Here is a 230,686-nt window from a genome sequence, read left to right on the forward strand (position 1 = left end):
GCGGCGACTGTGGCGCTCGCCCGGCCCGCCGTCCTCTGGTACGCCCCGGGCTACGCCGCGCTGCTGGCGGTCAACGCCGGATACGCCTGGCATCGCCGGGAACGGGCACTGCTCAACGACTTGGCCTCGGTGGCGCAGAGCTGCCTGCTGGTCTTCGTCGCGGCGACCATCGCCGGTGTGTCCGTCACCCGGGTCACCCCGGCCTTCGCAGTGCTCCTGCTCTACTTGTTCGGCACTGTCCTCTATGTCAAGACGATGATCCGGCAACGCGGTGACAGTCGTTTCCTCCGTCTCTCCATCGGATACCACGTGCTCGCCCTGACCGCCGTGGTCTGGCTGCTGGATGTGCTGCTCGGTCCGGTCTTCCTGCTGCTCCTGCTCCGGGCCGCGCTGCTGCCGGCACGCCGGCTCCGCCCTGTGCAGGTCGGGATGATCGAGATCGGGTGCTGCCTGGTCGTTCTGGCCGGGGTGCTTGCGACGCTCTGACCGGCGCGCCCCCGTCCTCCGGAGTAGATGTTGTCGGGCAGCACGCTGAACGGGATCTTGACCTCGATCCGGTACCGGTGTACGGCTCGCTGGTCACGACCGAGGCGATCTGGACGCCCGGCGAGCAGTTTCGCCAGCGCGTCGACGAACTGGCCCGTTGGCTCGTCACGTGCTGCCTCCTGCTCGACCCGCAGCGGATCGTGCTGGTCGGCAGGGTGGCGACCGAAGCCCAGCCCGCGGTGGTCTGAGCGGTACGCGGGGCGCGGCTAACCGGCGCCGACGCCAGCCAAGGCCGCTCGGGTAAGCGGCCACGATCTCTGACGAACGACCTGTAGGACGCCCGTTCCAGCCTGGCTGCAGCAACCCGGTCACGGGCCCGGGATTGGGGGAGCAGGTTGGGAGCAACAGGGTGCACTGAACGGCCCTCAACCGCACCGAACGGCACCCAACGGTGCGCAACTGCACCCACCCCGGCCTGCGGCTTCTCGTTTCCGCAGGTCAGAGTCGGTGCAGCGTCCTGTTTCACACGGACTGCTGCGCGGTTTTGCGCAGCAGTCGACAGCACTCTATGTCCCCTGGTAGGGGAGTGTGCGCAGGTCACGGCGGTAAGGAGCTGCTGAATCACCTGGCCTTGCAAGTGGGAGCAGATTGGGTGCAGGTTGGCGAAGTGGTCACCGCGCCCGAAGTGCTCACCGACACCGGGCAGAGCCGAGGGCTCTGACCTGCGGTGATGTGGGCAAGTGGTCCGGCGTGACCTCCCAGAGAACACCGAAGTGGTCATCGCCGGTTGCTCCCCGCCTGCCTGTTGTCGGTTTGTCGTCCTGGGCTCGCCGACGCCGGTCGCCGGGGCGATCCTGCATCGACGTGCGGCTCTAGATCCGCCACGGCGGAAGTGGTAGGCATTCCAGCAGTTGAGACTCGAATCCCACTGGCAGCCATCTGGTCAGGGCTTCCTGGGCGGTGACCCCTTCGGTGGGGCTGAAGTGGTCGGGCGAGGCCGCGTCCGGTTGGTGTTCGGCCAGGCATCGACGCGACTGGGCCCGTGCCGTGGCTGCGCCGCCGTGAATAAGCGGAACAGCGGTCCGAACGGCTACCGCAGCCGGAGGGCGCCGGTTGCCGGTTGATCGTGGGCAGTGGGCGCGATGCCGGTGGTTGTCAGAATCCTGCCGCGTCGAGGGGTAAGCCGATCGCGCTTCAGTCGGCGCTTGCCTCGTTACGTCATGTCATGACATCCCCGGAGGGGGTGTGGTTCTGAGTATCTATAGGCGTTTCGTGGTGGCAAGTTGTAACCGCTCTTTACAGAGACTGGTGCTGATATCTAGCGTCTGCGTCGCCGGTCGGCATGATCACGGGGGGCGATGTGTTGCGGTGGCGGTTCAGTACGCGTGCGCGTGTCTTCGCTGGGAGACGTGCGTCTCTGGCGATGGCGGCTGTTCTGGCGGCGACATCTGCGGGGCCGGTGATCTTCGACCAGTCGGCGGCGACGGCGGAGGCCGGCTCCGCCGCGGCGGCTTCTGCGCAGAGCGGTGTGCTGCAGGCGGCGGATGAGGCGTCGGCGATGCGGTTGGCGTATCGCAGCCGCAAGCCGGTGCTGGTGTCGGACGCGACGACGGAGGTGTCGCGGTCGTGGGCGCAGCCGGACGGAACCGTGCGCGCGGAGCTGTCTGCGGCCCCGGTACGAGCCAGGAACGCCGCGGGGCAGTGGGCAGATCTCGACCTGGCGTTGCAGAAGCGCTCGGACGGCAGCGTCGCTCCGAGGTTGGACGCGCGAGGGTTGTGGTTGTCGGGTGCGCGGTCCGCAGAGGCGGATGCGCTGGCGGCGGCCGGTAGTGGTGCCTCTCGGGTGGCGTTGGGGTGGCGTGGTGTGTTGCCGGAGCCGACCCTTGACGGCACGACGGCCACCTATGCCGAGGTGAAGCCGGGCGTTGATCTGATGGTCGAGGCGCGCCGGTCTGGTTTCGCGTACTCGTTCCGGGTGAAGACGCCGGCGGCGGCTGCGTCTGTCTCGTCGATCAGTCTGCCGTGGTCGGTGGGTGCTGGTGCGGCGGCGGCGCGCTCGGCGGTGACGGCTGCCGGTGGCGCGCCGGTGACGGTGTCGCAGGGTGAGATGTGGGACGCGAGGACGTTGTCCTCTGGCGAGCCGCAGCACCGGGCGGACGTCAAGGTCGCGGCGGTGGCGACCGGTGGCGGCGTCGATCTGGTGATGACTCCGGACCCGGTCTTCTATCAGGATCCGAAGTTGACGTACCCGGTGACGATCGATCCGTCGGTGAATCTGGGGCCAGCGTTCGACGGGTATGTGCAGGACACGATCGCGAATACCGACAAGTCCGGCGACACGACCCTGAAGTTGGGGTACGTCGTCGACGCGAACGAGGGCTGCCCTTCGGGCTGTAAGGCGCGGACGTTGATGAACTTCCAGCGGCTGGGTGGCCTCGACGGCGCGCAGGTGATCAGCGCGGAGCTGTTCCTGTGGAACTACCACTCCTACTCCTGCAATCCGGCGGGTTGGGAGTCGTGGCTGGTGAGTTGGGCTGACTCGTCAGCTCGCTGGGGGAACCAGCCATCGTGGCTGGAACGTGACGGCACCTCCACCGGTACCAAGGGCTACGGGGGATGCGCCGACGGCTGGGTGTCGGTGTCGGTGAAGAAGTCCTTCCAAGCCGCCTTCGACTCGGTGGAGCAGCAGTGGGCGCTGATCGGGCTGCGGGCGTCGAGCGAGTCCAGCAGCGCCGGCTGGAAGAAGTTCAACTCGTCGGAGGCGTCGGCGCACACCCCGTACGTGACATTGGTGTACAACCGGACGCCGAACGTGCCCACCGGTTTGAAGATCGATTCCTGCTACTCGGCGTGTAGTTCGCCGGCGGTGGTGCGCTCGGGGACACCACAGCTCACGGCCACCGTGTCGGACCCGGACGGGGGTACCCTGCGGGCGGAGTACGCGGTGTTCAACAGCACCAAGGGCACGTTGATGGCGAAGTCCGGCACGGCGGTCACCGGCGTCGCGTCAGGCACGGCCAGGCCATGGAAGGTCGTGCCCTTGTCGGGCAAGACGCTGCCGGACGGGGTCTACTTCTGGCGGGTGCGAGCCTGCGACGCGACCACGTGCAGCGACACCACGGGTTGGTTCCAGTTCACCGTCAACACGCAGGATCCGTCGCTGCCGTCGGTGTCGGCGATCGCCTATCCACCGAAGGACACCGGCACGTGGAACGGCGGCCCCGGTCAGGCCGGTTCGTTCACCTTCGGACCGGGGTCGGCCAGCGACGTCAGCGAGTACATCTACTCGGTCAACCAGGGCAATGCGGTGACGGTGGCGGCCGGCGCCCCGCAGGCGGAGAAGTTGACCGCCAACCAGCAACAGGTGTCGTCGAACCTGACCGGCTTCACCGCCGGCGGCTACGCCACAATCGCCCGTTCCACAGCGCGTGGTCACAACAGCTCCGACTCGCTGCAGATCACCCCGACGGGCACCGGCGGCACGGCGGGAGCGCCGTTCACCTACGCCACGGTCGGCGGGGACAACGGCGGTCTGCGGCTGGGCATGCAACCCGGCAAACGCTATCTGGTCACCGGGTGGATCTACGTGCCGGCGGCGACGGGCCTGACCGTCACCGACTGGCGAGGGTTGGCGATCGTCCCGATCTACATGAACGCCGGCAGCTACACCACCCTCGCCTCGAACCGCCCGACCGCGACCGACACGTGGCAGAAACTGTCGATCGTGGTCACCGTCCCGACCACCGCGACGGAAGCGTTCGTGCGCCTCTACAACGGCATGACCCCGGGCTCGGGAAAGACCGTGTTCTGGGACGACCTGTCGCTGCGGGAGGTGACCGGCACGAGCACCGTCGAGTCGATCACCCCGGCGCGTGACGGGCTCAACGTGCTGCAGGTGCAGTCCCGCAACGCCGCCGGCGCCACCTCCGACCCCCGGGTCTACGAGTTCCTGGTCACCCCGAGCAGTAACTCCTGGGCCTGGACCTTCGACGACGACCCGGGCAAGGACGCCGCCTCGATTCCGGCGGGCTTCCCCGCTGCCTACAGCGGCACCGCCGACCCGCACACCCGTCCGGGGCGGGTTGACGCGGCAGCGGCGACCCTGGACGGGACCGGCGTGTTCACCACCGCCTCACCGGTGCTCAACACCTCCGCGGTCAGCGGCTTCACCGTCGCCGCGTGGGTCAGGATCCCCGACGACACGGCGCTGGCCGCGCCACACACCGCGGTGGCGCAGAACGGGGTGGCGACGAGCATGTTCACCCTCGGCTACCGCACCGACCGCGACGTCACCGGCGACGGCACACCCGATCCGGCATGGTGCTTCACGGTCGCGACCAGCGATTCGGCGACCAGCGGCCGTACAGGAGCGTGCACCGGCGATTACGTCGCCCCGGGGGACTGGGTCAGCCTCGTCGGCTCGGTGGACCCCACCAACGGCCTGATCACCCTTTACGTCAACGGCCCCGACGCCATCGGCGGCACGAAGGCCACCGCCGCCTATGCGGGTGGCTGGTCGGCGACCGGCCCGCTCACCCTCGGCGGCGGATTCACCGGCACGGAACGCTGGCTGGGCGACGTCGACCACGTCTACGCCAGCCAGTACGTATGGGGCGAATTCGACGTCCTTCAGTTCGCCGCTCAGTGATCCGCTCTGGTTTCCCGCGTCTGCCCGGTCATCGCAGGAAGGACCGTCCGTGACCTCCTCCCCATCCGCTCTCCGAGCGGCCTCCCGACGCCGGCTGTCGCAGGCGCGCACCCCGATCGCCGCGATGATGGCCATCATCATGGCGGTGACCACCGCCCAGGTCCCGGCTGATGCGGCAGGCGCGGCGCCGTGGAAGCCTCCCAAGCCGAAGGACGTCACGGGAGTGGCGGTCAAGCCGCTCAAGCACACGGTGCGGCCCTCCTGGACCGCCGGAGCGCGTGAGGTCCGCGCCGCGGGCACGGCGGCGCGCTGGCCGCAGGCGGGCACGGCGACCGTCGACCTCACCACCGGAGTCCGGCAGCGCGCCGGCGCGCTGCCGGTCTGGGTCAGCCCGCATGTGGGACGCGGGCGGGCCTCCGCCGCTACCGGGCAGGAAGCGGTGGGGCACGTGACGGTGGCCCTGGCGGACAAGGCCGCCGCCCGCAGCGCCGGGGTGTCGGGTCTCGTGCTGGACGTGCGACGCGCCGACGGCCGCCGAGACGGCGGCGCTGTCGATCTGACGGTGTCCTACCGTGATGTCGCCGCCGATCGCGGCGGTGACTGGGCGTCGCGGCTGCGGCTGGTGTCCCTGCCCGACGGTACGCCGCTGCCCAGCACCAACGACGCCGCCGCCAAGACGGTCAGCGCCACCGTCACGCTGTCACCATCAGCGCGGGTGGCGCTGGCAGCCGGTGCCTCGGGCGACAACGGTGACTACTCCGCGACGTCGTTGTCAGCGGCGAGCACGTGGCAGGTCTCCGAGCAGACCGGGGCGTTCTCCTGGTCATACCCGGTCAGTGTCCCGCCGGTGCCCGGCGGCCTGGCGCCGGCCCTGAGCATGTCCTACTCGTCAGCGGCGGTGGACGGACTCACCGGCGGCACGAACACGCAGGGTTCATGGATCGGTGACGGGTGGAGCATGTGGCCCGGCTACATCGAACGCAAGTTCAAGGCCTGCGCCGACGACAAGGACGCGATCCGCGGTAAGAACGCCAACAACGGCAGCGTGTCCGGCGGTGACCTGTGCTGGTACAAGCCGGAGGGCAACGCCACCGTCTCGCTTAACGGCCAGGCCACCGAGTTGGTGAAGTCCAGCGGCAACACCTGGAAGGGCGTCACCGACGACGGGTCGAAGATCGAGCTGGCCACCGACACCAGCAACGACGACAACAACAACGAGTACTGGAAGATGACCACACCTGATGGCACCCAGTACTACTTCGGCCGCAACCACGGCGGCGGTGGCAGCTCCGGCGCCACGACCACGAACTCCACCTGGACCGTGCCCGTCTACGGCAACCACCCCGACGAGCCCGGCTACAACACCAGCGGATTTGCCGCATCCCGCGCCACCGAAGCCTGGCGGTGGAACCTCGACTACGTCGTGGACACCCACGGCAACACGATCACCTATTTCTACGGCAAGGAGCCCGGCGCCTACGGCCGCGAAGGCGACAAGAACAAGCGCACCACCTACGACCGCGGCGGCTACCTCACCAAGGTCGAATACGGCAACCACACCGACGCACCCATCACCACCTACGCCGCCGCCCGTGTGCTCTTCGACCACGACGACCGCTGTGTCAGCTCCTGCTGGTCGGGCAGCACCGCCATCCAGGCGTCCTGGCCCGACACCCCCTGGGACCAGTACTGCACCGCCGCGCCGTGCACCGAGCAACTGTCGCCGACGTTCTGGACCAACCAGCGACTCAACATGATCACCACACAGGTGCAGGCCGGCACCGGCGCCACCTACAGCACCGTCGACGAGATCTCCCTGCGCCACACCTACCTGCAGTCCGGTGACGTGGGCGCGTCACCGATGTGGCTCAGGGGCATCACCCGCACCGGCAAGGTCACCACCGCCGGCGGCGCCGAAGCCACCGTCCCCGAGATCGTCTTCGACCCCGGCGCCGACCCCCTCGCCAACCGCGTGGACGGGCCGGCGGACGGACGCTCCAACCTGTTCCGTTACCGCATCAACACCGTGACCACCGAATCCGGCGCGCAGTACGGAATCACCTACTCAAAACCCGAGTGCACGCGGGGCAACACGCCGGCCGTGGCGAGCAACACCAGACGCTGCTTCCCGCAGTACTACGGGCCCAAGGGCGAAGAGCCCACCCTGGACTGGTTCCACAAGTACCGCGTCGACCGCATCGACGTCTACGACAACACCGGCGGCTTCACCCACGAACAGACCAACTACGACTACCTCGACACCCCCGCCTGGCACTACGACAACTCCGAGCTCACCGACGAGAAAAAGCGCACCTGGAGCGAGTTCCGCGGCTGGGGAAAGATCCGCGTGCGCACCGGCCTGGAATCCGGCGTCCAGTCCGCCACCGAGTACCTCTACTTCCGGGGCATGGACGACGACAAACAGCCCACCGGCACCCGCGATGTGTGGATCACCGACTCCCAGAACGGCACGGTTGAGGACCACGACGCCTACGCCGGCATGATCCGCGAGGAAACGACCCTTCTCGGCGTGGGCGGCAGCTGGATCTCCGGCACCATCACCACCCCGGTCAAGCAAGGCCCCACCGCCAGCTCCGGCAACCTCAAGGCCTGGATGACCAACACCGGCACCACCCGCAGCCGGCTCAAGCTGTCCACCGGCGCCACCCGTTGGACCAAGACCGTCACCAGCTACAACAGCGACAACCTGCCGACCCAGGTCGACGACCTCGGCGACGAATCCACCACCGCAGACGACCGCTGCACCCGCACCTGGTACGCCCGCAACCCATCCACCTGGCTACTCGGCCTACCCAAGCGCACCGAAGCCGTCGGCGTCGACTGCGCCGCAACCCCCACGCTGCCCGCCGACGTGCTGTCGTCGACCCGCACCACCTACGACAACGCCGCCAACAACTGGGACACCGATCTCCCCGTCTACGGCAACGTCGCCAAAACCGAGGCCATCGACCGGTGGAGCGGCACCACGCCCACCTGGATCACCACCGGCCGCTGGACCTACGACTCCTACGGCCGGGTCACCGACAGCTACGACGCCCTCGACCGCAAGACCGCCACCACCTACAGCCCGGCCACCGGCCCGGTGACCAGCGTCTCGGTCAAGAACGCCCTCGATCAGACCACCACCACCAGCTACGCCCCGGCGTGGAACCTGCCCACCGCCATCGTCGATGCGAACAGCATCCGCACCGACCTCGCCTACGACGGACTCGGCCACCTCACCAAGGTGTGGCTACCCGGACGCGACAAGGCCACCTATCCCAACGCGCCGAGCACCGAGTACACCTACCTGCTGCGCAACACCGCCGCCACCGCCGTCACCACCAAGACCCTCACCCCACTCGGCACCAGCAACTACGCCACCTCAATCACCCTCTACGACGGCCTGCTGCGCGCCCGCCAGGTCCAGACCCAGGCACCCGGCGGCGGACGGACCCTCACCGACACCGTCTACGACTCCCGCGGCCTGCTCGACTGGTCCACCGCCCCCTACTACGACAAGACCAACACCCCACCCAACACCACCATCTACGGCGGCGCCGGCACACCCGCCGTGCCCGCCCTGACCCAAAACGTCTACGACGGCGCCGAACGCCTCACCGACGCCATCTTCAAGGTCGGCGTCAACGAGACCACCAACGAAAAATGGCGCACCACCACCCGCTACCAGGGCGAGAAGACCACCATCACCCCACCGCTCGGCGGCGTCGCCACCACCACCATCACCGACGCCCGCGGCCGCACCACCGCCCTGCGCCAGTACAAGAACCCCGGCGACGTCGGCAGCGACACCGCCACCACCTTCGACCAGACCCGCTACACCTACACCGACCGCGACGAACTCGCCAGCCTCATCGACCCGGCGACGAACACCTGGCGATACACCTACGACCAACGCGGCCGCAAGATCCGCGACGACGACCCCGACCGCGGCACCACCACCTACACCTACGACGCCGCGGGACAGCTCACCTCCACCAAGGATCACCGCCAAACGATCCTTGCCTACACCTACGACGACCTCGGCCGTAAGACCACCCTCCGAGACACCTCTGACACAGGCTCGATCCGCGCCAAGTGGGTCTACGACACGCTGCCCTACGGCATCGGTAAGCTGACCAGCTCCACCCGCTACGAGCCAGCCGGCAGCAGTAACGCCTACACCAGCGAGATCACCGCGTTCGACCCGTTCGGCCGACCCACCAACACCCAGGTCAGCATTCCCGCGAGCGAGGGCGGCCTCTGCGCCTCGGGCACCCTCACCCCGTGCAGCTACCAGTACGCCACCGTCTACCGGCCCAACGGCCAAGTCTCCAGCGTCGAACAACCCGGAGCTGCTGGCCTAGCGAAAGAAAAACTGATCTACGGCTTCAATGATGTCGGTATGACAACCGGCTTCACCTCGGCCGCGCAGATCTACGTCTACAACTTGACCTACAACAAAATCGGACAACTCACCCAGCAAACCCTTGGCCAGGTCGGCAAGCAGGTACAGATCACCAACACGATCGACGAGAACACCGGCCGCCTCACCAACACGTCCGCCATCCCCACCCTCAAGCCGGAGATCTTCAACCTCGGCTATACCTACGACAACGCTGGCAACCTCACCAAAATCAACGACACGCCCGCCGGTAGTAGTCCCGACACCCAGTGCTACACCTACGACTACCTGCGGCGCCTCACGGAGGCATGGACCCCGACCAATGCGGACTGCGCCCCCGCCTCACGTACCATCGCCAACCTCGGCGGACCCGCACCCTACTGGCACAGCTACACATACCAACCCGGCACCGATAACCGCGAAACCGAAATCCAGCACGGACCCAGCCAGCTCACCCGTACCTACACCTACCCTAACCAAGGCGGCGCCCCGGGCTCCCATCCGCACGCCGTCAGCACAATCATCAACAGCGGCGCCAGTACCACCACTGCCGCCTACACCTACGACGAAACCGGCAATACTAAGACTCGCCCCGGGCCCGCCGGCAACCAAAGCCTGAACTGGGACCCCGAAGGTCACCTCGCAACCAGTCAAGACAGCGCCGGCACCACCGTCTACCTCTATGACGCCGACGGCAACCGCTTAATCCGCAAAGACCCGGCCGGTGCCACCCTCTACCTCCCGGGTGGCACCGAAATCCGCAAACCCACAACCAGCACCGTCACCGCTATCCGCTACTACAGCGGACCCGGCGGGACCATCGCCATCCGCACTTCTGGCGGCGCCCTCAACTGGATCGTCAGCGACCACCATGGCACCGCCGAAGCCACCATTAACAGCACCGACCTAACCGCCAGCCGCCGCCGCAGCCTCCCCTTCGGCGTCGACCGTGGCACCTCACCGGTCACTTGGCCCTCCGCAATGGACAAGGGGTTCGTCGGCGGCACTAAGGACAACACCGGCCTCACCCATCTTGGCGCCCGCGAATACGACCCGTTCATTGGACGCTTCATCAGCGTCGATCCGGTTCTGGATCCCGTCGATCCACAGCAATGGAACGGTTACTCCTACTCGCGCAGTAACCCTGCAACTTTTGCCGATCCCAGCGGCCTCATCGACACCGATTGCCTGACCATCGTGAGTTGTCCGGATTACCAGGCCGGAAACGAAAAGGGCAACCGGGAGAAAAAGGCAAAAGATCGAAAAGGCTGTTGGCCGGGGTGCTCTGGCTCCAAAAACCTGACGAAGAAACCTCCAACGGTCCCGGGCGCTGGCGGCAAAGGTGGAACGGGAGGCCACGACGATGCATATATCCTGGGTAGTGGCGCGCCCTTGGCCGGCCAGCTGATCCTAGCCCCGTCCCCCGAGGATCTACGCTCAACACTCGACGAAGCCGAAGAGGATGCCTGTCGCTTCATCGCCTTCTGCAGTCGTGAAGACCCGGCAATTCAGGCAGCGATGGCATACGCCATCTGTGGTGCCCATGCGGATTGGTGCGGCTGGGGGGATATCCCGCCGGTTCTCCAAGGCGGTGAGATGGAGGCCGGCGGCGGCGGGGCTCTGCTGCGAGCCATACTCCCGGCGGCGCTTAAGAAGGGCCTCAATTCAGCGGCTGGGTACCGGGTCTATATGGGCTTCGGTGAGGACGGCACAACATGGGTCTATTCCGGAATCACGAAGCAAGGAATTGCGAAGCGCCAAGCGCAACACGGCGCTCGCTTCACGATCAAGGAAATTACGACGGGATCCGTTACGAAGGGAGAAGCGCGAGCGATCGAACAAGCGCTCATCGTTCGAAATCAGGGCCTCAATAAACTTAATAGTATTAGCCCCAAGCACGACTACTACCAGAAATCGGTAGAGTGGGGCGAGGCGTGGTTGAGAACTAACGGCCACTAAACCACTATGCGCGCCTGCGGTCGCAGATCACCAAGAGTCGGTGACCCGCACGTGTGGGTGTCCGAGTCAGGTGCGGTAGCATAAGCGCGCACGGGCGGCAAGGTCAACGCAGCCTCAGTGGCCCGTATGTCGGCGATGGAGGGTTTCAGTGCTCGGCAAATTCGTGACCGTGCGCACGCCAATCAACTTGACAGAACTCGAGCGGGAGCTGGCTGCCGTCGCAAGAGTTCAATTTGACCAAGAGTTGCAGGATGATGAGTATTCCGCTCTCGCGGGATTACTGGAGCGCCACCCTGCTGTGACTCTTCGCGCGTACGGATTCAGTGAAGAGCTCGCCAGCCTGCGCTTCTTGCAGTGGTTCCCAAGCCTTGCGAGATTCAGTCTCTCGGGGCTGCACAAGGTCTCCAGCCTAGAAAACCTTCGTCTTTTACCGGAGGACCTTAGTTCCCTAGATGTCGGCGAAACTTCTGCAAAAGTCGACCTTCGGCCCGCGACGCGGTTTCGACACCTCAAGCAGCTTCGAGTAGTAGGCCACTCGAAAGGCCTAAATGAACTCCTCGAGTCATTGCAAGGCCTGTCGGCTCTGTCTCTTTGGCGTTTGCCGATCGACCGCGTCAGCAAGCCACCACATCTGTCAAGAACCTTGGAGTCCATTGCACTGACCTTGGGATCGCTCAAGGACCCCGATTGGATCCTAGGCCTGGATCGTCTTCGATACGTCGCCGTGCGCGCAGTGAAGGGAGTCGAGGCGGTTGGCTGGGTGGGGCGTTTGCCTAAGATGGAGTATCTGTGGCTTGATGATCTCCCCAAGCTGGACGTCTTACCGGAACTCACAAATAACCGAGCTTTGGCGAGACTTGACCTGACTGGGCTGCATGCGCTGCGCGACCCGGAGGCACTCGAGCCGATCGTCCAAGCTCCGGCAATCGAAGAGCTGCTCATAACGGAATCTCGGGTTCCGCCGCAGGCTTTCAGTATCCTCAAGAAGAGCAAAACATTACGGCGAGTGGGGGTTGGCCTTGGTAATGCGCACCGCAACGAAGAGGCGATGGCAATTCTTAAACTGCAGCCGCCCTCGCCGCTCGATCGCTTTGCCGAACGCCGGGGCTTAATCGCCGTCATGTAATAATGAACCTTTTGGGTAGGGGTCGCCTGAATGATCTGTTGCGCTTGGGGGCGGGTCAACTCCTAATTAAACGGTTCGGCATCGCATCGCACCAGACTCTGGGCCCGCTTGGCCTTCCGGGTCAGCGGTGGGGTGGGGGTCTCTGCCCAGGGCCTCCTGCCCAGGTGAGCGCTTCGGCGTGCCCGAGGGAATTAGCTTGGCCAGCTAGCGGGACCGAGGACCTGGCGGCCAATGAGCGTGAGACGATCGAGTGACCGAGATGGGCCGGCGATCGACGTCGGCAATCCGGTCGATCCGAAGTAGGGGTGCTGCACACGAGGCGGTCGAGAACGAAGACCTGCCGCGCCTTGGAGAACTGCTCGACGAAGGCGTTGCTCTTGAGGAGGTTGGTGGCGGCTTGACCGCCGCTCCAGCACGCGCTCGATATCGAGATGGACGGGTACGTGGAGAGTAGGGGGACCGTTGCACGTCGATGTGACGGCTACCTCTTGGTGCACAGGGCCGACGCCCCGCATGCGTCCCCGAGTGGTGGTGGCGGGGCCTAGGCTCTGCAGGTGGCGCAACTTGTGAGGGTACTGGCTCGCCATTGATGTGGCCCGCCCGACGGGTTACCGCGCCGCAGCGGTCGGTGGTGACGTGGCCGCCACCGCTGCGGCCGCCCGCCGGGTCGCGCGCTCGGCTTCTAGGGGATGGCCGGACATCGCTACCCGCGCACGGGCGAGGTCGTCGATCGCGTTCCGGATTGATGTGGCGGGTGCGTCCGGCGCCGAATCGAACCGCCAGTCGGATGGTGGACGCGCGGGAGCAAAGAACTCGCTGATCAGGGCGGCTAGCCGTAGATACGGCGACAGGGTCCGCACCAGCATGGTCGCTTCGGACGCCGGCCCTTCGATGACCGGAAGGTCCGCGACGTTCATCGCGGCCCGGAGGCGGAGGTGCAGGGGGCCGTCCTGCTCCTCCAACAGGTCCCGGAAGGCGATGACGTCCGGCACCAGGGTCGTGGTTGTGTCCTCCGACCGCAGTTTCTCGATCACCGCCCGGAGCATGGCGAACACGTCGTCGGCGAGGACCGCGTCGACTACCTCGGCGAGGGGAACGCGCCGGGCCTTTCCGCCATCCTCTCCCTGTCCCGCCCGATAGGTGACGCACGCACGTGCCGCCCGGATCAGATCCCGCGGGTGTCCGCCGGACCAGGTGTGGCAGAAGTACATGGCGGGGAAGGAGAAGTCAGTGGCACGCAGCGCGAGCAGTTCCGCCGACTCCCGGTAAGTCAGGCGGCTGACCTCGACGACCTCGTCGAACGCCGAGTCGAAGACGTCGCGCACCACGACCCCGCGGGCGGCGAAACTGTGCATGGCATCGGTGGAAACCGATACCAGGACGTGTACCGACCGGACGTGAAAGAGGTCTTTGATGCCGTTCACGACGGCGACGACGTCCTCGGGCCTGTCCATCTTGTCGAGCTCGTCGACACAGATGATCACCTGGCTGCCGGTCACGCGGACTGCCGCGCGCAGGAAGCGCCGCAACCGCTCCACACCGTCGGCTTCGGTAGCGGTTCGTTCGGCGACGCTAACTTGGTCCTCGCCGGCCAGCGTGAACAGCCCTAGTTTCAGCCGGACGCCGTTCTTGGCCTGCGTGGTCTCGGTGAAGTGCAGATACGCCAACTCGGCCCGGGCCAGCCGTCGCAGCTCCTCCGCCGAGGTCATTGGCCAGGGAAGCGGAGCGTCCGCTCCCCGCCGGAGGTCCACGAGGACGCGCCACAGCGATCGGAGGAAAAGGCCGAGCCATGCTCCGAAGCCGACTAACAGGAACACGGTGAGGGTACTGACCTTCCATTCGGAAGCGCCGGACGAACTGCTCCGCTCTTCCGACCAGAAGAAGAGGAGTGCGACCAGGGCGACAGCGAACAGGAATCCCTTGAGCACGTTGACCAGTAGGCTCCGGCGTCCGCGAGCGGGCGTGGTCGACACGTACGTACCCGCGCCTGGTTGCAGAATTACTTGGGCCAGGGTGCCGTGGATGAGGCGCACCAGTTCGCCCGGCTCGTACCGCTTGGGAGCCGGGACCCGGATGCCGAGCGAGGTACGGTCGCGGACGATGAGCTGCTGCATCATGGTCGACTTGCCGACCCCACGCGGTCCCGCGATCCCAATCGCCGACGTCGGATGGTCGGCGATGAAGCGGACGAGGTCGAGGTAGGTGGCCGACGACGTGGCCTTCTCAATGCCGATGCCGACCAACGTCGGCGCGAACCGGGAATCGAACAGCGAACCGTACTTTTTCTCGTCGGGACTACGCTCCAGGATGATCTTGCGCAGAAGGCCGGCGACAGCATCCTCAAACGCGTCGACCAGCAGTCCGTACTTGTCGCGCCGGGCCGTCCAACGCTGCTGGGCGGCGCTGTACTCGGTCATCGTAAGGGCCGCCGCGACGGCAGCGATCGCAGCGAGAACGACCGCGACCCACCCGAAAGGGCTTCCCTTGCCCAGGATCCAGGTAATGAAGGAGGCGAGGGCTAGGACCAACCCGCCGATTGTGGTCAGGGCGGGAGCCCAGTACCGCCGCTGAGCCGTGAACGACGCTGCGGCGTCGGCGGCACGACACGCGGCGATCTCCGGAGCGAGCCTCAAGGCGAGTTCGTCAGTACGCCCGGCGGCCGCCCTCGCTAGGTCCGGGTAGGACTCCTCGGGCTGGCGGAAGCTGTCCGGCCGCTCCCGCAGCAGCCCGAGGGCGAAAGACTCAGGATCAAGACCCATTAGTTCCGCGGTGAGGCTGCCCGCCTTGGTACTCACGTCACCCGCCTTCAGGTCGCCAATGTGGCGTCCATCCTGGACCACTTGAGCCAGTCCGTCATCGCCTTATCAGGCGACTTGGGTCGTCGGCCGACCGAAGGTGCACCCGTTCCGGCGCCGCGACGCTCCGAGCGCTACGGCGAACTAGCTGCACCCTTCGGCCCTGTTCTAGCCGTGCATTTATCTTCCGCCCGTAGCGTGGGCGGCGCTCAATCGAACTCCTTGATCAGGCACACGTACGAGTACGAGTTCGGCTCAAGTGGCCGAGTTGGTCAGGGGGTGGACCAATGAACGCGGGGTCGTCGAAGCCTAGGTCGCGCATCTTCTGGGCGGAGAAGACCTCTATGATTTCGTCGCCGGGGATGAAGACGCCCTGCGGGTCGGGGCAGTTGCGGGATGGCAGCGACGAGCCAGAGCGGACCTGCGGTGAAGTCCAGGCGTAACGCGACGGGCGCGTAGACCGAATGCGCCGGTGCGACGATGCTGCCGTCCGCCCGCCGACTCGGCCCGATCTGGAACCATACTGATTGGCCGACGCGGCGATTGACGTCCTCCAGTGCTGCGCTCTCCGTAGCTGGGGGCGGGTTCAGGTTAACTGGCTGGGGTAGCGCGGTCAGGCGGGTGTACGTGGCGACCAGCTCGGTGACCAACGTCAACCGGACGTGACCCCGGAATCTGAGAGAGCGTGCGGCCACCCAATGACGTGCTCGGCGGTGACGCCTCGAAAGTCGGCTCCGTTCCACCGTGCCCCAGCGACGTCTGTGCGCCCGTGCTCCGGATTGTGCGTCAGGACGTAGCTGAACCGTGTATAGGACAGGTCGGTGTCGCGCAGGTCGGCGCCCCGTGTGCATGGTTCCGATCATCACGGACGAAGCCTAGGATGCGGCCCGTGGAGCGATCGATAGGTGCGAGTTCAGCGTCGGCGTCCGCTCGTGGCGGACGAAGCATCGGGCCTCGACGGGAGTCGGGCCAGCATGCCTGGTGTGTTGACGACCTTGCGCACGCTCTCGCCGAGGGCCGATCTGTCGATCTCGGCCGTCCATCGGACTTGCCGGCGATGCCGCAGGTACGGGTCGTTCTGATCAGCCTGAAACCGATAGTCTCCGGCGATTACGCCTAAGGCGGCGCGGCCCCGCCGCATCGGCACAACGACCACATCGCCAGGCTTGATGTTTAGCCTGAAGGATCGCCAGTAGCTCGCAAACACGGGGAACGCGCGCCCCGGCCACTCTGGCAGCGCGGCCCTTAGTATCCGGAGGATCGCCTCGTCTCCTGGCCATTCCGACAGGTCGGGCATTTCTCGCCCACCGTGCTACAGAGCGTTCCGGCTCCATCGGGACTGGGTCTGCTCTTCGGCCTGTTCGAGCCAGCCTCGGTACCAGCGCGTGAAGCCTGTCGGGCGCCCGTCGGGCTCGTGCAGAGGCAGGAACCCGCGGTCGCTGGCGGTGTCGTCGCCCCACATCTGACCGCGAGCTGGTCCGCTGATGACGAGGGCTTCGCGGTAGGCGCAGCCGAGGTGACAGAGATAGAGCAGCCCGATGGAGTGTTCGGGCGAGAAGACGACAGCTTCGTGCTGCTGCCAGTGAGCGTCTTCAGCCTCGTTGAACTTTTCTTTGGAGTCGAAGTCCGCCTCACCAGGGGGATCGGGCAGGTCGTCTGCGGGGTTGAATGCATCGGTGTGCGGGAACGGCTCGCTCAACGTCGTCAGGTCGGTGAGTTCGGCAACCGTCGCCTTCCCAACGCCATCGGTCTATACCCGCTGAACGGGAAAGAGGCCGTACGCCGGGCCCGCGCCCCCGCGACTGACCTGTAGGAGGAAGGAACGGTACTCGGCAGGTAGCTCGACATCTAGCTGTGATTCCAGCCCGGCCAGCTCATCCGTGGTCAGAGGCGGCTCGCGTCGCCACTGATGGCCGTTGGCTCCGAAAACCATGCCGGCAAACGGGTGCGTCGACAACCTGGCCAGGCGATCGGGTACATCCGACCAATCCGAGAGGATCACGGCAACACCCTAGATGTTGTGCGGCGGGCGCGCGCTCATGCCGCTGGTGGTGTGCGTCGATGTCTTGTGGGGACTGCTCGGAGCACCGACGATAGTTACATGATCATTGACAGCTTGCCGGTCCCGTCTGCGCTGCTCCGGGTGCTGCAGCAGGGTCGGTGGGTAGCTCCAGACCGCTCGTCGTCGACGTACCGGGAAGTCTTCGGTGATGACGCCGTAGCGCCGCAGTTCCTTCCTTCGAGTCGGATGACGGCCAACAGGCGCTGGCTCGATGACATCCCTGAGGACTATCGCGGGTTCTACCTCGGTCAACCGGACCGGCAGAGCCCGCCCGGCGACGTGGATCCCGACCGGTCTCTCCTGATCGGTGACCTCGGACCTGACCGGCCGTTTGCGTTGGACTACAGACCTTCGTCGGTCGCACCGTCGGTGATCTACCTCAGCACAGCGGCGGACTGGATCGAGGTTGCGCCCAACATCGAGATGCTGATCGAACGCCTCGGGATCTGATTGTGCCGAGGGATCCCTTTGCTCTTCTGCCGCTGACCGGGCGCAGCGTTCGGTCGCGCCTGCCGTATGCGTGATGGCGTGCAGGTGGCCGGGCATTCGTTAGGTGCCGAACCCGCCGCACAGGTAGTACAGGCTCGTGGCCAGTCCCAATATGAGCTACCCCCGCTTTCATGGAGCTTCTTGATCATGGTCTGATGGCCGTGGGGAGGAAGTTGTCCGTGGCAGCACCGAAGAAGTACCCCGATGAGCTACGTCAGCGCGCTGTGCGTTTGTACCGCGAGTCGGATCCGAAGCCGGTGATCCGGCGCCTGGCCGAGCAGCTTGGTGTGCATCACGAGGCGTTGCGGAACTGGATCCGCCAAGCCGAGGCCGACGAGCGTCACGACCGGCCGACCAGCGAGATGGCGGAGGAGAACCGCCGGCTGCGCAGGGAGGTCGCCGAGTTGCGGCGGGCGAACGGGATCCTGAAGGCCGCGAGCGCGTATTTCGCGGCGGAGCTCGACCCGACCCGGCGACGGTCATGAGGTTCATCCACGAACACCGTGACCAGTTCGCGGTCGCGCTCCTGCTACGGGTCCTCAACATCGGCGCCTCGACCTACTACGCGTGGGTGAAGCAGGTCGAGCAGCCCTGCGACCGCGACGTGGTCGACCTGGGTCTGGTCTCCAACATCCACGAGATCTGGGAGACATCGGGGCGCACCTACGGCGCTGACCGGGTGCATCGGCAGCTACGCCGTGACGGCATCCGCGTGGGCCGTAAGCGGGTCGAGCGGTTGATGGCGCAGCAGGGCTGGCAGGGGGCGTTTCTGCGTCGAGGCTGGCGCGGCGGCTCCACGAAGCAGGATCCCCGGCACACGCCGGCGCCGGATCTGGTCAACCGGCAGTTCACCGCAGCGGGGCCGAACCGCCTGTGGGTCGCCGACGCCACCCGCATCCCCTGCGGTGAGGGCGTGTTCTGGTTGGCTGCGGTCCGCGATGCGTTCTCCCGCCGGATCGTTGGGTGGAAGACCTCCGACCGCTGCGACACCGCCCTGATCCTCGCCGCCCTCGAATACGGCATCTGGTCGCGCGACGTCCGCGACGGCCAGTTGATCCACCACTCAGATCGCGGGTCGAACTACACGTCGTTTCGCTTCGCGGAACGCTTACAGGACAACGGGATCCTGCCCTCGATGGGCTCCGTCGGCGACTCCTACGACTGTGAGACTTTGAGGCGCCGTCAGGCGGCCTGACTCTTGCTTACGACTGACCCCGCAGTTCGGGTGTCCTTGCTGTTGATCTGTCGTCTGCCTGGCGGTGCAGCACCAGTGGTGCTGGCCGGGCGGGCAGTGACCTCATAGGAGCCTGATCGCAGCAGGTCCCGTCACAGTCCCGTCCACCCGGCCGGCCAGCGTCACGAACCCCTGTCGCCCTGGTCTGAGCTGGAGCCCGCGATGTCAAGCATGAGCCCCGACCCGCGTCGACGTCGAGTCGTCATCGGCGTCGACACCCACAAGCACGTCCACGTCGCCGTCGCCCTGGACGACATCGGCGGCCGCCTCGACGCCCGCTCATTCCCCGCCGACCGAGGCGGCTATGAACAGCTGCTCGACTGGGCGGCCGGCTTCGAGGCGAAGAGGCTGATCTTCGCGATCGAGGGCACCGGCTCCTACGGCGCCGGACTGACCTCCGCTGTCCGACGACGGGGCCTCGGAGTCATCGAGGTCCTGCGCACCGACCGCCGCGACCGTCGGCTACGCGGCAAGAGCGACACCCTCGACGCCGAGAACGCCGCTCGCTCGGTGCTGGCCGGTAACTCCACCAGCGTCCCGAAGACCAACGACGGCATCGTGGAGATGATCCGCCAGATCAAGGTCGCCAAAGACGTCGCGGTCAAGGCCCGCACCGCCGCGATGATCACCCTCAAGGCAGTGCTGGTCACCGCCAGCCCCGAGCTACGTGAACCTCTGCAGCCCTTGTCGAAGATGGCCCTGATCGAACGGTGCGCCGGCCTGCGCCCCGGTCCGGTCACCACCGTGCTCGCCGCAACGAAACACACCCTGCGCTCGATCGCCCGCCGCTGGCAACAGCTCAACGACGAGATCAAAACCCACGAAGCGATACTCGTCGAGCTCACCGGCCAGCTCGTGCCGCAGTTGGTCGCCGCGTTCGGCGTCGGCGCCGACACCGCCGCCGAGATGCTCATCGTCGCCGGCGACAACATCGACCGGGTCCGCTCAGAACCCGCCTGGGCGAGGCTCTGCGGCGTCGCACCGATCCCCGCCTCCTCCGGCATGACCAACCGGCACAGACTCAACCGCGGCGGTCACCGCCAAGCCAACGCCGCCCTCTACCGCGCCGTCATCGTCCGCATGCAACACCACGAACCCACCCGCGCCTACGTCGCCCGCCGCACCGCAGACGGCAAGACCAAAGCTGAGATCATCCGCTGCCTGAAACGACTCCTCGCCCGCGAGATCTGGGCCCTGCTCCGCCCTCTCCGCACGACCACCATCGCCACTTGACAGCTATAGGAGCGTCAACGCGCTGATGGAGAACTTCTGGTCGACGTTGAAGATCGAACTCGTCTACCGCACGAGCTGGCGGACCCGCGACGAGGCCGAGAACGCGATCTTCGCCTACATCGACGGCTGGTACAACACCCGCCGCATCCAGAAGGAACTGGGCTACCTCAGCCCAAACGAGTACGAGACCGCCTGGCACAGCCACCGAACCGAGCCAGCCGAGCCACCTATCGCCACCCCTGCACCAGCCGGCAGCAGGTAACCACCGCTCCATCAAAGCGGGGGGAACTCATTGACAAGCGGGCCGCGGGAGCGGATCGAAAGCAGTTGAGCCCAATGGTTGCTGAGCGTGCGTTGGCGTCACTAGGGACGGCTTGAGCAAGCGGCCACGGAGTCTGACGAACGACGTGCAGGACGGTCCGGCACAGCCTGGAGGCATCAACCCGGTCGCGGGCCCGTGATCGGGGGAGCAGGTTGGGAGCAACAGGGTGCCCTGAACGGCGCTGAACCGCACCGAACGGCATCTGACCGCACCCAACTGCACCCACCCCTGCCTGGGGCTTCGCGTTTCCGCAGGTCATAGTCCGTGCGGCGTCCTGCTTCACAAACTGCACTCAACGGCACTGAACAGCAGTCAACGGCACTCTATGCCCCCTGGTAGGGCAGTGTGCGCAGGTCACGGCGGTAAGGAGCTGCTGAATCACCTGGCCTTGCAAGTGGGAGCAGATTGGGTGCAGGTTGGCGAAGTGGTCACCGCGCCCGAAGTGCTCACCGACACCGGGCAGAGCCGAGGGCTTTGACCTGCGGTGATGTGGGCGAGCGGTCCGGCGTGACCTCCCAGAGAAGACCGAAGTGGTCAGCATTCGCTGCTCCCGGCCTGGCTGGTGCCGGCTGCCGTCGGGGACTCGCTGACGCCGTTCAAGAGGGTCCTGCCGTATCGACGCATGGCTCTGGCTCCCGCCGTGCTGGCGTCGATGTGGATCCGAGGGCTGAGACTCGAATCCCACCAGCAGCGCGCTGACCAGCGCTTCCTGCTCGGAGACCTCTTCGGCCGACCCGAAGGAATCAGCTTGTTAGCCAGTTCGCGGGCCGCTGAGCACTTCGGAACCTCCAGAGAAGGTCCGGTGGTCAGGTGTTCTGCTTCTCGCCGGGACCATGTCGGCTCCTCCTGGCAACGCTGTCAACGCGAGCAAGCACCGAGTCGGCATACCCTTACGGTTCGAGCCAAGGTCGTGCTCAGGTCGGCGATACGTGATCTCGGAGATGGCTATCGGAGGTGTTCCGTGCAGTGGCTCCTGCAGTGTAATCCACTGAAGTGGCGCATCCATGATTTTGTATCGGATGGACACGAGGTCAACGCATGGACGGTGGCCCGGCATCTCAGCGAGATTGGCCCTGATGACGATGTGGCTCTCTGGTTGACCGGAAGCTCGGGTGGGGTGGCAGCGGTCGGTCATACCACTGGCCCGCCGGCGCCGGTCACGGCTGGCCGGGTCGATGACGCCTACTATGCGGAGCCGCCCGATCCTTCCGGCGTCCGTTGGGCGGTACCGGTCCGGCTCACGCGGGTTTTCCTGGACCAGCCGGTGTCCCGCACGGCGCTTGCGGAGGATCAGGACTTCGCCGGCAGCGCGATCCTCACTCGGCCGTGGTCGAGTAATCCGTTCCCGCTGACAAACCGACAGTGGCTGGTGGTCGTACGAAACTCGTTCGGCAGAGGCGCCTCGGTCAACGGTCAGTTGCCCGCCGAGGCGTTGACCGGTGCGGCCGACCTTCTACGCCGAGTCGTCGGTCAGCCGCTGGCCACGGTTTCAGGCCGCACCAACACTGTTGTCGGGGTCCGCCCGCCCCACGCGATCGTCGCCACCGAGCGCAGCCCCGAAGGTCAGCCCGTGCCGATCGCCTGGGTCGACGATGCTCTCAGGCGTCTCGTTCGCGACGGGTACGTCGAGATCCATCCGCGTGCCAGCGGCTATCGCAGCGCGTTCATCGGCGCGGTGTTACTGACCCTTCCCGGCGCCCGCTCGTCCGGTAGCCCACCTATGATCACCCTCGATGCTCCACCGCAGCTCCTTACCACAACCAACGCTTTCACCTTCGAGGGCGACCTCGAGCGGTCGGGCACCGCCACTCACCGCGGGGAACAAGCCCTGCTGCGCCAACGCCTCTTTGGCTCGGCCACCGACGCGGCATGCGCGATCTGCGGTCAGACCTATCCCGTCCGCTTCCTTCGCGCCGCTCACATCAAGAAGCGTTCGGTCTGCGAGGAACAGGAGGCCCGCGACCTCGATCATGTCGCCATGCCGGCATGCCTGTTCGGCTGCGATGCCCTCTTCGAGGCCGGATATATCGCAGTTGACGCCACCGGCCACGTGATCGTCATCGAAGAGCCGGGACAACCGCCGGGGCTAGCTGAACGCCTGGCACTACTGGCTGGCCGGCAAGTAGACGCCCACACAACCGGTAGCGCTGCCTACTTCGCCTGGCACCGCGAGAACACCTACCGCGCCCAACGAGATGCTCGATCGACGACCCTCGCACATCAGGAGAACGAAGGATCTACGTCGGCAACGGTGGCCGCGAGACAGGTATCAGATGTTGCTCGGTGATCTCTGTTGCTGGCTCGAATGTGGCGGGGGTCTTCGGACTCCATGGTGCCGGCCCCGAGCATGCGCATCGATTGCCCTGTCTTTGTAGCCTAAACCTTGAACGGCTCAGCAAGGCGGAGGAAGGCGTTGGGGAGCTGGCTGTCATCGGGCCCTACTGGCCTGATCTCGGGAGCGGTCGTGGGCCTGGTCTTCGGCGTCCTTTTCGAAGACCCGCTCAAGAAGCTGCTTCGGAACGGTGTACGACGGCTAAGTCGGATGATCAGCGGGCCCGCCGAACCTCCGGACCTTGACCGCGAGTTCCGCCTAGGCCCGTTGCACACACGCTGCTTGATCTTAGAGGGCGATGGAGAACGCATATTTGAGCAGGAGCGCGTCCGCGTATTCGTCAATCCAGTCGATGTTCAGCTGCCCGACGAGATGATGCGGTGGAGGACGGAGATTGCGGACGAGCAGGAGCGGCGCAGCAGCGCGGGCGAAGAGTCGGCATGGAACGGATCGATGTACGCCGTCGATGATTTGATCATTTCACGTAACGGACCTCGCGAGGACCCCGAAGTCAGGCTGATCCTCAAACATGCTGACTACTACACCTTCCTCGCTACTCAACGCCTCGACCGTAGGCTTCAGGGCGGTGCAACGCCGAGAAGCCTGTACCTCGACGGGCGGGAACCGAGCCAGATGCCAGATTTCATGCGTTCGAGCTTCGGATTGAACATCGCAGTCGTCACCGCCGACAACTGGCTCATGGTGTCCCGCAGAAGTCGGCGAATGGCTACCGGTCGAGATATGTGGGCCCCGTCGGTCAACGAGTCACTCTCCCGAGATAAGGACTCAGTGGAGGGCGGACCGCCGGATCTCTTCCAGGCTGCCCGCCGCGGGATGCAGGAAGAGCTTCACATCGGAGATGACCAGTACGACCTTCGCCTCTTGGCCTTTCACGTCGCAACGTCCCTGTCGCAGTGGGGCGCCATGTTCCTCGCCCGTCTCTGCACAACAACCCGCGGCGACCTGGAGGCGCACCTGTCCAGAGGCATCGAGGACGGCTGGGAGCACCAGGCGATCGACTATGTGCGATTCGAACCCGCTTCGACGCTTCGCTACCTCCTGCGACCTGACAGACGGGACAACTGGACGCCCGCCGCCCCCGGGCTGTACTACTTGGCCTTGGTCAACACCTATGGTCGACGACAGGTGGATGCTGCGCTTGATGGCGTTATCCGCGACCTCTCATAGCCTCGTGCCCGCTGCACGCCATCGGTCACTACCCAGGATGGCGGTTTCTCTCGACATCACGGTAGATCTGGCTGTTGAGCAGGTACTGCATCAAGCCATAGCTGTCAGGGTGAGCCGGGCCAGGAAGTCTCGCTCGTCGAGGTCGCTGCTCCAGTGCGTCGTGGCATCGCCGCGCCCTCGACCAGGCGGCGGGCGGGTGACGTGGGTGATTCGGCGCGTCGCGGTCGCGATCTTGGAAAACCCCGGCCCGCCGGCAGCCGGGAGGCGGTCCGGCGGATGTTCGTTGAGGGTTCCACTGGCAGGACAATCATCAGCCCAGTAACCAGTTCCGCAACCAAGATCAAAGATTGACGGAATGGTCACCTACTCCCTAGGCGGAGGGCCGACGAGGGGGTGCTCATCCTCGGAAGAGTCTCCGTAGCCACGGCCCGCGCGGCTGCGGCGCCGGGGATGTGACCTCCAGAATCTCGCCGTCGAAGTACTCTCGGACCTCTACTTGATACCCGTTTGCAGCCAGCGTCTCAGTGCGTGTTTGAGATGGGGTTGATTAGGTCCAGGTGGGAGGCCGACCAGGTCCGATTCGTGGCCGCGCCGCCAAGGTCCGGCGGGCTTGACGGCGTGCGGGTTGGCCGCGGGTGATGCGGCGGGTCATGCCGGCGATCGCGGCCCAGCGGATGAGGGCTGCGGAGACGGCCGGTTGGCGCTCGTAGTCGCGGGCGAGCCGGCGGCAGGCGGTGAGCCAGGCCAGGGTGCGTTCGGCGACCCAGCGGCGTGGGTGGACGGCGAAGCCGCGTTGGTCGGTGGGTTTGCGGACGATCTGCAGCGTGGTGCGCAGGGTGTCGCGGGTCCAGTCGATCAACCGGCCGGTGAAGCCCTGGTCGGCGAGGACGTGCCGGATCGGGGTGAGCATGTAGGCGCTGAGTAGGGCCGTCTTGGCTCCGTCGCGGTCCTGCCAGCTCGCGGCGAGCACGGTGACGGTGACCAGTAAGCCGAGGGTGTCGGTGATGATGAACCGTTTCCGGCCGTTGATCTTCTTGCCCGCGTCGTAGCCTCGGCTGTCTCGGCCGACGGTGTCGGCGCCCTTCACGCTCTGCGAATCGATGATCCCTGCCGACGGCTCCGGCTGGCGGCCCTGTTGCACCCGTGCCTTGATCCGCAGCGTGGTCAGGAGTTTCTCCGTCACGCCGGCTTCTTCCCACCGGGTGAAGTACCAGTACACCGTCTGCCACGGCGGCAGGTCAGCCGGCAGATAGCGCCACGGGCACCCCGACCGCACGACGTACAGGATCGCGTTGACGATCTCCCGCCGGCCGTCCGTGTTCGGCTCCGGCAACAGCGCCTCGATCAGCGACCACTGGACATCAGTCAAGTCCGAGGGGTAACCGCGCGTCGACATTTCCGTCAACCTGCAGCCCGGGATCACCCAACCTTTGACCACGTGCGCCCGGACGGCGCTCAAGAAATGGACCGAGTTGTGGCGGGCGAGGCTTTCACAGCTGGGAGGCTCCGCTCCGACCACACGAACCCGCAAGTGATAGGGACCACCGGCTGGAGCTGACTGGCCTGTACGAGTAGGCGGTTGGGATGCTGATCACCAGCTTCGGTCACCAGAGGCCATGACCAGCACGCACTGCTCGGCAACCCATGGACGCCACCAACCCTCGCGTGACCTGAATAGTCACGTTGCTTCCACTCATATTTATCTGCGATGAAGCCCTCCTTGTAAGTGAGCCGGTTGCCCTCCACGTTTACTGGGCCCGACCCGGTCGCCCGCTCATTCGAGTGGTGGATCCCAAACCGTAACCCTTAGTTGTACCTGCTCATTCGGCACGTTCTGCGAGGATCTTTTGACGATGACTACCGAGGCTAGGCGTTTTTCCGACGTTTTCACGCAAAGCATGAGGCCCGCCCGTGCCTCGCCCAGACCGATACGCGCTCCATAACTAGTCGTGGCTCGACATGATTCATAAGTCGGTTCCTGCGACATTAGCGCCATCTCGCTATGCAATCCAACGAGAATGTCTCCGACGCCCCCCGCGCTGAATTGCAGGTCCTCTTTACCGTATCGGGAATCGGACACGTCCCAATCTGGCTGCTCGGAGTCGAAGTCCGCGAAGTAGCCCTCGGACAGCGTCAGAAGGTCGGCTCCAGTACTGCGCCGAACACTCGTTGGGCTGGTGCTAGGAATAGGTGCAGGCCCAAGGCTTTGATCTGGGTTCGAGGTGGACGTTGGAGTGGTTTTGGGCCCGGTCTGGTTAGTGACTTGTTGATCACCATTCAGGCGGTCAGCTATCACGACGGAGATGACTACGAGGACGACAACCACACCCAGGCGTAGCCAGGCAGGGAAGTTATCCTTCAGCGGTGGCAACTGGTTAATTGCCCAGCCCAGCAGCGCGGCGACGACGGCTGCAGATATCGCGTACGCGACGCTCAAGTGGCTCTCCTTCTCCGGGCGAGGTCGACAAGAGTCTTCCACCCCCCGTCGGCTCGGCGGATCACCTGATCATCCGACGTTACATCGGGAGCCGGACTCCGCCGGTCCCCGGTCGTCACGTCGGGCCAAGCCGTGTCGCGGAAGGGTGAATCGATCGCCGCCCGCCACGCCGACCCCCGAACCACCATGCGCTACGACCGAGCCCGCAAGAACCTCGACCGCCACCCCAACTACATCCTCGCCGCGTACATGGCCTCCGGGACGTAGCAAACGCTCGCGGCTCCGCCGATGAGCGGACGCGTGACTCGCGCGCTGCCGGCTGTGCCGCCGATCGTCGAACAGTTGGCTGCGGGCGCCGCCGGCACTCCGTTACGCTCCCACCCGCCGAGGCGGGAGACGACACTCCGTCGATAGCGGTCCACCGATGCCTGGGCAGACGCAGCCGAGTGGGTAGCGGAAGCAGGTGTCTCGCTTGCTGACGAACTTCTCCTGCCTGCCACTCAGCCCTTCGCGCGCGTAGCGACCGCGGAGGAGCTTCATGAGACGGTCATGCTCGCGGGGGAGGCCCGTCAGGACCCATATGCGGAGGTACGAGTGACGCTTGCCGATGCCGGCCTTGCAGTCGAGCTGCAGGACGGTATTTGGCGGGTCGAAGGCGGGTTTACGAACCCCTACCGAGCGGCGGCGCGGGCTGTCACCGAGCTTCTGCGGGTCGACGATGCTGCAGCAGTGATCGCCCGAAACTCACGGTGTGCCGTCCTCATCGCCGTGGCCGACAAGACCATGGTCCTAGTCGATTCGCGAATGGCCGTCTGGCGGCTTTACTCGTTGTCTGGCACTCGTACGCCGCTCTCGATGACGATCGACTGTCCTGGCCCGCCGCCTAACGCCCGGGTCTTCCCGCTGCGGTCGCAGCCAGCTGAGGTTGAGAAGGTTCAAGATCGGCTGAGTCTTGATCTGCCCAGCCTCGTAGCTGAGATGAGAAGCCTCATTGCCTGTATGTGAGGCCCGGCGGGCTGACGATTAGTGAGGGCGTTGACAGTAGGCCGGCCGCGAGGTGACGGGAGGTCGTCGCGCGGCTCGCTGATGGCCTGTAGGCGCGGCGTTCGGCATGATGACCGTCATGGACGTCGAGGAACTGATCGCGCAGCATCCGCGGGTCTTCCACACGATGTCGGCGACCGCGTGGCCATCGGTGCGACGACACGGCCTCCTGTCCACGCAGCGACTGATCGATTTGTTCGACCTCGACCCGGTCGAGCGTGACCGACTCCTGAGCTCCCCTCGCAGGCAGTCCACGGTTCTGCGCGCGCCGGGCCGGCCGCCTGCTGTGATCCGCGATCAGAAGCCGATGAAGTTCGTTACGGAGAAGATCGATCCGGACTCCTCGCTGGCCGAGTACCTCGCGGCCATCAACTCCCGTGTCTTTCTCTGGGCCAGCGCGGAGCGGCTGGACCGGCTGCGTCAAGCGAAGGAGTACCGCACCGAGGACCAGGTCGTTCTGCACGTCGACACCCGTGCCCTCGTCGAGCGTCACGGCCCCCGAATCGAACTCTGCCGGCTCAACTCCGGGGCCGTGACGCAGAAGAACCACCCCGTGCGGGGGCATCGGTCCTGGCTGCCGATCGCCGACTACCCGTATGCCGAGTACCGCCGCCGCTATGGCCGCCATGGCGCCCTGGTCGAGGTCACCGTGTTGGACGCCGTCCCTGACATCCTCGACCTCACCGACAAAATCGAAGGCGCTATCAACTGATACCCCACCCGTCAGGGTCTGTCTTCAGGTCGGTGAGTTGGCTGACGGACGCCCTCCGGGAGCGGCTTGGGAGCTGCTGGATGCTAGGCAGTGCCCCCATTCGCAGCAGCTGGCCTGACACCGGCACATCCGGCCAGCGCACCAGTGCCGGCGTGGGCGGCAGTAGACCCTGTCCGTCGGTCAGCCGCCGGTGGTTGTCCTAGCCGAGATTAGGGGAGCGGGATGGGAGCAGACGGGCGCACTGAACGGCGTTGAACGGCGTCCAACGGCCCTGAACGGCATCCACTACACCCACCACGACCTGCAAGTTCGCGTTCCTGCAGGTCAGAGTCGGCGCGGCGTCCTGCTTCACCGCGGAGTGCTCCACGATTCTGTACACCAGTCGACAGCTTTCGATCTTCGCTGGTGGGGGAGTATGCGCAGGTCGCGGCGGTAAGGGGCTGCGGGGGCGGCCTGTGCTTGCAGGTGGGAGCAGATTGGGTGCAGGTTGGCGAAGTGGTCATCGCGCCCGTAGTGCTCACCGACACGGCGCAGAGTCGAGGGCCCTGACCTGCGGCGATACTAGCGAGCGATCCGCCGTGACCTCCCAGAGAACGCCGAAGAGGTCACTGGTTCGATCCCAGTATCGCCCACGCAGGTCAAAGGCCACTTCCCGGCTTCGGGAGGTGGCCTTTCTGCTGCCTCCGGCGGGGCCAGACGGCTAGAGGATGGAGTTGCGGCACGGTTCCGCGTCGTGGGTGGTTGAGGTGGGATGCCATCCCGCCAGCCACCGACCCAGGCAAGCCGAGCAGATCAGAGCCGGGTGTGGGTCGGCGGCAGACAGGGACACGTAGCGACGCGTGATTGCGGAGCACGGGACACGGTCAGGCGCGGACGCAGCCGGAACTGTCCATGATCCCGGCGTCTAGGGTGGAGCAGGTGATGGGCACTGCTTGGTGGTAACGAACCTTGCGGCGGTGAGAGTCTTGTTCGATGATTGGCAACGCGGCTGGGCCTCTTGGAGTGGCCAGCGCCGTCAAGTCAGGAACCGTAAGTCCTACCGCTTACTCATGCTTTCCTGGCGGAGCAACTTGCTCGCGCTTGCTCTTGGCGCACTGATTCAGGTTTTGTCGATCAAGAACATCGTTGGTAACACCACGGGACTGGTTCTAGCTCTTCCGTGTGTTGTGGTATTTCTCGCGTCTGCACTCGTGGCTGTCGTGGCGCTAGCAATTGAGGCCGCCCATTTCTCGCGGACCCCACTTGGGAAAGGGCCAATCCAGCGTCAAGCTCGGTTCGGCATCATGTTCTTTGTGGATCTAGTAACGCTTCGTGTGCTTCCACGTAGAAGTTCAGGTGCTGGGTGACTTGCTGAGTGAAGACCAGGCCGTGCATACGCGGACGTTGTCGGATCGTTCGTGCAGGTGATCGCTCCCGCAGCCGCAGGCCACCGCGTCGTGGTTTTCCTTTGATGCGGCTGCCGGCCACGCAGCCCTGACCCGATCCCAGGCAGAAGCCGAGCGCGGCGGCCCGCGCCGCCTGCGACAGGTCGGCGTCGGCGAAGACGATCGCCGGGCCCTTGCCGTCGAGTTCGAGCGTGACGTGCTTGAAGTCCGCGCTCGCGACCTCCGCTATGTGCCGGCCGACGGGGTCGAGCCGGTGAAGGTGATCTTATTGACACCGGGGTGCCGGACGAGGGGGATCGGATCAAGTTACTGCGGACGCCCTCTCAGATGCAGCGCCTGTGCCCGGCGCGGCGACCTTGTCAGGCGCCGCGCATCGGTGCCCGGCCTGGACCTCCCAAGTGCTGCTATAGCCGCTCCTGCTTGCTCTGCGATCCGTCCGCGGGGCCGCCCGGTCACTCCGCGGGGCCGCCCGGTCACGCAACCAACGATCGCAGGCCAACTGGTGAACCCGCCCCGGCGGCCGGCCTGCAGTGCTCCGCCGGCCGCCGATGCCTGAGTCGATGAGGTTCCGCCCGGAAGGCGGGGGCCAGGTGCAGCGCCGCGCGTCGGGCAACATGGCCCGGTTCGCCAGGTGATTTGGATGCTTTGGCCCGCTTTGCCTGATTTGAGACCTATCGTGTCCCTGAGGCGTCCGGGTTTTCGAAGTATGTGCGTGGGGTGTCACCGAGGTAGGCGAGACCGCTGCCGGGGCCGGGTGGACGGTAGGTGATCGTGGCGATGTCGCTGTCATGGATGTCGGCGAGCAGCCACGGTTCCGGGATGGTCGGCTGTTCGGCGGGGTGGTGTGCCGTCCACCGGTGTCCGTTGAAGAGGTAGGTGCCGAAGAACCCCACGATTGATCTCCTGAGCCCAGGGCGATGACCGGTCAGGTTCAGCGCGCAGATCATCGCATGACCGTGCGGGCAGGGCAGGGCTTGCAGACCGGCCCGTGCGCTCATGGCCCATGACAGCGCATGTGATCAAGGGCTGCGCCGTCGCAGTCGTACGCGCACCGGCCCTGCACGTCCTGTCAGACGCCGGTTGTCGCCGCGGTGCGGGTGGCTTACCGTGCGCGGCGTGCCGTCGACGTTGTGGGAATTCCAAGACTTGTTCGTCGAGCTGCGGGATGGTCCGGCTGCGGGTTGGGGTGGCGAGGTGTTACAGCCTTGGCTAGACAGGCGTCCTCACCTCGTAGCCGAGTTGCACGAGTTGGGCCGTCCGGACAGCCGTCGGGTTCGTGTTCCGCGTGAGGGCAACCACTACACGGCCCTGGAAGGGCTGTACGCGTTCAGTCGCATCGTCGACGTGCTGCTGTCGGCCTTTCAACCGGGCAACTCCGATCCGCAGTTGCTGGACTGGACCAGCGGCAAGCCGTGGTGGCGGGGCACCATCCCGGGCACGTCGGCATGGCCGACGTTCCGCGCCGCGATCAGGGCGGCACCGCTGGCCGAGTCGTCATTCCACCCGTTCTTCCATGAGATCGTCTCGGTGCAGGTCAGCGACGACGCCGACGAGCCGCCGAGCGTCATCGGCGAGTTCTGGCCGGGCGCGATCGTCGGCAGCCTGCTGGTGGCCCGAGCAGGCGTGGCGGTCCGGGCCGGCGCTCATCACCTCGACGCCGACGTGGCGGCACGCTCGGCGCTGTACTGGGCCTGGTGGCGGTGCAACCGCAGAGCGGTGGATCTGTCCCACGGATGGGGTCACAACTCCCAGTGGAGTACGGATTTTCGTCGCGACTACATCGCCGAGGGCCACCTGTACTACAACGTCGACGCCGATCCGTCGAGACAGCCGGACCGGGACCTGCACGATGCGGACCGGATCGACCTACTCAGGTACCGGTGCAGCATCCGAACCGATCTTGGCGCCGATCAATGGCCGTTCGACGACACGTTTGTCGAGCAGGCACCCTAGAGCCGCCCGAGGTGCGCGCACATGCCGGGCGGCATACGGGACGGCGGATGAGCCGATCTTGTGCTGTAGCAGTAGCCATCGGCCAGCCTGGAAGGATGTGAGCGTGACAGGTGCGAGTACTGCGGTTGACAGGCTGGCGGCGTTGGTTGGCTGGAGTGGCAGGTCTCCGTACGACCCGGACTGGTCGTCGTTGGAGGCTGCCTTCGGTCACCAGTTCCCGACGGACTTTCGGCAGTACGTGGAGCGGTTCCCTCCGGGCGCGTTCGACTTCGTGCAGGTGTTCCACCCATGCGAGAGGGAATACCGCGAGGATGCGGCTTGCTACGTCGACGTACTTCTATGGCGAACCGATCCGGCCAACGGTATCGAGGATTACTACAGGTTCGGCAACAAGCCGGGTGAACTGTTCGCTTGGGGGACGGTCAACGGCGAGCTTGAGCTTTGTTGGGAGTTGCCCAGCAAGCCCGCCGACGGGTGGACGTGCGTGGTGGCCGACATTCGCGGCCGGACCGGAGAACGCTATCCAGGCGGCATGTTGGACCTACTGTTGGATGCTCTGGGCGGCACCGGAAGGGTCAGCTCGCTGGACTACCTCCGTGAGGTCCTGCCAACCACCTTCGAGCCGTACTCCTAAGAACTCCTAACTTTGGGTGCGTTGGAGTTGGCGCCAGCAGATGAGGGCGCAGGCGAGGCTGAGGAAGGCTTGGTGGATGTCGTCGCGGATTTCCCAGCGGATGCGCAGGCGGCGGAACCAGTGCAGCCAGGCGATGGTGCGTTCGACGACCCAGCGTCGGGTGCCGAGGCCAGAGCCGTGGGGTGTGCCGCGTCGGGCGATGACGGGGGTGACGCCGCGGGCCCGGATCTGTTGGCGGTGGCTGTCGTAGTCGTAGCCCCGATCGGCATACAGCCGGTCGGGGCGCCGCCGTGGCGGGCCGGGGCGTCCGCCGATCGGGGGGATGGCGTCGAGCAGGGCGGTGGTCTGGGTGGAGTCGTGGCGGTTGCCGCCGGTCAGCGTGACCGCGAGAGGGATGCCGCCGGCGTCGGTGATGACGTGGTGTTTCGAGCCAGGCTTGCGGCGGTCGACCGGGCTCGGACCAGTTTTGGGCCGCCCTTGAGCGCCCGGATGTGGGAGCCGTCGATCACCGCCCTCGACATGTCCAACTGGCCCGCGCCGCGCAGCCGGGCCAGCAGCACCTCGTGCAGCCGTTGCCACACCCCCGCCTGGTTCCAGTCCCGCAACCTGCGCCAGCAGGTCATCCCGGAGCCGAACCCGAGTTCCTGGGGCAGGTACTCCCACGGGATCGCGGTGTAGAGCACGAACAAGATCCCGCACAGCACCTTGCGGTCATCCAGCGGCTTGCGCCCCGGGTACCGGCGGCGGCGTGGTGGGCGGGGTGGCAGCAGCGGTGCGATCTCGGCCCACAACTCATCCGAGACGATCCACGGCGGCTGCTCACCCCTCCTCACGTCCAGACGAAACGACCCTCACATCCGGTCGGTTACGCCCAACATCATTAGGTTAGGACCTCTAAGGGACGTCTCGTAGCTGGTTAGTTAAAGGCGTCGCCTGGCGCCGGGTGGCGACCAGGTGGCCGCCGTCGCGGACGAGGGTCAGACAGCGGGTGTGGTTCCGCATTCGTAGCAGCGTGACGAGGACGCCTTCGGGGCGAGCTGGTCGTTCCGGGCGGGTGGGATGCCGCTGGTTTCGACTATCCGAACCTCGGCTCTCGCCAATGTCGCCCTGCGGGTGAGGGGTCTGCTGCACCGATAGGTGACATCTGTGATGGCTTGCCCTGTGGGCGGGCTGGAAGGATGTCGCTGTGCCCAAGCCCTACCGGAGAGTTCCGGGATGACGTCGTGCGTGTCGCTCGTGACCGCGAGCCAGGCGTGACGGTCGAGCAGATCGCCAAGGACTTCGGCGTCCATCCGATGACGTTGTTCAAGTGGCTTCGCCAGGCCGACGCCGACGCCGGGACGGTCAGCAGCGAGTCGGCCGAGCTGCGGGAGGCGCGTAAGCGGATCAGGTTGTTGGAGCAGGAGAACGAGGTCCTGCGCCGGGCCGCGGCGTACTTGTCGCAGGCGCATCTGCCGGGAAAAGGCTCTACCCGCTCGTGAGCGAGCTGGCCGCCGACGGGATCCCCGTGGCGGTGACGTGCCGGGTATTGAAGATCGCTCGTCAGCCCTACTACCGGTGGCTGGCCCGACCCGTCACCAGCGCCGAGGAGGTGGCGGCGTACCGGGTGAATGCGTTGTTCGACGCCCACCGTGATGATCCGGAGTTCGGCTACCGGTTTCTTGTTGACGAGGCCCGCGACGCCGGGCAGCCGATGGCCGACCGGACCGCGTGGCGGATCTGCTCGGGTAACGGCTGGTGGAGCGCGCGCGAGTTGCTGACCGTGGCCTGCCGCTGCCGGACCGCGGCATTACCGTGAGTATTCGGCATGCAGTTCGGCGTACGGTCGGCGTCGGTCGGGGTGGCGGCGCGTTCTGCCCATGCCGATCTCGGCGCAACAGTGCGTGCCGGGGACGCGAGCGCGATGGGCGGGGCACTCCTCGGCCAAGGCGCGGGCCTGGTCGGCTTCCAACTCGAACGCTTCGCGGCTGCCGGTGAGCACCAACGTGTCGGCGGCGATGTCCCACCGCAGATGATCGCGGAACTCTTGATGCCGGACTCGTCGGTGATCATCGATCGACCGCGCCGGCCACGCCTGACCGGGTAGGACGACGGTGTGTGGCCGACCGGTCCCCAACCGGGAACGGACCTGCTTCCACCGCGACGGCGGGAACGCGAGGCGGTGATGCAGCAACACCAGGTCGAGCGGGCGCCCCCAACTGTGGTGGTGGGGACGTGTCGCGCGACGTAGGGGAAGATAGATGATCGTGTGCGGCGACCGGGCGGCCAGCCCCCACGCCAGAGCGAACAGCATCGCTGTTTCCTTGTCGAGGCAGAACTGGGCTCCGAGACGGCCCTCGTACAGACCGGCGAACCCCGGGGCCGCATGACCCGGTACTGATGGCGCCCGAGGTGAACGGAACTGACCATCACCGGCCATTCGTGTCCGCCCAACCGTCGACCCACTCCAGCAACACCCTCCGACCCTCGTCGTATCGCCGTCCGGTGAGCATTGTCGCCGGGCCACGACACGGCGACAGAGTTACCCGACGGCGGGCAGCTCGAGTCAAGACCGAGCACGCTCTGATGCCGCTCCCGGCGTGCTGGCGTTCATCACCGCTGGTGATGCACAGTAATGCCGGTGCCCGCCGCTGAAGATCACCGTCGACCGCACGTCTTGACATCGATGCCCCTCGACCCCTCAACGCATGCGGTGCAGTACTCACGGTGTGCTGTACTTCCCAGAGAGTCGCGGGCCTATGTAGTTGCCCTGGTCTCTTGCTGTCCTGTGTCGAAAGGGTGATGACGATGATTCAGACGTTGTTCGACAGCAGGGACTTCCCGGTCGACGAGCGATTCGCCCGCTGGCACGAGATGACGATGCGATCGCTCGTGGCCTCGGACGTAGCCACCGAAATCCCGCACCACGACTTTCGGGCAACGATGCAGCATCTCGACCTAGGCGCGGTTCAGATCGTTGCCATGACGTATCCCTCGTTGCGGTGTCGGCGTACGCCGAGAATGATCCGGCAGAGTGACCCGGGGTATCTCAGCCTCGGGATGATCCTGGGAGGCAAGCAAGGGATCGCCCAACGCGGCCGGGAAAGCGTTGCGGGGCCGGACGACCTCGTGCTCTACGACACGTCACATCCATACGAGGCGCACGTGACCGCCGCGAATCCGGTGGTGGCTCGCACGGTGGTGGCACAGTTCCCCAGAGCGCTGCTGTCCACGCGCAACTTCGAGCAACTGCTCGGCGCGCGCTTGTCCGGGAGGGTCGGAACCGGAGGTCTGGTCGCACAGTTCCTGTTCGGACTGGTCAGGGGCGCACGCGACTACGAGCCTGCGGACTCCCCTCGGCTGGCCACGGTACTCCTCGATCTGCTGTCCATCACACTCGCCCGGGAACTAGGCGCTGGATGCGAACTGCCGCCCGAGAGCTCTCAGAACGCTCTCATGCTGCGCATTCACGCCTTCATCCAACAGCACCTCGGTGATCCGGAGTTGTCCCCGGTCACCATCGCCGCCGCGCACCAGATCTCAGTCCGCCACCTCCACCAACTCTTCCGGCAGCAGGACTTGACCGTCTCAGCCTGGATCCGTCGTGAACGACTGGCCCGTTGCCGCCGCGATCTCGCCGATCCCCGGCTGCGAGATCGTCCGATTTACGCGATCGCGCTGCGCTGGGGCTTTCCGCGACCGGCCGATTTCACCCGGACATTTCGGCTCTCCTACGACATGACGCCCAGCGAGTATCGGGGGATGGTTCCGCACAGCCTGGTCGGCGTCGAGAGCTAAGCGGCGTGCGCTCTGCGCTAACGCCATCCAGACTCGTGACGTCCACAATGGCTTGCAGGTCGCCTCGCGCACCCACGTAGGCGCGATACGGGGACTCAACCCCGTCTTTCCGCGATCGCTAGAGCATGGAGGTTTCACGCGCTCATGAGATTCATCAAGAGGACGGCCCTGATGGCTTGCGCGACGGCGACGGCAGTCATGGCATTCGCCACTCCGGCCAGCGCCGCCACCACGTTGAACTTCTATGCCAACGGACCAGCTGATTCGGGCCGCGGCTGTGATATGACGACCAAGGCGGGGGGCACCTACACCTACTACGCGAATGGCGGCGTCAAAGGTGGCTACCAGGCATTCGCAGGCGGCTTCGACGCATGGGAGCGTGATCTCTGCCCGGATGGTTACGGTGCGGCGCTGCACCTGACCTACTACAAGTGGAACGGCAGCTCATGGGTTTACTCGACTGCCAACCCGATCAAGGTGACCACCGGGGCCTACGACACTGTGTATCACAGCTGGACCTTCAAGGACGTTCGCGACGTGCAGATCTACAGCTGCAGGATCAACGGTGCAGGTGCGGTCTCGTCGTGCGCCAAGGCAACCCTCTTCTAGGAGGCCGGAACGGGCTTCGGCCCCGCTGATCACTCACGACATGATGCGGCTGTGGATCGTCTCCGGCCTGCCCCCGCCGCCCCCTCGCCGAGCTTCCCGATCCCGTCGGTGAAATCCGCTGCGGCAGTCGCTTAGCACGACCATCCACCTGCCGGGCTCCGGACCATGAGGTTCGGGGCCCGGCCGGGTGGGGGAGCGGTCGGTAGCCGTCGCGTTCGGGGGGCGGCGACGTGCCCTTCGTGGCGTTTTGGCGTACACGGTGATCGATTACCGGCCGCGAAGCGCAGACACCCGGGGCCGGCCCAGAGCGAGTATCGACGGCGCGAGAAAGCAGTACCGCGCAGCTGAGTACCGCCCCGTGCCATCGGTCGGCAAGCCCGAGATTAGGGGAGCAGGATGGGAGCAGGCGGGTGCACTGAACGGCGTTGAACAGCACCTAGCGGCATCGAACGGCGCTCAACTGCACCCAGCCCGACCTGCAAGTTCTCGTTTCCCCAGGTCAGACCCCGCGCGGCGTCCTGCTTCACAAACTGCGCTCAACGGCAGTGAACAGCAGTCAACGGCAATCAATGTCGCCTAGTAGGGGAGTATCCGCAGGTCGCAGCGTTAAAGAGCTGTGGCGGTTCGGGCCCTTACGGGTGGGTGCAGATTGGGTGCAGGTTGGCGAAGTGGTCAGCGCGTCCGAAGTGCTCACTGGCGTCGAGCGGATATCGACGCCGTGACCTGCGACGATGTGAGCGAGCGAGTGGGCGTGGCCTCCCAGAGAAGACCGAAGGTGTCAACTCGAAGGTTCACTCGGCCAGTACCTGAGCTTAGGGCTAGTTGTAGGAACGAGCACGGGCATGGCACGAGGTGGCAGCTGCTCCTGCGTCAGCGGGATGGACTCCCGGATCAGCTTGAACAGGTAGCTGTCCACCCCACCCCACCCCACCCCGCTCTGGTGCTGATCACCGGCGGTGATTTCACTGCGGGGCCGCCGCGCATGGTGGCTGCCGCGGTGGCTGGACCGGCTGCCGAACGTCAACATCGAGGCGAGGGTCTGCGCCGACGCCTAGCCGCCGAGCCGGGGTGGGAGGCCGTCCGGGTCTGATCCGGGCGGGTGACCGGTCGCCGTCTGGGACCGGCCCCGTCAGCGCGGGTGGTAGACGACCGCGCGGCTGATACCCCAGACCGGGCGGATCGTCGCGGCGATGCGGCCGCGGTCATCGAGGTCGACGACCTCGCCGTCCGTGCTGACCCCGGCGAGGCTGAGGTCGTGCAGGACGCCGCGTCGCCACAGCGCCGGGCGGGCGCTTCTGTCGGTGGCCTGGGAGCTGGCCAGGATCTCGCCGCGGTTGTTGATTGCCCGCAGCTGGGTGAAGCTGCCGCCGAGGGTGCCGACGTCCAGGGCGCGGCCGTGCCGCCAGAGGATGCCGCGCTCGAACTGCTCGGCCGAGAACTGCCAGCCGATCATCCAGCCGCGGTCGTTGAGGGCGTACGTGTTGCTGCGGTCGAAGGGGCCGGCGCCGAGGTCGGTGACCCGGCCACTGTGCCACAGGGCGGCGTGGAAGCCGCCCGGCACGTACACCCCGCCGGAGACCTGGCCGCGGTCGTTGACGTCGGACACTTCGCTGAGGGCCAAGGGCCGGGCACGGCCGTTCGTCCACAGGACGGGGCCTGCGTCGGTGCGGCCGAGGACCTGGCCGCGGTTGTTGATCGCCACGGGCAGGGTGGACGGGGCGCCCAGCGGCCGCAGGACACCGCGGTGCCAGACGTACCCGCCGGAGCCGTCGCCGCGGGTGCCGACGACCTGGCCGCGGTCGTTGACGTCGATCGGGTTGAAGGCGCCGAGATCGATCATCCGGCCGTGGCGCCAGAGGAACCCGCGGTAGGTGCCGTCGGCGGCCTGGGCGCGGCCGACCACGTCGCCGCGGTCGTTCATTGCGCTGGCGTAGCTGCTGTCGCCGCCGAGGGTGCCGAGGTCCACCATGCGATAGCCGGCCAAAGCGCCGGGCGCGGCAGACGCGGCGGCGGTGGGTGCGGCCGTCAAGGCGGCCGCGAGGAAAGCGGTGGCGAGGATCGATGGCATGAAACGGCTCCTTCCGGAGCGGCCACCGGCCCGGGGCGGGACGCTGCCGGGCTGTTGGCGGCGTCGGGCGGGTCGCCGGACGAAACGTGCGCTCAGCGTAGGCGCGCCCCACCGCTCCGCCAGGTTGCCGTCACGAATCCGACAGCCTCGCCGTCCGCTAAGCGTGCGCCTGTTCGGCCGTGACGGCGGAACGGTGGGGCCTCTTATCCAGTACCTGCAACCGCTGAGGTGAGGTTCCCCCGGTAGGTCGGAGCCTCCGACCTACCGGGGGAACCTCATGTACAAGGGCTCGACGGCATGGGTGCCGGGTGCCGAGCGTGGTGGGCGCGGCTGACTCCGTACCCCTGTTGGCAGGTGGAATGGGCGACGAGCCGGCAGGCGCGGGCGATCACCGCGCGGTTCCTGGAGGGTGTGCAGTGACCACCCACGGCCCGGTCATGCCGGTCTGGAGCTGCGGTGGCTGCGACCTGCCCTGGCCCTGCCCGACCCGGAAGCGGGAGCTGCGGGCGGAGTACGCGGACGCTCCGGTGTCGCTGGCCCTCTACCTTGGTGCCTACCTCGTCCAGGCCACCGAGGACATGCCCTGGACGCCGGCCGGCGTGCTGCACCGCCGCTTCCTCGGCTGGACCAGGGAAGCCGGCCACCTCATGCCGGTAGCACAGCAGCGAGGTGCAGCAACCGTGCCAGCCGAGCCCGGTCGAGACGAGCCCCACCAAGCCCTCTGACCTCGCAACGAGCCTGATCCGACCGGCTCGCCGACAGCTCACAGCGAAGAGGTCACTGGTTGGATCCGAGTATCGCCCACCCCAGATATACGCAGGTAGGAAGCCCGCCGCCGGTTCGGCCGGTAACGGGCTTCCGCGCTGTCGTCGCCGAGGGCGACCACGGTCACCCCTTCGTCGGGCGGGGCGCCCGGCGACCGGCCCAGCGGGCCAGCAGGTTCAACCCCAGGGCGTAAGCGGCGGCACCCACCAGCAGGGCGGCGCTGCTGCCGCGCCCCCAGTCACCCACCGGCACGGGCGGTACGGCCCAGACATCCGTCGACAGCCCGGCCAGCGCGATCGCCGTGCCGGCCGCGATCGGTGGGACGGCCCACAACAGCGCGTACGGCCCGGCGAACCGGTCGTCCTGCAGCAGCCCGGCCAGGGTGGCGGCGAACCAGCCCAGCAGGAACAGGAACACGAGCGGCCAGCGCGTCGCGGCTCGCCGCAGGTGCCCCAGCAGCAGCGCGCCGAGACCGACGCCGGCAGCGGCATAGAGCGGGAAGGCGGCCAGCTCGCACAGGAGGACCCGCACCAGGATCGGGTCATCGAGTGCCGGGGTCGTGAAATAGACGCCCTCGCGTGCGCGGGCGAGCGGGTAGGCGACCGCGACGGCCACGCCGGCCAGGAGCAGCGCGAGCGGGACCGCCACGACCAGCGCCCTCGCCTGTGTGTAGCGGCTGGCCAGGGCGGCCCCGGCCAGCAACGCCAACACTTGTCCGCAGAGGACGCCGGAGGTGTACTGGAAGATGCGCGTGGTGTGGAGCAGCTCGTACTGCTGTGCGTCACCCTGCGCGTCGTAGTTGACCCAGAAACCGTAGAACGCGTCGTTGAACGGCATGGCCACGAGCACCAGCAGCGCCATCGCCGGCACCGACCAGACAGCCGGGTGCGTCACAGCACGTGAAGCCACTGATAGGCGACCGTCTGCCATCCCCGGGCGCATCCGCCAAGTCTGCGCGTCCCGGCTGCGGTCGGGCAAGCCTGCGCGTCATCGGTATGGTGCGGGATCGCCATCCGGCTGCAGGTCGTGATCAACGCCCCGGGAAGGTCCGCGTCGTGGCAGACAAGAAGAACGCTGTTCAGCTTCCGCGGCCGACGGCGGCTGAGTGGGTCAGCCTTCCGGGTGCCCGTCGTAGACGCGGATCTTGTACTCGGTGGTCTCCAGCGCCAGTCTGAGCTCACGGATCTGCCGCGTGATCCGGTCGTGCTGGTCGCGCATGATGCGTCGGCGTTCCGTCACGGTGCTCGGGCCCTGGATGCGTTCGATCAGCGCTTCGGTGGCCATGGCCATCAGCGTACGGCGATCAGAACGCGCGAACCGCGGGCGGCATGCCTGGGAAGTCCGCCGACTCGCTCACCGACGCCCACTTCTCGACGTCGTCGAGCGCCGCACGGTAGACGCGGGTGAGGTTGCGAACCGCCTCGGCGCCGAGCGGGAGCCGGAGCGGCGCGTCGGGTGTGTCGAGCATGTCCCGGATCACCCGGGCGGCTCGTGCCGGGTCGCCCTCCTGGATGCCGTCGGCTCCCTCCATGTTCGCGCGCACGGCACCGGTGACCCCGTCGTAGATCGAGCTCTGCCGCGCTGTGTTGAGCACGTCCGCGGCGTTGAACGCGGTGCGGAAGCGACTGGGCTCGACGATGAGGACGCGGATGCCGAACGGTGCGACCTCGCCCGCCAGCGCCTCCGACCAGCCCTCGAGCGCGAACTTGCCGGCTGAGTAGCTGCCGACGGCGGGAAACGACATCCGCCCGCCCTGGCTGCTCATCTGCACGATCGCACCAGAGCGACGTTCCCTCATGTGGGGCAGCACGGCACGCACATAGGCGGCCGGGCCGAACAGGTGCTGCTCGAGCATGGCCCGCAGAGCAGCGTCCGTGATCTCTTCGGCGGCGCCGACCTGTCCGGCGCCTGCATTGTTGACGAGCACGTCGACGCGCCCGAACACCTCCAGCGCCCGCTGCACGACCCCGGCCGCTCCGGCCGTGTCGCGCACATCGTGCTCGACGGCGAGGAGCCTATCCCCGTACCGCGCCTTGAGCCCGTCGAAGCGGTCGGCCCGTCGCGCGGTCCCGATCACATGCTCGCCAGCCTGGAGTGCCGCCTCGGCGAGCCCCAGACCGAGGCCTGAACTGGCGCCCGTGATGATCCATGTTCTCGTCTCGTCTGTCGTGGTCACGGCCCCGACGCTAAAGCTTCGAGCGCGCTCGAAAGCAAGCCGCGCTCAGGCTCCGGAGGCGACGAGTGGTCCCGCCCGCTTGCCCCTCTGCGCGACGATCTCGGTTTCGACGCGGTGCACGCCGGGGAGCGCGCCGTACCGGTGCAGGTGGTCGCCGTGGGCGAGGCGCCGTTCGGCCGGGCAGTCCCGCGAGCCGTAGCGCGGACCGCTATCAGGTCCGGCGGAGCTCGCCCGAGCTACGGCTTGCGATCACGTCCTGGTCTCGGAAGTGGGCTCTGTTGTGTGGGTTCCTGCGGTGTCACCGTGAACCCCGTCATGGCCAGCGAGAGCAGGCGGGTCGCTGTGGTGGCGGGGTCGGGGTCGTTCTCGGTTGCCAGGGCGATCCCGGTGACAAGCGTCGACAGGTCGGCGAAGGTGACGTCGGGTGCCAGCACTCCGGCCTCGGCGGCCCGGCGTACCAGTGGCTCACCCGCCTCGGACAGTTGGTCGGACGCGCAGTAGACGCTTTCGACGCGGCCGCGGTTCAGCGCCTCGGCCAGGCCCCTGATCGTCGCCGCGGCCCGCGTCATCTCGATCAGGAATTCGACGAGCGCGGCCCGGGGGTCCGGGTTGCCCGCCAGTTCACCGGCGTGGGCGCAGAGGGCGTCGATGCGATCCCGGAAGACGGCTTCGAGCAGCGCGTGCCGGGTCGGGAAGTGGCGGCGGACCGTGCCGGAGCCCACCCCGGCGGTCCGGGCAATCTGTTCCAGCGACGCGTCGGCCCCGTGCTCGGCCACCGCCTCTGCTGCCACCGCGAGCAGAAGTTCGTAGTTGCGGCGGGCGTCTGCTCGCATGTCTCACCTCGGCGTTGCTAAGCGGCGGGGTCCGCCGTATCTTAGCAAGCATAAACGGCGGGCCCCGCCGTTTCTTCGGCCGAGGAGTGTATCCATGTCAGATCGAGCACCAGTCCTGGTCACCGGCGCTACCGGCCAGCAGGGCGGGGCAACCGCCCGTGCCCTGCTCGCCGCCGGCGTGCCGGTGCGCGCCCTGGTCCGTAACCCTGCTGCCGCCAAGGCCGCCGCCCTCGCCGCCCTCGGCGCCGAGCTGGTCACCGGCGATCTCCGCGACCCCGCATCGCTGGTCCCGGCGGCCCGGGGCGCCCGCGCCGTCTTCTCCGTGCAGATGCCGGAGCTGCGCGGCGACACCTGGGACTTCGAGAGCGAACTCGCCCAGGGCGTCAACCTGATCGAGGCGGCGCTGGCCGCGGAGGTCCCGCAGTTCGTGCACACCTCGGTCTCCGGGGCCGGGCAGCACGAGGACACCCCCGGCTGGACCGACGGACGCTGGGCCGCGATGGAGCGCGTCTTCCTGCCCAAGGCCGGCATGCAGGAACGCGTCCGGGCCGCCGGCTTCGACCGGTGGACGCTGATCAAGCCGGGCTTCTTCATGGAGAACTTCCTGCCCGACATGGCCTACCTGCTACCGAGGGGCATCGCGGGCGGGCTCGCGACGGTCCTCCGGCCGCAGACCCACCTGTCGCTGGTCGCCGTCGACGACATCGGCCGAGCAGCCGCGGCGGCCGTCGCCGACCCCGACCGCTTCCACCGCGTCGAACTCGAACTGGCCGGCGACCACCTGCCGATGACAGAAATCGCGAAGATCATCGGTGAGTCGCTCGGCATCGACGGCACCGCTCCCGACATGACCGAGGCGGAAGCGGTTGCCGCCGGCATGCCGCCGTGGGCCACCACCTCCCACGAGTTCCTGAACGTCGCCGGGCAGCCGGCCCGGCCGGAGTTCGCGCGCGCCCTCGGCATTCCCCTGACTCCGTTCGCCGAGTGGGCCGACCGCCACCTGCGCCCCCTCCGTCAGGGCTGACGCTGACCAGTCATTCCGTCGGACGTGCCCGGAGCCACGCGGTGCCGCGTGGCTCCGGGGCTTGAAATCCTACTTGTTAGGTAGGATTATCGGTCCATGCTGCTTGTTCGGCTGTTCACCTCCCGCCGGGTCGTCGACCTGATGCGGGTCGCCGCGCAGCTCTGTCGCGTGGCGACCCTTCCGGCCTGAGCGGGCGATCCCCTACCCGTCGGTCGTCGTCCCGCCGGCTCGCGTCCGGCACGTCCGCGCCCGTTTCCGAGCGGCCGCACGACAACGAGAGGGATCCGTCATGACCAGTGATCTCGCCCCGTCCGCACCCGCCGACGCCGAACGATCCACCCGCGCGTTCACCGCGGACTGGCAGGAGTGGCGCCGCCGGCACGAGGAGGTGCGGGCGGACCGCCACGGCTTCCTCGCCGTGTCCGGACTGCACTGGCTCAGCGCGGAGCCGCAGCGGTTCCCGGGTGTGCCCGGGGAATGGCGCACCGGGACGGACGGGCCGGTGGTGACACTCGCCGACGACGAGGAAATCATCGTCGACGGCCGGCGCGTCCGGACGAGGCATCAGTTCGGGGCGATCGCCGAGCGCGCCGGCATCACCGTGGACATCGACGGTGGCGTCCTCGAGGTGGCCCGGCGGGGTGGGCGCGACATCCTCCGACCCCGACGCCCCGACCACCCGCTGCGGACGCACTACCGGGGCACCGCCACCTTCCCGCCCGGCGAACGGTGGGTGCTCCAGGGACGGTTCGTGCCGTTCGAGCGTCCCCGACCGACCACGGTCGGCGCTGCCGTGGAGGGGCTCCAGCACGCCTACGACGCGCCCGGCCGAATCGAGTTCAGCGTCGACGGGCTGCCGATGAGCCTGACCGCGTTCAACGGTGTGACGCCCGGCAGCCTGTCGGTGCTGTTCACCGACACCACCTCCGGCATCACTACCTATGGGGCCAACCGGTCGCTGGCCGTCGGCGCGCCGGACGAGCAGGGCCGGGTGACGCTGGACTTCAACCGGGCCGTCAACCTGCCGTGCGCGTACACCGACTTCGCGACGTGCCCGCTGCCACCGACGGAGAACCGGCTGCCGGTCGCCGTCGAGGCCGGCGAGAAGATCCCGTACGAGCGGCTGCCGGCCGACCCCGCCGCCCGTTCCTAGCGCTCCGCGCCCACACCACTCGGGAGGAACGCCCATGACCTCGTCCACCGACGACCCGATCGACGCCGACGCCGACGCGCTACGCAGGTTGCTGCGCCACCAGGCCAGCACCGTCACTGTGGTCACCGCCCCCGGTGCGCCGCCGGTGGGCTTCACCGCGACATCGTTCACGTCGGTGTCGCTGACGCCGCCGATCGTCTCGTTCTGTCTGAACCTCGGCTCGTCCACGTGGCCGACGCTGGCGCAGGCCCGGCACGTGGCGGTGCACCTGCTCGCACACGGCCAGCACGAGGTGGCCCAGACCTTCGCCACGAGCGGCATCGACCGCTTCGCCGCTCCGACCCGCTGGCGGCCGGGGCCGAACGGGCTGCCGATCCTCGACGGCACCCTGGCCTGGCTGGTGTGCCGGGTCGTCGACCGGGTGGTCGTCGGCGATCACGTGGTCGTGCTGGCCGAGCCGGAGTTGCTCCGGCACGCCGACGTCGGCTCCCCGCTGCTCTACCACCGGGGTCGCTACGCGGGTCTCGCGGACGCGCCGGACGGCACGGCCCGTCGCGCTGCCGCCTGACCATTGGCCGGCGTCTTCCGCCGGTCGTCGTAGACAGGGTCGCCACTGTGGCCGCCTGTCGGAAGCCTGGCGAGGACCTTGGGAGGTTGCATGCGTGCGATCGTCGCCGCTCCGGACACCGTCGACGGGTTCCGGGTGACCGATGTCCCCGAGCCCGAATGCGGGCCGGAGCAGGTGCTGGTCGAGGTGCGGCACGCCGCCGTCAACGCCGGCGAGATCCGTCACCTCGATCTCTGGCCGGCCGGACGAGTGCTCGGGCACGACGCCGCCGGAGAGGTGCTGCGCACCGCCGAGAGTGGCCCCGGTCCCCGTGTGGGAGACCGGGTGCTCGCCTTCGGGCCGGGCGCGTGGGCCCAACGCGCGGTGTTCGACCTGGACAGCGTCGCGGTGGTGCCCCCCGATGTCGACCTGCCCGAGGTTGCCGCGCTGCCGATGGTCGGCCTCACCGCGCTGCGGACGCTGCGTGAGTCCGGTCCGCTGCCTGGGCGTCGCGTACTGATCACCGGGGCGTCCGGGGGAGTGGGCCGGGTTGCCGTCCAGCTGGCTCGGCACGGGGGCGCGTACGTGATCGCCGCGGTCGGGTCGGCGTCCCGGGGCGACGGGCTGGCGGCGCTGGGGGCCGACGAGGTGGTGGTCGGCCTGAAGGGTGTCGGCGACCCGGTCGACGTGGTGCTGGACACCGTGGGGGGCGCCCAGTTGGTGGCCGCGTGGGGTCTGCTCGCGCCGGGCGGGGTGCTGCACAGCATCGGCTGGGCCTCCGGTGAACCGGCGCTCTTTCCGGTGAACTCGACCTTCGCCCCGGGCGCATCCCGGACGCTACGGTCCTTCGGCGACACCACCGCCCCGGCCGCCGATTTGGCGCTGCTGGTGGACCTCGTGGCTCAGGGGGCGCTGCGGGCGCCGATCGGCTGGCGCGGCTCGTGGCATCGCCTCGGGGTCGCTGTCGAGGCGCTGCGGGAACGACGGGTGCCGGGCAAGGTCCTGCTCGATCTGGACTGACTGTGACGCGCAGCGGTGAGTGCCCGGCGGATCGGTCCCGGCCCGGAGCGGGTCCAGGTCGACCCGCCGGACACATTCCCCCTAAATCCTATAGCCTTAGTAGGTAATGCGTCAACGAATCGGCCTCCCCGCGTGCGATAACCGACATCCATCGACCGATGTGTTGACGCCGTCCCGCGCGTCGAGTGGACTCGGCTCATGTCCAGCGAGCTGCGGCTGACGATCCGCGGCCACATCGACTTCGGTCGGGTGTGGTCGAGTTCCTGTCTGGCCTGACCGGCACCCGCTTACCCGGCGCGCCGCACCGGCCCGCCGAGGTGGGGCTCACTGCCGAGCCGACCGCCGAGCCATCAAACACCGACACCGTGACCGACCCGCGCCCACCGCGCCGGGCCGGGTGTCGGCGTACCCGAACCGCCTGCCTGGACAGGAGACCTCGCCATGCCCGCCAACCGTCTGCGAACCCTCGCCGCCGCCGCGCTCACCCCGCTGCTCGCCGTCGTCACCGGCTGCTCCACCACCGCCACGCCGGCCGCCGAAGCCGCCGGCCAGCCCCGCTCCGGCGGCAGCCTCACCTGGGCCGTGGAGACCGAGCCGATCACCCTCAACCCGCACCAGTACGCCCAGGCCAAGGCCCGGCTGCTGGTCTGGAACACCTTCGAGTCCCTGCTCACCTACGACAAGCAGGGCAAGCTCGTGCCGTGGCTGGCCACCGGCTGGCAGGTCGCCCCGGACGGATTGTCGTACACGCTGACACTGCGCGACGGCGTCACCTTCTCCGACGGCACGCCCCTGGACGCCGCGGCCGTGAAGGCGAACATCGACAAACTGCGCGAACCCGGGTACGCGGCCGCCGTCGCCGCCGTGCAACTGCGCAACCTCAAGGCCGTCGAGGTGGTCGACCCGCGCACCGTACGGCTCACCCTCACCACCCCCGACGTGCTGATCCTCGACTTCCTCGCCTCCCCGCAGGGCGCCCAGATCTCCCCGAAGTCGCTGCGCGAGGCCAAGAACCTCAAGGCCGGCGGCGTCGACGTGGTCGGCACCGGCCCGTTCGTGCTGGACCGCTACGTCGCCGGTCAGGAACTGCACTACCGGCGCAACCCCGGCTACGACTGGGCCCCGCCCACCGCGGCCCACACCGGCCCCGCCCACCTCGACGAGGTCACCTACCGCTTCCTGAAGGAGTCGGCGGTGCGCGTCGGCGCCCTCACCTCGGGCCAGGTGCAGGTCATCGAGGGGGTGCCCGCCACCGACCAGCCGCTGGTCACCGCCAACCGGGCGCTGCGCCTGACCCGGGAGCTCAACTCCGGCTCCGCCTACTCGTACTACTTCAACACCTCCCACCCGCCCTTCAACGACCTGCGGGTCCGGCAGGCGTTCCGCCAGGCCGTCGACGTGGACACCGTGCTGCGGTCGGTCTACCGGGACACCGCGACCCGCGCCTGGAGCGTGATCAGCCCGTCCAGCCCGCTCTACGACAAGCGGCTCGACGGCAGCGCGTACAGCGGCGACGCGGCCAAGGCGAACGCTCTGCTCGACCAGGCCGGCTGGACCGCCCGGGACGCCGACGGCTACCGGGTGAAGGGCGGCAAAAGGCTCACCGTACGGCTCGTACAGTCCGCGCCCTTCGTCCGCGACCGACGCGACGTGCTGGCGCAGGCCGTGCAGGCGGCCGTCAAGCAGAGCGCCGGCATCGACCTGAAGGTGTCGCTCGTCGACCAGGGCACCGCCACCGAGGCGATCCAGAACAACGAGTACGAGGTCTTCGACAACTCGCGGGCCGACACCGACGCCGGGGCGGCACTGAACCTGCTGTTGCACTCGAAGGGCGGCATCAACCGCACCCACGCCAACGATCCCCGCATCGATGCGCTCCTGGAGGCCGGTCAGGCCGCCGCGGACCCGGCGAAGCGCGCCGGCATCTATGCCGACCTGCAGCAGCGGGTCGTCGTCGAGCAGGCCCTCGTCCTGCCGCTGTACGCGCCGGCCGACCAGATCGCCGCCGGCACCGGCGTCGGCGGTGTGCGCTTCGAACCCACCGCCGGGGTGCCCGCCGGCGCCTACGACCTGTGGATCGGGAAGTGACATGAGCCGCCCACCCGTGCGTGCCGTGGCCCGCCGGCTCGGCGCCGGCCTGGTCGTCCTCTGGGTCGCGGCCACCGCCGCCTACCTGGCGCTGCTGGCTGCCCCCGGGGACACAGTGGACAACATCGTCGGCGACGGCCCGGACACCCCGCAGATCCGCGCCGAGATCATCGCCGACTGGGGCCTGGACCGGCCGGCCGTCGTCCAGTACCTCGACTACCTCGGGCGGCTGGGTGGCGGCGACCTCGGTCGCTCGTACCTCCTGCAACGACCCGTCGCCGAGGTGATCGGAGAACAGCTCGCCCCCACCCTCAGGCTCGCGGTCGCCGCCGCCGGGCTCGGGGTGCTGATCGCCCTGCTCATCGCGGTGGCCACCGCCGGGAACCGGCGACCGTGGCTGCGCCGGCTCAGCTCCGGCACCGAACTGCTGCTGGTCTCCACCCCGTCGTTCCTGATCGGGCTCCTGCTGCTCAGCGTGCTGTCGTTCCGGTTCGGCCTCTTCCCGGTGTCGGGTGACCAGGGCGTCGCCGCGCTGGTGCTGCCCGCCGTCACCCTCGCGCTGCCCATCGCGGGGCTGCTCGCCCAGGTGCTGCGCGACGGCATCGACAAGGCCCTCGACGAGCCGTTCGTGCTCACCGCCCGGTCCCGGGGCGTGCGGGAACGAACAGTGCTGGTACGCCACGCGTTGCGGCACGCCGTCCTGCCGGCCGTCAGCCTGGCCGGCTGGGTCTTCGGCGTCGTCGTCGGCGGCACCGTCATCGTCGAACAGGTCTTCGGCCGGCCCGGCCTCGGCCAGGTCACCCTCTCCGCGGTCACCACCCGGGACATGCCGGTGGTACTGGCCGTGGTCACCCTCTCCGCCGCCGGCTACGTCGTGGTCAACACCACCGCCGACCTGGCGTACCTGCTGGTCGACCCGCGTCTGCGAAGGAGTTGACCCGATGACAGTCACCCTGGGCACCCCGCTCACCGAAACGCCGGCCCGGATCCTCGTCGACCCGACCGAACCGGCCGTACGCCGGCGGTCCCGGCCCGGCCCCGGCCTGCTCGCCGCCGGGGCGTACCTCGTCCTGCTGGTCGTCGCCGCGGCCTGGCCGGCGGCGCTGGCCCCCGCCGACCCGCTCGCGGCCGATCCGCTCGCCGTGCTGCGCCCGCCCGGCGCAGGGCACTGGTTCGGGACCGACCACCTCGGCCGCGACGTCCTGACCCGGGTGGTGCACGGCGCCGGCCACTCGCTCACCATCGGTGTGGCCGCCACCGCGATCGCCGTGACCGGCGGAGTGCTGCTGGGCCTGCTCGCCGGCCTCACGCACCGGGTCGCCGACGAGGCGCTCAGCCGCACGTTCGACGCGCTGTCGGCGTTTCCGATGCTGCTGCTGGCGCTGCTGTTCATCGCCATCGCCGGACCCGGCACCACCAGCCTGATCGTCGCCATCGGTATCGCCACCCTGCCGCACCACGCCCGCGTGGTCCGTGGTCAGACGCTTCTCGTGCGCCGCTCCGGCTTCGTCGAACAGGCCGTCACCTTCGGGCAGTCCCAGCCTCGGCTGGTGCTGCGGCACGTACTGCCCAACGTGGTCGGCCCGGTGCCGGTGCTCGCCGTGATCGGGCTCGGTGAGGCGATCCTGGCCGCCGCCGGGCTCAGCTTCCTCGGTATGGGCCCCCAGCCGCCGTCCCCGGAGTGGGGCGCGATGCTCTCCGAGGGCCGCAACTACCTCCAGGTGGCCTGGTGGATCAGCATCCTGCCCGGCCTGGCCGTCACCGCCACCGTGGTCTCCCTGACCGTCGTCGGCCGGCACTGGCAGGCCCGCTTCGACGGGCGGCGGCGCTGATGGCGCCGCTGGTCACTGTCGAGGACCTGCACGTCGACTTCGACACCCCGACCGGCCGGGTGGCCGCGGTGCGCGGAATCAGCTTCACCGTCGAGCGTGGCGAGTGCGTGGCCGTCGTCGGGGAGTCCGGCTCCGGCAAGAGCGTCACCGCCCGTACCCTGGTCGGTCTCGCCGGCCCCGGCGCGCGGGTCCGCGCCGCCCGGCTCGACCTGGCCGGTGAGGACGTGCGGACCCACCGCCCCCGCGACTGGCGGCGGGTCCGGGGCCGCCTCGCCGGGCTGGTCCTCCAGGACGCGCTGGTCTCCCTCGACCCGCTGCGGACGGTCGGCGCCGAGGTCGGCGAGGTGCTCACCACGCACGGCATCGTCGGCCGCCGGGAACGGGCCGGCCGGGTCACCCACCTGCTCGACCTGGTCCACCTGCCGGAGCCGGAGCGCCGGGCCCGGCAGTATCCGCACCAGCTCTCCGGCGGGCTGCGGCAGCGCGCGCTGATCGCCTCGGCGATCGCCGGGGAACCGGCACTGCTCATCGCCGACGAACCCACCACCGCGCTGGACGTCACCGTGCAGGCCGAGATCCTGCGGCTGCTCGCCGAGCGGCGGGCCGCCGGGGTGAGCCTGCTGCTGATCAGCCACGACCTGGCGGTGGTCGCCCAGGTCGCCGACCGGGTACTGGTCATGCGCGACGGCCGCGTGGTCGAGCACGGACCCACCGACCGGCTGCTGCGGGCACCGGAACACCCGTACACCCGGCAGTTGCTGGCCGCGGTGCCGTCGGCGTCGTCGCGGGGCCGCCGGCTCGCCGCGACGGCCCCGGCCGGGGTCGCCCGGGCGGCCCTGCCCGCCCGCGGCGAGGTCCGCCCCGACGACCGGGTGCTCGACGCGCGCGGGCTGACCAAGAGGTACGGCGAGCACACCGTCGTCCGCGACGTCTCCTTCTCCGTGGCACGTGGCGAGACGCTCGGACTGGTGGGGGAGTCGGGCTCCGGCAAGAGCACGGTGGCACGGATCGTGGCCGGTCTGCTCGCCCCCGACGCCGGCACCGTCACCTTCGACGGGAAGCCGTGGTCCGCCGCCCGCGAACGCACCCGCCGCCCGATGCGCCGCCGGCTGCAACTGATCTCACAGGACCCGCTCGGCTCCTTCGACCCCCGCTACACCGTTGGCCAGGTCATCGGGGAGAACCTCGACGCGGACGTCCACCGGCGGGACCGGCGCGCCCACGTCGTCGACCTGCTGCACCGGGTCGGCCTCGGGCCGGACCTGCTGGACCGGCACCCCCGGCAGCTCTCCGGCGGGCAACGGCAGCGGGTCGCCAGCGCCCGCGCGATCGCCCCCCGGCCGAGCCTGATCATCTGCGACGAACCGGTCTCCGCCCTCGACGTCTCCGTCCAGGCACAGGTCCTCGACCTGCTGGCCGAGCTACGCGCCGCCGACGGCACCGCGCTGCTCTTCATCTCCCACGACCTGGGCGTGGTGCACCACCTGAGCGACCGGGTGCTGGTGATGCACGACGGCACGGTGGTCGAGCAGGGACCGGTCGGCGACGTCTTCACCTACCCCCGACACGACTACACGCGATCGCTGCTCGACGCGCTGCCCACGCTCGTCCCCGCCGGCCGACCGCAGGAGGAACACCCATGACCGAGAAGACCCTGCACCTGGCAGTCGCCCTCGACGGCCTCGGCTGGCACCCGGCCGCCTGGCGTCTCTCCCGCGCCGACGCGTCGGCGCCGCTGACCGCACGCTACTGGGCGGCCCTCGCCGGTGAGGCCGAACGCGCCACACTGGACCTGCTCACCGTCGAGGACAGCCTGGACCTCCAGTCGACGCGGCCCGACGGCCGGGCCGACCAGCTCCGCGGACGCCTCGACGCGGTGCAGATCGCGGCCCGGCTGGCCCCGCTGACCCGGCACATCGGGCTGGTGCCGACCACCAGCACCACCCACACCGAACCGTTCCACCTCGCCACGGGGGTGGCCACGCTCGACCACCTCAGCGGCGGCCGGGCCGGCTGGCGGCCCCGGGTCTCCGCCCGGCGAGCCGAGGCCGGTCACTTCGGCCGTCGGGAGATCCCCGCCCTGGATCCGGCCCGGCTCGACGACCCGGAGGTCGTCCGGCTCGTCGGCGACCTCTTCGCGGAGGCCGGCGACGCCGTGGAGGTGGTCCGCCGGCTGTGGGACAGCTGGCAGGACGACGCCGAGATCCGGGACGTCGCCAGCGGGCGCTTCGTCGACCGGGAACGGCTGCACTACATCGACTTCGTGGGCCGGTGGTTCTCGGTCAAGGGCCCCTCCATCGTGCCCCGCTCGCCGCAGGGCCAGCCGGTGGTGGCCGCGCTGGCCCACTCGTCGGTGCCGTACGCCTTCGCCGCCCGGCACGCCGACGTCGTCTTCGTCACCCCGGCCGACGCCGAACACGCCGCCGCGATCGTCGCCGAGGTCCGGGCCGCCGAGGCGGCCGTCGGCCGGACCGACCCGCCGCTGCGCGTGTTCGCCGACCTGGGCGTCCTGCTCGACGAGTCGCCGGCTCTCGCCCGCCGGCGCGGCGCCCGTCTCGACGAGCTGCACGGCCAGGAGTTCCGCTCGGACTCGGCCACCTTCACCGGAACGGCGGCCGACCTGGCGGACCTGCTCGCTGCCTGGCGGCGCTCGGGTGTGGACGGTTTCCGGTTGCGACCCGCCGTGCTTCCCCACGACCTGACCCTGATCACCCGTGCGCTGGTGCCCGCGCTGCGGGGCCGCGGTCTGTTCCGCGTCGGATATCGCGGCGGGACGCTGCGTGACCTGCTCGGCCTGCCCCGACCGGCCAGCCGGTACGCCGTCGCGGCGACCGCCTGATTCCTGGAGACCGTCGTGCCCAAGCAGATCATCCTGGCCGCGCACTTTCCCGGCGTGAACAACACGACGGTGTGGAGCGACCCCGAGTCCGGCAGTCAGATCGACTTCTCCTCGTTCGTCCACCTGGCCCGCACCGCGGAGCGCGGCAAGTTCGACTTCTTCTTCCTGGCCGAGGGGCTGCGCCTGCGCGAGCAGCGCGGCCGTATCCACGACCTGGACGTGGTGGGCCGTCCGGACACGTTGACCCTGCTGGCCGCCCTCGCGAGCGTCACCAGCCACCTGGGCCTGGCCGGCACCCTCAACACCACCTTCCGCGAGCCGTACGAGCTGGCCCGCCAGCTGGCCAGCCTCGACCACCTGTCCGGGGGGCGCGCCGCCTGGAACGTCGTGACCACGTCCGACGCGTTCACCGGGGAGAACTTCCGCCGGGGCGGCTACCTCGACCGTTCCCTGCGCTACGAGCGGGCCGCCGAGTTCGTCCGGACGGCCCGCGAGCTGTGGGAGTCCTGGCCGGCGGACGCAGTAGTGGGAGACCGCGACGGCGGACGGTACGTGACGGAGGCGGACCCGGGCGCGTTCGCCCACCACGGCGACCAGTTCGACATCGCCGGACACTTCACCGTGCCGCGCAGCCCGCAGCTGCACCCGGTGATCCTCCAGGCCGGTGACTCGCCCGACGGACGGGAGTTCGCGGCGTCCAGCGCCGACGCGATCTTCTCCCGGCACGGCACGCTGGAGGACGGCCAGGAGTTCTACCGGGACGTCAAGTCCCGGCTCGCCCGGTACGGCCGCCGGCCCGACGAGCTGAAGATCATCCCCGGGGTCACCTTCGTGCTCGGCGAAACCGACGCCGAGGCGCAGGAACGCGCCCACCACATCCGCCGCCAGCAGGTCAGCCCACAGACCGCGATCCTGCTGCTGGAACAGCTGTGGAACCGGGACCTGTCCGCGTACGACCCGGACGGCCCGCTGCCCGCCGAGGACCCGGATGTGAGCGCCGCCGCGATCAGCCGGGGCCGGGCCGGCATGTACGCGGACCCGGTCGGCACCGCCCGCCAGTGGCGTGCCCTGGCCGAGGAGAAGGGCCTCGGGATCCGCGACCTGATCATCGAGGTGACCGGCCGGCAGTCGTTCGTCGGCACCCCGCGGCAGGTCGCCGAGCGGATGGACCACTTCGTCCAGTCCGACGCCGCCGACGGGTTCATCCTGGTGCCCCACCTGACCCCGGGTGGTCTCGACCAGTTCGTCGACCAGGTCGTCCCGCTGTTGCAGGAACGCGGCGTCTTCCGCACCGAGTACACCGGCGCGACCCTGCGCGACCACCTGGGCCTCGGCCCCGCCCGCCCGGTCGGCCGCGTCGGTGCGGCGTGACCACGCCCCTCACGGTCCGCCGACGACCCGAACCATCTGCTCACGGCCCGGGTGCCCACCCCGGGCTCGCGATCCGCCGGTACCCCATGACCCCTGCGCCGGAAGTGACGGTCCCCGTATGAAGTTCCTGCTGATCACCCTGATCACCCACCTGCCCGACCCGGTCACGGGTCGGCGCCGCAGCACCACCGAGCGGTTCCGGGAGGTGGTCGACACGGCTGTCCTCGCCGAGGAACTCGGCTTCGACGGGTACGGCGTCGGCGAGCGGCACGAACGGCCGTTCATCTCCTCCTCGCCTCCGGTGGTGCTGAGCCACATCGCGGCCCGTACGTCCGCCATCCGGCTCTTCACCGCCGTCACCACGCTCAGCCTGCTCGACCCGGTCCGCGCGTACGAGGACTACGCCACCCTGGACCACCTCTCCGGCGGCCGGCTCGAGCTGATCATCGGCAAGGGCAACGGCGCCGCGCAGGCCCAACTGTTCCACGTCACCGCCGAGGATCAGTGGGACCGGAACCGGGAGGGCTACGAGCTGTTCCGCCAGCTCTGGCGGGAGGACAAAGTCACCTGGTCCGGGACGTACCGGCCGTCGCTGACCGACGCCGAGACCTGGCCACGCCCGCTGCAACAGCCCATCCGTGTCTGGCACGGCAGCGCCACCAGCCGGGAATCGGTCGACCTGGCCGCCCGCTACGGCGACCCGCTCTTCTCCGCGAACGTCACCAACCCCATCGAGCCGTACGCCGAGCTCATCCGCCACTACCGGGACCGCTGGGTCCACTACGGCCACGACCCGGCCGACGCCCTGGTCGGTGCCGGTTCGGCCGGTTTCTACGTGACGCGCACCTCGCAGGAGGCGATCGAGCGGTATCGGCCGGTCTTCGACGCCCGGGTCGCCGCGTTCCAGCGGCTCGGCCTGTCGACGGTCTTCCCCACCCTCGAGGACGCCATCGAACGCAGCTCCATCCTGGTCGGCAGCCCGCAGCAGATCGTCGACAAGGTGCTGCGCTACCACGAGGAGTTCGGCCACGAGGTCATGCACCTCCAAGCCGATCACGACGGGCTGACCGACAAGCAGCACCGAGAAAGCCTGGAGCTGTTCCAGGCCGAGGTAGCGCCGGTGCTGCGGCGAGAAATCCCCAGTCGCCCCTTCGCGCCGGCGCCGGCCGCCACGCCGGCGGTCTGAGAAGAGACGGGAAACCACCATGCCAACGACGCCACTGTCCGTCCTCGACCTGTCGCCGGTGCCCGCCGGAGGCACCGTCGCCGACGCCCTGCGCAACACCGTCGACCTGGCCCGCCGGGTCGAGCAGTCCGGCTACCACCGCTACTGGCTGGCCGAACACCACCTCGCCGCGGGCGTCGCCAGCTCGGCACCCGCGGTGCTCATCGGGCAGGTCGCCGCGGCCACCAGCGCCATCCGCGTCGGCTCCGGCGCCGTCCAGGTCGGTCACCGCACCGCCCTGTCGGTCGTCGAGGAGTTCGGCACCCTCGCTACGCTGTACCCCGGGCGGATCGACCTCGGGCTGGGCCGTTCCGGGCAGCGGCGCGTCGAGGCGGCCCAGGCACTCACCGCTGGAACGAACGAGCCGCCCGTCGAGGCCCGGGTCGTCGACGGACTGCTGATCCCGCCGCCGTTCTCCTACGCCGGCGTCCTCGCCTCACCCCGCTTCGCGCTGACCAGCACGCTGCTGCACCAACCGGGCGCGCAGCCGCCGGCCTTCGCCGACCAGGTAGCCGACGTCCTGGCCCTCCTGCGCGGCGACTACACCGACGAGAACGGTCTGGACGCGCACGCCGTACCGGGGGAAGGCGCCGACCTCTCGGTGTGGCTGCTGGGCAGCAGCGGCGGCGAGAGCGCCCAACTCGCCGGCGCGCTCGGCCTGCCCTTCGCCGCGAACTACCACGTGAGCCCCTCCTCGGTGCTCGATGCCGTGACCGCCTACCGGGCCGCGTTCCGACCTTCGGCGGTGCTGGCCCGGCCGTACGTGGTGGTCTCCGCCGACGTCGTCGTCGCCGACACCGACGAGACGGCACGTCGGCTCGCCGCGCCGTACGGGCCCTGGGTGCGCAGCATCCGCAGCGGTGGCGGCGCGATCCCGTTTCCACGCCCGGAGCAGGCAGCCGCGCTGCCGTGGACCGACGAGGACCGCGAGTTCGTCGCCGACCGGGTGGACACCCAGTTCGTCGGATCGCCGGGCACGGTCGTCGAGCGGCTGCGCGTCCTGCGAGACGTCACCGCCGCCGACGAACTGCTGATCACCACGATCACCCACGCGCACGGCGACCGGGTCGGCTCGTACGAGCTGCTCGCCAAGGAGTGGCAGGACTGACCGCGGCACCGGGGCCGAGCTTTCGGCAACGGCCGCGGTGCGCAGGGCACCGCGGCCGGGCATCACGACTGCCCCGCGATCGACGCGCGGCAGATCGTCAGCTGTCGGAGGATTGCGGCTGGTCCTGCGGTCCGCGGGGGATGTCCCCGCGCAGGGTGATGCGATGCATGACCCGTCGTTCGGATCCGTAGTCGCGGTTGGCGTAGTGGGCGGTGCTGCGGTTGTCCCAGAGTGCCACGTCGCCGAGGCGCCAGCGGTGGCGCACGATGTGCTCCGGCTTGGTGAGGTGGGCGTAGAGCAGGTCCAGGATGGCCCGGCTCTCGACGTCGGAGACCCCGACGATGTGCGAGGTGAAGCCCGGGTTCACGAAGATTCCCCTACGGCCGGTCTCGGGATGTACCCGGACCACCGGGTGCTCGACCGGGTCGAGCCGGGACACCGGCTGGCCCTCCCACACGTTGCCTCCGCGTTGGGCGAGGTAGTAGCCGAACTCGCGGGTGCCGTCGTGGACGGCGGTGAGGTGGTCGACAAGCCGTCGTACGGGCTCGCTGAGCGAGTCGTACGCCAGTTGCGCGTCGGCCCAGTTGGTGTCGCCGCCGGTCGGTGGGAGGGTGACCGGGCGCAGAATCGAGCCGAGCGGCGGCCGCTTCATGAAGGTGACGTCGGTGTGCCACACGTCGGCGAAGCCGTTGTCGGTGCTGTCCAGGGCGTACACCTCTGGATGGGCCTTGTCGACGCCACCGACGACCGGATGCGAGGCGGTCAGCTCGCCGATCCTGCGGCCCAGGCGCACCTGAGCGTCGTCGTCGAGGTGCTGGTCGCGCAGGAAGAGCACCTTTCGGTCGACCAGAGCAGCGCGGAGAGCGACGATCTCGTCGTCGGTGGCGGTGGCCAGGTCCATCCCGTGGACCAGGGCGCCGAAGTGCGGCCCCAGCGGTTCGAGGTCGAGTTGCACGAGCACGCTGGTCATGTGAATGCTCCTTCGGTTCGGACGGCGTGCCCGATCTCGGCTCGCAGTGCGGCGTACTCGGGCAGGCCCCGCAGGTCGTCCGGCATGACGCCGGTGCGAGGCAGGTCGACGGGCAGGTCCAGGACGATCCGGCCGGGGCGCGGGCTGAGCACCACGACCCGGCTGCCCAGGAAGACGGCCTCGTCCACGCTGTGGGTGACGAACACCGAGGTCCGGCCGGTTACCGTGCTGACCGCGCGCAGGTCCTCCTGGAGGCGTTCCCGGGTGAGCGCGTCGAGCGCGGCGAACGGTTCGTCGAGCAGCAGCAGTGGGCGGTCGGCGGCGAGAGCGCGGGCGATCGCCACGCGCTGCTGCTGGCCGCCGGAGATCTGCCAGGTGCGGCGCTTCGCCACATCGGGCAGGCCGACCCGGGCGAGTAGCCGATCGACACCGTCGGTGGGCTGTCCGGCGTAGCGCAGGGCCAGCTCGATGTTGCCGCCCACGGTCAGCCACGGGAACAGGCGGGGCTGCTGGAAGACCAGGCCGGCGCCACGCCCTGGGACCGGCGGCAGACCAGCGGTCAGGACTGTGCCGGTGGTGGGCCGCTCGAAGCCGGCGATCAGCCGCAGCAGGGTGCTCTTGCCGCAGCCGGAGGCGCCGACCAGGACGAGGAACTCACCCGTCGGCACGGCCAGGTCGATCGGACCAAGGGCGACGACGTCGCCGTACGCGTGCTCGACGTCGTTGACGGCGATCGCGGCCGTCCGGCCAGGGTCAGCCGAGGACATCCGGCAGCCCCTCGGTGTAGATGGCGGCCTGCACGGTCGCGAGGTCCGGCACGGCGTCGATCTTCTGCTGGTCCTTGAGGAACTGTGCCGCGCTGACGAGGTTGTCGGCGAGCTGCCCCTTGGCTGCCGAGGTCCCGAGCCATGCGGGACCGGCCAGGTCCGCGGGCTTGAGGAAGACGCCCTGGGAGAGCTGCCGCTGCGCTTCCTCCGGCTTGAGGTTGAGCTCGGCGCCCACCGACCTCGCGGCTGCGGCCGGGTCGTTGTGGATCAGGTTCAGCGCCTGGGACTGAGCTTTACGCCAGGCGTCCACGGCCGCCGGGTGCGCCTTGATGAAGTCGGTGGCGACGACACCGAGATCAAGGGTGGGCTTGCCGGCGGTGGCCAGTTCGCGACTGGTGACCAGCACGGTGCCGGTCTTCCTGAGTTCGTCGAGCGACGGCAGCCAGGAGTAGGCGGCGTCCAGGTCGCCGCGGGTCCATGCGGCGAGGATGTCCTGCGGTTCCAGGTCGACGATGGTGACCTCGGACTCCTTGACACCGGCGCGGTCCAGCGCGGCCAGCAGGCTGTAGTGGGCGGTGGAGGCGAACGGGGTCGCCACCTTCTTGCCGCGCAGGCCGCGCACGTCGGTGACCCCGGAGCCGTTGCGGGCGACAAGTGCCTCGTTGTCGCCGGCGACGTCGAGCACGAAGGCGACCTGGTACGGGATGTTCAGGGGTGCGGAGAGTCCGCGAGCGACCGGACTGGATCCGATCGCCGCGATGTCGACGCTACCGGCGACGAACGCGGTGTTGATACTGGCGCCGGAGTCGAACTTGGTCCAGGTGATCTGGTAGTCGGGCAGGGCCTTCTCCAGCAGACCCTGGTTCTTGACGATGAGGTCGCCGCTCGGGAATGCCTGGTAGGCGATCCGGATGCTCTTGCGGTCCGGGTTGCCGCCGCCGCTGGCGGCACCGTCCCCGCAGGCGGTGGGTAGCAGCAGGGCGGCGGCGGCCAGCAGGCCCAGAATCTTGCGCATGTGCTGTTCTCCTATATCTGGCCGCGCCACGGGATCAGCCGGCTCTCGGCGGTCCGCAGCAGGGCGTCGATGAGCAGGCCCGACAGGCCGATGGCGAAGAGACCGAGGACGACCACGTCGGTCTGTGAGTAGCGTTGGGCGTCGCGGATCATGCCGCCGATTCCGGGTACGCCGTTGATCGTCTCCGCGGCGACCACCGAGGAGTACGCGACCCCGACGGCGATCCGGATACCGGTGAAGATTTCCGGTAGCGCATGGGGCAGCACCACGTCGCGGATCACGCGTGCGCGGCTGGCGCCCAGCGCCTGCGCGGCCTCCACCAGACCGGTCGGTGCGGAGTGGACGGCCGCCGCGGTGGCGACCGCGACCGGGGGCAGCGCGGCGATGGAGAGCAACCAGAGCTTGGGTGTCTCGTCGATGCCGAACCAGATGATGAAGAGGCTGAAGTAGGCCAGGGGTGGGAGCGCCCGGATGAAGGTGACGACCGGTTCGACGACCACCCGGATCCAGCTGACCGTTCCCATGACGACACCGATGAGCACTCCGCCGGCGACACCGATGACGGATCCGATCAGGATGCGGCGCAGGCTCACCCCGAGGTGCTCGATCAGCAGGTGTCCGCTGTAACCACGGATGCCGTCGTGGGTGGTCGAGGTCTGGACGAGTTGGTGCCACACGGCACCGGGCGAGGGGATGAAGGTGGGGTTGCCGGTGGCTCGGGCGGCGATCTCCCACAGCGCGTAGAGGACGACGAGGGCGAGCAGCCGGAGCAGGATCCGGCGGCGGCGTCCGCCGCGCGGTGCCTGTGCGTCAGGTGTCACCGCCGGCGCGCCGATCGAGGCTTCCGCCGCCGTCGGCGCGGGGACCGTGGTAGTCACCTACTATTCCTATAGTGTAACTAGGGAATGGGCAAGTGGGAGATCGAGGGGTGGGAGAGCAGACGGCGCTCCCGGCGGGGACCGCCCGCCTCCACGAGCGGCCTGTCGGGCACATGTCAGCGGGGAACCGACGGAATCGCCGACTGCGGGTCGACCCCGGCGAACACCAGCCCGATGACAAAACCGGCGACCTCCTCCAACTGCCGTACCCGGTCGAGCGTTCCGAGGACCGCGGGAACTCCACCGACGTCTCGCACGAGCGACCCGACGACGTCGAGTGCGCGCTCGTCGTCACCGCACATGGCGACCGTGACCGGTCCGGCATCGGGCGTCACCCACCGCTCGGCCGGGAAGAGATGGAAAGCCTTGACCACGTGCGCGCCGGGTGCGAGGGCGGCGATGTGGCCGGCGGCCGACCGGGCGGGTTCCGTCCGGAGGGTGCCGACACCGTGCTCGACGGCGTTCGTCGGGTCGATCAGGGCGAGGCCGGCCAGTGCGCCGGCGGGCCCGCCGGCCGCTGTCAGCATCTCGGCGACGCCGTCCCAGCGGACCGCGAGCAGAACCGCGTCGGCGCCCGCGGCGACCGCCGGCACGGGCCGCACGGTGCCGCCGATCCGGTTCGCGATCGCTTCGGCGGCGGCCGTCGAGCGACCCCCGATGATGATGTCGTGTCCGGCCCGGGCCCAGCCGGTGGCCAGTGCCGTGGCGAGGTTGCCGGTGCCGAGGATTCCGATACGCATACCGTCACGCTAGGCAGGCCGACGCGCACCGGATGGTGCATGTCGGGCGTGCCAGGATGGGCGCATGGGTGACGGCGACCTCTGCGAGGAACTCGTAGCCGACTGCCGGATGCGGATGGCGACGGACCTGTTCGCACACACGTGGGATGCGGTCGTGCTGGCCGCGCTGGCCGAGGGCGCCCTCCGCCGCCGCTCACTGCGGGCACGGATCGGAGGAATCAGCGACAAGGCGCTCACCGAGGCCGTACACAGGCTGGTCGGCAACGGCCTGGTCGAGCGGCGGTTCGTCCCGCAGGCGCCGCCCCGGGTCGATTACGCGCTCACCGATCTCGGCCGCAGCTTCGCCGACGGCCCGATGCGGGCGCTGGGCGCCTGGGTCACCGAGCACGGCGACGAACTGTTCGAGGCGCAGGAGCGGCTCAGCGCGTCGTAGCACCGGACCCGGCCCGGGTCGTTCGCGTACCCGTCACGTCGAACCCGGTTCGCTTCCTGCCGTCGCGGTACCAGCCCGGACCGCTCGGAGGGTGCCCGCGCGACGCGGGCACCCTCCGAGGGGCGGCGGTGCCGGATTCCCGGCCCGCCCTCAGCTCGTGGGGCCGGACGCCGCCCCACCGAGGGTCACCTTGAGGATCTTCTCGTTGCTGTTGTTCGGGGTGCTGTCCTTGTCCCCGCCGGTGCTCGTGGTCAGCCACAGGTTGCCGTCGAGGGTCGGTTCGACGGTGCGTAGCCGGAAGTACGTCCCGACGAAGTACTGCTGGACGTTGGTGAGCGTGTCGCCGCTGATCTCCGCACGGTACATCCGGTTGCCACGCAGGCAGGCGATGTAGAGCGCGTCCCGGACGATCGCGATGCCGCTGCACGAGGCCTCGGCCACCGGGTACGTCCGGATCGGGGCCCTGAAGTTCGGGTTGGCGCAGTCGCCGGAGGTGCCCTCGCAGGCGGGCCAGCCGTAGTTGCCGCCCTTGACGATGATGTTGGTCTCGTCCATGACGTTGTTGCCGAACTCCTGCTCGAAGAGCCGGCCCTGGGAGTCGAAGGCGAGTCCCTGCGGGTTGCGGTGGCCGTAGCTCCACACGTAGTTGCCGAAGGGGTTGTCCGCCGGCACGGTGCCGTCGGGGTTGAGCCGCAGCACCTTGCCGCCCAGGTTGTTGGTGTCCTGGGCCACGTCCGGGTTCTGTCCGTCGCCGGCGGCGGCGTAGAGCTTGCCGTCGGGCCCGAAGCGCAGCCGGCCGCCGTTGTGGTACTTGTTGCGCGGGATTCCCGTGACGAGCACCTGCAGCGTGCCGGTTTGCAGCGTGCCGTCGTAGCGGATGCGCACGATCCGGTTGTCGGTCGTGGTGGTGTGGTAGATGTACAGCCACCGGTCGGTGGTGAAGTTGGCCGAGACGGCCAGCCCGAGCACGCCGCCCTCACCGTTGGTGCCGGCCACGTTCGGCACGGTGCCGATGCTGCGCTTGTCGGTGCCGTCCGGGTTCATGGCGACGATGTCGAACAGGTCGCGCCGCCCGTAGAGGACCGTGCCGTCGGGCAGCTGCACCAGGCCCCAGGGCAGGTCCTTCTCGGTGGTGACCGCCGTGGCGCCGCAGACCGGGCTCGTGCAGCCCGAGCCGGTGCGCGCGGTGACCGCGGCGCTCGCGCCCGAGACGTTGCCCTGGGCGTCCCGGGCGGTCACGGTGTACCGGTAGTCGGTGTCGGGCGTCAGCCCGGTGTCGGTGAACGTGGTCGCCGGCGGGTTGCCAGCGGTGCCGGTGGTGGAGCCGACCGCCGTACCGTTGCGCAGGATGGTGTAGCCGGTGACCGCGACGTTGTCGGCGGAGGCCGACCAGGTGAGGGTCACGGCCGTGCCGTTGACCGTCGCGGCCAGATTGGTCGGCGTGCTGGGCGGAGTCGTGTCCTGCTGGCAGAACGGCGGGGTGACCGAGAGCGTGGAGCTGGCCTGCGAGACGTTGCCGGCGGCGTCGCGGGCGTTGACGTACCAGCCCCAGGTGACACCCTGCACGACGCTGAGCGTGGCGGTCAGCGTCCGTCCCGAGACCGAGGTGACGAGCTGGCCGTCGTGGTAGATGTCGTAGAAGGCGACGCCGACGTTGTCCCGGGAGGCGTACCAGGCGAGAGTGACGGACTGGCAGGTCAGCCGGGTGCGGCGCAGGCCGGTCGGCCGGGTGGGCGGGCTGGTGTCCGCGGCGAGCTGGGCAACTTGCCGGCTCCCGGTCGCCGGTGCGGCCGCCGCGGCGGCGGGTACGCCGGTCACGATGACGCCGGCGCAGACCAGCAGGGCGAGCGGGACGCGGTGTCGGAAGTGGTGAGGATTGATCCGCACGGGTGCTTTCCTTCCCGGGGTTCTTGGTCAGTACGGGTAGCCGGGGACGTTGAGCCGCACGCTGTACAGGCCCGAGTCGTTCGTCCGGCCGGAGGTGATGTAGAGGGTCTGCCGGTCGGGTCCGCCGAACGCCACGTTGGTGGTGCCGGCGCCGCCGGAGCGGATCGTGCCGAGCTGCGCGCCGGCGGGCGAGTAGACGTGGATCAGCCCGTCCGAGCCGGAGGCCCAGTACACGTTGCCGGCGCAGTCGATGGTGACCCCGTCGGGACCGCCGAGATAGTTCACGAAGACGCTGCGGGCGCCGGTGCTGCCGTCGGGCTGGACGACGTACTTGTAGATTTTGTTCTCGGAGTAGGCGCCCACGTAGAGCGTGCCGCCGTCCGGGGAGAGCGCGATGCCGTTGGGTTGCCGCAGCCGGTCGTCCACCAGCGACACCTGGCCGCCGGAGACGCGGAAGACGCTGGTACGTCCGCTCATCTGGTCGGGGCGGTTGCCGCGCTGGAAGCTGGGGTCGGTGAAGTAGACGACGCCGTCCGAGCGGACCGTGACGTCGTTTGGTGAGTTGAACGCCCGGCCCTGGTAGTCGGCGGCGACGGTGCTGCGGATCTGGTCGCTGAGCCGGTATGCGGAGACGTTCCGCTGGTCGTGGGTGGCGGCGATGATCTGCTGGGCGTCGGGGCTGAGCGCGAGGCCGTTGCTGCCGGCGTCGGCGACGACGAAGGTGTCGAAGGTCGCCGGCGGGGTGAACCGGCGGATCGTGGAGGGCTGCACGTTGTTCGGCCCGGTGCCCGCGGCGATGTCGGACATCAGCAGGTAGCCGCCGTCGGCGATCCAGACCGGTCCTTCGAGGAACGAGAACCCGCTCTGGATCTTCGTCGCCGACACGGAGCTGGCCGGCAGCGGCGGGCCGTACCCGGTGCCGCCCGGGCAGACCCCGGGGGGTGCGCCGGGTGGGCCGGCGAGCGGGTAGGTGTGAACGTTCACATCAGCGGCCTCCCGAAATGCCGGGGGTGCGGCACCGGCGGCGCCTGGTGCGGTGGTGAGCGCCAGGCACAGGCCGGTGAGTGCGGCGATGGTTGGACGCCGGGTCATCGGGTACTCCAATCGGTGTCGGTAAATGCGAGGCCCCACGGTTGCCTGGACCGGCCCCGACCGCCGACACCTTCTATTGATCATCATCAATGTATATATGACGCAGCTTAGGCGAGGAAGCGGCGCCTCGCATCAGTTCCCCACGATTCGCTCCAGAAGTGGAACGACGCCGGCCTGACCGGGTTCGGCGCCCGCGGTTCGTGTTCACGACCGGCCGTGTGCGCTCATGCCGAGAAGCGGACGCGCGTGGACCGGGCACGAGGGCGTCATGGCGCCGGACGGGCCCTCACCCCGCGTACCGGTCGGATCGCTCCGAGGTGCGCTGTCCCTGGCGGCGGGGCGATCGGCGGGGAATGATCGGGGTACACCGCGGGCTGCCCGCAGCAGTCCACGGCGCCGCAGAAGGGCGGGTCGACGATGACTCCGACGCAGCTACGGGCCTACGTCGCTGTCGTCCGGCTGGGGTCCGTCAAGCAGGCCGCCGCGCAGCTGGAGGTCTCCGAGTCGGCGGTCTCGCTGCTCATCGGCCAGCTACGGCGGGAGTTCGGAGATCAGTTGTTCACCCGGACGGCGGCGGGGCTGGCCTTCACCCCCGGCGGGCTGCGGCTCGCCAGCCGTGCGGCCGAGATGCTGGGCCTGCAGGACCGTACGGTCCTTGAGGTCAGTTCGGCGGCACACGGCCGCCGGATGCTGCGGGTTGCCGCGTCCAGCGAGTTCGCCGAGTACGCCGCGCCGAGACTGATCGAGCTGTTCGCCAGACGCGCCGCCGACCTCGACATCGAGCTGAGCGTCTGCGACCCCGGCTCCTTCGAGTCGCTGCTGCTGACCCGGGCCGCGGACATCGCGATGGGGCCCCTGCCGCCGGTGGCCGAACCGGCGATCTCCTGTCGGCCCATGATGAACTACCGGCTCGTGACTGTCGTGGGCCCGGATCATCCGCTGGCCGGTGTGCCGGCATCACCGGGGCAGTTGCGCGACCAGACCTGGCTGCTCGGGCCGTCGGCCACCAACACCCTGGGCGCTGTCCCGGCGATGCTGCGCCGGCTCGGTGTACCCGAAGAGCGGCAGCAGATCTTCCAGAGCCACGCGGCAGCGCTGGGTGAGGCCCAGCGCGGTCGGGGGGTCGCGCCCGCGCTCTCGTTCACCGTCGCGCCGGACGTCCGTGGCGGCCAGCTCGTGGCGTTGTCCGGGCCGCACGCCACGGCCGAAGCGGTGTGGCATTCGCTGGTACTCGTCGCCCCCGGCACTCCGTCCGCGGCAGCCGAGCTGTGCCGCTTCGCGTCGACGCCCCGGGCGATTCAGGCGATGATGCGCGGCGTGGGCGTCGCGGTGAACCGTTTCCGGCCCTCGGTGCACGTGACGCTCTGGAGTTGACCGGCGGCGTCCAGCAAGTCCCGGAACGTCGCGGCCGGCAGGAGCTGGTCACAGTAGGGCAGGGCCGCGGCCATGCCCGCCACCAGTGGAGCGAAGCCGGGGGCGCCGGCCCGCGGGTTCAGCCAGACGATCCGGTGGGCGCGGCGGCTCAGCCGCGCCATCACGGCGGAGAGTTCGGCCGGCGGGTCGCTGTCCCAGCCGTCCGAGCCGATCAGCACCACCGCTCCGCGAACCGCGTCGCCGTGCGGGGACGCGAGCAGGCCCCGCAGGTTCGTCGCGATGCGCGTACCCCCGAACCGGTCGGTCACGGCGGCGCTGGCGTGCGCGATCGCCGCGGACGCCGACGTGTGTCGCAGCGCGACGGTGAGCCGGGTGAGCGTCGTGGCGAAGGCGAACACCTCCGCGTCGGTGGTCACCGCGAAGGCCCGCAGCAGGTGCAGGTACGCGTGGGCCTGGGCCCGCATCGACTCGCTGACGTCGCACAGCAGCACGACCCGGCGCGGTCGGCGTACCGGTCGCTCGCGGACGACCTCGACGGGCTCCCACGCGGTGCGACGGGCGCGGGCGATCGTCGGACGCAGCGCGACCCGCCGCCCGGCCGGGCCTGCGGCGTGCCGCCTGGTGCGCCGGGACGGCCAGCGCGCGACGGCCTCGCGCAGGGCCTCGCCGAGCAGTGCGAGCTGGGCGGCGTCGAGGTCCTCGAACGGCCGGTCGGCGAGTCCGGCGAGGGCGCTGGGCCGTCGCTCGGGCAGCCGCACCCCGGTATCGGAGGGCTCCGCCTCGGCGACGGGCGCCGGCAACGTCGCCCACGGCAGCCCGCCACCGTCGCCGGTGTCATCGGTGTCGGCGGGCACCGGCAGGTGCACGTCGTCACGAGCGGCCGGCGGGGCCGCGGACCGGGTGAGCGGCAGCGACGGCGCGTCGACGAAGACAGCGGCGAAGACGCGGTCGAAGGCGGCGAGGTCGGCGTGGCGCCGCACGAAGCTGATCCGGGCGGCCCAGTAGAGCGCGTTCGTCTCCGCGGGTGTCCACACGCCGAGCGCCCGGACGAAGTCACCGGCCTCGGTGAGCCCGGCGGGTACGCCGGCCCGCCGCAACCGGTCGGCGAACGCCGTCGCGAACGCCGCGCGGTCGACGCCGCGCAGCAGACCGCCGCTCACCGGCGGGCGACCCGCCAGGCGATCACCGCGCCGACGACGAGGATCCCGACGAGAACCGGCACGAGGCGCTTGACGACGGCCCCACCGGCGATGTCGAGCAGGTCCAGCGTCTCCGGTTCGGCGCCGGTGCCGGCATCCGGTCGACCGGTGGACGCCGAGGCGGCCACGGGGGTGCCGGCCACGGGGGTCACAGGCGGTGTGACGGACGAGGACTCGCCGCGGGGGGCGGCGACGGCCGGTGCGGGCTCGGACGCGTCAGGCGCGGTGGCCGGGGACGGGGTGCTGTCGGCGGTCTCCTCGGCCGCCAGCCTCGCCTCGAGGTTGGCGACGAACTGGGCGAGCAGCTTGCCGGACACCTCCTTGATCATGCCGCTGCCGAACTGGGCCAGCCGGCCCGAGATCTTCAGATCGGTGTCCACGCTGACGACGGTGCGCTGACCGTCCGGCCGCAGATGGGCGGTGACCAGGGCGGACGCGTTTGCCGCCGACCGCCGGTCGCGGCCCTTCGCGTCGATCACCCCCCGATAGCCACTGTCGTCCTTCTCGACGAAACGCGCGGTGCCGGCGAACTCGGAGACGACCGGACCGACCTTGACCTTCACCGTGCCCTGGTGGACGTCGCCGTCGGCGCCGGTCAGCCGGGCGCCCGGCAGGCACGGTGCGATGCCCTCCAGGTCGGTGAGGATCGCCCACGCCCGCGCGATCGGAACGTCGACGGTGAACTCGTTGGTGATCTTCATGCCGGCCTCTCCTGGTGTGCGCCGAGCGCTGCGGCGACGGCGGCGCGGTCGTCGGGGGTCTTGGCGATGGTGCCGATGGTCTGGACGACGTCGTCGGCGGAGAGGTCAGCGGCGCCGAGCACGGACAGCGCGGCGACCCAGTCGATGGCCTCGGCCATGCCGGGCGCCTTGTCCAGGCCGAGGGCGCGTACGTTGCTGACGAAGGCGGTCGCCGTGCGGATCAGCCCTTCGGTGGCGCCCGGCACGGCCCGCCGGACGATCTCGGTGGCGCGGTCCATCTGCGGGAAGTCGATCCAGTGGTACAGGCAGCGGCGGCGCAGCGCGTCGTGCAGATCGCGGCTGCGGTTGGAGGTGAGCACCACGACCGGCGGCGTGGTCGCGGTGAACGTGCCCAGCTCGGGGATGGTGATCCCGGACTCGCCGAGGAACTCGAACAGCAGTGCCTCGAACTCGTCGTCGGCCCGGTCGATCTCGTCGATCAGCAGCACCGGCGGGACCGGCCCGGGGTGGCGTACCGCCCGCAGGATCGGCCGTTCCTGCAGGAACTCCGCGGCGAACAGGTCGGCATCGGTCAGCGAGGCGTGCCGGGCCTCGGCCAGCCGGATGGCGAGCAACTGCCGCTGGTAGTTCCATTCGTACAGCGCCTCGCCGGGGGTCAGGCCCTCGTAGCACTGCAGCCGGATCAGTGTCGTGTCCAGCGCCCGCGCCAGCGCCTTCGCCGCCGCGGTCTTGCCGACGCCGGGCTCGCCCTCGAGAAGCAGCGGCTTGCCCAGCTCCAGCGCGAGGAAGACGGCCATCGCCATGCCGTCGTCGGTCAGGTAGTCGACGGCGTCGAGCCGGCGCCGCACGGCCTGCGGATCCTTCACCGCGCCTCGCCCGAGAGCAGTCGCCGGTAGTCCGCGCGGGTGTCCACGTCGATCGGCACCGGCCCGTCCACCGGTACCTCAGTGACCGGGTGCCGGCCGGAGTGCAGCAGCTTCCACACCGCCTTGTCGCCGCGCAGGACACGCAGCTCCGGCAGGACGTCACGGGCGAACCAGAACGGGTGCCCCAGGCCGTCGGCGTACCGGCACACCGCGACCGGGGTGGTCGCCGCCGCGACCCGGCGTACGTCGGCGGCCCGTACGCCGGGCTGGTCGCCGAGCAGGAGCACGAGCCCGTCGGCGCGCGGGTCCACCGCCTGCGTCGCGGCGCGGATCGACGAGCCGCAGCCCGTGCTGAACTCGGCGTTCTCGACGACCTGGACCCCGGTCAGGTCCACCCGCTCGCGGACCAGGTCGGCGGCGCCGCCGAGGGTCACCAGCACCTGATCGAAGGCGCACGAGCGAGCCAGGTCGAGGGTGGCGTCGAGCAACGTCCGCCCCCGGTACGGCAGTAGCTGCTTGGCCTCGCCGAGGCGCACCGAGGCCCCTGCGGCCAGAACCAGGCCGGTCACGAACACGGCTACGCCGCCACGTGCCGGTCGAGGCAGCCGGGGCAGCAGAACCAGTGGTCGGTGCCGTCGATCCGCACGTGCGGGGTGTCCGGCCCGATCAGGACGGTCATCCCGCACACCGGGTCGACGGCCTGCTGGGGGAGCGCGACGGGCGCTGCGGGGGAGGAGGAGAGGCCGTCCACGCGGAGCGCCCGCACCACCTCGGCCATGATCGACAGCGCGATCTCCTGCGGTGAGCGCGCGCCGATCTCCAGCCCGGCCGGGGTCCGGACCCGGGCGCGTTCGGCGTCGGACAGCGCCAGTTCGTCGAGCACCGCCGCGCCGCGGGTACGGCTGGCGACAAGCGCGATGTGCCCCACGCCGGCATCCAGCGCGGCGCGGATGGCGTCCTGCTCGCCCTTGCCGAGGCCGGCCACCACGACCGCTGTCGCGCCGGAGTAGTCACCGGACGTGGCCACCTCGAAGTCGAGGAAGGCAGCCAGGGTGGCCACCGCCGCGCTGATCGGCGTGTCGCCGACCAGACCCAGCACGGGTACGGGCAGCACCGGGCGCAGGAAGATCTCGAGCGCGCCGCCCGAGTGGCACGGGTTGACCACGACCCGTGCCCCCGGCGTGTCGGGGAAGACGGGCGCGCCGTCCGGCAGGACCCGCAGCAGCAGCGCCTTGCCGTCCTGGAGGGTGTCCAGGGCGGCCGCCCGCACCGAGTTCTCGGCGCACATCCCGCCGACGAAACCCTCGATGGTGCCGTCCGGCAGGATCACGGCGTCGTCGCCGGGCCGGGCCGACGTCGGGTCCTGCGCCCGGACCACTGTGGCGTGCACGAACGGCGCGCGCGAGACGGTCAGATCATGCGTACGGCGGGCGATCGTCGTCATGGCCACCTCCCTAGATCGGCGGGCGGGCGTTGCCGCGCATCGCGTCCCAGACGCGCGACGGCGTCAACGGCATGTCGGCATGCCGTACGCCGAAGGGTTCGAGGGCGTCGACGATCGCGTTGACGATCGCGGGTGGGGAACCGACGGTGGCCGACTCGCCCACGCCCTTCGCGCCGATCGGATGGTGCGGGGACGGGGTGACGGTGAAGCCGGTCTCCCAGTCGGGCACCTCCAGCGCAGTCGGCAGCAGGTAGTCCATCAGCGACGCGCCGAGGCAGTTGCCGTCCTCGTCGAACGCGATCATCTCCATCAGGGCCATGCCGACTCCGTCGGCCAGCCCGCCGTGCACCTGACCCTCGATGATCATCGGGTTGATCCGGGTGCCGCAGTCGTCGACGGCGATGAACCGCCGCACCTTGACCTGTGCGGTGCCGGGGTCGATGTCCACCACGCAGATGTACGCCCCGTGCGGATACGTCAGGTTCGACGGGTTGTAGCAGATCTGCGCCTCCAACCCGCCCTCGACGCCCTCGGGCAGGTCGCCGGCGCCGTGCGCCCGCATCGCGATGTCCTGGATGGTCACGCTCTTGCCCGGGTCGCCCTTGACCCGGAAGGAACCCTTGTCCCACTCCAGGTCGGCGACCGAGACCTCCAGCATGCCGGAGGCGATGATCCGGGCCTTGTCACGGACCTTGCGGGCGACCAGGGCCGCCGCGGCACCGGAGACGGGAGTGGATCGGCTGCCGTACGTGCCGAGACCGAACGGTGTGTTGTCGGTGTCGCCGTGCACCACGTCGATGTCGTCCGGCGGGATGCCGATCTCCTCGGCGATGATCTGCGCGAACGTCGTCTCGTGCCCCTGCCCCTGGGACTGCACGCTGAGCCGGACCACGGCCTTGCCGGTCGGGTGCACGCGCAACTCGCAGCCGTCGGCCATGCCCAGGCCGAGGATGTCCATGTTCTTGCGCGGGCCGGCGCCGACGGCCTCGGTGAAGAACGCGATGCCGATGCCCATCAACTCGCCCCGGGCCCGCTTCTCCTGCTGCTCGCGCCGCAGGTCGGCGTAGCCGGCCATCTCCATCGCCAGCCGCATGGTCGGCTCGTAGTCGCCGGAGTCGTACACCCAGCCGGTCTTCGTCGTGTACGGGAACTGCTCCGGCCGGATGAAGTTCTTCAGCCGCAGCTCGGCCGGGTCCATGCCCAGCTCGTCGGCGAGGCAGTCGACGATGCGTTCGACCAGGTAGACGGCCTCGGTGATGCGGAACGAACAGGCGTACGCCACGCCGCCGGGCGCCTTGTTGGTGAAGACCGCCGTCATCTTGCAGTACGCGGCCTCGATGTCGTAGCTGCCGGTGAACACCCCGAAGAAGCCGGCCGGGTACTTCACCGGTGCGGCGGTGCCGTTGAAGGCGCCGTGGTCGGCGAGGACGTTGGTGCGGATGGCCAGGATCCGGCCGTCGCGGGTCGCCGCGATCTCACCACGCATGATGTAGTCGCGGGCGAAGCCGGTGCTGATCAGGTTCTCGGAGCGGTCCTCCATCCACTTCACCGGCTTCCCGGTGACGATCGAGGCGACGATCGCGCAGACGTACCCCGGATAGATCGGCACCTTGTTGCCGAAGCCGCCGCCGATGTCCGGCGAGATCACCTGGATCTTGTGCTCGGGGATGCCCGCCACAAGGGCGTAGAGGGTGCGGTGCGCGTGCGGCGCCTGGGTGGTGGACCAGAGGCGTAGCTTGCCGTCGACCGGGTCGAAGTCGGCGACCGCCCCGCAGGTCTCCATCGGTGCCGGGTGCACCCGCGGATAGACCAGGTCCTGGCTGACCACGACGTCCGCCCGGGCGAACACCGCCGCGGTGGCCGCCTCGTCACCGGTCTCCCAGTCGAAGCAGTGGTTGTCGGTCTTGCCCTCGAGATCGTCGCGGATCACCGGGGCGCCCGGCTCCAGCGCGCGGCGGGCGTCGACGACCGGATCGAGGACGTCGTACTCGACGTCGATCAGCTCCAGCGCGTCCCGCGCCGCGTAGCCGTCCTCGGCGACGACGAACGCCACCTCCTGGCCCTGGAAGCGCACCTTGTCGGTGGCGAGCACGGCCTGCACGTCGTTGGAGAGCGTCGGCATCCAGGCCAGGCCCTGCTCGGCCAGCATCGCCCCGGTCACGACCGCCTTGACGCCGGGGGAGGCCTCGGCGGCGCTCGTGTCGATGCTCAGGATCCGCGCGTGGGCCACCGGCGAGCGGAGGACGGCCAGGTGCAGCATGCCGGGCAGCCGGACGTCGTCGACGAACCGGCCCCGGCCGCGGACGAACCGCGGATCCTCCTTCCGCAGCATGCGGCCGTATCCCACCGGCTTCTGGTCGTTGTCGTGGAAGGTGTCCACGCGCTCGTGCACAGTCGTCATACGACGCTCCCGGCGGGCTGGCCGGCGTTGTCGATCTCGCCGGCTTCGCGTGATTCGGTGGTCTCGGTGACCGCGGCGGCCGCGTTCGCCTCGTGCACGGCGGCCCAGCGCACCGAGCGCACGATGGTGGCGTAGCCCGTACAGCGGCAGATCTGGCCGGAGATCGCCTCGCGGATCTCCGCCTCGGTCGGGTCCGGGTTGCGGTTCAGCAGCGCGCGGGCCGTCATCATCATGCCGGGCGTGCAGAAGCCGCACTGCAGGCCGTGGCACTGCATGAAACCCTGCTGGACCGGGTCGAGCTCCGCGCCCTTCGCCAGGCCCTCGACGGTACGCACCTCGTGGCCGCCGGCCATCGCGGCGAGCACGGTGCACGACTTCACCGGTTCGCCGTCGAGCCAGACGACGCAGGTGCCGCAGTTGCTGGTGTCGCAGCCCGAGTGCGTGCCGGTCAGGCCCAGCACGTCGCGCAGGAAGTGCACCAGCAGCAGGCGACCCTCGATCTCCCGGGTGACCTCGACGTCGTTGACGGTCATGGTGACCTGCATGCTCAGCTCCTCGCCCGTTCCACGGCCCGGCGCAGGGTCCGTCTGGTCAGCTCGTCGGCCAGGTGCCGCTTGTAGTCCGCGCTGCCCCGCTGGTCGGTGGCCGGATCACAGCTACGGGCGGCGATCGCACCGGCCTGCTCGAAGAGGCTCTCGCTGGGCTCCTGCCCGCGCAGCGCCGCCGAGATCTCCGGGATGCCCGTGGTGTTCGGGCCCACCGCGGCCAACCCGACCCGGGCGTCGGAGATCACGCCGCCGTCGAGCCAGACCGCCGCACCGGCCGACACCACCGCCCAGTCGCCGGCCCGGCGCTCGACCTTCTCGTAGGCGCTGCCGCAGCCGGGCCGCACCGGCAGCCGGATCTCGACCAGGATCTCCCCGTCGCCGACGGCCGTCTCGTACGGCCCGACGTGGAACTCCTCCATGGACACCACCCGTTCGGCGCCGCCCGGCCCGCGGATCACGCAGCTCGCGTCGAGGGCGGTGCAGACCGCGGAGAGGTCCTCCGACGGGTCCGCCTGGCACAGGGAGCCGCCCAGTGTGCCCCGGTTGCGCACCACCGGATCGGCGATCACCCGTTCGGCGTCGGCGAAGATCGGGAAGGCCGCCGTCAGGGTGGCGGACTCCAGCAGCTCCCGATGCCGGGTCAACGCGCCGATGCGCATCTCGCCGGGGCCCGCCTCGATGTAGCCGAGCTCGTCGTGCAGGTCGTTGATGTCGATGAGATAGTCGAAGTTGGCCAGCCGCAGCTTCATCATCGGCAGCAGGCTGTGCCCGCCGGCGATCAGCCGTGACGTGCTGCCCAGCCGTTCCATCAGGCTGATGGCGTGGTCCACACTGGTGGCTCGTTCGTACTCGAACGGGGCCGGCACCTGCATATCGCACCTCCGGAAGTCGTCAATGTGGTGCCGGTGCCTGTGGAAGTCAACGCCGACCTAAGCAAGTCCTTAGGTCGGCGTTGACGGTGCCGCGACCACTCACGGATCGTGCGGCAATGCGAGACATCGTCGACGGCTTGACCGCGTGGCGTGCCGCCGGCGTCCGATTCGCCGTCGCGACGGTCGTCCGGACCTGGAAGTCGGCGCCCAGACCGCCGGGCGCGGCCATGGCCGTCTGTGCCGACGGTGAGGTCGTCGGCAGCATCTCCGGAGGATGCGTGGAGGGCGCGGTCTACGAGCTCTGCCAGGAGGCGATACGGACCGGTCAGGCCTGCACCGAGACCTACGGTGTCGGCGACGACGATGCCTTCGAGGTGGGCCTGACCTGCGGTGGCACCATCGAGGTGCTGGTCCAGCCGGACGTCGTGCTGACCGAGCCCGACGCGGTGCTCGCCGCGATCCGCGCGGGTGCGCCGGTCGCGACGGCGTCCGCCGGAATGGCCCAGATGGTGGTCTGGCCCGACCGGGTGGCCGGCACCCTCGGCGACGCCGACCTGGACCGCGCGGTGGCGCAGCAGGCCGAGGGCATGCTCGCCCTGGGCACCACCGGAACCATCCAACTCGGTACGCGCGGGCAGCAGCGGCACGACGAGGTGTCCGTCTTCGTCCAGTCGTACCTGCCGCCACCCCGGATGATCGTGTTCGGCGCGATCGACTTCGCCGTCGCGGTGGCCCGGATCGGCCGATTCCTCGGCTACCACGTCACGGTCTGCGACGCCCGCCCGGTGTTCGCCACCCGCAAACGCTTCCCCGATGCCGACGACCTCGTCGTCCAGTGGCCGCACACGTACCTGGAGTCGACAGCAGTCGACGAGCGCACGGTGCTCTGCGTCCTCACCCACGACCCGAAGTTCGACGTCCCGCTGCTGGAGGTCGCCCTGCGCACCCCGGCCCGCTACATCGGTGCGATGGGCAGCCGCCGCACCCACGCCGATCGGCTGCGCCGCCTGCGCGAGGCCGGAGTGGACGAGGCGGCCCTCGTCCGGCTCTCCTCGCCGATCGGGCTCGACCTGGGGGCGCGGACGCCGGAGGAGACCGCCGTGGCGATCGCCGCCGAGGTCGTCGCCTTGGCCGCGGGAGGCACCGGCCGGCGGCTGACGGACCTCGACACCCCGATCCATCACCGCTGACCGGGCCGGCGGCGTACTCGTCACCCCCGGGTCAGGCCGAGCGCCTCGTCCACCCGGTCCAGCACCGTCACGTCGTCGTGGCCGACACCGCGCAGCAGGTCGATCGCGGTCGCCCGGATCTGCCCGACGATCATGGTGACCGGAAGTGGCGGATCGGTCCGTAGCAGGCCCGCGGCGATCCGGACCGCCTCAAGCGCCGCCGCGTCGGCCCGCTGCGCGTGCCGGTCGGCGTCGGCACCGGTGAGGTCGTGGGCCATGGCCTCACCAGCCGACCGTACGGCGGAAGTCAGCGCGCCGATCGCGGCGGCCAGCTCCGGCGGCGTGGCGGTGTGCCGGCGGGTCAGGGTCACGCCGGCCCGGGCCAGCACGCGGATGTTGCGGGCGGCGTAGTCGAGTTGCCGCAGCGTGGCCTCCACCTCGACGAGCTTGCCCAGGTGCCGGCGGCGCAGTCCCAGCCGCAGCGTCTCGCCGGTGGCGAGCACCGCGGCCTGCATCTCGGCGACGCAGTCGTCGACCTGTCGCGCCCGGTCCAGCGCGGCGCGGGCGGCGTCCTCGTCGCAGCCGCGCAGCGCCGCGTTGACCTGGTCGAGCAGGTCGGCCAGGTCGGTGTAGCTGCGCCGGGCCTGGGCCACCAGTGGTGCCAGCGGGTCACGGGCGGCCATGAGCTGGCTGGCGGCAAGCGCCACGGCGCCGCCGATGAGCGCGTCGACGAAGCGGAACGGCATCAGCGTCCCGTTCGGGGCGGAGACCACGACCAGGTACATGGCCGAGACGCTGGCCTGCACGACCAGGGCACGGCGGGCCCCGATCACCACGAGCGTCGTGGTGGTCAGCAGCAGCACCAGCAGGACCGTCTCGGTGCCCGGGCCCAGCGCGTACACCAGCAGCTCCGCGACGAGCACGGCGGCTGCCACGGCGAGCAGGATCTCGACGGTCTGCCGTAGCCGTCGCCCGCGGGATTCGCCGAGTACGGCGAGCGCGGCGGTCGGCGCGAAGAACGGGTCCGGGTGACGGATCACCACCGCCGCCACGAACCAGGCGACCACAGCGGCGGCGGTCAGCTCGACCACTGTCATCCCGTCGCCGCGCAACCGCGCGACGGCGTCGCGTACCCAGGTCCGCACCGGTGGTGCCCCTCTCGCCGGGCGGGCCGGACCGGCCGCCGATTGATCTTCCGCGAGGAGGGCCACTACCCCGGCTGTGACCTGCTCAATCGCTCGGATGGTGGGCGGCCGCCGGTGCGTGGGCGCGACGTACGGCGCCGCGCCGCACCTGTTGCCGCGATCCGCGTATTCGAGGGCTCCGAACAGGGAACTGATGAACCCGGGCCGTAGGCTGGGACCGTGCGGACACTGCCGGCGTTCGCGGTGCGGGTGAGGCGACTGGCCGAGCTGCGGGGCATCGACGTCAGCTCCCTGGCCCGCCGCGCGGCCGTCTCGGAGCCGCTGGTCACGGCGGTGCTCGACGGCACCGAACCGGACTCGTCACTGCTGCGCCGGCTCGCCCCCGCACTCGGCCTGCACGTCGGCGACCTGTTCGTCATCGCGGGTCAGCCGGTGCCTCACGACCTCGCTCCGCTGGATCCGACCGCTGCCGACGACATCGCTTCGCTGTCCTGGTCGCTGACGTATCTGCCACGGGCCGTGCCGGAACTGCATCGGCTTGTCCGGTCGATGCCCCAGCAGTCCCGTCCAGAGCCGCCTTCGGCACCGGCGCCGCCGCATCAGCAGTACCCGGGCACTCCCGGCGGCCTGATACTGCGCCTGCTGCACAACCGCAACCTCAACTGGTTCGGCTCCGCAAAATACCTGTTCGGCATCGGCCGCCGCGACATGCTGTCGGCGTCGACCATCGGCATGATCGGACGCGGCACGAAGAGCCTGACGCCGGATCTGCTCGCCGGGTTCGCCGCGTTCCTCGACATCTCGCCCGACGACCTCAGCGCGCTGACCGGCGTCGACCTGGCCGGCGACCGTCCGCCGGTCCATCCGGACGCAGCCGAGGTCGCCCGGCTGCTCTGGAACGCCCGCCGCCTGACCGCCGGCCAACTGCGTCAGGTGGGCGATCGGGCACACGCTATCCGCCACGAACGCGCCGACGAACTCGGACCTGACCGGCGATGCACCTGCCCGGACGTCCCTGAGAGCCGGTAAGCGGGGCGAGCCCTCCGGGGCGGTGGTGGTGCCTGCTGTACCCGAACCGGGCAGCCCACTGGATGGTCGCCGTTCCCCCAGCTCAATAGCGTTTCTGGTGCGCGCAGTTCGTGCGCGGACACGGAGAGAGGCCACCAGAATGGGACAGCCCGTCGAACCGGCGGTACGCGTCGAACAACTCACCCGCGTGTACGGCGCCGGCCGCAACCAGGTGACCGCGCTCGCGGGCGTCGATGTCGGCTTCGACCGGGGTACCTTCACCGCGGTGATGGGGCCCTCAGGCTCCGGTAAGAGCACGCTGTTGCAGATCGCGGCCGGGCTCGACCGCCCCACCACCGGTCGGGTGGTCGTCGGCGGCACCGACCTGTCGGGGCTGTCCGAGACGCGCCTGACCGAGCTGCGTCGTACCCGGATCGGGTTCGTCTTCCAGGCGTTCAACCTGATCGGCGCGCTCACCGTCGAGGAGAACATCGTGCTGCCCCTGCGTCTGGCCGGCGTCCGTCCGGACCGGGCCTGGCTGGCCCACGTGGTCGAGCGGGTCGGCCTCGCCGACCGGCTGCACCACCGGCCGGCGGCGCTGTCCGGCGGCCAGCAGCAGCGGGTGGCGATCGCCCGGGCGCTGGCCACCCGCCCCGAGGTGATCTTCTCGGACGAGCCCACCGGCGCCCTCGACTCGCGGACCGCGGCGGAGGTGCTGACTCTGTTGCGCGCGGTCGTGGACGAGCACGGGCAGACGGTGGTGATGGTGACCCACGATCCGATCGCCGCGTCGTACGCGGATCGGGTGCTCGTGCTCGCCGACGGTGCGATGGTCGCGGACCTCCCGCAGCTCGGCGCCGTCCGGATCGCCGAGCACCTGGCGTCGCTGGACGGGCGGGTCCTCCGATGACCGGCCTCGCCGCCCGCCTGCTGCGGCACCGCACCGGCCCCGCCGCCGCGACCCTGCTGGCCCTGATCGTCGGCGTGCTGATCCTGGTGGCGATGGGCACGCTCGTCGAATCAGGGCTGCGTTTCCGCCCGGAGCCGCGGCTGTGGGCGACCGCCGACGTGGTCGTCGCCAACCGCACGGTCAGCCACACGTTCCGGGAGTTCGACGGCGAGACCACCACGAGCACCGTGACGCTGCCCGAGGGTGGCACTGTGGACGCCGACCTGGTGGACCGGATCCGCCGGGTGCCGGGCGTCACTGCCGTCACCGGCGACGACCGGGTTCTGATCGGCTCACCCGCCGCCGTGGGACACGGCTGGGACACGTACGTCTTCACCGGTCGTCCCCTCGCCGTCGGCGTCGCGCCGCGGACCGACGACGAGGTGGCGGTCGACACCCGGCTCGGGGTGTCGCCCGGCGACCGCATCGAGCTGGTCGTCGGCGGGATCAGCCGGTCGTACCGGGTGAGCGGGACCGCCGAGACCGGTTCGGCGGCGGTGTTCTTCACCGACGCGCAGGCCGCGCGCCTGTCCGCCCACCCGGGCCGGGTGGACGCGATCGGCGTACGGATGGCGCCCGGCGCCGACGTCGGCGCGGTGCGCGAGATCGCGACGGCGGCCGGCGCCACGACGTACGCCGGGAAGGACCGCGGGAAGGCCGAGCAGTCGGAGAACCAGGCCGCCCGGAGCTTGCTGGTCGAGGCCGGGTCGGCCTTCGGCGGCTACGTCGCCCTGCTGATCGTGTTCGTGGTGGCCGGCACCATCGGGCTGTCCGTCCGGCACCGTCGGCGTGACCTGGCGTTGCTGCGGGCGGTGGCCGCCACGCCGGGGCAGGTGCGCCGCATGCTGGTCGCCGAGGCCGCGCTGCTCGCCCTGGCCGGCTCCGCGATCGGCGGCCCGGCCGGCCTGCTGGCGGCCCGCTGGGTGCACGGCGAGCTGGTCGGCCGCGGGTTCGTTCCGGCCGGCTTCCCGATGACGGGCGGTCTGTTCGCGGTGCCGGCCGCCATCGGTACGGCGGTTCTCGTGGCGGTGGTCGCCGCGCTGATCGCCGCCCGCCGGGTCACCGCCATCAAGCCGATCGAGGCGCTCGGCGAGATCGCTGTCGAACCTCGGCGCAGCGGCCCGGTACGGCTCATCGCCGGCGTGCTGACGCTGATGGCGGCCGGCAGCTCCGGGGCGTTCACGCTCGGCGCCGCCGGGTCGGCCGGGGCGCTGGCCGGCGCGGTCGGCATGCTCTACCTGTTCGTCATCGCGGTGGCGCTGCTCGCACCGATGATCAACGCCTACGCGGCACGCCTGCTCACCCCGGTGCTGCCGCGGATCTGGCGGGCCGGCGGCTACCTGGCCGCAGCCAACCTGCGGGCCAACGCGCAGGGCATGGCCACCGTCCTGACCGCCCTCGTGCTGTCCGTCGGGTTCGGCGGCTCGGTCTGGTTCCTGCAGGACAACCTGGAACGGCAGACCGCCACGCAGAGCAGCGCCGGAACGCTCGCCGAGCGGGTGCTCGTCGCTCCGGGCGGGCTGCCCGCCGACGCGGCGCGGGAGATCCGCGAGGTGGCCGGGGTGCAGGCCGCCACCGGGGTACGCCGCACCCAGGTCGTGGTGCGGGCGCTCGGCGGCATCGAGCCGGTCGGCGCGCAGTCGGTCGACCCGGCGGGCGTCACGTCGACGATGGACCTCGCCGTGCGCAAGGGCACCCTGGCCGACCTGCGTGTCGGTACCGTCGCCCTGTCCACGATGCAGGCGTCCTCGTCCGGCTGGGACGTCGGCGACAAGGCGGAACTCTGGCTGGGCGACGGCACCCTGGTCACGTTGAAGGTCATCGCCATCTACGACCGTGGCCTCGGCTTCGGCGACGTCACAGTGGCTGCCGAGACGGTCGCCGGGCACACGGCGGCGAACACCGTCGACGAGGTGCTGGTCCGCGGCGGCCCGGACGCCGACACCGCGTTGGCCACGTGGGCGGCGGCTCGGCCCGGCACCGAGATTCTCGACGCCGCGACCCGTACGCGCCTTCTCGGCACCGATCTGGCGCTCGGCGCGTGGCTGAACCGGCTGCTGATCGGCGTGATGGTCGGGTACGCGGCGCTGGCGGCAGCCACCACGATGGTGATGGCGGCGCTGGCCCGCCGCCGCGAGCTGGCATTGCTGCAACTCGTCGGCGTCACCCGCCGTCAGATTCGCGGGATGGTCCGGGCCGAACAGGCCGGGCTGCTCGGCACCGCGGTGCTGATCGGCGCGACGATAGCGGTGCTGACGCTGAGCGCGATCGTCAACGGACTGACCGGCAGCCCGATCCCGTACGTTCCGCCGCTCGGGTGGGCGGCGGTGCTTAGCGGTACGACACTGCTGGCGTTGGTGAGCACGGTGTGGCCCGTCCGGCGGCTGCTCCGCGCTTCCCCGATCGACAACATCGGCCTGAAGGAGTAGGTGAGTGTCACCGCCTGTCGGGTTCCTCGGCCAGGATGGCGGCGCTGACCTCGTGCACGAACGCCCGGACGTCGTCGAACCTGCCGGGATCGGTGTCCTGGCCGGAGCCGTACCACCAGTCGCGCGCCCAGACGATGAGGTCCGCCCATCGCGGGAGGGCGGCGGCGGTCTGCTCGGCGGCCTGCCGTTTGGACAGTTGCCGGCCGTTGTGCAGGCGCTGGTAGGCCCGGCAGAGAGTGAGCACCGCGTACGACTGGGCCCCGGGCGGTGTCATCTCGAGCACCCAGGCCGGCCAGTCACGGACGTGGTCCCGCAGAGCCGCGCGGACGAGGCCGGGTTCGACGGCGGGCAGCAGCTCGCCGGCCGGCGGTCCCAGCAGCGTACGGCCGTGGTCGTGCACGGCGGCCCAGGTCACCACGCGGTGGGTGGTGGCGGGCAGCAGGTGCAACGACTCCCCGGGACTGATCCGGGCGATCATGTGGTCCCGGCCGGGAACGGCGCGCACCGCGTCCAGTGACACGTATTCCACCTCGAGCCGGCCGGCCCACTGCGGGTGCCGCCGGTCGAGGTCCGCGTGCAGGTCGGCGAGGACGTCGAGGAGCTTCTCGTCCGGGTCACTCGCGAGCACCGCGAGCAGGTCGAGGTCGCTGCGGTTCACGTCGAAGTCGCCCGCCACGAGCGAGCCGTGCAGGTACAGGCCGAGAAGGCTGTCCGCCAGCGTGCGGCGCCACGCCTCGCGGAGGTCGGAGAGAACCGTGTCGGGTGGGGCCACCAGGTGATCCTGCGCGGTGGGCCGCCGTGGGGCCACCGATATAGCCGACCCACGCCGCCGGCCGGCAGCGGTGTACGTGCTACCGGATCCGTCGGTCGCGCCTGGGTCGTCGTCGCGGAGGCGGTCCAGCTCGGCGAGGTACATGGCCTGCATGCGGTCGTAGTGCCGGACCAGCAGGCTGACCTCCTCGGCGCTGTAGCCCTCGACGAGCCGCTCCGCCCGCTCGGCGAAACGTTCGTACGGTCGCTCCAGGTCGGCGACCCGCTCGGGCCGCAGGGTGACGATGACCCGCCGCCGGTCTGCCGGGTCGCGCTCGGCCGTCACGTAGCCAGCCTGCTGGAGCCGCCGGAGCATGCTGGTGACCGCCCCGGTGGTGAGGTTGGTGCGCTCGGCGATCTGCCCCGCGGACGCGGAGCCGCTGTCCGCCAGGTAGTCCAGGCATTCCAGGTCGCTCACGGTGAGGCCCAGCCGATCCGCGATGGCGTACCGGAACACCATGGACAGCCGCGACATCTCCCGTCCGGCGCGCATGAGGTCGGCGATCGCGGACGTACGGGCCGTCTCGTCGGGCATGCCGGCAATCATGCCTCCGGTACGGTGACCCGGTGCAGCCGAGGTAACACGCGGGTCAGCACCCAGTGTGGTGCGGCCGCGCCCCCGGTGAGGCGGCGCATCAGCCCGGCGGCGGTGTCGACGGCGCGGAAGGCGTAGTCCGTCATCTCGTCCTGGTAGGCGGCGATCGCCTCTTCCGCCGAGGTGGCGCCCGCCCGCGCCTCGACCAGCCGGCGGCCGAGCACTGCGGCGTCGCGGAGCGCGGTGTTGCCGCCGTGGGCGCCGAACGGTGGCATGACGTGTACGGCGTCGCCCATCATCGTGGCCCGCGGCACGGCCCACCGCTGCGGGCGTCGGCCGGTGGCGAAGAGGTTGAGCACCGTGGCGTCCAGCTCGGCGGTGTCGACAAGCCGCCGGATGAGCGGGTGGAAGTCCGTGCTCAACTGGTCGGCCAGTTTCCACAGCGCCAGCAGGTTCCCGCGGACGTCGGTCGGCAGTTCCTCCTGCCGGAGCAGCAGGCCCCACATGACGTAGTCGTCGCCGGAGGGCGCGTAGTTGCCCGGGGCGAGGCGTGCGAACGCCTCCTGTGGGCTCTCGCCGAACCGCATCGAGGTGAAGAAGAAGGCGCTGCCCGGCCGGTCGGCGATGGCCAGGACCCCGCTGGTGCGCAGTGCGTCGGGGATGACGCTCTCGCCGTTGCGCAGCAGCGGCGAGCGGCCGTAGATGCCCGCCATCGAGGTGTTCGCCGGGTCCGCGTCCGGCATGAGCTGCGGGCGCAGGGCCGAGCCGACGCCGTCCGCGCCCACCACGACGGTTGCCGCGGCGGCCCCACCGTCGGAGAACCGCAGCCGCAGCCCTGCCGGGCCGCCGCTCTCCACCGCGACGGCGTCCTTGCCGTAGTGGATGCGCCCGTTCAACCCGGACTGCAGGATGGACCGCAGGGTCAGCCGGTCCACCTGGCGGGTCGCCCCCGGCTCGTCCTTGAACGTGATGGTGAAGGCGTCCCGCAGCCGGCTGTTGGTGAAGCGCAGGTGCCCGCCGGGCTCGTCGCCGGTGGCCAGCGCCAGGTGGTACAGCGAGCGGGGCAGGCTCTCGCGAAGCGCCTCCAGCCCGTACCGGTCGAGAATGATCCGGTAGCCCTGCCGCCGGATGAAGGGGCCCGGATCCCGCTCGTAGACGTGCACGTCGATGCCGGCGCGCATCAGGTACTGGGCGAGGCAGAGGCCGGAGAGGCCGGCGCCGGCGATCGCCACTGAGAAGTCCGTCGATGCACTCATGCAGTTATCTTAATCATTAAGATGATTCGGGCAAGGTTCGCTGTGGACAGTCACCTTGGACGGATACTCAAGTAGCCTGTATATTCGGCTCATGGGATCAGCTTCGCGTCCCGCGCTACGGGAACCGTCCTACTTCGTTCTTGCTGCTCTGCTCGGCGGACCGCTCCACGGTTATGCCGTGATCAAGCGGGTCAATGAGCTGTCCGACGGGCGGGTGACCCTCGCCGCCGGATCGCTGTACTCCGTGATCGACCGGCTGCTCGGCGAAGGGCTCGTCACCGCCGACGGTGAGGAGATCGTCAACGGGCGTGCCCGTCGCTACTACCGGCTCACCGACGAGGGCTGTCGCGTACTCACCGAAGAGGCCGGCCGGCTCGCCCAGGCCGCCCGGGTGGTCATGGACCGCCTGCCACGCCGGGTTGCATCGCAGGCAAGTGCCCGCCAACCTTCTACCGCGAGGATCAGACCAGCATGAGTTCCGATGTTCTGGAGAAGCGCTACCGGATGCTGCTGCGGGCCTACCCCGCCGACTACCGCCGCGAACGCGCCGACGAGCTGATCGACACGCTGATCGGCGACGAACCGACCACCCGCCGCTGGCCCAGCTTCTGGCAGGCGGCATCGCTGATCCGGGGCGCCCTACGGGTGCACGGTGGCAGCACCGCGCCCCGGCCCACCGCCGTGCTGTTCTGGCAGGGCATCCACCTGGGCGCCATGGCGGTGCTGGCGCTGGGTGCGCTCATCGGCCTGGACGACATCGTCGAGGCGTTTCAGTTCGGCGGGCTCTCGGACCCCCTGACCGTCCTGCGGAATCAGGGCGTCCACGAGGTCATGGTGATCGCCGCGCTGGTGGCGCTCGTCGCGGGCCGCGCCCGCACCGCTGCCGTTCTGGCGGTGGCTGCGGCGGTGGCGCCGACCGTGATCTCTCAGTACCTGTTCCTCAACGGCCTGCCGCAGTGGTGGGCGCCGATCGTCGCCACGCCTCTGATCATTCTGGGCCTGCGGCGTCCGGCGGATGTGCCGCCGACGCCCCGGGCCAACGCCGTTCTGGTGACCGCCGGAATCCTCGCCCTGCACCTGATCCCGGCGGGAGGCTTCCGCATGGTCGACACGAGCGCGCGGATCGCTGCCGCCGTCATGGTGATCGCCGGCGCGGCCGTCTTCCTGTGGGTGGCGACGGCCGACCAGCGGCTGCTGATCGCAGTCGTCCCCACCCTCCTGCTGGGCACGCTCTACCAACTGGACAACGGCGGGTTGACGGGCGAACTGCTGCGCCGGCCCGACGCCCTGCCGTCCCTGGTCGTCGCGGTCCTCATGGCAGTCGGCGCGGTCGTCTGGACCCGGCAGCGGCAGCGCACCCGCGCCTGACCAACTGGCGGCCAGTAGGGATCTGTAGCCGACCGTGGCACACGGCCACCGCGCGTTCATCAGTGGTCTTCAGACCATCGATGAACGTGCGGTGGCCGTCCTCATGGCTCGCCACACCCAACGTCGAAGTCGAGCGACGCCGGAGTGCTACGGCTTGCCCGTCAGTACAAGGTGCCCATCCCGGTAAGATCACCGCTTCGCTTGACTCGCTTATTCACTCCCGTGCCGAGCGTCGGAAACATCACCGGATAAGAGCTGGCCTCGTAGTGCGCCAAGCCAAAGCCGTGTCCAGCCTCATGCGTGGCAACGGAGATGAGGTCGACACGTCCCGCGGGGACAGTTCCGGAGAGGCCGGTGAACCAGTTCGTAACCCGGTTGTTGAATGCTATGTCGACCTCGACTCTGAGGCCGGCGCTGTCGACCCACGAGTAGGTGGCTCCCAAGATGTGCGAGTCAAATCCGGCCCACCCGACCACATTTCCGTTGTCCCTCGTTCCCCACGTGTAGCGGGTGGTTGACCCTCGATAGTCGGCGAAGGCGAACGTGTAGTACGTGCCGCACGCGGAAGAAGTGTCGGTTATGAACTGGAAGCCGTACTTGATGGCTTGAAGCGCGTCCGAGGCCGGCTGCGACCGACTGTTGTAGGTCCACGGAAACACAGATTGTTGCCATACGCCGCCAGAGAAGTTGTATTGGTTGGAGCTCCCACAGTAGGCAGGCACGGCTGCGAGCTCAGAGGACTGAGTCTTCGCTGCCCCAGCTGGTTCTGGGTGCTTGGCGGCTGGTTCTGCGCGCTTGGCGAGGATGCGCTTGAGAGCGTCCGCTGTGGCAGTGGATCCCAGCGCGGGCGTCTCGTCGATCTGCAACGCCAGCTGACCGTCGGTCGCCCGATAGACGGACGCAGCGCTCGGGCCCGTCGAGCCGGGCGTCCGGAGAACCTGCACCATGGCGATCATGCCTGGCTCCGGAACTGCAACCTCGAGACCCTCGGCGACTCGGACGACTGCGTCCGAAGCCAATTGGCAAGAAATGCCGACCGACTTGATCTCGCTTGGTGACAGGGTCGAGCTGCATGGAATCTCGGCAGCGAACGACGGCGTCGTCGGCATCAAAGCGACCGCAGGCATCAAAGCGGTTAATGCGATTACGGTGCCAACTGACCGACTACGGCCTTCTTTTCGAGTCATGGAACACCCAACCCCCGTTGAGAAACATGGTCTTAAATTTTTGGATGTCTGGATACTCTACGAGGCCAGGTTCCCTTAGTCAAGATTCAGGTCCTTCGCCCGTGCGCGGCCTCGAGCTCCTCGGCGTGGCGAAGGTCGGTCAGACAGCAGCAGGCTCCCGCCCGCCATTTCCGCGCGGCGACTGGATCACCGCAGCGCGCTGAAGAAGGCGCGCAGGTCGGCAGCGAGCACGTCGGGCTCTTCCTGGGCGAAGAAGTGGCCGCCGACCCCGGGCTCGCGCCAGTGGGTGAGGTTGGCGTAGGTGCGTTCGGCGAACGACCGGGGCAGGCCGGCGTCCTCCACGCTGACCGTGATACCGGCGGGCACGTCGACCATTGGCAGATGTGGGGCCAGGCGGTCGTCACGGTAGGGCCGGAAGGACGTGCCGATGCAGTTGGTGACCCAGTACAGCATCACCGTGGTCAGCAGCTCGTCGGAGCCGAACCGGCGGGAGATGTCGCCGCCGCAGTCGCTCCAGCGCTGGTACTTCTCGGTGATCCAAGCGGCCAGTCCGGCCGGCGAGTCGCTCAGCGCTGCCGCAAGGGTGTCGGGCCGTGTTTCCTGGAGGATTCCGTAGCCCCAGTCATCTTGGGCCTTCGCGTCGAGCATGGCGACGAACGCCTCCTCGGCGGGGCTGAGGTCGCCCCTGCGGTCCGCCGGCGGGAACTTGATGTGCTGCGAGAAGACCCCGATGACCCGATCCGCGTGGCGGGCGCCGAGCCACGTCGACACGCCGGACCCGATATCGCCGCCGTAGGCGCCGAAGCGGTCGTAGCCCAAACGGGTCATCAGCTCAGCCCACACGTCCGCGACAGCCGCCTCGGTCGTCGGGCCCTCGGCGAGTGGTCCGGAGAAGACGAAGCCGGGCAGGCTCGGTATGACGAGGTCGAAGTCTGCGAGCCGGGACGCCAGGGGCAGCATCTCCGTGTACGTGCTGGGCCAGCCATGGGTCAGGATCAGCGCCGTGGCGTCAGGCGATGCCGAGCGAACATGAACGAAGTGGATCGGCGTGCCTCGGACCGTGGTGACGAACTGAGGGTACCGATTGAGGGCACGCTCGACCGCACGCCAGTCGAATCCATCGAGCCAGTACCGCACGAGAGCTGCCAGGTACCCAGGGTCGGTGCCGGCGGCCCACGGCTCACCCGGGGCGGCTGGCGCGAGCCTTGTCCGCGAAAGCCGGGCCCGCAGGTCGTCCAGGACGGCTTCGGGCACATCGATGTGGAATGGCGTCACCTGATCATGATTCCATCGCGAGGAGTCACTCGGCAGCCGCCCGAACGGGCAGGCTGCAGATCCGATCTCCGCTCCCCGGAGGAGCGTGATTCAGGCCGGAACCGCTGCGAGGTGGCACTATCGTGACATTCAGGTCCGGCAGGCCGCGCCGTGCGAACCGGTCCTCCAGGGAGGGAAGTTCAGGTGCCTTCAGACGTACATCCGGGCATGGATGTCTTGATGCCCGCGGCGTTCCTGGGCCACGGCAACCCCATGAACGCTCTCGAGGTCAACCGGTACACCTCCGCGTGGAAGGCCTTCGGCGCCGCGGTACCGCGTCCCCGCGCGATCCTGGTGGTCAGCGCCCACTGGTACATCAACGCCACGGCCGTCACCGCGATGCCCCGGCCGAGGACCATTCACGACTTCTACGGGTTTCCGCAGGAGCTGTTCGAGGTGCAGTACCCGGCGCCGGGGCTGCCCGAACTGGCTGAGGAGGTCAGTGACGTCGTCCATCCGACCTGGGTCGGGGCGGACGTCGACAGTTGGGGCATCGACCACGGCACCTGGTCGGTGCTCTTGCACGCCTTTCCGGACGCGACGATTCCCGTCGTCCAGCTCAGCATCAACGCCGACAAGCCGATGGACTACCACCTTCAACTCGGCGCCCGGCTCGCTCCACTGCGCCGGCGCGGTGTGCTGATCGTGGCGAGCGGCAATGTCGTGCACAACCTGCGCGGCATGGACTGGGCGCTGACCGACGACGGCTTCGACTGGGCGCAACGCTTCGACGAGGACGCCAAGGCCCGGATGTTGACCGACCCGGGCGAGTACGCGACCCTCGACGCTCACGGGGACTTCCGCCGTGCGGTACCGACACCGGATCACTTCATCCCCGCGTTGTATCTCGCCGGTCTGGCCGCCGCCATGGACACCCCCGACACCGAGGTCCTCGTCGACGGCTACGCCTACGGCTCGTTGTCCATGACGGCCTACACCCTGGGCATGTCCTGTCCACCGGCTGACGGACGAGGCGGATCCCCGCAGCCACCGCCCGGCCTGCCGCCGGACGGCTCCAACATCTGAGCAAGCGCCGGCTGGTCGAATGCTCATGACCCAGCACCGGGGCGGGTCGGTCCGCGAGGTCCGGTGCGGCAACTCGGTTGTGCGCCGCTGCCCGGCCTGACAGCCTGGCCGCCTCGGTCTGACGAGAGGCGACCATGACGCGGACGTTTTTGCAGCCGGACGACCTGCACGGCCTGGTGTCGGAACAGTTCGGCTCCGACCGGCGACTCGCTGCCCTGGACCGGCTGACAGGCGGCACCAAGAAGGGCGTCTACCGGCTTCGGCTGGACGACGGGACAACCGTGATGCTGTACGTGTGGGCCGCGGGCGAGAACTACTGGCCACCGTCACCGACAGTCCCGGACGACCCGTTCACCGACGCGTCGGGCGCGGATCTCTTCGCCGCCAGCCACGCGGCGCTCACCGCAGTGGGAGTGCGTGTCCCGCATCTGATGATGATCGACCGGGACGGCCGTCACCTCGACGCCGACATCGCGCTTGTCGAAGACGCCGGCGCGCTGCGGCTGGACGCGTTGCTGGAACACGATCCGGCCACCGCCGCCGCGCCGCTGGCCGCGCTCGGTGACGCCCTGCGCCGGATGCACACCGCCGTCGGTCCGCACTACGGCAAGGTCGCGGCCATTACCGGGGGAGAGGCGTCCCGGGCCCGGCGCGCGGAGGACGTGATCGTCGACCGGGCGCTCGGCCACCTCGACGCGGCAGCGGCCCGCGACGCCCGGCTGGCCGATGCCCACCAACGGATCACCGCCCACGTACGCCACCTCAGGAGCGCGGTCACCCCACGCGAGGAGTACGGGCTGGTGCACGGTGAACTCGGCCCGGACCACGTTCTCGTCACACCGGCCGGTGAAGCCGTCATGATCGATTTCGAGGGGCTGGCGTACTTCGATGTCGAATGGGACCACGCCTGGCTGCAGATGCGCTTCGGCGAGTCGTATCCGGCGCTGCGCCCGGTCGATCTCGATCCCCACCGGCTGGAGTTCTACCGGTACGCGCAGACGTTGTCCTTGATCGAGGGGCCACTACGGATCGCGGACACCGACTTCCCGGACCGGCAGTGGATGCTGGACCTGGCCGAGTGGAACATCACCAAGGCGCTCGCCGCGACCTGACGGCAACCTCAGTCGGCCGGGCCGACGTGCGCCGCGAGCAGGCGCCATTCCTCGTCCTCGTCGAGGACCCATGTGCGCGTGTAGCGGACCCGGGCGAGAAACGGCTCGCCGCCCATGGTGCCTTCCAACGTGCCGAGGAACCACGTCACACCGGTGCCGCCGACCACGAGCGCCGCCAGGTCCTCCTCGTCCACCCGGGTCATCGTCTGCTGGCCGGATCGGTGCGCGTGCAGGTCGTCCTGCTTGGAGTAGAGACGGCCGTCAGGCCCGGTGAACACGAGGCGATCGTCGATCAGCCGATCCAACGCCGCGACATCTGAGGACAGCTGGGCGCGCTGAAGACGCCGCTCAGCGGCGCGCAATTCGTCGACCCTGGCGCTGTCCGCGTCGCCGGTCCCAACGGGAAATCCATCGTCCTTCACTGCAAATAAGTTAACAGCGATCTCCGGGAACCGGTATCGGGCAGATGACCGGCTGCGCAGGTCATCGGGGATGGCTAGTTTCGCCCAGTGCCCAACACGATTACTGCGGCGTCCGCAGGCACCTGGACGCTCGGCGACCTGACTGTCAATCGGATCGGATTCGGCGCGATGCGCCTGACCGGCAACGGCGGTGTGGCGAGCGACCGCGAACGCGTCATCGGCGTGCTGCGCCGAGCGGTCGAACTCGGGGTCAACCACATCGACACGGCGGCGTTCTACTTCTCGCCACTGCGGTCGGCAAACGAGATCATCAACACGGCGCTCTCGCCGTACGCCGACGAACTGGTCATCACCACGAAGGTCGGGCCGGGCCGCGACCCCTCCGGAGAGTGGCTGCCGCTGGCCCGGCCCGACCAACTGCGCGGACAGGTCGAGGAGAACCTGCGTCAGCTCGGCCGTGACCACCTCGACGTCGTCAACCTGCGCCAGAACGGGCTGGAGTCGGTCGCGGAGCACTTCGGCGCGCTGGCCGACCTGCGCGACGCCGGCCTCATCCGGCACCTCGGCCTGTCGAACATCCGCCCGCAGCACCTCGCGCAGGCACAGGCGATCGCCCCGGTGGTCTGCGTGCAGAACCCGTACGGCGTCGACACCCGGCGCGTGCACGACCAGTTCGTGCGCACCTGCGGGGAGCAGGGTGTCGCCTTCGTGCCGTTCTTCGCGGTCGCCGGCGACGGACGTGAGGCCGGTGGCGTGGCGACCAACGAGGCGGTGGCGGCCGTCGCCCGGGTCCACGGGGCGACGCCGGCGCAGGTGCGGATCGCGTGGACCCTCAGCCGCGGGCCGCACATGCTGGCCATCCCCGGCACGGGCAACCCCGACCATCTGGTCGAGAACCTGGCCGCCGGGGCGTTGCGCCTGTCTCCCGAGGAACTGGCCGGGCTCGACTAGCGGCGTCCTGCCACGGGTCCACGACTCTCGACGGAAGGTCCCACCCTGTGCGGGCAGCGGTCACGTCCCTCGCCACTCCTCCGCCGCACAGCTCATGGCTCGTGGCCCGAGGACTCGTCCCCGAGCGCGGCCCGCGGCGCGTCCTGGCCGTCGCGACCTTCGTCAACATGGTCGGAATCGGCGTCTTCATGACCAGCGCGGTGCTCTTCTTCACCCGCTCCGTCGGCCTTCCCCTGGCGCAGGTGGCCCTGGGCATGGGCATCGCGGCACTCGTCGGGATGCTCGCCGGGATTCCGACGGGGCATCTCGCCGATCGACGGGGTCCGCGCGAGATCTACCTGCTGACCCTGGTCGTCCGAGCCGTCACCACGGCCGCCCTGATCTTCGTCCACACGTTCTGGCCGTTCGTCGTCCTGGTCTGCCTCAACCAACTCGCCCAGTCGGCGGGCGGGGCGTCACGCGGCCCGCTGGTGCGCGGCTTCGGCGGCACGAACCTGGCCCGGTTCCGCGCCTATCTCCGTTCGGTCGCCAACCTCGCCGGAGCTTGCGGCGCCCTCGTCGCCGGCGCCGCCGTGCAACTGGACACCCGCGCCGCCTACCTGACCCTGATCGTCGGCAACGCCGTCAGCTTCGTGGCGTGCGCCGCCGTCATCACCCGGCTGCCGTCACTGCCGCCCATCGCGGTGCCCCACATGACCGGACGCTGGATCGCGCTGAAGGACAAGCCGTACATGGCGGTCACCGTGCTCGACGCCGTCATGGGAATTCAGGGCCAGGTACTCGTCTTCGCGCTGCCGGTGTGGATCATCTCGCGTACCGACGCGCCGCGCTGGTTCGTCGGGGCAGCCGTGCTCGTCAACACCGCGCTCGTGGCGGCGCTCCAGGTCAGGGCGAGCCGGGGGATCGACACCGGTCCGGCGGCTGGGCGGGCCATGCGTCGCTCCGGGTTGGCGTTCCTGGTGGGGATGGCCCTGATCGCCGCCACGTCGACGATGCCCGGATGGCTCGCCGTGACGGTGATGACAATGGGAGTCGCCGCGCACACGGTGGGCGAGCTGTGGCACACGGCGGGCTCGCTCGAACTGCAGTTCCTCCTCGCGCCCCCACACGCGCAGGGGCAGTACACGGGAGTCGCCGGGCTCGGCACGGGCCTGGCCAACGTCGCCGCTCCTTCCATCCTGAGCCTGCTCTGCATCGCCTGGGGCGCCCCGGGTTGGCTGCTGATGGGCGCCGTCTTCGTCGTGGTCGGTCTGGTCGCCCCGGCGGTCGTCCGATGGGGGCAGCGGACGCGTCCGGACCCGGCGGAGGCCGTCTAGCCAGGCGGCTTCGTCGCGGCATGGTGGCGGGCCCGGCTGACGCCGGCATCAACCAGGTGGTTGACCGCCGCACCCACCGCGTTCCGCAACGGTCCTCGCCGCGCAGTCGATTCGGTGTACGGGCGCCGGACGGCACGCTTCTGCCATGGCAATCATCGAGGTGGACAGCCTCGTCAAGCGCTACGGCGGGCACACCGCTGTGGACGGCGTCAGCTTCGCCGTCGAGCAGGGCGAGATATTCGGCATCCTGGGCCCGAACGGGGCCGGCAAGACCACCACTGTCGAGTGCGTCGAAGGGCTGCGTACCCCGGACGGCGGCACCGTCCGGGTCTGCGGCGTCGACCTGCAACGCGACACCGGCGAGCTGCGGCACCTGCTCGGCGCGCAGCTCCAGGCGAGCGAGCTGCCCGACAAGCTGACCGTCGGCGAGGCGATGGAGCTGTACAGCTCCTTCTACCGCCGGCCGGCCGACTGGCGGGCGCTCGTCGACACGCTGGGCCTGACCGACAAGCTCGGCACGCAGTTCCGGCGGCTCTCCGGCGGGCAGAAGCAGCGGCTGTCGATCGCGCTGGCGCTGGTCGGCGACCCGACGGTGGCGGTGCTCGACGAGCTGACCACCGGCCTCGACCCGCAGGCGCGGCGCGACACGTGGGATCTCATCGAGGGTGTCCGCGAGCGGGGGGTGACGGTCCTGCTGGTCACGCACTTCATGGCGGAGGCGGAGCGGCTCTGCGACCGGCTCGCCGTGATCGACGCCGGCCGCCTCGTCGCGCTCGACTCCCCGGCCGGGCTGGTGGCGCGCGTCGACGACCGGCAGCGGATCCGGTTCCGGCCCTCCGCGCCGCTGGACCACGCCCTGCTCACCGCGTTGCCCGAGGTCACGTCGGTCGAGCGGGCCGGCAGCCAGCTCGTGGTGACCGGTACGGGGAATCTGCTGCTCGCCGTGACCACCGTGCTCGCCCGCCACCAGGTCGTCGCGGCCGATCTGCGGGTCGAGCAGACCTCGCTGGACGACGCGTTCGTCGCGCTCACCGGCCGCCCGATCGACGCCTGAGGAGACAACGTGTCCGCGCTGTTCCGGCTCACCGCCACCGAGACCAGACTGTTCTTCCGCGAGCCGATGATCGTCTTCTTCGCGCTCGGGTTCCCGCCGCTGCTGCTCGTCATCTTCGGCGCGATCCCCGCGTTCCGGGAGCCCGACGCGGACCTCGGCGGGTTGCGGACGATCGACCTGTACGTGCCGATCATCGTCGCGCTGGGCCTCGCCATGTTCGCGCTCAACAGCCTGTGCCAGCTCCTCGCCACCTACCGGGAGAAGGGTGTGCTGCGACGGATGCGGACCACGCCGGTCCGGCCGGAGGCGATGCTCGGCGCGCAGTTGCTGATGTCCACCGCCCTGTCCGTGGTGACGATGCTGGTCGCGCTCGCAATCGGCCGGCTGGCGTTCGGCGTACGGCTGCCCCGGCACGTGCCGGCGTACCTGGCGAGTTACGTGTTGGCCGCGGTGACGATGTTCGCGATCGGGCTGCTCGTCGCCGCGCTCGCGCCCAGCGGCAAGAGTGCCGGGGCGGTCGGGACCGTACTCTTCTTCCCGGTCGTGTTCTTCGCCGGCCTGTGGCTCCCGCGCGACAGCATGCCCGGCGTGCTGCGGGCGATCAGCGACTTCACCCCGCTCGGCGCGGGCGTGCAATCATTGCAGGACGCCACCGCCGGTCAGTGGCCGCAGATGCTGCCCGTGGCCGTGATGCTGGGGTGGACGATCGTGGCCGGAGGGCTGGCCGCGCGGTACTTCCGCTGGGAGTAGGTCGTGAGCATCGAGGCCGAGCTACGGGCGGAGTTCGACCGCTGGGAGCGCAACGAGAAGGTGTTCTTCGCCGTCCTGCCGTACGCCCTCCTGTCGCTCTGCACGCTCATCACGCTGGTGCTGCCGTTCTGGGACGTGTCGCTGAACCTCCCGGTGGTGCTCGGGCTCACTGCCGCGCTCGCGCTCTGGACGGCCGGGTTCCACGCGCACCCGCGCTGGCGGCACAGCGGCCCGCTGACGGGCCTGTACTACGTGGGACTGATCGTGCTCGGGGCGAGCGTGGTGGCGCTCGCCCCCTGGTACGGCATCTTCACCTTCATCGGCTACGTCCACGCGTTCCTGTTCCTCAAGGGCGCCTGGCGGTACGCCGGGGTCGCCGCCACCGCGGTGATCCAGGCCGCGTCGTCCACCGGCGGCCTGGCCCGCGCCACAGTGGACGCGTGGCTCGTCCTGTCCCTGGTCATCATCGTGCTGGCCGGGGCGTTCTTCCGCTTCGCCGAACTGGACGACCGGCGCAACCACAGGCAGAAGCGGGCGCTCGCCGAGTTGCACGAGGCGAACGTCAAGCTGGAGGCGGCGCTCACGGAGAACGCCGGCCTGCACGCCCAACTGCTCGTGCAGGCCCGCGAGGCGGGCGTGCAGGACGAGCGGCAGCGGATGGCCCGGGAGATCCACGACACGCTCGCCCAGGGACTCGCCGGCATCCTCACCCAGCTCCAGGCCGCCGAGCAGCACGCCGACCGGGCCGAGGCGTGGCGCCGGCACGTGGACAACGCCAGGAACCTGGCCCGCGACAGCCTCACCGAGGCCCGCCGCACGGTGCACGCGGTGCAGCCGGACGTGCTCGCCGAGGCCCGGCTGCCGGAGGCGATAAGCGACGTGACCCGGCGCTGGTCGCAGGTGCACCGCATCGACGCGGTACTGACCACCACCGGCGACCCGCGGCCGATGCACGCCGACGTCGAGGTGACGCTGCTGCGGGCCGCGCAGGAGGCGCTCGCCAACGTGGCCAAGCACGCCCGCGCCAGCCGGGTCGGGCTGACCCTGTCGTACATGGAGGATCTGGTGACGCTCGACGTACGCGACGACGGGGTGGGTTTCGAGCTCGGCGCCAGGCGCGCCGGGGACGGGGGTTTCGGGCTCGCCGGCATGCGGCAGCGGGTGCAGCGACTCGCCGGGCGGCTGGACATCGAGTCGGAACCCGGCGGCGGTACGGCGATCTCGGCGACGGTGCCGGCCATCCCCGCCGGAGTCTGATCGTGATCTCCCTGTTGATCGTCGACGACCACCCCGTGGTACGCAACGGGCTACGCGGCATGTTCAGCGCCGACCCGCGCTTCGAGGTGCTCGGCGAGGCGGGTGACGGTGCGGAGGCGATCGTCGCGGGGGAGGCGCTCCGGCCGGACGTGATCCTCATGGACCTGCGGATGCCGCGCGTCGACGGTGTCACCGCCATCCGGGAGCTGGCGAGACGAGGGGTGCCGGCCCGCGTGCTGGTGCTGACCACGTACGACACGGACAGCGACGTGCTGCCCGCCATCGAGGCCGGCGCCACCGGCTACCTGCTCAAGGACGCGCCGAGCGAGGAGTTGTTCCGCGCGGTGGAGGCGGCCGCGCAGGGGCAGGCGGCGCTGTCCCCAGCGGTCGCGACGCGGCTCATGCGGCAGATGCGGCAACCGGCCTCGGAGCCGCTGTCGCAGCGGGAGCTGGAGGTCCTTGAGCTGGTCGCCCGAGGCTCGACCAACCGCGAGGCGGCGAGGCAGTTGTTCATCAGCGAGGCGACTGTCAAGACGCACCTGCTGCACGCGTACGCGAAAGTCGGCGTCAACGACCGGGCGGCGGCCGTGGCGGCGGCGTTCTCCCGCGGTTACCTGACCCCGGAGCGGTGAGCACGACGGCCGGGCGTGGTGCTCAGGACCGCGCCACCGCGGAACACCCCGGCCTACGTGCTCGGCGGATTGCGGTGCCGGTCCGCGATGCCCGACGCGGCGTGGCGCTGCGCGTCATGCCTGCTCCGGTCGGTCGCGGCCTGGCGGACCGCAGCCGAGTCCTCGTCCGGCGAGCGCCTCGCCCGGTCCCGCCGGGTCACGAAGAACACGAGCGCGGCTACCACCACCAGGGCCACCGCGAGCGACACCACAACCGTCGTCATGCCGTCGACGCTACGGCGTGCGCGCCAGCGTCGGCGGGTCGCGAAGTACGGCGCGGCGAGGGTCAGGGGCTGCTCCGTGCGCCGCCGGATGGCAAGCTCACGTGTCGTGATCGATGACTTCGCGACAGGCCGTCCGCGCGGCGGGCCCGGATCGGTTCGTCAGGCGCAGGTCCGGAAGCCCGGGGTCCGCCCGTGAGGGCGATCATCGTCGCGGCCGCCGTCGCGTTCCTCATCGCCCTGTTCGGTACGCCGGTGGCGATCCGCGTCTTCAGCGCGCTCAAGGCCGGTCAGCCGATCCGGTCCATCGGGCTCGCCAGCAACGAGGGCAAGAAGGGCACGCCCACGATGGGCGGCGTCGTCTTCATCGTGGCGACGGTCCTCGCGTACGTCGCCGGGCACCTCGCCCTGACCACCCTGCCCGAGCGGCAGATCGCGCAGGAGGGGCCGACCATGACGGCCCTGGTGCTGCTCGGGTTGTTCGTCTTCTGCGGCGCGGTCGGCTTCTTCGACGACTTCCTCAAGGTGCGCCGGCGCAACTCCGACGGGCTGTCCGCCAAGGGCAAGCTGATCGGCCAGGCGCTCGTCGGCGGCGGGTTCGGCATGGCCGCGCTCTACGTGCCCAGCACGAACGGGCAGACGGTGGCCAGCGAGCACATCTCGCTCATCCGCGACATCAGCTGGCTGGACGTCGGCAAGGTCGGCGCGGTCCTGGTCTTCGTCTTCGTGATCACGGCGATGTCGAACGGCGTGAACCTCACCGACGGCCTCGACGGTCTCGCCACCGGCGCGTCGATCCTGGTGCTCGGCGCGTACTCGCTGATCGGCTTCTGGCAGTACCGGCACTGGTGCGCCGACGACGGGTACGCCCGCGTGAACGAGTACTGCTACCAGGTCCGCGATCCCCTGGAGATCGCCATGATCGCGGCGGCGGCGGCCGGCGCCTGCGTGGGCTTCCTCTGGTGGAACACCTCCCCGGCGCGGATCTTCATGGGTGACGTGGGCGCGCTCGGGCTCGGCGGCCTGATCGGCGGGCTCGCGGTGGTGACCCGCACCACGCTGCTCTCGATCCTGATCGGCGGGCTCTTCGTCATCATCACGACGACCTGGGTGATCCAGATCGTCTCGTACCGGACCACCGGCCGACGGGTCTTCCGGATGGTGCCGTTGCACCACCACTTCGAGTTGGCCGGATGGAGCGAGTCCACCATCGTGGTCCGGTTCTGGATCGTGGCCGGTGTCTGCGTCGCGGCCGGCCTGGGCGTCTTCTACTCGGACTTCCTGGCGGCCGTCGGATGAGGGTCCCGGGATCCGGGGTCGTCAGCGCTTGGCGACGGTGAGCAGCACGGCGGAGTCTTCGAGCGCCTCCAGCGTGTGCCGGCGGTCCGGCACGATCAGCAGATCGCCGGGCGCGCCGTCCCAGGACGTCTCGCCGGCGCCGAGCCGGACCCGGCCGCGCAGGACGTGGACGGTGGCCTCGCCGGGGTTCTCGTGCTCACTGAGCATCTGGCCGGCGGTCAGCGCGATCACCGTCTGGCGGAGCTTGTGCTCGTGACCGCCGTAGACGGTGGAGCTGCTGCGACCGCTGGAGGAGGTGTGTGCGCGCTCCAACTGCTCGCGGGCCAGCGCGGTCAGGGATGACTTCTGCATCAGGTGTCCCGTCCTCTCGTCGTACCGGTTCTCCCGAGCCGCCCAACCGGCTCATGTCGACTCTGGCATACCGACGAGGGCTTCCTGCTACACGGTCGGCACCACCATCGGAGTGCCGGTGACCGGGTTCGGCATCACCACGCTGGGCAGGCCGAAGACCTCCCGCATGAGGTCGGCGTCCACCACGTCGGCCGGCGGGCCCTGCGCGACGATCCGGCCGGCCTTCATCGCCACGATGTGATCGGCGAACCGGCAGGCCTGGTTGATGTCGTGCAGCACGGCCACGACGGTGCGTCCCTCGTCGCGCAGCCGCGCGAACAGCGCCAGCAGCTCGTACTGGTGCGTGATGTCCAGGAACGTGGTGGGCTCGTCGAGCAGCAGGTACGGCGTCTCCTGCGCCAGCACCATGGCGATCCAGACCCGTTGCCGCTGCCCGCCGGAGAGTTCCTCCACGGGCCGCTCGGCCAGGTCGGTGACGCCGGCAACCGCCATGGCCGACCGGACGGCCTCCTCGTCGGCGGCCCCGCCTGCGCCGCCGAGCAGGGACTGGTGCGGGTAGCGGCCCCGGGCGACGAGCCGCCGCACGATGATGTTCTCCGGCGCGACGAGGCCCTGGGGCAGGAAGCCGACCTGGCGGGCGAACGGCTTCGGCCGGTGCTCGGCGACGTCCCGGCCGTCGAGGCGTACCGCGCCCGAGGCCGGTGTGAGCAGCCGGACGAACGCCTTCAGCAGCGTCGACTTCCCGCAGGCGTTGGGGCCGACGATCGCCGTGAACGCGCCGTCCGGCACGGCCAGGCTCACCCGCGTCGACACCACCCGCTCGCCGTAGCCGAGCGTGACGTCTTCCGCGGTCAGACGGCTGGTCACCGTCGTTTCACCTCCATGCCGAGCAGCCAGATGAGATAGCAGCCGCCGATCGCCGTGGTGACCACGCCGACCGGCAACGCGACCGGCGCGAGCAGCAGTTGCGCGACGAGGTCCGCGGCGAGCAGCAGCACCGCGCCGGTCAGCGCCGCCGGCACCAGGGGTACGCCCGCGGCCCGCGCGAGCCGCCGGCCGATCTGGGGCGCCGCGAGCGCGATGAACACGACCGGCCCGGCCACCGCTGTCACTGTCGCGGTGCAGCCCACGCCGGCCAGGACCAGCAGCAGGCGGAGCCGGCCCAGGCGTACGCCGGTGGTGCGCGCGATCTCGTCGCCCAGCGCCGCCTGGTGCATGGCGTGCGAGATCACGACGAGCAGCAGGACGAACAGGCCGATGACGGCGAACGGGAGCCGCACCTCGGCCCAGTCGACGCCGTTGAGCGAGCCGGCGTTCCAGCCGGTCGCGGCGAGCGCCACGTCGATCTCGGCCCGCAGCACGATCCAGGAGTTGAGCGCGGTCAGCATGGCGTTGACCGCGATGCCGATGACGACCAGCCGGACGCCGCTGAGCCCGGAGTCCAGCGACAGCAGGTAGATGAGCGCGGCGGCGAGCAGCCCGCCCGCCACCGACCCGGCGGCGAGCTGCCCGGCGGTGCCGTTCAGCACGGTGATCGCGGCGAGCGCGCCGGTGTACGCGCCCGCGTCGAGACCGATCACGTCGGGGCTGCCCAGCGCGTTGCGGGTCAGGTTCTGGAAGACCGCTCCGGCCAGACCCAGCGCGGCGCCGAAGACCAGCGCCGCGGCCACCCGGGGGAGCCGCCACTCCCGGATCACGAAGGCCGCGTCGCCGCCCCGGAACAAGGCGTCGAACACCTCGGCCGGTGTCGCCCACTCCGGCCCGTGGCTCAGGGTCAGCAGCGCGAGGACCGCCGCGGCCGTGACGAGCCCGGCCGAGGCGACGGCCGAGCGCCGTTCCACCTCGATCGCGAGCCGTCCCGCCCGCAGCCTCACGGTGCTCACAGCGCCGCCGCCCCGTAGCGGCGGACCGCCCAGATCAGCACCGGAGCGCCCAGGAACGCGGTGACGATCGACACCGGAACCTCGCCAGTGGGCAGCAGGACCCGCGAGCCGACGTCCGCGACGAGCAGCAGGATCGGCCCGAGCAGCATCGAGTACGCCATGATCCACGGGATCGAGTCGACGGCCAGCCGCCGCGCCAGGTGCGGAACCATCAGCCCGACGAACGCGATCGGGCCGGCGACCGCGGTGGCGACGCCGGTGAGCAGCGTGACGAGCACCAGGACGGTGACCCGGGTCCGGGTCACGTGGGCGCCGAGCGAGTGGGCGACGTCCTCGCCGAGGGCGAGCGCGTTCAACGGCCGGGTCGCGGCCATCGCGGCGGCCAGGGCGGCGACTGTCACCAGCACCGGCAGTACCAGCGGCGTCTGCTCGGCGCCGGCCAGCGCCCCGACCGACCAGAACCGGTACCTGTCGAAGACGTCCGGGAAGCCCAGCCGCAGCCCGAGCGAGACGCCCATCAGCACCCAGCTCAGCGCGACTCCGGCGAGGACCAGCCGCAGGGGTGAGGTCCGCCCGACGGCGTAGACGGCGACGGCGGCGAGCGCGGAGCCGGCCACCGCGAGCACGAGCTGCCCGGCCTGCGACCCGGCGACGCCCGCCAGCACGCCCAGGTTGATGGCGAAGCCGGCCCCGGCTGTCACGCCGAGGATGCCGGGCTCGGCCAGCGGGTTGCGGGTGAGCGTCTGGATCAGCACCCCGGCCGCGCCGAGGGCGGCGCCGACGCAGACGCCGAGGATCGTGCGGGGCAGCCGGATGTCGCGTACGACGAGGTGGTCGGTCGTGGCCGCGAAGTCGGTGAGCGCGCGCCACACCTCGACCGGCGCGACCGGTCGCGCGCCCACGGCCATGCTCGCGCCCGCCGCGACGACGAGCAGCGCGGCGGACACGAGCAGGAACGCCGCCCGGCGGGGCAGGTCAGTCTTCAAGCCCGGCGACTCCGCGCTTCCAGTACCCGGTGATCAGTGAGTCGAGGCGGCCGGCGCTCCAGGCGCGTAGCGGCCTGATGTCGTTCGCCTCGCCGGCCGCGAAGAGGAACGCCCGCCCGGCCGGCAGGCGCAGCGACCTCACCTGCTGCGCGAGCGTGGACCCGGTGGCCGCGCGCACCAGCCACGTCACCGCCACCCCGTCGCGGTGCGCGAGCGGGTATTCCCGTTCGGCCGGGTCGTCGACCTCGGCGACCACGTGCGCCGACACGTCGGCCGGGGACTCCTCCAGCCATCTGGCGACGGCCGGCAGGGCGGTGGCGTCGACGGCGAAGACGTAGTGGTCGTAGCTGTGCGGGAACGCCTTCGCGCCGGGCGGGCCCGCGATCGTCACCCCGTCGCCCACCGCCGCCGTGTCCGCCCACGCCGACGCGACACCGCCGTCGTGCAGCACGAAGTCCAGGTCGATTTCGCAGGCGGCGGGATCGTAGCGGCGCACCGTGTACTTGCGGGTGGTCGGCAGCGGGCGGGGCCAGTCGAGCATGCCCCGCCCGTCCGGGACGGGATCGCGCCGGGTGCCGTCCGGATCCGGGAAGACGAGCTTGACGTGGTCGTCCGCCTGGTAGGTGTGGAAGCCGGCGAGGGCCGGGCCGCCGAGGGTCAGCCGCACCATGCGCGGGGTCAGCCGCCGCCGGGCGACGACCCGGACCTCGCGTACGCCGATCGGGTAGCCGATCCGGACCGTGCCACTGCCCGCGCGGTGGTGGGCAACGACCCGGCCGGCCGGGTCGTGACGGTCGACTGTCATCGGGCCAACAGCGGCGCGAATGCCTTGTCGACGGAGTCGAGCGTCCGGAGGGCCGACTCGTACGTCGCCGCTTCCGTGTACTGCAACGGGAACACCCGGCCGGCCTTGACCGCGGGCAGGTTTTTCCACAGCGCGGAGTCGAGCACCTGCTTCACCGCCTCGGCGGGGGTGCCGTCGGGCTGCACCGTGTACGTGATGGCGTCGGCCTCGCCGAGGCTCGTCGGCAGTTCCTCGATCGCCGGGTACTCGGTGACGTCGAGCCCGCCACCGCCCTTCTCCTTGACCTCGCCGTAGTAGGTCACGCCCGCGTCCTGGGCGATGTTGGTGCCCCACGAGCCGGCGAACTCCCGGTGGAAGGTGCCCTTGGCGATCTCGCCGTAGCTGCCCACGTGCCCGAACTTCAGGCCCGCGAGGGCGGCGCCGTACTTGTCCTTCAGTTCCGCGGCCCTCTTCTCGTACGCCTCCTTGGCCGCCTGGAAGTTCGTGCCGCGACCGGCGGCGTCGGACTGCCGGCGGGACAGCTCGCGCCAGGCGGCGGGCGTGGTGGGGCCGATCGCGACGACCGGCGCGATGCTCTCCAGCCGCTTCATGTCGATGCTGCCGAGAGCCGGCTTCGGCACCCCGATCACGATGAGGTCCGGCTTGGCGGCGGCGACGGCCTCGTAGTTGGTCTCGGCAGCCGCCTCGCCGGCGACCTTCGGCAGCCGTTCGTAGGTGGCCCGGTCCTGCTCGGCCATCAGCGCCAGGCCGCGCTTCCAGCTCGAGATCCCCACCAGTGCGGCGTCCGCCTCGATCAGGACCGGCACCGCGTAGCCGGTGGCGACGACCCGCTGGGGGGCGACCGGGATCGTGATCTCGCCGTTGTCGGCGGCGAAGACGCGGGTCGCGGCGTCGCCGGACTTCGCGGCGGAGTCGCCGCCGTCGGATCCGCAACCGGTGACCACGGTGAGCGTCACCGCGGCGGCGGCGATCACGCGCCAGTGCTGTCGTACGGACATCTGCCAGTTCCTTCGGGGTCTCAACACAGAGGTGCAGCCCTGCTGGGCTGCAGAGCTTAGGCTAGCCTTACTTCTGTGGGCGGAATGTCGCCGAGAGGTCAACCGATGTCGGGGAGAGGTCAGAGCGTGATGGTCACCGGCCCGATCACGGCGGATCCGGTCAGCTGCGAGGAGTTCGGCTACGGCCTCGGCCGCCCCGACGGCATCCTCCTCCTGCGCTACCGGTCGGTGACCCGGCTGGCGTTCGCCGAGAACCGGGAGGACTTCCTGCACCAGCTCTACTGGTCACCCGACGGTCTGCTCTCCGCCCGCCACGGTCGGCACACCACCTTCCTCGGGCCGGACGAGGTCTTCTGGGTGCACCGGGCCGTGACCCACGAGGTGCACGCGGCGGACCGGCAGACGGTCTACCGGATCTGCCTGCGCGAGGTGCCCGGTGCCCTCGACGGGCTGGGGGCCGGCGTCGCCACCATCGACGCCGAGGCCGCTCGGCTCGTCCTCGCGCTCACCACCGCCGGCTACGACGAACGCGACGCCCTCGCCGCCCGCAGCCGCATCATGGCCGGGCTCGCCGCCCGATCCGACCCCGACGACCGGCAGGCCGGCGGTACGGGCGTCGCGCTGGCGGTCGCCACGGCCCTGGCCCGAGACCCGGGTGACACGACAGGGCTCGCCGAGTGGGCGGACCGCCTGCACGTCAGCGTCAAGACGCTGCAACGTGACTTCGACCGCGAGTTCGGCATGTCGTACTCGCAGTGGCGCACGAAGCTGCGCCTGCGTGCGTCGCTGGCGCTGCTGGAGACCCGGCCGGTCGGCGAGGTCGCCCGCCGCATCGGGTACGCCAGCCCGTCCGCGTTCATCTCCGCCTTCGCCAGGGAGTACGGCTACACGCCGGGTCGCGCCGCCGCGATGCGGCGTACCGCCGACATCCCCGCGCCCCGCGCGGCGAGGAGCTTCCGGCGCCCACCCGTCCCGTGATCAGCCCGGTCCTGCCGAAAACGGTGGCGCGGTCACCTGCTCAGCTCATGGTGGCCTTCGGGGCGCCGCTGCCCGGATCGATCCGGGTCGGACCGGAGGCCGAGGGGCGGATGTCGAAGTCGAAGATCTCGGTGGGCAGGTAGACCGTCGCGCAGGAGTTGGGGATGTCCACCACGCCGGAGAGCCGGCCCTCGATCGGTGCGGCACCGAGCAGCAGGTACGCCTGTTCCGGCTGGTAGCCGAAGCGGGTCAGGTAGTCGATGGCGTGCAGGCAGGCGCGCTGGTAGGCCAGCTGCGAGTCGAGGTACCGCTGTTCGCCGTCGAGGGTGACGGAGATCCCGGAGAAGGCCAGCCACCGGGAGAACTGCGGCGGGGTGTCGCCCGGGATGAAGATCGCGTTCTCGGCGACGCCGTACGTCTGCATGCCGTTCTTGATCAGGTCCACGTGCAGGTCGACGAAGCCGCCCATCTCGATCGCGCCGCAGAAGGTGATTTCCCCGTCGCCCTGGGAGAAGTGCAGGTCGCCGAGGGACAGGTTGGCTCCCGGCACGTACACGGGGTAGAAGACCCGGCTGCCGACTGTGAAATTCTTGATGTCCTGGTTCCCGCCGTTCTCCCGGGGCGGAGCGGTCCGCGCCGCCTCCGCGGCTACCCGGTCGAAGTCGGCGCCGGTGAGGCGGCCGAGGATCGCGTCCTGCGGCTCGGGGGGCAGGGCCAGGGGCGGCACCCGGTCGGGCGCGGTGGCGATCAGCGCACCCTCGCGCCGGTTCCACGTGGCCAGCAGCGACGCGGACGGGGCGGTGCCCATCAGCCCTGGGTGGGCGATCCCGGTGAACGAGACTCCGGGGATGTGCCGGGAGGTGGCCTTGCGGCCGGAGAAGTCCCAGACCGCCTTGTACGCGTCGGGGAACTGCTCGGTGAGAAAGCCGCCGCCGTTGCCGGTGGGGAAGATGCCCGTGTAACCCCAGCCCTGGCCGGCCAGCGGACCTGACTCCTGCGGGATGGGGCCCATGTCGAGGATGTCGACCATGAGCAGGTCGCCCGGCTCGGCGCCCTCGACCGCGAACGGGCCGCTGAGCGCGTGGACCCGGGTCAGCGGAGCGTCCCGGATGTCCTCGGCGGAGTCGTCGTTGTGGATCGCGCCGTCGAACCACTCGCGGCAGTGGACGCGGAACGACTGTCCGGGCCGTACCGTCGCCACGGGCGGGATGTCGGGATGCCAGCGGTTGTGCCCGACCTTCTCCTGGTCGGTGAACCTCTTGGCGGAGTCGAGGGAGAACAGCAGTTCAGGCACAGCGTTGAGCCCTTCTCGTGGTCACCAGCGGGGCAGACGGGCGTGGGCCGGGTTCGTCGAGCGGCGTGCCGGGCGACCGCCGGGTACCCGCCCGACCACCTCCGGCTGTTCCGCGCTGCGCTCGGTCCGGTCGATGGCCTCGCGCAGCGCCGCCGGCATGCGGGCCAGCCGTGGCGCGGAGAACACCCGTGTCGCCGGGAACCCGCACCGGGGGCAGCTCGTCGACGGTCCCGCGGTGCCGACCGGCAGTACGACATCGAAGCTGCCGTCCTGCTGGCAGCGGTACTCGAAGGTGGCCATCGCCGCTTCCCGTCCAGTCGTGCGTGCGGTGGCCGTTCCACAGCGGCTCACCCTGTATTTCCGATTGTTGCTGATTACGCAGATAGGCGGCGTAAAACGACGAATGAGGCAGAGGTCGCGCCCCGCGACGGGTTGCCGGGCCGCCGCGCCGACCGAGTCGTGGGATACGTTGGCGATCATCGATGTATCGGCGGCATCGTCGGCGTATGGCAGCCGTCTCGTCGTCCTCGTCGTTCCGCCGACTCCGGCCGGGTCTGCTGGCCGCCGTCGTGCTGTCGGCAGCGGTGCTCGCCACCGCGCTGAGCGCCGTACCGTCGGCCGACGCCGGCACCGCGTACCCCGCTGCCGCGCCGGCTCCCGGCGGCGCCGCGGCGCCCGCCGCGGATCCGACCGGGACCGTGGCGCCGCCCACGTCGACGCCCAGGACGCCCGACCCGCCCAGCACCACGCCGTTCCCGCCGAGCGCGCCCACGAACCTGACCGCCACCCAGGTACGGACCACGTCGGTCACCCTCACCTGGACGGCCGCCACGCGCGGCTGCTGCCCCGTCGTCGGGTACGACATCACCTACTACCAGGCGTTCGACGACGTGGTGTACGGCGTCAGCCTCGGCGACGTCACCACCGCCACGATCACCACCTCCATCCAGCCGGGCCGGCAGTACTCGTTCCGGGTCTCGGCCCGCGACGGCGACGGCCGCCGTTCGCCCTCCACCGACCCGCTGACGGTGGTCACCCCGGTGACGGACACCGGCCCGGACACCACCCCGCCGAGCGCACCGCAGAACCTGACAGTCGGCGAGGTGACCGCCTCGACCGCCACGCTGTCCTGGGCGCCGTCGACGGACAACGTCGGTGTGCTCGGGTACAACGTCTACCGGTTCGACGGCTGGTACACCTCGACGCTCGTCGCCACCGTGCCGGGCACGACGTACACGGCCGCGCTGCCCCCGGAGACGCCGCTGCGCACCCTGTACTACGTGCGGGCCCGGGACGCCGTCGGCAACGTGTCGATCGCCTCCAACACGGTCACCGTGCCCACGACGACCACTCCGCCGCCCCCGCCGCCCTCGACCTGCCGGGTGACCTACCGGAACCAGTCCGAGTGGGCCGGCGGCTTCGTGGCCACGGTGACGGTCCAGAACACCGGGACGGCGCCGGTCGACGGCTGGATCGTCACGTGGGGCTTCCCCGGCGACCAGCAGATCACCAACGCGTGGAACGCCACGGTCGGGCAGACCGGCGCCACAGTGACCGCCCGCAACGTCGACTGGAACCGCGTCATCGCGCCGAACGGATCCGCGACCTTCGGCTTCCAGGGGCGGTGGGGCGCCAGCGACGCGCCGCCGACCGGGTTCTCGCTGAACGGCGCTCCCTGCACCGTGGGCTGAGCGCGGCCCGCAACCCGACCCGAGAGGGAGCCCTGTGAGCACACCCCACCGCCGCCGCCGGACCCTGGCCGGGGCCGTCACGGCCGTCGTCCTCGCCGTCACCACCACGTTCGGGGGTACGCCGGCGCCCGTCTCCGCCGCGAACACGCTCAGCATGCGGGGCGCCGACGTCTCGTCGTTGCAGCGCAGCCTGGACCTGGGGGCGAAGTACTACGACGCGGGCGGGGTCGCCCGTGACCCGCTGGACATCCTCAGGTCCGCCGGCGCCAACTACGTCCGGTTGCGCGTCTGGAACAACCCGGCCAGCGGCTACAACAACAAGAGCAGGGTACTGGCCCAGGCGAGCGCGGCCAGGGCGAAGGGCCTCAAGGTCCTCATCGACTTCCACTACTCCGACACCTGGGCCGATCCCGGCAAGCAGTACAAGCCGGCCGCCTGGGCCGGGCACAGCCTCAGTCAGCTGCGCAACGACGTGTACGCCTTCACGTACGACGTCTGCGCCGCCCTGCGGGGGCAGGGCACCCTGCCGGACAGCGTGCAGATCGGTAACGAGATCAACGTCGGGATGCTGTGGAACGAGGGGAAGGTCGTCAACAACGACTTCGCCCCGCTGGCCGGCCTGCTGAAGCAGGGCTACAACGCGGTGAAGGCGTGCGGCCGCGGCATCCCCGTGATGATCCACACCGCGAACGCGGACAGCAACGCCAACGCCCGGTGGTTCTACGACGGCATCCGCGCCCAGGGCGTGCAGTGGGACATGACGGCCCTGTCGTACTACTGCATGTGGCACGGCAGCCTGGCGAACCTCTACAACAACATCGTCGACCTGCGGAACCGCTACGGGAAGCCGGTGGTGATCGTGGAGACCGCGTACCCCTTCACCCGGGACGACGCGGACGGCCAGCCGAACGTCATCGGCGACGCCACCTGCGACGGCATCAGCGCGACGTGGGCCGGGCAGGCCCAGGAGTTCGACTGGGTGCAGAACACCGCCCGCAACGCCGGCGCGATCGGGGTCTTCTACTGGGAACCCACCTGGTACGCCGTCCCTGGCAACGGCTGGGACCCGGCGAACATCAACGGCACCGGAAACGGGTGGGACAACATGGCCGTCTTCGACTGGTTCGGGCGGGTGAACCCGGGGGTGCGCTGGACGCCCTGACCGGCCGCCGGACGCACCCCCTGCGCTATCGCCTGAGGAGACGGCCGATCGAGTCGCGGCGGCCCCAGGCGATGAACACGAACAGCACGAACAGCACCACCGGTGTGAGGACCAGCGCGCCGCCGTCGAGGATGAACGCCTGGGTGACGGCGGCGCCGATCATGAGCAGCGCCAGCCCGACGAGGTAGCGGAACCAGGGCGCGGTGCCCATGTCCTCGAAGGACTGCACAGCGTTCGCCTCGCCGAACAGTTTGGGGCCGGCCGAGGCGACTATGAAGAAGACGCCGAGGAAGCCCTGGAGCACCCACAGCGTGCGGTGCAGTCCACGGGCGACGGGCGGGGGAGTGGTGTCGACAACGCTCATGGCTCTCGTCCTCCTGACGGTCGGCCGGTTCGCGCATCCGATCGGATGCACCAGCTCAGACCGGCCGGGACAGGCGAACTCATCGCTGATCCGGCGCACGGCTACCAGGCCTTGCCGCGGATCGGGGGCACGTCGAGATCGTGCTCGCCGCCCCGGTGCTCGGCGAGCAGCCGACGGCGGACCGAACGCCAGGCGACGCGTTCCTGGCGGCGGCCGAGCCTGCGGTACGCCTGAAAGGTGCAGAGCCGGCAGCCGCAGAGGTTGGGAGCCTGCGCCGTCACCTCACGGTAGCAACGGGTGCGGATCCAGTCGGGCGAGGCGAGGAACTCGGCCAGGTCGCAGGCGCCCAAGTGGTGTCGGTGGATGTCGGTGAACCAGCGGCGCAGATACGGATCCCGCTGCTGCACCCGCTCGGGTCGGTGGATGTCGGTACGGGCCATGTGACGACCGCCTTCCGGCCGCCCGCGCACATGCGCGGGACTAACGCCTCTCTGGCATGCCGATCACCTCCCATTGCCGGTGGACGCCCTCATTCTGCTGATCATGGACCGGGCCACGCATCCGATTTCAGGGGCCAGCCGATGGGCCGATCAGCCGTCGACAGGGCCCTCCCCGGCCACTACCCGGGGACGGCCGGGTTCAGCTCGGCGTCCTCCTGCAGATGGACGAGGGAGGTGGGGGAGACCACCTCCCACGGCTCGTCGACAGCGACCTCACCGTCGGGCCGGTCGTTGGCGTCCGCGATGAGGTCGTCGACCATCGGGTACCTGGTCGGCTCACCGCGCCACGGCTTCGGCCCCCAGGCGGGGACCTTGCCGGTCTGCAGGTAGCGGACGGCGGAGCGTTCGAAGCCCTCCCGTACCGGCACGACCACCCGCGCGGCGCCCGCCTGCAGGAACGCCTCGTACAACGGGTCGGTGCTGGTGCGCGCGGTGAGTTCGGCCCAGCGGTGCCGGCCGGCCCACTGGTACGGGTAGAACAGGTACGTCATGAGCGACCAGTCGAAGACGTCGGAGAAGAACGCGATCGCGTCGGCCTCGGCCCACGACTCGTCGAGGTCGATCCGGGGCGGCTCGTCCGGCGGGCTGTCAAGCGAACCGAACTGGTCGAAGTCCTGCCCGGTGAGGATGGTCTGGCAGCCGCGTGTGAGTTCGCGGACCTCGATCGCCCGGTTGACCTCCGGCGGCGCGCTCACGGCGTAGCCCTGCCGCACCTGCGCCACCGACACGGCGGTGTCGTAGGCGGACTGCAGGGACAGGAACGCCTGCTGGATGAGGTCGAACGTGGACTGCTGCCACGCCTTGAACGCCTCAGGGGTGCGGTAGGCGATCACCCGCACCGCGATCGCCTGCCCGTTCACCTGCTGCGATCCGATCGCCACCGGCAGATGTCCGGTCAGCTGCTGCTCCAGCTCGACGGTGTGGGACTCCGCGGCGTCCCCGGCCACGATCGAGATCCGCCGGCCGCCGACGGCGACGTTGACCGGAGCCTGCTTGAACGTCGACGCGGGCACGTCGTCCGGATCCGGCTTTTCGCCGACTGCCAGTTGCCCGCCGTACACCACCGACACCGTCACTCTGCCGGCCGCGTACCCGTCGGGGATGGTGACCTGCGACGTGGTGACCCCGTTGGCGAGCATCGCCGGCGGAGCCGTCTCGGGGTCGTAATGGACGGGCTCCGTCGTCATCGACGGGGCGAAGGTGAACGTCGCCGGTACGGTCACGACCTTATCCGGGGGCCGTTGCAGCCCGGTGGCGTCGTAGCGCCGGCCGAGCGCGACGAAGGTGTTCTCGGTGACGTCCTCGGGACCGAAGTCCAGCGCGCGCGGAGCCACCGGCTCGTTCGCCGACGCGGCCGCCCCGGCGAGGTGGACGTGCTGCGCGGCCGGCTCCGGCACCACGAACTCCAGCAGCAGCCGCTCGCCGTAGTTGTAGACCTGCGCGCGGTCGACCTTGTTCAGCCACCGGTAGACGCCACGGACGTGGTCGGTGCCCTCCCGGTTGTCGAAATCGTGCTTGTTGGTCTCGGTGACCTGGGTCCGGCTCGTGGTGACGGTCCGCGTGGACGCCTGGCTGCGCATGCTCTCGGTGGCCCGGTCGGTGACGTCCTTGCCGTACGTGGAGGAGGAGCTGTTGCTCTGTGTGGTGCTCGTGGAGTTGCTGGCGTTCACGTCGACCCCGACGCTGACCGGGCCGAACCCGCCGGACACGCTCACCCCCGCCGAGAGACTGGTGGTGGCCGTGTTCGTCGTGCTCGCCGCCTCCTGGAGCGCGAACCGCTCGGCGGTGGTCAGCTCCCGGCTGGTCTCGCTGGACAGGTCGGTCGTCTCGACGACCTTCTGACCCGTGGTCGTGTCGACGACTGTGGTCCGGCCGCGCACCTCGGACCGCAGCACGTTCTCGATGTAGGCGATCTCGCCGAGGTCGTAGCGCAGGTGCTCGGTCCGTACCACCATCAGGTCACCGCGGCCGAGCACGCGGGCCCGCGCCTCGAACACCGGCAGCGCGGGAGGGGGAAGCGGCACCGGCACCGGGTAAGGCGTGGGTGTCGGCGTCGGCGTGGGCGTCGTGGCGATCCTCTCGTCGGGACCGCCCTGGGCGGACGGCGGCAGGGCCGGCAACCGGAGGGTCTGACCGCGTACGAGGTGCCGCACCCGGTAACCGCCGTCGAGCGGCAGCGCCGCCAGGCGGAGCACCGTGGCGCCGCGGAGCAGGGCGGTGGCCCGGGTGGTGGCCGGGGAACCGGCCGCGCCGAGCCACCGGTTCAGCACGATCACGCTCGTCGCCCGCCGGGCCACGTCGGCAAGCGCCTCGCGGTGCGGGCCGTCGTCCGGTGCGGGCCGCAGGTCACCCAGGCTGAGCGTCTCGTCGACGGCGGCGCGGCGCCGTACCTCACGCAGCCGCTGGGCCGCTACCGCGAGCGGTGACGGCAGGTCGGTGAGCAGGCCGCGCGCCAGCCCTGCGGCGGTCTCGCGGTCGCGCTCCCGGATCGCCTGCGCGGCCACGGGCAGCAGCGCGTCGGTGTAGTCGAACGCGCGCAGCAGAACCTCCACGGACGGCGGAGGCAGTACGGGCTCGGCCGGTGCGGGCCGGCGCACCGCGACGAAGCGGAACAGGGCCTGCGGCGTGGTGTCGGTCATCGCCAACTCCCGTCTATCAGTAGCTGGGGCATGAGCTCGGGATCCATTCCGTACGCCCGCATGGCGGCGTTCAGGCAGCCGGCGAAGCCGTTGTAGGCGGCGATGCTCTCGTCGCCGTCCGACTCCCCGAACAGGTCGCCGAGCGCTCGCCGGACGTCGGCGTCGCGGAACAGGTTCGCCACCGGTTCCAGGTAGTACGGCGAGAAGCCGAAGAACCCGTTCATGGCGCGTGTGATGTCGCGATGCGAGTCGTAGTCGAGCCGGAAGGTGCGCGGCTCGACGAGGTCGCGCCGGTTCAGCCCGGCGAGCGGGGCCGGCGACGGCGGCGGCGGGCCGAACAACGCGGCGGCGCGCGCCCGGTTGGGCACCCACCGGTTTCCCCGCGCCGGCTGGAGGCCGCGCCGGGCGTCCGGGAGGTAGCCGGAGAACGCGGCGAAGAAGTCCTCGGCGGCGTGCCCCTCCGGGGTCAGCACCCGCAGGTTGTGCGGGTCGCACAGGCCGCACATGTGCCGGAGCAGGTCGGCGTCCACGACCTGGTCCAGCCGCCGGAAGAGGCGCTCCAACTGGTACACCATGCGCTGGACCCGCCGGTGCTCTACCTCGAACGCCTGGACCGCGATCGCGGGGCAGCCGTGCCGGTACAGGGCGACCGCCACCAGCTCGGCGTTGCTCAGCGTGGTGACGGGATGGTCCGGATTCCCGATCGCCGGCCGGGCCGTGTCGGCCGCGTCCGGGTGCCGCTGGACCAGCCCCTCGAACCGCGTCTCGCTGGAGGTGAGGAGGCCCGGCTCGTTCAGCCGGCCCGCGAGTTCCCAGCGGGCGTCCCAGGCGGCCCGCCCACCCGACCCGTGGGAGACGAGGAAACCCGTCGGCGGGCTCGCGCCGGGCGCCACGAGCATCGACCGGTACGCGGGCGAGCGGCCCTCGACCAGCAACTGCGCCACCTGCAGGTCGCTCATCGTCAGCACGCCCATGCCGCGGAACGGGCGTGGCGTCGGATCGTACGGCAGCCGGAGCGCGGTGAGCAGCGCCGGCCCGTTGAGGTCGAGCGGGATCGCCGTGTCGGGAAGTCGGTGCGCCAGCTCGGCGTACGCCAGGTTCTGGAACAGCCGGGTGCGGCCGGTCTCCCAGTCCGGGTAGCCCCAGCGCTCGCTGCCGGCGTGCGGCCCCCGCGTGATCCGCTTGCGCTGCGGGAAGTCCACCGGCAGCAACCCCGGCATGTCCCCGAAGACGTCGACGGTCACCGGGTCGCGCCCCCACTGCCCCCAGGCGAGCCACTGCGCGACCGCCGGCTGGTCGTAGCGCAGCGACCGCAGCAGCCGCGTACGGGCGTCGAAGTACCGCCGGCCGGACTGCTCGGTGGCGAGGATGAAGTAGTCCGGGCCGACGATGCGTTCCAGGGCCTCCCGGGCGGCGGGGTCGTCGAGCAGGAACTCCCGGAACGTCAGGTACCGGCCCGGGTCGGCGCGCCTGGCCCGCTCGAACGGCTCGTACAGGAAGCGGTGGAAGTCGACGAGCGCGTCGTGACCGTTGCGGGTGAACACCGCACCGACCTGGTCGAGGCTGTGCGCGAGGACCGGGTGCATCAGCGCCTCGCTGAGATCCCGGTGCAGCCCGCGCCGGACGACGGTGGCGAGCTCCTCGGCTCTCACGGTGCGACCTCGCGGGCGACGGCTTCCGTCGCCGCGGCCAGCCCGGCCGGTTCGACCGCCGCGAACGCGGCAGCGAGGCGGCGCGCCGGGGAGTCGCCGGCGGTGACCAGGTGGGCGACCTTGCGCGCGACGACTTCGAGCACCTCGGGCAGGAGCACGCCGCCGCAGGTCAGCGCGAGGTCGAGGCGGGTCATGTCGCGGCCGAGGAGGTCCTTGCCGTCGTACAGGTACCGCAGGATCGTGGCGTAGTCGTTCAGGTCCGCCACCACCTGCGCGGGTGGCCAGGGAAGCAACCCGATCGCCGTGACGGTGAGATCGGCGATCTCGGTGGGTGTCACCGCGCGCGGGGGCAGCGATCCCGCGCGCAGCGTCGCGCCGTGGTCCACGATCGCGACCGGAACCGCGGCGAGGTCCGCCACCTCCTGCTCACGGAAGTCGACCACCTCGCCGATCTGTGCCGACCCCTCCGGGCCGAAGAACAGCCCGGCCCGTACCGAAACCCCCGGTGTGCGGATCACGCTGAGCCGGAACCGCTTCCCGGTACGGCCCGCGAGCCAGGGACGGTCCGGCGGCTCGCCGCCGTCCAGGTAGGTCACCGAGTAGGCGAACCTGTCGTCCGGGCTCTGCGGATCGACCCGGATGTGCACCGGCACCGCCGGGTTCGGCGGCAGCGCGCCCCGGATGCCGGCGACGTACGGGGTGACATCGGCGGCCAGCGCGGCGATCGGGTCGCTGCGGGCCCGGTTCAGGTCGAGCGCCGCCTCCGGGGTGAGGAACAGCAGGTCGACGCCGTCCGGCCGGGTGATCTCCTCGATCCGCGGGCCGGCCGTCCACTCGCCGCCGGACAACTCCGCCTCGGGCGCCCCGCTGCGCCGTCTCGGCGCGCCCGGCGGCGGGAGCGCCTCGACGTTCTGGAAACGCTCGATCTGCAGGTCCAGCGCCTGCTGGCTGGTCACCACCGCCGGCGACCGGGCGCGGGTCGTGTCGTCCTGGCGGCGGGCGGCGTCCATGACGAACCACCCCCAGAACGGCGAGGACGCCAACGCGGCCACGCCACCCGAGGTGAGGTCGAGCGACAGCGGGTCGAACCCGGTGTCGACGGCCGGGAACAGCTCCGCCGGCACGATCCGGACCCCCGGCGCCGCCGAGATCCGCAGCGCCGGGGCGATCCAGTGGACCCGCTTGATGCCCGCGTATCCCTCCGGCGACCCGTCGGCCAACAGTTGCGGATCGACCCCGTCGCGCATGGTCAGGGCGCCCTGCGACGGCCGCGCGTCGTAGCTGATCTGTGGCGGGACCGCGTGGCGGACGCTGATCCCGGGCGGTGGCGCCACGCCCTCGGGGAACAGCGCGATGCGGGTGTCGGTGGCGTGTTCGACACGTACCTCGATCCGCAGCGGCACCGCCAGGTCGCGGTCACTGACCTGCGCGACGACGGTCTCGGCGCCCGGACCGGAGCGCAGCCGCGCGAGCGCCCGGGCCGGCACGGCGTCGAGGGCCGCGGCGAACCACGAGGGAAGGTACGTGATGGTGAGCCGCTCGTCGGCGAATGTGGTCGCGTCCCGGCGCACGTGCAGCACGTTGCCGAGGAAGTCGACCATGACGCATGTCGGAAGCAGGGGATTGCCCCGCCAGAACTCGAACCACTCGGAGCCCCAGTAGTCGGGGTCGTCCACTGTCAGGCGGGCGTCGTCGAGCACCTCGGCGAGGTCGTCCGCGGCCCGGGTGAGGATCTCCAGCTGGTTCACCACAGCGGATCACCTCCGCCAGAAGCGTACGGATGCGCGCCGGATGTCGCTGTCAGGTGCGTGCCAGTCGGCCGTCGGCATTCATGGGCGGCGAGGTGGCACGAGCCTGGAAGGTGCTCAGAGGACCGTGTCGGAGTAGACCTCGACGTCGTAGAGCAGTTGCACGTGGCGCCGGCCGTTCGTGATGCCGACGAAGGTCGGGTCACCGGCCGGGGTGTGGCCCCGGCGCCACACCTGTTCCCGAGCCGCCTCCCGCGACTCGTGGTGGATCTTGCCCTCCTGGTGCAGTTGCAGGACGCGACGGGCGGTGCTCCGGTCGCTGTCGAGGTGGACTCGCAGCACAGGCATGGGTGATCTCCTAGCCGACCGTCACGGTCCAGCTTCCTCCGTTCGATCAGCTTACCGATGTTAAGTTGCCTGTCCAATGACATAGAGTCGGCTGCATGACCACCGCGGAGCCGGGTGCGCCGACGACAACCTCAGCCGGGCGGGACAGCCGCGTCCCACCGCCGATATGGCTGCGTGCGGAACCCTCGCGCGCGCGACGTAAACCGCCGCTGACTCTCGGCCGCATCGTGGACACAGCGGTGACCGTGCTGGACGAGCAGAGCATCGAAGGACTGACGATGCGCTGCCTCGCCCAGCGTCTCGACGTTACGGCGACCGCGTTGTACTGGCACGTGAGGACGAAGGACGACGTCCTGGACCTGGCCGTCGACCGGATCTTCGGCGACGTGCCCGTTCCGGACGTGAGCGACGACTGGCTGGCGGACATCCGCGTCCTCGTCCGAGGATGGCGCGGCGCCATGCTGGACCATCCCTGGGCACCGGGGCTGGTCGGGCGTCCGATGCTCGGACCGAACGTCCTGGCCCGTACCGAGTTCCTGCAGTCGGCGCTGGTGCGCGGCGGCGGTAGCGGACTTCAGCTCGCGGTGGCCACGCGAATGGTGGCCAACTACGTCATCGGCGCCGCGCTCACCGAAGCCACCTGGCACCGGTTCGCGGACCCCGACGCGAGAGCCGCGGCCCGCGCCCATGTCGCCGCGAACGCCGGCGCCTATCCGACTCTCGACGCCTCCGGCCATCTCGACGGCGACCGATGGGACGACGACGTGCTGTTCGAGCAGGGCCTCAACGGCATTCTCCTGGCGGCGGCACGGGCAGGTGGCGCTGTCTCAAAACCTGTGTCGCGAAAACCTACCGAGTTTTGAGAACCCGGTAGATCGTGGCGCGCGAGACGTCGTATCGATCGGCCAGCTCGTCGACGCCGAGCCGGTCGGTCTCCCGCAGGCGGCGTACCTCCTGCGCGTCCGCGGCCGTCAACGCCGCCGGCCGGCCGCCGGCCCGGCGGGGCGTACCCGGCTCGGGAACGCCGCCCGCGGCCGGGTCCTCCGCCGCCAGCAGCGTGCGGACGCCGTCGAGGATCAGCCGCCGCAGCCGGGCAGGTGGCACGTCCCGGAACAGCACCACAGGATCGGCGAGCCCGGCGACCACCTGAGCCGCGCGTACGCGCTGGGCGAGCGCCGGCCGGGGGCCGCTGACGAGCGTGTTGGCCAGGGCGATCGCGGCCCGGAAGCGGTCGGCGACCGGCGCCTGCACGAGCAGCGTCATGTCGCGGACCAGCATGAGCAGCGTGTCCCGGTGGCGCAGGTGCACGTCGAGGAACGCCTCGATCGCACGCCAGCGCACCGTCTCCGGGTCGCCGGCGGCCTCCGCCTCGTTCAGCGCCTGCTCCAGTTCGTCGAGCACCGGGCCGGTCAGCTCGTGGAGCACGTCCTCCTTGGCGGCGAAATGGTAGTAGAGCGCGGCCTTCGTGATGCCGACCCGGTCGGCGATCTCCTGCATGGAGGTGGCCCGGTATCCGCGCTCGGCGAACAGGGCCGCCGCGACCGCCAGGATCCGCTGCCTCGTCACGCCGCTCCCTACCGCCGGTAAGTAAAGTTGCTATCATTCTGACCGTGGGTCAGGTTACTGCTGTCGACGTGTCCTTTGCGAGCAACGGTGGCCGGCGAGCCGGCCGCCTGTACCGGCCGGAGGGATCGCATCCGGCGCCGTGCGTCGTGATGTGCGCCGGCTTCGGCAGCACCGCGGACCGGCTGTCCGGCTGGGCCGAGGTCTTCGCCGCCGCCGGGCTCGCGGCGATGGTGTTCGACTACGGCAGCTTCGGGCGGAGCGACGGCGATCCGCGGCAGGTCGTCGACATCGATGGCCAGCTCGCCGATGTGCGCGCGGCGGTGGCCTGTGCCCGGGCCGACAGTGCGGTCGACGCCGACCGGGTCGTCCTGTGGGGCAACTCCCTCGGCGGCGCCCACGCGATCACCGTGGCGGCCGACGACCCGCGGATCGCCGCAGTGGTGGCGCAGATCCCGTTCAACGGGTTCCCGCGCCGCGTCGAGGGCCGGTCGACGGCGCAGAGCCTGCGGCTCACGGCCGCCATCCTGCGGGACGCGCTACGGGGCAGGCTCGGCCTGACGCCGCACTACATCCCACTCGTCGGTGAACCGGGCGAGATCGCGATCACCAACGCGGCGGAGGCCAAGGAGCACATCAGCACACTGGCCGGCGGGGACTCGCTGTGGCGCAACCAGGTGGCACCCCGCGCGACCCTGCGGATGATGCGTTACCGCCCGGCGGACGCGGCGGCGCGGCTGACCGTGCCACTGCTGGTCTGCCTCGCCGCCGACGACGCGGAGACGCCGCAGGAGCTGAGCAGCCAGCTCGCCGAGCGCGCCCCGCGCGGGCGGCTCAAGGTCTATCCGGGTACGCACTTCTCCTTCTACACCGACCCGCGGACGCGCCAAGCAGTCGCGTCGGACCAGATCGCCTTCATCCGGGAGGCGCTCGCCCTCCCGTAGAGGCCGTCGACGGAGCTGGATCACCCGTCCGACGTCGCGGCCGGCCGGACGCCGTCAGGAGCCGACGGCACGACCGGTCAGGCCCGGGACGGCGCGGTCATGCCCAGGCGCGTTCGAGGGCCAGCGCCAGCCGCCTCGTCCACTCCTCGCCGGTGCCCTCGACTCCCGGGTACTCGTCGACGAAGTTCTCCCAGTCGATGCCCCACGTCAGCACGGTCTCGGCGGTGAGGGCGTCGGCCTTGCCGGGCGCGAGGGTGCGTGTACCCCTGCCGCCGCCCGTCCGGCCGTACCATCTCCCGGTGAAGCTCCGCCGTCGGCTGGTCGCCGTGTCACTCCTCCTGGCGGTGGAGGCGATGGCGTTCGCGCTGCTCGTCACTGAGTCCGTGACGGGTGCGATCGTCGCCGCCGGCCTCACCTGCCTGTCGTTGTGGCTGCATCTCGTCCTGCACGAGTGCGGACACCTCGTCCTGGCGAAGCTGCTGGGTCTGCCGGTCATCGCGGTCCGTATCGCGCCCTTCAACGGTTGGCGCAACGAGGTGTCGGTCCGGCCTTCGCCGTCGATGACGGCGTTACCGCTGCGGATGGTGCTGTTCTACCTCGGTGGCCCGCTGACCAACCTGTGCGCCGCGGCGGCACTCGTCGTCGCGTCGGCGTCCACCGGTACGGCCTTGACGCGGTCGACGTTGCTCGGCGCCGCGTTCGTCGGGGCGCTGCTCGGCGTGGCCAACCTCGTTCCGGGGCGTTCGACCCGCAGCGACGGCCACAACCTGCTCCGCTGGCTCCGGGCTCCGGCAGCCGCCCGTGACGGGCTGCGAGCGGGTTACTACCAGGAGGAGGTGGTCAGGGCACTGCGGGCGGTTGCCCGAGCGGGTGGTGACGTCCACCGGGTCGGGATTCAGGCTCGCCCCGGCAGCGATCCGCTCCTGGCCCTCGCTGCCTACCAGCAGAGGCTGAGCACTGCGCACATGCAGCCGGCGGAACTGGTCGAGGAGGCCGAGCGGCTCGCGGCGCTGGCTCGCGCGGGCAGCACCGATCCCGCGGCGGCCGCCGCCATCGGGCAGATGCTGAGCGTCCAGTTCGGGTTGTGGTACCTGTACGCCGCGGTGGTGACCGGTTCGCCGGTGGCACGCCGGGAGGTGCGGGAGATCTCGGAACTCGCCGGGATCGCCGCCCGGACACAGCCGCGCGTGTTTTCCACCCGGATCGCGATGAGCCTGGCTCATCTGCTCAACCAGCGGCCCGAGGATGCGCGATCGTTGCTTCTCGACGTTCGCCCCGGCACCGAACCGGCCGGCCTCTGCGCCGTCGCGCTCCTGCTGCGGGCGGCCACCGAGTCGTACCTCGGCAACCACGCCGACGCGGACCATCTTCTCCGCGCGGCCCGCGGCGACTACCCGCAACTGGCGCAGCTCGTGGGCGCCATCCGGGCAGCCGATCCGGCGCCGCCCCTGTTCGCGCCGCTGCCGGTGGCTGGCGCCTGACCTGATTGCGGGCCGGCTGCTGTGGCGGATGCCGTGGCGTCGATCGCCTTGCTCACGGCCTGACCGGAATTCGCTTGAGCGGCGCCGCGACGTGAGTCAGAGTCGTTCCATGATCTCCAACCGGAAGGGCGGCGACGCCCCGGCGCGATGAGCGCCCCCGCGCGGCGCGACGGCGCCGCGAAGACCCCGCAGACCGTTCGCAGCGGCGACCCGCACGACCTGTGGCAGCAGGCCGTCCGGATCCGCCAGGAATGGCTCGACCACGCCCTGTCCACGCAGCCGGCCGACAGGCCGGCCGCCGAGCGGTGCCTGACCGCCGTCTACGCGAGGGCGTCGCGGCCGAGGCCCCGGTTCGAATGGGTCGATTCGCCGGAGAAGGCGATGCCGCTGATCAGCGGCTGGCCGAACCTCGACCACCTCTACGAACGCATCCGGGCGGCACGGCCGCCCCGGACACCCCTGCTGGCGAGCGACATCGCCATGATCGTCTCCCAGCTCCGGGGCGCGCTGGGGGCGGGCGTCGCGCACACCGATCCCGAGCTGTCACCCGCGCGTACGGGCAAGGCCAAGGTGCCGTGGCCCGAGCTGGCGCCGCTGCGGGCGCTGGACAGCGGCGTACCGCTCGCGGTCGTGCTGCACCAGGGAGTACGGACGGCGCTGCACCGGAGCCTCGCGCACGGGTACTACCTCCCGGTGCGTGCGGCGCTGGCGAGCGACGGCCCGGTGCCCGTGTGCTGGTACGGGCAGCAGGACGCATCGTGGATCGCCTACTACGACGTGCTACGCCGGCTCGGCCTCGCCCGGTACGGGCCCGGCGAGGCCGATCACCTCGACACCTGGGCCGGCCTGGCACGCTCCTGCGGCTGGTGGTGGCCGGGGGAGGACGTCTGCGTCGTCGTGGAACGACCCGAAGCGGTACGAACCGAACCGGTGCCCGGTACGGCGCACGACCAGATCCGGCTGCGACCGGGCGGGTTGCGCTACCGCGACGGCTGGCAACCGGTGACGTGACATCGACAGCCGGCGACTCACGTCCGGCGCGTCCCTATCCGAGCGGGCCGGTCACCGCGGTCACCGTGCCGCCGGGCAGGAAGCCGGACCGGCCGTGCCCGCCGTGCGCGACCGGGCCGGGCAGCGAGACCGCTGCCGCCGCGTACATCCGGGCCGGTCCGGCGGGTGAGCCACCCTGCCAGGCCAGGTAGCCGGAGACGGTGGCGGGTTCACCGGGGAAGCGGCGGGCCAGCGCCGTGACGTACCGGGACACCGGCTCCGCGCGCGGATCGAACCGGAGCGCGAGCATCTGCCCGGTGGCGGGGCGAAGCACCCCGGCGGTGAGCAGCCAGGGGGCCAGGTAGGTGCCGAGCGCCGCGCCCGGCCCGCGCGCGGCGTCGCGCAGCGCTGCCTCCGCCGCGGCCCAGCCGGTGACCACGAGCGTCGGATGCCGTCCGGTCCCCGGGGGTACGACCCGCAGCCCGGCACGCCGCGCGGCCGCGGTGACGGCGGCGACCGCCGCGACGGAGCGGGCCGAGGAGTCGCCGACGACGCTGACGGCGCCCTCGGCCCGGGGCGCGAGGAAGGCCACGGTGGCGTCGAGGTCTTCGCGGTCGCCGGGGGAGAGGGCGTCCGCCGGGCAGCGCGACAGCGGCTGCGAGCCGCCCCGGAGCAGTGCGCCGAGGGCCGCGCTGACGCACTCCGGCCCGTCCGGGCCGCGCAGGTCGGGACCGGCGCCGCCGGCCGCTCCGGCGTCCAGCCGGACGACGGCGTCGCGTCCCCCGTACGCGACGTGCAGCCGGCTCGGGCCGGGCGGAAGGTGCACGAGGGACCAGCCGTTCGTGGCGCCGGGCAGCCGGGTCACGGGGGAGAGCCGGTCCGGCCGCAGCCCGACCGAGACGCCCTCGGCGCCGACGTGCACGAGGTTCCAGCCGGGTCGCTGCGGCACCACCATCAGCGGGATGCCCCGGTCGCCGTTGTCCAACGCGACGAGCAGGGGCGCGCCGGGACGTCCGGGTGATGCGGGCAGCACCACGGCGGTCGCGGTGACGGCGAGGATGACGACAGCCGGCAGCACGACCGCCTGCCCGGGCAGCAACGTCCGGTCCGGCTGCCGTCGGCGTCGCAGGCCGGCGCCCAGGCCCACCGCCCCGGCCACGGCGACCGCGAGGCAGACCCAGCGCGCCGGGCCGGCCCATCCGGGGCCTTCCGGGCCGAGGGCGCCCTGGCCGGCGCCGAGCCGCACCGCGCCGGCCGCCGCCTCGGCGGTGACGGCGGCGAGCATCCAGGGCGCGGCCCGGTGGGCGACGCGCCGCCGGGCCGACTCCGCGCCGAGCACTGTGGCGACGCCGCCCAGCAGCAACGCGGCGGCGACCCCGTGTCCGGCGGCGGCCACCGCCTCCGCGACTGTCGCCGTGGGCAGCGCCAGCAGGCCGGCACCGGCGCACACGAGCAGGGCCAGGGGTACGGCGACCGCGCGCCGCCCCGCGTACGGCAGCAGGGCGAGGCAGGCCGCCGCGAGCGCGAGCGTCCCGGCGGCGGGCGCGTCCCCGCCCAGGCCGAGGGTGAGCAGGTGCGCGACGGCGGCGGTCACCGACGCGGCGGTCAGGTGGCGTGGCGCCGGGGCGCCGAGCGGTCGCAGCAGCACCAGCCCGGCCGCGGTGGCCGTCGCGGCGAGCGCGAGCAGGCCGGCGAACCCGGTGGCGGCCGGCGCGACGCCGCCGCCGTCCGCCGCGTGGGCCGGCCCCGCCGCGAGCAGCGTGGCCGCCACTCCGGCGAGGGCCGCGCCGGCAAGCCGTCCGGCCGCGCGGGGCACGCCCCGGCGACAGTCGGCGGTACGTGATGTCGTGGTGCGGTCGGGCACTCGTGGCTCCTCGGCTGTCACACGGATCGATCGGCCGGGGCGGCCACCCGGGGATACGTGTTCGCGGCGTACCAGTCGCCGCGACCCTGCGGCAGCAGGTCGAGCACGTTCCACACCGGAGAGAGCAGGTCGATGCCGCGCTCGGCACCGTCGACGAAGTTGGCCGGCTGGCTGTAGAAGTGCCGGACACCGTCGCCGGCACGGATCAGCACGCTGACCATCGGGCGCTGGTCGCCGTTCGGGTACTCGGCGCACAGGTCGGCGTTGAAGTCGGTGCCGTGGCTGGAGAGCATCCGCAGGCCGTCCCAGCCGCGCCGGGCGCCCCAGGCGCGCAGCTTCGCCGCCGGTGCCTTGCCGACCACCACGAACCCGGCGTGCTGCTGGATGTGGTGCGCGACGCCGTGGAACCCGTCCACCCACAGCGAGCACATCGGGCAGGCGGCGTCGGCCTCCGGGTGGAACATCAGATGGTAGACGACGAGCGTGCGGTGCGCGCCGAAGAGCGCGGAGAGCCGGACGGGACGCAGCGGGCCGGGCGCGGTCAGGTCGGCCGGTCCCTCGGTGAGCGCGACGTCGGCCACCGGCGCGCCGGGCGGCAACTCCCGCCGGGCGGCGGCGACCCGCTCGACCTCGTCACGCAGGCGGCGTTCCGCCTCGGCCAGGCGCAGCCGCGCCGCCACGTACCCGGCGTCGGCGCCGTCCGGCCACATCGGCAGCGGCGGCGGTCCGGTCCCGTCGTCGGTCATTCTCGTCGTCCTTCCTCGACCCGCACCAACGCCGGTCATTCGCTATAGAATATAGAAGTGAATTACGGGTAGGCGTCGACAAAGGGGGCATGCGTGACGGAGACGACCGCGCCAACATGGCTGCCGCAGCACGACCCGCTCGCCACTGCCGACCCCGACGCCGACATCCACGAGTGGCTCGCCGGGTGGCGCCGCCGGGCCGGGATGCGCGTGGACGTGGTGCCCCTGGCCGGCCTGCGCGGCTGGCACCAGGACGCCGACACCGGAGTCCTGGCCCACGGCAGCGGCCGGTTCTTCCGGGTGGAAGGGCTTTCCGTCGAGGTGCCGGGCGCGGCCGTGCCCCGCTGGGACCAGCCGGTGCTGCACCAGCCGGAAGTGGGCATCCTCGGTCTGCTCGCCCGCCGCGACGGCGACACGCTGCGGGTGCTGGTGCAGGCCAAGGCCGAGCCCGGCAACCAGGACGGCCACCAGATCGCGCCCACCGTCCAGGCCACCCGGAGCAACTGGACCGGTGTGCACGGCGGCCGCCCGGTGCCGTTCCTGCACCACTTCCGCGACCCGGACCCGCGCCGGGTGCTCGTGGACGTCCGCCAGTCCGAGCACGGGTCCTGGTTCCTGCGCAAACGCAACCGCAACATGGTGGTCCTCACCGACGAGGACATCGTGCCGCCGCCCGGGTTCCGCTGGCTCAGCCTCGCCCAGCTGCACCGGCTCCTCCGCCACGACGACCTGGTCAACATGGACACCCGTACCGTGCTCTCATGCCTGCCGACGGAGCTGACGGCCCGGGCGGCCGGCCCGGCACAGGACGCCTTCACGGCCGCGCTGCGCCGCTCCTGCCGGCCCGGTACGGGCAGCCGGCACCGCACCGGCGAGCTGCTGCACTGGATCACCGACGTCCGCAGCCGGACCGAGGTGGGCGCCGACCGGACGGCGCTGCGCGGACGCGCGGCGTGGCATCTCGGCGAGGTCTCCCTGCGTCACGACAGCGGACTGTTCTTCGAGGTCATCGGCGTGGACGTGGACGCCGAGGGGCGCGAGGTGGCGAGCTGGTCGCAGCCGATGCTGCGGCCCTGCGGCCAGGGGGTGGTGGCGTTCCTGGCCACCCGCCTCGACGGAGTGCTGCACGTGCTGGCGCACGCCCGGGTCGAAGCGGGCTTCGTCGACGTCGTGGAGCTGGCGCCGACGGTCCAGTGCACGCCCGCCACGCTCGACTACCTGCCCGCCGCGGCGCGTCCGCCCTTCCTGGACCAGGTGCTCGGCGCGCCGTCGGAGCGGGTCCGGTTCCGCGCGGTCCTCTCCGAGGAGGGCGGACGGCTCTACCGTGCCCGCAGCAGCTATCTCGTGGTGGCGACCGACGACGCCGACCTGGAGAGCGACCAGTACCGCTGGGTGACCCTGCACCAGGTCTCGGAGTTGCTGCGGCACAGCAACTACGTGAACGTCTCGGCCCGCAGCCTGATCGCCTGCCTGCGCGGGCTGCTGGACGCCGCCTGAGCGGGCGGACCGGGCCGCTCCCGGTCCGCCCGCCGCCACGGCGGTCAGTCGCCGAAGCCGGCCGGGTGGGCGTCGCCCACCGCGTTGAGCAGCACACCCTGCTCCAGCAGCGCCTTGCAGGCGCAGAGCACCATGGTGAACCCGCCCATGGAGTCGATCGCCTTCCCCACGGCCTGGTCGGCGGTGCCGGTGAAGCCGGTCTCGGTGATCCGGACCAGCGTCGTGTCACCCTCGCCCGGCAGGAACCGCCATTCGAGCTGGGTGGGGGACTCCGGGTCCCACTCGGCCAGGATGCGGCTGTTCTCCTCGACGTCCTTGACGGTCACCACCGTGGAGACGCCGTACATCTCCCAGTCCCAGGTGACCGTGGCGCCGGGCTCGAGCCGGCCGCTGCTCCTGGTGAACCAGAACTTCGTGGTCACCGCCGGGTCCGCGAACGCCTGGAAGACCTCGGCGACGGGCTTGCGGATGAGCATCTGCGCGGTGACGGCAGGCGGTTGGGTCAAACGGTCGCTGTCCACGGGTCAGCCGTGTTCCCTTCTCGTGTCATCGGCACTGCGTACAAACGGTGGCGGGTCAGGCCCGCCGGCGGTAAAGGAACATGGAGAGCGGCGCGAAGACGGCCACCAGCGCCGCGCAGCCGGCCAGCGCCGCGCCGACCTCACCGGCGGTCGCCGTGCCGTGGGCCAGACCGCGCGCGGCGGTGATCGTCAACGCGAACGGGTTCAGACCGACCACCGCCTGCAGCCAGCCGGGCAGCGTCTCCTGCGGCACGAAGAAGTTGCTGACGAACGACACCGGGAAGACGATCGCCTGGCAGGCGCTCAGCGCGGCGGTCGGTGACTTCAGGGCGAGCCCGAAGACCACGTACACCCAGGAGAAGGAGAAGACGAACACCAGGGTGATCAGGATCGTGGCGAGGACGCCGAGCACGCCGCCGTCGGGCCGGAAACCGACCGCGAGCCCGACCGCCACGGCGACCGCGCAGCCGACGACGTAGAGCACGTTGTTGCCGAGCAGCGTGCCGACGATCGCGGCGGGACGCCAGATGGCGAGCGCGCGGAAGCGGTCGGTCACCTCCCGGGAGTTGTCCAGGTTGACCACCGCGCCGATCCGCATGCTGATCATGATCCCGGTGAACACCACGATGCCGGGGATGTAGAACTGCATGTAGCTCGACGTCGAACCGGCCAGGGCGCCGCCGAACAGGAAGCCGAAGACGAGCGTGAACATGATCGGCACGCCGAGCGCCTCGAGGATCTGCGTCGGGTCACGGCGTACCTTCTGCACCGCCCGCCACGCGAAGGTGAGCGTGGACGACAACGCGCCGGGACGCGCCGGCCGCGCCGCGGCCAGCGCCGACACCCCACGGCCGGTGCCGGCCTCCACCACGCTGCTCACGCCGCCTCCTCGGTCTCGGTCCGCGGGCCGTCCGCCCGGTGCCCGGTGAGGGCGAGGAACACCTGGTCCAGGGTGGCGTGGCCGAAGGCGTACTCGGCCAGCCCGACGCCGGCCCCGGCGAGGGCGGCCAGCGCCCGGGTGGCCTCCTCCTCGGCCGACACCTGCGCGGTCAGCTCCAGCGGGTCGGCGCCGGCGTGCACCGGGGCGCCCAGCGCCTCGGCCAGCATCCGCTCGGCCGTCTCCCGCGCCCCGGCGTCGCGCAACCGCACCCGCAGCACGCTCGAACCGACCGATCGCTTCAGCTCCACCGGCGTGCCCTCGGCGATGACCCGGCCGTGGTCGACGACCGCGATCCGGTCGGCGAGCTGGTCGGCCTCGTCGAGGTACTGCGTGGTGAGCAGCACCGTGGCGCCCTCGCCGACCATGCCCCGGACGAGTTCCCACACCTGGTTGCGGCTGTGCGGGTCCAGCCCGGTCGTCGGCTCGTCGAGGAACATCAGGTCGGGCGTCACGACCATGCTGCTGGCGATGTCGAGCCGCCGGCGCATGCCGCCGGAGTAGGTCCGGACCAGCCGGCCGGCGGCCTCCTCCAGGTCGAACGTGGCGAGCAGCTCCTCGGCGCGGCGGCGTGCCGCGCCCCAGGAGAAGCCGCGCAGCCGGGAGAGCAGGACGAGGTTGTCCAGGCCGGACAGTTCCTCGTCGACCGACGAGTACTGCCCGGTCAGCCCGATCCGGTCGCGGATCGCCCCGGCCTCGCGCACGACGTCGTGGCCGAGCACGCGGACCTCGCCGCTGTCGGGCGGGACGAGCGTGGCGAGGGTGCGGACGATCGTCGTCTTGCCGGCGCCGTTGGGGCCGAGCACCCCGAACACGCTTCCGGCCGACACGCGCAGGTCGACTCCGTCGAGCGCGCGCACCTCACCGTAGGATTTGCGCAATCGGGTGACCTCGATGGCGGGACTGTCGGTCTGCTGTGCGGACAAGCCAGCCGTACGCGACATTGTGTTCACAAACATATAGTAGCAGGACGTTTCGCTCCGGTCACGCCCCTTGATCCGCGCGTCGCGCGTTCCTTCGCCACGTGATCCTCGCATGGACACCCGCCGGTCGATAGCTATAGCATTCTCAAGCAGCAACTTGCCGCGAGAGTGAGGAGCGGACGTGTCCACACGCGAGCTGACCGACATCGACGAGGTGGCGGAGATCTACGACGACGGCGCCTGGGCCGTCGAGGTGCTCGGCGGGAACATCCACTTCGGCTGGTGGGAGGACGACGACGACCGCACGCCCTTCCTGGAGGCCATCAACCGGTTCACCGACATCGTCGGCGACCGGCTCGCGCTGCGCCCCGGCGAGCGGCTGCTCGACGTCGGATGCGGCGCCGGTGAGCCGGCGATCCGGCTCGGCCAGCGCAGCGACGCCGACATCACCGGCATCACCAACAGCACCGAGCACCTCAAGCGGGCCCGGGAACGGGTGAACGAGTCCGGGCTGCGCGGCCAGGTCCGCTTCGAGCTGGGCGACGCCGCCGCGCTGAGCTACCCGGACGCCTCCTTCGACAAGGTGCTCGCCTTCGAGTCCCTGGTGCACGCGCAGGACCGCCGGCAGTGGCTCGCCGAGATCCGCCGCGTGCTCAAGCCGGGCGGCCGGCTCGTGCTCACCGACCTCGCCGAGGACGCCCCGCTCACCGAGCGGGACCGGCAGATCCTCACCGACTTCACACTCGCCCCGCCCGGCCCGCCGATGGCCGCGTTCGACCTGGTCCGCGACGCCGGCTTCGTGGTGGACGAGTTCCTCAGCTGCGGCGACAAGATCAGCCGCTCGTTCCCCGCGTACCACGAGCGGGTGCAGCAGCGGCGCGAGACGCTCGCCGCCGCGCACGGGGCCGAGAAGATCGACGCCTTCCTCGCCGAGATGCCGGCCGTGCTCGACGTCCTGCGCACCAAGGTCGGCTGCGTCGTCATCGCCGCACACAAGCCGCGCTGAACCGGCCGGCGGCGCACCGGTGTCCGAAGGAAACAGGCACATGACCGCCCCCGCCGTCAGCGGCTGCCGGATCTGCGGCGGCCCGGTGACCGAGATGCTCGACCTCGGCCGGCAGCCCCTCTCCGACGCGTTCCCCCGCCCGACCGACCTCGCCGGCGAGTTCTTCTACCGCCTCGCGCTGGGCCGGTGCGCAGACTGCACGATGGTCCAGCTCGTCGAGGAGGTGCCCCGCGAGCGGATGTTCCACCACGACTACCCGTACCGCTCGTCGCTGTCGTCGGTGATGCGCGCGCACTTCACCGGCACCGGCCGGGAACTGCTCGCCACCGAACTGACCCGGCCCGGCGCGTTCTGCGTCGAGCTGGGCTGCAACGACGGGGTGATGCTGCGGACCGTGGCGCAGGCCGGCGTACGCCACCTCGGCTTCGAACCGTCCGCCGGGGTGGCCGAGCTGGCCCGCCGGCAGGGAGTACGGGTACGCACCGACTTCTTCGAGGAGAAGACCGCCGCCGACGTGCTCGCCACCGACGGGCCGGCGGACGTCATCTACGCCGCCAACACGATCTGCCACCTGCCCTACCTGGACTCGGTGCTGCGCGGGGCGCGGCTGCTGCTCGCCCCCGGCGGCGTCCTCGTCTTCGAGGACCCGTACCTCGACGACATCCTCGCCCGGACCGCCTTCGACCAGATCTACGACGAGCACTTCTACTACTTCACCGCCCACTCGGTACGCGCCGCCGCGGCCCGCTTCGGGCTGGAACTCGTGGACGTACGCCGGCTACCAGTGCACGGGGGCGAGGTTCGCTACACGCTCGCCCACGCCGGTGCGCGTACCCCGTCCCCGGCCGTCGCCGACCTGCTGCGTCAGGAACGGGAGCGCGGGGTGACCGGGGCGGAGGCGCTGCGCCGGTTCGCCGCCGACGTCGCGCGTACCCGGACCGACCTGGTCGCGCTGCTGCGCTCACTGAAAAAGGAGGGCCGCACCGTCGCCGCCTACGGGGCCACCGCGAAGAGCGCCACCGTCACCAACTACTGCGGGCTCGGGCCGGAGCTGATCTCGTACGTCTGCGACACCACCCCGGCCAAGCAGGGCCGGCTGACCCCGGGCGCGCACATCCCGGTCCGCCCGCCCGCCGCCTTCGCCGACCCGTACCCGGACTACGCGGTGCTCTTCGCCTGGAACCACGCCGAGGAGATCATGGCGAAGGAGACCGGCTTCCGGGCCGCCGGAGGCCGGTGGATCCACTACGTGCCCACCGTGCGCGTACGGTGACGGCATCGGTGGCGCGCGGCTTCTACCGCGCCGGATACCCGGAGATCTACGACCTGGTGATGCGGCACCGGGGCCGCGACCACACGGCCGAGGCCGCCACGCTCGCCCGGATGGTCCGGCGCCGGAACCCGGCCGCCGCCTCGCTGCTCGACGTGGCCTGCGGCACCGGGCTGCACCTGGAACACCTACGGACCCACTTCGCCCCGGTGACCGGGGTGGACCTGTCCGCCGAGATGCTCGCCCGCGCCGGCGCCCGGGTGCCGGACGTGGCCCTGCACGAGGGCGACATGCGCGAACTGGACCTGGCCGCCGCCTTCGACGTGGTGGTCTGCCTCTTCGCGGTGCCGCACCTGCGCGGCGTCGCCGAGCTGGACCGGACCGTCGCGCGGCTGGCGGCCCACCTGACGCCGGGCGGCGTGCTGGCGGTCGAGCCCTGGTACACGCCGGAGACGTTCGTCCCCGGCTACGTGGCCCGCGACATGGTGCAGGAGCAGGACCGGGTGGTGGTGCGGCTGTCCCACTCGACGTGGCTCGACGGCGCGCGCGACCGGATCCGGATGACTGTGCACCAGGCGTACGCCGACCCGGACACGGGCATCCGGCACGACACCGCGACGACCGAACTGACGCTGTTCCGGCCGGAGCACTTCGCCGCCGCGTTCGCCCGCGCCGGGCTCGCCGCCGCGCACGTCACGGCGCCGCCGTTCCGCTGGGGCCTGTGGATCGCCCGGCACGCGGGTGCCCGGTGACCGGCGACCGGCCCCGGGCGGTCGTGCTGGGCGGCACCGGATTCGTCGGCGGTCACGTCGCGGACGCCTTCGCCGACGCCGGTCACGACGTGCTCACGGTGGCCCGCCGCGCCCCGGCCGGCCGCCGGCACCGGTTCACCGCGCTCGACCTCGGCAGCACCGACCCGGAGACGCTGGCGCGGCTCCTGGACGCCGAGGGCCCGGTCGCCGTGGTCGACGCCACCGGCAGCAGCTGGGGCCTGGACCCGGGCCGGATGGCGGAGCGCTGCACCCGGCTCAGCGGGCTGCTGCTCGACGCGCTGCGCCGCGCCGCCTGCCGGCCGCGGCTGGTCCACCTCGGCTCGGTGCTGGAGTACGGCCCACAGCCGGTCGAGCCGGCCGAGCCGCGCCGTACGCCCGCACCGGACACCGCGTACGGCCGGGCGAAGCTCGCCGCGACAGGTGCCGTGCTGGCGGCCACCGCCGCCGGTGACGTCGACGCGGTGGTGCTGCGACTGGTGAACGCGCTCGGCCCGGGGCTGCCCGTGACCAGCCTGCTGGGCCGGGTCGCCGCCGCGCTGGCGCCGGCCGCGCGGTCCGGCGTCCCCGCGCGGGTGACGCTCGCCCCGCTGGAGGCCCGGCGCGACTTCGTCGACGTCCGGGACGCCGCCGACGCCGTGCTGGCCGCCGCCGGACGCCCGGTGACCGGCCGCGTCCTCGACATCGGCCGGGGCGAGGCGGTGCCGGTGCGGTCGCTGGTACGGCTCCTGGTGGAGGTCAGCGGGGTGCCCACGACGGTGGTGGAACGGGCCGGCCCGGCCGGGTGGCGGGCCGCCACCCGTTGGTCGTGCGTCGACCCCGCGCCGGCCGCTGCCGCGCTCGGCTGGCGGCCCCGCCGCGACCTGCGAAAGGCGGTCACCGACTTCTGGCACGACGAGCTGCGCCGGCACTCCGGCGCCGGGGAGCCGGCGGCCGCGGGGAAGCCGCGACAGCGGGCGCCGTAGCGCCGGTGCGGGCGGCGAATCGACAGGTGGCGCGACCGGCGTCACCGGTTCGGCGGTACGGCGTCGGCCGTGCCGCCTCGGCGACAGGGAGGGCAGGAGTCATGCGCGTACTGTTCATGCCGGGTCCGGCCATCGGCCACGCGTTCCCGCTGGTGCCGCTCGGGTGGGCGTTCCGCGCCGCCGGGCACGAGGTCGTCTTCGTCACCGCCGGTGACGCGCTGGCGGTGGCCCGGGCCGGGCTGCCGGTCCTGGACGCCGTGCCCGGACGGACCACCTCGGACATGCAGGCCCAGTTCATCAGGGACGTGCCGCGCCTCTTCGAGCCGATCGGCGCCGACCCGATCGGGGAGATGGAGGAGCGAAAGCCGTACATCGTCGCGGCCTGGGACCCGTTCGTGGACGCCCACGTCGCGCTCGGCGAATGGGTGCAGCCGGACCTGGTGGTGTACGACCCGATCTTCGCGGTCGGCCCGGTCGTCGCCGCCCGGCTGAAGGTGCCGGCGGTGGCGCACAGCCTCGGGCTGGCTCGGTTCACCCCCGACCTGCTGCGCGAGCTGCCCGGCGCGGTGGCGATGCGCCGGCACGGGGTGACGCTGCCCGAGGGCATCCGGACCGTCGACATCGCCCCGCCCAGCCTGGTCGAGGGCGGACCGGCCGAGATCTCCATGCGCTACGTGCCGTACAACGGCGGCGGGGTGCTGCCGGACTGGCTCCGGGAGCCGGTCGACCGGCCCCGGATCGCTGTCACCTTCGGCACGCTCGGCGGGCCGGACCGGTTCGCCGCCGGCATCCAGCGGGTGCTCGCCGCGGCCTCCGGGCTGGACGCCGAGTTCGTGCTGGCGATCGGGGAGTCGGCGGTCCCGGCCGACCTGCCGGCCAACGTGCGTACCACCGGCTGGGTGCCGCTGAACCAGTTGCTGCGCGGCTGCGCCGCCGCGATCCACCACGGCGGGGACGGCACGACGCTCACCTGCGCCGCGCTCGGCGTCCGCCAGCTGGTGCTGCCCGGCTCGCCGGACGAGCTGGTCACCGGCGAGCTGCTGCGCGCCCGAGGGCTGGCGCACGTGCTGGACTCGGTGGACGAGCTGGGCGTCGCCGCGATCGACAGGCTGCTCACCGACACGGAGCTGGGCCGGGTGACAGGTGAGGTGCGGGCCGAGATCGCGGCGCTGCCGTCCCCCGCCGAGGTGGTGCCCCGGCTGGCCGCGCCGGCGTGAGCCCGGCGGCGGGCGGCTCGTCGCCGCCCGCGGCCGGTCCGTCGTGCTCAGCGCAGTTGCGCGTCGGCCACCGCGAAGAGCAGCCCGTGCGGGTTCGCCTTGCCGGTGTCGCCGTGCGGCCAGCTCGTCCGGTCGAAGCTCACGCAGCGCCGGCCGGTGTGCTCGTCGCGGAACGCGCGGTCCTCGGTGAGCCGGCCCGCCGGGTCGACCAGCGCCATGCAGATCCGGGCGTCACCGTCGAGCCCGGTGGGGGCCACGAAGTAGTTCGAGGTGACCACCCGGGAGACCTGGTCGGTCTGGCGGAAGTGCTTCCCGCCCGCCACCGGCCGGAACGTGTCCAGCGCCCCCCAGTGCGGGCCGCCGAGCGTGGTGTCCACGATCGGCAGCGCGCTGACCAGCGCGGGACAGTCCGGCTCGGCGCCGCCGCGTACGGTCTCCGTGATCGTGTCGATCTGGCACGAGGTCCGGCTTCCGGCGGCCAGGAGCCGGCGGATGTCCAGCACGTACACCATGCCGGACTCGGCGTTCACGGCCGGTGAGTTGTTGCCGCCGAACATCACCGTGTGGAACAGGAAGCGGTCGTCCGGGCTCACCATGAGCCAGCTGCCGCCGTCCGCCGCGCTGGTCGGGGTGTCGCGCGGGTAGATCCGGCGGAAGGCGGTCGCGTCGTCGAACACCTGCCGCCAGGTCAGCTCCCGCTTGGTGATGTCCGGCGTGTAGTAGACCGCGCCCATCCCGGTGGCCACGAACGCGCCCTTGTTGCGGGGCTTGTTCGTCACCGCGGGCTCCATGGCCAGCAGACCCTCCCGGCTGAACTCGTCGTCGACCCGGGGCCCGTCGGGCAGGTAGGACAGCGACAGCAGGCGGGGCCGGTTGCGGTTGCTGATGTCGTACGTGCGGACCGTGCGGCGCTGCAGGTTCGGGTCGGTCACCAGGCCGGCGACGACGTGCCGCACCTCGACGAAGTCGCTGGTGACCAGCCGGTTCAGGTCCTCGCGCAGCGCGATGCCGTGCGGGTTGGCGCAGGTCGGCACCGGCAGCGCCGGCTGGTTGGGGCAGGAGACCGGGTCCTCGGCCTCCTTCTTCGCCGCCGGCATCTCGGCCAGCACCCGGCCGTCGGCACCGAGCCGGACCACCTCGCCGGGGGAGCCGGCGAAGCCGTTGCCCACGCGGGTCTGCCCGTCGGAGTAGGTGCAGGGGCCGGCGACGTCGGGCCCGCCCATGTACGACCCGTACGCGGTGCCGTCGCGCAGGACGGTGAACGCGTCCGGCACCGAGCCGCACGGGGTGTCGTGCGGGAGCGTCACGCCGCTGAGCGAGACCCGGGGCAGCCGGCTGACGTCGAAGACGAAGACGGTGTCGCTGAGCAGGCCGCCGGCGTACACCTTGTCGCCCTTGCGCCAGGTGTACTGCATGTGGTGCGGCTCGTTGCCGAGGACCGAGTCGACGGTGACCGTGTTCGCCACCCGGCCGTAGTCGGGTGAGCCGGGGGTGGCGTCCACGACGGCGAGGAAGTCGGGGTCGGGCTTGCCGTCGGGGCCGGGGGCGGCGTCGCCGGTCCACACCAGCAGCCACTGGCGGGCGGACGCGCCCGCCCGCTCGGCGGCCTGAGCCGTGCGGGTGAGGTGATTGGTGATCCGGTACGGCTGGCCGTCGCTGCCGGTCACTGTCGAGGTGATCCGTCGCACGGACGCCCCGGCCGCGGCCGGGGGCGGCACCAGGCCGCTGCTGACTGCGACGAGCGCGATCACTCCGATGTGGGCGGCACGCCGGAGCGGGCCGCGCAGTTGTCCACGGGGCATGGACGTCCTCCTGGTCACGTGCGGGATTGAGGCCGGAACATGCCAGGCGTCGCGGTCGGAGGGAGACGGAGAAGGGCCGGAGAGCGGCGCCCGCGGCAGCGAGCCTACTATGCGAATTGCAACTGTCAATTGACGGGAAGTCGACTGCGGGGAGATCCACTCCGCGCAATTCCCACCGGTCGACGGAGGGGTCGCAGCGGTCGACGGCAGCCGATGTCGTGGCAGGTCAGGGCGGCAGTTGAGGCTTGCCGGGCAAGGGTTTTCGCGCACCTCGCCGGGCTGGTGTCAAGCCCGGAGCGGTGGCGTCGTCGAGAGGGCGATTCCGTCCGTTCGGGCCAGTGGGCGGGAGCCGGGGGTACCGACGTCGGTTGACGAACGTGTAGCTGGCCGACGCCGTGGGCGACTAGGATGCGAGGTGGTGATGCCGGGGTGAGGCACCGCGGCGACGACGCGCCCCCGGGGAGGTCCGCCGCCATGACCGTCGGAGTCTGGAACTACCTGGCCGAGTACGCCAGCGAGCGCGAGGACGTCCTCGGCGCCGTGGAACAGGTCTTCTCCTCCGGCCGGCTGGTGCTCGGCGAGAGCGTGCGCGGCTTCGAGCGGGAGTTCGCCGCCTACCACGGCGTACCGCACTGCGTCGGGGTGGCCAACGGCACTGACGCCATCTCGCTGGCCCTGTGGGCGCTGGGCGTACGCCCCGGCGACGAGGTGGTCACCGTCGCCAACACGGCCGCCCCGACAGTGCTCGCCATCGACGCGGTGGGCGCGGTGCCGGTCTTCGTCGACGTGGACGAGGCGACCTGCCTGATGCGCGTCGACCAGGTCGCCGACGCGATCACGGCGCGCACCCGGGTGCTGCTCCCGGTGCACCTCTACGGACAGTGCGTCGAGATGGCGCCGCTGCGGGCGCTCGCCGCGGAGCACGGCCTCGCGGTGCTGGAGGACTGCGCGCAGGCGCACGGCGCGCGCCACCACGGCCGCGTGGCCGGGTCGCTCGGTGACGCCGCCGCCTTCTCGTTCTACCCCACGAAGGTGCTCGGCGCGTACGGCGACGGCGGTGCGACGATCACCGCCGACCCGGACGTGGAGCGGCGCCTGCGCCGGCTGCGGTACTACGGGATGGAGGACCGCTACTACGTCGAGGAGACGCCCGGCCGCAACAGCCGCCTGGACGAGGTGCAGGCGGAGATCCTGCGCCGCAAGCTGCGGCGGCTGGACCGCTACGTCGCCGCCCGGCGCGAGATCGCCCGCCGCTACGACGAGGGGCTGGCCGGCACCGGCCTGGTCCTGCCGGTCGCCGCGCCCGGCAACGAGCACGTCTACTACCTCTACGTGGTGCGGCACCCGCGGCGCGACGAGATCCTGGCGGAGCTGCGCCCGCACGGCATCGAGCTGAACGTCAGCTACCGCTGGCCGGTGCACACCATGCGCGGCTTCGCCCACCTCGGCTACTCCGAGGGGTCACTGCCGGTCACCGAGCGGCTGGCGGGGGAGATCTTCTCGCTGCCGATGTACCCGTCCCTGGACGGGGACACCCAGGCAAGGGTGATCGACGCGCTGCGCAAGGTCCTGCGGGCCGGCTGAGGCTCCCCACCGGGGACCGCAAGAATTGAGAATCATATAGCAAACCCCGCTCCTGCGGATCTACCATCTTCGGCATGGAGCCTTCCACTTTCAGCACCCCGGTCGGCGACTTCGCCGACCTCCGTGACGACTTCCTGCGGCTCACCACCGAGATCGGCTGGTGCACGGTCGCCACTGTGGACGGACGCGACCGGCCGCGCAGCCGGATCATGCACGTCTCCTGGGAGGTCGGCGACGCCGGCCCGACCGGATGGGTCAGCACCTCCCGTACCCCGGTCAAGACCGCCCACCTCGCTCGCAACCCGTACGTCTCGTGCAGCTACTGGACACCCGCGCACGACGCCGTCTTCGTCGACTGCCGCGCCACCTGGCTGGAGCCGGGCGACACCAAGCGCCACGTCTGGGACCTGGTCGCCGCCGAGGCGACCCAGCGCGGCTTCGACCCGTACGCGGTCTGGCCCGACGGCCCCGCCGACGCCGGCTTCGAGGTGCTCCAGTTCGACCCCTGGCGGGTCCAGATCACCCTTCAGGACCTGGCCAACGGCCAGACCATCGGTTCGTCGCGGGTCTGGCACGCCGCCGGACGGCCCGCGTCCACCGGCGCGCTGCTCTCCCGCTGATCCCGACCGGGCCGCCGTCGCACCCGGGCCGGCCCGTCACCGCCGACGCGGCGAGCCGCGCGGCCCGACACCGAGGGAACGCACCATGACCAGCACCCTGCGCACACCCGCGTCGGCGCCCGGCCGCCTGCCCGTGCTCGGGCACGGCCTGCAGATGAAACGACGACCCGCCGAGTTCCTGCTCGAACTCCAGTCCGGCGAGCCGGTCGTCACCATCGCGCTCGGCAAGCGCCCGGCGTACGTGGTGAACGACCCGACCCTGATGCGCGAGCTGCTCCGCGACGGCGACACCTTCGTCCGGGGCGGGCCGATGACCGACCGCTTCCGGTCCATGTTCGGCAACGGCCTGGGCATCTCCGAGGGCGAGTTCCACCGCCGGCAGCGGGCGCTGATCCAGCCCGCCTTCCACCGCAACAAGGTCATCCACTACACGGAACTGATGAGCCGGACGGTCGCCGGCAAGCTCGACTCCTGGCGCGACGGCCAGCGCCTCGCGGTCGAGAAGGAGATGGACGAGCTGGCCCTCACCAACATCGTCGAGGTCGTCTTCGCCGGGGACCGGCGCCTCGACCGCGCCCGGTTCATGGCCGCGACCACCACCGTCCTGGGCGGACTGTTCCGCCGGATCACCGACGTGACGGGCGTGCTGACCCGGCTGCCCACCCAGGCCAACCGCGACTACGACGCCGCGGCCGAGTACCTGCGGGCCACCATCGGCCGGGTCATCGCCGAGTACCGCGCGGCCGGCACCGACCACGGTGACCTGCTGTCGATGATGCTCTTCGCCCGCGACGAGGACGGCCGGCCCGCGATGAGCGACGAGCAGGTCCACGACGAGGTGATGACGTTCTTCATCGCCGGGAGCAACACCATCGCCAACACGCTCTGCTGGGCGCTGCACCACGTCGGCGCGGACCCCGAGGTGCAGCGGCGGCTGCACGCCGAGGTCGACCGGGTGCTCGACGGACGGGCCGCCGGCTACGCCGACGTGGCGGCGCTGGAGTACACCCGCCAGGTGCTCTCCGAGACGCTGCGGCTGCGCACCCAGGGCCTGTTCAACAACCGGGTCACCGCCCGCGACGCCGAACTGGGCGGCTACCTGATCCCGGCCGGCTCGGACGTGCTCTACAGCTTCCACGCCGTACACCACAACCCGCTGATCTATCCGGAGCCCGAGCGCTTCGACCCGGACCGGTGGCTGCCGGAGCGGGCCCGGGCGCTGCCGCGCGGCGCCTTCATGCCGTTCGCCACCGGCGTGCACGGCTGCATCGGCGACCAGTTCGCCTGGACCGAGATGATCGTCTCGCTGGCCAGCATCGCCGCCCGCTGGCGGCTGGAGCCGGTGCCCGGCCACGAGCCGAAGCCCGTGCCGGCCATGACCATGCCCGTCGACGCGCTGCCGATGACCGCGCGTCTGCGTACCCGCTGACCGGCGGACGCCCGGCCACCGGCCCACACGGACCGGCGGCCGGGCGTCCGGCCGCTCAGAGCTCCCCGGCGATCACGTTGCCCGGCGCGTCCGGGTCGGCGCTGAGGTAGAACTCGTGCGCCGCCCGGCCGTACTCCTCGCTGGTGAGGTAGCCGTCCCGGTCGGTGTCGAGCCGGTCGAAGATCCGCTGCGTGTCCTCCGACCGCATGCCGCTCTTGCTCTGCGCCGCGAACATCTCCGCGTGGTTGATGCGCCCGTCACGGTCCGCGTCGGCCACGTCGAAGACGGCCAGGCTGAACGGCACCGCCGCGTTCGTCACGAACTCCGGGAACTCCGGCTTGTCGGCCCAGGCCACCCACTCGGCGACCGTCACCCGCTTCTCGCCGTCCGGCCCGTCGCTGCCGCGCATCCCGCGCCACATCCGGGCCGCCGCGCCGTGGATACGCCGCCAGCCCGGCGAGTACGGCGCGACGCCGTACGTGTCGCACCAGATCTGGGCCATCGCGGTGATGTCCAGCCCGTCGATGACGCCGTCCCCGTCGGCGTCGTACGAGGCGAAGACCTTCTCCAGCTTGCGGCGTTGCAGTTCGGTGGTCATCTCGGTCCTTCCGTCGTGATGGATGAGGGTCGGTGCGGGGCGACCGCGCGGACGGTGAGCGCGGTCGAGGTCAGGTCGACCCTGCCGTCCGGGCCGGCGCGTCCCTCGGCGGCGGCGGCCACCTCGGCCCAGAGCGCGTCCCGCCCGGCCGGGTCGAGCGCGTCGACCCGGCGGCGTACCGGTGGCGGGGCCACCGCCCGGGTGAACCGCGCGTACTCGGCCGGATCGTGGAACCGGAACGGGACCGGGTACTCCTCGACCGTCACGTCACGCAGGCCGGCGTCGGTCAGCCCGGCCGCCAGCGCCGCCGGATCGCAGAGGCGGTACGGGCCGGGGGCGTCCGGTGGCCCGGACGGCAGGTCCAGCCGTCGCGCGAGCACGCCGTACCCGAGCGACATCAGCGGCACCCGCGGTGGTGGCGCCCACACCGCCGCGGCGAGCACGCCGCCCGGGACGAGCAGCCGGGCGATCCGGCCGAACGCGGCGCCGGGGTCGACGGCGAACATCAGGCCGAGCCGGCTGAGCACCACGTCGAAGGCGTGCGGCGGCAGCTCCACCGTCTCCAGGTCGGCGACCAGGAAGTTGACGTTGCGGCGGCCCTCGGCGCGGCGGCGGGCCACGGCGAGCATGGCGGGGGAGAGGTCGACACCGGTGACCGTGCCGGCCGGACCGACCACGTCGGCGGCGCTGAGCGCCGGCTCCCCCGGACCGGTCGCGACGTCCAGGACGCGGTGCCCCGGCCGTACGCCACCCAGGGCCAGCAGCCGCGCGGTGAGCGCCGCGCCGCCCCGCTCGAACGTCTCCCACTCGCGGGTCCAGCCGTCGCTGACGGCGTCCCAGGTCCGCCGCTGTTCGGCCTTCACGGCGGCGGCATCTGTCGATACGGACATCGCTCCTCCTCCTGTGGTCCGTCAGGTCACCCGCCCGGCCGGGCCGGTTCGCGGTCGGCGGGCCGGTCGTCGGCGTCCGCCGGTTCCCGCAGCACCCAGGCCCGCCGTCGTCCGCCCGGCCCCGGATCGGCCGCCGACCCGGGCGGGCCGTCGCCGGCGGGCCGGTCACGCCGTCCACGCGCCATCAGCACGAGCAGGACCGCCCCGGTCACCACCGGCGCCAGCAACAGGGCCAACCCGGCCGCTCCGCCCGTACCACCGTGGTGGCCGCCCCCGGCGGACCCGTCCGGCGGCGCGGTGACCGGCGGGGACACGGCCGGGGCCGCCCGCGGCGGCGCGACGAGCCCGGCGGCGACGGTGAAGGGGACCACGCCGGTGGCGGTCTGCCCGGTGGCGAGCTGGGCGTGGTAGCCGACCCGGTAGCGCCCGTCAGCCGCGACCGTGACCGGCAGCTCGACGCCGTTGCCGCGATACCGGGGCGCGCCCGTCGCGGCGAACGCCCCGCCCGGGCCGACCAGCCAGACATGGGTCCGCTCGCCGTCGAGCGGACCGTTGAAGGTGAGCGTCACCGCAGCAGGGGCCGTGGTCAGCCGGGTGCCGGCCGGCGGGTCGGTGCTCACCAACCGCGCCGGCCGCAGCTGCGCCGCCAGGGTCAGCCCGGCCAGGCCGAGCGCGAGCAGCGTGAGCAGTCCCGCCGCCAGCCACCTCAGTCCCGGCCCGCGCCTCACCGGACTTCGGCCACCCGGCGGCAGCTGCACCGCATCCGGGCCAGCTCGTCGGCGAGCGGCGTGCGGTGCAGGTACATCGCCACCACCATCGGCAGGAACACCACCGCGTTGTAGAACAGGTGCAGCTCCACCCGGGGCGCCACCAGTTGCAGCAGGCTCGTCGGCACCGGCTGCCCGGCCAGGTTGCTGCCGGTCAGCGACTGCACCAGCAGCAGCAGGTGCTCAAGGTGGTGCCACACCTGGATCAGCAGCGCCGCCGTCCACCAGGTCCGGGCGCGGCCGACGAAGCCGCCGCGCAGCATCCAGAAACCGGCGAGCATGACGAGCGCGTACCCGTAGTGCAGCCACTCGCTCTCCACGAGCCACGGGAACGGCATGCCGAGCACGCCCCGGGCCTCCGGCCGGGACCAGCCGAACACCCAGATCTGGGCGGCCTGCACCAGGTGCTCGGCCCAGTGTGCGATGACGACGACGAGGAAGATCTGCAGGGCCGCCCGGTGCCGGCTGCCGTTCAGATCGAGCCCCGGAGCGCCGGCGTCGCGCTTCTCCGACAGGGTCACTGCGCCTCCTTCAGGAGCGGTTGGATGTGCCGGCGGCCGGCGGCCGGGTGGGGTTTCCCGTACCTGTCGAACCGGCCCCGCCGGAAGATCAGGGCGTCGCTGTCGGCGGCCGTGCGCGCGGCCACCAGCCGGCCCACCACGATCACGTGGTCGCCGCCGTCGTGGCAGCGCCACGGCCGGCACTCCAGCCAGGCCAGCGCCCCGTGCAGCAGCGGCGCTCCGGTCTGCTCGCCCGGCGACCAGCCGACAGTGGTGAACTGCGCCCGCCCGGGCCGCCGGCGCCGGTCGGCGAAGTGCCGGGCCAGGTGTTCCTGACCGGCCGCCAGGACGGAGATGCCGAACCCGTCCGCGTCGGCCAGGCAGGCGGACATCAGGCTGTCGCGGCTCACGCAGAGCAGCACCAGCGGCGGGTCCAGCGAGACCGAGGTGAACGAGTTCGCGGTCATCCCGTGCGGCAGCGGACCACCCACCGTCAGCACCGTCACGCCGGTGACGAACTCGCCGAGCACCGCACGCAGCGCCGCGGCGGCCGGCGGCGCGCCCACGGCCCGCTCAGGCACGGCCGGACACCCCCTCGGCCGCCCGGTACGGCGCCAGCGCCCGCACCAGCGGCGGCGGCACGCGGGTCGGCACCACCTGCCCGGCGACCTCCCGCATGCAGGCGATCCGCTGGTGACCCCGGGCCACCGGGACCAGCCCGCCCGGGCCGTCGCGCAGGTAGTCGAAGGCCAGGCCGAGCTGCGTCTGGGTCAGCTCGGTCAGGCTCATCCGGATGCGCAGCTCGTCGAACGCGTCGAGCTCGGCGAGGTACTCGCAGTCCACCCGCAGCGTGAACAGCTTCAACCCGGCGCGCAGGTCGTCGACCACCGCCGGCGCGTGCTCGCGCAGGAACATCTCCCGGCAGCGGCCCTGCCAACGCAGGTAGTTGACGTAGTAGACGTTGCCGACGAGGTTCGTCTCCTCGAACCCGACCACGTGGCGGTACTCGTACCAGGCGGACATGTCACACCCCCGTCGCGGTGAGGACGGCGACGACCACCGGCTGTGGCTCGCCGGTGAGACGGACCGGGCCGGTGGCCACCGTGACCCGGCCGCTGCGCACCAGCACCCACTCGCCGTCGGCGCCGGCCACTGTCAGCGGGGCGTCCACCGGCAGCCCCGCCTTGACCAGGCACTCCTTGGCGCACCAGACCCGGGTGGCGGCGACGTCGGCGTCCTCGCCGAGGTCGGCGGCGACCTGCCCGGCCAGCCCGGCGTGCCGGCCGAGCAGGTCGGCCCACACCTCGGCGGGCCGGGGCCGGACCACCTCCAGGTCGCAGGCGAGCGGCCCGGCGCCGGCCACCAGCAGGCTGGCGACGTCACTGTGGGCGGCGGAGACGTGCCGGCCGTTGACCTCCTCGGGCCGCCCGTCCGGCCGGTACCGCAGCCGCACCGGCCGTCCCACGGCCCGCCCGACGGCGGTGGCGGTGACCTCCCGGCGTGCCCCGCCGGTCCCGTCCGGACGCGGTTCCACCACAACCGCCAGATCGGCGTCGAGCAGCCGGCCGAGCCGCCGCTCCAGCGCCGGTCCGAGCAGCGCCGGCGGCCACGGCAGGGCGGCCGGGCGGTGACGCACCGCGCGCAGGCGCAGACCGAGCCAGCGTTCCACCACCACCCCGGCCGCGCCGAGGACCGTCACGTCGTACCGGTAGGTGTCGTCGCGGTGCTCCCGTTCCATCGCCACGAAGCGGACCTGCTCGGTGGCGGCGAGCTTCGGTCCCGCCGGCTCCACCCGGTCCACCGCGACCGGCAGCAGCGTCGCGTCCGGCACGCAGACCTGGATGCCGTGCAGGAAGGCGTCCCGGGCGCCCGCGTCGCCGAGCAGCAGCCGCTGCGGCAGGAACGCGTGGAACCAGCGCAGATCCTCGGTGGTGGCGACGTCCGCCTCGGCCCGCCGGGACGCGACCCGGTGGTAGCGCACCAGCCGGCGGAACCGGTCGCCCTGGAAGAGCAGGTCGCCGTAGAGGTCCCGGCCCGGCTCCAGCGGCACCGGCGGCAGCCCGCCGGTCACGCCCGGCGCCTCCCGGTCGCCCTCGTCCGGTTCGAAGCGGACGGTGCCCCGGAAGTGGTCGACCGCGAAGCCCGTCTCGTCGCTGCGGATCGCCACCTCCACCACGCCCGCCTCGGCCTGCACCGCAGCGATCCGGACGGTGGTGCGCCCGCCGCGGGCCACCACCACGGGCCGGGAGAAGCTGACGCCGGTCAGCACCGGCACACCGGTGGCGCCGCTGAGCGCGGAGGCCACCTGCGCCATCGCCTCCATGCCGAGCACGGCGGGCAGCAGGAGGCTGCCGTCGAGGTCGTGCTCGGCGAGGTACGGGTCGCTCTCGGCCGACAGGTCCGCCTCGACCACCAGCTCCACGCCGTCGTACTGCACCAGCGGGCGTTCCAGGAAACGCAGCAGCGGCAGCTCGCGCCGCTCGTGGCGCAGCGTGTCCAGCCCGTCGGTACGCCCGGTGACCACCACCGAGGCGGGCAGCCGGGGCAGCGTCAGCACCTGGCGCAGCAGGCGGACGCCCTCGTCCGGCGGGATCGGGGTGATCCCGGCGCGCAGCAGCGACTCGACAGCGGAGAGCCGTTCACCCATGCCGATGCCGGACCAGACCGACCACTCCAGACAGACCGCCCGGCATCCGGGGAAGCGTCGGCCGGCCTCGGCTGTGAGCCGGGCCAGCCAGTCGTTCGCCAGCGCGTAGTGCGCCTCCCCGGGCAGGCCACCGCGCCCGATCACGCTGCCGAACGTCACCAGCAGCCGCAGTTCGTCCGACTCGACCGCGGCGAGGACGTTCGCCAGGCCGTCCACCTTCGGCGCGAGCGTGGCGCGCAGGGTGTCCGGGTCCAGCGCGCCGAGGGCGGCCGGCCGGTTGACCCCGGCGCCGTGCAGGATCCCGGCGACCGGACCCAGGTGCTCGCGCACCTGCGCCACGGCGGCGCGTACCGCCTCCGGGTCGGTGACGTCGGCGCGCACGTACCGCAGGCGCACCCCCGCCTCCCGCATCCGGGTCAGGTTCGCGGCCAGCTCCGGGTCCGCGGCCGGGTCGGCCCGGCCCAGCAGCGCCAGCCGCGCGCCGGTGTCCCGGGCCAGGGCGAGCGCGCACTCGGCGGTGATGCCCTTCCCGCCGCCGGTCACCAGCAGGACGTCGTCCGGGCGCAGTGGCGGACCGGCCGGCCCCTCGCGTACCGGGCCGGGTGGCGGCAGCGGCCGGAGCAGGGGGACGCGCCGCGTGCCGTCCGCGCCGAGGTGGCACTCGGCGTACCCGTCGGTGGCGGCAACCTCGCGTACCACCCGGTGCACCAGGTCGTCGGCGGGGGCCGCCTCGACGAGCGTCACGTGCAGGCCCGTGCCCTCCAGCCGGGCGGTACGGGCCAGCCCGGCGACGCCCCGGCCGTGCTGCACGACCACCAGGCGGCTGCCCGGCGGCTGGGCCACCGCGGCCTGGACGGCGCGCAGCGCGAGGTCCAGGTCCACCTCGTCGTCCGGGCAGAGCAGCACGCCGCCGCCGACGCCCGCACCGGCGAGCGCGTCGCGCAGCGCCCCCGCGTACCGGTGGCCGGGCGGCGCGTACAGCTGCCAGCCGCCCGGTCCGGTGGGACCGGCGGTGATCCGCTCCACCGGTTCCTCGGCCAGCTCGACGGTGAAGCCGCGCACCCACGGGGCGACGCCGTCCACCCGCCGGTCGGCGGGCGCGGCGGCCGGGTCCAGCTCCCGCAGCGCGTCGGCGATCTCCCGCAGCGTGGCGGTGGCGAAGTTCGTCGGGGCCTGCACCGCCGGCAGGCCGAGTTCCCGGGCGGCCTCGTTGACCAGCTGTCCCACCGCGATCGAGCTGAGGTGCAGGCCGTCGAGGAGCCGGGTGTCCGCGCCGACGCTCTCGGCCGGCAGCTCCGCGCGGGACGCGGCGAGCCGGCGCAGCACGGCCAGCGGATCGGCGGCCGGCCCGGCCGGCGCCGTCGCGTCGCCGGTCGCGGGTCGCTCGGCGTCGCCGGCCGCCGGGGTCGTCTCGTCCCCGGCCGGGGACGCCGCCGCCGCCACGACCACCGCCGGCGCGGCTTCGCACGGGTTGGCGAAGAAGCGCCGCCGCGCGGCCAGGTCGAGCGGACGGATCGGACGGTCACTGACCAGCGCGGCATGGTCGACGGGTACGCCCAGCGTCCAGAGCGCGCCGACAGTGCCGAGGAACCCGGCGAGCGTGGGCGCGTCGGTGCCGGTGCCGAACACCGGCACGTCGACCAGTTCCCGGGCCATCCGGGCGAGCACCTGGCCGGGACCGACCTCGACCAGCGCGTCCACCCGCTTGCCGGCCTCGGTGACCGCGGCGGCGAAGCGCACCGGCTCGGTGATCTGCCGGCGCAGCAACGCCGCCAGGTCCGTGCCGGAGGGCAGTTCCGCGCCGGTGACCGTGGAGACCACCGGCCGGTGCGGCGGGGCGAGCCGGACCCCTTCCAGCCAGTCGCCGAACTCGCGGGCGGCCGACGCCATCAGGGGGGAGTGGAACGCGTGCGAGACGGCCAGGTCCGCCCAGTGCACACCGGCCTCGGTGGCCCGCTCGCACACCCGCCGGACCGCGTCGGACGGGCCGGCGACCACCGTCTGCAGCGGCCCGTTGTAACCGGCCACCACCACCGGTTCCGTGCCGATCAGCCGGGCGGTGGCGGTGTCGTCGGCGGCGATGCCGGCCATCGTGCCCGGTTCCCGGCAGCCGGCCATGACGGCGCCGCGGGCCGCGGCGATCCGCAGCAGCGCCTCCGCGTCGACGGTGCCGGCCCAGTGCAGCGCGGTGATCTCGCCGAGGCTGTGCCCGACGGCCACCCGTGCCTCGACGCCGAGTTCGGTGAGCACCCGCAGGCCGGCGAGGGAACCCGCGGCGATGCGCGGCTGGGCCACCTCGGTGGCCACCGGGTCCGCGTCGGCCGGCAGCGCCGCGAGGCGGTGCACCTCGGCGGCGGCCGGGAAACGCCGGGCCAGCGCGCCGCCGTCGACGCTGCGGCCGGAGCCCTGGCCGGGGAAGAGGAACCCGAGCCGGGCCGGCCGCAGCGTGCGCCGCAGCGCCAGCCCGTCGGCGAACAGCTCCTCCTCGCCCCGGTCGAGCGCCGCCAGGGCACGCTCGAACCGGTCCACCGCCTCGGCGGGGGAGGCGGCGACCACCGCCAGGCGCGTCGGCCGGCCGCGTACCTCACCGGCCAGCGCGCCGGCCAGGTCGGTCAGCTCGCCGTACGACAGCCGGGCCAGCGGGGGCAGCAGCGCGGCCACCCGTTCCCGCAGCGCCGCCGGGTCGGCCGCGTCGAGCAGCAGCAGCTCGGCGTCCTGGGTGTGCCGGGCCAGCCGCAGCTGCTGCCGCCGGATCCGCTCCGGCACTGCGGACGGGCCGGCCTCCAGCACCAGGTGGGTGTTGATCCCGCCGAAGCCCATCGCGGTGACCCCGGCGCGCAGCGGCGCACCGTCCGGCCAGGGCTCGGCCACCGGCGCGGCGCGCAGCGTACGGTCCGCGGCGGTCAGCTCCGCGCGGGGACGGGCGCACCCGGCGGTGGGCGGGACGATCGCGTGCCGCAGCGCCATGGTCGCCTTGATCAGCCCGGCCACGCCGGCGGCGGCCTTGGTGTGCCCGATGAGCGCCTTGATCGAGCCGATGGCGGCCGGGTCGGTGGCCCCGGCGTCGCGCCGGGCGGCGGAGAGGGCGCGCAACTCGGTGGCGTCGCCGACCGCCGTGCCGGTGCCGTGTCCCTCGAAGAGCGGGACCGTGCCGATGCCGAAGCCGGCCCGCTGGTACGCCCGGTCCAGCGCCAGCCGGTAGCCCTGCGCCTCGGGCCGGGTCATCCCGCCGCGTCCGTCGGAGGAGACACCCCAGCCGGCGATCGTCGCGTACACGGCGCGCCCCTGCGCCACCGCGTCGTCGTGGCGCATCAGCACGACCATCCCGCAGCCCTCGCCCGGCCAGAAGCCCTGCGACCGCTCGTCGTACACCCGCATCTCGTCGCGGGCCAGCGCGCCGGCCTTGGCGAAGCCGACCATCTCGAACGGGTCGATGGACAGGTCCACCCCGCCCGCCACGGCGACGTCGACCTCCCCGTCGGCCAGGGCGCGCGCGGCGGTGACCACCGACAGCAGGCTGGAGGCGCAGGCGGCGTCCACTGTCCAGCCGCCGCCGCCGAGGTCGAAGTGGTTGCAGATCCGCCCGGCGATGGTGTTGGAGAGACCACCGGCGAGCGTGTCCTCGTCGATCGGCGGGAACGGGCTCTTGTACCGCTCCTCGGTCACCGCGAGGAACTCCGCGATCCGCCGGTCGGGCCACCCCTGCTCCTGCAACCCGGCGGCCAGCACCCGGCGCACGTACGGCCAGCGCAGCCGCAGCACGTTGGCGCGGGAGAACTCGCCGGTGAGGGTGTTGCCGACCACCACGCCGGTACGTTCCCGGGGCAGTCCGGCGCCGTCCGGCCAGCCGGCGTCGGCGAGCGCCTCGCCGGCCACGTCCAGCGCCAGCCAGTGGGTGAGGTCGGTGGAGCGGTAGGTGCTGCCGGCGATCCGGTGGCGGATCCGGTCGAACGTGTACCCCTCGATGACGGCGGCGTGCCGGTTGTAGAACCGGTCCGGGGCGGCCGGGTCGGCGTCCCAGTAGTCCTCCAGGCTCATCCGCTCCGGCGGCAGCCGGCGGAACGCGCGGCGTCCGCTGAGGGCGTTGCGCCACAGGTCGGCCACCGAATCGGCTTCCGGGTAGCGGCAGCTCATGCCGACGACCGCGATTCTGCTCATGTCGTCACTCCTGGGGTTGTGCGATTCGCGGATCAGGCGGGCACGGGCCGCTTGCCGTTGTCCGCGGGAACGGGACCGGCGGTGGCCGGTGTCCCGGGCGTTGCGGGCGAGACGGGCTGGTCCTGTTCGCGGCGCCGCTGCTCGCGGCGCGAGGCGTGCAGCGACCAGAGGTAGACGCCGCGGACCAGGCAGACGATCGCGGTGGCGAAGAAGAGTCCGTACGTCACCGAGGCGCCGGTCAGCACGCCGTACACCAGCGCCACGCCGCCGCCGAACGCGAACTGGGCGGCGGGCCGGCTCGGTGTGGTGCCCGGGTCGGTGATCATGTAGTTGGTGAACAGGACGAACGCGGTGCCGGTCATGGTGGCCAGCGCGGCCGCGATCGACGTGTCCAGCACCAGGCCCCGGACCACGGACTGCACCACGAAGATCGACAGCCAGCCGGCGATCAGCCACATCCGGCGGGTGAGCTTGGCGTTGAGCATCGTGCCCAGGACGAGGATCACCGCCACGATCGCCCAGTCGGCGGGACCGGAGAGGTTCTCGGTGAAGTGGTACGGCGGCGCGATGGAGACCCACGGGAACAGCAGCAGCACGATCGCGATGCCGAAGTTCGACGGGTTCATGAAGTGCCGCAGCCGCCCGTTGACCGGCGCCCGCAGCAGCCACTTGCCGCTGATCGCCACCAGCACGCCGAAGAGCATCACCAGCAGCCGGTCGTTGGTGTAGAGCAGCATGTTCACCGCCAGCGCGGTGATGTGCGCGGGGAAGAGGAACTCGACCAGGTTGCGCACGCCACCGGCATACCGGGGGGCGCGGCCCTCACCCCGGGCGCCCACCGCCTCCAGCAGCAGCTCGGCGGCGTACGCGGTGAGCACGGCGTACACCGGCCAGAGCGCGGGCTGTTCGAAGCCGAGGACCGTGTAGCCGAGGATGTTGAGGACGCTGATCGAGATCGCGAAGCGGCGCAGCGCTGTCACTCGCGGGTCGCGTGGCTTCGTCATGAACTCGCCTCCTGTGCCTGGGTGCCGAGGGTGAGCGCGTGCCGGCCGGGGGTGAGCGTCACCGTCTGCGTGCGGGGCGCGCCGGTGCGGTCCCGCCAGGCCAGGTCGACCTGGACCGGCCCGGTGACGTCGCCGAGGCCGATGTGCACCTCGAAGCTGCGCCGGCCGGAGTGGCCGCTGCCGCCGTCGACCCGGCCGCGCAGCACACGGCCGTCGGGGGTGCGGACGGTGACGTCCGCGCCGATCACCGGGGAGCCGGTGCCGGCGTCGCCGGTCGGCGGCCGGTTCAGCTTCAGGGACAGCTGGGACCCGGTGCCGGGGCTGTCGTTGCGGTAGAACACGGGCGCGTCCCACTGCCGGGCCACCGCCATGTCCAGCCGGCCGTCGCCGTCGGCGTCGCCGAGCGCGATGCCCCGGGTCGGGATCGGCACGGCCAGGCCGAGGTGGCCGGCGATGTCGGCGTAGGCGCCGCCGGGCATCTGGGCGTGCAGGCGCAGCGGCTGGCCACCGGCGATGTCGTCGCCCTCCCGGACCCGTGGCCACGACGAGGTGTGCTCCAGCAGCGTGTCGTTGGCGGTGGCCAGCTCCTGCAGCTGCGCCCACCGGTTCACCTCGCCCTTGACGAAACCGCTGGTCTGCACGATGTCGGACCGGCCGCTGTTGGTCAGGTCGGCGATCTTGACGTCCCAGCTCCAGCCGCTCCAGGCGAGGTTGAGCGGGGCGCTGCGGTCGACGAACGGCGCCCGGCCGTCGGCGAGCCGCTGCCGCAGGTCGTCGGTGTCCCGGGCCTGGTTGACGAAGGCGAAGTTGCTCTCCTGGATGCCGAACGAGGTGGTGATGTTGCCGACGTACATGTCGTAGAGGCCGTCGCCGTCCAGGTCGCCGACGTCCACGCCCATGCCCTTGAAGGAGTCGTGCCCGAGGATTTTCGACTTGGGCACGGTGAGCCGGCTGCCCTCGCCCTCGACGAGGGCCAGGCGTATCCGGCCCGGCGTGGAGCGGTTGTGCAGCAGCCGGTCGGGGCCGAAGTCGTTCGCCACGTACAGCTCGGGCAGCAGGTCGCCGTCGAGATCGGTGGCGGTCGACGCGAGTGCCCAGCCCCGGGAGACGTCGTCGTCGAAGAGGTCCGGCACGTCGGCGAAGGTGACGGTGCCGGCGGTCGCGCCGGTCCAGCGCAGGACGTGGTCGCGCCCGCCGTTGTACGCGGCCGACATGGACCGGTTCATCGCCACGCCGCCGCTGACCGTGTGGTCGAGCACCGGGCCGTCGGGGAAGTAGTTGCCGACGAACACGTCCTCGTGACCGTCGCCGTCGAAGTCCGCCACGCTCACCGTGTTGGTGTTCCATCGCGGCCCGGTGTATCCGCCGTCGGCGGCGGCGGGCCGGGGAAGCAGCTCGACCGGCTGGAACGCCGCCGCGGACAGGCCGGTGGCGTCCGGGCGGGCCAGGAAGATCACCGGCGTCCGGCCCCACCAGTAGACCAGCAGGTCGGTACGGCCGTCCTCGTTGAAGTCGCCGGGCGCGCAGCCCATCGGCGCCATGTGCGGCCCCATCGGCAGCGGCGCCGGGTCGAGCACGAACGGCTGGTACCGCTCCTGGCGCGCGCCGGGCGTCGGGGTGACCACCACCCGGTCGATCCGCGGGTCGGTGACGCAGAGGTCGTTTGCCAGGCCGTCGCCGTCGATGTCGTTCATGGCGACCCCGGCGCCCACCGAGGAGATCCACGCGTCGATGTGCGTGTACTCCTTGTTGACCCGGCGGATGCTCTGCTGCGGCAGGCCACCCGGGATCGCGATGGACAGCGGCGTGAACCGGTAGCCCGCGGCCACCCGTCGCCGTTCCTCGTCGGTAGCAGTGGCCGGCTTGGCGATCAGGAACAGGCCGACGATCAGCAGCAGGGCGGTCAGCCCGGCGAGATGACGTCGGCCCCAACCCAGGATCATGGACACCCGGTCAGCACCTCCCCAGCAGAACGAGATGGTCGGCGATCCGCTGACGCCACACCGCGAAGGCGGGCAGCGACGCCGAGTCGGTCAGATCGGTCAGTGCGGCATCGGTGATCGCGGCGGCCTGCTCGATGCTGGTGACGCAGAACGCGCCGACCGCGACAGCGGTGTGCGTCGGCACGTGTCCGGCCCGCATCCGGGCCTTGGCCGCGAACGCGGCGCCCTGGCCGAGCGCCGCCCGGTGCTCGCCGGCCGCCTCGCGGAGCGTTCGCAGTTCCGTCAGATCGGCGCCACCGGCGTAGCTGGCGGCCAGGCCGACCCCGCTCCACAGGTCGGAGTGCCGGTCGGCGGGGAACCTGTGGAGCAGCCGGACCAGTTCGGCCGGGTCGGCGCCGGCGACGAACCACAGCGCCCGGCCGATGCCCTGGTCCACCGCGTGCGGCGCGTAGTGCCGCAGCTCCGCCGGCCAGATGTGCGCCGGGTCGCGGTGCCGCTCGTGGACGTACCGGCCGGTGTGGAAGTAGGCCTGGTGGAAGCCGTAGCCGTCGAGGGCGAGCCAGCGCAGCAGCGGGTCGGGCGGAAGGATCGCCGGCCAGCGCCAGCGGGGCAGCCGGGCCATGGCCCAGCCTGCGCCCACGTGGGCCATGTAGACGTGCGCGGCGCCGCGCCCGGCCAGGAACCGGGCCATGCCCCGGCCGCCGCCGGGGCGAAGGCCGTCCATCAGGGCGTACGCCATCGCGGCGCCCTCGTAGGCGAAGCCGCGCAGCGGCGCCGGCCGGCGCTCCAGCAGCTCCTCGGCGGCCGGGGGCGAGGGCGCCCCGGCGGCGTCACCGAAACCGCCAATGAAACTCAGCCCGGCACTTTCCAGGGCCTGCCGCGCGGCGTCGTTCTTGACATGGAAGCCGCGTATGTCAAACAACGCCTCGCGCTTATCCGGAGTCAGGATTCGTTGTCGCAGTGCCAACAATATTCGGGCCATGGGAAGTCCAATTCGCCGTGGGTGTACGCATGCGGATCCTGCCCGCCTGCGGAGAAGTTCTTCGATTGGCGTGCCCGCTCTGGCCAATACTTGCGGAACGCCTCGGGGGCTGTCTTCTCGCAGGTTGCTGTGTTGCCTCCGGCGGCCGGCGGCGCCGGTCCGGCGGGCGGGCGAGGCCGGGTGCGCGCAGGCCGGGAAGCCGGTTGCACACCCGACCCGGCCAGGACGTATCAACAGCCTACGAGGGCTCCGGAGCTGCCGAAGCGCGGCCAATCAAGACTCGTTCAAGAGCCGCACAGCACTATTGGTCACGGTTTCCGCGTAGCGATGGAGGGGCCATGGGGCAGTTTTCAGGTGCCGACTGCAAGGAACATGACGGCCGGCTGGCCGCCATTATCCGGGTGATTGAGCACATGAAAAGAGAACTTGGCAGGCCGTTGCCGCTGGAAACGCTGGCACGCCTCGCCCCGTTCAGCCCCTTCTATTTTCATCGGGTGTTCAAGCAGGCCACCTCGATGACACCGGCCCGTTTTCTGGCGGCCCTGCGGATGGCCGAGGCGCGCCGGCTGCTGCTGCGTTCCTCGCTCACCGTCACGGCGATCAGCGCCCAGGTCGGGTACTCCAGCGTCGGGACGTTCACCACCCAGTTCCGGCGCTGGGTGAGCCTGCCGCCGGAGCGGTTCCGCCAGCTCGCCCGGCAGTTGGCGGGCGTGTCGGTGGCGGCGCTGCTGCCGGTGATCCGGGGCCGCGCGATCGTCGCCGGCCAGGGGCCCCGCGCGCTGATGCACCTCGACACAGTGGACCTGCCGGGACTGCTGCTCGCCTCGGTGGCGCCGCACGACGGAGGGCGCAACGAATGGTGGACGGCCGCGCCGCGCCCACTGCCGGCCGCGCTGCCCGCCACCGTGCCGCCGGGCGAGCACCGTGCCCGAGTCGTGCTGCTGCGCCCGGACCGGGACGCCACCTCGGCGCTCGTCGACGGCGCGCCGGACAGCTTCCTGATCGGCGACGCTGACCTGCGGATACCGGCCGAGGCGGGCGACGCCCGGCGCACCGCGCGGCCCACGCTCACGGTGCCGGTGCGGCAGGTGCGGGTCACCGATCCGCCGTTGCTCTCGGCCACACCGCTGCGCTGGCTGCTGGGCGTGTCGCAGGCCGGCTGGCGGGGGCGGGCGCCGGTGACGGCTGAGCGGCGCGCGCTCCGAACCGCCTGATGCCCGTGCCGTGGTCCGGGCCGTCCCCGAAGATCGAACTGCACGTCCACTTCGAGGGGACGGTACGGCCGGAAACGCTGCTGGTCATCGCCCGGCGCAACGGGGAGCGGCTGCCCGCGGAGACGGTCGAGGGTCTGCGTCCGCTCTACGAGTTCACCGACTTCGCCCACTTCGTTCGGACCTGGGTGCTCACCACCAACTGCCTGCGTACGGCCGACGACTTCCGGCGCATCGTGGTGGCGTACGCCGCCGAGGCGGCCGCGCACGGTGCTGTCTACCTGGAGGGCATCTTCTCGCCGGCGGAGCGGGTGCGCCGGGGCGTCGGCTGGACGGACATCTTCGAGGGGTACGCCGACGGCGCGGCCGAGGCGTACGAGCGGCACGGCGTACGGGTGCTGTTGACGCCCGACGTGGACCGCGAGCTGGCGCCGGCCGACGCCGAGGAGTGCGCCCGCCAGGCCGTGCGGTACCGGGACCGGGGCGTGGTCGGGTTCGGTCTGGGCGGGCCGGAGCTGGCCGCGCCGGCGAAGGCGTTCGCCCGTGCGGTGGCGATCGCCCGCGACGGCGGCCTGGCCTTCGTCCCGCACGGCGGTGAGGCGGGCGGTCCGGATTCGGTACGCGAGCTGCTGGAGCTGGCTCCGGCCCGGATCCGGCACGGCATCCGGGCCGCCGAGGACGACGACCTGCTCGCCGAGCTGCGGGACCGGGGTGTGGTGCTGGACGTGTGCCCCACGTCGAACCTGCGGACCCGGGTGGTGGAGTCCGAGGCCGCGCATCCGTTGCCCCGCCTCGTCGCGGCCGGTCTGCGCTGCTCGGTCGGCACCGACGACCCGGCGATGTTCGGTACCGACCTGGGCCGTGAGCACGAGCTGGCGGCGCGTCTCGGGCTCGGGCCCGAGCGGGCGTACGCCGCCGGGGTGGCCGGGGCGCTCTGCGACGACGCGACGCGTGATCATTTGGTGGCGGTGGGCCGGCGGGCCTACGGCTGACTCGTCGGCACCGGCTTGCCGGCCCGGAAGACGAGTGTGGACGTGTCGGTGTCGTCGGGGTCGCCTTCGCAGTCCACGACGACGATCTGGCCGGGGGTCAGTTCGTTGAACAGGATCCGCTCGGACAGGTTGTCTTCGATGTCGCGTTGGATGGTGCGGCGCAGTGGCCGTGCGCCGAGGACGGGGTCGAAGCCCTTGACGGCGAGGTACTTCTTGGCGTTGTCGGTCAGCTCGAGACCCATGTCCTTGTTGCGGAGTTGGGTTTCGATGCGGGCGATCATGATGTCGACGATCGAGAGGATCTCGTTCTGGCGTAGCTGGTGGAAGACGATGGTGTCGTCGATGCGGTTGAGGAACTCGGGCCGGAAGTGCTGCTTGAGTTCGTCGTTGACCTTCTGCTTCATCCGGTCGTAGTTCGACTCGGAGTCCTCCGACGCCTGGAAGCCCAGCGACACCGCCTTGGCGACGTCGCGGGTGCCGAGGTTGGTGGTCAGGATGATGACGGTGTTCTTGAAGTCCACGATCCGGCCCTGACCGTCGGTGAGACGGCCGTCTTCCAGGATCTGCAGGAGCGTGTTGAACACGTCCGGGTGGGCCTTCTCGATCTCGTCGAACAGCACCACGGAGAACGGCCGGCGACGCACCTTCTCGGTCAGCTGCCCACCCTCGTCATACCCCACATACCCGGGCGGGGCGCCGACGAGGCGGGACACGGTGTACCGGTCGTGGAACTCCGACATGTCCAGCTGAATCAGCGCGTCCTCGCTGCCGAAGAGGAACTCGGCGAGCGCCTTGGACAGCTCGGTCTTACCGACGCCGGACGGGCCGGCGAAGATGAACGACCCGGACGGGCGCTTCGGGTCCTTCAACCCGGCGCGGGTACGCCGGATCGCCTTCGAGACCGCCTTGACCGCGTCTTCCTGGCCGATGACGCGCTTGTGCAGCTCGTCCTCCATGCGCAGCAGCCGGGAGGTTTCCTCCTCGGTCAGCTTGTACACCGGAATGCCGGTCCAGTTGCCGAGGACCTCGGCGATCTGCTCGTCGTCGACCTCGCTGACGACGTCGAGGTCGCCGGCCTTCCACTCCTTCTCCCGCTGCGCCTTCTGGCCCAGCAGCTGCTTCTCGGTGTCGCGCAGCTGGGCGGCCCGCTCGAAGTCCTGCGCGTCGATCGCGGACTCCTTGTCGCGGCGCACCTGGGCGATGCGCTCGTCGAAGTCGCGCAGGTCCGGCGGCGCGGTCATCCGGCGGATCCGCATCCGCGCGCCCGCCTCGTCGATCAGGTCGATCGCCTTGTCCGGCAGGAACCGATCCGAGATGTACCGGTCGGCCAGCGTCGCGGCGGCCACGAGGGCGGCGTCGGTGATGGAGACGCGGTGGTGCGCCTCGTAGCGGTCCCGCAGGCCCTTCAAAATCTCGATGGTGTGGGCCAGCGACGGCTCACCCACCTGGATCGGCTGGAAACGACGCTCCAACGCGGCGTCCTTCTCCAGGTGCTTGCGGTACTCATCCAGCGTGGTGGCGCCGATGGTCTGGAGCTCGCCGCGGGCCAGCATCGGCTTCAAAATGCTGGCGGCGTCGATCGCGCCCTCGGCCGCGCCCGCGCCGACGAGGGTGTGGATCTCGTCGATGAACAGGATGATGTCGCCGCGGGTGCGGATCTCCTTGAGCACCTTCTTCAGGCGCTCCTCGAAATCACCCCGGTAGCGGGAACCGGCGACCAGGGCACCGAGGTCGAGGGTGTAGAGCTGCTTGTCCTTCAGCGTCTCGGGCACCTCACCCTTGATGATCTTCTGGGACAGGCCTTCGACGACGGCGGTCTTGCCGACGCCGGGCTCGCCGATCAGCACCGGGTTGTTCTTGGTGCGGCGGGACAGCACCTGCATGACCCGCTCGATCTCCTTCTCGCGCCCGATGACCGGGTCGAGCTTGCCCTCGCGGGCGGCCTGGGTCAGGTTGCGGCCGAACTGGTCCAGCACGAGGCTGGTCGACGGCGCGGCCTCACCCGGCGCGGCGCCGGCGGCGGCCGGCTCCTTGCCCTGGTAGCCCGACAGCAGCTGGATCACCTGCTGGCGCACCCGGTTCAGGTCGGCGCCCAGCTTCACCAGGACCTGGGCGGCGACGCCCTCGCCCTCGCGGATCAGACCGAGCAGGATGTGCTCCGTGCCGATGTAGTTGTGCCCGAGCTGCAACGCCTCACGCAGTGACAGCTCCAGCACCTTCTTCGCCCGCGGCGTGAACGGAATATGCCCGCTCGGCGCCTGCTGGCCCTGGCCGATGATCTCCTCGACCTGCTGACGCACACCCTCCAGCGAGATGCCCAGACTCTCCAGAGCCTTCGCCGCGACACCCTCACCCTCATGGATCAGGCCCAACAGGATGTGTTCCGTACCGATGTAGTTGTGGTTGAGCATCCGGGCCTCTTCCTGGGCCAGGACGACAACCCGTCGCGCTCGGTCGGTGAACCGCTCGAACATGCCCTCGTGCTCCTCACCTGAGTCATCCGGCCACAGGAATACTAAGATTTTATATAGCATCTTGTCTATCGTGGGTGAGCGGCGCGGGCAGCCCGGCGGACGGCATCCCTTTCAGGGTGCGTCTTCATCGGGGCTGGGTCGCGCCGCCAGGCACGAACCGCAACTTCCATCAATAGCTTCGCCATATGAAAAAGAACTCTCGGCTGCCGGTGCTTCGCCCGGCGGTCTTTACGCACGTCCCAGGCGGTGATCACGCTGCTCAGGCGGGTCGGTGACCTGGCCTGCCGAGTTTCCTGGGTAATAGCTGAGTGTGGCAACGTGGTAACCGGATGTGCCAGTCTCGGGCTCACGCTGAGCCTGGGGGGGATAGATGACGGAGACTCGCGCCTGTTACCGGGTCGACCTGTTGGGTCCGCTGCACGTGCGGCGAAAAGGGCATCGATTGGAGCCCGGGCCGGCCAAGCAGCGGGCGATCCTCTCCCTTCTGGCGCTACGCCTGGGCGACAGCGTCCCGGTGGGCGAGGTGGAGGAGGCGGTCTGGGGCGGCGTGGTCCCGCCGAGCGCCCGGTCGCTCGTGCACACGTACGTGGCCCGGCTGCGCCAGGTCCTCGAACCGGAGCATCCGCCACGGCGCCGGGTACGGGTCATCGCCTCGACCGTCTCCGGGTACTCGCTGCGCGCCGAGACCGTCGAGACGGACGTCGCCCGGTTCCGGCGGTACGCCGCCGAGGCCGAGAAGCGGATCGGTGAGGGCTGCCGCGAGGAGGCGTTCCACCTGCTCGGGAAGGCGCTGGACCTGTGGCGCAGCCCGACTCTCGGTGAGTTGCGCTCACTGCTGCACGACAACATCGAGGTGGAGGCCCTGGGCGCGGCCTGGGTGGCGACCTCGCACAGCTACGTCGGTCTGGGGCTGCGGCTGGGACGCGCCGCGGCGGTGCTCGACATCGCCACCCGGCTGGCCCGGCTGGAACCCCTGCACGAGGCGATCCAGGCCGACTACCTGGCCGTGCTGGGCAGCAGCGGGCACCGGACCGTGGCCCTGCACCGGTACGCCGACATCACCGAGCGGCTCCGGACCGAGCTGGGCGTCGACCCGGGGGAGGAATTGCGGGCGGTGCACCGGGCGCTGGTGCGTCCGGCCGGCCGCCCACCGGTGCCCCGGCCGGCGCCGGCGGTTCCCGCCGCGCGGCGCAGGCCCGGCTGCGGACCCATCTCCGGGCCGCTGCACTGGCGGGCCGGCGACATCGCCGAGCTGGCGGCCCTGCTGGCGAAGTACCGTGCGGTGACTGTCACCGGCGCGCCCGGCTGCGGCAAGTCGGCGGTGACCCTGCGCGCCGCCCACCAGGCCGCCCGCGTCTTCACCGGCGGGGTCCTGACCGTTGACACGCTCGACCTCAGCGACCGGCGGCAGTTGGAGCGCCGGCTGGCCCGGATGCTCGGAGGCAACGGCGCCGAGGATCCGGTCGAACTGCTGCGCGACCAGCCGACGCTCGTGGTGCTGGACAACGCCGAGCACCTGGTCGACGCGTGCGCGGTGGTCGCCGACCGGCTGTTGCTGGCGTGCCCGGACGTGGTGGTGCTGACCGGCTCGCGCCAGCCGCTCGGGTTGCCGTACGAGCGGGTCCAGCGCCTGCATCCGCTCCCGGTGCCGCAGCCGGGCGGATGGCCGTCGGTGCTGGCCAATCCGGCGGTCGCCCTCCTCGCCGAACGGGCGGCCCAGGCTCGCCCGGGGTTCCGCCTCGACCGGCGGGACGCGGAGATCGCGGTGGAGATCTGCCGCCGGCTCGACGGCCTGCCGCTCGCCCTGGAGATGGCGGCGGCGTGCCTGTCCACCGACAGTCTGGACGGGGTGCTGCGCAAGCTGGAGGGACCGCTGGAGGGACTGCGCCCGCCCGTCGCCGGACCGGAGCCGCGCCACACGTCGCTGCGGGCGATGCTCGACCGCAGCGTCCAGCGCCTCGACGTCGTCGAACGTTGTCTCTTCCAGCGCGTCGCGCTGCTGCCGGGGGTGTTCGACCTGGCGGCCGCCCAGCGGTTCTGGCGGCCCCATCCGTCCGGTCCCACCGACGTGCGGGTGGTGCTCGCCGCCCTGGTGGACAAGTCCCTGGTGATGCCGGTCGGGACGACCGGCGGGCGGTACCGGATGCTGCGCCTGCTGCGCCGGCTGGCGTTGGAGACGGGCGCCCCGGAGGCGGCCACCAGTCCCGCCCCCGACCTGCCCCTGTCGCTGTCCCGTCCGTTGCTGCCGGCCGGTGTGGCGGCCGTGCCGGACTGACCGGCGGCCACCACGACGGCCCGCTCCCCGACGGGGGAGCGGGCCGTCGTGTTCTGCAGGGCGTGACACCTGACGATGCCTCAGGCATTGACAGCACGCTTTAAAAACACATAGCTTGAAGTTCGGCGGGACCGGTCGGGTCCGGTCCACCAGCGGCCCTCAGACCGCCGCTGACCCCTGCCGACAGACATTGGAGGTGTCTGGCTTGAGCACCAGAGAGACCTACGAGTCCCTGAACCTCGAACCCAAGCCGATCCGCCCGCACATCCTCGCCGCGGCCACCGTGGTCTTCGGCGAGGACTACTACTCGGGCCGCCGCGAGACGATCAACCTGTCCGGCTTCGTGCAGCTCAACAAGTGGCCCATGCCGGGCTTCGAGCACAAGGTCGACGAGAACGGCTACGCGCAGTTCGCCACCGAGCTGATCAGCGCGCCCGAGGTGGGCATCAAGGGGTTCAGCTACGAGTTGGACGACCGCATCCAGGTGCTGTCCAACCCGTTCCTGCCCAACAGCGGGCACGTGCGGCAGATCGTGCCGGGCAAGAACTTCCCGGCCGAGTTCTACATCCGCCGCTTCGGCATTCTGGAGTCGAGCACGCTGCGGCTCGCCCACCGCAACGTCATCGACATCTACGGCGTGGTCGACAGCGTCCCGCCGTTCAAGAAGCCGCTGACCGGCCCCTACCTGGGCAAGCCGCGCGGTGACGGTCCCTTCGACGTGATGGCCGCGCCGAACGTCGTCAAGGGCACCACGCTGCCGGAGGCGTGGTACCCGGCCAACGACGAGAACCAGCCGGTCGGCATCACGCCGAACCTGTTCTTCGCGCCCAGCGCCGGCCCGTGCATGTCCATGCTGGTGGACCCGTCCATGATCATGCAGACCTCGCTGGAGGGGCAGATCGAGGTCGAGATCAACGGCAAGACGGTGCGTGTCGACCTGGCCGGGGACTACCGCAAGGCGGCCGGCGCCGAGGTGCTGCTCTTCGGCCCGGACAAGCACGACGAGGGTCCGGGCGTGCTCGCCCAGCTGGCCCGCGTCGCGGTCGTCGGGCACAGCCCGGAGCTGGGTGGCCGGGTCATGCTGCGGGCGAGCTGGCCGCGGGTCTCCGGCGGCACGCTGGGCGAGGGCAACGAGGACAGCCTCAGCCGGCTCAAGTTCCCCGGCGACCTGCACATCGACGCCGAGTTCGAGCTGGTCACGCCGCACGAGACGCTCTACGCCGCCAACTCCGTGCACGTCAACGGCAAGATGCGCGGCATGGAGGCCACGGGCACCGAGCTCAAGCTGGACGGCTCGGACACCGCCCTGGTCACCGTGGACGAGCAGCCGAAGGCCCGCCTCACCGGCGTCAACCTGGTGATGCGGGACGCGCTGGTCGGCGAGCACGCCGCGGTGAACGCCTGACCGACGGGTCCGCTTGACGGGCCTGCCGGCCAGAGGTTCTACTAGTAAAACCAATAGCAACGTACCGTCACGATGTCCCTCCCGGCTGCTACGGCGGTCGGGAGGGACGCGCGCTCAGGGGGTACCGCGTGGACCAGCGGCTGCTGCTCATGCACCAGATGATGCTCGGCGACGCGCCCCGGCTGCGGGCGTACGACAGGGCGCTGGAGGAGGCCGTCACCCCCGGCGACGTGGTGGTGGACGTGGGCGCGGGGCTGCTCGCGCTCTCCCTGCTGGCGCTGCGGCACGGCGCCGAGCACGTGTACGCGGTCGAGGCCGACCCGGCCACCGCCGCGGCGGCGGCCCGCATCATCGAGGCCAACGACCTCAAGGGACGGCTCACCCTGGTCACCGGCGACGCCCGTACGGTCCGGCTGCCCCGCAAGGCGGACGTGCTGGTCTCGGAGATGATGGGCAACCTCGGTCCGGAGGAGGAGATGGCCGAGGTGCTGCACGTGATCGCCCGCCGCCACCTGCGCCCCGGCGGCCGGGTGGTGCCCCGGCGGCTGCGGACCTGGCTGGCCGCGGCCGAGTTCGCCGACGAGGGCTGGGGGCTGTGGGGCGCCGACTTCTACGGCTACCGGCTCGACCCGGTGCAGGAGCTGGTGGCCCCGACGGCCCAGCTGCACTTCTTCCAGCGTCCGCCGACGCTGCTGACCGAGCCCACAGTGGTGCTCGACCAGACGCTCGACGGCCGGTCACCGTCCCGGCAGACGTTGCGGCAGCGGCTGCCGGTCACCACGCCGGGCCGGCTGCACGCCGTGCTCGGCTTCTTCACCGCCGACTTCACCGACGACGTCACGCTGTCGAACTTTCCGTCGTACCCCGGATGCAACTGGGCGGTCTGGGTGTGGCCGCTGCGGCACACCGACGTGGCCGAGGGTGACGAGCTGTCCGTCGCCCTGCGCCGCCCGGCCCGGCGCGACGTCCGCGCCGTGACCGACTGGCGGCTGGAGTGCGGCCTGTCCCGGCAGAGGAGGTCCTGATGCCCTTCGCGGTAGGTACCGTCCGCGACATTCCCGTCCGTGGCGCTCTCAAGCTCTGCGGCCTGACCTGGGCCGCGGAGTGCCTCTGGTTCTCCGAGGCGGTCTCCAGCCAGATCGCCTCGCTGGACCCGATCAGCGGCAAGGTGGTCCGCCGGCTCGACTGCCCCGGCGTACGCACCGACCTGACCACGATCGGCGGGCGGCTGCTGCAGGTGGCCGGCGACGACCGCGTGCTGCGGCTTGTCGATCCCGAGGACGGCGAGCTGCTCGGCGAGTTCGGCAACCCGCGCCCCGGCAACGTGCTGTGCGGGCTGGAGGCGACCCGGCACGGGCTCTGGCTCGGCTACGAGGACCTGCGCCAGGTCGACCTGCGCGACCCGGACGGCTTCGGGCTGATCGACACGTTCCCGGTCCGGCACCCGATCGCCGGCGTGACCGTCTCCGACAGCTACCTCGTCTACTCCGACCACGACGCGGCCACCATCAACCTGTACGACGTGGCGGCCCGCCGGGAGGTGGCCGCCTACTCGGTCGCGGGCAACCCGACCGGCATCACCTGGGACGGCCGCCGCATCTGGTACTGCGACTTCACCACCCTGCAACTCCGGGCGATCGAGGTGCCGGGCATCACGAAGGGTTGACGTCCATGGTGACCACGCGCGCTCTGCTGGCCCGCTCCACCCGCATCGGCGCGGTCGGCGCCGCCCACGTGCTGCCGGCGCTGCCGCCGGCGCTGGTCAAGGCGGCCCGAGGTGACCGGGCGGCGGCCCGCCGGCTGCTGTACCGCCGCCTCACCACGCTGCTGATGCGGCTCGGCCCCACGTTCGTCAAGGCCGGGCAGGTGCTCGGCACCCGGCGCGACGTGCTGCCGGCCGCGCTCTGCGACGAGCTGTCGGTGCTCCAGGACCGGGTCGACCCGATGACACTCCAGCAGACCAGGCGGGCGCTCGCCGAGGCGTACGGCAGCGAGACGCCCGCGGAGTTCGCGGAGATCGACCCGACGCCGGTGGCCAGCGGCAGCGTGGCCTGCGTCTACCGCGGCCGGATGCCCGACGGCGCCGAGGTGGCGCTCAAGCTGCGCCGTCCCGGCATCGAGTCGACGATGGCTCTCGACCTCGCGCTGATGCGGCGCGGCGCCCGGGTGATGGCCCGGCTGCCGATGCTGCGCGGCGTCCCGGTGCGGGAGGTGGTGGAGAACATGTGCGGCGCGGTGTTCGGCCAGCTCGACTTCGCCCGGGAGGCGGAGAACCTGCGCCGGCTCAAGGAGAACCTCGCCGTGGTGCCCCGGGTCCGGGTGCCCGGCGTACGCGACGACGCCTGCCGTCCGCGCTGCCTGGTCATGGAGTTCATGCCCGACCTCGACGTGGACGTGGCGCGGTCGATGTCGGCGGCCGTGCGCAAGCGGTTCGCCGCCTCCGCGATGACGGCGATCTACCACATGCTCTTCGTGGACGGATTCGTCCACTGCGACATGCACCCGGGCAACCTCTACTTCACCCGGGGGGCCCAGGTGGTGGTGCTCGACGCCGGGTTCAGCGTGCAGCTCACCGAGGAGCTGCGCCGGCTCTTCGCCGAGTTCTTCATGAACATGTCGATCGGGCGCGGCCGGTACTGCGCCGAGATCGTGGTGCGCAGCGGCACGGGGCTGCGGCCGGACGCCGACGTGGAGACGTTCCTGGTCAAGATGGCCGACCTGGTGGGGCGCAGCCACGGGCTGCCGGCCCGTGAGTTCAGCCTGATCGCGTTCGCCGCGGAGATGTTCGACCTGCAACGCCGCTACGGCGTGCACGCCGCGCCGGAACTCATCTTCCCGCTGCTCTCGCTGCTGGTGATCGAGGGGACGGTACGCGAGCTCGACCCCGACCTCGATTTCCAGGAGCTGGCCAAGCCGGTGCTGATGCGCGGGCTCTTCGGCCGCCGGGCCGCCGCCTGAGCACCGCCTGAGCACCGCCTGTGCGCTGACCGAACGGTCGGCCGGGCCTGCCCGGTCGCTTCGACCGGGCGGCCCTACCTGCGCAAACAGCCGACTAAAATATACGATAGCGGAATGGCACAGACTGGCCTCGCCGGCAAGCGCTCCTACCACCAGTACTGCGGGCTCGCGTCCGCACTCGACGTGCTGGGTGAACGCTGGACGCTGCTGATCATCCGTGAGCTGCTGATGGGCCCCCGGCGCTACAGCGAGCTGCTCGCGGACCTGCCCGGCATCGGCACGAACCTGCTCGCCGACCGGCTCAAGTTCCTCGTCGACTCGGGCGTGCTGCGGCAGGTCGACGTGCACGGCACCGGCGGCCGGCTCTCCTACGAGCTGACCCCGACCGGGCAGGCGCTGCGGCCGATGGTGCTCGGGCTCGCGCACTGGGGTCTGGAGTTCGTCGGTGACCTGAGGGCCGAGGACACGGTCCGCCCGCACTGGGGTTTCCTCGCCGTCGAGGCGATGTTCCAGTGGGACAAGATCTCCCCGATCGACGAGAGCTACCAGTTCCAGGTCGACGACGAGGTCTTCCGCATCGACGTCGCAGGCGGGGTGCCGCGTGTGGCGAAGGGGCCGTCCGAGAACGCGGCGATGGTGGCGACCACCGACGCGGCCACGTTCGTCCGCATCGGCGCCGGCCGGGTCACGCCGCTCATGGCGATGGTCGGGGGCCAGCTCAAGCTGGAGGGCGACATCGACGCGGTGCTGCGCTGCTGCGAGCTGCTCGGCCTGGACGCCGGCGCGGCGCCCGCCGCCCAGGCGGTCTCCGGTCACTGACCCGCGCCAGGGGGTGACGGGACCCGATCACTATATTATTCTGAACTAGCCTCGGCGTTCGTCGGGGCCCGTCGTCGTCCGGCACGCCGCGCCCGTGCGGCACCTCCCGAACACTGTGGTCCCACGGGGACGACCGGTCCGCCCCCTTTCGTCGCCCGAGCGCCAGACGGCGCCGTGCGCGTCGCGGGGCGAACCCCGCGCGGCGCGTGCGCCGGCACCGACGACCGGCCGTCAAGCGACAGGAGCCGGCATGACGGACACGGTGCGACACGATCCGGAGGCGCTGCCCAGGGCGGTACGGGACGACTTCCCCCTGCTGCTCCGCCGCTCCGGCGACCTCGTCGCCTACCTGGACAACGCCGCCACCACGCAGAAGCCCCGCGTCGTCCTGGACGCGATCACCGACTACTACACCGGGGCGAACAGCAACGTCGGGCGCGGCTACCACCGGCTCGGCCTGGAGTCCACCGAGCGGTACGAGCAGGCCCGCGAGAGCGTCGCGCGGGCGATCGGCGCGGCGCAGCCGGAGGAGGTGCTCTTCACCGCCGGCACCACCGCCGCCGTCAACCTCGTCGCGGACACCGCCGGACAGCGGGTGGCCGGGCCGGGCCGGCGGGTCGTGGTGACCGGCATGGAGCACAACAGCAACCTGCTGCCCTGGCGCCGGCTCTGCGACCGTACGGGCGCCACGTTGACAGTGGTGCCGGCCGGACCCGACGGGCGGGTCGACGCCGGCCGGTTCGCCGCCGCGCTCGGCCCGGACACCGCGCTGGTGGCGGTCAGCCACGTCTCGAACGTGCTCGGCACCGTCAACCCGGTACGGGAGATGACCGCCGCCGCCCGCCGGGCCGGCGCGCTGGTGGTGGTCGACGGCGCCCAGGCCGTACCGCACCGTCCGGTCGACGTGCGCGAGATCGACGCCGACTTCTACTGCTTCTCCGGGCACAAGGCGTACGGGCCGATGGGCGTCGGCGTGCTGCACGGCCGCCGGGACCTGCTCGCCGGGCTGCCGCCGTACCAGGTGGGCGGCGGCACCGTGAAGGGCGTCGCGGCCGACCAGCCGGTCCGCTACCTGGACGGACCGGCCCGGTGGGAGGCCGGCACACCGCACGTGGCCGGCGCGGTCGGGCTGGCCGCCGCCCTGGACTACCTGCGCGACCTCGGCTGGGACGCGATCCGCCGGCACGACCGGACGCTGGTCCGGCACGCCGTGGACGTGCTCACCGCAGTCGAGGGGGTGCGGGTGGTCGGCGACCCGGCCGCCGACCCGAGCGGCATCGTCTCGTTCGTGGTCGAGGGCATCCACCCGTACGACGTCGGGGCGCACCTGGACCGGCACGGCGTGGCGGTGCGTTGCGGCGTGCACTGCGCCAGCACCTTCCTCGACGCGCTCGGGCTGCTCGGCACGGTCCGGCTCTCCTTCGGCGTCTACAACACCACCGCCGAGATCGACCTCGTCGGCGAGCTGCTCGCCGGCGTACGACCGGGGCCCTGGACCACCGACCACCCCGACGTCCGGTTCCTCTGAGCAGCGCCCGGAAGGGAGCGTCATGAGGTTCGACACCCGGCTGGTGCACGTCGGCCAGCAACCCGTGCCCGGCACCGGCGCCGTGGTGCCGCCGATCCACCTCGCCACCACCTACGACCGCACCGCCCAGGACCCGCCACGCTACTTCTACGCCCGGGGCGAGCAGCCCAACCGGGAGGCGCTGGAGGAGTGCCTCGCCGCGCTGGAGGACGCCCGGCACGCGACCGTCTACACCAGCGGGCAGGCTGCCGCGACCACAGCGCTGTCGGTGGTGCCGCCGGGCCGGCTGGTGCTCGCCTCCGACGACGTCTACGGCGGCACCCACCAGCTGCTCGTCGCCGCCGCCGAACGCGGCGTCACGGTACGGCAGGTGGACCTCGCCGACCCGGCCGAGCGGGACCGCGCGCTGTCCGAGTGCGGCCCGGAACTGGCCATGGTGTGGCTGGAGACACCCACCAACCCGCTGCTCAAGGTCGCCGACATCGCCGCGGTGTCCGACCTCGCGCACCGGCACGGCGCCCTGGTCGTGGTGGACAACACGCTGGCCGGGCCGGTGCTGCAACGACCGCTCGCGCACGGCGCGGACATCACGCTCTACAGCACCACCAAGTCCGTCGCCGGTCATCTCGACGTGCTCGGCGGCGCGCTCGTCTACCAGGACGAAGAGCTGCACCAGCGGTTCCTGGCGTACCGCACGGTGGCCGGCAACGCCCCCGGCGGCTTCGACTGCTACCTCACCCACCGGGGCCTGAAGACGCTGTCGCTGCGTACCACCCGGCAGGTGGAGAACACCCGGGCGGTGGTGGCGGCGCTGCTGGCCGAGCCGAGCGTCGACCGGGTCAGCTATCCGGGGCTGCCCGCGCATCCGCAGCACGCGGTCGCGGCCCGGCAGATGACCGCGCCCGGCGCGCTCGCCGCCTTCGAGTACCGCGGCGACCCGGCCAAGCTGCTCGACCGGGTACGCCTGTTCACCGCCGCGGTCAGCCTCGGCGGCGTCCGTTCCCTGATCGAGTGCCCGGCGCTGATGACCCACCGCCCGGTGCCGCCCGAGGTACGCCGGCGTCTCGGGCTGACCGACCGGCTGATCCGGATCTCACCCGGCATCGAGGACCCGGCCGACCTGGTCGAGGACCTGGTCACCGCGCTGCGCGACGGCGCCTGACCCGCTGACCGGCATTACCGCCCCGCGAAGGAGGAGACATGTCCGCATTCACGACCGGCGGCGCCCCGGTGGTGCTCGACGGAGGACTCGCCACCGAGTTGCAGCGCGCCGGGCTGCCCTACCAGGCCCCGTGGTGGGGCACCGCTGCGCTGTTGGCGGACAGCCGGCGGCGCGTGCTGCGCGACGTCCACGAGCGGTTCCTGACCGCCGGGGCGCAGGTGCTCACCGCGAACACGCTGCGCTGCAACCTGCGGGCGCTGCGCCGCGCCGGGCTGGAGGACGCCGGGCTCGGCTGGATGGTGCACGCCGCCGTCGGCGTCGCGCTCGCCGCCCGCAACGCGGCCGGCGCACCCGGCACCCGGATCGCCGCCTCGATGGCGCCGGTCGAGGACTGCTACCGGCCGGACCTGGTGCCGGCCGACGACGAGCTGCGCGAGGAACACCGCTGGCTGGCCGTGGAGCTGGTCCGGGCCGGTGTGGAGCTGGTGCTCGTGGAGACCATGAACACCACCCGCGAGGCCCGGATCGCGGTGGAGCAGGTGCGTGAGGTGGGCGCCCGGGCCTGGGCCGCCTTCGTCTGCGACGACCAGGCCCGGCTGCTGTCCGGCGACTCCCTGGTGGACGCCGCCCGCGCGGTGCGCGCCGCCGGGGCCGAGGTGGTGCTGGTCAACTGCACCGCCCCGGAGGCGACCGAGCGGTGCCTGCGAGCGCTGCGCGACGCCGACGACGGCCCGCTCGGCGCGTACCCGAATCTGGAGGACCGCCGCGACGGCGCGCCCGGGCCGCGACCGCTGCTCGACCCGGAGGAGTTCGGCGACCTGGTCGCCCGGTGGGCGGTGGAGTACCGGCTCGCCGTGGCCGGCGGGTGCTGCGGCGCGTCGCCGGAGCACATCGCCGCGCTGGCGGCCCGGCGCAACGCCCCGGTGGCGGCCGTCGACTGACGCCGCCCGCAGGTCCGCCGGCCCGGCGCGGGCCGGGTCAGCCAACGAAGGGAGAACGAGACGGTGAGCGGCTCCACGATCGCACCGCCCGTCGAGGTGGTGCGCAGCCTGCCCGGCCCGGCCGGTTACATGTGCGGCCTGACCTGGGACGGCACCTGGCTCTGGCACTCCGACCAGGACGCCGCGCGGATCTTCGCGATCGACCCGGCGGACGGCGCGGTACGCCGGTGGTTCGCGTATCCGGACGTGCGGGCCGACCTGGGGTACGCCGACGGGAAACTGTGCCAGATCGGCGGCCGGCCGAAGCGGATCCTGCTGATCGACCCGGCCACCGGCCAGACCGTCGGCTCGAAGCCGGTGCGGCCCTCCAACGGCCGGGTCACCGGCATGGAGACCGGGCCGGAAGGGGTGTGGCTCTGCCTGCGCGCGCCCGCGGTGATCCAGCTGCGGGACTTCGAGACCATGACGGTGCAGCGGGAGCACCCGGTCGTGGGGTCGCCCTCGGGCCTCACGTACGCCGAGGGTCATGTGCTCTACGCCGAGTTCGAGGACGGCCTGCTGCACGCGGTGGACGCGGAGTCGGGCCGGCTGGTCGCCACGGTGCGGCTGCCGGGGCATCCGACCGGGCTGGCCTGGGACGGCGAGCTGGTCTGGTACTGCGACTTCGCCGACCGGCGGTTCAAGGCGGTCCGGCTGCCGGACGTGCTCGGCGGCTGACCGGCCCCGGTGGGGGCGGTCCCGGCCGCCCCCACCCGCCGGCGTCAGGGCACCCGGTCGCGCGCGTCGAACTGGTCCTGCCTGCGGTCGCGGTCGCCGCGGGCGTCGGCCGACGGCGGCCGGCAGTGCCCGGCGCAGCCGCAGGCGCAGCCGGCAGCGGGGGCCCGCTCCGTCCGCTGTGGCCCTTCGGTGTCCGGCCAACCGCCGGTGTGGCACGCGATCATCGCTTCTCCCTGCTCTGCGGTGGGGACGCGCCGGAGCGCCCGGCGCGGTCGGACGGGGCGGGCAGCGGGACGAGTATTTACTTGAGAATCATATGGTAAGTTCGCTGGCGGGTGCCAGCTCCTGACAGGAGGGACGCCATGCGCGTCAGCGTGACCGACGACCCCGCGACCACGACGGCCTCCCGTACCGGCGGGCCGACCGCACCGGCCGACCCGCTGCGCACCGCCTCCTTCGCGGAGCTGCGGTCGCTGTTCGCAGTGGAGCCCGACGCGGTCCACCTCAACACCGGCACCATCGGCGTGATGCCGTACGAGGTGCTGGACGTCAACGACCGGGTGACCCGGGAGTGGAACGGCGGGCTGCGCAACGTCTACCCGCCCGGCATGTACCCCGAGCACCGCGCCGCCATCGGCCGGGCGTTCGGCGTCGACCAGGACGAGATGGTGATCTGCCACAACGCCACCGAGGGGGTGGCCCGGGTCATCAACGGGCTCGACCTGCACGAGGGCGACGAGGTCATCACCACCAGCCACGAGTGCTACTCGGTGCTGTCCAACTTCAACCTGCTGCGCAACCGGCACCGGATCACGCTCACCGTGCTGACCCCGCCGGTCGGGCCGGACGTCACCGCCGAGGAGATCGTCGACATGTTCGCCCGGGCGATCACGCCGCGGACGAAGGTGCTGGCGTTCGCCGCGGTCACGCTGTTCACCGGCACCCGCATGCCGGTCCGCCAGCTCTGCGACCTGGCCCAGCGGCACGGCCTGACCACGGTGGTCGACGGCGCGCTGCTGCCCGGCCTGTTCGACACCGACCTGCGCGCGCTCGGACCCGACTTCGTCACCTGCTCCGGCTCCAAGTTCCAGTGCGGGCCGCTCGGCACCGGGCTGCTGTACGTCCGCAACAAGGTCCACCCCGAGCACAACCCGTTGCCGCTGCCGACGTTCTGGCCGGTCATCTCCACCTGGTACCCGATGATGGGCGCCCCGCCGCCGCGCACCACCACCCGGGTGGAGAGCTACAACATGGGCGACTACCTGCAGAGCGCCGGCAGCGCCAGCATCGCCCGGGGCGCCGCGCTGGCGAAGGCGTGCGAGCTGTGGGACCGGATCGGCCGGGACCGCATCGAGCGGCACGCGGTGGCGCTCGGCGAGCACACCCGCGCCCGGATCGTCGAGCGGTTCGGCGTCGAGTCCCTGTACTCCCCGCTCACCGACGACCGGCTGACCGCGCCGCTGGTGGCGTTCAACCCGTTCCCCGAGCGGGCCGACGGCTGGAACATCACCAAGTTCGCCCGCCTCGTCGACGAGCTGGAGAGGCGGCACCGGATCTGGACCCGGTGGACCGAGTTCGACGTGGCCGGCTCACCGCACCAGCACTACGCCGCCCGGATCTGCACCCACCTCTACAACACCGCCGAGGAGGTCGACCTCGCCGTCGACGCCATCGCCGACCTCGTACGGGAGCTGTCATGACCGTCGCCCCGTACCGGCCGGACACCGCCGTCCCGCACCGCTGCGGCGGCGCGCTGCGGGTGGTCGCGCCCACCGCCGCCGCGCCGCTCGACCCCAGCTGCGCCCCGGCGTCGGCGGCCCCGTTCGTCCGGCTGCACACCCGGCAGCTCGTCACCTGGCAGGCCGCCCGGGACGTCCGCGACTGGCAGGCCGTCACGCCGGTGCCCGACCTCGCCCTGGAGGTCCCCTCCACCTGGAACGCCGGGCTCGGCGCCAGCCACCGCAGCTACGTGTTCCACATGCGCCCCGGCGTCCGCTGGGACACCCCCGACCGGCGCCCGGTCACCGCGCACGACGTGGTCCGCGGCTTCAAGCGGATGTGCAACCCGGTCCGGCCCTCGCCGTCGCTCGCGTACTTCGCCGGCACGGTGCGCGGCCTCGCCGAGTTCGCCGCCGCGTGGGCGGCGGAGGCCACCCACCAGGCCGGGGACGCGGCGACGCTCGCCGCGTACCAGAACGCGCACGAGATCCCCGGCGTCTTCGCGCTCGACGACGAGACGCTCGTCATCGAGCTGGCCCGGCCGGCGCTGGACTTCGTGCAGATGCTCACGCTGCCCGCGGCCTCGGCGGTGCCCGTCGAGCACGACGCGTTCGTCCCCGGCAGCCCCGAGGCCGCCGCCCACCTGCGCGCCAACGGGCCGTACCGGGTGCGGCGGCACCGGCCCGGCGAATGGGCCGAGCTGGTCCGCAACCCGGCCTGGGAGCCGGCCGCCGACCCGTACCGGCGGGCCGAGGCCGACCGGGTGGAGCTGCGCCTGAGCGACGGCGTCGGCCGCGCCGACGCGGCCGACGCCCTGGCCGAGGTGTCGGTCGCGCCCGCCGTCGGCGGGCTGCCGGCCGCCGAGCCGGTGGACGGGGACGGCGCGCTCGGCTGGGCGCTCGACCCGTACCTCGTGCTCAACCTGCGCGACCCGGTCTGGACCGACCTTCGGGTACGGCAGGCCGCGGCGCTCGCCGTGGACAAGGCGGCGGTGGCCGACCTGTACCGGCGTCACCGTCCCGGCGTGCCGGTGCGGGTGGCGGGCTCGCTGATCCCGCCGGGCAACGCCGGGCACGACACGGCCGATCCGTACCCCACCGGTGATCCGGCGCGGGCCCGCGACCTGCTCGCCTCGGCGGGCCACGCAGACGGCACGCCGCTGGTCCTGATCCACCCGCACTCCGGCCTCGGGCCCGAGGTGGCGCACGCCTGCGCGGCCGACCTCACCCGGGCCGGCCTGCCGACCCGGGCGGTCGGGCTCGCCGACGCCGCGTACACCGAGGCGCTGCGCGCCCCCGCCACCGCCGGCGGCTGGCAGCTCGCCGTGGCGGCGCGCGTGCCCGACTGGCTGGAACACAACGGGCGGGTCTTCGCGCAGGCGATGCTGCAGGCGAACCCGGTGCCCGGCGGCGCCAACCACGGCGGCTACGCCGCACCCGAGGTGGACGCGCTGATCGAGCGGGCGCTCGACGCGGCCGAGCCGTGGCGGGCCGACGCCGCCTGGCGGGCCGCGGCGGAACGCGCGGTCGCCGACGTGGCTGTGGTACCGATCCTGCACCGGGCGCCGGTGGCCGCGCCGAGGCAACCGGACCGGGTCGACGGGCTGGTGCCGCTGCCCCCGCAGGGGTACGCGGTGGACCTGACCGCCGCCCGCCCGGAGGTGGCCGGGTGAACCCCCTGGTACGCGACTACCTGCTGCTCGGCCTGCGCCTGGGCCGGCTGGTGGACGGACTCGTCGACTGCTACTACGGTGACCCGGCGCTGCGCGACCAGGTCGCCGCCGAACCGCCGCCCGATCCCCGGGAGCTGTCCCGCCAGGCCGGCCGGACGCTCGCCGCGCTCCCCGGCAGCGACCTCGAACCGGCCCGCCGGCGGCACCTCACCGCCCAGCTCACCGCGCTGCGCGCGGTCGCCGACCGGGTCGCCGGCACGCCGATGTCCTTCCAGGACGAGGTGCGCGCCTACTTCGACGTCGAGGTGACCCGCACCGCGCCCGAGCGGTACGCGGCGGTGCACGACGAGATCGACGCGCTGCTGCCCGGCCCGGGACCGCTTGTGGACCGGGTGGAGGAGTTCTACCGGCGCAACACCGTCCCGCCGGAGCGGCTGCACCGCTGCGTGCAGGCGGTCTCCGACGCGCTGCGCGAGCGGACCCGGGACCGGTTCGGCCTGCCCGGGACCGAACGCGTCGAGTACACGGTGGTCCGGGACGCGCCGTGGAACGCGTACAACCGCTACCTGGGCGGCTTCCGCTCCGCGGTGGCGCTGAACGCGGCCAGCGGCCGGTCGGTGGCCGCGCTGCCCATCATCGTGGCGCACGAGTCGTACCCCGGCCACCACACCGAGCACTGCCTGAAGGAGGCCGGCCTGGTCCGGGACGGTGGCCAGGACGAGCACACCATCGCCCTGGTCGACACGCCCCGGTGCCTGGTCACCGAGGGCCTGGCCGAGGCGGCGGTGGACGCGGTGCTCGGCCCCGGCTGGGGGGAGTGGACGGCGCGCATCCTCGCCGCGGAGGGCGTCCACGTCGAGGGCGAGCGGGTGGAACGGATGCGCGGCCTGGTCGTACGCCTCCTGCCGGCCCGGGTGGACGCCGCCCTGCTGCTGCACGACGAGGGCGGCGACCGGGCGCAGGCGCTGGCGTACCTGCGGCGGTGGATGCTGCTGCCGCCCGAGCGCGCCGAGCAGATGGTGACGTTCCTCGCCGACCCGCTGTGGCGCGCGTACTCGGTCACCTACTCCGAGGGCGGCCGGCTGGTCGACTCCTGGCTGGCCGCCCGCGAGCCCGGCGCCAGCCTCGCCGACCGCTTCACCACGCTGCTGCGGGAGCCGCTGCTGCCGTCGCAGCTGCGGGCCGACGTGGCGCGGACCGCGCTCGCGCCCACCTGAACGCCACCCGGCACCGGCAGCAGCTACCAGAGACGACGAAAGGTGTGTGTCGATGAACGGCGGCCAGCCCCGGTACGGGGGAACCCTGCGGCTCTACGGGCCCGGCAGCATGGACCATCTCGATCCGGCCTGCGCCTACTACATGCTCGGCGGGCAGATCATCCGGCTCTTCGCCCGGCAGCTCTTCACCTACCGGCCGGTCGCCGACCTGCGTGACCCGTCGGCCGTCACGCCCGTGCCCGACGTGGCCGAGGCGGTGCCGACGGTGGACAACGGCGGCATCAGCGCCGACCACACCCGCTACACGATCCGGCTGCGCCCCGGCGTGTACTGGGACACCGACCCGCCCCGGGAGGTGACCGCCGGGGACTTCGTGCGCGGCTTCAAGCGGATGACCAACCCGGTGCTGCGGGCCGGCGGGATCGGCTACTTCACCAGCACCATCCGGGGGATGGCCGAGTACTGCGACGCGTACGAGGCCGCGATCACCTCGGCCGAGCCGACCGCCGCCGAACTGGCCGCGTTCCAGAACAGCCACGAGATCGCCGGGGTGCGGGCCGTCGACGACCGGACGATCGTGTTCGACCTGATCCGCCCGGCGGTGGACTTCCTGCACATCCTGGCGCTGCACTTCGCCTCCGCCGCCCCGGTCGAGTACGACGAGGTGCTGCCGGACAGCGCGGAGTTCCGGCGGCGGGTGCGCTCCAACGGGCCGTACCGGGTCACCCACTACGTCCACGGCGAGTCGGTGCGGCTGGCGCGCAACCCGGTGTGGCGCAAGGCGTCCGACCCGGTACGCCAGCAGTACCTGGACGGCGTCGAGGTGACCATGGAGATCGCCACCCCGCAGCAGGTGGGTGAGGTGATCGACAGCGGGCGCGCCGACCTGTCCTGGGCGTCACCGATCACCGAGCCGTACGACGTGCCGCCCACCGACCCGGGCAACGACCTCGGCTACGCGCTCAACCCGTACCTGGTGTTCAACCTGCTCAGCCCGAACGCCGACCGGGCGATGAGCAAGCTCAAGGTGCGCCAGGCCATCGCGTACGCGTTGAACAAGGCCGCGATCGCCGAGATCTACCACGACCTGGAGGCCGGGACGGTGATGCTGCCCGGCCACACCGCGATCCCGCCGGGCAACGACGGGCACGTCGACTTCAACCTGTATCCCACGCCGGGCGACCGGGGCGACCCGGAGCGCTGCCGGGCGCTGCTGGCCGAGGCGGGCTACCCGGACGGGCTCACCCTCACCGCCGTGCACCGGGACGTGGACGCCAACCCGGAGGTGGCCCGCTCCTACGCCACCGACCTGGAGAAGGGCGGCATCAGCGTGCGCCTGGTCGCGCTCGGTCACGCCGAGTACTACCAGTTCCTGCGCGACCCGGCCAACGCGCGCGCCGGCGCCTGGGACATCTCCGCGCCGTCCTGGACGCCCGACTGGTTCGGCCCGAACGGGCGCACCTACGTCCAGCCGATGTTCCAGACGAACACGTCCCGCGGCACCAGCAACTACGGCGGATACAGCAACCCGGAGGTCGACCGGCTGATCGAGGAGGCGCTCGGCGCCACCGACCGGGCCCGCGCCACCGAGCTGTGGCACCAGGTCGACCTGCACGTCATGCGGGACGCCGCGATCGTGCCGATCCTCGTGCACGCCCCGACCATCCCGCACCGCAAGGGCCGGCGGGTCCGCAACGCGATCGCCATGCCCACTGTGGACCGCTGGTTCGACCTGTCCAACCTCTGGCTGGAGGAGTCCGCATGACCGCAGCAGGCACGCCGACGGCCACCGCGCACACCTCCGGCGGGGCCGGACCGCGTCGCGGCGGCACGCTCACCCTGGTCGGCGCGGGCGACGTCGACCACCTCGACCCGGCGCTGGCGTACCACACGGTGACCCGGGGGATCATCCGCGCGTACACCCGGCAGCTGGTCACCTACCCGGCGACGCGCGACCACCGGCGAGCTGGCGACCTGGTGCCGGACCTGGCCGTGGCGGCGGACGGTCCGTACGATGACGAGGGCCGCCGCTACCGGTTCACGCTGCGCGACGGGCTGCGCTGGGACCTGCCGAACGGGCCCCGGCCGCTCACCGCCGCCGACGTGGTACGCGGCATCAAGCGGCTGGCCCACCCGATGGCGCCCAGCCCCGGCCTGCCCTACTACCTGAGCACCGTCGAAGGGCTCGCCGAGTTCCGCGACGACCTGCTCACGCTGCCCCGCGACCTCAACGTGGTGGCGCCCTACCTGGAGGCCGCCGAGGTGCCCGGGCTGCGGGTGCTCGACGACCGGACGCTGGAGCTGACCACCCGCCGCCCCACCCCGGACCTCCTCAACATCCTGGCGTTGCCGTTCGCCTCCCCGGCGCCGGAGGAATACCTGTGGTTCGTGCCCGGCAGCCCCGAGCTGGACCAGCGGATCGGCTCCATCGGGCCGTACCGGATCACCGGCTACGAGCCGGACCGGCGCATCACGCTGGAGCGCAGCCGCACCTGGGACCCGGCCACCGACCCGGTCCGGGCCGCGCACGTGGACCGGATCGAGGTGCGGCAGGGGCTGGACGAGAAGACCTGCCACGACATGGTGATCGGCGGCGACGCCGACATGATGTGGGACATCCAGCCGCTGACCGAGCGGCTGCCGGAGATGTTCGCCGCCGGGGACCCCCGGCTGGAGGTCTGCCCGGCCGGCCTGTTCAGCCCGTACCTGGTGATCAACGTGCTCAGCCCCAACGAGGGCGGCGCGCTGGCCCGCCGCGAGGTCCGGGAGGCGTTGCAGTACGCGATCGACAAGACCACTGTGGCCGAGGTCTGGGGCGGGCCGCGCCTCAACGACATCGCCGAGCAGATCCTGCCGCCGCTGTGCCGCGCGCACCGGCCGTTCGCCCCGTACGCCGCGAACGACGGCGCCGGCGACCCGGAGCGGGCCCGGCGGCTGCTCGCCGACGCCGGCTACCCGGACGGGCTCACGTTGAAGCTTGTCTACCGGGACCGGGACATCCACCCGGAGACCGCGCGGGTGGTCCGCGCCGCCGCCGCCCGGGCCGGCATCACCCTCGACCTCGTCCCGGCCGGCATCACCGAGCTGTTCGGCACGTACCTCGGCCGGGCCGACGGGGCCCGCGAGGGCCGCTGGGACGTGGCGCTGTCCGGCTGGGAGCCGGACTGGCACGGCAACAACGCCCGCGTCTACCTCCAGGCGCTCTTCGACAGCTCCGGCGTCTCCGACAACGACGACTGGGGGTCGAACTTCGGCCACTACCACAACCCGGTCCTCAACGAGCACATCGACGCGGCGCTGAGCTGCGCCGACGAGACGACCGCGAACGAGCACTGGCGGGCCGCCGAGCGGGAGGTGCTGCGTGACTGCGCGGTCGTGCCGATCCTCTTCGCCCACCAGTACTGGCTGCGCGGGCACCGGGTGCGCAACTGGCTGCCGTACCCGGTGCTCAACGGCGACCTGACCAACCTGTGGCTGGGGGAGGACTGACGCCCGGGTCGATGAGCGGCGACGACCACCGGCTCACCGTACGTCTCGGCGAGCTGGCCCAGACACACGCCGACCGGGCGGCGGCGCGCGCCGGCGTGCCCGCCGTCCGGCTGGACCGGCTGGCCGCCGAGCCGCTGCGCCTGGACGAGGACTTCTGCCGGGAGGTGGCCGACCGCTACGACGCCGCCCCGATGGTCACCGCCGGCACGGAGCGCGGGTACGCCCGGCTGGCCGAGGAGAACCTGCGGCAGTTCGGGCTGATCGGCGAGGTGGGCATCCGGGTGCTGCCGTGGACCGGGCCGGGGCAGCCGTACCGGGACTCGCGGGACCTGGTCGCGCGGGTCCGCTCGACCGGCCTGCTCCACGTCTTCCTCACCCGCCACGGGCACGGGCCGGCCGGCGCGGGCGGCGACCATCCGCTGCGCGCCCCCGCCGGAGTCCGGGCCGGCGGCGAGGAGCTGCTGCACAACGACATCTTCCGGGCGGTGCACGACGTCTTCGGGCACGTCCTGTTCGGCAACACGTTCGGGCCGCGCGGGGAGTTCCGGGCCACCCGCTGCCACCTCGCGATGTACCCGGCCGACCTGCACCCGCTTGTCTTCGCCGAGCTGGTCGGCCAGCTCTGCTGGTTCTTCCACGGTCCGCACCTGCGCCGCCCGGACGGGACGCTGCCCCGGCGCGGCGAGCCCGGGTACGTGCCGCCGCCACGGCGTCCGTACCCGCCGCAGAAACAGCTCGTGTACGACAGGCGCACCCTGGACCGGTTCGCCGCGCTGTTCACGTCGCCGGGCTGACCGCCGACATCAGGAAGTCGGGCACCCGCAGCGGCGGCATCACCATCCGGGTGAAGTAGTCGCCCCACTCCCGGGGCAGCGCCGGCACCGGCTGCCCGGCCTCGGTGGCCCGGGCCAGCAGCGACAGCGGGCTTTCGTTGAACCGGAAGTTGTGCACCGTGCCGACGATCTCGCCGTCCTCCACCAGGTGCACGCCGTCGCGGGTGAGGCCGGTCAGCAGCAGCGACGCCGGGTCGACGTCGCGCAGGTACCACAGCGAGGTGAGCAGCAGGCCGCGCCGGGTGGAGCGCACCATCTCGGGCAGCGTCGGCGCGTCCGGCCCGCCCTCCAGCACCAGGTTGTCCACCATCGGGGTGAGCGGCGCGCCGGTCCGCGCGGCGGTGTGCCGGGTCTGCACGAGCGCGGTCAGCACGCCCTCGTCGATCCAGCGGGTCGGCCGCAGCGGCAGCCCGTTGTCGACCACGGCGGTCAGGTCGTCGGTGCCCCGGCTGACCGTGAACGGGGCGCAGGGCAGCAGCGGATGGTCCGGGTCGCTGCGCAGCGTCAGCGGCAGCGCGGTGAGGCGTTCGCCGATCGGCAGGCGGCCGTCCGGGCGGCTGAACGCGGTGCGCCCGTCCAGCGCGCCCCGCGCCCCGGCGGCCAGGTAGAGGTGGAGCATCAGGTCGGCCACGCAGTTCGGGGTGAGCAGCACCTCGTAGCGTCCCGGGGGCAGCTCGACCCGGCGGCCGGGCCGCGCCAGCGTGGCGGACAGCTCCGCGGCGAGCGCCGGCACGTCCAGCCCGGTCAGGTCGGGCGCCGTCACACCGGCCCAGGCCGAGTCGTCGCCGTCGCGCACGCTCAGGTCGAACAGGCCGGTGGGCTGCGAGTGCCGCAGGCGGGCGCCGGTGGACGCGGCGAGATAGGTGGTGACCACCCGGTGCTCGGTGTAGCCGTAGAGCCGCCGCCGCCCGGCTGCCGCGAACGCCTCGGCCAGGCCGGGCAGCACGTCGCGGAACGCGTCGACCGAGGTGCGGCCGGGCGGCTCCGCCCAGGACGGCGTCCGCCACGGCTCGGGCAGCGACGCCGCGTCGGCGGCGGGTGGGGCGTCGCGGGCGGCCCGCTCGGCCGCGCGGACCAGGCCGGGCAGCGCGTCGCCGAGCGCGCCGCCGTGCCCGACCAGCCCGACGTGTACGCCGGCGGCGCCGTCCCGCACCGCCACCGCCGTCACCCGGCGGGACCGGATACTGCCGTTGGTGGTGAGCGCGTTGCCCGCCCAGCGCAGGTGCGCGGCGGCCGTCTCGTCGGCGATCAGCAGCAGCTCGTCGGCGTCGCGCCGGTGCCGCAGCGCCGCTTCCAGGGCGTCCTGGATCCCGCTCACCCGTCCCGCCCTCCGGTGTCGACGACGTCGATGCCGCGGAACACGGCGGCCGGGCAGCCGTGGCTGGCCGCGCTCGCCTGCACCGGCTGACCCTTGCCGCACATGTCGGCGCCGGAGAGCAGCCAGGTGCCCTCGCCGCCCAGCCCGCACAGCGCGGCCCAGAACGCCGTGGTCTCCGCCTGGTACGCGGCGCCGGACACCTGCCCGGCCAGCCGCCCGTTGCGGATGCGGTGCCAGCGCTGGGCGGTGAACTGGAACTGCCGCCGGCGCATGTCGATCGACCAGCTGTCCGAGCCGGCCAGGTAGAAGCCGTCCGTCACGCCCGCGATCAGGGCCGCGGTGTCCGGCCCGCCTACCGCCGGGCGCAGCGACACGTTCGGCATCCGGGCCATCGGTGTGTGCCGGTACGACTCGGCGTACGCGCAGCCGGCGGAACGTGGCAGGCCGGCCTGCGCGGCCGAGGCCCGGTCGTGCTGGAAGCCGACCAGGACGCCCTCCTCGATCAGCGGCCAGGACTGCGCGGCCACGCCCTCGTCGTCGAACCCGACGGTGGCGAGTCCGTGCGCGGCCGACCGGTCGGCGTCCACGCTCATCAGCGACGAGCCGTACCGCAGCCGCCCGGCCGACTCGGGGGTGGCGAAGGTGCCGCCCGCGTACGACATCTCGTGGCCCAGCGCCCGGTCGTACTCGGTGGCGTGCCCGACCGACTCGTGGATGGTGAGCCAGAGCTGCGACGGGTCGATCACCAGGTCGTACCGGCCCGGTCGCACCGGCGGCGCCTGCGTCTTCTCGGCCAGCAGCGCCGGCAGTTCGGCCAGCTCGCCGGCCCAGTCCCAGCCCTCGCCGTGCAGGTACTCCCAGCCGCGGGCCACCGGCGGGCCGACAGTCCGCAGCGGCTGGACGCCGCCGTCGCGCGGGTGCCGGCCCACCGCCAGCACCTGCGGGTGCACCCGGACGCGCTGCTGGGTGACGGCGGTGCCGCCGAGGTCGGCGTAGTACGTGTTCTCCTGGGCGGCGCTGACGCGGGCCAGCACGTGCGCCACCGAGTCGTGCGCCAGCAGCCCGGCGCACCAGTGGCTGAGCAACTCCGCGCGTTCGCTCTCCGGCACCTCGAACGGGTTGATCCGGTACGGCGAGCGCCAGGTCGCCGCCGGGTACGCGGGCTCGGGCGCGAGCGCGACAGGCGCGCCGCCGACGTCGGCGCAGGCCCGGGCCAGCTCCAGCGCGTCGTCGCAGGCGCGTACCGCCGCCTCCGGCGTCAGCTCCGGCGTGGCGGCGAAGCCCCACGCGCCCCGGTGCAGCACCCGTACCGCCAGGCCGGTCTCGGTCTCCTCCTCGCTCGCCCGCAGCGCCCCGTCGTGCACGACGGTGCGCCCGGAGCGGACCCGCTGCACCCGCAGCGCGGCGTACCGCGCGCCCCGCTGCCGGGCCCGGGACAGGGCGGCGTCGGCGAGGCGGGCCACTGGAAGGGCGAGGAAGGAGTCGTCGATCTCGTCGGGCACACGCGCCTCCGGTCGCCGGGGGTGCCGCCGTCCGTGCCGGTGGTACGGCGGCCCGGGGGTTGCGGTGAGGAGACTAGTGCGGCGGGCCGGCGGCGCACAGGGGCCGCGTGGCGGCCGGGCGGCCGACCAGCGCCGTCGCCGCGCAACACAGCAATCGGGAAGAAGACCACGGCCGCGCCGGGGCGCTTGATTGGATCGGCGTTGCTCAATAGATTGAGGGCGGGCGCCGCCGAGGTCCGCACGATCGGGCCGTCGGCGGCTGACAGGTCCACGCCGAGCCGGGCACGTCGGTCGTCCGTACCGACTTCTCACAGTGGCGCATCGACGCGCCGCCACCGAAGCGCGTCGCCGCGCCGCCGTCCGTCCGGACGCGCGTCGTAGCGCCGCGCCGCCCGACGCAGAAGGACTTCCCATGACGATTCTCCGTACCCGTTCCGGCCCGGCCCTGGCGGCGGTGACCGCGCTGGCCGCCGTCGTGGCGGCCACCGCGACGGCACTGCTCGCCGGCCCGGCCACGGCGGCGCAGGGCTGCCGGGTCGACTACACACCCAACCAGTGGCCTGGCGGGTTCACCGCGAGCGTCAAGGTCTCACCCGGCGACTCGGCCGTCTCCGGGTGGACGGTCACCTGGACGTACGCCGGCGACGAGCGCGTCACGAACGGCTGGAACGCCACCGTCAGCCAGTCCGGCTCGACGGTCACCGCCCGCAACATGTCGTACAACGGCAGCATCCCGGCCGGCGGCTCCACCGAGTTCGGCGTGCAGGGCACGTTCAGCGCCGCCGGCGGCGCGCCGAGCGGGTTCACGCTCAACGGCGTGCCGTGCAACGGCGCCGCGCCGTCCCCGACCGTCGTGCCCACCACGGCGGTGCCGACCACGGCGCCGCCGACGAGCGCCCCGCCCACCACCGCCCCGCCGACCACCGCGCCCCCGACCAGCGCGCCGCCCACGACGGCGCCTCCGACCAGCGCGCCCCCGACGACCCCGCCGCCGAGCGGGTGCGCCGGGGCGGTGCTCTGCGACGGCTTCGAGAATCAGACCGGCTCGACGCCGTCCGGCGACTGGACGGTGGTGAGCCCGGACTGCTCCGGCGCCGGCACGGCCACGGTGGACACGACCACCACGCACAGCGGCAGCCGCGCGATCCGGATCAACGGCGCGGCCGGCTACTGCAACCACGTGTTCGTGCGGACCACGAAGAACCTCAGCGCCCTGGGCAGCGTCCGGTACGCCCGGATCTGGGTGCGGCACACCACCGCCCAGCCCACCGACCACACCACGATGATCACCATGTCCGACGCCGCAGACGGCAACCGGGACCTGCGGCTGGGCGGCCAGAACGGCGCTCTGCAGTGGAACCGCGCCTCCGACGACGCCACGCTGCCCGAGCAGAGCCCGGCCGGGGTGGCGCAGAGCGTGCCGCTGCCCACCAACCGCTGGGCCTGCCTGGAGTTCATGGTGGACGGGTCGGCCGGCCAGCTCCGTACCTGGCTGGACGGCGTCGCCGTCACCGGGCTGACCGCCGACGGCGTGCCGACGCACGACATCGACGGCCAGTGGTACAACCGCACCTGGCGGCCGCAGCTCACCGACCTGAAGCTGGGCTGGGAGAGCTACGGCGGCGGGGCCGACACCCTCTGGTACGACGACGTGGCGATGGGGTCGACCCGGATCGGCTGCTGATCCACCACCCACCACCCACCGCCCACCACCCACCTCTCGCCCCGGCGACGTCGCCGGACCGGAACGGTTCGGCAACCCGACGGCCAGATCTTGGTACGAAACGGCCCCTGTAGGGGCGCTCTCGTACCAAGATCGGCCCGTTGTCCCGGCGAGTGGAACGTCATGGGTGTCTCGGCGTCCAGTTGACACCCATGACGTTCCACCGAGCCGGTTCGGCCCGTGGACGGCCGGCTCGGCGCGGGGTCAGTGCTCGACGGTCATCCGCTGGGTGCCGATCACGGAGAGCAGGCGCAGCGCCTCCTCCGACGGGGAGCCGGGCGTGGCGGTGTAGATGACCACCTGCTGGTCGCGGTCGGTGATGTCGAGGACGTCGCAGTTGACAGTCACCGGCCCGACCAGCGGGTGCCGGAACGTCTTGCTCAGCGTGCGGGCGCCGTCCACCTCGTGGGAGGCCCACAGGCGGGCGAACTCCTCGCTGCCGGCGAGCAGGTCCCCGATCAGCGCGGCCATCTCCGGGTCGTCCGGATAGCGGGCTGCGGCGGCGCGCAGCCGCCCGACCGAGTGACGGGCGAACTCGCTCGCGTCCGACACGCCGTACATCAGGTGCGGGCCGAGGAAGGCCCGGCGGACCAGGTTGCGGTCCCGCCGGGGCACCGCGGAGAAGTCTTCCATGAGGGCTGCCGCGAGGTCGTTCCAGGCGATCACCTCGAACGTCGCCGAGGTCACGAACGCCGCCGCCTGCGGCAGCCGGTGCAGCAGGTCCAGCACGCTCTGCCGTACCTCCCGGGGTGGCCCGGGCGGCGGCGCGGGCGACTCCCCGGCCAGGTGGTGGAGGTGGTCGCGTTCGGCGTCGGACAGCCGCAACGCGCGGGCCAGCCCGGCCAGCACCTCCCGCGACGGCCGCGGCCCCCGCCCCTGCTCCAGCCGGGTGTAGTACTCGGTCGAGATGAACGCCAGCCGCGCCGCCTCCTCGCGGCGCAGCCCCGGCGTGCGGCGACGCCGCCCGGCGGGCAGGCCCACGTCGGCCGGAGTGATCCGCTCCCGCCTGCTCCGCAGGAACACTGCCAGCTCACGTCGGTCCACGACCCCAGTGTGCCCGTGCGCGGCGGCTCGTAGCCAGGTACCGCCGGTGCCTGGATGGGCTCCGCGACCGGCCGCAGGCTTGCCGCATGGACACCACACGAACCGACACGACCGGCCACCCGACCGCCGGCCTGCTGGCCGGCAAGGTCGCCTTCATCACCGGCGCCGGGCGCGGCATCGGCGCCGCGGCGGCCCGGCTGTTCGCCGCCGAGGGCGCCCGGGTGCTGCTCGCCGCCCGGACCGAGGAGCAGTTGAAGGCGGTCACCGAGCAGGTCCGGGCCGCGGGCGGCACCGCCGAGTACGTCGTCTGCGACCTGGCCGACGCGGCGAGCGTGCGCGTCGCCGTGGACCGCACGGTCGAGGTGTACGGCCGCCTCGACGTCGCCTTCAACAACGGCGCGACGAACGTGCCGCCCGGACCGATGGACCGGGTGCGCGAAGAGGACTTCGACCACGTCTACACCGTCAACCTCAAGGGGCCGTGGCTCGCCATGGTCGCCGAGGTCGCGGCGATCCGGGCCACCGCCGGCACCGGCGCGATCGTGAACAACTCCAGCGTCGGCAGCCTGATGGGCAACCCCGCACTGCCCGCGTACGGGGCGATGAAGCGCGCGGTGAACAGCCTCACCGAGTCCGCGGCGATCACCTACGGGCCGGAGGGCATCCGGGTCAACGCGATCGCCCCGGGCAGCACGCTCACCGAGATGATGCGGGCCTGGGACGCGGAGTCGCCCGGCATCATCGACCGGCTCGCGGCCGCCAGCCCGTTGCGCCGGGCCGCCGAACCCGACGAGATCGCCCAGGCCGCCGCCTGGCTGCTCAGCGACCGCGCCTCCTTCGTCACCGGGACCGTGCTGCGGGTCGACGGCGGCGCGCGGGCCTGACCCTGCTCAGACGGTGGCATCCTGGACCGGGCGGGGCCCGACCGCGCCGGCCGTGACGGGGGAGGGCCGGAAGCCCTTGACGACCAGGTAGACGCCGAGCGAGAACTCCCACACCGCGATGGGTAGCGCGGCGACCGCCGCCACCGGGGACAGCCGGTCCCAGGCGCCGAACAGCGTGCCCAGGTCGGAGGCGACGAGCAGCGGCGCTCCGGCGAGCCCGAGCATCGGCAGCCAGCGCGGCACGAGGCGGGACTGGTACAGCAGGGAGCCCAGCAGCAGGGCGTTCACGGCCGGGAGGAGCGCCTGGCTGAGCAGGAACACCGAGTCGTAGAACGCGACGAGCGTCTGGCCGGTGACGAGCGCGTCCGGCTCGGCCCCGGCCCGCCGCAGGGCGACCAGGGTGAGGATGCTCGCGACGCCGATGAAGATGCCGGCGGCCTCCAGCACCCGGGCGGCGACGAAGCCCAGCGCCCGCGCCTCACCCTGCCGCTTGAGCACCGGGTACAGCGCGATCGCGGTGCCGATGCAGGCGAGGGCGACGATCACCTCCAGGACGCCGCCGACGACGACCGGGGTGTCCGGCGTGGAGCCGAGGATGTAGTCCGCCTCGCGTATCGGGGCGTACAGCGTGAGGGTCGGGATGGAGACGAAGGTGAGCAGGTAGAACCCGCCCGCGACCAGCGACGTCTTGCGCAGTGAGTCCATCGGGGCTGCCCTCCGCCGCTCGGCCGGTGGTGGTCGTGCCCTCACTCTCACGTGGATCGGCGCGGCGGCGAATCGGCCGCTCGGTCAGTCTCCTCGCGCGATGCGCACGGGCCACCGGCAACGGATACCGGTGGCCCGTGGGCGTTCGACGGGGCGGCGACGCTAACGGCTCGTCATGAACGCCACCACTATGGCGACGAGCACCAGCGCGGCGAACACCGCCGCCGCGATCTTCGCGGCGCTGTACGGCCGCTCACCGATGACCTCACCGGTGCGCGCGTTCACCAGAACCTGGTACGAGCGGCCGGCGTGCAGGTACGCGGCGATCCACACCGGCAGCAGGATCAGCTTGTACGACACGTCGGAGTACGTGGTGTCCACTGCGGACACCCGTTGCTCGTCACCGCCGATGTCCGACCGGCAGTCCCCCTCGATGACCGGCGCCATCCGCGCCTTCGCCTCGGTCAGGCCCGCCTCGGGCTCGGTGTCGTACCGCAACGCCTGGTATCCGGCCAGGTAGTCGCCGTGGTACGCGGCCGCCTCGGTCAGCGGCCACGGCGCCAGCTTGTCCAGCTGCTCGGTGGGCAGGTGGGTGGTGGCGGGCACCAGCACGTCGTCGAAGTCCCGGCTGACGGTGCCGGCGGCCGGATGCCACCGGGTGTGCCGCACCTGCCGGGTCCGCGTCTCCTGCTTGCCGTCGACTGTGACCGTGTACGTCTCGGTGACGTAGTAGTACTCGCCCCGCTGCCCCTGGTAGTCCGACACGGTCCGCGCGTCGAACGTCCAGTGCGGCAGGTACGTGCCCTTCAGCGTCTCCGCCTCGCTGATCTTCTTCAGGCTCCCCGGCGCGAACCAGCGGCTGCGGCACCACTCGCCGAGCGCCGTCCGTACGCCGTTGCGGTCCACCGCGAACGGCAGCACCGCCTCCGGCGCGATCAGCTCGCCCGCCGCGGCGTCGGCCACCAGCGGCGTGGCGCAGAACTGGCAGCGCTGCGCCAGCACGTCGCTCTCCGTCCGGGCGCCGCAGCCCGGGCAGACGAACGTGTGCGCCCCGACGCTCGCCACCGGCTTGCGGGGCAGCGACGCCAGATCCGCGTACGCGTGCTCGCGCACCTCGCGGCCCGCGCCGGCGATCTCCTGCCGGTGCCCGCAGTACGGGCAACTGAGCGTCGTCGTGCCCGGCGCGAACTCCACCCGGGCCCCGCAACCCCCGCACCGGTACGAGGGCGGGGAGACAGTCGTGTCGCTCATGCCGGCACCTGCCCGCTGCGGGGACGACTCACCCGCTGACGCGCGCTCACTGCGGCGGCAGCGGCGGCGGGACGCTGGCGAGCACCGACGCCAGTTCCGGCACCTGTCCGGCGGGCTGCCACTGCGCCATCCCGGCACGCCAGACCAGCGTGTCCGGGCCGAGCGCGCCCGCGCCCGCCTGCTCGGCCAGCCCACCGAGGTCGTACGGGCCCTGCCGCTGGCCACCGACGCCGACGTACCACTGGGCCTGGCCCGGCAGCGGCGGCGGCTCGGCGGCGCCCGGCTGCGCGGTCGACGGCTGCGCGGTCGACGGCTGCGCGGCGGCCGGCTGCGCGGGGGCCGGCGTCGGCTGCGTGGCCCCGCCGCCGCCCATGGTGCGGGCCATCTGCTGGCCCATCGCCATGCCCAGGCCCAGGCCGATGCCCGCGCCCGCCTCGCCGCCCGGGTTGTTCGCCGCGGCCTCCATCGCGTTGGCGGCCTGGAAGCGGGTGTACCGGTCCAGGTCGCCGACCGCTCCCATGCTGGTCCGCTTGTCCAGCGCCTGCTCGACCTCCGGCGGCACCGACACGTTCTCGATGACGAACTTGGGGATCGCGATACCGACCTCGGCCAGTTCCTCGGTCAGCACGGCGGCCAGCCGCCGGCCGATCGCGTCCTGGTGCGCCGCGAGGTCCAGCAGCGGCACCCCGGTCGTGGCGAGCGCGCCGCCGAGCCGGCCCACGATCAGCTGCCGCAGGTACTCCTGCACCTCCTCGGTGCGGAACTGCGGGTCGGTGCCGACCAGCTCACGCAGCAGCTGCGCCGGGTCGACCACCCGCGCGGCGAAGGCGCCGAACGCCCGTACCCGGACCACGCCGAACTCGGCGTCGCGCAGGATCACCGGGTTCTGGGTGCCCCACTTCATGTCGGTGAACTGCCGGGTGTTGACGAAGTACACCTCGGCCTTGAACGGCGAGTTGAAGCCGTACTTCCAGCCCTTCAGGGTGGACAGGATCGGCAGGTTGCGGGTCTCCAGCGTGTACGTTCCCGGCGGGAAGACGTCGGCGATCTTCCCCTCGTTGACGAACACCGCCGTCTGGGACTCCCGGACGACCAGCTTGGCGCCCATCTTGATCTCGTTCTGATACCGGGGGAACCGCCAGACGATCGTGTCCCGGCTGTCGTCCAGCCACTCGACGATGTCGATGAGCTCGCCCCGGAGCTTGTCCATCAGCCCCATCGCAACCCTTTCCTCGGCGCCGGTCTCCGGCGTCGCGGGCGACGATAGCAACCCCCCGCCACCTGCGAAAAGAGAACGATTGTGCGCTGATCGGCGCTCACCGATCGCCGTCGTTCAGCCGGCGTCGCCGCTCATCGATTCCCCGCCGGCGGGCCGCCGGGAGGCATCTCGGGACGGATCCTCCCAAGCCGGCGCCGCGCGTGGACCCCGGTCGGTGGACCACGCCGCGCGCTGGTTCGGCAGCCGGGGCGAGCCGCCGGTCTCCGGGACCGGACGCTCGGTCTCCTGCACCAGATAGTGCGGCCGGCGTTTGGTCTCGTAGTAGATCCGGCCGATGTACTCGCCGATCACGCCCAGGATCATCATCTGGATGCCGCCGAGGCCGATCACGCTGACGATGATGGTGGTGTAACCGGGCACGTCGATGCCCTTCTCCACGGCGTCGGCGACCACCCACGCCATGTAGCCCACAGCGATGAGCGTGAGGAACAGCCCGCCGTAGATCGCCAGGCGCAGCGGCCGGTTGTTGAACGACAGCAGCCCGTCGAACGCGTAGTTGAACAGCTTGCCGAACGTCCACCGGCTCCGCCCCGCCTGCCGGCTCTCGTTACGGTGCGCCACCACCACCGTGCGGAAGCCGATCCACGAGAACAGGCCCTTGGAGAAGCGGTTGTACTCGGGCATCGCCAGGATCGCGTTCACCGCCAGCCGGGACAGCAGGCGGAAGTCACCCGCGCCGTCCAGCAGGCGGACGTCTATCCACCAGTTGACAAGGCGGTAGAACGAGCGTGAGGCGACCATCCGGATGAACCGGTCGCCGCGCCGGTCGCGGCGGGCGATCACCTGGTCGAAGCCCTGGCGGTAGAGCGCGACCATCTCGGGCAGCAGGCGCGGCGGGTGCTGCAGGTCGGCGTCCATGATGACGACCGCGTCGCCGGTGGCCCGGTGCAGCCCGGCGAGCATGGCCGCCTCCTTGCCGAAGTTGCGGCTCAGCGACGTGTAGCAGACCGTCGGGTCGGCGGCGGCGAGCCGGCGCAGCGCCGCGAGCGTGCCGTCCTCGCTGCCGTCGTCGACGTACACCACCTCGACGTCCACGTCGGGTAGCTCGGCGAGCGCGGTGCTGAGCATCTCGTGCAGCCGCTCCACCGACTCTTCCTCGTTGAAGCAGGGCACCACCACCGACAGCCGTATCGCCGTCGCCCCACCCGGCCCGGGGCCCGGGCGGGTGGCTCCGGCGCCGGCGGCGTCAGAGCCGGAAGACGAGCGTGCCATCGAGGTCCTCCCGGGTGATGCCCAGTCCGTCGACGGGCCGGTTCTCGATGCCCTCCCACGGCGTGCCCGCCGCGCGGCTCGGCACCGCGACGACCGACCGCACGCCGATCCCGCGCAGGTACGCCACGCTGCCCGAGTCGGGGAACGTCGCCGCGGCGACCCGGGTCTGCGCCTGGGTGACCGGCTCGAAACCGCCGAGCCCGTTGGTGATCCGGGGGAACCCGTCGGTGGACCAGAGCATGTAGTTGAGGTCGCCGATCCCGCCGGCGGGCAGCACCAGCATCGGTTCCGGCGCGGTCCGCATCGCCGCCGGGGGCGTCGGCACGACCGGGTGCGGCGTGCGGTTGACGCCCTCCAGCGTCACCAGCGCCAGCGGCACCAGCAGGACCAACGGCGCCACGGCCCGCGACCAGCGGTGGGCCGAGGGCCGGTGCCACGACTCGGCGAGCGCCGTGACCAGCCCGGCGGCCAGCACCGCCAGCAGCAGGCTGGTCCAGTGCATCATCCGGCCCGGCGTGCGCAGCGCGTCCCAGCCGGGCAGGAGCGTGGACAGCGTCAGATAGCCGGGGTCGCCGTCCCCGCCGAGGGTGGCGCCCAGACCGAGCAGCACCGTGCCGAGCACGCCGAGCCCCAGCGCGACCCGGTGCCGCACCGGGAACGACGAGACGAACAGCCCCGCCGCGGCCAGCCCGATCAGCGTCATCCCGGGCAGCAGCGCCATCTCCGGCGGCCAGGTCAGCTGTTCGCGGGCGGCGGCGTGCCGTTCCCCCCACAGCCACGAGTCGCCGGGCGCGGTGATGAACCCGATCAGCGGAGGGGAGAACATCTTGGTCCAGTCCAGCGAGCGGACGGCCTGCGGGTTGAGGTCGACGACGCGCAGGTAGACCAGGCCGAGCAGCAGCGTCACGCCGCCGAACACGGCGCCACCGGCCAGGTCCGCGATCAGCAGCCGGCGGCCGAACGGCGGACGCTCCCGCTTGCGCCACCAGGACCAGCCGTAGAAGCCGGCCGCCACCAGCACGGCGGCCAGCAGGAAGTAGACGAGCGGCAGCCCGATGCCGAAGCCGAGCGTGACCTGCCAGGCGGCGACGAGCCACCCGGCCACCGCCCAGCCGGGACGGCGGCGCTCCGGCCGGTAGCCGTGGCGCAGCGACCAGCCGTGACCCCGGGCCAGCATCGCCAGGGCCAGCGCGATCCCGCCGCTGGACAGGATGTTCAGGTGGCCGGAGTGCGCCAGCCGCCAGGGCGCGTACGCCCACGCGATCCCGGCGACCGCGCCGCCCCAGCGGTTCGCGCCGAGCTGCCGGGCCAGCGCGTACGCCCCGAGGAACGCCAGCGCGTGCAGCAGCACGTAGAGCACGTTGTAGCGGATCACGGCGGCCTCGAAGCCGGAGCCGACCATCCCGAACGGCGCGTAGCCGAGCAGGGTGTCGCTGTAGGCGTAGGTGTAGCGCTCCGGGAAGAACGTGTTCGAGTGCCAGAGGTTGGCCGGGTCGTTGAGCAGGGCGTGCCCCGACCAGGCGACCTGCCACGCCTGCAACGTCGGGTCGCCCAGGTCGCCGGGGATGGTGGTCGCCGGGTGCCGCATCGTCGGCCAGGTCAGCACCACCGCCAGCAGCAGGCTGCCCAGTATCGCCAGCGTCCACTCCGGGTTCGGCCGGCGCCATCGGCGCGTGCGCTCCGACGGCACGTCGTCGGGAGGCTGGGCGGAGCTGGCGTCGTCAGCGGTCGGCGGAGCGGCGGCGGACCGGATGTTCATGGGATAGATGCTTCACGATGCTGCTGGTCCTGTCGATCCACTGTCCGAAATGTGGTTGAAACTTCCGGCCGCATTACCGGAACACCGCCTACGCGAACCGGTCGGCGAGCGCCGACAGCCGGTCGACGTACGCCGGCCAGTCGTAGCCCTCGGGGACGTTCCGGTTCTCCCGCCCCAGCCCGATCGCGGCGTCGTGCTGCTCGCGCAGGATGTCGGCGTGCCCGGCGTGGCGGGCCAGGTCGACGCAGACGTGCACGATGACCTGGTGCAGCGTCACGTCATGCCGGCCGGGCTGCCACCACGGCACCCGCCCCGGCGCGTCCAGCGGCAGCGTGTCGATCGTCTGGTCCGCGAACGCCGCGACGCGGCGGTACAGGTCGATCAGCCCGTCCTTGGTCTCGTCCTCGCGGGCGTACCAGTCCGCCTGCGGGTCCGCGTCGAACGTCTCGGCGGCCACCAGCTCCTCGGGCGTGGGGAACTCACGGCCGAACGTGGGCCCGAAGTAGCCGGCCTCGACGTTCAGGGAGTGCTTGAGCAACCCCAGCAGGTTGTTGCCGGTCGCGGTGCGGGGAAGCCGGGCCTCGCGTTCGCTCAGCCCGTCGAGCTTCCAGATCAGGTTCTCCCGGATCGCGCGCAGGTAGTGGTGCAGCGCTGCCTTGGGGTCGTACGGCTCACTCATGCCCGACACTCTTCCGCATGGGTCGGACATCGTGGGGGCACCGTCAGCCGGTCTGGTCGTTGTCCTTGTGCGCGCCCCACCCGTGCCAGCGCTCGATCTCGATCCACGCGCTGACCCGCTTGCGGTCCCGCCGGGGGTACGGCCGTCCGGTGTAGTGCTGCGAGATCCGGTCGATGTCCGCCATCTCCTCGTCGTCGCGCAGCTCGACCACCCGCCCGATCAGGCTGACGTGGGTGTACCAGCCCTGCTCGTCCAGCACGGTCACGGTGACCCGGGGGTCGTGGCGCAGGTGCGCCAGCCGGCGGCGGCCCTCGTCCATGTTCACCAGGACGCGGCCGTCCTCCCACAGGTACCAGGTGGCGGCGGACACCGGCTGACCGTCGCCGCGCAGCGTGGCGATGACGGCCGGGTTCGGCTTGCGCAGCATGGCGACGGCGGGCTCGGGCAGCGGCGGCTTCGACATGGTTCGCACTCTACGTACCCGCCGGGCCCGTCGCTGGTCATGCGGCGGTTACCGGCCCGGCGGGCTCCCCGGCGGTGTGGTTCGCCGGGGAGCCCGTCGCGTGCCGGTCAGGCGCGCGCGCTCCACTGCTGGTTGGTGCCGCCGTGGCAGTCCCAGAGGTTGATCCTCGTCCCGTTGGCGGTGCCGTAGCCCGCCGCGTCCAGGCAGCGCCCGGACTGGACGCCGCTGATCGTGCCGTTGGCGTTGAGGTTCCACTGCTGGTTGGGCTGGCCGTTGCAGTCCCAGATGATCACGCTTGTGCCGTTCGCGGTGCCCCGTCCGCTGGCGTCGAGACACTTGTTGCCGAGCACCTGCAACTCCTTGGCCGAGGTGTAGGTCCAGCGCTGCATCGTGCCGCCCCAGCAGTCGTACAACTGCACGGCGGTGCCGTTGGTGGTGCTGCCGTTCGGCACGTCCAGGCACCGGCCCGAGCCGGCGCCGACGAGCTGCACGTTCTGGTACGTGCCGCCGCCGCTGCCGGGGGTGCCGATGCTGCCGGACACCGACTGCAACGCGCGGTACCAGACCGCCGCCATCTTGTCGTAGCCGGTGGCGGTCGGGTGGATTCCGTCGATCAGGTCGGCCGTGGTCAGCGCCGAGTACTGGTCGACCAGGTGGACGCGCTTGCCGGCGTTCACCTTCGACTGCACGATGCCGGGCAGCGCGGCGTTGAACGTGCGTACCGCCGCCGCCTGGCCGGAGTTGGCGAGCGGGATGATCTGCGCGACGAACACGTCCGCGTTCGGCGCCGTGGCGGTGGTGCGGTCGATGAGCGAGGAGAGCCGGTTCGGCGCGGTCGAGACGTTGTAGTTCTGCAGGATGTCGTTGGTGCCGATGTGCAGCAGCACGGTGCGCGGCTGGTAGGCGTTCAGCCAGCCGGTGATGTTGGCGTCGATCTGGTCGATGCGCCAGCCGGGGTGGCCCTCGTGGTCGTGGTCGCCGAGGTTGCCCGGCCCGTTGAACTGGGAGCCGACCAGGTCGACCCGGTAGCCGCCGCCGGCCAGCCGCTGCCACAGGCCGATCCGGTAGCCGCCCGGCACCTGGGTGCCCTCGGTGATGGAGTCACCGAGCGGCATCACCCGGGTGCCGCCGTTGGACTCGGCGGCCGCCGGTCCGGTCGCCGTCAGCACACCGGCCGCCAGCACGGCGAGCGCGGCGCCCGCGGTGAGCCATCTCCGCACAGTGGTACGCATGACTGCTCCTCTCACGGGGTGGTGCAGGTCAGGGACGGGGTGGTGGGCGAGCCGTTGGCGATGAAGCCGAACGTGGTGGAGCCGGACGCGGGCACCGAGCCGTTGTACGCGGCGTTGCTGACGGTCGCGGTGGAGCCGCTGGTGCTCAGCGTGCCGCTCCAGACCTGGTTGATGCTCTGGCCACCGGCCAGGTTCCACCGCACCGACCAGCCGTTGAGCGCCGCGGCGCCGGCCGTGACGGTCACCTCGGCCTGGAAGCCGCCCGACCAGGAGTTCGTGGTGCGGTAGGTGGCGGTGCAGGCGTCACCGCTCGGCGGCGGCGTGGTGGGCGGCTGGGTGGTCGGCGGGGGATCGATCGGCGGCGGCGTGGTGGTCGGCGGCTCGGTGGGCGGCGGCGTGCTCCCGGCGGGGGTGAACCGCCAGTGGTCGATGTTGAACAGCGAGCCGCTGCCGCCGGTGAACCGCAGGTAGAGGTCGTGGGTGCCGGTGGCGCCGCTGACCGCGCAGGTCGTGTCGGCCCAGGTCTGCCAGCCGCCGGTGCCGGACACCCGGCAGGTGCCCACCACCGGGCCGCTGGTCCCGTCCAGCCGCAGCTCGATGGTGCCGCCGCTGCCCGCGGAGGCCACCCGGGCGGTGTACGAGGTCGCGCCGGTCCCGAAGGCGACGCCCTTGATCTTCAGGTAGTCGCCGTTGTCGATGAAGCCGACGTTCATCCCGCCGCCGCTGGCCGGCTCGGTCTCCACGCCGGACGCCCAGGCGCTCGTCTCGGCCTCCTGCCGGATGTACGGGTTGAGCGTGCCGATCTGCGGCGCGCCGGTGGTGGTCATGTTGATCGTCGGGATCGAGCCGTCGGCGCCGTAGGAGAACTTCTCCACGGCCACCGACCTGGTGAAACCGCCGCCGCCGGGCAGTGCGCCGTTGTGGTAGAAGAAGTACGAGCCGCCCTTGTAGTCGGTGATCCCGGGGTGGTTGGTGAAGCTGCTGCCCTGGGTGGGCATGACGGTGCCGCGGTACGTCCACGGTCCCAGCGGCCCGGGCGCGGTCGAGTAGGCGATGAACTCCGAGCAGCACTTGGCCGCGAAGACCATGTAGTAGAGGCCGTTGCGCTTGTACACCCACGGACCCTCCTCGTAGAGGGTCGGCCGGTTCGCGTCACCGGTCCGCGCCCCGAAGCCCGCCGCGGTCAGCGGGATCTGGGTCGGGCTGCCCGAGTACGAGATCATGTCCGCGTTCAGCTTGACGTACCACAGGCGGGGGTTGCCCCAGTACAGGTACGCCTGGCCGTCGTCGTCGATGAACACGGTGGGGTCGATCTCGCCGTTGCTCACCAGCGGGCGCCCGATGGCGTCCCGGAACGGCCCGGTGGGGCTGTCCGCCACCGCCACCCCGATGCCCATCTGGCCGGTCGCCCGCACGACCATCGGCACGTACCAGTAGAACTTGCCGTTGCGGTGGACCGCCTGGCCGGCCCACGCGTCCTGCTTGGCCCAGCTGAACGTGGCGAGGCTGAGCGGCGATCCGTGGTCGGTCCAGTTCACCATGTCGTCGGACGAGTAGACCCGCCACTCCTTCATGGTGAACCAGGTCGAGTTGTCCTCGTCGTGGCCGGTGTACAGGTAGACCCGGTTGTTGTACACGAGCGGGGCCGGGTCGGCCGTGTAGATGGTCTGCACGATCGGGTTGTCCGCTCGGGCGGCGGTCGGGTTCAGCCCGCCGGCTATGGCCGGGGCCAGCCCGAGCAGGGCGAGCAGGGTCACCGCCAGTGCGAGCCATCGTCTGGTCCGGCGGTCGGTTCTCCATAGCGTTGACGTCACAGGTCTTCTCCCGGGGTAGGCCGCGCCGCGGCGGATGGGTGTGGTCGGCGAGGGTCGGGCCGTCACGCCCGGCTCCACTTCTGGCTGTTCGCGCCGGTGCAGGCGGACAGGACGATGGAGGTGCCGTTGCCGGTCCCGCCGCCGTTCGGGCTCAGGCACAGTCCGGACTGGACGCCGGTGATCGTGCCGTCGGTGTTGACGTTCCACTGCTGGTTGGTGCCGCCGTTGCAGTCCCAGATGATCACCCGGGTGCCGGACGAGGTGCCCTGCCCCTCGGCGTCGAGGCACTTGCTCCCGTACACCTGGAGTTGCCGGCCCGACGTCGCCGTCCACTGCTGGTTGGTCCCGCCGTTGCACTCCCACAACGTCACCTGCGTGCCGTTGGTCTGGGACTGGTTCGGCACGTCGAGGCACCGGCTGGAGTTGGGGTTGAGCCACGCGCCGCTCGTACCGCCGGGGTTGCCGCCCGGGCCGGCGACCACCGACAGGTTGTCGAACTGCGCGGTCTCGCCCTGGCTGGTGCCGAAGCCGACCTGGCCGGAGCCGAAGGTGGAGTCGGTGGCCGTGCCCACCGTCGTGCCGTCGATGGTGGCGGTGATGGTGGTGCCGGCGAAGCCGAGCGCGAGGCTGTGCCAGCGGTTGGTGCCCAGGGCGGCGACGTTCCCGCTGCGCAGCGTGGTGAGCTGTCCGGCGGTGTTGTTGCGCAGGATGGACCACGCGCCGGCGTCGGTGACCCGCAGGAAGTAGGCGTTGTAGCGGCCGATCGGGTCCAGGTTGGTGCTGCCGACGCGGCCCTGGATCTGGGCGTAGCCGGACTGTTCGAGCAGGATGTCGGCGGAGACCGTGTAGTTGCCCCAGCTCAGGTTCCCGCCGTAGGTCGCCGGGTCGGCGAGGGTCTTCCAGGTGATGGGCGCCTGCGCGGACATCTGGCGCAGGCACATGCCGGACCGGCCGCCGCCGCAGCCGACGATCTCGAACGCGCCCTGCATGTCCTGGAGGTACTTCGGGAACCGCCCGCTGGCGTAGCTGTCGAAGTCGTCGCGGTACGGCAGGCCCAGCGAGCCCTGGGCGGGGCTGGTGGCGGTGCCCTTGCCCTGCCCGGTCGTGGTGGTGACCGTGTAGAGGTAACCGGGCTGGGCGGTGAACGAGAACGACCCGCCCGACGGGGTGACGTCCGCGGTGCGGACGAAGAAGTCGTTCGGGTTGGTCGAGTTCAGGTTCGTGGCCCAGATGTGCGCCTGGCCGGTGGACAGCCCGCCGGTGATGTTCATGGTGACCTGCTGGGCGGCGGTGGCGTCCATGGTCTCGACGACGGTGCTGTAGTCGCCGGTGGTCGGCGAGCGCAGCGACACGTAGCTGCCGGTGTTGCGGTTGCCGCCCAGGTAGCCCGAGGCCGAGTCCAGGTAGCGCCAGCCGGGCGCGGTGAACTGGGTGGTGTGCGCCAGCGCCCAGGTGTTCTTGCCGACCGAGTACCAGCCGGACCAGGGCTGGTTGGCCAGGATCAGCCCGACAGTGGACCAGGGCAGGTTCGGCGTGATGGCGGCGATCAGGTCCCAGTTGAGGTACGCGACCATCCGGCCGTCGATGTAGCCGCGGTTGATGCCGCGGGCCAGCGGCTTGGCGCCGTCGTTGTAGTCCTGGGAGCCGCCCTCGCTGTTCCACAGCGTCTTGCCGGTGGAGGTGGCTGTCGACGACACGGTGCAGGTGGTCTGCGCGCTGAGGTAGCCGCACGGGTAGTGGCCGCTGAGCACGTCGATGCTGTTGCGCAGCGTGGCGTTGCTGGCGACGGCGTTGGCCGGGCCCCAGCTACCGGGGTAGTCGTCCCCGTAGATGATCTTCACGCCGCTGTAGCCGTTGGCGTTCAGCGCCTGGCGCAGGCTGATGGTCCAGTTCGCGTCCGTCCGCTTCTCGTTCTGGGCGGCGGTGATGTAGTCCATGGTCAGGTTGTGCTGCCGCGCGCAGCCCAGCCAGTCCACGAAGTAGTTGATCATGTCCTGGGACATGAAGTTGCCGTTGCCGATCCACCCGGGAGCGCCCCACGGCAGGGCCGCCAGCTTGATGGCGGGGTTGCGGGCCTTGGCCTGCTCCATGATCCACCACTGGTAGCCGCGGTTGCAGTTGAGATCGCCACGGACGTGCTCGTGGCTCGGCTCGGAGCCGCTGGTGGAGTTGGTGTCGCCGCCCATCTCGACCTTGAGGATCTGCAGCGCGGCGCCGTATCCGGGCTTGAACAGATAGTCCAGGATCTGCCCGCGCTGCGGCTCCGGGTAGTCGATCAGCAGTCGGCTGTTGCCGCCGCCACCGCTCACCGCGCCCACGCCGTCGAACGTCTGGCCGCCGGAGGCGCCGTTGACGGTGATCGTGGTGGCGGCCTGTGCGGGGCTCGCGGTGAGTGTCAGGCCGCCGCCGGTGGCGGCCAGGGCGAGAACCAGGGCGGGAACAGCAAGACGCGATGGCCCGGATCGGACGGGCCGGGGACGGGGGATCACCATGACGGCTCCTCGGGTACGCGCGGGCACCCGACGTCCGGACGGTGCCTCACGAGTTGTGGGTGGCCGTCGGTGTCAACGCTAACAGTGGTGGCGCAACGGCTCCGAGGTGTCGGTGGTGGTGGCCGCCGGAGTCGTTGATGTTAGCGCAAACATCGACCAGTGTTAATTAGAGCACATCCCGCCGTCCGACGGGACATCGGCTGTTCCGGCTGGTGCCGGGCCGGGGCGGCGAGATGCCACCCCGGCCCGGCTCCCCGTGCGGGGATCCGCGGGTCCGGCGGGATCAGGGACTGGTGCAGCTGACACCGCTGGGCGCGGTGGCCCCGTTTCCGGTGGCGGTGAACCCGAACGTCGTCGAGCCGTTCGCGCCGACCGTGCCGTTGTAGTCGGCGTTGCGGACCGACACCGAGCCGGAGGTGCCGGTGTTGACGCCGTTCCAGAGGCTGCTGATCGCCTGGCCGGAGGCCAGGGTCAGGCGTACGGTCCAGCCGTTGAGCGTGGTGGCGCCGTTGTTGGCCACCGTGACCTCGGCCTGGTAGCCGCCCGGCCAGGTGTTCACGGTCCGGTAGGTCGCGGTGCACGCGCCCGGCTCACCCGGCGGCGGCGTCGTGACCGGCGGAGTCGTGGGCGGCGCGGTGGTGACCGGCGGCGTGGTCGGCGGCACGGTGGTCGGCGGCACGGTGGTCGGCGGCACCGTGGTCGGCGGCGTGGTGGACGCGAACTGGCTGAAGAACCGCCAGATCTCCCCCGAGGTCCAGGTCCGGGAGTCGTTCGGGCTGGACGACCCGTCGACCGGGCTGGGGGTGTGGTCGCCGTCAAACGCGGCCCACTGCACCGGGTAGCCCTCGCGGCAGCCGGAGTACGTGGTGGTGATGTGGGTGAGGCTGCCCCGGCTCGGCTCGCGCGGGCTCTGCGCGGTGCAGCCGTTGTTGCGGACGAACGTGTCGCGCAGCGACCGGCCCATGGAGATGTTCAGGACGCTGTCGTAGATGCCGTGGATGCCGAAGTAGGCGACCGGCTGGGTGCCGCCGTTGCAGCCGCTGAGGTTGGCGCCGGAGATGACGGTGACCGCGCGGACGATGTTGGGCCGGGCGCAGGCCACCGCGTAGCTCATCGCCCCGCCGTAGCTCCAGCCGAGCGCGAACCGCTGGGACGTGTCCACACAGAGGTCGTTCTCGATCTGCCGGGAGATGTCGTCGAACAGCGTCAGGTCCCGGCCGTTGGTGTTGGCCCAGCCGTTGTCGATGCCCTGCGGCGCGACGAAGATCGTGCTGTTGTTCGACAGCGGCAGCAGGCCGTAGTAACCGGCCGAGGCGACGTTGTTGGCCGAGCCGTTCAGCCAGTGGAACCCGAAGATCAGCCGGTACTGGCGGTTGCGGTCGTACCCGTCCGGGATGCGCAGGATGTAGCTGCGGTTCTGGCCGCCGCTGGAGATGGTGCGCGTGCCGCTGGACAGCGTCGGCGCCTTGCCGCAGCCGGCGGTCGCCGCGAGCGTGCCGTTTGTCGACGCCTGCGCCGTCTCGCCGAGGTCGGCGCTGAGCGCGCCGCCGGCCGCCGCCGCGAGGAGCACGGCCGCGGCGGCGATGGATGAGAGAAGGGATGTTCGTTTCGCCATTGCTGGACTCCTTGCCCTGGGTGGTGGTGCAGGCCGAACCGTCCGTCGATGCCGACGTCGCCTGCGAAGAGGGCGCGGAGCCGCGCGTGCGGCCGGGGCCGAAGTCGTCCGTTGGCCGCCTGCGTCGGCGTGCATCGGCGGAGCGGCCCGGACTGGTCACCGATCGGCCGGACGTCGAGGAGGCCCTCGTGCGCCGTGCCGATTGCGGGGGTGACGGGGAGCGTGCCCTTCGCTCCCGTGCCGGAACATAGCAGGTTATCGATAACATGTTCAACCGGTCGGTTCCGGAGAGGGAGCGGGCCGGCCGCCGGGTGAACGCTCACAGCAGCGCCCGGCGGGGACGCTGCCGCCTGCTCAGGCGCGGTCGGCCAGGGCCGGCAGGTCGCAGCCGGCGAGGGCGTCCGGCTGGGGTACGCGGGCGAGGTCCGCCTCGGCGAGCCCGAGCCGCCGGTACGCCGTGTGCAGCGCCGCGACCACGGCGCCCAGCGCGCCGGAGAGGTCACCGAGTTCCGCGCCGTGCACCGTCGCCGCGGCGGCGGGCACGATCTCGTGCAGCCGGCCGCGCAGCCGGACCAGGTCGGGTGTGAGCGCGTGGGAGACGCCGCCGCCGAGGACGATCACCTCCGGTTCGTAGGCGACCACCGCCGCGGTGAGGACGACCAGCAGCGCCTGCTCGACGTACTGCTTGACCGGCGCCAGGCGCGGGTCGGCCGAGCGGAACACGTCAGCCGCGTTGTCGAACGACAGGCCGAGCTCGCCGGCGCGGGCGAGGATGCCGGACCCGCTGATGATCCGTTCGAGCGGCGCGCCGAGCGGGCCGGCCGGCAGGTGGCCGAACTCGCCGACCAGGCCGCTGCGGCCCCGGAACAGCCGGCGGTCGATGGCGACGCCGGCGCCGAGTCCGGCCCCGATGGTGAGCATCACCGCTGTCTGCGCGTCCCGGGCGGCGCCGAAGCGCAGCTCCCCTAGCAGCGCGTAGTTGGAGTCGTTGTCGACCTCGACCGCGGCGCCCAGGTGCTTCTCCAGCAGCCGTAGGAACAGCGGGTCCTCCACCTGGGGCAGGTTCGGGGCGTTGGAGACGGCGCGGTCGCCCTGCCGGACGGCGCCGGGCAGGCCCACCGCGACGCAGTCGAGCCGCTCCCGGTCGGCGCCGACGGTCCGCATGATCAGGTCGGCCAGCCACTGGGCCAGCCGGGGCGCGTCGTAGTGGGCGGGTGTGGGCACTGTTCGGCCGGTCAGCGGCCGGGCGGCGAGATCGGCGACCACCAGCCGGACGTTGGAGCCGCCGACGTCGACGCCGCAGACCACGCCGCGTCCGGCGGCGATCGCGACCTGGGTCGCCCGCCGTCCCCGGCTGGTGGTCGGCGCGCCGTCGGTCTCGGTCAGCAGCCCTTCGTCGAGCAGCTGCTCCACGATCCGCGACACGGTGGCGGGGGAGAGGTCGGTCTCCTGGCCGATGGCCGTGCGGCTCACCGGACCGTGGGTCAGCACGTGGGCCAGCACTGTGGACCGGTTCGCCGCCCGTGGTGCTCGAGATTCCACGCCCACCTCCGCCGATTTTCTTTCCGCCCGAATGTTAAAGCCGGACCGCCTCCCCGGCAACCACCCGGGGCGTGTCACCCGGCGTCGGTGCCTGGCGGACATCGAAACCCGTCCTCCCGCAGCCCTGTGCGGGCGTAAAAGCCCAGGTCAAGCGCTATGGAGGCGGCTCGGAGCGAGTGGGAGGAATCTCTGACCAGCACTCTTGACGGAGTGTGATGACCGCGATAATACTTTCACCCTGAACGGAAATAGAGGCCGCCGGCCCCAGGGACGGCGGCGCGTGCCCCCGTACGTGCCGTGCCGGTCGCATCGGACCCCCGTGTCAGTCCGGAATCCCGGTTCCGGACCCCGTTGCTGTGAAGGGAAGAGCAATGATTCTCAGCCGTAGACGTGGCGCCGCGCTCGGCGCGCTCTGCGCCCTGGCGCTCATGGTCGGCGCCTGCTCGAACGAGACCTCCGGGAGCGGCGGCGCGTCGAGCGGCCCGCGTACCGAACCGAGCCTGTCGTTCGTCGGTCCCGGCGGCGAGACGCCGACCGCCGCCGACCAGCTCTCGCTGACCGACGAGGAGCGGCAGAAGGTCAAGGACGGCAACTACTCCGCCGCCTTCGTCTGGCACGAGGGCTCGGCGCTGACCAAGGCCGTGGAGTCCGGCGTCCGCAAGGAGTTCGACCAGCTCGGCATCAAGGTCGTCGCCAGCACCAGCGCCGAGTTCGACGCCGCCCGGCAGGCCAACAACGTGCAGACCGTGCTGGCGCTCAAGCCCGACCTGATCGTCACCATCGCCGTCGACCCGACCGCGGCGGCCGCGGCCTTCAAGCCCGCCGTGGACGCCGGCGTCAAGCTCGTCGTGATGACCACCCCGCCGAAGGACTACAAGTCCGGGGAGCAGATCGTCGGCATCGTGACCGCCGACCTGACCGCGTTCGGCAAGGCCAACGCGGAGATGCTCGGCAAGGCGCTCGGCGGCAAGGGCAAGGTCGGCTACGTCTACCACGACGCCGACTTCTGGTTCACCAACCAGCGGGACAAGGCGTTCAAGGACTGGCTGGGCTACCTCTACCCGGACATCGAGATCGTCGAGGAGGCCGGGTTCTCCGACCCGGCGCGCACCGAGGACATCGCCACCGCGATGCTGACCCGCCACGCCGACCTCAAGGGCGTCTACGTCGCCTGGGCCACCGCCGCCGAGGGCGTGCTCGCCGCGACCCGGCAGCAGGGCCGCACCGACGTCAAGATCGTCACGAACGACCTGGAGGCGAACCTCGCCGCCGACATGGTCAAGGGCGGCAACGTCGCCGGCATCGTCGCCAACGGCTCGACCCGACTCGGCGAGAACCTGGGCGTCGTCGCCGCGTACGGCCTGCTCGGCAAGAAGGCCCCGGAGCTGGTCGTCGGATCGCCGATGGCCGCGACCAAGGACAACATCGCCGATGCCTGGCGCGACGACTACGGCCAGGAGCCCCCGGCCGAGGTGCTCGGCAACTGACGCCGGGCGGCGAGGTCCGGGGCCTCCCCGAACGGGCCCCGGACCTCGCCGGGCGCGACCCGGCCCACCGCCGGGTGCGCGAGCACCGCGAGACGAGAGGAAGAAGCACATGGGGTACGTCCAGACAGTCCTCGGACCGGTGCCTCCCGAGTCGCTCGGCCGGGTGCTGAGTCACGAGCACCTCGGTGCGCTGGTGCCCGGGCCGTGGCTGTCCGGTGGCGCCGCCGACGACCGCGCGGACCTCGCCGCCGGGGCGGTACGCGACCTGCCCGAGCTGGGCTTCGGCACGATCGTGGACCTGTCCCCGTACGAGGTGGTCGGTCACGACGTGACGCTGCTGCGTGAGGTGGCGCTGCGTACCGGCCTGCACGTGGTCGCCGGATCGGCGATCTACCTGGAGCCGTACTCGCCCGGCTGGGCGCTCTCCGCGAGCGTCGACGAGATGCGGGAACGCTTTGTCGCCGACGCCACGGTCGGCGTCGGGGACACCGGCGTCAAGGTCGGCATCTTCGGCGAGCAGGCCACCGGGCTGAACGAGATCACCGCGCACGAGGAGAAGTGCCTGCGCGCCGCCGCCCGCGCCGCCGTCGCCACCGGCCTGGCGCTGAACACGCACACCACGCACGGCACCATGGCGCTGGAGCAGGTCGAGATCCTGCGCGAGGAGAAGATGGACCCCTCCCGCGTCGTCATCGGCCACCTGGACATCAACCCCGACCCGGACTACCTGCGGGCGGTGCTGGCGACCGGCGTCAACATCGCCTTCGACACGCTCGGCAAGCAGTTCTGGGACTTCGTGCTCGCCCCGCTGCCGGAGAACCCGCCGGAGGGCGAGTTCGGCAAGCGGGCGTACCACCGGCCCGACCGCGCCCGGCTCGACATGCTGGCCGGGCTGGTCCGCGACGGGTACGCCGACCGGATCCTGCTCTCGATGGACCTGACCGGCGCGGAGGCGTACCTGAACCCGCGCACGCACGGCCGGCTCGGCTACTCGTACCTGGGCCGGGAGATCGTGCCCGGTCTCGCCCGCCTCGGTGTGCCGCCGGAGGCGATCGACCAGATGCTGGCGGCCAACCCGGCCCGACTCCTGACGGTCGGCTGATGGCCGCGCATCCGCGTCCGTCCGGCCACGTCGCCGGTGTCGACCTCGGCGGCACCAAGCTGCGGGCCGCGCTGGCGAACCTCGACGGTCTCATCGTGAACGAGCAGGTGCAGCCGACCGACCCCCGGGGCGGGGTGGCGGTGGCCGCGCAGATCGACACGCTGCTGCGCGAGCTGGCCGTCCGGGCCGGTGTCGACTGGTCCGACGTGCGGGCCAGCGCGATCGGCCTGCCCGGCGTCCCCGACCCGTCGACCGGCGCCATCGAGCTGTCGCCGAACGTCTCCGACCTCGAAGCCCTCGACGTCCGGGCCGAGCTGACGCGTCGCCTGGGGCATCCGGTCGTGCTGGACAACGACGTCAACATGGCCGCCGCCGGGGAGCGGTGGCTGGGCAGCGGGCGTACCCACCGGCACTTCGTGTTCGTGGCGGTCGGCACCGGTGTCGGCATGGGCATCGTGTCGAACGGGGAGCTGGTCCGCGGCGCGCGCGGCGCGGCGGGGGAGATCTCCTACCTGCCGCTGGGCACCGACCCGTTCGACCCGGGCAACCAGGTGAAGGGCGCGCTGGAGGAAGCAGTCGCCGGCGCCGCCCTCGCCGCCCGCTACCGGGCGGTCAGCGGCGAGCAGGCGAGCGTGCCCGACGTCTTCGACCGGGCCGCGGCCGGCGATCCGCTCGCCCTGGCGGCCATCGACGAGGAGGCCCGGCTGATCGCGCTGGCCGTCGTCGCGGTCACCGCCGTCCTGGACCCGGAGGCGGTGATCCTGGGCGGCGGCATCGGCTCCCGGATCGAACTCGTCGAGCCGGTCCGGCGCTGGGTCGCCGCGCTGAGCGCGGACGTCCCGTTGATCAAGACCAGCCAGCTCGCCGACCGGGCCGGCCTGCTCGGCGCCATCGCGGTGGCCCGCCGGGAGGCCGGCGTCCGCGACGGCGAGCCGGCGGACCGGAACACCTCTTTCCAGACAGCGGAGGGACGATAGATGACCCACACCGATGCGGCGGTGAAGACCAGCGCCGTCCCGGCCTGGCGCCGGATCAACTGGCGCGACTACGTGGTCTACATCGGCTTCGCGGTCGTGTTCCTGTTCTTCGCCATCACCCAGGGTGGCAACGGCTTCCTGACCACGAGCAACCTCACGAACATCGTCATCCAGACCGCGCCCATCACGATCATGGCGGTCGGGCTGGTCTTCGTGCTCGCCGCCGGCGAGATCGACCTGTCGATCGGCTCGGTCGTCGCGCTCTCCGCGCTGGTCGGCGCGGTGACGTTGCGCGAGACCGACAGCATGCTGCTGGGCGTGGCCGCCGGTCTCGCCGCCGGCGCGGCGGTCGGCCTGGTGAACGGCGTCTTCGTCACCCTCGTCCGGCTGCCCTCCTTCCTGGTCACGCTCGCCACCATGGGCGCGGTGGCCGGCCTGGCCCGCGAGGTCACCGGCCTGCAGTCGGTGCCGGTCAGCAACGACGCGTTCCTGTCCTTCTTCGGCCAGGGCGAGATCTTCGGCATCCCCGGGCTGGTGCTCTGGTCGGTGGCGGCGGCGGTGGTCGGGTACCTGGTGCTGCGGCAGACCCGGTACGGCGCGCACACGCTCGCCATCGGCGACAACGTGGCAGCGGCGCGGGTCAGCGGCATCAAGGTGATCCGCGTCAAGATCATGGTGCTGATGGGCAGCGCGATGTGCGCCGCCCTGGCCGGCCTGCTGTACGCCGGACGCCTCCAGGGCGCCCGCTACACCCTCGGCGAGGCCGACCTGATGTCCGTGATCGCCGCCGTGATCGTGGGCGGGACCAGCCTCTTCGGCGGCAAGGGCTCGATCATCGGCGCGGTGCTGGGCAGCCTGCTGATGGGCATGCTCAACAACGGCCTGATCCTGGCCGGACTGTCCGTGTCCCAGCAGATGATGGCGCGCGGCGTGATCATCCTGGTGGCCGTCTCCCTCTCGCTGCGCGAGCGGCGAAGCTGACCCGGAAGGAAGCAACCGCATGTTTCTGGACCTGCTGAGACGCCGCAACCCGGGCCTGCTGGCCGCCGCCGCGAGCCTGCACGCCAGTGGTGACCTGCCGGCCAACTGCTACGCGCTGGACCTGGACACGGTCGCGGCCAACGCCGCCGCCATCCGGAACGAGGCCGACCGGTTCGGGCTCTCGGTCTACGCGATGACCAAGCAGGTCGGGCGCAACCCCGACTTCTGCCGGACGGTCCGCGACGCGGGCATCACCGAGGCGGTCGGCGTCGACCTGCAGTGCGCGCTCGCCGACCGGCACGGCGGGCTCGGCATCGGTCACCTCGGCCACCTGGTGCAGATCCCCCGGCACGAGGCGGCCGTCGCCGCCGCGCTCGCGCCCGCGTACTGGACGGTCTTCAACGACACCAAGGCCGCCGAGGCGGCGGCCGCGAGCGCGGCGGCCGGTCGCGAGCAGGCGCTGCTCGCCCGGATCGCGGCGCCCGGCGACCGCTTCTACCGGGGCCACGAGGGCGGCTGGGCGGCCGACGAGATCGTCGCGGTCGCCGGCCGGCTCGACGCCCTTCCCGGCGCCCGGTTCGCCGGTGTCACCAGCTTCCCGACCCAGTTGTTCGACACGGCCGCCGGACGGGTGGTGCCGACGCCCAACCTCGGCACCCTGCAACGCGCCGCCGCCGCGCTGCGCGCCGCCGGGCGGTCCCACGTCGAGATCAACGCCCCGGGTACGACGTCGACGGCGATCCTGGCGACGCTGGCCGAGGCGGGCGTGACGCAGGTCGAGCCCGGCCACGGGCTCACCGGCACGACGCCCTGGCATGCGGTGACCGACCTGGTCGAGGAGCCCGCAGTGCTCTACGTCAGCGAGGTGTCCCATCTGTGGGACGGCCGGGCGTACGTCTTCGGCGGCGGCCTCTACGTCGACCCGGTGCTCGGCCTGGGCGGCACCCGGGCGCTGATCGTGCCCCGGGGCGGTGGTCTCGACGACGCGTACCTGGTGGACGTGGAGATGCCCGCGCCGGAGGCGATCGACTACTACGCGATGGCCGACGTCACCGCGGCGCCGGGTTGCGCTCCGGGTGACACGGTCCTGTTCGGCTTCCGGCCGCAGGCGTTCGTCACCCGGGCGCTCACCGCGGGCGTGACCGGCGTACGGTCCGGCGCTCCGGCCGTGGCCGGTGTGTACGCCGGCGACGGTTCGGCGCCGATCGGGCTGGACGACATCGCCGCGGGCGACGGCCCCGGCAACCAGGCGGCTCGCAGTGCAGGGAGGGCATGATGAGCACCGTCATCCACAAGGACGACGCGACCCGGGCGGGCGCCCCGGCGCTGCGGTTGCGCGGCATCCGCAAGCAGTTCGGCGGCGTCGTCGCGATCGAGCGCTTCGACCTGGAACTGGCCGCCGGGGAGATCACCGCCCTGGTCGGCGACAACGGCGCCGGCAAGTCGACCCTCGTGAAGATCATCTCCGGCGTGTACCAGCCCACCGAGGGTGAGCTGGAGATGCACGGGCGGCCGGTGACGTTCCGGGACGCCTCCGACGCCCGCCGGCAGGGCGTCGAGGTGGTCTACCAGGACCTGGCGCTGGCCGACTCGCAGCCGGTCTACATGAACATGTTCCTGGGCCGGGAACTCACCCGTGGCCCGCTGCGCCTGCTCGACCGGCGCCGGATGGCCCGGGAGACCCAGGATCTGGTGGACGCGCTGGACGTACGCATCCCCAGCGCGAAGGCGACGATCCGGGACCTGTCCGGCGGCCAGCGGCAGGCGGTGGCGATCTGCCGCGCCACCCACTGGGCGAGCGGCCTGGTGCTGATGGACGAACCGACGGCGGCGCTGGGCGTGGCCGAGACCGCCAAGGTGGAGCAGCTCATCATGCGGCTGCGGGAGCGGGGCGCCGCCGTGCTCGTCGTCAGCCACAACCTGGACCAGGTGTTCCGGATCGCGGACCGGGTGGCGGTGCTGCGCCGGGTCCGCCAGGTCGGCGTCCGCGGCATCACCGAGACCAGCCGCAACGAGATCGTGTCGATGATTACCGGCGCCTCCGAGGAGACCGCCCGCCCCTGAACCGCGCGGCCGGCCGCGCGCACGATGACCCCGGGTGTCCCTCCCGGGGTCATCGGCGTTCCGCGTCCGGTTCTCCGCCCGCCGATCGTGCGCTCGCGGCCCTTCCGAGGACCCGGACGTGGCTCTTGCCGGGGTCGCAACTCCATGATCAACGCCAATGGCGGACGGGCCCTGCGTAACGGTCGTGTGAACTTGTGTGAACGCCAGTTCGTGCGTTGTCCCGCAGTTCGGGAGCGTTATCAAGCCGAGTCCGTGAGGGAGCAGTGAACGACGTTCACCCTATTGTTCACTGCTGCTAAATCCGGTAGAACTCCTGGTAGGTCCGCTGCTCGGGCCATCTGCCTCGTGCTTCTAGGAGGACTTTTCATGGCTCGTTCACCCCGTCCGGGCGCCTCCTCGCCCGCGCTCTCCCGCCGCGGCGTCCTGCAGCTGGGGGGCAGCGTCGCGCTCCTCTTCGCCACCAGCGCCTGCGCCGCGGACAGCGGCAACAAGTCCACGGACGGCAAGTCCGACGGCGCCGCCGCCAAGACGCTGCGCATCGCCGTCTCCAGCTACCTGTCGAGCTGGGACCAGGACTTCGTCGGCTTCGACCTGACCGCGTTGATGCTCTACAAGAACGTGTTCCCGTACCTGATCGACTACGGCGTCACCAACGCCGGCGGCAGCCAGATCCTCGACACCCAGAACATCACCCCGACGTTCGCCGAGTCCTTCGAGCCCGACGCCGAACAGAAGGTGTGGACGCTCAAGCTGCGCCGCGGCGTGAAGTTCGCCAGCGGCAACGAGATGAAGGCCGCGGACGTGAAGTGGTCGAAGGACCGCGCGTTCGCCGCCCAGGCCAACGTCGCCGGCGTCTACCGCACCATCGGCCTGACCAGCGCCGACCAGGTCAAGGTCGTCGACGACTACACGGTGGAGTTCCACCAGGCGTTCCCGAGCGCGCTCACCCGCCAGATCCAGGCGATCTCGCTGTACGTCTTCGACTCGGTCGAGGCGAAGAAGCGCGCCAGCTCCAGCGACCCCTGGGCCAAGGAGTGGTTCGCGAAGAACCCGCCGACCGGCGGCTACTTCAACGTCGCCAAGGCCACCCAGGGCCAGGAGATCGAGCTCAGCGCGAACACCGACTACCCGGGCCCGGACCCGGCCAAGACGCCGACCATCCGGATCTCGGTCGTGCCGGCCGCCTCCAACCAGCGGCTCCAGCTCCAGGCCGGTGACATCGACATCGCGCTGGGCATCAGCCAGCGCGACATCCAGGACCTCAAGAAGACCCCGGGCATCAAGGTCATCTCGGCGGCCAGCAACCGCCAGGTCGCGATCCAGATGTCGGTCACCGCGGCGCCGTTCAACGACGTGAACGTGCGCAAGGCGCTCGCCTACGCGGTGCCCTACGAGCAGATCATCACCAACGTGTACGGCGGCGACGCCCGCGCGGCCAAGAGCCCCGTGCCGCTGGACATGCCCGGCTACGACGAGGTCGGCTACCCGTTCACCCACGACCTGGACAAGGCGAAGGCCGCGATGGCCGCCGCCGGCAAGGCGTCGCTCGACTCCGAGCTGGTCTTCGAGGCCGACAACGAGGAGCAGCAGAAGATCGCCGTCCAGGTGCAGAGCGAGGCGGCGAAGGCGGGCATCCGGCTCAAGCTGACCCCGCTGGACCCGGCCACCCTGGGCGAGCGGCGGACGAAGAAGAACATCCCGCTGCAGATCACCTCCGGGCAGCTCTGGGTGGACGACGTCGAGTACATGCTCGCCACGAGCTTCGTCAAGGGCGCCAACCTCAACTACTCCAACTACAGCAACCCGGAGATCGAGCAGATCTACGAGAAGTCGCACACCACCGTCGACACGGCCGCCCGCAACGCGCTCTGGAAGCGGGTCCAGGAGATCCTCGCCGCCGACGTGCCGTGGGTGGTCATCTGCCAGCCCAACTTCAACCTGCCCGTCCGGGAGGCCGTCGCAGGCTGGGTGCAGCCGATGGACGGCCTCGCCCGCCTGCGCTACCTGAGCGCGTCGGCCTAGGAACGTCAACCGCCCATGCGAATCTTCCGCTTCGTCGTCAGGCGACTGCTCCAGCTGATCCCCGTTCTGCTCGGAGTGGTCGTCCTGGCGTTCCTCCTGGTCCGAGTGCTGCCGGGTGATCCCGTCCGCAGCATCCTCGGGCAGAACGCCACCGAGGAGGACGCCGCCGCCGCCCGGGCCCGCTTCGGGCTCGACCAGTCACTGTGGCAGCAGTTCCTCGACTACCTCAGGGGACTGGTCACCGGTGACTTCGGGACCTCCATCCAGAGTGGCAACTCCGTGGGCTCGGAGATGGCGCTCCGGGTGGGGCCGACCCTGGAACTCGTCGTCATCTCCGTGAGCATCGCGCTCGTCGTGGCGACGGTGCTGGGCATCTGGTCGGCCAAGCGGGCCAACCGGGTCGGTGACCACAGCGTGCGGATGTTCGCCCTGGTCGGCAACTCGATCCCCGAGTTCTGGCTGGGCCTGGTGCTGGTGCTGGTCGGCTACAGCATCCTCGGCTGGTTCCCGGCGCCGAACGGGCGGGTCGACCCGGACACCGACCTGACCCCGCTCACCGGGGCCGATCTGGTCGACGGCGTGCTCACCGCGAACGGACCGGCGATCGCCTCCGCCGCGGCGTACCTGGTGCTGCCCGTGCTGACCCTCGTGGTCGGCGTGGTCGCGCCGCTGCTGCGCAGCGTCCGGGCCTCCGCGCTCGAGGTGCTGCACTCGGAGTCGTACGCCGCGGCGAAGGCGCACGGGCTGCGCGACCGGACCCTGCACTACGGCTACCTGCTGCGGGCGACGCTGGTCCGGCTGCCGTCGCTGGCGGCGCTGGTCTTCGGCACGGCGATCGGCTCCACAGTGCTCGTCGAGTACGTGTACTCGTGGCAGGGCTTCGGCCAGTGGGCCCTGCGCGGCCTGCTCTACCGGGACTACCCGGTGGTTCAGGCGTCGGTGCTGGTCATCGCGTTGTGCTACGTGCTGGTGTTCCTCATCGCCGACGTGGTCCACGCGATCCTCGACCCGAGAGTGAGGCTCTGATGGCCGAGTTGCGCGCCGCCGTCAGCGGCGACTCCGCACAGACGCCGGTGGTCGTCGCCGGCGGCGACCGGGACAGCCGGTTCGCCCGCCGAATGATCATCGTCGGTGCGACCATCCTGTCGCTGGTGGCGCTGGTGGCGGTGTTCGCGCCGCTGCTGAGCCCGTGGGGCGAGACCGAGATCGACCCGGCGAACACCCTGGTGGCGCCGGGTGGCAACCACCTGCTCGGCACCGACGGCAACGGCATGGACATCTGGAGCCGGGTGCTCTACGCCGCCCGGCTCGACCTGGGCATCGCCCTGGCCGCTGTCGCGCTCGCGGTGGTCGTGGGCACGCTGCTCGGCCTGGTCGCCGGCTACTTCGGCGGCTGGCTCGACGACGTGCTGATGCGGGTGGTCGACATCTTCCAGTCGTTCCCCACGTTCATCCTGGCGCTGGCGGTGGCCGCCCTGCTCGGCAACGGCACGATCAACCTGATCATCACGATCGCGGCGGTGAACGCGCCGGCGTACGCCCGGCTGGTCCGCGCCGAGGTGCGGACGCTGCGGGAACTGCCGTTCGTGGACGCCGCGATCACCTCCGGGGCGTCGCCGGTGGGTGTGCTCTGGCGGCACCTGCTGCCCAACAGCCTCACCCCGGTCCGGGTGATCGCGCCGCTGAACTGCGGCTGGGCGATGCTCACCCTGGCCGGGCTCTCCTTCCTCGGCCTGGGCGTCAGCATCCCCGACGCGGAGTGGGGGGCCATGATCAGCCTGGGCGCCGCGGACGTGGTCGGCGGCCGGTGGTGGACCTCGGTCCCACCCGGTCTGGCCCTGTTCGTCTGCGTCCTGGGGTTCAGCCTGCTCGGCGAAGGCCTGCAGGACCGCGCCAACGCGAAGCGGCGGTGACCATGCTGTCGATCGAGAACCTCTCGGTGAACATCCGGCGACCCGGCCGGCAGGTGGCCGCGCTCAGCGGCGTCACCTTCGCCGTACGCCCCGGCGAGGTCGTCGGCCTGGTCGGGGAGAGCGGCGGCGGCAAGAGCATGGTGGCCCGCGCCATCGTCGGGCTGCTGCCCGGCGGCTCGCACGCCACCGGCCGGGTGCTCTTCGGCGACTCCGACGTGCTGCGCATGGACGACGCCGCGCTCGCCGCGCACCGCGGGCGCGGGGTGGCGATCTGCTTCCAGAACCCGCGCGGCGCGCTCAGCCCCACCCGCACCATCGGCAAGCAGCTCGTCGACCGGCTCGCCACCCACCAGGACATGTCCGGCGACCGGGCCCGGGAGGCGGCGCGCGAGCTGTTCGAGGCGGTCGGCATCCGCAGCCCGCAGCGGCGGCTCGACGCGTACGCCCACGAGCTGTCCGGCGGCATGGCCCAGCGGGTGATGATCTCGCTGGCCACCGGCTGCGCCCCGGATCTGCTGATCGCCGACGAGCCGACCACCGGCCTGGACGTGACGCTGACCCGGGAGATCCTGCGCCAGTTCCGGCACGCCGCCGACACCGACGGCCGGGGCGTGCTGCTGATCTCGCACGACCTCGCCTCGATCGCCGAGGTCTGCGACCGGGTGGTGGTGCTCTACGCCGGCACCGTGGTGGAGAGCGGACCGGCAGCGCAGGTGCTGCGGGAGCCCGCGCACCCGTACACCCGGGCGCTGCTGCGGTCGGTGCCGGACGTCGGCGGCCGGCCGGTCGTCGCCACCCCCGGCGCCATGCCCCTGCTCACCCAGGCGCCGGAGAACTGCCCGTTCGTCGCCCGCTGCGCGCACGCCGACCGCACCTGCTCGTCCCGGCGGCCGGGCACCCAGCCGATTCCCGGCGGCCGCGACTGGTCGCTGGCCTGCTTCCACCCGCAGACCCGGCCGCTCGACGCCGACGTGCCGTCCGCGCCGCACACGCCGGACGCGGGCGGCGCCCAGCCGGCCGGCGCCGACCCGAAGCCCGCCGTGCTGGAGATCGAGGACGCGCACGTCGTCTACCGCAGCCGGTTCGGCGCCGGCGGGCACCACGCGCTGCGTGGCGTCACGCTGCGGCTCGGTCCGGGTGAGACGCTGGGCGTGGTGGGCGAGAGCGGCTGCGGCAAGAGCACGCTGGCCAAGCTCGTCATGGGCCTGGTCGCGCCCACGTCCGGCACTGTCACAGTCGCCGGTCAGGCCCTGGTCAAGCAGCCGGGCCGGTCCCGCCCACGCGGCCGGGCGCTGCGCCGGGCCCGAACCCGAGCCCAGCTGGTGTTCCAGGACCCGATCGGCTCGCTGAGCCCGCGCCGTCCCGTCGGCGACTCCATCGCCGAGCCGCTGCGGGCCGCGGGCCTGTCCCCGGCGGAACGCGCCGAGCGTGTCGCCGCCGTGCTCGACCGGATGGAGCTGGACCGCTCGATCCTGCAGCGGTACCCGCACGAGCTGTCCGGCGGCCAGGCCCAGCGCATCGGCATCGCCCGCGCGCTGGTGGGCGAGCCGGACCTGATCGTCTTCGACGAGCCGACGTCGGCCCTGGACGTGACCGTCCAGGCGCAGATCCTCGACGTGATCGCCGACGTGGCCGCCGACGCCGACCGCGCCTCGGTCTTCATCTCCCACGACCTGGCGACCGTGCGCGGCTTCGCCGACCGCGTCGTGGTGCTCTACCTCGGCCGGGTTGTCGAGGAGGGTCCGGTGGACGTCGTCTTCGACACGCCCCGGCACCCGTACACCCGCGCGCTGCTGGGCAGCGCCCCCCGCCTCGGCGGGACGGCCGGGTCCGACGGCGAGGCCGTCGAGCTGGTCAAGGACCTGGAGGAAGCCGACGCCGCAACCGGGTGCCCACTGGCCGCCCGGTGCCCGTTCGTCACCGACCGGTGCCGATCGGAGCAGCAGGAGCTTCAGTCGTACGGCGAGAGCCGGGCCGCCTGCTGGCGCGTTCCCGAGCTTCCCGCCCTCATCGGAAGGCAGGCTGTCACCCCATGACCCGTCGCCCCATCCGGCTCGCCGTCGACATCGGCGGGACCTTCGTGGACGCCATGGAACTCGACACGCGCACCAACCGGGTCCGCTTCCGCAAAGCGGCGACGACCCCGGCCCGGCCCGCGGACGGTGTCCTCAACGCGATCACCGCGCTCGGCACCGACCTGTCCGAGGTGGAGCTGTTCATCCACGGCACCACGCTCGGCCTCAACGCGGTGCTGGAACGCCGTGGTGGCCGCACCGGCATCATCACCAACGAGGGCTTCCGGGACATCTTCCTGATCGGTCGCGGCAACGTGCCGTCCGACCACATGTACGACTTCCAGTACCAGCGGCCGGAGAGCCTGGTGCAGCGCCGGTTCACCGCCGGGGTGCGGGGCCGGCTCGACTACCGGGGCCGGGTGGTGGAGCCGCTGGACCCGGACAGCGTCCGGGAAGCCGCCCGCACGCTCGTGGTGGACCAGCAGGTCACCTCGATCGCCATCTGCTTCCTGCACTCGTTCCTCGACCCGAGCCACGAGCGCGAGGCCGCGCGCCTGATCCACGAGGAGTTCCCCGAGGTCAGCCTGTCGCTGTCGACGGACATCGTGCGCGAGTACCGGGAGTACGAGCGGACCAGCACCACGGTGCTGGAGGCGTACATCCGGCCGATCTTCGAGCGGTACGTGGACGAGCTGGAGGCCGGCCTGGCCGAGCGCGGCTTCTCCGGGCGCTTCCTGATCATGCGGTCCGGCGGCGGCTCGATGACCAGCGCGGTCGCCAAGACCGCACCCACGCACACCGTGCTGTCCGGCCCGGCCGGCGGCATCGTCGGCGCCGCGTACGTCGCCTCCGAGCTGGGCCGGGACAACGTGCTCACGTTCGACATCGGCGGCACCTCGCTGGACGCCTGCGTTATCGAGCGCGGCAACCCGGTCGCCGCGTACGAGGCCCAGCTGGAGCACTTCCCGCTGCTCATCCCGACGTACGACATCCGGACCATCGGCGCCGGCGGCGGCTCGATCGCCTGGCTCGACCACGGCCTGCTCAAGGTCGGCCCGCAGAGCGCCGGGGCCGACCCCGGCCCGGTCTGCTACGGCCGGGGCGGCACCAGGCCGACGGTCACCGACGCCGCTGTGGTGCTCGGCTACATGGACCCGGAGCGCTTCCTCGCCGGCACCATGGGGCTGCGCGACGCCGAGGCGCGCGCGGCGATCGCCGAGCAGCTCGCCGAGCCGCTCGGCCTCACCGTGGAGAACGCGGCGGCCGGCGTGTTCGACGTGCTGCTGGCCCGTACCGTCGGCGCGGTCCGGCAGATCACCGTCGAACGGGGTCACGACCCCCGGCAGTTCGCGCTGCTCGCGTTCGGCGGCGCCGGGCCGCTGCTGGCCCCGCTGCTGGCCCGCGAGATGGGCATCGGCGAGGTCATCGTGCCGTTCGCGCCGTCCGGCTTCTCCGCCTGGGGCATGCTCTCGGCCGACATCGTCAACGACTTCAGCCGTACCGTGATGGCCACGCTCGACGACGCCGACCTGGCGGAGCTGGAGCAGCTGTTCAAGGCGGTCGAGGCCGAGGCGGTCGCGTCGCTGGTGGCGCAGGGCGTGCCGGCCGGCGAGGCGGTGCTGGAGCGGCAGTTCGAGCTGCGCTACCTGGGCCAGGAGCACAGCCTCATGGTCACCGTCGGACGCGAGCTGGACCGCGACGCGATCCGCGCCGCGTTCGACGAGACGCACCGCGCCCGGTACGGCCACACCATGGGCAACCCGCTGCAGATCCTCAACCTGCGGGTGCGCGGCATCGGGGGCACCGACCGGCCGGAGCTGCAGACCCGCCCGCGCGGCGACGGCGACCCGTCGCAGGCGCTGCTGACCCATCGCGACGCGTACGACTTCGGGCAGCAGTCGGTGGTGCCGTTCGCGGTCTACGACCGGGCCCGCCTGGAGCCGGGCGACACCTTCGACGGACCGGCGCTGATCGACGAGGGCACCTCCACCACCGTGGTGCCCAGCGGCCAGCGGGTCACCGTCGACGACCACGGATACCTGCTCGTCACCCTGGAGGAAGCCGCATGACCACGCTGGACGGAGCCCAGGTCGAGGTCGTCCGCAGCTATCTGCTGTCGGCCGCGGAGGAGATGCGGGCCACCCTCATCCGTACGTCGTTCAACCCGGTCATCTACGAGGTGCACGACTTCGGCCTGTCGATGTACGACGCCGACCTGCGGCTGGTCGCCGAGGCCACCGGCCTGACGTTCTTCCTCGGCGCGAACGACTTCTCGCTGCGCAAGGGCGTGGAGTACGTGGGCCGGGAGAACCTGCACCGCGGTGACGTGGTGCTGCTCAACTACCCGTACTGGAACGCGGCGCACGCGTACGACGCGACGCTGTTCGCGCCGGTGTTCCGGCCGGACGAGTCCGACCCCGACGCGGACGGCGACCTGGTCGGCTTCCTCTGCGTCCGCGCGCACTGGATGGACCTGGGCGCCAAGGACCCCGGCTACGTGCTGGACTCGACCGACATGCACCAGGAGGGGCTGATCTTCCCGGGCACCAAGGTCGTGTCCCGGGGCGAGCCGGTGCGCGAGATCCACGAGCTGATCCGCTTCAACTCGCGGATGCCCGACGCGGTGCTGGGCGACCTGCACGCGCAGATCGCCGCGCTGCGCACCGGCGAGCGCCGGATGTTGGAGATCATCGAGAAGTTCGGCCGGGACACCGTCGACCAGGCGGTCGACCGGATCATCGCCGACGGCGAGGCCCGCGCCCGCGCGGCGCTGGCGACGCTGCCGCAGGGCACCTGGACCGCCGAGGACTGGGTGGACGACGACGGCATCACCGACGACCCGGTTAAGATGCGCGTCACGGTGACCATCGCCGACGGGCGTTTCATCGTCGACTTCGCCGGTTCGGCGCCGGCCACCCGCGGCCCGATCAACATGCCGTTCGGCGCGACCGAGGCGATCTGCAAGGTCGTGCTGAAGTCGCTGACGTCGCGGGACGAGCCGTCGAACGCCGGCACCGTGGCGCCGCTGGAGGTGCGGGCCGAGCCGGGCAGCCTGTTCCACGCCGTCTACCCGCAGCCGACGTTCACGCTCTGGACCGGCATCGTCGCGGTGGAGCTGATCCTCAAGGCGCTGGCCCAGGGCATGCCGGACCTGCTGCCCGCCTCCTCCGGCGGCGACGTGCCCGGCTTCATGATGGTCGGCCTGCACCCGGACACCGGGAAGATGTTCGCGGTCAGCAACAACGACCTGGTGGGCTGGGGCGGCACCGCGCGGCACGACGGGATGGACGCCGCCACGCACGTCTCGGGCAGCACCGGCCGGGGCACCCCGATCGAGGTCATGGAGGCCAAGACCGGGATGTTCTTCGAGCGCTGGGAGATCCGCGCCGACTCCGGTGGCGCGGGCCGGTTCCGGGGCGGCTGCGGCCTGCGCCGCGACATCCGCTTCCTGACCCCGGGCGAGTTCCTCACCGTGATCAAGAAGACCAAGAGCGCGCCGTGGGCGCTGGCCGGCGGCGAGCAGCCGGAGCCGAACCAGGTGGTGGTGTTCCCGGGCACCGACCGCGAGCACCGGGTGAGCACCAAGCGCACGACGGTGGCCGCGGGCGACCGGGTCACGCTGCTGACCGCCGGTGGCGGCGGCCACGGCGACCCGCGCAGCCGCGACCCGGAGGCGGTGCGGCGGGACGTGGCCGAGGGCTACGTCTCCCGGGAGGCGGCCCGGGACGTCTACGGAGTGGACGTCGATGGGTGAGCCGACGGTCGACGGGGCAACCGTCGAGGTCGTCCGCAGCCATCTCGTCTCGGCCGCCGAGGAGATGCGGGCCGCGCTCGTGCGCACCGCGTTCAACCCGGTGATCTACGAGGTGTACGACTTCGGCATCTCCATCTACGACCGGCATCTGCGGCTGGTCGCGGAGTCGACGGGGTTGTCCCGCTTCCTCGGCGCCAACGACTACTCGCTGCGCAAGGGCGTGGAGTACGTCGGCCGGGAGAACCTGCGCCGCGGCGACGTGGTGCTGCTGAACTACCCGTACTGGAACGCGGCGCACACGTACGACGCGACGATGTTCTCGCCGGTCGTGCTGCCCGGCAGCGAGGAGCTGATCGGTTTCCTGTGCATCCGGGCGCACTGGATGGACCTGGGCGCCAAGGATCCCGGGTACGTGCTCGACTCCACGGACATGCACCAGGAGGGGATCATCTTCCCCGGCACGAAGGTGTACGACCGGGGCGAGCCGGTGCGCGAGATCCACGAGCTGATCCGGTTCAACTCGCGGATGCCGGAGCTGGTCATCGGTGACCTCAACGCGCAGATCGCCGCGCTGCGTACCGGTGAGCGGCGGGTGACCGAGCTGTACCGCGAGTACGGCACGGCCGTGGTGGACGCGGTCGTCGACCGGGTGATCGACGTCGCCGCGCAGCGCGCCGGGGAGGCGGTGGCCGCGCTGCCGCAGGGCAGCTGGACCGCCGAGGACTGGCTCGACGACGACGGCGTCACCGACGAGCCGATCCTCATGCGGGTCACAGTCACAGTCGCCGACGGCGAGTTCACAGTGGACTTCGCCGGCTCGTCGCCGGCGGTGCCCGGACCGGTGAACCTGCCGCTGGGCGCCACCATCGCCACCTGCCGGGTCGCGTTCAAGGGCGTCACCACGCCGCACGAGCAGACGAACGCCGGGCACTTCGCGCCGCTGCGGGTACGCGCCGAGCCCGGCACGCTGTTCCACGCGCAGTACCCGGCCGCCACGTTCACCCAGTGGACCGGCACCGTCGCGCTGGAGCTGATCCTCAAGGCGCTGGCGCAGGGCATGCCGGACCGGCTGGCCGCCTCCTCCGGCGGCGACGTGCCGGGGTTCATGATGGTCGGCCGGCACCCGGACACCGGCGACATGTTCGCCGTCAGCAACAACGACCCGGTCGGCTGGGGCGGCACGCCCCGGCACGACGGGATCGGACCGGCGAACCACCTGTGCCAGACCCAGGCGCGCAACACGCCCGTCGAGGTGCTGGAGTCGAAGACGGGAATGTTCTTCGAACGGGTGGAGATCCGTACCGACTCCGGTGGCGCGGGCCGCTTCCGGGGCGGCTGCGGCCTGCGGCGGGACATCCGGTTCGTGACGCCGGGTGAGTTCCTGACGGTGATCAAGAAGACGAAGAGCGCGCCGTGGGCGCTGGCCGGCGGATCGCAGCCGGAGCCGAACCAGGTGGTCGTCTTTCCGGGCACCGACCGCGAGCACCGGGTGAGCACCCGGCGTACCGCGGTGGCGGTGGGGGATCGGGTCACGCTGCTGACCGCCGGTGGCGGCGGGCACGGTGACCCGGGGAGTCGGGATCCAGAGGCGGTGCGACGGGACGTGGCCGAGGGCTACGTCTCCGCCCGGGCCGCCCGAGACGTTTATGGAGTGATCGCGTGAGTGCCGCCTATTCGCCCGAGCAGCCGAGCACGCTGCTGGGCAACTGCACAGTGCTGGACGCCCGAGTGGTGGACGGCATGGCGCCGGTGACCGGCGCCGGGGTGTGGGTCCGGGGTGACCGGATCGCCGCGGTCGGCCCGTACGCCGAGGTGGCCGCGCAGGCGCGTGCCGCCGGCCGGCTGACCGAGGTGGACCTCGACGGCGCGTACGTGACGCCCGGCCTGGTCAACATGCACACCCACTTCTCGCTGTCGCTGCCCGGCTCCGGGGGCGACAACGTCAAGGGGATGGGCCCCTACGACCTGGCGCACTACATGGCCGACGGGGCGCGGCGCACGCTGCACGCCGGCGTGACGACGGTGCGCTGCGTGGCGGAGAAGGACCACGCCGACTTCGCGTTGCGGCGGGCGGTCAACGCCGGGCGCGTGCCGGGTCCGCGCATCTACACCGCCGGCCGGGCGCTGGTGTGCACCGGTGGGCACGGGCACGAGAGCAACGACACGCTCGAGTGCGACGGCCCGGTGGGCTTCCGCCACGGCGTGCGCAGCCAGATCAAGGCCGGCGCGGACCTGATCAAGGTGATGATCTCGGGTGGCATCGCCGGTGAGCACGAGAGCATCCACACGCCGCAGTTGTTCGCCGACGAGATGACGGCGGTGATCGAGACGGCGCACGCGTGGGGCCGCAAGGTGACGGCGCACGCCGGGCCCGCCGAGGTGATCGGCGCGGCCGTGGAGCTGGGACTGGACTGCGTGGAGCACGGCTACCAGCTCACCCCGCAGGTCGCGGCGCGGATGGCCGAGCGCGGCACGGCGCTCGTACCGACGCTGCTGGTGACCCGCTGCAAGGAGTTCTTCGACGAGCTGGGCGTGCCGGAGTGGATGCAGTGCCGCTCGCTCGGCGCCGGCCCCCGGCACCTGGAGAGCTTCGACATGGCCATCGCCGCCGGGGTGGAGGTCCTGCTCGGCAGCGACATGCCCCCGTTCTGGGAGTTCGAGGGCACCACCGCCTCGATCCGGGAGCTGGAGTACATGTCCGAGCGGATCGGCGCCGCGCGGGCCATCCACGCCGGCACGCTCGGCCCGATCCGGTGGCTCGGCGCGGAGTCCGACCTCGGCACTGTCGAGGTCGGCAAGCTGGCCGACCTGATCGCGACGGACGCCGACCCGCTGGCCGACACCTCGGCCTTCCGGGACGTGTGGTGGGTGATGAAGGGCGGGCAGATCGCCCGCGACGACCGTAACCAGGAGGAGACGCGATGACCTTCGCGCAGGCAGGCGCGGCGGAGATCGCCGCCGGCATCGACGACATGTACGACGCGTTCCTCGCCGGGGACCAGCAGCGGTTCGACACGCACCTGGACCCCGAGGTGACCACCTGGGAGACGCACCTGCCGGGACCGCTGCGGACCCGGGCCGAGCTGGACGAGTACCGCGCCCAGCGGGACGCCGCCGGTCAGCGGCCCCGGCTGGCGGTGCTCGCCGCGCGGGGCAAGCGCATCGACGTCTGGGACGACTTCGGCGTGGCCCGGTACGAGCTGGTCGCGCAGCTCGGCCCGGACGACGAGCCGGAGATCACCCGGGTCACCGACGTGGTGCGCCGGGTCGACGGCCGCTGGGTGATCGTGCACCACCACGCCGAGCTGGTCCGGGAACCGGTGGGCGCGGCATGATCCGGCGGCTGGTCGCCGAGCGGACCGGTGAACCGGCGGACGTGCTGTCGGTCGCCGAGCTGCCCGACGACCCGCCGCCCGGCCCCGGCCAGGTGCGGCTCGCCGTCCGTACGGTCGGGCTGAACTTCCTGGACGTCATGCTCTGCCGGGGCGAGTACCCGGTGCGGCCGGACCCGCCGATGACGCCGGGGGTGGAGGCGGCCGGGCGGGTCGTCGCCGCCGGCGACGGGGCCGGGCACCTGCTGGGTCAGGAGGTGCTGGCCTGCCCGGCGTTGCCGCGCGGCGCGCTCGGCACGACGGTGACAGTGGACGCCGCGGTGGTGGTGCCGCGGCCGTCCACAGTCGACCCGGTGACCGCGGCGGCGCTGCCGGTCACCTACCAGACCGCGTGGTTCGCGCTGGAGCGGGCGGGCGTCACCGCCGGGCAGACGGTGCTGGTGCACGCCGGCGCGGGCGGTGTCGGCATCTCCGTCATCCAGCTCGCGGTCGCCCGCGGCGCCCGGGTCCTCGCCACCGCCGGTGGCCCGGCCAAGACCGCGATCTGCCGCGACCAGGGCGCCGAGGTGGCGATCGACTACACGGCGGAGGACTTCGTGGCCGCCGTGCGGGAGGCCACCGGCGGCCGGGGCGTGGAGGTCGTGGTGGACCCGGTGGGCGGCGACGTCTTCGCCCGTTCCTGGGAGTGCCTCGCCTTCGAGGGCCGCCTGGTCGCGGTGGGCGCGGCAGGTGGCGCGCCGCCACCCGTCGACCCGCTGCGGCTGATGGCCGCGAACGCGACGCTGGTGGGCCTGTCCTGGGGCTCGCAGTACCCGTGGCAGCGCCCGTCCGCGGTCGAGGCCGCCTACCAGGATCTGTTCGACATGTGCGCCTCCGGCGCGGTCCGGCCGCCGGTCAGCCGCGTCGTGTCGCTCGACGAGACGCCCGCGGCGCTCACCGAGCTGGCCGAACGCCGGACCACCGGCAAGATCATCGTACGGATCGACGAAGGGGAGGGGCCGTGAGCGACACCGCCGACGGCGACATGGAGATCTACGACCTGAAGGTGACAGTCGACCGGATCGAAGGCCGGTCGGTGTGCGGCATGGCCGTGGGCGACTCCTTCGAGCTGACGAACAGCGCGCACCTGCGGCTGCCCGAGGGAAAACACTTCTGCGTGTACGCGCTCGCGTCGGTGCTGCCCTTCCTCGCCGCCAAGCAGCGTGACCTGGCCCCGGGGGACTGGCTGGCCCAGGACTCCCACTTCATCTGCCCCGACCCGGAGGAGCGGCTCGTCATGAAGGTGGAACGGACCTGCCGGCGCACGATGAACTCGGCGGACCTGACATGACAGTCGAGATCGGACTCGGCCTGCAGAGCGACAAGCCGGCCGGCGCGTACGCTCGGCTGGCCCGCGCCGCCGAGGCGCACGGCTTCGACGTGCTCACCGTCTTCGGCGACCTGATGTACCAGCCGCCGATCTTCCCGCTGCTGGAGATGGCGCAGGCTACCGAACGGGTACGCCTCGGCGCGGCCTGCCTGAACCCGTACTCGATGGCCCCGTACGAGATCGCCGGTCAGCTCGCCGCCTTGGACCTGGCCTCGCACGGACGGGCCTACCTGGGGCTGGCCCGGGGGACCTGGCTCGGCGCGGTCGGCCTGCCGCAGCCGCGACCGCTGACCACCATCGAGGAAGCAGTTCAGGTCGTCTACCGCCTCCTGCGCGGCGACCGCAGCGGCTTCACCGGCCGGGTCTTCTCGCTGGAGGCCGGCACCGCGCTGCGCTACGACGTGCAGCGGCCCGACCCGCCGCTGCTGCTCGGCGCGTGGGGTCCGCAGGGCGCGGCGCTGGCCGGCCGGATCGCCGACGAGATCAAGGTGGGCGGCAGCGCCAACCCGGACATGGTGCCGGTGATCCGCGAGCGGCTGCGGGCCGGCGCGGAGAAGGCCGGACGGGAGGTCTCCGACGTCGGCATCGTGCTGGGCGCGGTGACAGTTGTCGACACCGACGGTGAGGCCGCCCGGGCCAAGGCCCGCACCGAGGTGGCGATGTACCTGGCGGTGGTGGCGGAACTGGACCCGACAGTCGTGCTCCCCGACGACCTGGTGAAGCGGGTCGGCGACCTGGTCGACGCGGGCGAGGACGAGGCCGCGGGCCGGCTGATCCCGGACGACGTGCTGGACCGGTTCGCCTTCTCCGGCACCCCGGAGCAGGTCGCCGCGCAGGCCCAGGCCCTCATCGACGCCGGTGTGCGCCGGGTGGAGTTCGGCACGCCGCACGGCCTGACCGACGAGCGCGGCGTGGACCTGCTCGGTTCCGCCGTCCTGCCCCTGCTGCGCAGGTGAGTCCGGTGCGGCTCACCGTCGTGGTCGGCCCCGGGCTGGTGGCCGACACCGAGCTGCTGGCGTCGCTCGTCGCCACCAGTTGTGCCGAGCTGGACGTCACCGGCGAGGTCGTCACCGCCGCCTCGGCCGACGAGTTGCGGTCGCTGCTCGCCGCCGCGCGGGGCCCGGCTGTGGTGCTGCCCGGCCCCACCCCACCGGCCCGCGCGCTGATCGGCGCGCAGCCGCCGCACGCGGTCTGGTACGACCTCACCGTCGAGACGCCGGCGCCCGGCGCGGTCCATCTGGCCGGCCGAGGGCTGTGGGGCGTGACCTGGGCGATCCGGCACGTCGTGCACCGCTTCCGCGCGCCGGCCGACCGGATCGCCTACGGTCCCGACCCGGAGCAGTGGGGCGACCTGCGGCTGCCGTCGGCTCCGCGCACCGGGCCGGCGCCGGTCGCGGTGCTGCTGCACGGCGGGTTCTGGCGGTCGATCTGGGGAGCGGACCTGATGGACGCCCTCGCCGTCGACCTGGCCACCCGCGGCTGGGCGTCCTGGAACCTGGAGTACCGGCGCCCGGACCGGCACGGCTGGGACGCGACCACACAGGACGTCGAAGCCGGCCTCACCGCGCTGCGGGACCTCGCCGCCGACCGGCCGCTCGACCTCGACCGGATCGTCGTCTTCGGCCACTCGGCCGGCGGGCAGCTGGCGCTGCGCGCCGCGGCGGACCTCGCCACGCGTACGGGCGGGCCGCGGGTCGCGCTCGCGGTGTCGCTGGCCGGGGTGCTCGACCTCACCGAGGGCGAGCGGCGTTACCTCGGCGACGGCGCGATCTCCGCGGCGCTGGGCGGCTCACCGGCGACAGCCCCGCGCCGGTACGCCGAGAGCGACCCGATGCTCCGGCTGCCCGTCGGTGTCCCGACCCTCCTCGTGCAGGGGACGGCGGACAGTCTCGACCTGGTCGACGCCAACCGGCGTTACGCCGTGGCGGCGGCAGCCGCGGGCGACGACATCCGCCACCTCGAACAGCCGGGGGACCACTTCGCCGTCATCGACCCGGCGTCGGTCATCTGGCGGGACACGATGACAGCAGTGGACGCTCGCCTCGGTCGCTGACACCTCGCCCTCCACCGAATCGCCCTCCGTGTTCACCTACGTGAAACCGGAGGGCGGTTCGTGGCGCCCAGGGGCACCTGTCAGAACAGGCGGGGCGTGACCACCGAGACCACTGTGGTCACCGAGTCGGTGTCGTTGTACATCTGGTGCGGCACCGACGAGCGCAGGTGCACGCTGTCGCCCGGGCACAGCCGGTGCTCCACGCCCTCGACCTCGTAGAGCAGCTCACCGGAGATGACGTAGGCGAACTCCTCGCCCCGGTGGCCGTACGCGTTCTCCCGCCGCCCGCCGGGCGCGATGTGCACGAGCATCGGCTCCAGCACCAGGTCCGGCCCCCGGTCGGAGAGCATGCGGTAGGTCTGCTGCCCCGACACGTACTGGGTGGCCGACGTCTCCGCCCTGGTCAGCGTGAAGTGCCGGGGAAGCTGCGAGACGTTGCTGTCGGACGTGCCGTTGCCGGCGTCGAAGAAGTCGGCCACCGACTTGTCGAGGGCCTTGGCGACGCTGCCCAGCGCGGTCAGGCCGATGGAGGAGATGCCACGCTCGACCTGGGACAGGAAGCCGATCGACAGGCCGGAGCGGGAGGCGAGGCCGCGTAGCGTGAGCCCGCGCTCCTTGCGGTACCGCCGGATCCGGGCGCCGACCACGCCGGCCGGGGTGCTCTCGTCCGCGGCGCCACCGGGGGCGGCCTGCTCCGACGGCGGCTGACTGTCCATGGACCGCACGAGGACCTCCTGTTGCGGTGGCGGGGGATCCGACCGGCATGTTCGATCCTATCGAACATGCCCGCACCTGTGCGAGGGGGAGCACGGGCATTTCTCGCCTGCTCCCGCCATGTCATCCCTGGTGAACGGGGGCGGCGCCAGCCCTCCGACGCCGGTGCCGTGGGCCGTCGCCGGACGGCGACGGCCCACGACACGCGGTGGTCCCGGTGGGTCAGCCGGCCCGGCGCAGCCGGCCCATCATCCCGTTGAGGTCGTCGACGAACTGCTCGTGGCGGAAGTAGTGCCCGCCGGGGACCTCCCGGCCCTCGTGCGGGATGCCCGCCCGGGCGAGCAGGCTCCGGAACTCACGCTGGCCCGCCAGCACCTGGCTCTCGTTCGCTGTGTCGAACCAGTTGATCGGGTCGGGGGACGTGCCGGCGACCAGGAAGATCCGCTTGTTGCGGTAGCTCTCGATGCGCTGCACCGGGTTGTCCATGTTCACCCGGGCCTCGTCCCACAGGGGCGCACCGTAGACGGTCCCGCCGCCGAGGTCGATCGCCGCCGAGGTGACGTTCGCCCAGTGCACCACGAGACCGAAGTCCCGCCGCAGGCTCGCCGGGCCGGAGTGGGCGCTGACCGAGCAGAAGTGGCCGTAGTACTTCGCGGCGTACTTCAGCGCGCCGAAACCACCCATCGAGAAGCCGGCGACGGCTCGGCCGTTGTACTCGGCGAAGGTGCGGAAGTTGGCGTCGATCCAGGGCAGCAACTGGGCGATGTGGAAGGTCTCCCAGTTGCGCGGTCCGGTGTTGCTGGTGACCGGGTTGCTGTACCAGCCGGTGGAGGCGTCCGGCATGACCACGATGACCTCGCGGCCGGCGGTCAGGTTGATGATGTTGTCCTGGAGGTGGAACGTGCGGAAGTCCTGTTGGCCGCCGTGCAGCAGGTACAGCACCGGGTAACGCTTGCGGCTGGTGTGGTAGCCGTCGGGCAGCAGCACGTTCACCGCCGGATCCCACTCGATCGCGTCGGTGGCGAAGCGGTAGTACTGCAACCGGCCGCCGTTCTCGTTGCGGCCGACGATGCGCAGGCCGAACCCGTCGACGGCGGCCGCGCTCGCCGCGGACGGCGCGGTGAAGGCCCCGGCCAGGGCGCCGGTCGCCGCGACCGCGGCGGCGCCGGTGAGCAGGCGGCGGCGGCTCACGGTGGGGGGAGTGGTCCGGTCGTGCGACATGAATCCTCCTGGGAGTCGATGGGGGTCAGAGTGTGGTTTCGTCGGTGAGGCCGAAGTAGTCGTGCCATTTGGTGGAGGGGCTGAAGGTGGTGCCGGTGGACAGGGCTACGTAGATGTCGTTTGTGGTGTTTTTGGTGAAGACGATGAGGTCGTCTTTGCCGTCGCCGTTGGCGTCGGCGAGGTAGGGGAATTCGCCGGGGAGGCAGAAGAAGTCGTGCCATTTGATGGTGGTGCCGGTGAAGGTGGTCCCGGTGGAGGTGGCGGCGTAGACGTCGGCGTCGGTGTTGCAGGTGAAGGTGACGATGTCGTCGCGTCCGTCGCCGTTGATGTCGCCGACGCGGGGTTGTTCGGTGCCGACGGCGAACAGGTCGTGCCATTTCTGGGGTTCCCCGAAGCCGCTGCCGGTGGACAGGGCGACGATGACGTCGGCTGCGGTGTTGGGGCCTTGGGTGAAGGTGATGATGTCGTCGCGGCCGTCGCCGTTGACGTCGCCGAGGGCGGGGAACTCACCGGCGATGGAGAAGTAGTCGTGCCATTTGATTGCGGTGCCGGTGAAGCCGGTGCCGGTGGACAGGGCGACGTAGACGTCGGCGGTGGTGTCGTGGGTGAAGGTGATGATGTCGTCGCGGCCGTCGCCGTTGACGTCGCCGACGGCGGGGATTTCGGTGCCGGGGGCGAACCAGTCGTGCCATTTCGCCGACGCCGCGAATGATGTGCCGGTGGACAGGGCGACGTGGACGTCGGCGGTGGTGCCGTGGGTGAACACGATCGCGTCGTCTCGTCCGTCGCCGTTGACGTCTCCGGTCAACGGGGTCTCCCCGGACAACGCGAACCAGTCGTGCCACTTCACCGACGTTCCCGCGAACGACGAACCGGTTGAGGTGGCCACGTAGGCGTCGGCGAGTGAGCCGTGCGTGAACGCCACCACGTCATCCCGGCCGTCACCGTTGAAATCAGTCGGCGAACCACCGAAATACCGGGGCGCGGGCGGCGGCGGTGGCGTACCGCAGTTGTCGCTGACCAGGAACCTCTGGTTGTACTGGCCGGGATACGGCGCGAGTGAGACGCCGTTTATCGAGATGACCTGGCCGACGCCGTTGTAGAGCTGCTCGTAGTGCACGTGCGCCCCGGAGGAGTTGCCGGTGCTGCCGGTGATCCCGATCTGCTGCCCCTGCTGCACGTAGGCGCCGTCGGGCACCGAATAGGCGCTGAGATGGAAGTAGTAGGTGGTCCACCCGCCGCCGTGGTCGACGACGATGTAGTTGCCGGCGCCGCTGGGCTGCGAGTAGCGGCGGGCGACTCCGGCGGCGGACGCCACCTGGGGCGTACCGCCGGTGACGCCGCCGTCGGCCCGGACGAAGTCCAGCGCCTGCCGCACCTCGGCGCTGTGGTGGCTGTACGTCCACCGCTGCCCGCACGGGAACGGCGCCTTGAAGTTCGGCGCGGCCAGCGCCGGTGACGGGGTGACCACGACCGCGGTGAGGGTGGCCGCGGCCAGTGTGAGTAGCGCGACGAGGGCGCGCCGGGCGGCACGTGTCGGGAACCTGGGCATGCGGAAACTCCTCATCGGAGGGAATGCACTGGCAGAGCGGCGCCTGGGCGCGTCAGGCCAGGGGCCGGTGTCGCCGATGGGCGGGCCCTGACAGTTCGCGTCGGAGGAGGGGCGGCTGGCGTCCCGATCGGCGGGACGGTGGCGCTGAGGAGAAGTGAAACCGCAGACTTCGGAGCCTGTCAATACCCGCCGGGGTGGTTCGTGTCGGCGGAAAACTTCCTTCAGCGCCGGTTCCGCCGGGCCTGGCTGGGCGGCTCAGGGGCCGGCGTGCCGCGAAGATTCCTGCCCGGGAGGGAAAGCCGGGCGCAAGGTATTGACAACCGTGGAAGTCGGGAAGTTAACTCGCCAGCAATCGATTTCTCGCTGATCTCACGGCGCTCGGAAGGGACACCGATGAGGCTCCGCTTCAGTCGTTGGGCCGGCGCCACAGCAGTCGCGCTGCTGGCCGTGGCCGTGCCCGCGACCTCGTCCGCCGCTCCGGCCGCCACGTCGGCGCCCGCTACCGCTCTCGCCGTCGCGGACGACAAGGGCCCGATCGGGTGGGACGCCTACCGGCGGCTCGACCGCCTGCCGGAGCTGGCCGCCGGCAGCCGTACCCACCAGTTCTCCAGCTTCGGCCGCGACGGTTCCAACGACGACGGCTTCATCGGCACCTGGTCGTGCCTGCGCCAGAGCGGCGGCTGCGTGATCGCCGAGGCGCGCGGCCCGGGCGAGGTGCAGTCGATCTGGTTCACCCGCGACGACGGCAACGTCCGCGCCACCGGCTGGATCCGCGTCGAACTCGACGGCGTCGTGGTCGTCCAGGCCGACCTCCAGGACCTGGTCGACGGGCGGCTCGGCAGCCCGTTCGTCGCGCCGCTCGTCAGCAACGCCGACCAGACGTCCGGCGGCGTCACCGTCAAGGTGCCGATGCCCTACCGGGAGTCCATGCGGATCACCACCCAGAACAACCCGCTGTTCCACCACGTGGCCTACCGCACCTTCGCCGACGCGGCAGGGGTGTCCCGGTTCGACCCGGCCGACCCGGCCACCGACGTGGTCACGCTGCTGCGCGCCGCCGGCACCCGCGACCCGAAGCCCGCCCAGGCCGGCGCCGCCACCACCCGAGCCACCGTCACCGCCCCGGCGCAGGGCCAGGTGTCGCTGGCCACGCTGACCGGGCCGCGGGCGATCACCGCGCTGCGGCTGCGCGTACCGGACGCCGCGGCGGGCGCGCCGACGCTCGCCGGGCTGCGGCTGCGGATGACGTTCGACGGGCGTGCCACGGTGGACAGCCCGGTCGGGGAGTTCTTCGGCGCCGGGCTGGGCGAGCGCACCGTCCGGTCGCTGATGTTCGCCATGGACTCCGCGCCCGGCGGCTGGTACAGCGCCTGGTGGCCGATGCCGTTCCGCACCGCCGCCGCCGTGACGCTCGTCAACACGACAGGCGCCACAGTCAGCGGCGTCGAGGTCGAGGTGACGTCGGCGCCCGGCGCCGAGTGGACGTCTCGGCTCGCCGCCGACGGCAGCGCCGGCTACTTCACCACCCAGTCACGCCGCGCGGAGACGGTCGGCGGCGCCGACTGGATCATCGCCGACCAGTCCGGCCGGGGCCGGTTCGTGGGCGTCTCGCAGACCACGCGCGGCCACATCATCGGCGGCAATACCCGCAACTACCTGGAGGGCGACGAGCGGGTGTACGTGGACGGATCGCCCACGCCGCAGATCTACGGCACCGGCACCGAGGACTTCTACGAGTCGGGCTGGTACTTCAACCGCGGCGAGTACAGCGGCGTCTTCACCGGCAACACCGCACACCTGGTCCGCGGCGGCGGATGCGCCGACGAGTGCGACGCCGCCTACCGGCTGATGATCGGCGACGCGGTGGCCTACGGCACCGCGCTGCGCTTCGGCATCGAGCACGGACCGGCCAACGACATGCCCGCCGAGTACGCCTCGACCGCGTTCCTATACACCCAGCGTACCGTCACCACGCGCCGGACCGACACCGTCGTCACCGGCGACGCCGTCAGCCGCGCCGCGCACGCGTACACCGACTCCGGGGCGACCCAGACCGCGCTCACCGCCGCGTTCGAGGGCGACGACGACAACGTCCCGCAGACCGGCCAGGTCCGCGCGACGACCGCCCCGGTCCGCTTCCGGCTGGCGATCGACCCGGCCAACCAGGGGGTACGGCTGCGCCGCCACGGCGACCAGGCCGGCGGCTACCAGCAGGCGGCCGTGTCGGTGGACGGCGCACCGGCCGGGGTGTGGCTCCAGCCGCTGGGCAACGACAGGCAGCGCTGGCTGGCCGACGAGTTCGTGCTTCCGGCGGCGCTGACGGCGGGCCGGTCGGCGGTGACCGTCCAGCTCACCCCGGCGAGCGGCGCACCCGCCTGGACCGCCTCCCGGTACCTGGCCGACAGCATGGTGGCGCCGTTCACCGACACCGTCGCCCCGGCCCCGGTCGCCGGTCTCGCCCTGACCGGCGGGCGCGTGCACGCGCTGGGCCTGACCTGGTCCCCCTCCGCCGACGACGTCGGCGTGGTCTCCTACCGCGTCTACGCGTCCCGAAGCCCCGGGGTGGTGATCACCGCCGCCAACCTGGTCGGCACGACGCGTGCCACCACGTTCCGGCACGGTCCGCTGCCCGCCGCGCAGACCCGCTACTACCGGGTCGTGGCGGTCGACGGGTCGGGCAACACCGCCGCGCCCTCGGCCGAGGTGTCGGCCACCACCCGTACCCGAAACACCAGCGACGCCGACGGCGACCGCCGCGACGACGCCGTCGACTTCACCCGCGGCGCCGCCGCCGACGTGTTCACCTCGCTCTCCGACGGCACCCGTTTCGTGCCGGACAGCCGGCCCTGGAACGACTTCTTCGCGGTCGGGGCGGAGGTGCCGCTCACCGGCGACGTCAACAGCGACGGCCGCGCGGACGTCATCACGTTCACCCGTGGCGACAGCGCGGACGTCTACGTCGGGCTCTCCACCGGCGCCGGGTACGCCGCCGGGGTCAAGTGGCACGACTTCTTCGCCGTCGGCGCCGAGATCCCGGCGGTCGGCGACGTCAACGGCGACGGCCGCGACGACATCATCACGTTCACCCGCGGCGCCGCAGCCGACGTCTACGTGGCGCTCTCCACCGGCTCCGGCTTCGGGCCCGGTGTGAAGTGGCACAACCACTTCGCGCTCGGCGACGAGTTCCCGGCGGTGGGCGACGTGGACGGTGACGGCCGGGACGACATCGTGACGTTCACCAGGGGTACGACCGGCGACGTGTTCGTGTCGCTCTCCGACGGCACCCGCTTCGTGGAGGACGGCTGGAAGTGGCACGACAGCTTCGCCGTCGGCAACGAACTGCCGGCGGTGGGCGACGTGGACGGTGACGGCCGGGACGACATCGTGACGTTCACCAGGGGTACGACCGGCGACGTGTTCGTGTCGCTCTCCGACGGCACCCGCTTCGTGGAGGACGGCTGGAAGTGGCACGACAGCTTCGCCTTCGGCGACGAGCTGCCCGGCGTGGGGGACTTCAACGGCGACGGGCGGGCCGACGTGGTCACGTTCACCAGGGGCCTGACCGCTGACGTGTTCGTCTCGCTCTCCACCGGCGGAGGATTCGGCCCACCGGGGAACCGCTGGCACGACCAGTTCGCCCCCGGCGCCGACCTGCCCCGCCCGAGCGTGTCGTGATGCGCGCCCGACGTGTCCTCGCGGCGCTCCTGCTCGGGGCGGCCCTGGCCGCCGTTCCGGCCGGACCGGCACCGGCCGACGACCCGGTCCGGTTCGAAGCCGAGTCGCTCGCCGTCGTCTCCGCCACCGCGCCGGTCGGCGCGCAGGCCGACTGCTGCGGGGTGAGCTGGTCCGGCGGACGGCAACTGTGGTTCCGGGGCGCCCGCGCCGGTGACTCGGTGACGCTCACGCTGCCGTCGGTGCCGGCCGGGCAGTACGACCTCGGCGCGGTGCTCACCCGGGCCGGCGACTACGGCACGCTGCGCTTCGCCGTCGACGGGGTCGCGGTGGGCCAGCTCTTCGACGGGTACGCGGGTGCGGTGCAGCGCTCCGGCGCGGTACCGCTGGGCTCGGCGTCGCTGGCGGCCGGCACGCACCGCCTCACCGTCACGGTGACCGGCCGGTCCGCGTCCTCCACCGGCTTCTTCGCCGGGCTCGACACGGTGACGCTGCGCCGCGTCGGCCCGCTCGCGGCGGTCACCACGACGCCGTACGAGACGCTCGGCGAGACGCCGGCGCGGGGCGCGTCCACCCGCGTCTACGACCCGAGCGCGGGGGAGTCGACGACCTGGTACTACAACGACCACACGCTGGTACGGCACCAGCAGACCGGTGTGTGGCACCTGTTCGGCATCACCCACGCCGAACCCGGCGCGCCGCAGGACGAGAAGGTCTTCGGGCACGCCACCGCGCCCACCCCGACCGGCCCGTGGACGAAACGGCCGGTGGCGCTGGCCGCCGACCCCGGGGCCGGGGAGCAGTGGATCTGGGCCCCGCACGTCGTCCACCACGACGGCGTCTACTACATGTTCTACGCGGCCGGGAACTCGGACTACGCCCGCTACCGCATGCACCTGGCCACCTCCACCGACCTGTTCACCTGGACCCGCAGCTCCGCCAACCCGCTGTTCACCGACGGGTGGGAGGGCCGCGACCCGATGGTGACCCGGGTCGGCGACCGCTGGGTCATGTACTACACGGCCACGTCGAGCCCGTCCGGCGGCAACCACGTCGTGGCGTACCGGACCAGCACCGACCTGCGCTCGTGGAGCGGCCGCGCGATCGCGTACACGTCGCCGCACACCGGGCAGGCGGGCGGGCAGACGGAGTCGCCGTTCGTGGTGCGCCGAGGAGATTGGTGGTACCTCTTCGTCTGCTGCGACGGCACCGACTACGGCGCCGCGTACCGGCGGACGGCCGTCTACCGCAGCCGCGACCTGCTGCGCTTCGACGGCGCGGAGAAGGTGACGGTGCTGGACGCGCACGCCGCCGAGGTCGTGGTGGACGGCTCCAACTGGTACCTGACCCACGCCGGTTGGGGTCAGGGCGGGCTCTGGCTGGCGCCGCTGACCTGGTCGACCGGCGTGGTGGCGCGCGGCTGGACGGTGACCACCGGTTTCCTCCGCGCCGACGTGCGCACCTGGCCCAGCGCCCGGATCGCCGAGCTGGCGGTGGACCCGGCCGGCGCCGGCAACCACCGGCCCGCGCTCGACTCGTCGCACCGGGGCACCGGCCCGTACCTCGCCGTCGGCCGGTTCGACGTGACCGACCGGGCCGGCGCCCCGGCCCGGGTCGACGTTTCGGCCGACGGCTCCCGGATCAACCTGGTCGGCATCCCGTTCGGCGACGAGCCGGTCACCGCCGACTGGCTGCTCACCGTGACGCCCCGGTGGACCGGCCCCGGGTTGCAGAGCGACGTCACCTGGTCGGTGAACGGGTGGCCGACCGCAGCGGTGTGGGAGGTGGCGTTCAACATCGACGGCGCGTCCCCGCTGGTCGGCGACCCGGCGGTGGAGGCGCGGCCGACGGGTGACGTCACCGGCATGCCCCGCTGGACGATGAGCACCGGCGACGGGCTCTCGGTGGTCGCGTCGCACCGGTGGGGGTCGGCCTGGCGCGGCGACAACACCTGGTACGACGCCGGCCACGCGATGGCCGCCTGGCAACCGCTGTGGCGCGCCGGCGGCCTGTCCTGGGCACCCGGCCAGTACGCGGGCGGCACCTGGCGCCTGACCGCGAGCGGGGTCCGGCGGGACGTGCCGTTCGCCGACGCCGCGCACGCCGCGACAAACGCGATCCCGTGACCGGCGTGGACACCCGCGACACGGCCGGCCCGAGCGGCCGGGGGGTGGTCGCGACGACCGGCGTGGCCAAGCGG

Annotated in this window: 194 protein-coding genes and 2 pseudogenes (2 of these 196 cut by a window edge); 109 read left to right on the forward strand and 87 right to left on the reverse strand. The window is 71.5% G+C overall.

Annotated elements, in window-relative coordinates:
- From MicB006_RS24020 to MicB006_RS31700, 5 genes are all read left to right on the forward strand, one after another.
- A protein-coding gene (locus tag MicB006_RS24020) for a YwiC-like family protein (protein WP_116511761.1) crosses the window boundary here: on the forward strand, window positions 1-486 show its 3' portion. 273 nt of this gene lie to the left of the window's left edge; only the last 486 of its 759 coding nucleotides appear in the window; the start codon falls outside the window, past its left edge; the stop codon is at window positions 484-486.
- A gap of 77 nt (window positions 487-563) precedes the next feature.
- Entirely contained in the window at window positions 564-734 is a 171-nt protein-coding gene (locus MicB006_RS32465) for a hypothetical protein (protein ID WP_225980475.1), read from the forward strand.
- A 1,211-nt stretch (window positions 735-1,945) separates the two neighbouring features.
- The gene (locus MicB006_RS24030) at window positions 1,946-5,134 is read left to right on the forward strand and encodes a DNRLRE domain-containing protein (protein WP_161565944.1); all 3,189 of its coding nucleotides are present in this window, start codon (window positions 1,946-1,948) and stop codon (window positions 5,132-5,134) included.
- A 49-nt stretch (window positions 5,135-5,183) separates the two neighbouring features.
- Window positions 5,184-11,498, forward strand: a complete 6,315-nt coding sequence (locus tag MicB006_RS24035; protein ID WP_161565945.1) for an RHS repeat-associated core domain-containing protein — start codon at window positions 5,184-5,186, stop codon at window positions 11,496-11,498.
- 148 nt (window positions 11,499-11,646) lie between these two features.
- Window positions 11,647-12,624 carry a hypothetical protein gene (locus MicB006_RS31700; RefSeq protein WP_152037874.1) on the forward strand — a complete coding sequence of 326 codons (978 nt, stop codon included), beginning with the start codon at window positions 11,647-11,649 and terminating at the stop codon, window positions 12,622-12,624.
- A gap of 608 nt (window positions 12,625-13,232) precedes the next feature.
- Here the strand turns inward: MicB006_RS31700 and MicB006_RS24040 are convergent.
- The 3 genes from MicB006_RS24040 to MicB006_RS32835 all read right to left on the reverse strand — a co-directional run bounded on the left by MicB006_RS24040 (window position 13,233) and on the right by MicB006_RS32835 (window position 17,352).
- Window positions 13,233-15,419, reverse strand: coding sequence for a hypothetical protein (locus MicB006_RS24040; protein ID WP_152037875.1), 2,187 nt, complete (start codon window positions 15,417-15,419; stop codon window positions 13,233-13,235).
- Window positions 15,420-16,731: 1,312 nt separating this feature from the next.
- Entirely contained in the window at window positions 16,732-17,118 is a 387-nt protein-coding gene (locus MicB006_RS32470; RefSeq protein ID WP_225980476.1) for a hypothetical protein, read from the reverse strand.
- A gap of 51 nt (window positions 17,119-17,169) precedes the next feature.
- Window positions 17,170-17,352, reverse strand: a complete 183-nt coding sequence (locus tag MicB006_RS32835; protein WP_363926482.1) for an SMI1/KNR4 family protein — start codon at window positions 17,350-17,352, stop codon at window positions 17,170-17,172.
- A 168-nt stretch (window positions 17,353-17,520) separates the two neighbouring features.
- Here MicB006_RS32835 and MicB006_RS24055 point away from each other — a divergent pair, with 168 nt between their 5' ends.
- The 7 genes from MicB006_RS24055 (at window position 17,521) to MicB006_RS24085 (ending at window position 24,279) form a co-directional block, all read left to right on the forward strand.
- Window positions 17,521-17,931: an SMI1/KNR4 family protein gene (locus MicB006_RS24055; protein ID WP_116509099.1), complete on the forward strand. Its 411-nt coding sequence runs from the start codon at window positions 17,521-17,523 to the stop codon at window positions 17,929-17,931.
- Between the two features lie 170 nt (window positions 17,932-18,101).
- Window positions 18,102-18,455 carry a transposase gene (locus tag MicB006_RS24060; RefSeq protein ID WP_116509101.1) on the forward strand — a complete coding sequence of 118 codons (354 nt, stop codon included), beginning with the start codon at window positions 18,102-18,104 and terminating at the stop codon, window positions 18,453-18,455.
- On the forward strand, window positions 18,452-19,165 hold the full coding sequence (locus MicB006_RS24065; protein WP_116509103.1) for an IS3 family transposase: 714 nt from the start codon (window positions 18,452-18,454) through the stop codon (window positions 19,163-19,165). The genes MicB006_RS24060 and MicB006_RS24065 overlap by 4 nt, the downstream gene beginning before the upstream one ends.
- A 210-nt stretch (window positions 19,166-19,375) precedes the next feature.
- Complete coding sequence (locus MicB006_RS24070; RefSeq protein WP_221453904.1) at window positions 19,376-20,437, forward strand: IS110 family transposase; 1,062 nt, start codon at window positions 19,376-19,378, stop codon at window positions 20,435-20,437.
- Between the two features lie 25 nt (window positions 20,438-20,462).
- Window positions 20,463-20,699: an IS3 family transposase gene (locus MicB006_RS24075; RefSeq protein ID WP_116509107.1), complete on the forward strand. Its 237-nt coding sequence runs from the start codon at window positions 20,463-20,465 to the stop codon at window positions 20,697-20,699.
- 1,021 nt (window positions 20,700-21,720) lie between these two features.
- Window positions 21,721-23,046 carry an EVE domain-containing protein gene (locus tag MicB006_RS24080; RefSeq protein ID WP_161565946.1) on the forward strand — a complete coding sequence of 442 codons (1,326 nt, stop codon included), beginning with the start codon at window positions 21,721-21,723 and terminating at the stop codon, window positions 23,044-23,046.
- A gap of 177 nt (window positions 23,047-23,223) precedes the next feature.
- Window positions 23,224-24,279, forward strand: a complete 1,056-nt coding sequence (locus tag MicB006_RS24085) for a hypothetical protein (RefSeq protein ID WP_225980477.1) — start codon at window positions 23,224-23,226, stop codon at window positions 24,277-24,279.
- A gap of 547 nt (window positions 24,280-24,826) precedes the next feature.
- Here MicB006_RS24085 and MicB006_RS24090 read toward each other — a convergent pair.
- Both MicB006_RS24090 and MicB006_RS31705 read right to left on the reverse strand, forming a co-directional pair.
- Window positions 24,827-25,675 carry an IS5 family transposase gene (locus MicB006_RS24090; RefSeq protein WP_225980843.1) on the reverse strand — a complete coding sequence of 283 codons (849 nt, stop codon included), beginning with the start codon at window positions 25,673-25,675 and terminating at the stop codon, window positions 24,827-24,829.
- Window positions 25,676-26,053: 378 nt separating this feature from the next.
- On the reverse strand, window positions 26,054-26,716 hold the full coding sequence (locus MicB006_RS31705; RefSeq protein ID WP_152037877.1) for a hypothetical protein: 663 nt from the start codon (window positions 26,714-26,716) through the stop codon (window positions 26,054-26,056).
- A 594-nt stretch (window positions 26,717-27,310) separates the two neighbouring features.
- On the opposite strand from MicB006_RS31705, the gene MicB006_RS24100 reads away from it, so the two are divergent.
- Both MicB006_RS24100 and MicB006_RS24105 read left to right on the forward strand, forming a co-directional pair.
- Window positions 27,311-27,721 (forward strand): hypothetical protein, encoded by a 411-nt coding sequence (locus tag MicB006_RS24100; RefSeq protein ID WP_152037878.1) that lies wholly within the window; start codon window positions 27,311-27,313, stop codon window positions 27,719-27,721.
- A gap of 118 nt (window positions 27,722-27,839) precedes the next feature.
- Window positions 27,840-28,472, forward strand: coding sequence for a hypothetical protein (locus MicB006_RS24105; protein WP_152037879.1), 633 nt, complete (start codon window positions 27,840-27,842; stop codon window positions 28,470-28,472).
- Window positions 28,473-29,753: 1,281 nt separating this feature from the next.
- On the opposite strand, the pseudogene MicB006_RS32840 reads toward MicB006_RS24105, so the two are convergent.
- Both MicB006_RS32840 and MicB006_RS24115 read right to left on the reverse strand, forming a co-directional pair.
- Window positions 29,754-30,089: pseudogene (locus MicB006_RS32840) on the reverse strand (aldehyde dehydrogenase family protein); the annotation flags it as partial.
- A gap of 439 nt (window positions 30,090-30,528) precedes the next feature.
- Window positions 30,529-30,804, reverse strand: a complete 276-nt coding sequence (locus tag MicB006_RS24115) for a hypothetical protein (protein ID WP_152037880.1) — start codon at window positions 30,802-30,804, stop codon at window positions 30,529-30,531.
- Window positions 30,805-30,973: 169 nt separating this feature from the next.
- Here MicB006_RS24115 and MicB006_RS24120 point away from each other — a divergent pair, with 169 nt between their 5' ends.
- Window positions 30,974-31,810 (forward strand): hypothetical protein, encoded by an 837-nt coding sequence (locus MicB006_RS24120; RefSeq protein ID WP_116509117.1) that lies wholly within the window; start codon window positions 30,974-30,976, stop codon window positions 31,808-31,810.
- Window positions 31,811-31,913: 103 nt separating this feature from the next.
- On the forward strand, window positions 31,914-32,444 hold the full coding sequence (locus tag MicB006_RS24125) for a hypothetical protein (RefSeq protein ID WP_152037881.1): 531 nt from the start codon (window positions 31,914-31,916) through the stop codon (window positions 32,442-32,444).
- Between the two features lie 6 nt (window positions 32,445-32,450).
- On the opposite strand, the gene MicB006_RS24130 is transcribed toward MicB006_RS24125, so the two are convergent.
- Window positions 32,451-33,250, reverse strand: a protein-coding gene (locus MicB006_RS24130) for an IS5 family transposase (RefSeq protein WP_210893946.1) whose coding sequence is annotated in 2 segments (ribosomal slippage) — window positions 32,451-32,914 and window positions 32,914-33,250 — 801 coding nt in all. Because the reading frame shifts where the segments join, the coding sequence is not laid out codon by codon here.
- Between the two features lie 372 nt (window positions 33,251-33,622).
- Between MicB006_RS24130 and MicB006_RS32480 the strand changes: the two genes are divergently transcribed.
- The 5 genes from MicB006_RS32480 to MicB006_RS24160 all read left to right on the forward strand — a co-directional run bounded on the left by MicB006_RS32480 (window position 33,623) and on the right by MicB006_RS24160 (window position 36,830).
- Window positions 33,623-33,925, forward strand: a complete 303-nt coding sequence (locus tag MicB006_RS32480) for a transposase (RefSeq protein ID WP_225980478.1) — start codon at window positions 33,623-33,625, stop codon at window positions 33,923-33,925.
- Window positions 33,922-34,242: a hypothetical protein gene (locus MicB006_RS24145; RefSeq protein ID WP_116509121.1), complete on the forward strand. Its 321-nt coding sequence runs from the start codon at window positions 33,922-33,924 to the stop codon at window positions 34,240-34,242. The genes MicB006_RS32480 and MicB006_RS24145 overlap by 4 nt, the downstream gene beginning before the upstream one ends.
- 9 nt (window positions 34,243-34,251) lie before the next feature.
- Window positions 34,252-34,530, forward strand: a complete 279-nt coding sequence (locus tag MicB006_RS31710; protein ID WP_152037882.1) for a hypothetical protein — start codon at window positions 34,252-34,254, stop codon at window positions 34,528-34,530.
- 701 nt (window positions 34,531-35,231) lie between these two features.
- Window positions 35,232-36,221 carry a helix-turn-helix domain-containing protein gene (locus MicB006_RS24155; RefSeq protein ID WP_161565947.1) on the forward strand — a complete coding sequence of 330 codons (990 nt, stop codon included), beginning with the start codon at window positions 35,232-35,234 and terminating at the stop codon, window positions 36,219-36,221.
- A 144-nt stretch (window positions 36,222-36,365) separates the two neighbouring features.
- Complete coding sequence (locus tag MicB006_RS24160) at window positions 36,366-36,830, forward strand: hypothetical protein (protein WP_135239504.1); 465 nt, start codon at window positions 36,366-36,368, stop codon at window positions 36,828-36,830.
- A gap of 1,129 nt (window positions 36,831-37,959) precedes the next feature.
- On the opposite strand, the gene MicB006_RS24165 is transcribed toward MicB006_RS24160, so the two are convergent.
- Window positions 37,960-38,898, reverse strand: a complete 939-nt coding sequence (locus MicB006_RS24165; RefSeq protein WP_116509128.1) for a hypothetical protein — start codon at window positions 38,896-38,898, stop codon at window positions 37,960-37,962.
- A gap of 416 nt (window positions 38,899-39,314) precedes the next feature.
- Between MicB006_RS24165 and MicB006_RS24170 the strand changes: the two genes are divergently transcribed.
- Entirely contained in the window at window positions 39,315-39,623 is a 309-nt protein-coding gene (locus tag MicB006_RS24170) for a hypothetical protein (RefSeq protein ID WP_116509130.1), read from the forward strand.
- Between the two features lie 163 nt (window positions 39,624-39,786).
- Here MicB006_RS24170 and MicB006_RS24175 read toward each other — a convergent pair whose 3' ends face one another.
- The 4 genes from MicB006_RS24175 to MicB006_RS24190 all read right to left on the reverse strand — a co-directional run bounded on the left by MicB006_RS24175 (window position 39,787) and on the right by MicB006_RS24190 (window position 42,672).
- On the reverse strand, window positions 39,787-40,557 hold the full coding sequence (locus MicB006_RS24175; protein ID WP_116509132.1) for a hypothetical protein: 771 nt from the start codon (window positions 40,555-40,557) through the stop codon (window positions 39,787-39,789).
- 216 nt (window positions 40,558-40,773) lie between these two features.
- On the reverse strand, window positions 40,774-40,947 hold the full coding sequence (locus MicB006_RS24180) for a hypothetical protein (protein WP_192900129.1): 174 nt from the start codon (window positions 40,945-40,947) through the stop codon (window positions 40,774-40,776).
- Between the two features lie 19 nt (window positions 40,948-40,966).
- Complete coding sequence (locus tag MicB006_RS24185; RefSeq protein WP_116509134.1) at window positions 40,967-41,839, reverse strand: SDR family NAD(P)-dependent oxidoreductase; 873 nt, start codon at window positions 41,837-41,839, stop codon at window positions 40,967-40,969.
- A 236-nt stretch (window positions 41,840-42,075) separates the two neighbouring features.
- Window positions 42,076-42,672, reverse strand: a complete 597-nt coding sequence (locus MicB006_RS24190) for a TetR/AcrR family transcriptional regulator (protein ID WP_116509136.1) — start codon at window positions 42,670-42,672, stop codon at window positions 42,076-42,078.
- A gap of 94 nt (window positions 42,673-42,766) precedes the next feature.
- Between MicB006_RS24190 and MicB006_RS24195 the strand changes: the two genes are divergently transcribed.
- The 12 genes from MicB006_RS24195 (at window position 42,767) to MicB006_RS24250 (ending at window position 56,879) form a co-directional block, all read left to right on the forward strand.
- Window positions 42,767-43,696: an NmrA family NAD(P)-binding protein gene (locus tag MicB006_RS24195; RefSeq protein WP_116509138.1), complete on the forward strand. Its 930-nt coding sequence runs from the start codon at window positions 42,767-42,769 to the stop codon at window positions 43,694-43,696.
- Between the two features lie 289 nt (window positions 43,697-43,985).
- Entirely contained in the window at window positions 43,986-44,849 is an 864-nt protein-coding gene (locus MicB006_RS24200) for a DUF1684 domain-containing protein (RefSeq protein ID WP_116509140.1), read from the forward strand.
- Between the two features lie 34 nt (window positions 44,850-44,883).
- Window positions 44,884-45,417, forward strand: a complete 534-nt coding sequence (locus MicB006_RS24205; RefSeq protein WP_116509149.1) for a flavin reductase family protein — start codon at window positions 44,884-44,886, stop codon at window positions 45,415-45,417.
- 90 nt (window positions 45,418-45,507) lie between these two features.
- Window positions 45,508-46,416: a zinc-binding dehydrogenase gene (locus MicB006_RS24210; protein ID WP_192900130.1), complete on the forward strand. Its 909-nt coding sequence runs from the start codon at window positions 45,508-45,510 to the stop codon at window positions 46,414-46,416.
- A 441-nt stretch (window positions 46,417-46,857) separates the two neighbouring features.
- On the forward strand, window positions 46,858-48,504 hold the full coding sequence (locus MicB006_RS24215) for an ABC transporter substrate-binding protein (protein WP_116509151.1): 1,647 nt from the start codon (window positions 46,858-46,860) through the stop codon (window positions 48,502-48,504).
- A 1-nt stretch (window position 48,505) separates the two neighbouring features.
- Window positions 48,506-49,441, forward strand: a complete 936-nt coding sequence (locus tag MicB006_RS24220) for an ABC transporter permease (RefSeq protein ID WP_116509153.1) — start codon at window positions 48,506-48,508, stop codon at window positions 49,439-49,441.
- Window positions 49,442-49,445: 4 nt separating this feature from the next.
- Entirely contained in the window at window positions 49,446-50,336 is an 891-nt protein-coding gene (locus tag MicB006_RS24225; RefSeq protein ID WP_116509155.1) for an ABC transporter permease, read from the forward strand.
- Entirely contained in the window at window positions 50,336-51,979 is a 1,644-nt protein-coding gene (locus tag MicB006_RS24230) for an ABC transporter ATP-binding protein (RefSeq protein WP_116509157.1), read from the forward strand. Before MicB006_RS24225 ends, MicB006_RS24230 begins: the two co-directional genes overlap by 1 nt.
- A complete protein-coding gene (locus tag MicB006_RS24235) occupies window positions 51,976-53,175 on the forward strand; it encodes an LLM class flavin-dependent oxidoreductase (RefSeq protein ID WP_116509159.1) in 1,200 nt (399 codons plus the stop codon). Before MicB006_RS24230 ends, MicB006_RS24235 begins: the two co-directional genes overlap by 4 nt.
- 15 nt (window positions 53,176-53,190) lie before the next feature.
- Window positions 53,191-54,546, forward strand: coding sequence for an NtaA/DmoA family FMN-dependent monooxygenase (locus tag MicB006_RS24240; protein WP_116509161.1), 1,356 nt, complete (start codon window positions 53,191-53,193; stop codon window positions 54,544-54,546).
- A gap of 118 nt (window positions 54,547-54,664) precedes the next feature.
- Window positions 54,665-55,732: an LLM class flavin-dependent oxidoreductase gene (locus tag MicB006_RS24245; protein ID WP_116509163.1), complete on the forward strand. Its 1,068-nt coding sequence runs from the start codon at window positions 54,665-54,667 to the stop codon at window positions 55,730-55,732.
- A 19-nt stretch (window positions 55,733-55,751) separates the two neighbouring features.
- The gene (locus tag MicB006_RS24250) at window positions 55,752-56,879 is read left to right on the forward strand and encodes an MsnO8 family LLM class oxidoreductase (RefSeq protein ID WP_116509165.1); all 1,128 of its coding nucleotides are present in this window, start codon (window positions 55,752-55,754) and stop codon (window positions 56,877-56,879) included.
- Window positions 56,880-56,976: 97 nt separating this feature from the next.
- Here the strand turns inward: MicB006_RS24250 and MicB006_RS24255 are convergent, their stop codons facing one another.
- The 5 genes from MicB006_RS24255 to MicB006_RS24275 form a co-directional block, all read right to left on the reverse strand.
- The gene (locus MicB006_RS24255) at window positions 56,977-57,849 is read right to left on the reverse strand and encodes a TauD/TfdA family dioxygenase (RefSeq protein WP_116509166.1); all 873 of its coding nucleotides are present in this window, start codon (window positions 57,847-57,849) and stop codon (window positions 56,977-56,979) included.
- Window positions 57,846-58,616: an ABC transporter ATP-binding protein gene (locus MicB006_RS24260; RefSeq protein WP_116509168.1), complete on the reverse strand. Its 771-nt coding sequence runs from the start codon at window positions 58,614-58,616 to the stop codon at window positions 57,846-57,848. Before MicB006_RS24260 ends, MicB006_RS24255 begins: the two co-directional genes overlap by 4 nt.
- Entirely contained in the window at window positions 58,603-59,631 is a 1,029-nt protein-coding gene (locus tag MicB006_RS24265) for an ABC transporter substrate-binding protein (protein WP_116509170.1), read from the reverse strand. Before MicB006_RS24265 ends, MicB006_RS24260 begins: the two co-directional genes overlap by 14 nt.
- 11 nt (window positions 59,632-59,642) lie before the next feature.
- Window positions 59,643-60,509, reverse strand: a complete 867-nt coding sequence (locus MicB006_RS24270) for an ABC transporter permease (RefSeq protein ID WP_116509171.1) — start codon at window positions 60,507-60,509, stop codon at window positions 59,643-59,645.
- 116 nt (window positions 60,510-60,625) lie between these two features.
- Entirely contained in the window at window positions 60,626-61,249 is a 624-nt protein-coding gene (locus tag MicB006_RS24275; RefSeq protein WP_116509173.1) for an NADPH-dependent F420 reductase, read from the reverse strand.
- 64 nt (window positions 61,250-61,313) lie between these two features.
- Between MicB006_RS24275 and MicB006_RS24280 the strand changes: the two genes are divergently transcribed.
- Entirely contained in the window at window positions 61,314-61,682 is a 369-nt protein-coding gene (locus MicB006_RS24280; RefSeq protein WP_116509175.1) for a helix-turn-helix domain-containing protein, read from the forward strand.
- A 150-nt stretch (window positions 61,683-61,832) separates the two neighbouring features.
- On the opposite strand, the gene MicB006_RS24285 is transcribed toward MicB006_RS24280, so the two are convergent.
- The gene (locus MicB006_RS24285) at window positions 61,833-63,569 is read right to left on the reverse strand and encodes a PQQ-dependent sugar dehydrogenase (RefSeq protein WP_116509177.1); all 1,737 of its coding nucleotides are present in this window, start codon (window positions 63,567-63,569) and stop codon (window positions 61,833-61,835) included.
- Window positions 63,570-63,596: 27 nt separating this feature from the next.
- Window positions 63,597-64,661, reverse strand: a complete 1,065-nt coding sequence (locus MicB006_RS24290; RefSeq protein ID WP_116509179.1) for an SMP-30/gluconolactonase/LRE family protein — start codon at window positions 64,659-64,661, stop codon at window positions 63,597-63,599.
- 417 nt (window positions 64,662-65,078) lie between these two features.
- Here MicB006_RS24290 and MicB006_RS24295 point away from each other — a divergent pair, with 417 nt between their 5' ends.
- Entirely contained in the window at window positions 65,079-66,035 is a 957-nt protein-coding gene (locus MicB006_RS24295) for a LysR family transcriptional regulator (protein ID WP_116509181.1), read from the forward strand.
- Here the strand turns inward: MicB006_RS24295 and MicB006_RS24300 are convergent.
- Genes MicB006_RS24300 through MicB006_RS24335 form a run of 8 tightly spaced genes read right to left on the reverse strand, consistent with a single transcriptional unit; the run spans window position 65,960 to window position 74,066 of the window.
- Window positions 65,960-67,195 carry a VWA domain-containing protein gene (locus tag MicB006_RS24300; RefSeq protein ID WP_116509183.1) on the reverse strand — a complete coding sequence of 412 codons (1,236 nt, stop codon included), beginning with the start codon at window positions 67,193-67,195 and terminating at the stop codon, window positions 65,960-65,962. The genes MicB006_RS24295 and MicB006_RS24300 overlap by 76 nt on opposite strands.
- Window positions 67,192-67,935, reverse strand: coding sequence for an SRPBCC family protein (locus MicB006_RS24305; protein ID WP_116509184.1), 744 nt, complete (start codon window positions 67,933-67,935; stop codon window positions 67,192-67,194). The genes MicB006_RS24300 and MicB006_RS24305 overlap by 4 nt, the downstream gene beginning before the upstream one ends.
- Window positions 67,932-68,801, reverse strand: a complete 870-nt coding sequence (locus MicB006_RS24310) for a MoxR family ATPase (RefSeq protein ID WP_116509186.1) — start codon at window positions 68,799-68,801, stop codon at window positions 67,932-67,934. Before MicB006_RS24310 ends, MicB006_RS24305 begins: the two co-directional genes overlap by 4 nt.
- Complete coding sequence (locus MicB006_RS24315) at window positions 68,798-69,370, reverse strand: NTP transferase domain-containing protein (RefSeq protein ID WP_225980479.1); 573 nt, start codon at window positions 69,368-69,370, stop codon at window positions 68,798-68,800. Before MicB006_RS24315 ends, MicB006_RS24310 begins: the two co-directional genes overlap by 4 nt.
- 8 nt (window positions 69,371-69,378) lie before the next feature.
- Entirely contained in the window at window positions 69,379-70,245 is an 867-nt protein-coding gene (locus MicB006_RS24320) for an XdhC family protein (protein WP_116509194.1), read from the reverse strand.
- A gap of 10 nt (window positions 70,246-70,255) precedes the next feature.
- Window positions 70,256-72,646, reverse strand: coding sequence for an aerobic carbon-monoxide dehydrogenase large subunit (locus MicB006_RS24325; protein WP_116509195.1), 2,391 nt, complete (start codon window positions 72,644-72,646; stop codon window positions 70,256-70,258).
- A complete protein-coding gene (locus MicB006_RS24330; protein WP_116509197.1) occupies window positions 72,643-73,191 on the reverse strand; it encodes a (2Fe-2S)-binding protein in 549 nt (182 codons plus the stop codon). The genes MicB006_RS24325 and MicB006_RS24330 overlap by 4 nt, the downstream gene beginning before the upstream one ends.
- 2 nt (window positions 73,192-73,193) lie before the next feature.
- Window positions 73,194-74,066 carry a xanthine dehydrogenase family protein subunit M gene (locus MicB006_RS24335; protein ID WP_116509198.1) on the reverse strand — a complete coding sequence of 291 codons (873 nt, stop codon included), beginning with the start codon at window positions 74,064-74,066 and terminating at the stop codon, window positions 73,194-73,196.
- 116 nt (window positions 74,067-74,182) lie between these two features.
- On the opposite strand from MicB006_RS24335, the gene MicB006_RS24340 reads away from it, so the two are divergent.
- The gene (locus MicB006_RS24340; protein ID WP_116509200.1) at window positions 74,183-75,256 is read left to right on the forward strand and encodes an XdhC family protein; all 1,074 of its coding nucleotides are present in this window, start codon (window positions 74,183-74,185) and stop codon (window positions 75,254-75,256) included.
- Between the two features lie 20 nt (window positions 75,257-75,276).
- On the opposite strand, the gene MicB006_RS24345 is transcribed toward MicB006_RS24340, so the two are convergent.
- Entirely contained in the window at window positions 75,277-76,380 is a 1,104-nt protein-coding gene (locus MicB006_RS24345; protein ID WP_116509201.1) for an FUSC family protein, read from the reverse strand.
- Between the two features lie 219 nt (window positions 76,381-76,599).
- Here MicB006_RS24345 and MicB006_RS24350 point away from each other — a divergent pair, with 219 nt between their 5' ends.
- The 3 genes from MicB006_RS24350 (at window position 76,600) to MicB006_RS24360 (ending at window position 80,766) form a co-directional block, all read left to right on the forward strand.
- The gene (locus MicB006_RS24350; protein WP_116509203.1) at window positions 76,600-77,409 is read left to right on the forward strand and encodes a helix-turn-helix domain-containing protein; all 810 of its coding nucleotides are present in this window, start codon (window positions 76,600-76,602) and stop codon (window positions 77,407-77,409) included.
- Between the two features lie 139 nt (window positions 77,410-77,548).
- Window positions 77,549-78,298, forward strand: a complete 750-nt coding sequence (locus MicB006_RS24355) for an ABC transporter ATP-binding protein (RefSeq protein WP_116509204.1) — start codon at window positions 77,549-77,551, stop codon at window positions 78,296-78,298.
- Entirely contained in the window at window positions 78,295-80,766 is a 2,472-nt protein-coding gene (locus tag MicB006_RS24360; protein WP_116509206.1) for an ABC transporter permease, read from the forward strand. The genes MicB006_RS24355 and MicB006_RS24360 overlap by 4 nt, the downstream gene beginning before the upstream one ends.
- A gap of 7 nt (window positions 80,767-80,773) precedes the next feature.
- On the opposite strand, the gene MicB006_RS32485 is transcribed toward MicB006_RS24360, so the two are convergent.
- Both MicB006_RS32485 and MicB006_RS24375 read right to left on the reverse strand, forming a co-directional pair.
- Window positions 80,774-82,111, reverse strand: coding sequence for an aminoglycoside adenylyltransferase domain-containing protein (locus MicB006_RS32485; protein ID WP_225980480.1), 1,338 nt, complete (start codon window positions 82,109-82,111; stop codon window positions 80,774-80,776).
- Between the two features lie 8 nt (window positions 82,112-82,119).
- Window positions 82,120-83,367 (reverse strand): NAD(P)/FAD-dependent oxidoreductase, encoded by a 1,248-nt coding sequence (locus tag MicB006_RS24375; protein WP_116509207.1) that lies wholly within the window; start codon window positions 83,365-83,367, stop codon window positions 82,120-82,122.
- 178 nt (window positions 83,368-83,545) lie between these two features.
- Here MicB006_RS24375 and MicB006_RS24380 point away from each other — a divergent pair, with 178 nt between their 5' ends.
- Window positions 83,546-83,842 carry a PadR family transcriptional regulator gene (locus tag MicB006_RS24380; protein ID WP_370013366.1) on the forward strand — a complete coding sequence of 99 codons (297 nt, stop codon included), beginning with the start codon at window positions 83,546-83,548 and terminating at the stop codon, window positions 83,840-83,842.
- Window positions 83,839-84,735, forward strand: a complete 897-nt coding sequence (locus tag MicB006_RS24385) for a hypothetical protein (RefSeq protein ID WP_116509210.1) — start codon at window positions 83,839-83,841, stop codon at window positions 84,733-84,735. Before MicB006_RS24380 ends, MicB006_RS24385 begins: the two co-directional genes overlap by 4 nt.
- Before the next feature lie 161 nt (window positions 84,736-84,896).
- On the opposite strand, the gene MicB006_RS24390 is transcribed toward MicB006_RS24385, so the two are convergent.
- Together MicB006_RS24390 and MicB006_RS24395 are read right to left on the reverse strand one after the other, a co-directional pair.
- Window positions 84,897-85,691, reverse strand: a complete 795-nt coding sequence (locus MicB006_RS24390; RefSeq protein ID WP_161565948.1) for a matrixin family metalloprotease — start codon at window positions 85,689-85,691, stop codon at window positions 84,897-84,899.
- Window positions 85,692-86,108: 417 nt separating this feature from the next.
- Window positions 86,109-87,197 (reverse strand): epoxide hydrolase family protein, encoded by a 1,089-nt coding sequence (locus MicB006_RS24395; RefSeq protein WP_116509213.1) that lies wholly within the window; start codon window positions 87,195-87,197, stop codon window positions 86,109-86,111.
- A gap of 150 nt (window positions 87,198-87,347) precedes the next feature.
- On the opposite strand from MicB006_RS24395, the gene ygiD reads away from it, so the two are divergent.
- A complete protein-coding gene (gene ygiD / locus MicB006_RS24400; protein ID WP_225980481.1) occupies window positions 87,348-88,262 on the forward strand; it encodes a 4,5-DOPA dioxygenase extradiol in 915 nt (304 codons plus the stop codon).
- A 134-nt stretch (window positions 88,263-88,396) separates the two neighbouring features.
- The gene (locus MicB006_RS24405) at window positions 88,397-89,374 is read left to right on the forward strand and encodes a phosphotransferase (protein WP_116509216.1); all 978 of its coding nucleotides are present in this window, start codon (window positions 88,397-88,399) and stop codon (window positions 89,372-89,374) included.
- Between the two features lie 8 nt (window positions 89,375-89,382).
- On the opposite strand, the gene MicB006_RS24410 is transcribed toward MicB006_RS24405, so the two are convergent.
- On the reverse strand, window positions 89,383-89,796 hold the full coding sequence (locus MicB006_RS24410) for a nuclear transport factor 2 family protein (protein ID WP_116509218.1): 414 nt from the start codon (window positions 89,794-89,796) through the stop codon (window positions 89,383-89,385).
- A gap of 87 nt (window positions 89,797-89,883) precedes the next feature.
- Between MicB006_RS24410 and MicB006_RS24415 the strand changes: the two genes are divergently transcribed.
- From MicB006_RS24415 to MicB006_RS24440, 6 genes are all read left to right on the forward strand, one after another.
- Window positions 89,884-90,747, forward strand: a complete 864-nt coding sequence (locus MicB006_RS24415; protein ID WP_192900131.1) for an aldo/keto reductase — start codon at window positions 89,884-89,886, stop codon at window positions 90,745-90,747.
- Between the two features lie 101 nt (window positions 90,748-90,848).
- On the forward strand, window positions 90,849-92,063 hold the full coding sequence (locus tag MicB006_RS24420; protein WP_225980844.1) for an MFS transporter: 1,215 nt from the start codon (window positions 90,849-90,851) through the stop codon (window positions 92,061-92,063).
- 145 nt (window positions 92,064-92,208) lie between these two features.
- Window positions 92,209-93,117, forward strand: a complete 909-nt coding sequence (locus tag MicB006_RS24425; RefSeq protein WP_116509221.1) for an ABC transporter ATP-binding protein — start codon at window positions 92,209-92,211, stop codon at window positions 93,115-93,117.
- 9 nt (window positions 93,118-93,126) lie between these two features.
- The gene (locus MicB006_RS24430; protein WP_073827262.1) at window positions 93,127-93,867 is read left to right on the forward strand and encodes an ABC transporter permease; all 741 of its coding nucleotides are present in this window, start codon (window positions 93,127-93,129) and stop codon (window positions 93,865-93,867) included.
- Window positions 93,868-93,870: 3 nt separating this feature from the next.
- A complete protein-coding gene (locus MicB006_RS24435; protein WP_116509222.1) occupies window positions 93,871-95,124 on the forward strand; it encodes a sensor histidine kinase in 1,254 nt (417 codons plus the stop codon).
- A gap of 2 nt (window positions 95,125-95,126) precedes the next feature.
- Entirely contained in the window at window positions 95,127-95,756 is a 630-nt protein-coding gene (locus MicB006_RS24440; RefSeq protein WP_116509224.1) for a response regulator transcription factor, read from the forward strand.
- Window positions 95,757-95,809: 53 nt separating this feature from the next.
- Here the strand turns inward: MicB006_RS24440 and MicB006_RS24445 are convergent, their stop codons facing one another.
- The gene (locus MicB006_RS24445; RefSeq protein ID WP_116509226.1) at window positions 95,810-96,019 is read right to left on the reverse strand and encodes a hypothetical protein; all 210 of its coding nucleotides are present in this window, start codon (window positions 96,017-96,019) and stop codon (window positions 95,810-95,812) included.
- A gap of 192 nt (window positions 96,020-96,211) precedes the next feature.
- Between MicB006_RS24445 and mraY the strand changes: the two genes are divergently transcribed.
- Entirely contained in the window at window positions 96,212-97,315 is a 1,104-nt protein-coding gene (gene mraY, locus MicB006_RS24450) for a phospho-N-acetylmuramoyl-pentapeptide-transferase (RefSeq protein WP_116509228.1), read from the forward strand.
- Between the two features lie 21 nt (window positions 97,316-97,336).
- Here mraY and MicB006_RS24455 read toward each other — a convergent pair whose 3' ends face one another.
- The 6 genes from MicB006_RS24455 to MicB006_RS24480 form a co-directional block, all read right to left on the reverse strand.
- A complete protein-coding gene (locus MicB006_RS24455) occupies window positions 97,337-97,666 on the reverse strand; it encodes a cupin domain-containing protein (protein ID WP_116509229.1) in 330 nt (109 codons plus the stop codon).
- A gap of 87 nt (window positions 97,667-97,753) precedes the next feature.
- Window positions 97,754-98,533, reverse strand: a complete 780-nt coding sequence (locus MicB006_RS24460) for an ABC transporter ATP-binding protein (protein WP_116509231.1) — start codon at window positions 98,531-98,533, stop codon at window positions 97,754-97,756.
- Window positions 98,530-99,549, reverse strand: coding sequence for an iron chelate uptake ABC transporter family permease subunit (locus MicB006_RS24465; RefSeq protein ID WP_225980482.1), 1,020 nt, complete (start codon window positions 99,547-99,549; stop codon window positions 98,530-98,532). The genes MicB006_RS24460 and MicB006_RS24465 overlap by 4 nt, the downstream gene beginning before the upstream one ends.
- On the reverse strand, window positions 99,546-100,535 hold the full coding sequence (locus tag MicB006_RS24470) for an iron ABC transporter permease (protein ID WP_225980483.1): 990 nt from the start codon (window positions 100,533-100,535) through the stop codon (window positions 99,546-99,548). Before MicB006_RS24470 ends, MicB006_RS24465 begins: the two co-directional genes overlap by 4 nt.
- Window positions 100,525-101,340, reverse strand: a complete 816-nt coding sequence (locus MicB006_RS24475) for a siderophore-interacting protein (RefSeq protein ID WP_116509233.1) — start codon at window positions 101,338-101,340, stop codon at window positions 100,525-100,527. The genes MicB006_RS24470 and MicB006_RS24475 overlap by 11 nt, the downstream gene beginning before the upstream one ends.
- Entirely contained in the window at window positions 101,337-102,338 is a 1,002-nt protein-coding gene (locus MicB006_RS24480) for an ABC transporter substrate-binding protein (protein ID WP_116509235.1), read from the reverse strand. The genes MicB006_RS24475 and MicB006_RS24480 overlap by 4 nt, the downstream gene beginning before the upstream one ends.
- Window positions 102,339-102,443: 105 nt before the next feature.
- On the opposite strand from MicB006_RS24480, the gene MicB006_RS24485 reads away from it, so the two are divergent.
- The gene (locus tag MicB006_RS24485) at window positions 102,444-103,316 is read left to right on the forward strand and encodes an AraC family transcriptional regulator (protein ID WP_116509237.1); all 873 of its coding nucleotides are present in this window, start codon (window positions 102,444-102,446) and stop codon (window positions 103,314-103,316) included.
- 40 nt (window positions 103,317-103,356) lie between these two features.
- On the opposite strand, the gene fmdA is transcribed toward MicB006_RS24485, so the two are convergent.
- Window positions 103,357-104,610 (reverse strand): formamidase, encoded by a 1,254-nt coding sequence (gene fmdA / locus MicB006_RS24490; RefSeq protein ID WP_116509239.1) that lies wholly within the window; start codon window positions 104,608-104,610, stop codon window positions 103,357-103,359.
- A 21-nt stretch (window positions 104,611-104,631) separates the two neighbouring features.
- Window positions 104,632-104,910, reverse strand: a complete 279-nt coding sequence (locus tag MicB006_RS24495) for an FmdB family zinc ribbon protein (RefSeq protein WP_116509241.1) — start codon at window positions 104,908-104,910, stop codon at window positions 104,632-104,634.
- Between the two features lie 206 nt (window positions 104,911-105,116).
- Here MicB006_RS24495 and MicB006_RS24500 point away from each other — a divergent pair, with 206 nt between their 5' ends.
- Together MicB006_RS24500 and MicB006_RS24505 are read left to right on the forward strand one after the other, a co-directional pair.
- Window positions 105,117-106,301, forward strand: a complete 1,185-nt coding sequence (locus tag MicB006_RS24500; RefSeq protein ID WP_116509243.1) for a cellulose binding domain-containing protein — start codon at window positions 105,117-105,119, stop codon at window positions 106,299-106,301.
- Between the two features lie 34 nt (window positions 106,302-106,335).
- Complete coding sequence (locus tag MicB006_RS24505; RefSeq protein WP_116509244.1) at window positions 106,336-107,463, forward strand: glycosyl hydrolase 53 family protein; 1,128 nt, start codon at window positions 106,336-106,338, stop codon at window positions 107,461-107,463.
- Between the two features lie 25 nt (window positions 107,464-107,488).
- Here the strand turns inward: MicB006_RS24505 and MicB006_RS24510 are convergent, their stop codons facing one another.
- The 6 genes from MicB006_RS24510 to MicB006_RS24535 all read right to left on the reverse strand — a co-directional run bounded on the left by MicB006_RS24510 (window position 107,489) and on the right by MicB006_RS24535 (window position 114,714).
- Entirely contained in the window at window positions 107,489-107,827 is a 339-nt protein-coding gene (locus MicB006_RS24510; protein ID WP_116509246.1) for a DoxX family protein, read from the reverse strand.
- 101 nt (window positions 107,828-107,928) lie between these two features.
- Window positions 107,929-108,267, reverse strand: a complete 339-nt coding sequence (locus tag MicB006_RS24515) for a hypothetical protein (protein WP_116509248.1) — start codon at window positions 108,265-108,267, stop codon at window positions 107,929-107,931.
- Window positions 108,268-108,446: 179 nt separating this feature from the next.
- Window positions 108,447-110,966 carry a hypothetical protein gene (locus MicB006_RS24520; protein ID WP_116509250.1) on the reverse strand — a complete coding sequence of 840 codons (2,520 nt, stop codon included), beginning with the start codon at window positions 110,964-110,966 and terminating at the stop codon, window positions 108,447-108,449.
- On the reverse strand, window positions 110,963-112,618 hold the full coding sequence (locus tag MicB006_RS24525) for a hypothetical protein (RefSeq protein WP_116509252.1): 1,656 nt from the start codon (window positions 112,616-112,618) through the stop codon (window positions 110,963-110,965). Before MicB006_RS24525 ends, MicB006_RS24520 begins: the two co-directional genes overlap by 4 nt.
- The gene (locus MicB006_RS24530) at window positions 112,615-114,369 is read right to left on the reverse strand and encodes a hypothetical protein (RefSeq protein WP_116509254.1); all 1,755 of its coding nucleotides are present in this window, start codon (window positions 114,367-114,369) and stop codon (window positions 112,615-112,617) included. The genes MicB006_RS24525 and MicB006_RS24530 overlap by 4 nt, the downstream gene beginning before the upstream one ends.
- A 114-nt stretch (window positions 114,370-114,483) precedes the next feature.
- Entirely contained in the window at window positions 114,484-114,714 is a 231-nt protein-coding gene (locus tag MicB006_RS24535; protein WP_116509256.1) for a hypothetical protein, read from the reverse strand.
- Between the two features lie 95 nt (window positions 114,715-114,809).
- On the opposite strand from MicB006_RS24535, the gene MicB006_RS24540 reads away from it, so the two are divergent.
- The gene (locus MicB006_RS24540; protein WP_116509258.1) at window positions 114,810-115,577 is read left to right on the forward strand and encodes a TetR/AcrR family transcriptional regulator; all 768 of its coding nucleotides are present in this window, start codon (window positions 114,810-114,812) and stop codon (window positions 115,575-115,577) included.
- Here the strand turns inward: MicB006_RS24540 and MicB006_RS24545 are convergent.
- Entirely contained in the window at window positions 115,564-116,280 is a 717-nt protein-coding gene (locus MicB006_RS24545) for a TetR family transcriptional regulator (protein WP_116509260.1), read from the reverse strand. The two genes, MicB006_RS24540 and MicB006_RS24545, sit on opposite strands and share 14 nt — an antisense overlap.
- Before the next feature lie 44 nt (window positions 116,281-116,324).
- On the opposite strand from MicB006_RS24545, the gene MicB006_RS24550 reads away from it, so the two are divergent.
- Window positions 116,325-117,221: an alpha/beta hydrolase gene (locus tag MicB006_RS24550; RefSeq protein WP_152037883.1), complete on the forward strand. Its 897-nt coding sequence runs from the start codon at window positions 116,325-116,327 to the stop codon at window positions 117,219-117,221.
- Between the two features lie 97 nt (window positions 117,222-117,318).
- On the opposite strand, the gene MicB006_RS31715 is transcribed toward MicB006_RS24550, so the two are convergent.
- On the reverse strand, window positions 117,319-117,597 hold the full coding sequence (locus MicB006_RS31715) for a hypothetical protein (RefSeq protein ID WP_152037884.1): 279 nt from the start codon (window positions 117,595-117,597) through the stop codon (window positions 117,319-117,321).
- Here MicB006_RS31715 and MicB006_RS24555 point away from each other — a divergent pair.
- Both MicB006_RS24555 and MicB006_RS24560 read left to right on the forward strand, forming a co-directional pair.
- Window positions 117,575-118,702 carry a hypothetical protein gene (locus MicB006_RS24555; protein WP_225980484.1) on the forward strand — a complete coding sequence of 376 codons (1,128 nt, stop codon included), beginning with the start codon at window positions 117,575-117,577 and terminating at the stop codon, window positions 118,700-118,702. The genes MicB006_RS31715 and MicB006_RS24555 overlap by 23 nt on opposite strands.
- A 147-nt stretch (window positions 118,703-118,849) precedes the next feature.
- Window positions 118,850-119,713, forward strand: a complete 864-nt coding sequence (locus MicB006_RS24560) for a DUF6745 domain-containing protein (RefSeq protein WP_116509266.1) — start codon at window positions 118,850-118,852, stop codon at window positions 119,711-119,713.
- 34 nt (window positions 119,714-119,747) lie between these two features.
- On the opposite strand, the gene MicB006_RS24565 is transcribed toward MicB006_RS24560, so the two are convergent.
- Together MicB006_RS24565 and MicB006_RS24570 are read right to left on the reverse strand one after the other, a co-directional pair.
- Window positions 119,748-121,556: a hypothetical protein gene (locus tag MicB006_RS24565; protein WP_152037885.1), complete on the reverse strand. Its 1,809-nt coding sequence runs from the start codon at window positions 121,554-121,556 to the stop codon at window positions 119,748-119,750.
- A gap of 17 nt (window positions 121,557-121,573) precedes the next feature.
- The gene (locus MicB006_RS24570) at window positions 121,574-122,302 is read right to left on the reverse strand and encodes a DUF899 family protein (RefSeq protein ID WP_225980485.1); all 729 of its coding nucleotides are present in this window, start codon (window positions 122,300-122,302) and stop codon (window positions 121,574-121,576) included.
- A gap of 93 nt (window positions 122,303-122,395) precedes the next feature.
- On the opposite strand from MicB006_RS24570, the gene MicB006_RS24575 reads away from it, so the two are divergent.
- Window positions 122,396-123,799, forward strand: coding sequence for an NDP-hexose 2,3-dehydratase family protein (locus MicB006_RS24575; RefSeq protein ID WP_116509270.1), 1,404 nt, complete (start codon window positions 122,396-122,398; stop codon window positions 123,797-123,799).
- A gap of 44 nt (window positions 123,800-123,843) precedes the next feature.
- Here MicB006_RS24575 and MicB006_RS24580 read toward each other — a convergent pair whose 3' ends face one another.
- The 3 genes from MicB006_RS24580 to MicB006_RS24590 all read right to left on the reverse strand — a co-directional run bounded on the left by MicB006_RS24580 (window position 123,844) and on the right by MicB006_RS24590 (window position 126,201).
- Complete coding sequence (locus tag MicB006_RS24580; protein WP_073827768.1) at window positions 123,844-124,275, reverse strand: SRPBCC family protein; 432 nt, start codon at window positions 124,273-124,275, stop codon at window positions 123,844-123,846.
- 100 nt (window positions 124,276-124,375) lie between these two features.
- On the reverse strand, window positions 124,376-125,200 hold the full coding sequence (locus tag MicB006_RS24585; protein ID WP_073827288.1) for an ABC transporter permease: 825 nt from the start codon (window positions 125,198-125,200) through the stop codon (window positions 124,376-124,378).
- Window positions 125,197-126,201 carry an ATP-binding cassette domain-containing protein gene (locus MicB006_RS24590; protein ID WP_116509273.1) on the reverse strand — a complete coding sequence of 335 codons (1,005 nt, stop codon included), beginning with the start codon at window positions 126,199-126,201 and terminating at the stop codon, window positions 125,197-125,199. The genes MicB006_RS24585 and MicB006_RS24590 overlap by 4 nt, the downstream gene beginning before the upstream one ends.
- Window positions 126,202-126,361: 160 nt before the next feature.
- On the opposite strand from MicB006_RS24590, the gene MicB006_RS24595 reads away from it, so the two are divergent.
- From MicB006_RS24595 to MicB006_RS24615, 5 genes are all read left to right on the forward strand, one after another.
- Window positions 126,362-127,186 carry a cyclopropane-fatty-acyl-phospholipid synthase family protein gene (locus tag MicB006_RS24595; RefSeq protein ID WP_116509275.1) on the forward strand — a complete coding sequence of 275 codons (825 nt, stop codon included), beginning with the start codon at window positions 126,362-126,364 and terminating at the stop codon, window positions 127,184-127,186.
- A gap of 40 nt (window positions 127,187-127,226) precedes the next feature.
- Complete coding sequence (locus MicB006_RS24600) at window positions 127,227-128,459, forward strand: class I SAM-dependent methyltransferase (protein WP_116509276.1); 1,233 nt, start codon at window positions 127,227-127,229, stop codon at window positions 128,457-128,459.
- Complete coding sequence (locus MicB006_RS24605; protein ID WP_225980487.1) at window positions 128,456-129,208, forward strand: trans-aconitate 2-methyltransferase; 753 nt, start codon at window positions 128,456-128,458, stop codon at window positions 129,206-129,208. The genes MicB006_RS24600 and MicB006_RS24605 overlap by 4 nt, the downstream gene beginning before the upstream one ends.
- Window positions 129,205-130,191 carry an NAD(P)-dependent oxidoreductase gene (locus tag MicB006_RS24610; RefSeq protein WP_116509278.1) on the forward strand — a complete coding sequence of 329 codons (987 nt, stop codon included), beginning with the start codon at window positions 129,205-129,207 and terminating at the stop codon, window positions 130,189-130,191. Before MicB006_RS24605 ends, MicB006_RS24610 begins: the two co-directional genes overlap by 4 nt.
- Window positions 130,192-130,292: 101 nt before the next feature.
- A complete protein-coding gene (locus MicB006_RS24615; RefSeq protein WP_116509280.1) occupies window positions 130,293-131,408 on the forward strand; it encodes a nucleotide disphospho-sugar-binding domain-containing protein in 1,116 nt (371 codons plus the stop codon).
- Between the two features lie 47 nt (window positions 131,409-131,455).
- Here MicB006_RS24615 and MicB006_RS24620 read toward each other — a convergent pair whose 3' ends face one another.
- Entirely contained in the window at window positions 131,456-133,210 is a 1,755-nt protein-coding gene (locus MicB006_RS24620; protein ID WP_116509282.1) for a hypothetical protein, read from the reverse strand.
- 474 nt (window positions 133,211-133,684) lie between these two features.
- On the opposite strand from MicB006_RS24620, the gene MicB006_RS24625 reads away from it, so the two are divergent.
- From MicB006_RS24625 to MicB006_RS24635, 3 genes are all read left to right on the forward strand, one after another.
- Complete coding sequence (locus MicB006_RS24625) at window positions 133,685-134,794, forward strand: DegT/DnrJ/EryC1/StrS aminotransferase family protein (RefSeq protein ID WP_116509284.1); 1,110 nt, start codon at window positions 133,685-133,687, stop codon at window positions 134,792-134,794.
- A 74-nt stretch (window positions 134,795-134,868) separates the two neighbouring features.
- The gene (locus MicB006_RS24630; RefSeq protein ID WP_030503323.1) at window positions 134,869-135,414 is read left to right on the forward strand and encodes a pyridoxamine 5'-phosphate oxidase family protein; all 546 of its coding nucleotides are present in this window, start codon (window positions 134,869-134,871) and stop codon (window positions 135,412-135,414) included.
- Between the two features lie 85 nt (window positions 135,415-135,499).
- On the forward strand, window positions 135,500-136,843 hold the full coding sequence (locus tag MicB006_RS24635) for a cytochrome P450 (RefSeq protein ID WP_116509286.1): 1,344 nt from the start codon (window positions 135,500-135,502) through the stop codon (window positions 136,841-136,843).
- Between the two features lie 55 nt (window positions 136,844-136,898).
- On the opposite strand, the gene MicB006_RS24640 is transcribed toward MicB006_RS24635, so the two are convergent.
- Genes MicB006_RS24640 through MicB006_RS24685 form a run of 10 tightly spaced genes read right to left on the reverse strand, consistent with a single transcriptional unit; the run spans window position 136,899 to window position 150,332 of the window.
- Window positions 136,899-137,441, reverse strand: coding sequence for an EF-hand domain-containing protein (locus tag MicB006_RS24640; RefSeq protein ID WP_030503321.1), 543 nt, complete (start codon window positions 137,439-137,441; stop codon window positions 136,899-136,901).
- A complete protein-coding gene (locus tag MicB006_RS24645) occupies window positions 137,438-138,331 on the reverse strand; it encodes a class I SAM-dependent methyltransferase (RefSeq protein WP_116509287.1) in 894 nt (297 codons plus the stop codon). Before MicB006_RS24645 ends, MicB006_RS24640 begins: the two co-directional genes overlap by 4 nt.
- A 26-nt stretch (window positions 138,332-138,357) precedes the next feature.
- A complete protein-coding gene (locus MicB006_RS24650) occupies window positions 138,358-139,059 on the reverse strand; it encodes a copper resistance CopC family protein (protein ID WP_161565949.1) in 702 nt (233 codons plus the stop codon).
- Window positions 139,056-139,619, reverse strand: coding sequence for a hypothetical protein (locus MicB006_RS24655; protein WP_073827298.1), 564 nt, complete (start codon window positions 139,617-139,619; stop codon window positions 139,056-139,058). Before MicB006_RS24655 ends, MicB006_RS24650 begins: the two co-directional genes overlap by 4 nt.
- The gene (locus tag MicB006_RS24660; protein WP_225980488.1) at window positions 139,616-140,179 is read right to left on the reverse strand and encodes a flavin reductase family protein; all 564 of its coding nucleotides are present in this window, start codon (window positions 140,177-140,179) and stop codon (window positions 139,616-139,618) included. The genes MicB006_RS24655 and MicB006_RS24660 overlap by 4 nt, the downstream gene beginning before the upstream one ends.
- Entirely contained in the window at window positions 140,172-140,621 is a 450-nt protein-coding gene (locus tag MicB006_RS24665; protein ID WP_073827300.1) for a thioesterase family protein, read from the reverse strand. The genes MicB006_RS24660 and MicB006_RS24665 overlap by 8 nt, the downstream gene beginning before the upstream one ends.
- A gap of 1 nt (window position 140,622) precedes the next feature.
- Complete coding sequence (locus tag MicB006_RS24670; RefSeq protein WP_116509293.1) at window positions 140,623-146,403, reverse strand: SDR family NAD(P)-dependent oxidoreductase; 5,781 nt, start codon at window positions 146,401-146,403, stop codon at window positions 140,623-140,625.
- A gap of 32 nt (window positions 146,404-146,435) precedes the next feature.
- On the reverse strand, window positions 146,436-147,407 hold the full coding sequence (locus tag MicB006_RS24675) for an enediyne biosynthesis protein (RefSeq protein ID WP_225980489.1): 972 nt from the start codon (window positions 147,405-147,407) through the stop codon (window positions 146,436-146,438).
- On the reverse strand, window positions 147,404-149,356 hold the full coding sequence (locus MicB006_RS24680) for a CRTAC1 family protein (RefSeq protein ID WP_116509297.1): 1,953 nt from the start codon (window positions 149,354-149,356) through the stop codon (window positions 147,404-147,406). Before MicB006_RS24680 ends, MicB006_RS24675 begins: the two co-directional genes overlap by 4 nt.
- A gap of 4 nt (window positions 149,357-149,360) precedes the next feature.
- Window positions 149,361-150,332, reverse strand: a complete 972-nt coding sequence (locus MicB006_RS24685) for a DUF1702 family protein (protein ID WP_116509299.1) — start codon at window positions 150,330-150,332, stop codon at window positions 149,361-149,363.
- Window positions 150,333-150,745: 413 nt separating this feature from the next.
- Here MicB006_RS24685 and MicB006_RS24690 point away from each other — a divergent pair, with 413 nt between their 5' ends.
- Together MicB006_RS24690 and add are read left to right on the forward strand one after the other, a co-directional pair.
- Window positions 150,746-151,546: an AraC family transcriptional regulator gene (locus MicB006_RS24690; RefSeq protein WP_225980490.1), complete on the forward strand. Its 801-nt coding sequence runs from the start codon at window positions 150,746-150,748 to the stop codon at window positions 151,544-151,546.
- On the forward strand, window positions 151,546-152,535 hold the full coding sequence (gene add / locus MicB006_RS24695; protein WP_116509303.1) for an adenosine deaminase: 990 nt from the start codon (window positions 151,546-151,548) through the stop codon (window positions 152,533-152,535). Before MicB006_RS24690 ends, add begins: the two co-directional genes overlap by 1 nt.
- On the opposite strand, the gene MicB006_RS24700 is transcribed toward add, so the two are convergent.
- On the reverse strand, window positions 152,526-155,009 hold the full coding sequence (locus MicB006_RS24700; protein WP_116509305.1) for an ATP-dependent Clp protease ATP-binding subunit: 2,484 nt from the start codon (window positions 155,007-155,009) through the stop codon (window positions 152,526-152,528). The two genes, add and MicB006_RS24700, sit on opposite strands and share 10 nt — an antisense overlap.
- 370 nt (window positions 155,010-155,379) lie before the next feature.
- Here MicB006_RS24700 and MicB006_RS24705 point away from each other — a divergent pair, with 370 nt between their 5' ends.
- The 10 genes from MicB006_RS24705 to MicB006_RS24750 all read left to right on the forward strand — a co-directional run bounded on the left by MicB006_RS24705 (window position 155,380) and on the right by MicB006_RS24750 (window position 166,814).
- Window positions 155,380-157,284, forward strand: coding sequence for a BTAD domain-containing putative transcriptional regulator (locus tag MicB006_RS24705; protein WP_116509307.1), 1,905 nt, complete (start codon window positions 155,380-155,382; stop codon window positions 157,282-157,284).
- A 205-nt stretch (window positions 157,285-157,489) separates the two neighbouring features.
- Window positions 157,490-158,689 (forward strand): DUF6004 family protein, encoded by a 1,200-nt coding sequence (locus MicB006_RS24710; protein WP_073827309.1) that lies wholly within the window; start codon window positions 157,490-157,492, stop codon window positions 158,687-158,689.
- A 128-nt stretch (window positions 158,690-158,817) separates the two neighbouring features.
- Window positions 158,818-159,714: a 50S ribosomal protein L11 methyltransferase gene (locus MicB006_RS24715; protein WP_116509309.1), complete on the forward strand. Its 897-nt coding sequence runs from the start codon at window positions 158,818-158,820 to the stop codon at window positions 159,712-159,714.
- Complete coding sequence (locus tag MicB006_RS24720) at window positions 159,714-160,355, forward strand: hypothetical protein (protein ID WP_073827311.1); 642 nt, start codon at window positions 159,714-159,716, stop codon at window positions 160,353-160,355. Before MicB006_RS24715 ends, MicB006_RS24720 begins: the two co-directional genes overlap by 1 nt.
- 5 nt (window positions 160,356-160,360) lie before the next feature.
- Window positions 160,361-161,647, forward strand: coding sequence for an AarF/ABC1/UbiB kinase family protein (locus MicB006_RS24725; protein WP_116509311.1), 1,287 nt, complete (start codon window positions 160,361-160,363; stop codon window positions 161,645-161,647).
- Window positions 161,648-161,761: 114 nt separating this feature from the next.
- The gene (locus tag MicB006_RS24730) at window positions 161,762-162,466 is read left to right on the forward strand and encodes a winged helix-turn-helix transcriptional regulator (RefSeq protein ID WP_116509313.1); all 705 of its coding nucleotides are present in this window, start codon (window positions 161,762-161,764) and stop codon (window positions 162,464-162,466) included.
- A 250-nt stretch (window positions 162,467-162,716) separates the two neighbouring features.
- Window positions 162,717-163,994 (forward strand): aminotransferase class V-fold PLP-dependent enzyme, encoded by a 1,278-nt coding sequence (locus MicB006_RS24735; protein ID WP_116509315.1) that lies wholly within the window; start codon window positions 162,717-162,719, stop codon window positions 163,992-163,994.
- A 22-nt stretch (window positions 163,995-164,016) separates the two neighbouring features.
- Window positions 164,017-165,156, forward strand: a complete 1,140-nt coding sequence (locus MicB006_RS24740; RefSeq protein WP_116509317.1) for a PLP-dependent aspartate aminotransferase family protein — start codon at window positions 164,017-164,019, stop codon at window positions 165,154-165,156.
- Between the two features lie 38 nt (window positions 165,157-165,194).
- Window positions 165,195-166,097, forward strand: a complete 903-nt coding sequence (locus MicB006_RS24745; RefSeq protein WP_116509319.1) for a homocysteine S-methyltransferase family protein — start codon at window positions 165,195-165,197, stop codon at window positions 166,095-166,097.
- 63 nt (window positions 166,098-166,160) lie between these two features.
- Window positions 166,161-166,814 carry a hypothetical protein gene (locus MicB006_RS24750; RefSeq protein WP_073827317.1) on the forward strand — a complete coding sequence of 218 codons (654 nt, stop codon included), beginning with the start codon at window positions 166,161-166,163 and terminating at the stop codon, window positions 166,812-166,814.
- A 44-nt stretch (window positions 166,815-166,858) separates the two neighbouring features.
- On the opposite strand, the gene MicB006_RS24755 is transcribed toward MicB006_RS24750, so the two are convergent.
- On the reverse strand, window positions 166,859-167,038 hold the full coding sequence (locus MicB006_RS24755) for a hypothetical protein (RefSeq protein WP_116509321.1): 180 nt from the start codon (window positions 167,036-167,038) through the stop codon (window positions 166,859-166,861).
- A gap of 138 nt (window positions 167,039-167,176) precedes the next feature.
- Between MicB006_RS24755 and MicB006_RS24760 the strand changes: the two genes are divergently transcribed.
- From MicB006_RS24760 to MicB006_RS24785, 6 genes are read left to right on the forward strand one after another with little or no spacing between them, the layout of a single operon-like run.
- Window positions 167,177-168,514 carry an aminotransferase class V-fold PLP-dependent enzyme gene (locus MicB006_RS24760; protein ID WP_116509322.1) on the forward strand — a complete coding sequence of 446 codons (1,338 nt, stop codon included), beginning with the start codon at window positions 167,177-167,179 and terminating at the stop codon, window positions 168,512-168,514.
- The gene (locus MicB006_RS24765; protein WP_116509324.1) at window positions 168,511-170,205 is read left to right on the forward strand and encodes an ABC transporter substrate-binding protein; all 1,695 of its coding nucleotides are present in this window, start codon (window positions 168,511-168,513) and stop codon (window positions 170,203-170,205) included. Before MicB006_RS24760 ends, MicB006_RS24765 begins: the two co-directional genes overlap by 4 nt.
- The gene (locus tag MicB006_RS24770) at window positions 170,202-171,422 is read left to right on the forward strand and encodes a DUF885 domain-containing protein (RefSeq protein WP_116509326.1); all 1,221 of its coding nucleotides are present in this window, start codon (window positions 170,202-170,204) and stop codon (window positions 171,420-171,422) included. The genes MicB006_RS24765 and MicB006_RS24770 overlap by 4 nt, the downstream gene beginning before the upstream one ends.
- Window positions 171,423-171,474: 52 nt before the next feature.
- The gene (locus tag MicB006_RS24775) at window positions 171,475-173,187 is read left to right on the forward strand and encodes an ABC transporter substrate-binding protein (protein ID WP_116509328.1); all 1,713 of its coding nucleotides are present in this window, start codon (window positions 171,475-171,477) and stop codon (window positions 173,185-173,187) included.
- A complete protein-coding gene (locus MicB006_RS24780) occupies window positions 173,184-174,911 on the forward strand; it encodes an ABC transporter substrate-binding protein (RefSeq protein WP_116509330.1) in 1,728 nt (575 codons plus the stop codon). The genes MicB006_RS24775 and MicB006_RS24780 overlap by 4 nt, the downstream gene beginning before the upstream one ends.
- An 11-nt stretch (window positions 174,912-174,922) precedes the next feature.
- Window positions 174,923-175,705, forward strand: coding sequence for a hypothetical protein (locus tag MicB006_RS24785; protein ID WP_116509332.1), 783 nt, complete (start codon window positions 174,923-174,925; stop codon window positions 175,703-175,705).
- Here MicB006_RS24785 and MicB006_RS24790 read toward each other — a convergent pair.
- A complete protein-coding gene (locus tag MicB006_RS24790) occupies window positions 175,689-177,062 on the reverse strand; it encodes a metallopeptidase TldD-related protein (protein ID WP_116509334.1) in 1,374 nt (457 codons plus the stop codon). The genes MicB006_RS24785 and MicB006_RS24790 overlap by 17 nt on opposite strands.
- Entirely contained in the window at window positions 177,059-178,564 is a 1,506-nt protein-coding gene (locus tag MicB006_RS24795) for a TldD/PmbA family protein (RefSeq protein ID WP_116509336.1), read from the reverse strand. The genes MicB006_RS24790 and MicB006_RS24795 overlap by 4 nt, the downstream gene beginning before the upstream one ends.
- A gap of 412 nt (window positions 178,565-178,976) precedes the next feature.
- Between MicB006_RS24795 and MicB006_RS24800 the strand changes: the two genes are divergently transcribed.
- Window positions 178,977-180,248, forward strand: coding sequence for a cellulose-binding domain-containing protein (locus tag MicB006_RS24800; protein ID WP_116509338.1), 1,272 nt, complete (start codon window positions 178,977-178,979; stop codon window positions 180,246-180,248).
- Window positions 180,249-180,491: 243 nt separating this feature from the next.
- On the opposite strand, the gene MicB006_RS24805 is transcribed toward MicB006_RS24800, so the two are convergent.
- Window positions 180,492-181,331, reverse strand: coding sequence for a helix-turn-helix transcriptional regulator (locus MicB006_RS24805; protein ID WP_116509340.1), 840 nt, complete (start codon window positions 181,329-181,331; stop codon window positions 180,492-180,494).
- Window positions 181,332-181,417: 86 nt separating this feature from the next.
- Here MicB006_RS24805 and MicB006_RS24810 point away from each other — a divergent pair, with 86 nt between their 5' ends.
- On the forward strand, window positions 181,418-182,215 hold the full coding sequence (locus MicB006_RS24810) for an SDR family NAD(P)-dependent oxidoreductase (protein ID WP_116509341.1): 798 nt from the start codon (window positions 181,418-181,420) through the stop codon (window positions 182,213-182,215).
- A 6-nt stretch (window positions 182,216-182,221) separates the two neighbouring features.
- Here the strand turns inward: MicB006_RS24810 and MicB006_RS24815 are convergent, their stop codons facing one another.
- The 12 genes and pseudogenes from MicB006_RS24815 to MicB006_RS24870 all read right to left on the reverse strand — a co-directional run bounded on the left by MicB006_RS24815 (window position 182,222) and on the right by MicB006_RS24870 (window position 198,258).
- Window positions 182,222-182,920: a DUF4386 domain-containing protein gene (locus MicB006_RS24815; protein ID WP_116509343.1), complete on the reverse strand. Its 699-nt coding sequence runs from the start codon at window positions 182,918-182,920 to the stop codon at window positions 182,222-182,224.
- Between the two features lie 162 nt (window positions 182,921-183,082).
- A complete protein-coding gene (locus tag MicB006_RS24820; protein WP_073827331.1) occupies window positions 183,083-184,171 on the reverse strand; it encodes a hypothetical protein in 1,089 nt (362 codons plus the stop codon).
- Window positions 184,172-184,217: 46 nt separating this feature from the next.
- Window positions 184,218-185,390 carry an SPFH domain-containing protein gene (locus MicB006_RS24825; RefSeq protein WP_116509345.1) on the reverse strand — a complete coding sequence of 391 codons (1,173 nt, stop codon included), beginning with the start codon at window positions 185,388-185,390 and terminating at the stop codon, window positions 184,218-184,220.
- Window positions 185,391-185,648: 258 nt separating this feature from the next.
- Window positions 185,649-186,581: pseudogene (locus tag MicB006_RS24830) on the reverse strand (glycosyltransferase family 2 protein); the annotation flags it as partial.
- A 55-nt stretch (window positions 186,582-186,636) separates the two neighbouring features.
- Entirely contained in the window at window positions 186,637-188,421 is a 1,785-nt protein-coding gene (locus MicB006_RS24835; protein ID WP_116509347.1) for a hypothetical protein, read from the reverse strand.
- 88 nt (window positions 188,422-188,509) lie between these two features.
- Entirely contained in the window at window positions 188,510-189,100 is a 591-nt protein-coding gene (locus tag MicB006_RS24840; RefSeq protein ID WP_116509349.1) for a DinB family protein, read from the reverse strand.
- A 43-nt stretch (window positions 189,101-189,143) separates the two neighbouring features.
- Window positions 189,144-189,563 carry a PPOX class F420-dependent oxidoreductase gene (locus MicB006_RS24845; protein ID WP_116509351.1) on the reverse strand — a complete coding sequence of 140 codons (420 nt, stop codon included), beginning with the start codon at window positions 189,561-189,563 and terminating at the stop codon, window positions 189,144-189,146.
- Window positions 189,564-189,670: 107 nt separating this feature from the next.
- Window positions 189,671-190,795 carry a ricin-type beta-trefoil lectin domain protein gene (locus MicB006_RS24850; protein ID WP_116509353.1) on the reverse strand — a complete coding sequence of 375 codons (1,125 nt, stop codon included), beginning with the start codon at window positions 190,793-190,795 and terminating at the stop codon, window positions 189,671-189,673.
- Window positions 190,796-190,806: 11 nt separating this feature from the next.
- Window positions 190,807-192,546 carry a family 43 glycosylhydrolase gene (locus tag MicB006_RS24855; RefSeq protein ID WP_225980846.1) on the reverse strand — a complete coding sequence of 580 codons (1,740 nt, stop codon included), beginning with the start codon at window positions 192,544-192,546 and terminating at the stop codon, window positions 190,807-190,809.
- A gap of 125 nt (window positions 192,547-192,671) precedes the next feature.
- Window positions 192,672-195,101 carry a ricin-type beta-trefoil lectin domain protein gene (locus tag MicB006_RS24860; RefSeq protein WP_116509356.1) on the reverse strand — a complete coding sequence of 810 codons (2,430 nt, stop codon included), beginning with the start codon at window positions 195,099-195,101 and terminating at the stop codon, window positions 192,672-192,674.
- A 283-nt stretch (window positions 195,102-195,384) separates the two neighbouring features.
- Window positions 195,385-196,716 carry a cellulose binding domain-containing protein gene (locus MicB006_RS24865; protein ID WP_116509358.1) on the reverse strand — a complete coding sequence of 444 codons (1,332 nt, stop codon included), beginning with the start codon at window positions 196,714-196,716 and terminating at the stop codon, window positions 195,385-195,387.
- Between the two features lie 354 nt (window positions 196,717-197,070).
- Complete coding sequence (locus MicB006_RS24870) at window positions 197,071-198,258, reverse strand: ROK family transcriptional regulator (protein WP_116509360.1); 1,188 nt, start codon at window positions 198,256-198,258, stop codon at window positions 197,071-197,073.
- Between the two features lie 371 nt (window positions 198,259-198,629).
- Here MicB006_RS24870 and MicB006_RS24875 point away from each other — a divergent pair, with 371 nt between their 5' ends.
- The 19 genes from MicB006_RS24875 to MicB006_RS24965 all read left to right on the forward strand — a co-directional run bounded on the left by MicB006_RS24875 (window position 198,630) and on the right by MicB006_RS24965 (window position 221,327).
- The gene (locus MicB006_RS24875) at window positions 198,630-199,745 is read left to right on the forward strand and encodes a substrate-binding domain-containing protein (protein WP_116509361.1); all 1,116 of its coding nucleotides are present in this window, start codon (window positions 198,630-198,632) and stop codon (window positions 199,743-199,745) included.
- Between the two features lie 109 nt (window positions 199,746-199,854).
- The gene (locus tag MicB006_RS24880) at window positions 199,855-200,847 is read left to right on the forward strand and encodes a phosphotriesterase (RefSeq protein WP_116509363.1); all 993 of its coding nucleotides are present in this window, start codon (window positions 199,855-199,857) and stop codon (window positions 200,845-200,847) included.
- Window positions 200,847-201,824 (forward strand): ROK family protein, encoded by a 978-nt coding sequence (locus MicB006_RS24885; RefSeq protein ID WP_116509365.1) that lies wholly within the window; start codon window positions 200,847-200,849, stop codon window positions 201,822-201,824. Before MicB006_RS24880 ends, MicB006_RS24885 begins: the two co-directional genes overlap by 1 nt.
- Complete coding sequence (locus MicB006_RS24890) at window positions 201,825-202,805, forward strand: ABC transporter permease (protein ID WP_073827344.1); 981 nt, start codon at window positions 201,825-201,827, stop codon at window positions 202,803-202,805.
- 19 nt (window positions 202,806-202,824) lie between these two features.
- The gene (locus tag MicB006_RS24895; RefSeq protein ID WP_116509367.1) at window positions 202,825-204,081 is read left to right on the forward strand and encodes an alanine racemase; all 1,257 of its coding nucleotides are present in this window, start codon (window positions 202,825-202,827) and stop codon (window positions 204,079-204,081) included.
- On the forward strand, window positions 204,081-204,869 hold the full coding sequence (locus MicB006_RS24900) for an ATP-binding cassette domain-containing protein (protein ID WP_116509369.1): 789 nt from the start codon (window positions 204,081-204,083) through the stop codon (window positions 204,867-204,869). Before MicB006_RS24895 ends, MicB006_RS24900 begins: the two co-directional genes overlap by 1 nt.
- 366 nt (window positions 204,870-205,235) lie before the next feature.
- Complete coding sequence (locus MicB006_RS24905) at window positions 205,236-206,891, forward strand: ABC transporter substrate-binding protein (protein WP_116509371.1); 1,656 nt, start codon at window positions 205,236-205,238, stop codon at window positions 206,889-206,891.
- 15 nt (window positions 206,892-206,906) lie between these two features.
- Window positions 206,907-207,917: an ABC transporter permease gene (locus MicB006_RS24910; protein WP_073827348.1), complete on the forward strand. Its 1,011-nt coding sequence runs from the start codon at window positions 206,907-206,909 to the stop codon at window positions 207,915-207,917.
- Window positions 207,917-208,804, forward strand: coding sequence for an ABC transporter permease (locus tag MicB006_RS24915; protein ID WP_116509373.1), 888 nt, complete (start codon window positions 207,917-207,919; stop codon window positions 208,802-208,804). Before MicB006_RS24910 ends, MicB006_RS24915 begins: the two co-directional genes overlap by 1 nt.
- A 2-nt stretch (window positions 208,805-208,806) precedes the next feature.
- Window positions 208,807-210,840, forward strand: a complete 2,034-nt coding sequence (locus MicB006_RS24920) for a dipeptide ABC transporter ATP-binding protein (RefSeq protein ID WP_116509376.1) — start codon at window positions 208,807-208,809, stop codon at window positions 210,838-210,840.
- Entirely contained in the window at window positions 210,837-212,888 is a 2,052-nt protein-coding gene (locus MicB006_RS24925) for a hydantoinase/oxoprolinase family protein (protein ID WP_116509378.1), read from the forward strand. Before MicB006_RS24920 ends, MicB006_RS24925 begins: the two co-directional genes overlap by 4 nt.
- Window positions 212,885-214,573 carry a hydantoinase B/oxoprolinase family protein gene (locus tag MicB006_RS24930; RefSeq protein WP_116509380.1) on the forward strand — a complete coding sequence of 563 codons (1,689 nt, stop codon included), beginning with the start codon at window positions 212,885-212,887 and terminating at the stop codon, window positions 214,571-214,573. The genes MicB006_RS24925 and MicB006_RS24930 overlap by 4 nt, the downstream gene beginning before the upstream one ends.
- Window positions 214,566-216,236 (forward strand): hydantoinase B/oxoprolinase family protein, encoded by a 1,671-nt coding sequence (locus tag MicB006_RS24935; RefSeq protein WP_116509382.1) that lies wholly within the window; start codon window positions 214,566-214,568, stop codon window positions 216,234-216,236. Before MicB006_RS24930 ends, MicB006_RS24935 begins: the two co-directional genes overlap by 8 nt.
- Window positions 216,233-217,498 (forward strand): amidohydrolase family protein, encoded by a 1,266-nt coding sequence (locus tag MicB006_RS24940; RefSeq protein WP_116509384.1) that lies wholly within the window; start codon window positions 216,233-216,235, stop codon window positions 217,496-217,498. The genes MicB006_RS24935 and MicB006_RS24940 overlap by 4 nt, the downstream gene beginning before the upstream one ends.
- Window positions 217,495-217,908: a nuclear transport factor 2 family protein gene (locus tag MicB006_RS24945; RefSeq protein WP_064447407.1), complete on the forward strand. Its 414-nt coding sequence runs from the start codon at window positions 217,495-217,497 to the stop codon at window positions 217,906-217,908. Before MicB006_RS24940 ends, MicB006_RS24945 begins: the two co-directional genes overlap by 4 nt.
- Window positions 217,905-218,909 carry an NADPH:quinone oxidoreductase family protein gene (locus MicB006_RS24950; RefSeq protein WP_116509386.1) on the forward strand — a complete coding sequence of 335 codons (1,005 nt, stop codon included), beginning with the start codon at window positions 217,905-217,907 and terminating at the stop codon, window positions 218,907-218,909. Before MicB006_RS24945 ends, MicB006_RS24950 begins: the two co-directional genes overlap by 4 nt.
- Entirely contained in the window at window positions 218,906-219,235 is a 330-nt protein-coding gene (locus MicB006_RS24955) for a TIGR04076 family protein (RefSeq protein ID WP_043325197.1), read from the forward strand. Before MicB006_RS24950 ends, MicB006_RS24955 begins: the two co-directional genes overlap by 4 nt.
- A complete protein-coding gene (locus MicB006_RS24960; protein ID WP_116509388.1) occupies window positions 219,232-220,230 on the forward strand; it encodes an LLM class flavin-dependent oxidoreductase in 999 nt (332 codons plus the stop codon). The genes MicB006_RS24955 and MicB006_RS24960 overlap by 4 nt, the downstream gene beginning before the upstream one ends.
- A 5-nt stretch (window positions 220,231-220,235) precedes the next feature.
- The gene (locus tag MicB006_RS24965) at window positions 220,236-221,327 is read left to right on the forward strand and encodes an alpha/beta hydrolase (RefSeq protein WP_225980492.1); all 1,092 of its coding nucleotides are present in this window, start codon (window positions 220,236-220,238) and stop codon (window positions 221,325-221,327) included.
- A gap of 80 nt (window positions 221,328-221,407) precedes the next feature.
- Here MicB006_RS24965 and MicB006_RS24970 read toward each other — a convergent pair whose 3' ends face one another.
- From MicB006_RS24970 to MicB006_RS24980, 3 genes are all read right to left on the reverse strand, one after another.
- A complete protein-coding gene (locus MicB006_RS24970; protein ID WP_225980847.1) occupies window positions 221,408-222,043 on the reverse strand; it encodes a helix-turn-helix domain-containing protein in 636 nt (211 codons plus the stop codon).
- A 220-nt stretch (window positions 222,044-222,263) separates the two neighbouring features.
- Complete coding sequence (locus MicB006_RS24975; RefSeq protein ID WP_116509394.1) at window positions 222,264-223,262, reverse strand: alpha/beta hydrolase family protein; 999 nt, start codon at window positions 223,260-223,262, stop codon at window positions 222,264-222,266.
- 25 nt (window positions 223,263-223,287) lie between these two features.
- Entirely contained in the window at window positions 223,288-224,814 is a 1,527-nt protein-coding gene (locus tag MicB006_RS24980; RefSeq protein WP_116509395.1) for a VCBS repeat domain-containing M23 family metallopeptidase, read from the reverse strand.
- A gap of 393 nt (window positions 224,815-225,207) precedes the next feature.
- Between MicB006_RS24980 and MicB006_RS24985 the strand changes: the two genes are divergently transcribed.
- The 3 genes in view from MicB006_RS24985 to MicB006_RS24995 are tightly spaced (each overlapping or abutting the next) and all read left to right on the forward strand, a layout consistent with a single transcriptional unit that may run on beyond the window.
- A complete protein-coding gene (locus tag MicB006_RS24985) occupies window positions 225,208-228,489 on the forward strand; it encodes a DUF2961 domain-containing protein (protein WP_116509397.1) in 3,282 nt (1,093 codons plus the stop codon).
- The gene (locus tag MicB006_RS24990; protein WP_116509399.1) at window positions 228,489-230,612 is read left to right on the forward strand and encodes a family 43 glycosylhydrolase; all 2,124 of its coding nucleotides are present in this window, start codon (window positions 228,489-228,491) and stop codon (window positions 230,610-230,612) included. Before MicB006_RS24985 ends, MicB006_RS24990 begins: the two co-directional genes overlap by 1 nt.
- On the forward strand, window positions 230,609-230,686 hold the 5' end (the start) of the coding sequence (locus MicB006_RS24995; protein ID WP_116509401.1) for a sugar ABC transporter ATP-binding protein. Its footprint extends 1,572 nt past the window's final position; the window shows 78 of its 1,650 coding nt (coding positions 1-78); the start codon lies at window positions 230,609-230,611; the stop codon falls past the right edge of the window. Before MicB006_RS24990 ends, MicB006_RS24995 begins: the two co-directional genes overlap by 4 nt.

Source organism: Micromonospora sp. B006 (assembly GCF_003408515.1).
Taxonomy (GTDB): domain Bacteria; phylum Actinomycetota; class Actinomycetes; order Mycobacteriales; family Micromonosporaceae; genus Micromonospora; species Micromonospora echinospora_A.

What these genes read in the sequence shown, in the direction of transcription:
- MicB006_RS24165 (WP_116509128.1), bottom strand. Translation starts at nt 38,898, where the DNA reads ATGCCATCGATCCTCGCCACCGCTTTCCTCGCGGCCGCCTTGACGGCC.
- MicB006_RS24265 (WP_116509170.1), bottom strand. Translation starts at nt 59,631, where the DNA reads ATGCGCAAGATTCTGGGCCTGCTGGCCGCCGCCGCCCTGCTGCTACCC.
- MicB006_RS24690 (WP_225980490.1), top strand. Translation starts at nt 150,746, where the DNA reads ATGAAAAGAGAACTTGGCAGGCCGTTGCCGCTGGAAACGCTGGCACGC.
- MicB006_RS24115 (WP_152037880.1), bottom strand. Translation starts at nt 30,804, where the DNA reads ATGATCTGCGCGCTGAACCTGACCGGTCATCGCCCTGGGCTCAGGAGA.
- MicB006_RS24725 (WP_116509311.1), top strand. Translation starts at nt 160,361, where the DNA reads ATGGTGACCACGCGCGCTCTGCTGGCCCGCTCCACCCGCATCGGCGCG.
- MicB006_RS24985 (WP_116509397.1), top strand. Translation starts at nt 225,208, where the DNA reads ATGAGGCTCCGCTTCAGTCGTTGGGCCGGCGCCACAGCAGTCGCGCTG.
- MicB006_RS24640 (WP_030503321.1), bottom strand. Translation starts at nt 137,441, where the DNA reads ATGACCACCGAACTGCAACGCCGCAAGCTGGAGAAGGTCTTCGCCTCG.
- MicB006_RS24390 (WP_161565948.1), bottom strand. Translation starts at nt 85,691, where the DNA reads ATGATCGCCATGGTGCAGGTTCTCCGGACGCCCGGCTCGACGGGCCCG.
- MicB006_RS24900 (WP_116509369.1), top strand. Translation starts at nt 204,081, where the DNA reads ATGAGCACCGTCATCCACAAGGACGACGCGACCCGGGCGGGCGCCCCG.
- MicB006_RS24325 (WP_116509195.1), bottom strand. Translation starts at nt 72,646, where the DNA reads ATGACGACTGTGCACGAGCGCGTGGACACCTTCCACGACAACGACCAG.
- MicB006_RS24980 (WP_116509395.1), bottom strand. Translation starts at nt 224,814, where the DNA reads ATGCCCAGGTTCCCGACACGTGCCGCCCGGCGCGCCCTCGTCGCGCTA.
- MicB006_RS24220 (WP_116509153.1), top strand. Translation starts at nt 48,506, where the DNA reads ATGAGCCGCCCACCCGTGCGTGCCGTGGCCCGCCGGCTCGGCGCCGGC.
- MicB006_RS24445 (WP_116509226.1), bottom strand. Translation starts at nt 96,019, where the DNA reads ATGACGACGGTTGTGGTGTCGCTCGCGGTGGCCCTGGTGGTGGTAGCC.
- MicB006_RS24670 (WP_116509293.1), bottom strand. Translation starts at nt 146,403, where the DNA reads ATGAGCAGAATCGCGGTCGTCGGCATGAGCTGCCGCTACCCGGAAGCC.
- add (WP_116509303.1), top strand. Translation starts at nt 151,546, where the DNA reads ATGCCCGTGCCGTGGTCCGGGCCGTCCCCGAAGATCGAACTGCACGTC.
- MicB006_RS24205 (WP_116509149.1), top strand. Translation starts at nt 44,884, where the DNA reads ATGACCTCGTCCACCGACGACCCGATCGACGCCGACGCCGACGCGCTA.
- MicB006_RS24250 (WP_116509165.1), top strand. Translation starts at nt 55,752, where the DNA reads ATGCCAACGACGCCACTGTCCGTCCTCGACCTGTCGCCGGTGCCCGCC.
- MicB006_RS24845 (WP_116509351.1), bottom strand. Translation starts at nt 189,563, where the DNA reads ATGTCGAAGCCGCCGCTGCCCGAGCCCGCCGTCGCCATGCTGCGCAAG.
- MicB006_RS24480 (WP_116509235.1), bottom strand. Translation starts at nt 102,338, where the DNA reads ATGTCCGTACGACAGCACTGGCGCGTGATCGCCGCCGCCGCGGTGACG.
- MicB006_RS24195 (WP_116509138.1), top strand. Translation starts at nt 42,767, where the DNA reads ATGTCAGATCGAGCACCAGTCCTGGTCACCGGCGCTACCGGCCAGCAG.
- MicB006_RS24245 (WP_116509163.1), top strand. Translation starts at nt 54,665, where the DNA reads ATGAAGTTCCTGCTGATCACCCTGATCACCCACCTGCCCGACCCGGTC.
- MicB006_RS24905 (WP_116509371.1), top strand. Translation starts at nt 205,236, where the DNA reads ATGGCTCGTTCACCCCGTCCGGGCGCCTCCTCGCCCGCGCTCTCCCGC.
- MicB006_RS24895 (WP_116509367.1), top strand. Translation starts at nt 202,825, where the DNA reads ATGTTTCTGGACCTGCTGAGACGCCGCAACCCGGGCCTGCTGGCCGCC.
- MicB006_RS24745 (WP_116509319.1), top strand. Translation starts at nt 165,195, where the DNA reads ATGTCCGCATTCACGACCGGCGGCGCCCCGGTGGTGCTCGACGGAGGA.
- MicB006_RS24925 (WP_116509378.1), top strand. Translation starts at nt 210,837, where the DNA reads ATGACCCGTCGCCCCATCCGGCTCGCCGTCGACATCGGCGGGACCTTC.
- MicB006_RS24065 (WP_116509103.1), top strand. Translation starts at nt 18,452, where the DNA reads ATGAGGTTCATCCACGAACACCGTGACCAGTTCGCGGTCGCGCTCCTG.
- MicB006_RS24990 (WP_116509399.1), top strand. Translation starts at nt 228,489, where the DNA reads ATGCGCGCCCGACGTGTCCTCGCGGCGCTCCTGCTCGGGGCGGCCCTG.
- MicB006_RS24190 (WP_116509136.1), bottom strand. Translation starts at nt 42,672, where the DNA reads ATGCGAGCAGACGCCCGCCGCAACTACGAACTTCTGCTCGCGGTGGCA.
- MicB006_RS24645 (WP_116509287.1), bottom strand. Translation starts at nt 138,331, where the DNA reads ATGTCCGTATCGACAGATGCCGCCGCCGTGAAGGCCGAACAGCGGCGG.
- MicB006_RS24160 (WP_135239504.1), top strand. Translation starts at nt 36,366, where the DNA reads ATGAGATTCATCAAGAGGACGGCCCTGATGGCTTGCGCGACGGCGACG.
- MicB006_RS24935 (WP_116509382.1), top strand. Translation starts at nt 214,566, where the DNA reads ATGGGTGAGCCGACGGTCGACGGGGCAACCGTCGAGGTCGTCCGCAGC.
- MicB006_RS31710 (WP_152037882.1), top strand. Translation starts at nt 34,252, where the DNA reads ATGCAGTTCGGCGTACGGTCGGCGTCGGTCGGGGTGGCGGCGCGTTCT.
- MicB006_RS24700 (WP_116509305.1), bottom strand. Translation starts at nt 155,009, where the DNA reads ATGTTCGAGCGGTTCACCGACCGAGCGCGACGGGTTGTCGTCCTGGCC.
- MicB006_RS24760 (WP_116509322.1), top strand. Translation starts at nt 167,177, where the DNA reads ATGCGCGTCAGCGTGACCGACGACCCCGCGACCACGACGGCCTCCCGT.
- MicB006_RS24945 (WP_064447407.1), top strand. Translation starts at nt 217,495, where the DNA reads ATGACCTTCGCGCAGGCAGGCGCGGCGGAGATCGCCGCCGGCATCGAC.
- MicB006_RS24975 (WP_116509394.1), bottom strand. Translation starts at nt 223,262, where the DNA reads ATGTCGCACGACCGGACCACTCCCCCCACCGTGAGCCGCCGCCGCCTG.
- MicB006_RS24500 (WP_116509243.1), top strand. Translation starts at nt 105,117, where the DNA reads ATGGCAGCCGTCTCGTCGTCCTCGTCGTTCCGCCGACTCCGGCCGGGT.
- MicB006_RS24880 (WP_116509363.1), top strand. Translation starts at nt 199,855, where the DNA reads ATGGGGTACGTCCAGACAGTCCTCGGACCGGTGCCTCCCGAGTCGCTC.
- MicB006_RS32835 (WP_363926482.1), bottom strand. Translation starts at nt 17,352, where the DNA reads ATGGTTTTCGGAGCCAACGGCCATCAGTGGCGACGCGAGCCGCCTCTG.
- MicB006_RS24225 (WP_116509155.1), top strand. Translation starts at nt 49,446, where the DNA reads ATGACAGTCACCCTGGGCACCCCGCTCACCGAAACGCCGGCCCGGATC.
- MicB006_RS24540 (WP_116509258.1), top strand. Translation starts at nt 114,810, where the DNA reads ATGACCACCGCGGAGCCGGGTGCGCCGACGACAACCTCAGCCGGGCGG.
- MicB006_RS24755 (WP_116509321.1), bottom strand. Translation starts at nt 167,038, where the DNA reads ATGATCGCGTGCCACACCGGCGGTTGGCCGGACACCGAAGGGCCACAG.
- MicB006_RS24740 (WP_116509317.1), top strand. Translation starts at nt 164,017, where the DNA reads ATGAGGTTCGACACCCGGCTGGTGCACGTCGGCCAGCAACCCGTGCCC.
- MicB006_RS24865 (WP_116509358.1), bottom strand. Translation starts at nt 196,716, where the DNA reads ATGGCGAAACGAACATCCCTTCTCTCATCCATCGCCGCCGCGGCCGTG.
- MicB006_RS24675 (WP_225980489.1), bottom strand. Translation starts at nt 147,407, where the DNA reads ATGACGAAGCCACGCGACCCGCGAGTGACAGCGCTGCGCCGCTTCGCG.
- MicB006_RS24720 (WP_073827311.1), top strand. Translation starts at nt 159,714, where the DNA reads ATGCCCTTCGCGGTAGGTACCGTCCGCGACATTCCCGTCCGTGGCGCT.
- MicB006_RS24235 (WP_116509159.1), top strand. Translation starts at nt 51,976, where the DNA reads ATGACCGAGAAGACCCTGCACCTGGCAGTCGCCCTCGACGGCCTCGGC.
- MicB006_RS24915 (WP_116509373.1), top strand. Translation starts at nt 207,917, where the DNA reads ATGGCCGAGTTGCGCGCCGCCGTCAGCGGCGACTCCGCACAGACGCCG.
- MicB006_RS24340 (WP_116509200.1), top strand. Translation starts at nt 74,183, where the DNA reads ATGCGAGACATCGTCGACGGCTTGACCGCGTGGCGTGCCGCCGGCGTC.
- MicB006_RS24780 (WP_116509330.1), top strand. Translation starts at nt 173,184, where the DNA reads ATGACCGCAGCAGGCACGCCGACGGCCACCGCGCACACCTCCGGCGGG.
- MicB006_RS24295 (WP_116509181.1), top strand. Translation starts at nt 65,079, where the DNA reads ATGACTCCGACGCAGCTACGGGCCTACGTCGCTGTCGTCCGGCTGGGG.
- MicB006_RS24910 (WP_073827348.1), top strand. Translation starts at nt 206,907, where the DNA reads ATGCGAATCTTCCGCTTCGTCGTCAGGCGACTGCTCCAGCTGATCCCC.
- MicB006_RS24385 (WP_116509210.1), top strand. Translation starts at nt 83,839, where the DNA reads ATGAGTTCCGATGTTCTGGAGAAGCGCTACCGGATGCTGCTGCGGGCC.
- MicB006_RS24560 (WP_116509266.1), top strand. Translation starts at nt 118,850, where the DNA reads ATGAGCGCCCCCGCGCGGCGCGACGGCGCCGCGAAGACCCCGCAGACC.
- MicB006_RS24210 (WP_192900130.1), top strand. Translation starts at nt 45,508, where the DNA reads ATGCGTGCGATCGTCGCCGCTCCGGACACCGTCGACGGGTTCCGGGTG.
- MicB006_RS24375 (WP_116509207.1), bottom strand. Translation starts at nt 83,367, where the DNA reads ATGAGTGCATCGACGGACTTCTCAGTGGCGATCGCCGGCGCCGGCCTC.
- MicB006_RS24875 (WP_116509361.1), top strand. Translation starts at nt 198,630, where the DNA reads ATGATTCTCAGCCGTAGACGTGGCGCCGCGCTCGGCGCGCTCTGCGCC.
- MicB006_RS32485 (WP_225980480.1), bottom strand. Translation starts at nt 82,111, where the DNA reads ATGCCCGACGAGACGGCCCGTACGTCCGCGATCGCCGACCTCATGCGC.
- MicB006_RS24280 (WP_116509175.1), top strand. Translation starts at nt 61,314, where the DNA reads ATGGGTGACGGCGACCTCTGCGAGGAACTCGTAGCCGACTGCCGGATG.
- MicB006_RS24615 (WP_116509280.1), top strand. Translation starts at nt 130,293, where the DNA reads ATGCGCGTACTGTTCATGCCGGGTCCGGCCATCGGCCACGCGTTCCCG.
- MicB006_RS24180 (WP_192900129.1), bottom strand. Translation starts at nt 40,947, where the DNA reads ATGGCCACCGAAGCGCTGATCGAACGCATCCAGGGCCCGAGCACCGTG.
- MicB006_RS24890 (WP_073827344.1), top strand. Translation starts at nt 201,825, where the DNA reads ATGACCCACACCGATGCGGCGGTGAAGACCAGCGCCGTCCCGGCCTGG.
- MicB006_RS24775 (WP_116509328.1), top strand. Translation starts at nt 171,475, where the DNA reads ATGAACGGCGGCCAGCCCCGGTACGGGGGAACCCTGCGGCTCTACGGG.
- MicB006_RS24070 (WP_221453904.1), top strand. Translation starts at nt 19,376, where the DNA reads ATGAGCCCCGACCCGCGTCGACGTCGAGTCGTCATCGGCGTCGACACC.
- MicB006_RS24735 (WP_116509315.1), top strand. Translation starts at nt 162,717, where the DNA reads ATGACGGACACGGTGCGACACGATCCGGAGGCGCTGCCCAGGGCGGTA.
- MicB006_RS24685 (WP_116509299.1), bottom strand. Translation starts at nt 150,332, where the DNA reads ATGGCCCGAATATTGTTGGCACTGCGACAACGAATCCTGACTCCGGAT.
- MicB006_RS24255 (WP_116509166.1), bottom strand. Translation starts at nt 57,849, where the DNA reads ATGACCAGCGTGCTCGTGCAACTCGACCTCGAACCGCTGGGGCCGCAC.
- MicB006_RS24920 (WP_116509376.1), top strand. Translation starts at nt 208,807, where the DNA reads ATGCTGTCGATCGAGAACCTCTCGGTGAACATCCGGCGACCCGGCCGG.
- MicB006_RS24055 (WP_116509099.1), top strand. Translation starts at nt 17,521, where the DNA reads ATGATCATTGACAGCTTGCCGGTCCCGTCTGCGCTGCTCCGGGTGCTG.
- MicB006_RS24515 (WP_116509248.1), bottom strand. Translation starts at nt 108,267, where the DNA reads ATGGCCCGTACCGACATCCACCGACCCGAGCGGGTGCAGCAGCGGGAT.
- MicB006_RS32480 (WP_225980478.1), top strand. Translation starts at nt 33,623, where the DNA reads ATGTCGCTGTGCCCAAGCCCTACCGGAGAGTTCCGGGATGACGTCGTG.
- MicB006_RS24570 (WP_225980485.1), bottom strand. Translation starts at nt 122,302, where the DNA reads ATGACCGACGACGGGACCGGACCGCCGCCGCTGCCGATGTGGCCGGAC.
- MicB006_RS24825 (WP_116509345.1), bottom strand. Translation starts at nt 185,390, where the DNA reads ATGGGGCTGATGGACAAGCTCCGGGGCGAGCTCATCGACATCGTCGAG.
- MicB006_RS24535 (WP_116509256.1), bottom strand. Translation starts at nt 114,714, where the DNA reads ATGCCTGTGCTGCGAGTCCACCTCGACAGCGACCGGAGCACCGCCCGT.
- MicB006_RS24330 (WP_116509197.1), bottom strand. Translation starts at nt 73,191, where the DNA reads ATGCAGGTCACCATGACCGTCAACGACGTCGAGGTCACCCGGGAGATC.
- MicB006_RS24885 (WP_116509365.1), top strand. Translation starts at nt 200,847, where the DNA reads ATGGCCGCGCATCCGCGTCCGTCCGGCCACGTCGCCGGTGTCGACCTC.
- MicB006_RS24820 (WP_073827331.1), bottom strand. Translation starts at nt 184,171, where the DNA reads ATGAGCGACACGACTGTCTCCCCGCCCTCGTACCGGTGCGGGGGTTGC.
- MicB006_RS24665 (WP_073827300.1), bottom strand. Translation starts at nt 140,621, where the DNA reads ATGTCCGCCTGGTACGAGTACCGCCACGTGGTCGGGTTCGAGGAGACG.
- MicB006_RS24930 (WP_116509380.1), top strand. Translation starts at nt 212,885, where the DNA reads ATGACCACGCTGGACGGAGCCCAGGTCGAGGTCGTCCGCAGCTATCTG.
- MicB006_RS24335 (WP_116509198.1), bottom strand. Translation starts at nt 74,066, where the DNA reads ATGCAGGTGCCGGCCCCGTTCGAGTACGAACGAGCCACCAGTGTGGAC.
- MicB006_RS24625 (WP_116509284.1), top strand. Translation starts at nt 133,685, where the DNA reads ATGACCGTCGGAGTCTGGAACTACCTGGCCGAGTACGCCAGCGAGCGC.
- MicB006_RS24155 (WP_161565947.1), top strand. Translation starts at nt 35,232, where the DNA reads ATGATTCAGACGTTGTTCGACAGCAGGGACTTCCCGGTCGACGAGCGA.
- MicB006_RS24600 (WP_116509276.1), top strand. Translation starts at nt 127,227, where the DNA reads ATGACCGCCCCCGCCGTCAGCGGCTGCCGGATCTGCGGCGGCCCGGTG.
- MicB006_RS24705 (WP_116509307.1), top strand. Translation starts at nt 155,380, where the DNA reads ATGACGGAGACTCGCGCCTGTTACCGGGTCGACCTGTTGGGTCCGCTG.
- MicB006_RS24200 (WP_116509140.1), top strand. Translation starts at nt 43,986, where the DNA reads ATGACCAGTGATCTCGCCCCGTCCGCACCCGCCGACGCCGAACGATCC.
- MicB006_RS24850 (WP_116509353.1), bottom strand. Translation starts at nt 190,795, where the DNA reads ATGCGTACCACTGTGCGGAGATGGCTCACCGCGGGCGCCGCGCTCGCC.
- MicB006_RS24230 (WP_116509157.1), top strand. Translation starts at nt 50,336, where the DNA reads ATGGCGCCGCTGGTCACTGTCGAGGACCTGCACGTCGACTTCGACACC.
- MicB006_RS24860 (WP_116509356.1), bottom strand. Translation starts at nt 195,101, where the DNA reads ATGGTGATCCCCCGTCCCCGGCCCGTCCGATCCGGGCCATCGCGTCTT.
- MicB006_RS24555 (WP_225980484.1), top strand. Translation starts at nt 117,575, where the DNA reads ATGGCGTTCGCGCTGCTCGTCACTGAGTCCGTGACGGGTGCGATCGTC.
- MicB006_RS24815 (WP_116509343.1), bottom strand. Translation starts at nt 182,920, where the DNA reads ATGGACTCACTGCGCAAGACGTCGCTGGTCGCGGGCGGGTTCTACCTG.
- MicB006_RS24810 (WP_116509341.1), top strand. Translation starts at nt 181,418, where the DNA reads ATGGACACCACACGAACCGACACGACCGGCCACCCGACCGCCGGCCTG.
- MicB006_RS24425 (WP_116509221.1), top strand. Translation starts at nt 92,209, where the DNA reads ATGGCAATCATCGAGGTGGACAGCCTCGTCAAGCGCTACGGCGGGCAC.
- MicB006_RS24630 (WP_030503323.1), top strand. Translation starts at nt 134,869, where the DNA reads ATGGAGCCTTCCACTTTCAGCACCCCGGTCGGCGACTTCGCCGACCTC.
- MicB006_RS24360 (WP_116509206.1), top strand. Translation starts at nt 78,295, where the DNA reads ATGACCGGCCTCGCCGCCCGCCTGCTGCGGCACCGCACCGGCCCCGCC.
- MicB006_RS24520 (WP_116509250.1), bottom strand. Translation starts at nt 110,966, where the DNA reads ATGACCGACACCACGCCGCAGGCCCTGTTCCGCTTCGTCGCGGTGCGC.
- MicB006_RS24580 (WP_073827768.1), bottom strand. Translation starts at nt 124,275, where the DNA reads ATGCTCATCCGCAAGCCCGTCGCCGAGGTCTTCCAGGCGTTCGCGGAC.
- MicB006_RS24620 (WP_116509282.1), bottom strand. Translation starts at nt 133,210, where the DNA reads ATGCCCCGTGGACAACTGCGCGGCCCGCTCCGGCGTGCCGCCCACATC.
- MicB006_RS24950 (WP_116509386.1), top strand. Translation starts at nt 217,905, where the DNA reads ATGATCCGGCGGCTGGTCGCCGAGCGGACCGGTGAACCGGCGGACGTG.
- MicB006_RS24970 (WP_225980847.1), bottom strand. Translation starts at nt 222,043, where the DNA reads ATGGACAGTCAGCCGCCGTCGGAGCAGGCCGCCCCCGGTGGCGCCGCG.
- MicB006_RS24785 (WP_116509332.1), top strand. Translation starts at nt 174,923, where the DNA reads ATGAGCGGCGACGACCACCGGCTCACCGTACGTCTCGGCGAGCTGGCC.
- MicB006_RS24105 (WP_152037879.1), top strand. Translation starts at nt 27,840, where the DNA reads ATGGACGTCGAGGAACTGATCGCGCAGCATCCGCGGGTCTTCCACACG.
- MicB006_RS24635 (WP_116509286.1), top strand. Translation starts at nt 135,500, where the DNA reads ATGACCAGCACCCTGCGCACACCCGCGTCGGCGCCCGGCCGCCTGCCC.
- MicB006_RS24455 (WP_116509229.1), bottom strand. Translation starts at nt 97,666, where the DNA reads ATGCAGAAGTCATCCCTGACCGCGCTGGCCCGCGAGCAGTTGGAGCGC.
- MicB006_RS24960 (WP_116509388.1), top strand. Translation starts at nt 219,232, where the DNA reads ATGACAGTCGAGATCGGACTCGGCCTGCAGAGCGACAAGCCGGCCGGC.
- MicB006_RS24060 (WP_116509101.1), top strand. Translation starts at nt 18,102, where the DNA reads ATGGAGCTTCTTGATCATGGTCTGATGGCCGTGGGGAGGAAGTTGTCC.
- MicB006_RS24475 (WP_116509233.1), bottom strand. Translation starts at nt 101,340, where the DNA reads ATGACAGTCGACCGTCACGACCCGGCCGGCCGGGTCGTTGCCCACCAC.
- MicB006_RS24730 (WP_116509313.1), top strand. Translation starts at nt 161,762, where the DNA reads ATGGCACAGACTGGCCTCGCCGGCAAGCGCTCCTACCACCAGTACTGC.
- MicB006_RS24090 (WP_225980843.1), bottom strand. Translation starts at nt 25,675, where the DNA reads ATGTCGACGCGCGGTTACCCCTCGGACTTGACTGATGTCCAGTGGTCG.
- MicB006_RS24510 (WP_116509246.1), bottom strand. Translation starts at nt 107,827, where the DNA reads ATGAGCGTTGTCGACACCACTCCCCCGCCCGTCGCCCGTGGACTGCAC.
- MicB006_RS24405 (WP_116509216.1), top strand. Translation starts at nt 88,397, where the DNA reads ATGACGCGGACGTTTTTGCAGCCGGACGACCTGCACGGCCTGGTGTCG.
- MicB006_RS24765 (WP_116509324.1), top strand. Translation starts at nt 168,511, where the DNA reads ATGACCGTCGCCCCGTACCGGCCGGACACCGCCGTCCCGCACCGCTGC.
- MicB006_RS24835 (WP_116509347.1), bottom strand. Translation starts at nt 188,421, where the DNA reads ATGAACATCCGGTCCGCCGCCGCTCCGCCGACCGCTGACGACGCCAGC.
- MicB006_RS24275 (WP_116509173.1), bottom strand. Translation starts at nt 61,249, where the DNA reads ATGCGTATCGGAATCCTCGGCACCGGCAACCTCGCCACGGCACTGGCC.
- MicB006_RS24485 (WP_116509237.1), top strand. Translation starts at nt 102,444, where the DNA reads ATGTCGGGGAGAGGTCAGAGCGTGATGGTCACCGGCCCGATCACGGCG.
- MicB006_RS24590 (WP_116509273.1), bottom strand. Translation starts at nt 126,201, where the DNA reads ATGTCGCGTACGGCTGGCTTGTCCGCACAGCAGACCGACAGTCCCGCC.
- MicB006_RS24075 (WP_116509107.1), top strand. Translation starts at nt 20,463, where the DNA reads ATGGAGAACTTCTGGTCGACGTTGAAGATCGAACTCGTCTACCGCACG.
- MicB006_RS24840 (WP_116509349.1), bottom strand. Translation starts at nt 189,100, where the DNA reads ATGAGTGAGCCGTACGACCCCAAGGCAGCGCTGCACCACTACCTGCGC.
- MicB006_RS24215 (WP_116509151.1), top strand. Translation starts at nt 46,858, where the DNA reads ATGCCCGCCAACCGTCTGCGAACCCTCGCCGCCGCCGCGCTCACCCCG.
- MicB006_RS24495 (WP_116509241.1), bottom strand. Translation starts at nt 104,910, where the DNA reads ATGGCCACCTTCGAGTACCGCTGCCAGCAGGACGGCAGCTTCGATGTC.
- MicB006_RS24800 (WP_116509338.1), top strand. Translation starts at nt 178,977, where the DNA reads ATGACGATTCTCCGTACCCGTTCCGGCCCGGCCCTGGCGGCGGTGACC.
- MicB006_RS24305 (WP_116509184.1), bottom strand. Translation starts at nt 67,935, where the DNA reads ATGAAGATCACCAACGAGTTCACCGTCGACGTTCCGATCGCGCGGGCG.
- MicB006_RS24320 (WP_116509194.1), bottom strand. Translation starts at nt 70,245, where the DNA reads ATGACGACGATCGCCCGCCGTACGCATGATCTGACCGTCTCGCGCGCG.
- MicB006_RS24355 (WP_116509204.1), top strand. Translation starts at nt 77,549, where the DNA reads ATGGGACAGCCCGTCGAACCGGCGGTACGCGTCGAACAACTCACCCGC.
- MicB006_RS24260 (WP_116509168.1), bottom strand. Translation starts at nt 58,616, where the DNA reads ATGTCCTCGGCTGACCCTGGCCGGACGGCCGCGATCGCCGTCAACGAC.
- MicB006_RS24290 (WP_116509179.1), bottom strand. Translation starts at nt 64,661, where the DNA reads ATGACCCGGCGTCCAACCATCGCCGCACTCACCGGCCTGTGCCTGGCG.